This is a genomic window from Nocardioides sp. F233 (genome assembly GCF_057813895.1).
The window spans coordinates 57,672-284,534 of the sequence record NZ_JBVASH010000007.1 but is presented as its reverse complement, the minus strand read 5'-3'; the positions used below and the strand labels follow the sequence as shown (position 1 = coordinate 284,534).

The following is a 226,863-nucleotide window of genomic DNA, read 5'->3' as shown; positions in this document are numbered from 1 at the left end:
ACGTGGTCGATGGCGTCGACGACGGCCTTCGTGGTGAGCGAGCAGACGGCGGCGTCCCAGTAGCCCACGCCGACGACGCCTCCGGTGGCGGCGACACCGCGGATCTCGTCGTCGGTGAGGTTGCGGTTGACGTCGCAGGTGGCCTGGACGCCGCCGTGGCTGAGGACGACGGGCTTGGTCGCCATCGCCAGCATCTCGGCCACGGAGTCGTGGCTGGCGTGCGCGATGTCGACCATGATCCCGCGGCGCTCCATCTCCCGGAACACGCGACGTCCCAGGTCGGTCAGCCCGCCCTTCTTATCACCGTGCATGGAGCCGGCGACCTCGTTGTCGAAGAAGTGGGTGAAGCCGGCCATCCGCATGCCCGCGTCGTAGAGCTTGTCGAGGTTGTCGAAGTCGCCCTCGAGGTTCTGCAGGCCCTCGACCGAGAACAGCGCGCCGGTGACCTGCTTGCCCTCCTCGCGGTCGGCGATCAGCCGGTCCAGGTCGCGGCGCGAGCGGATCAGCCGGAGCGCGCCCTCGGACTTCCGGGCGGCCTTCTCCAGCTTCTCGGCGTGGTAGAGCGAGCGCTGCAGGAGCGAGGTCCAGGTCCGCGGCGGCTGCAGCTGCGCAAAGGTGAGTAGCGTGATGTTGTCGCTGTCGGCGGAGTTGCTGTCGTAGTTCTGGCCCTTCGGCGACTTCGACACCGACGAGAACACCTGCAGCGCGACGTTGCCGTCCTCGAGCCGGGGCAGGTCCAGGTGCCCGCGGTCGGAGCGGTCCAGGATGTCGCGGTCCCACATCAGCGTGTCCGAGTGCATGTCGACGACCTCGAGCGAGTCGTGCAGCTTCTGCGTCTCGGGGCTGATCTCCGGCAGCTCGGCGGGCTCGACCTTGTTCATCCCGTTCTCGACGATGCCCGGCGCGAACGTGAAGAACCCGATCGCGGCCAGCACCGCCAGGGCCAGCAGTGTCAGCAACGTCCTCTTGATCCAGCGGCGCGGCCGCCGTCCTCCCTCTCCCATGGGGGTGAACCTACCGACCGACTCGCTCCCCCACCGTCGGTACGGCAGACTCGACCCCCATGACCGCCCGTGCCCGCGTGATCGTGCTCGCCGGCCCCTCGGGGTCCGGGAAGTCCCGGCTGGCCGGGCGGCTCGCGAAGGCGTACGGCTGGCCGACGCTGCGCCTCGACGACTTCTACCGCGACGGCGACGAGCCGTGCCTGCCGCTGATCACCGAGGGTGCGAACGCCGGGCTGGTGGACTGGGACCACCCGGGCAGCTGGAGCCACGAGGACGCCTTCGCCGCCCTGCAGGAGCTGTGCGCGACGGGCGCGACCGAGGTGCCGGCGTACTCGATCTCGGAGAGCCGCCGCACCGGCTCCCAGCGCCTCGACCTGGCCGGCGCCCGCCGGTTCTGCGCGGAGGGGATCTTCGCGACCGAGATCGTCGAGGAGTGCCGCCGGGCGGGGATCCTCGCGGAGGCGTACTGCATCACCCAGCACCCGGTCCTGACCTTCTGGCGCCGGCTCACCCGCGACCTGCGCGAGCACCGCAAGCCGCCCCTGGTGCTCGTACGACGCGGCCTCGCCCTGGCCCGAGCCCAGCGCCAGATCGTGCGCCGGGCGACGGCCGTGGGTTGCCGGGTCGCGACCGGCGAGCGGGCATTCGCCGAGCTGCGGGACAGCCGCGACCAGGAGGGCGACCATGCGGTGGCCGGCTGACCTGGCGCCCAGCGAGCTGCGCCAGCCCGACACCCGCACCTGCGGCGCGGCCAGCGTCCTCGGCGCCCGCGCGCTGCTGACCTCGTGGCGCCCGGAGGACGCGGAGCACGACATCACCGAGGAGCACCGGCTGCTCACCTCCTCGCGCAGCCCCCGCGACCGGTTCCAGCTGCCGTGGCCGCGCGCGCTCGGCACCCCGCCGTGGGCGGTCGCCAACGCGCTGCGGGCACTGAGCGGTGAGCCGGTCGCGACGGTGTTCGTGCGCCCCCGCCCCGCGATCGGGTACGACGTCCTGCGCGAGCAGCTGCACAGCCGACCCGTCGCGGTCTACATCGGCACCCGCTGCCTGCCCCGCCACGTGGTGCTGGCCGTGCGCGCGACCGCCACCGGGGTCGAGGTGTTCGACCCGGCGAGCGGGCACCTGATCGACGTGCCCGCCGAGAACTGGGCCGGACAGCGGGTCGGCGTCGCCGGCTGGAACCACTTCTGGTTCGTGGTCTGACGACGGACGGTCAGCCGAGCCCACCCGCGCCGGCGACGACGGCATAGGTGATCGCCGACGTGTACGCCGACGCCTGGGCCGGGAGCCGGGTGTCGGCCAGGCGGACCTCGACGATCGCGTGCTCGGTGGCCAGGGACGACACCATCGTCGCGTGGACCGGGACGGGCATCTTCACCTCCGCCGAGTCACGCCCGCTGCAGCCGTGCTCGTCGTCGCTGAACTCGACGGGCAGCTGCTCCTCGACGGAGGCGCAGGTCGCGCTCACCAGCGTGGTGAGCGCCGCCTTGCGCTCCTCGCCGTCCTGGCCGCCCGGCACGGCGTAGCTGCTCACGGTGACCTCCAGCTCCGCGGCCCCGCTGCTGCCGACCGTGCACCGGGTGCGGGTGACACCGGGGGTCCCGGTGTCGACCTGTTGGGTCCCGGCACCCAGTCCGAGCTCGGGCGGCAACCCCCCGGCCACGACCTCGCACAACCGTGTTGCCGGTTGCGCCGATCGCCCTTCCTCCGCGCCGCCAGACGTCGACGGCTCGTCCCGTCCGTGGTCCCGAGTGAGGAGGACGACCACGGTCGCGGCGACCACGACGCCCAGGATGAGCACGAGCACCAGGGCGCGCGAACGGTCTCTCGCCGGTGACGACATGGTCCCCACACTGCCCCCGTGGACCGTTCGGAAACCCGTGGTTTCTGCAGTGCTCGACGTGGGCAGGCCGTTGGATGGCCACCACCAACCCCGGGAACGGAGTGCCATGCCCCAGCTCGACTTCGACGGTCGTCAGCGGCTGCAGGTTCTGCAGTCGCGGTACGGCGCGGCCCGCTTCCAGGACCTGGACCCGGTGACCGGGCAGGACAGTGAGACCGGCGTCGCGCTCACGATCGACGCCGCCCGGCGGGTCGTCGCGGCCGTCGTACCCGATCCATCCCTGGTGCGGACCCCGGCACAGCTGCGCAGCGGTGTCCGCGCGGCGTTCGTCGACGCCGACCTCGCCCGCGCCGAGGCATCGCGTGCGGCGTCCGGCGAACCGGTGCCGCAGGGCGACCAGATCGAGATCTCCTCGCTCCTCGCCCCGGCCACGACGGAACGCCGCGGCATCGCCCAGCGCACCCGGGCGGCCGTGCTGAGCGGCGTCCCGGCCGGCACCACGGCATCGGTGCTGGCGGGTGTCGGTCACTCCGGCAACGGATACCTCAGCGTCACGATCGGGCCGACCGGCGTCGTCGAGGACGTCCGGGCTGATCCCGACTGGCTCGCCGCAGCACCCGCGCACTACCTCGAAGCAGCACTCACCCAGGCGTTCGACGAGGCCTGCCAGCCTCGGGATGGAGAAGACCGATGACCCTGGAAGCCGACCTCGAGCGGTTCCCGCTCGCCGCGCACGAGTGGGAGGAGCTGTCCGGCAAGCTCCTGTCCGCGCGCACCAAGATCGACGAGGGCCGCAACGACGGGTGGCGCTTCGGGATCCTCGCCGAGACCGTCGGTGACGCCCACGACCTCCTGATCGGCAATGTGTACGACGCACTGGACGCCGGCAGCAAGATCGCCCTGTCGATCGCGTCGGCCCTGCACGCCACCGCTCGTGACTTCGGCATGACCGACGCGGAGCAGGCGAAGTACCTCAACACCACGAAGGACGAGATCTGATGACCGTCTTCACCAAGGACTCGTGGGGTTCCGGTGCCAACCAGATGGACCTGTCCTACGTCGACTTCACCGACGACGTCGAGACCTGGCTCGACAAGATCGAGGACAAGATCCGCGAGGGCGAGACCTGGGTCTGGGAGCAGTGGGACAACAGCATCGTGATGAAGTACGGCAAGTGGGTCAGCCCGCTCGCCTGGCTCGCGATCAAGCACGCGAAGAACGCCCTCGAGGACGCGATCGAGGCGATCTGGGACAAGTTCACCGAGGTCTGCGAAGGCGTCTGGGAGAAGATCAAGGAGCTGTTCGCGACCCCCTGGGGCCTGATGGACCTCTCCGAGCGCTACAGCTCGGCCTCCGGGATCCTGCAGAACCAGGTGACGCTGATCGACCGGATCTCCCGTCACATCGAGAAGGGCTGGGAGGGCGACGCCTTCACCGCCTACGCCGGGATGACGAGCGAGCAGAAGGCCGCGATGGCGGGCCTGCAGGGTGCGCTGTCGACGGCGGCATCGGCGTGCGCCGCCGGTGCCAACCAGATCTGGAAGATCTGGATCGCGGTCATGAACTACATCCTCGACCAGGTCGACACCGTCCTCGGCAAGATCAAGGACGCCACCGACGCCGGCCAGTGGGTCAGCCTGGAGTCCGGCGTCGTGACCGCGCTGGTCGGCGAGCTGCTCACCAACGTCGCCCGGCTCGGCACCGAGATGCTGTCGTTCTGGGCCGACAACGAGACCGTCAACTACGCCGTCTGGAACGGCCTGAACGACGGGATCCCCGGCATGACCGTCAACGGCAGCGGCGACAGCCGCGAGCTGGTGTGGCCCCCGTTGAGCCCCGCCGACGTCAAGGACGTCCAGGACAAGGACGCCTGGGAGCACAACTGACGGTCAGCCTCGAGCTCAGTGACCGGCCTGCTCGGCGTACCAGGGCTTGATGGTCTCGGTGATCAGGCGGTACCGCTCGTCGTACGGGATGAAGGCGGACTTCATCGCGTTGACCGTCAGCCACTCCATCTCGGCCCAGCCGTAGCCGAAGGTCTCGGCGAGCAGACCGAACTCGCGGCTGAGGGTGGTGCGGCTCATCAGCCGGTTGTCGGTGTTGACCGTGACCCGGAACCGGAGCGATGCGAGCAGCTTGATCGGGTGCTCCTCGAGCGACGGCGCGGCTCCTGTCTGGACATTCGACGAGGGACACATCTCGAGCGGGATCCGCTTGTCCCTGACGTACGACGCCAGCCGGCCCAGTTGCGCGACGCCGGCGTCGTCCACCTTGATGTCGTCGACGATCCGTACGCCGTGGCCGAGGCGGTCGGCGCCGCACCACTGCACGGCCTCCCAGATCGACGGCAGGCCGAAGCCCTCGCCGGCGTGGATGGTGAAGTGGGAGTTCTCGCGCTGGAGGTACTCGAACGCGTCGATGAACCGGGTGGGCGGGTAGCCCGCCTCGGGGCCGGCGATGTCGAAGCCGACGACACCGCGGTCGCGCCAGGCGATGGCGAGCTCGGCGATCTCCATCGCGCGGGCGGCCTGGCGCATGGCGGTCAGCAGGTGCCGCACGATGATCCGGCCACCGGACGCGGCCACCGCGGTCATGCCCTCGTCGAAGCCCCGCTGCACGGCGGCGACGACCTCCTCGAGGTCGAGGCCGGACTCGACGTGGAGCTCGGGGGCGTAGCGGATCTCGGCGTACACGACACCGTCGGCGGCCAGGTCCTCGACGCACTCCCGCGCGACCCGGGTCAGCGCCTCGGCGGTCTGCATCACCCCGACGGTGTGGGCGAAGGTCTCGAGGTAGCGCTCGAGCGAACCCGAGTCGGCCGCCTCCGCGAACCACCGCGCGAGCGCGTCGGTGTCGGTCTCCGGGAGGGCGTGGCCCACCCCGGCGGCGAGCTCGATGATCGTCGCCGGCCGCAGTCCCCCGTCGAGGTGGTCGTGGAGCAGCACCTTGGGTGCCGCCCGCAGCAGGTCCGCCGGAAGGCCGCGTGTAGGTTCCATGACCGAATACTAGAGAGCATCAGGAGCGGACACATGCGGGTCTTCACTACCTTCGACGAGCTGATCGCCGCCAACGGCGAGGTCCTCGGCACCGGTGACTGGGTCGAGATCTCCCAGGAGCGGGTCAACCAGTTCGCCGAGGCGACCGGTGACCACCAGTGGATCCACGTCGACGTGGAGCGCGCGAAGGAGGGCCCGTTCGGCGGCACCATCGCCCACGGCTACCTGACCGTCTCGCTCATCCCGTGGCTCGGCGACTCGATCTTCGCGCTGGAGACCCCGGGCGCCAAGCTGAACTACGGCATCAACAAGGTGCGCTTCCCGAGCCCGGTGCTGGTCGGCAAGCGGATCCGGCTCACGGTCACCCTGGCCGACGTCACCGAGCTCGCCAGCGGCTACCAGATCACCCTCAAGCACGTCATCGACATCGAGGGCGAGGACAAGCCGGCCGCGGTCGCCGAGACCGTGGTGCTGCTCCTGCCCTGATCGGCGCGGAGCTGTTGGCAACACCTGCCATGCACCACGCTTGCCGTCGTCACTAGGGTCGACCCATGTCCGCGCCTCTCGACGACGTCCTGGTCCTCGACCTCACTCGTGCCCTCGCCGGCCCCCATGCGGCGATGATGCTCGGCGACCTCGGCGCCCGCGTGATCAAGGTCGAGAGCCCCGGTGGCGACGACACCCGCACCTGGGGCCCGCCGTTCGTCGACCCCACGGAGGGCGAGCGCGAGTCGACGTACTTCCTCTCGGCGAACCGCAACAAGGAGTCGATCACCCTCGACCTCAAGGACCCGGCCGACCAGGACGTGCTGGCCCGGCTGGTCGAGCGCGCCGACGTGCTGATGGAGAACTTCCGGGTCGGTGTGCTCGACCGCCTCGGCTTCCCGATCTCCCGCCTCCACGAGCTCAACCCGCGCCTCGTCGTCCTGCAGATCACCGGCTTCGGCCACGACGGCCCCGAGGCGACGCGCTCCGGCTTCGACCAGATCGCGCAGGGCGAGGGCGGCCTGATGTCGCTGACCGGCCTCACCGAGCCGACCAAGGTCGGCGTGCCGATCGCCGACCTGCTGGCCGGCATGAACGGTGCGTACGGCGTCGTCTCTGCCCTCTACGAGCGCGAGCGCACCGGCCGCGGCCGCGTCGTGCACACCTCTCTGCTCGCCGGCATGGTCGGCGTGCACGCCTTCCAGGGCACCAAGTGGACCGTCGCCAAGGAGGTCCCCGGCCTGGCCGGCGGCCACCACCCGTCGATCGCCCCGTACGGCATGTTCGCGACCGCGACCGCCCCCGTGCAGATCGCCTGCGGGTCGGAGAAGCTGTGGCAGGCGCTGTGCGCCGAGCTCGGCATCGACCCCGAGCGCGAGGGCATGGCGACCAACCCCGAGCGGGTCCAGAACCGCGACGCGGTGATCGCCCTGATCGAGGAGCTGCTCGCCCCGCTCGCCGCCGAGGACGTGCTCGCGCGCCTCGACAAGGCAGGCGTCCCGGCCGGCAAGGTGCGCTCCCTCGACGACGTCTACGCGTGGGACCAGACCCGCTCCCAGGGCCTGCTCATCGACGTCGAGCACTCCACGCTCGGCGACATCCAGCTGCCCGGACCGACCCTGCGCTTCGACGACAACGCGTACGCCGGCGGCCGCGAGCAGCACGTCGCGCCGCCCACGCTCGGGCAGCACAACGAGTCGATCAGGGAGTGGCTGGGCCTGTCCTGACGCCTGGCCTCAGGCGTCGGCGACCGCCAGCCGCGCCTTGAGCAGCGGGATCGCGGGGTGCCGGAGCCGGCCCTCACGACCGAGGTCGGCGAGACAGGCCTCCAGCACCGCGGTGTCGTACGGCGCCAGCTCGCTGTAGTGCAGCACCGCATCGGGCTGCGGGTCGGCGAGCAGCGCCTCGCGGACCGCGACGGCGACGTACTCCCCCATCTGGACCAGGGCCGGACTCTCGGTGCCGGGCAGCAGGTCGCCGCCGTAGGCCTCGACGGCGGCGGCGACGTGGCCGCGTCGCAGCAGCGCCAGCACGTGGTCGACGTCGGTCGCGATCGGCATCAGCAGCCGGTAGGGGCGTGAGGCGAGCTGGCCGGCCAGCGCGGCGCGCAGGTGGGACACCTCGGCCTTGAGCGTGGAGAAGGTGACCGCGTGGTCGCCGTACAGCATCGCGTGCAGCTGGTCGAGCGAGAGCCCGTCGGGGTGCAGCGCGAGGAGCGAGAGGATCTCGGTCTGGCGGCGGTTCAGCAGCAGCCGCTGCCCGTCGACCCGGGCCTCGGCGGTGCCGAGCAGGCTGAGCACCAGGCCCGGCTCACTGATCTCCTCGGGCGGCGCGGCCTCCTCGTAGAGGTGGGTGCGTGGCAGCGCCTGCTCGACCAGCCGGGCGAGCACGCGGGCGGTGGCCAGGCCGATCGGGTGGGTGCGCTCCCAGGTGGTGGAGATGTCGAGGACGCCGAGCTTGGCGCCACTCACCGGGTCGTGCAGCGGCGCGGCCCAGCACACCCAGTTGTGCACGATCGGGGCGTAGTGCTCGGCGCTGAACACCATCGCGGGCCGGTCCAGCCGGTTGGCGAGGTCGAGCGCGTTGGTGCCGACCGAGCGGTCGTCCCAGCGCCCGCCCGGCACGAAGTTCACGGTCTCGGCCTTGCGGCGCATCACGCGGCCGCCGTACGTCCACAGCACCCGGGTGTCGGGGTCGGTGACCGCGAGGACGAGGTCGCCGTCCTCGGCCGTGCGGCGCAGCTCGTCCTCGACCCGCTCGACCGCGATCTGCAGCGGCGAGCCCTTCCAGAACGAACGGGTCTCCGACTCGTCGGCCAGCGGTGCCTGGACCACGTCGCGGGCGACGGAGGCCCCCGAGCGGGTCCAGCTGTCGAGGATCTCGGGACGCACCTGGGTCAGGGCGCCGTCGCCCTCCTCGACCCACGTGGTCCAGGCGGCGAGCGCGCGCCGCCGACGCTGGTCGAGCTCGTCCATGCCTTGCAGACTACTCCCGCTTGTGACGCCGATCACGTGTGGATGCGGCCGCTCAGCGACCCCAGCGGCTCCCCCGAACCACCCCAGCGCCCGGCGACGATCTCGGCGGCGATGCTGATCGCGGTCTCCTCGGGTGTGCGGGCGCCGAGGTCGAGGCCGATCGGGCTGCGCAGCCTCGCCAGCTCGTCGGTGGTGAGGCCGGCCTCGCGGAGCCGGTCCATCCGGTCGTCGTGGGTACGACGCGAGCCCATCGCGCCGACGTACCCGACCTCGGGCAGCCGCAGCGCGACCTCCAGGAGCGGTACGTCGAACTTCGGGTCGTGGGTGAGCACGGCGATGACGGTGCGGGCGTCGACCCGGCCGGCCTCCTGCTCGGCGGCGAGGTAGCGGTGCGGCCACTCGACGACCACCTCGTCGGCGCCGGGGAACCGGCTGGTCGTGGCGAACACGGGCCGCGCGTCGCAGACCGTGACGTGGTAGCCGAGGAAGTTGCCGACCCGCGCCACGGCGGCGGCGAAGTCGATCGCGCCGAAGACCAGCATCCGCGGCGCCGGGGCGAACGCCCACACGAAGACCCGCATCCCCTCGCCGCGGCGCTCGCCGTCGGGACCGTAGGTGAGGGTGCCGTTGTGGCCGGAGGCGAGCAGGCCCAGCGCGTCGTCGCGGACGGCGTCGTCGATGCGTCGGCTTCCCAGGGAGCCCGTCGGCGGATCGTCGGGACGGATGACCGCCCGCCGGCCGACGTACGCCGGGTCGGGGTGGTCGACGACGGTCGCGACCGCGACCGGACGGCCCGCCTCGATGTCGGCCGCGATGGCCGCGAGCTCGGGGAAGGTCTCCCGGTTCACCTTCTCGACGTAGACGTCGAGGATGCCGCCGCAGGTCAGGCCGACCGCGAACGCGTCGTCGTCGGAGACGCCGTAGCGCTGCAGGGTCGGGGTGCCGGAGGTGGTCACGGTCTGGGCCAGGTCGTAGACCGCGCCCTCGACGCAGCCGCCCGACACCGAGCCGACCGCGGACGCGTCGGGGCCGACCAGCATCGAGGCGCCCGGGGGTCGGGGGGCGGAGCGGAAGGTGGCCACGACGGTGCCCATCCCGACGCTCTCCCCCGCCTCCCACCAGGCGAGCAGCTGGGACAGGACCTCACGCACGACGTACCTCCTCGAGCAGGTCGACGAACGTCGCCAGCGAGTGGCCGGCGAGGAAGGCGTCGACGTGGGGCAGGACGGCGACGATCCCCTGCTGCACGGGGGCGTAGCCGTCCTTGCCACGGTGCGGGTTGACCCAGACGACCTTGTGGGCGAGCCGGTGCAGCCGGTCGACCTGCTCGGCCAGCAGCGCGGTGTCCCCGCGCTCCCAGCCGTCGCTGAAGATCACGACCACCGCGCCGCGGGCCATCCCGCGGCGGCCGTGCCGGTCGACGAACGCCTTGAGCGTCTCGCCGAGCCGGGTGCCGCCCGACCAGTCCGGGACGACGTCGCCCGCGGCCGCGATCGCCCGGTCGGGGTCGCGCCGCTTGAGCGCGCGGGTCAGGTGGGTGAGCCGGGTACCGAGGCTGAAGACCTCGACGCCGGGGCCGGCGTTGACGACCCGGTGGGCGAGGCGGAGCAGCGCGTCGGCGTACCCGCTCATCGAGCCGGACACGTCGACCAGCAGCACCACACGGCGCGGCCGGGTCGCGCGTCGGCGGCGGTGGATCTCGGCCGGCTCGCCCATCCGGCGCAGGCTGGCACGCAGGGTGCGGGAGGCGTCGACGTCCCCGCGGCGGTGCGGCGTACGACGCGCGGTCGGGCGGGTGGGCAGGGTGACGCGGAGGGTGCCGAACATGGCCGCGAGCTTCATGCGGTCGGCCGGGTCCATGGTCGCGACGTCGCGGTGGCGCAGCACCTCGATCGCGCTGGCCGCGGCCTTGATCGGGTCCTCGTCCTCGTCCGGACCGCCGCCCGGCTCGCCCTGCTGGTCGGGGAGGAGGGACGCCGTCGGCTGCTGTCGTTCGGTGCGGGGGCGCAGGGTGGGCGTGGTGTTGTCGCGGTCGAACCACTCGTCGAAGACCCGGTCGTGGCGCTCGAGGTCCTCCGGGGTCGCGCACAGCGTCGCGCGCCCGGCCGCGCGGGTCGCCGTACGGTCGCCGAGGCCGACCAGGGCGACGGCGTCGAGGTAGGCGCGGGTGCGGTCCTGGGTGACGGGTACGCCGGCCGCCCGGAGCGCGGTCGCGAAGCCGAGGAGGATCTCGTCGGGTTGGTGGACCAGGGTCGCGGTGGTCATCGCGCGAGCATCCGGTCGAGCGCGGCGCGCACCCGCTCGGCGTCGTCGCGGTACTTCACCAGCGCGCCGAGGGTCCGCGCCGCCGTCTCGACGTCGAGGTCGGTGGTGCCGAGGTGCTGCAGGGCCCGCGCCCAGTCGAGGGTCTCGGCGACGCCCGGCGGCTTGAGCAGGTCGGTCCCGGCCCGCAGCTGCTGCACGACCTCGACCACCTGACGGGCCAGCGTCGCGCTGACCTCGGGCGCGCGGCTCCGCACGATGGCGACCTCGCGCTCGAGGCCCGGGTGGTCGATCCAGTGGTAGAGGCAGCGCCGCTTGAGCGCGTCGTGCAGCTCGCGGGTGCGGTTGGACGTGAGCACGACCGTCGGCGGCGTCGCGGCCTGCACGGTGCCGAGCTCGGGGATGGTCACCTGGAAGGTGGAGAGCACCTCGAGCAGGAACGCCTCGAACTCGTCGTCGGCGCGGTCCACCTCGTCGATCAGCAGCACCGCGGGGCTCTGCTGCAGCGCGGCCAGCACCGGTCGCGCGAGGAGGAAGCGCTCGTCGTACAGGCTCTTCTCGGCCTCCTCGACGTCGCCCTTGGTGCTTCCCGACAAGGCCTCCAGGGCCCGCAGGTGCAGGATCTGGCGCGGGAAGTCCCAGTCGTACAGCGCCTGGGTCGCGTCGATCCCCTCGTAGCACTGCAGCCGGATCAGCGGCCGGTCCAGGCTCTCCGCGATCGCCTCCGCGAGCGCCGTCTTGCCGGTACCCGGCTCGCCCTCGAGCAGCAGCGGGCGCGACATCTCCAGCGACAGGAAGAGGACGGTCGCCAGCTCGTCGTCGGCGAGGTAGCCCGTCTCCTCCAGCCGGCGGGCGAGATCGGCGACGCGGGTGTCCATGCCACCAAGGCTAGGACCCCGCCGTTGGCGGGAGGTTGGCAACTGTTGCCGAAGTCAGCGGGGCGTGTAGAGCCAGCGCAGGATGGCGCGGCTGGTCAGGTAGCCGAGTGCCGCGCCGGCGACGCCGAACACGACGACGATCCACGTGGGCGCGCCGAGACGTTGCGGCACGAACGTCAGCACCGCGACTCCCAGGGGGTACCCGGCGATCGCGATCAGGCCTGCCAGCCACGGCGGCACGTTCCGCACGTCGGTGCTCGGCCCATCCATCGCGCCATCATCGCCGATGGGCGTCAGCGGCGCTGCAGGATCACCCGAGAGCCGACGTACCCGCACAGGACGCCCACGACGCGCGCAAAGGTCTCGGCCGGCTCCGATGCGTCGAGGGCGATCGCCACCAAAGTACCGATGGCGCCTCCGAGCACGACGCAGCCCATGACGACCACCAGCCGCATCCTGGCCGACACTTCCCGTCCCTGGGTACCCGAGCTCATCGGTCCATCATCGCCGGTCGACATCGGCGCCCGTCGCCAGGTCCCCGCACTCGACGAGCGCGACGTCGTGGGTCGCGAGGTAGGCGCGTGCGCCCTGGTCCCCCGCTGCGCTGGTGATCACGTCGGCCCAGTGGTCGCGGCCGATCAGGACGGGGTGACCCGGGCGGCCGTCGTACGACGCCCGGGCGAGTGCCTTGCCGCTGTCGGTGGCGGTCGCCAGCACTCGCGCCACCACCTCCGCGGTGACGTCCGGCAGGTCGACGAGGTGGACGAGGGCGGCGTCAGTGGCGGCGTCAAGGGCTTCGAGGCCGGTCGCGAGCGAGGCGCCCATCCCCGACGACCAGTCCTCGGAGCGGACCGTGCTGACGCCCGTGAGGCCGGCGAGAAGTGGCTCCGCCTCGTCTGCGGCGGCACCGAGCACGACCACGACCCGGTCGCACCCGCCGTCGCGAAGCACCTGCACGGACCGGGTCAGCCAGGGCGTGCCGTCGTCGTCACGGACCAGCGCCTTGGGCATGCCCATCCGGCGGCCCGAGCCGGCCGCGAGGAGGAGCCCCGTCACGTTCACGGCTCGACCCTGCCACACGGGCTCGGTCGGCTCAGGCCGGCGCCCACGGCGTACCGGCCCAGCGTCGTACGTCGGCCGGCACCGGACGAGAGGCATCGAGCCACGACGAGCGCGCCTCGCCGCTCGTGGACCAGCCGTCCGGGGTGCGAGTTGCGGTGTCCTCGCCCTGCCGGGCATGCACCACACCTCCGGCCGCGACGGCGAGGAACCACCGGTCCAGCTCCTCCAGCAGGTCCTCGGCCCCGGAGTCGCAGGCATCGCAACCGCAGAACGGCACCCTCGCCAGGAGCACCGCATCATCGGCGTCGCCACTGCAGATCCCCACATCCAGACCGAACCGCTCGCCGTCGACCTGGGTGTCGGCGACGAGGAGCCGCAGCCCGCCGGGAGCGACCGGGTCGATCCGGCGGACCCGGATGTGCCGGTCCGACGCCTTGTCCTCACCGAGCCACGGCGTGACCGCCACCTCGACCGCACGGGCGTGACCGGCCTGGGTCAAGGCGTCGATCCAGGCGTCCACGCGGCTGTCGAGGATGCGGTACTTGCTGACGTCAGTGACTCGCGAGTACTCCTCCTCGAGCGGCGAGGTCATGCCGGGATGCGGGTCGGGCCATCCCGGCGTGGCGGCCCCCGTCACGACGAACGCTCGATCGACGTCAGCGAGCAGCAGGCTCAGCCAGTTCGGCAGCCCTAGGTCGGCGTCGTACAGATCCACAGGCGAACCCTCCCTGACCGCCGCCCGCCAGGACAACCACGTTTCCTGCGGCGCTGACGTCGACGCCGGCGGGTCAGTTGGCCACGGTCAGCATCACAGCAGCATCACTGATCGCCTCGAGGTCGTGTCGCTGCGGCGGGATGACGAGGTGGTCGCCAGCCACACCGCGCCAGGTCTCGCCACCGGCATGCAGCGCGACCTCTCCCTCGAGCACCTGCAGCGTCGCCTCCTCTGGCGCATCGTGCTCGCCGAGCCGCTCCCCCGCCCGCAACGCGATCAAGGTCTGCCGCAACCGGTGCTCGCGGCCGCCGTACACGGTGACGGCGGCACGACCGCTGCTCGCCTCACGCGCGGCATCGAGCTGGTTCTCCGCCAACGAGGTCAGGTTCGTGGACTCCATGACGTGCTCCTCTCGGACATCACTTCACGGCGGATCGGGCCGCACCTCATACCTACCTCATCGGCGCGGGTTTGTGTCGGGGGTGCGTGATCGACTGTGGTCATGGACCTGGACCTGGGCGAGCTGGCAGCAGGAGAGCTGCTCGCGCGCGCCGAGGTCAACGTGCGTGAGCGGCGCCAGGCCGAGGTCGACCAGCTCCTGCTGGCGCTGGCGTGGTGCGACCGCAACAGCAACGACCCGCAGTCGGCCGCCAGCGCCGCACCGGCGTCGCGGGGCGGAGACCACCTGGTCCGGCTCGGTGGCGACGGCACACCACCGGTGGCCGAGCTGTGCATCGGTGAGCTGGCCATCGCCTTCCAGTCCGGCTACGTCAGCACCCACAACCTCGCCGCGGCGGCGCTGGACCTGCGCCACCGGTTGCCGGCGCTGTGGAGCCTGGTGCTCGACCTGCGGCTGCCGGTCTGGCTCGCGCGCAAGATCGCCGTGCTGGCCAGGGAGCTCGACCGCGATGCAGTGCGCCTGGTCGATGCCGCCGTCGCTGCCGCGGTGCAGGAGTCCCCCGGCCGGATCCTGCGGATCGCCGAGGCGAAGGTGATCGAAGCCGACCTGGCCGCCCATCAGGCCCGGGTCGCCGAGGACGCCCACAAGACCGGGTGCTGGCTCTCCAAGCCGCGTCCCGGCGACATCGTCGACCAGGTGGGAGGCGGCGAGGCCGCCACCCGCCGGTTCGCCGCGAAGCTGCCGGCCGGGGCCGCGGTCCAGCTGGATGCCGTCATCGACGACCTCGCCGATGCCCTCGAGGCGCACCAGGACCGTGCGTCGGGCGAGGAGCCCGCTACCCGGGCCCAGCTGCGAGCCCGGGCGTTGGCACTCCTCTCCGACCCGCACGCTGCCGCACGGTTCCTGGACGGCCTCGACGGCGCGACCGAGGACAGCCCGTCACCCGAGCCGCCGAAGAAGCCCGCCCGACGCCGCAAGGCGGTCATTCAGGTCCACATCTCGGCTCTCGCGCTCGCCGGCATCATTCCCGGCGTCGCCCGAGCCGAAGGCCTCGGCCCGTTCTTGCTCGAGCAGCTCGTCGAGCTCCTCGGCCGCCACGACATCACCGTGCAACCCGTGCTGGACCTCGCCGGAGTCACGAGCGTGAATGCCTACGAGCACCCCACCATCGCCCGCGAGCGCGCCCTCCAGCGGATGTGCGGTGACGTCTTCCCACATTCCGCCAACGCGGCCGGCGTCGGCGGCCGCTTGGACCTTGACCACCCCACTCCCTACATCCCACCTGCCCGCGGCGGCCCACCCGGCCAGACCGGCGACCGCAGCGCCGCTCCCCTGACCCGAAGACACCATCGGATCAAGACCCACGGCCACCTCCCCGACGGCGGAGGCGGCTACCAGGTGCGCCAACTCGGCCTCACCGCCTACCGCTGGATCACACCCCACGGCCTCGCCCGCATCGTCACCCCACGCGGCACGACCCGGGTCGAGCTGCTGCGCGCCCGCGATGGCACGGTGCTCGGCGAGTTCTGCCTCGACTCGCCTGTTGACCTGGACCACGCCGGACTCCCCTGCCCGGCGTGACGGGCGACGATGCTCTGGCGCGGCCAGGAACCGTCGGCCGGACACCGGGCTAGCGTCTTGTCGGCTTGGTCGCCGCGGTCAAACCACCCAGTTTGAAGCACCCGCCGCGCGGCGGCCGAACCCGTCCATAAGCGCCCGCGTGGCCGCAAGGCGGCGTCAGCGCGCCCCCTCAGCCGTGCGCAAAGAGCGGCGGCTATCGACGTGGCTGGGCCAGACGAAATCCGTCACAGTTGGTCGCAACGGCGGCGAACTCTGTTAGCCGGCGGCGGAACTCCGTCACCACGAAGCAGCGGGCAAGTCTCGCATCCTGATCCGGCCAGATCTTAACTCCGCCCTGTCCATCTCCTCGACCTACAACCCTGCAAGGGGACCACCGGAACGACGGAGCAGCCATCCAACCTTGGATCGCAAGCTACGGGTCACCGAGTTTTCGGCCAGCGACACGGCCCACGCCGTAATGTCGTTGCCAACACCACTCACCCGGAAAGGGGTCGGCTTGGAGGCGGACTTTCAGGTGATGGCCCACCGACTGTGCCGTATTCGTAGCAGCGATGACCTGGTCGAGGAACTCGCGCCTGTTGACGCACACGGATTTCTTGAACCATCCGGCCTCCTCATTCCACCGACCGGGCCACTAACACCCGGCGGACTCATCGCGCCCGAAGACATGAACGTCAGCGCGCTCGTGCTGCTTGGCGAGCCCGGCATCGGCAAGTCAACGGCCTTCGGGGGGCTGGTCGACAAAATGCCGCCGTACCAAATAGTTCGCGTGGACGGCGCCAGCATTACAGATGCCAGTTTCTTTGACGTGGTCGGCCGGCACTTGAAGACAGTCGTGGAGTCCGAGGCTTCCGAGCGTGAAGAGGGGGGTAGTTCAGAGGCTCCCCTCACAATCGTCATCGATCAACTCGACGAGAGTCCGATGATCCGACGCTTCGCGCAAGCCTTCGATCGCGCATGCAACTCAACAAGGATCAAAGGGCTCCGCGTGTACGTCGCCTGCCGAGCGGCGGACTACCCGAATGGCCTGACCTCCGTGCTGGCCAACACTTGCGGCGACTGCACAGTTGCTGATCTCGCGCCGCTCTCCAGACCTGAGGCGCAGCGACTTGCCGACAGCATTCCAGGCGTTGACGGCGCTGCGATGGTCGAAGCTGCCGTCAGTGCAGGGGCTGGCGCCCTGGCGAGTGTCCCCCTCACGCTCGGGCTCCTCACGCGAATATTCCTACGCGAGGGCGGCGCACTCGCCGGCAGTTCGATCGAGATCTTCGAGAAGGCCGTCGACCAGCTTCTCGGGCCTCACCCAAGGACCGCCCATCGGTCGACATCGAGCAGCCTGGACCAACGGCGGGCAATCGCCGGCCGCGCAGCTGCACTGCTCCTGCTGTCGGGCCGTCGCACGATATGGGCGGGAAGCCCATTACTTGACGGCCCGCAAGACATTCGAGAGGACGCGCTCGTAGGCGGTTCGGAGCAGGTCATCCACGGTTCTTTCGAGGTGACCCGCGAACACGTGCTCGAGACGCTCAACTCCGGGCTATTCGCCGCTCGCGGCATGAACCGCTCCGCATTCCGGCACGGATCCATCGCCGCCTACTTGGCCGCTCGCCACATTGCCGGCAAGAACATGGCCCGCCAGCAGCTCGAGAGTCTCTTCCTGGTAGCTGGCCCGGATGAAGTTCGAAGCATCCCAACGAACCTGAGGGAGACCGCCGCTTGGCTGGTCAGCATCTCCCCTGAGCAGGCTTCATGGTTGGCACACTCAGACCCCGGGAGCCTCGTCGCACATAGCCGCGTCGTCGATGTGCCAGCTGTAAAGGAGGCGATCGTTGACGCGCTGCTCGCGCGGGCACCCGAGATCGAGCTCGGTGAACTGCCATGGCGTCACAGTCGTTGGGAGTTGGCGCACCCCCGCCTCGGGGAGCAATTGAGCGAGGTCCTCGCACACGACGAGCAGCCTTACGACTGGGATACGCTCGCGCGCGTCCGACTCGCTGTCCGACTCGCCGAACAGACCCACGCAACGGACCTGCTGGAGCCGCTGATTCGCCTTGTAGAAAATGGGCGATGGGGTGCGCCCACGCGCGCGCAAGCGGCACGCGCGGCAATGCGGATTGCACCGGATGCAGCGGCGTTGCGGATGATCACCGTGCTTGAATCGCTCCGTCTCAGCGCGGATGCGTACATCGACGATCCCGATGACGAGCTCCTCGGCACTCTGCTCGACGCCCTCTATCCACGATTCCTTGGCCTCGAGCAGGTCCTTCCGCACATCCACCGTCGGCACAATCCAAACCTCTTTGGCATGTATATGGGCTTCCTGGTCGACTTCCCTAAGCGAATGCCCGAGGACGCAATAGACCAGGTGCTGGACTGGGCGGCCAGCCAGCGGTTCACTGACGATGACGAGATCGAGGTCGACCCGAAAGAGCCATCCGCGTCACGTTCGATGCGAGACCGCTCCGAGGTCCCGATCGACGTCGTCTACGGCGTGCTGGACCGGGCGACAACCGTCAGCGGTTCGATGGAGCACCTTGACCGCGTGGCCGCGGTTCTCCGGCCACTCCTATTCGACCATCGGCGCCCGCCTCTGCCGGTTGGCCTCACGCTGGTCGGTCCCTCCGGCGACCTGACTCCCGCCGTTCGGGACCTCTCCCGGCGTCTGGCCCTTTCGATCGCGAACCTCCAGGTCACACCTGACTATGCAATCGAACGCTCGGACGCGTGGGAGCTCGTCGGCGGATGGTCGTCTTCGCCGGCCTGGCGGTCGGACGCATACCTGCCGGAGGGTGCAACACGATCGAACCGAGCGTCACTTCTCGACGCTGAGGACTTTCGGTGGCTCTACGCCGCGATCACAGACCTGGCTGAACATGGCGCGACGCGCTTGGTTCACTTCCTAGGCGAGGTTGCCAACCAGTTGTTCGACCCACTGGACGACCCGCTAGTGCACTTTGTGTACGAGAACCAGTCCCATCCAGCATGGCCGGCACTCCGCTCGCGATTCGACCCCGTTCCCCTCGATAGCGAGTTCGCTCGCATGATGCGGCGCCATCACACAAGGCAATGCAAAGAGGACGACGCCAGGTCCGAGCAGGACGTTGAGGCAGTGGTCGACAACTTGGAGGCCCAACTCGATGCCGCTGTTGCAGGCGACACGGACGCCTTCTGGCGATTCAGTCACGCGTGCCAGGCCGATCCGCGGACTGGAACGGGCCGTCGCTCGTACGAGGACGACATCACATGCTTCCCGGGCTTCCAATCGCTCGGGCAAACCGCCCTGGAACGGTACCTCGCCGCGTCGCTCCATTACCTTACGCATGAAAACGACCACGGCGAGTCCTGGCTCGGGACCGACCGGTTCGACTGGCGAGCCTGGGCCGGCTACATCGCCCTGTCGACCCTCGAACGTGCCGAATCACTCGACAAGGTCCCGGCGCCCGCGTGGAATCACTGGGGCTCCGCGCTGCTCTGGTACCCGGCCTACGAGGAGGGCCCCCTCGAGCGTAAGAAGAGACTCCTCGCGCGATGCGCCGTGCACGCTGAGCGAATGCTCGCCGCCGCAATGGCCGCCTACACGGTGGGTGAAGTGAGTCGAGGAAGCGTTCCAGATCTACGAGGGATCCCGTTCGCGTCAGATGCTGTTCGAAACAAGGGCTTGGAGCTCCTCGACGTCCTCGAGACCTCCTGGCGAGACTTCCAACGTGAGGGTCCGAATTCGACGTTGCCGGAGGGCTTCGCTCAAGCGCTCTTGAACGGCTGGGGCGCCCTGGTGGAGGGGCTTGGAGGCGTTGTCCCCGCGGAGGTCAACACCCGCCTGCTGGAGCTCCTGCGTAGTCCCGAAGAGGCACTAGCGCCGCTGACCGCGCGAGCCACCGTCGCGATGTATGCCGCCGACCCGCCCGGAACTTGGCGCTCTCTGGTTACCACTCACCTCGTCGGCGGCGAGCAACTCGCCGAACTCGCCGGCTCGCTAGCTCACGCTCGGGGCGCCGACATGCTGGCGAGCCTAAGCGCATCCGAGCTCGCCGCCTCGTACGAACTACTCAGCCAGGTCTTGTCCCCGGAAGACGACCGTTACCTCTCTGGCGTTCATTGGGTCACCTCGGACGAGCAGGCGCGAGGATGGCGTGACGACCTGATCGGCCTCCTTGCCGCTCAGGGGACCGAGGACGCAGTACGGGAGCTGGTCCGCCTCGCCGCGATGCATCCCGAGAGGTTGGTGATTCGATCCGCACTGCTGCGGGCGCGCACTGCATTGTTCGCGACCGCCTGGATACCGCCGCTGCCAGAGGAAGTCGCTCGCCTCATGACGGATGCCGAGCGGCGGTTGGTCCGGTCCGATGAGGAACTATTGCAACTGGTGCTGCGCACACTCAGCACGATTGAACGGGAGTACCGCAGCCATGCCGACCTTCTCTGGGATCGTATCCCCAAGCGATTTCTCGCAGGCCGTCTCCACGAGGATGCGTGGCTGCCGAAGCCTGAAGCCGCCTTGTCGGGCTACCTTTCCCACGAACTTACGATCCGGCTACACGGCCGAGGGATGGCAGTGAACCGCGAGGTTCTTGTTCGACCCACAGACGCCTACGGTGCCGGCGAAAGGACCGACATCCTCGTCGAGGCGCTCACTGGATCGATCGGGCAGGACAACTTCCGACCGGCCCGCCTAGCGCTCGTCATCGAAGTGAAAGGTTCCTGGAACCGCGGCCTCATGACGGAGCAGCGAACGCAACTTGCCGAACGCTATCTACCTGAGGTCCAGGCTGGCGTTGGGATCTATTTGGTCGGATGGTTTCCGCCCGAACAGTGGGCGGCGATCCGCGAACCCGGCCGAGGTCGGGCGGCGGCCCTGCGGGCTGCCAAGCTCGATAAGGACTTGCGCGAACAAGCCGAGCAGATCAGGCAGGATTCGGGCCGTGTGGTCGTGCCCGTTCGCTTGGTCTTCGACCGGCCGACTCGAGCTCAGGTCGCTGGCGCAGATCGCTAGCAGGTTTGCGGACACGCGGCGCGCGTCATTCCGCCGCATGCCGCCGCATGACTTCCTCTTCTGGCGCAGGTACACGATCGACCGGCGTAAGTGGAGGAAGGCGATCATGTGGAGCGGTCGGCTCACCACGCTCACGTAGATTCATGTCAAACTCGGCCCCTTGATTCGAGGGCTCCACACTCGCGGAGGTGAACGCGATGTCCGACACCGCGTGGACGGCAACTCTCGGAGTCCTCGGGATCGTCGGTGCGATCGTGAGCGTCTGGCTCGGCGGTCAGATGAGTCGCAACCAGGCGCGGGAGCAGACAGCCGAAGCGCGGGATGCCAGGGTCCGTGAACTTGCCGTGGATGGGTACGCCGCGGCCGTTGAGTCGACACGTTGGCTGAGCATCCTTCATGTCGAGGACTCAGTTAACCCGAGGTTTGTTCAGGAGTACCAGCCGAAGACGGACGCGGCAGTCCCGCGCCTGCGCTACGCAGCGACCCAGTTCATTCAGGTCTCCGCCCTCAGCCACGGACCTGAGCTTTCCGATGCCGCCGGTCAGGCCGCTATGGCGCTCGCGCTACTCGATGAGGCGTGGCACGACGCTCAGGAGTACAGGCGACGTCTCGACGAATCGGATGGTGGCACCCGACCGCTCAGTCCGAAGATGTTGGAATTTAGCAAGCACCAGTTCGACAAGAATCACCAACTGCTTGCGACCGCTCGGGAGCGACTCACCGGCTTCGATGGGTCCGACCTTCCTGAACTGGAACTCGAAGGAGGAGGCATTCGCGAAGGCTCTCTCCTTCACCGCATCAGAACCCTCACCTCGGCCGCGAAGTTGGCGTAGGCGGCGCACGCCATCTGCGCGAGGCCCTCTTGCCCGCCTCCCTTTAGCCCGGGCATCTCAGCTGAGCGTCATCTCGCCGCGTGCGAAGCGCTGGACGTGATGATCCTGTGACTGGTGAGCATTGCTGGCGCCCTCTTCAACATGTTGGCGTTGGGGAAGGAACGCCGCAGGTGACGGCGCTGGTGCGACGTCACCTTCCTGCATATCAGCACGCACCGACTGAATTCGGGCGACACACCGGACTAAGGCCCGCGATGTACGTCCAAATCCGCCCAGCACTCATCCGTCGTCGCGAGTGCGGCATCGAGTAGGTGCGCCGACAACCCACAGAATCTGTTCGACAGCAACGTTGAACGATTTCGAATCCGGCGGCAACCACTCGAGTCACACGGAGCTGAGAACGTCGTACGGCACGTCGACAACGACGGTCCGTGACCATTCGTCGCGGCCTGCCCGTGCAACGACCTCGATGAGTTGCCGCTCCCTGTGGTGTTCCGACACCAGCTTGATGCCCCAGCACAGGCCCTCGTGCTCGACCACCTGGCCTTCTGTGTCGGACTCGGCGCGGGTCGAGTCAACGACGCCAGCGCTCTGGGCCCGGAACTGGAAGGCACAATCGTCAGGAAGCACCACAGTGACGCTATCCATCGCCTCGGCACTGATCAGCGACACCCACAGTTGGAAGTCTGACGATCCGTCATCCGAGTCCGTGATGCGCGCCTCAAACTCAGGTCGACGCTCCTGGTGCTGGCGACGGCGCTCGACGCGAGCGACCTGACCTGCATAGAAGGCGCTCAAGCCGGAAACCACCAATGCAATCACCGACACGACGAGCGCAGCACCATCCATGCGCGGAGACTATGCGCTCGAACGGACATCCCGAGGCGGCACACCGGGGTAGGGCGTCGTGCTTCGCGACGAGTCGCGCCGGGGACACCGCCTGCTATTCACGCCGGTCCCGCACAGCCGAACCGTGACGGTGTGGGAACTGAACCTCAGCGCACAATGATGCGTGGCGGAGGAGCGGGCAACTTCACATCATGAAGGTCCTTCCACTCATCGTCACCACGCCGCGCAGTGAGCTCCATCTTGACGCACCCGCCCTCCGGCGGTGTCGGCGTTCGAACACGGAGCGTGACTTCAAGCCCGCTTCGAAGGGCGACCAGCTCAGCTGTGTCGCCGCCCTGCGCTGCGCCTTCCTGACTATCGATGAACGTCAGCTTGCCTGCGTCGAGCGACCGGATCGCGACGGCGTCAATAGAAGCGACCGCCATCAGCCTGATCGTCAGCTTTCGCGGACCCGTCTCGCCGCGCTTCCTCGTTGCGATCGCGACCTCCCACACGGGCCTCAGCTCGTCGTGTCGCCGCTCGGCTTCGATCCGCGTTAGCTGCTCGTCTGCTTGTGCCGAGCGCTCTGCCGCGTCAACAGCCTTCTCAGCCGCCGCAGCGGCCCGCTCAGCAGCATGCGCCGATCGCCGAGACTGCCACCACGCTAGAGCTGACACGAGCAGGGCGAGTGCCGCGATGACAGCAGTGAGGATGTCCGACGCTTCCACGGGTCGCACCATCCCACAGACCAAGAGATTCGCACCAAGCTCGACACAACCGAGACGCTGCTCAAGCGCATCGACAGCCAGTGCGAAGAGCCAAAGCCGATGTCACGGCGGGGACGGCCGTGCCGGCGATCCAGCTCGGGGAAGAACTCCGCGACGAGAACGACCTCAATCGTCGATCCTCGTTGGGTCGCTTCAACGCGATGAGCGCTGCCGCGAGCACGGTTGTGCAGATCCAATCGAAGTCGCCCGCTGCGTCGACGTCCGTCGTCTCCCACCCGGCCTGTCCGAGAAGGCGCCCATCGAAGTGGCGCGACCGAACACGAACCTTCTGCACATCATCCCTGCGAAGCAGCTCGCCAGCCGCCGAGCTATGCGGGTACCTGTGTCGGGCGACCCGCACGAACAACGCCCTGATGCGGCCCCTCGGCATGTGCGTCACTTCGCGCTTGGGCGCAATGCCTTCGCGACTCACAGGCAACCGTCCTGGCCAGAGTCCCATTCGCCAGTCGCCCGTCCTGGGCAGCCGCGCACCCGTCGGCCAGGAGATCGCAGGAGTCGAGAGGTCGGGTCAGATATTGAAGCGCAGCCTCATGCTGTTGCCGTCCAAGCGAAAGAGCATGCGGGTATCGGGATGGAAGGGGTTCGGCAAGACCAGCACCCGAGGAGAAAGGGTCAGAGCCTCCTCGACGATCAGCAGGCGCCACTTGCGACCTCGACCATGGGCATGTTCTTGAGCGCATGCGACCTCGGTCTCGCCAAGCTCAATCATCCCGGCCTCACCCGTGGTGGCCTTGACCTCGTACATCACCGGGCCGTCTGCCCGCGGTACTGCGAAGTCGTAGCCAAGGTCGTCCCGCCCGGTGAGTCCCTCGAAAACCAAGGACACGTTGGTTGACTTCCAGCAGGTCTCGTCCACGGGGGCTGGGTCTTTCGCCCTCAGCCAATGGAAGGCGGTCAACTCGCCGGCCAAACCGACAGCCTCTCGTTGAGGATCCGACAGGCGCTTCGCGCGGCCGCCTCCGGTGGGCGGTCGCCCGTCGCCACCCGGTCGGCGACGCTGGCGACGCTCGCCCATCGCCTCTGGCATGAGGATCCGATAGGGGGTGTCCAGGCTCGTGGGATCAGTGCTGAGATGGTTGGTGATCCGCTCGACCAGGTTCCGCAGCGTGACGTCCAGGTCCATCACCTCGCCGTGAACGGTGACTTGGCGCTCCTGGCGAACCTTGGCTTCGCGGGCAGCCTCGCGCTCTGTCGCGACCTCATCGAGGTCGGTCTCGCTGAGACCCAGCGACGCGGGGTCGGCACTTACGGGCATCGACTCAGGCCAGAAGTCGAGTTTGGACAGCCATTGCAACAGCCTGTCGTCGTCGAGCTTGAGGAACTCAAGTGCCCCAGCTTCGCCGAGGAGCCTCATCGCCTCCTCGGCGAAGGCCTCGCCGCCGGCCCAGCGTTGATCGAGCCCGACGGTGCCACCGTTCTGCTTGCGAGACCAAGCCCGATGCAAGCGGCCGAGGAACTCCAACCGCTCGTGGAGCGGGTGCCCGTTCGACCGACGAACGTCGGCCCAGTCCTCGAGCGCCGCGTCGCCGCCTTCTGGAGGATTACCCCATCGATCTCGCATCAGCGCATCGATCCGCTCGTCGATGAGCGGTGCGCTGAGCACGTCGACACGGGTGCCCCACTCAGGATCTGGCGTGAGGAAGGCGAGATCCATGCTGGTCGGGATGTCCGGTTGCGCTGTGTAGGCGAGGAACAGGTCCAGTCGAGAGGAGCGTAGCCAGTCGAGCAGTTCTGTTCGCCGTTGGCTTCGGCGTAGGGCGAACTCCTCCTTCTGGGAAGACGAATAGTCGACGAGCCGGTGACCATGGAAGTGCGTGACCAGGGTGTCGTTGTAGGTCGCTAGGTCGATGGACATTGCCATCCGGAGCGCATCTGCATCGCTGGCGGCGGCGGCCCTTTCGATGAGGGTCTCGGCCTCCTTGTGGCCTCCGCAGATTCCGATCAACACATGTAGAAGATCGTCGCGGCTGGCGATGATCGCGTCCGTCAGTCGGATCATCGCCTCGGCGCCCCACAGAGTCGCCACGATGGGGAGCATCCGGGTGACCATGCCCGACACAACGCCAAAGAGATGGCCTTCGGTCTCTTCGACCTGTGCCGAGGAGATGTCGAGAACATCCGCAAGCTCGAGCGTGTCGGGGCGGTGCGGGGTCGCATCGGTGTCACCGCTGAGCCGATTGATGTTGAGCGAGATCTCCGCGATGAACCGGCCCTGACCGATCAGGTCTATCGCGGCTTCGGCCATTCCGCTCAAGTGCTTCCAGCGAAGAGCGCCGTCGGGCGTTTCGATCAGCAACGTCGGCAATGGACCTGGAACGGGCAGCGTTCCTCGCATCCGGCGTGGCAGCGCCTCGGGGCCCGCTGCGCTCGCGATACTGATGGACGAGCATCGGGAGACCCGCACTCGTCCGAGGTCCTCGATGTAGCGCTCCAGTTGCTTGCCGATGCGTTGTTGGCCCGATCGTGGGTACCTCATCGTGCAGGCCACGAGCAGCGGGAGCCAGGGGACCTCGTCGACGAGACGGGGATCGTTCTCGGACGCAGCCCAGGGGCGCCCGTCGGCCAGGACCTCGATGTCCCACTCCGAGGCGATCACTACGTCGTCAGCCCATATGGCGCGGAGTGCATCTCGCACCCGCTCGAGCAGGACTTCGTCGTTCGAGTCCACCGAGAGAATCGGCCAACCGAGCTCCCGAATCAGTTTCGACGCCGTCGCCTGATCGTTGGCGCCCATGACCACGACCTTCTCGGCACCGGCGAGGTCAGGGCTGATCAGTTCCAGTTGGCCGTTGCGCTCGACGAGCAGGCCGTCGGCCAAATCGGGCACATCGGCTTTGGCGTCGGCGCCCAGCTCCGTGCCGATGTCGCACCAGGCCTGCTCCAGCGCGGACCTCAGGTGATCGATCGCCACCTGTGACAGATCGCGACCTCCGAAGAGACCAGTGAGATGGTCGACCAATGCGTATGCGTCTGCCGGGTCGCCCCACACGCGCAGACCGCGACGCTCTAACGCTGTCCGCGCGGCAGGGATCGCGGCGAGAAGGCGCCGGCTTGAAGGCTCGAGCAAGGGTGAGTAGTTCGCCGCCATCTGGTCCTCGGCGCTGACGTACCAGGTGTCTTGGGGTGACCGGAAGGACTGGCCAGTACTCGCGCGGCCGATCGGCAGCCAGGCCTCACCGGCGACGAAGCAGGCCAACGCCGTGTCGCAGGACGTGGTCCAGCCATTCGGCAGTCGGCGCCTCCACGTGGAGGCCCACTGCTCGGGCTGAAGCCCAGGAAGCGTCCGGATGACGAGGGCCGCGTACTCCGCTCGCAGCCTTGCCGGCAAGGCCCCTATCTCTGCTTGTCCTGCGAACCAGCAGATGGGGTCGTCGGTGGTGAACTGCGTCTCTGGATGGTGGTGGTTCCCGGAGAGGTCGAGATGCTCATGCCATTGCTGGCGGACCTCGGCTGGCAGGTCCGCAGGGACGTCTGACCCACCGAGGAGGCGCGACGTCGTCAGAGTGCGACCCATGATCGAGCGAGGCTCTGCCGTCGTGAAGACCGGCAGGCGCACCTGGACCCCGAGGACCCTCAGGAACGCGACCCACCGCTCGGCATCGGGTTCGGCCTGGCTGCTCCTCGTCTCGAGCCTGCTGAAGGTCTCCGGGCCGGCTATGACGCGGCGGGCGACCTCCGCGAGCTCCGGCGTGTCCTCCGAGGCACCGTTGCGTAGGGCCGAGACGTGCGCAGCGCCGGACACGTTCCACGGTTCGCCGAAAAGCGCGTCGGATGCGTGGATCCATTCCCCGGCGAGAGTCGGTACCTGGAGGCGGGCCGAAACCAGGTCGCGCGCGTAGCGCTGTGGTTCTGCGCCCATCAGTCGAAAGGCGAAGCCCAGAGCGTCGGCCTTCACGCGTGACGAGGTTGCCGTCGTGAGGACGCGCCCGAGCATCCGGAGGAGGGGTTCGGTGCGGAACGGCTGAACGAGATGAGCATCCTCGAGGAAGGACCGCCCGTCGCGGTTCGGACCGTTCGGGTTCCAGTCGAGTTGGGAGTGCATGAACACAATGCGGTCCTCGAACGACTTCGGCACCATGACCTCGGGCCCCGACTCGACGCCGTTCGTGGCGAGCGCCTCGTCCGCGACGTCATCATCGACGTCCTGCTCGCCCGAGCGCCGTGGCGAGAAGAACACCGACCGCTGACGCCGACGCCTTCTGTCTCCAGCGCCGACCGTCTCCGCAGGTTCGTCGCAGGGGGCGAGCGTGTTCGCGGAAGTGAGCAAGATCTTGCGGCCCCGTAGAGCGACGCCGTCTGCATCGAATAGTGCCCCGAGATCGTCGTAGAAGCGTCCCCACGTCTCTACGTCGGCTTTCTCAGTCAGCAGAGCCGCCGCAATGGCTTCGACCCAGTCGGCAAGGACGTCTTGAGGCGCATCAAGTCCGGCATCTAACTCGTTAGCAAGCCTTACGAGGCTGGGCATCCGCCCCTGATCGATCGATTCCGGATCCAGAATCGGAGCATCGGTGGAGGTGCACACCCGCCTGGCATCGATGAAGGGGGTCAACCACTGCCAGGCGAAGCTCAAGCGAAGAGGTCGCCAGCGCCCGCCCTGGACGGGCAGGCAGAGGACGTCGGCCAAGTCTTCGTCGTTGAGGCGCTTGCATGCCGAACGCAGGTCGTCGAGCCGGTCTTCCCAGGCGAGCAGGTCAATGATGTGGTCAGGGTCGCTCCGCTGCTGCACGAGCAGATCCGCCTGATCGAGACACAGCGCAGCGATGGAATCGAGCATCAGGCGGTTGACCGGTTGCTCGTAGTCAAGGTCAACACGGGCGAAGTTGGTGACGAATGGGGCGTTCACGTGCCCGGACAGGGTCGACTTGGCAGCGGCTCCCATCGGCAGGAACGTGAATGCGCGTCCGTCGGTGACAGGGTGCTCTGAGCCAAGGGCAACCGAGACCTGAGCCTCTGACTTCCACTCCAACCACCGCTCGTCGAGGGCGCCCTCCTCGACTGACTCGCGCAGGGCCGCTCGCAGGCGCTCCTTCGGAACCTCAGCGCTGAAGACTTGATACACGTCATGCTCATCGAGGACGACGCGTACCGAGCCCGCGGCCGCAGGATCGGGATCAATCCTGCGGGTGAGCAGGCGCGGCTCCTGGTCGGCGCTCTCTTGAACGGAGAGCAGGCTGAGCCGTTCAAGGAACAACATGATCGGCGCCGCCGGATCGACGAGGCGTGTCATGCGGTCGCGAATCTCCTTACCTGCACGTTCGTCGTTGGCAGGTAGGCGAAGGACGGTGACGTATCCCTGCTCGCGGAACCGAAGTACGGAGTCCGGCGTTTCGGTTAGCGGCACAGTCAGCATGCTGAGCGAGAGGTTCGCAGCAACTTCGTCGGCAAGCGCAGTGTCCTCGTTGAGGTGCCCGACGAGGTCCTCCCTAGTCCCGAACCGGAACGAGAAGCCGCCGAAACCGGGATCATCCAGATCCTGGGCGCTGTACACCTCAGGCACGTCGCAGACCTGGAAGACACTCTTGAACCCGACGCCCTTATTTCCGATCCCGACGCCGATCTCCTTGTCGCTCTCGCCGAGCGACGCCATACGCTCGAAGTTGCTGCGGCTCAAGGGCCGCCCGCCGTTAGCTACGTAGAGGACGCCAAATCCCTCGCTGTCGTCGAAATGAACGGCAATTCGCCCATCGACGGTGCCTGCGGGATGCGCGTCATAGCCGTTCTGGATGAGCTCGTGGAGGAATCGCCCCCGGTACTCCTTGATGGTGTGAGCCACCATCTTCTTCACCATGCGGTAGATGCCGATATCGTCTTGCTGGACGCCGCGTACTACCCGTGTAGCTCGGTCTCGAATCACATCGGCGGGTAGTGACATGTCCCCGTGTCTATCTCAAGTCTTCTCAAAGCGGGCCAAAAGCAGATGAGCACTGGTAGATCTCAACCTCCTGGGCGCACATGGCCAACGCCTCGGATAGCCACTGCATCCTGCAGGACCCCGCTGCGGAGCTTGAGCGCCTGGAGGAGAGGATATGGGGGCGGTCTCCAGCAACTTCGAGCGAAGGGCGCTGGTCGAAGTCGTAGCGATCCACGGCAGGGACGCTGCTGAAGTCCTCCGGCCCGTCGTTGGCGCGCATCGGCATGCGCGAGCGCAGGCGCCTTCTAAAGCGCGTCCACGCCGCCCGTCTGAAGGCAAGGCGCCGGCCCCACCAGTGCGTCAGAGCCGCATCAGCAGTTAGACCTTCGGCTCCTCAATTAGCGTGCATCCACGTGGAGAGCGGGTTGCGGTCCCAAGCCGCTCCACTTCATTGGTCGGATCTCACCGAGGTACGGGTTGGGTGTCAGTGCCACCGCCTCGGAGCGTCTGACCGGCCAGGTCGAGTCGAGGACTAGCAAGGCGGGATTGCCGAGACCTGTGGCGGCCGCGGCATTCGTCAGTGCGGTGTCGCACACGTCCCTGAGTCGGGCAACCTGCTGCGCGGCAGCCTCGTCTAGTAGGCGCACCGGCATCGAGAGCGGTCTCCCTTCAGCGCCGCCGCCGCTCCGCTCAAGTGCGGCTGGAAGTCCTCTTTCGTACTCGAGTGCCGCATCCGCGAGCGCTTGGAACGCCGTCACCAACGCGCCGTGCGCCAACTCGCAGCGTCTTCCTGCGAGGGTTGAACGCGAGAGATACCCATCGGGCCACTGGAGACGCACGGCGTGGCTGCTGAGCCTACGAACGTTGTCGATCGCTTCGCGACGAAGACCGTAGAGATAGGTCACATGCCCGACTAGGACTTCTGGCACCTCGCCCATTCCCGAGGCAGGGAGTTGGTCGAGGATCTGCTCGACGTCGGCCACGCATCCGGCGAGCCTCCGATCGAGTCGTCGTTGCCTCTGCAGATCGAAGATGCACTGACTCAGGTGGCTCCGGTGCCGGACAGTCGTGCAGCACCACATGAGGACGAATCCGCCGAAGGTCAATAGGCCAAGCAACGATGCAATCGAGCTCATCAAGGATCCCCTTCCGGATGGATGCCGTGAATGTTCTCAGGTGCTACCGACAGAAGCTGTGGAATTTGGGTCGCCTGCGTTGTCGCAGGGACTGCAACGGTCCGAGCAGCATCACATCGCCGCCTGCGCGGCTTGGTGGCAGCCGACTCATCAACACCGTCGGGTGCCATTGCTGCGCGTAGCGTCGGTTCTCTGACCTCGTCGTGTCGACGGCGAGCACGGCAGGTCACCTCGGCATCGCCGCGGAGAACTCCATGACCAGCCAAGACGCACCTCGCGAGCTGATGCCGTTCCAGCCTGCCAACATGACGCCCGCGCAGCTTGCCGCCGTATCGTTCCTCGCCCGCTATTCCGGACCGACTCACCACCTGTACGCCTACCAGCTGCGCCGGTGGTTCGCCTGGTGCGAGACCAACGGGATCGACGCCTTGATCGGCGTGGAGCGTGCACACGTCGAGCTCTACATCCGCTCATTGACCGAAAGCGGCCTGATGGCCTCATCGGTGGTCACACTGCTGCATGGGGTACGCGGATACTTCCGCTTCGCCCACATCGACGGACTCACGCCGACCGACCCAGCGGTCTACGCCCGACTACCCGAGGTGCATCGCGATGAATCGCGTACCCAAGGGCTCGATCGGCTCGAGCTCATCCGATTCCTTCAGGTCGCTCAGACGATCACCGTCCATCACGGTGCACTCGCGTATCTCCTTGGCATCAACGCTCTGCGAGCCTCGGAGGCGGCGGCGGTCCGGATCGAGGACTACGCCGAGACGCTGCGCGGCCACCGTGTCCTGCGCCTAGTCGGCAAGGGCAACAAGCCCGCCACCATGCCCATCACTGTCCCGGTTCTTCGAGTGCTCGAGGCATGCCGAGGCGAGCGGAGCGCCGGACCGCTCATTCTGCGTCCGCTCACCGGCAAGCCGGTTGATCGCCGTGACGTCTATCGGATGGTCCAGCGCATCGCCCGGGCCGCAGCGATTCCGCGACACATCAGCCCTCACTCGCTGCGCCACGCCGCGATCACCAACGCCCTCGACGCTGGCGTCCCGCTGCGGGACGCCCAGATCCTCGCTCGGCACGCAGACCCGCGAACTACCGAGCACTACGACCGTGCCCGAGGAAACCTCGACCGCCACGGCGTCCACTTCCTCACCGCCTACGTCGCAGGCGTATAGCTTCCGCGGCACGCCGCCCAGAACGACTCACGAGTCGCCGACGGCAAATCCTGACGCAGGACGCAAGCACCCACGGTCTCCCACCCCGCGGAGCAGTCTGGATGGTCGCAGCCAGAGCCCCGGAGAATGGGGGCGTGGAACGGCAGATCGACTTCTCGCGCGAACGGCAGATGCTGTGCGGGACATGCGACCACCGATGGACGGTCGACCTCAACTGGATCGACCGCTGGAATCAAGGTCGGGAGACCTGCCCCGGCTGCGGCACGAACTGCGAGCACGAGCACTCGCCCCGGGTGACGGTCGACCCCAACGACGCAGCGCTCGACGCCAAGGAGGTCGCAAGGTTCGCCTGGTACCACACCAGCACGCAGCCGGACTGGCCGACGAAGGTCTATGACCCTGCCGCCGGACTGACTACGAGAACCCGCAAACTGATGGGTGGTGACGAGAGGGTCGCCGAGTGGGCGGCGCGTCAGCGGGCGAAGGCCCTCCACGTCGGCACCTACGAGGCAGCGATCCACAACATGCTGCGCCGGATCAGGGATCAGGCCGACCGCGGGAACCAGTTCCAGCTGTACCGAGTGCGCCTGAGGCCCTCGGTCGCAGTGCGGGCCGGCTGGCTGATCGATCCCAGCAACTTCGTCGGCGACGTGGTGCTGGCCGAGGTCTGCCCGCCAGGAGTCGACGTTGCTCGCTACCTCAACTATCACGAGGACCCCGGCGGGCTCTCCCTGGCGCTTGGGAAAGAAGCGATCGCGAGCGTCCAGCAGGTCGCCGTGCCGCTCACGGATGTCAGGGACAAAGACTGGGTTCGCGGTGCCGTCGCGACGCTCTTGGCTGCCTCGGACGCCGTCGTCTCGGCGACGGGCGGTCTCGGCCGCTTTATGCCACCGTCCTCGCCTCGAGCCACGCTGAGCCGCGAACTGGCGGGCGAGCTGGCCGAGCGTCTGCCGGTCAATCTCCGCGACCAGTTCGCCTCGGCGGTATCGTTCGCCGAAGGCGACGACCCGGAGCAATGGGCGACGCGGACGAGCTGCCTGTTCGACCTGATCGACGACCCGGGACGCGTAACAGCGGCGCTCAATCAGCAGGAGCATCGATCGACCTGAGTCATCGGGTGGCGTGTCGAAGTCCCGCTGCGGATGCGAGGCGACCGACGCAATTGTCCAGCACGGCTCCACTCTCGAGATGGATCGCCCCAACTTCGCCGACATGATTCGGTCCGGCCGTGCGGTGCAACGGCGGTCCTTGGGCGACCTCATTCCGGCACGGGCGGCCACTCGATGAGAAGCAGCACCATGGCTTACGAGCCGTTGAACCTCCGTGGCCCGCGCCGACTTGCGGATCCCGCGCCCACGCCCCACCTGGGGCGGTCCTGCCGAGGCTCGTAGAGTCTTCCGTATAACATGGCGGCGCTGCGGAACCGTCGAAGCCGGTACGTGTCAGCCTGGCGCTGACGTGGCGCGATGCCTAGGTGCTCGTCCAAGATGGGGAAGCGGCCGAGGCGCGGCGACCTTTCGGGGGCCCTCGGTAGAGCCCGAGTTGGAGCGCCGTCCCCCTGTTGCGCTAGGCCGCAAGGGCAGCCTGACAGGGGGACACGCCGTCTCTACAGAGGGGACGACTCGATCGGCCTACGGACTGCGCTGTTCACGCGCAACCCTGCGGCTCGCAGACGCGAAGCGAGCTTCCGGAGTTCAACGCGTGTCTCGGCCGTGGTGCCCTTCTGCAGCGAGAACGGATCGCCCTTGGGGCTGCGGAGCCGCAGCGTGGTGTCCGTGTTTGCCTTGACCGTCCAACCCTGTGCTCGGGCGTTGGCGCAAATCAGATCGATCTCGCGGTCGAGCACGTCACGCGCTGTTGTGTCGACAGTCGCTCCTGCTGCACCCGGTCGCGGGCGAGGCCCGTGCGCCTTGACCTGCTTCTCGATCTGGAGGACGGCAGTGTTGACGGCGCGCTGTACGTTGCCGTCGACCGGGGGCGAGTAAGACAGACGGGTCAGACCCTGCAAATCCGACGGCAGCCTCATCTCCCCGGTCGCGAGTAGGAACGTGCGCTCGCGCCCGAGCGCTCCGAGGCACATCCCGAACTCGAGAAGCACGTTGTCGCGAGCGGCCGGAGCCGAGACGCCCCGGCTTTCCACCACATCGTCGGGCGATGCAATCAGCAAGCCGTAATCGACACGGGCCAAGGTTCGTGTCAGAGAGTCGAGGGTGTACCCGCTCGCCTCGAAGACGTCCCGGTTCCACCGCTCGACATGGCACACCCGTGCCGCGTCGAGTTCCGCCTCTAGATTGCGGGCGATCTGGAGGCCCTCGGAGGACGAACCGATGAACAACAGTGGGCGCTCAGACACCGGTCCAGACTAGGACACCCACTGCCCCCGTCGGTCCCCACGCACCGTCCCCCATCCGGCGCCGCGTCGGCGGTGGCCGAGGCGACCAGCCGCCGCATCGGGCAGGGTCGTAGTGAGGGCGGTCCGTCAAACCGCCGCGTCCGCCCTAGGCCCCGATCGCTTCCAGGCCAATGAGCGGCCTAGAAGGGCGTGGACGACACCGTACGCATCGCAGACGCCAGACTCGGGCCTTGGCCCGGCAACTAGTGATCGCCAAGTCCATGACGACCGACAGGGTCACCCTGCCATTGCCGGCGCCCATCGGGGGCTAGCCCGATCTTCGCCAACTCAGACGTCGCCAAAGCAGGTTTGACCTCGTGCGTCGCAGCTGTTGCGGGGGCGGGCGTTAGTCGTCCCCATGGGCTGTCGCGGTCGGGCATCGCCCCGCGTTTCGACCGATGTGGGGGCGTCCTTGCGAGTTCAGTAACTTGGTCAGCATGACGCGAGCGACTCCTGACATCGACGGTGTCTCATACACCTTCGAATCAGTGCTCGGACAAGGCGGCACGGCCGAGGTCTGGAAGGTGCGATCCTCGGCAGACGGCAGAGTCTACGCCCTCAAGCGAATCGCAAAGGGTGTCGGATCGCGCCGACGAAACGAACGATTCCGCAATGAGATCGAGTTTGGCATGTTAGCGACGAATGATCACGTTGTGAGAATTCACGCGGAGTCCGAGGACCAAGATTACTTCTACTACACCATGGACTTGTATTCGAAGAGCCTCCGCGAAATCATCGCAGAGGAGTCCGATTACGAAGTTCTTCTCGATTACCTTTACCAGCTTTGTGATGGCCTGGCCTACGTACATCGTCAGGGAATCGTGCACCGAGACATCAAACCCGAGAACATCCTAGTCGACCCGGAGAACCGGCGATTGGTCCTTGCTGATTTCGGGATCGCTCACTTCAAGGATTCAACTCTAACCAAGCGCGGAGAACTGCTGGCCAACCGCAACTATCAGGCCCCAGAGCAGATGGCGATGAAGAACGCAGGAGACATCGGTGAGCCCGCCGATATCTTCGCGCTTGGGCTTATCATCACCGAGGTGTTTACGAAGCAGAACCCTCGCGGAATCCGGCGTCTGCGGGTGGGGGACATTCACCCATTCCTTTCCGATCTCGACCTACTTGTCGAGAGGATGCTGCAACAGGACGAGAACCAGCGAATCGGCGCGGAAGCCGTGCGGGACTCGCTCCACCTGATCCGCAGGCATGTCAGGTCCAGGGTTGAGGAGATCGGCGAGGAACTGCGAGGCACCGACGGGCCGATTGGCGGAAACCACTCCGAAACCGACCTGATTCTCGAGCGGGCCGGTAAGGATGTCCTGTCTGCAAAGTACATCTTCGAGCGAGTCCCAGATGATCACCTCTCGCGCTACAACCCGAATTACCACTGCGAAATCAGTTACAGCGCGAGCGCGGAGTTGTACAACGCCTGCGTCCAATCAGAACTGTACTCGATCTGCAAAGCGAAGTTTCAGTACGAAGCCAGCGGAGGTTGGAGCGAGTCGGACATGGATTTAGTTGTCTCCCCACGCAAGGCGTCCCTTCTGCGCGAATTCGAATCCATTCAGCGACAATATCCGCTGCCGCCATACTCGATCTGGCGCGGCGTGCCGCGCATGGCCGCTCACTATTTCCGATTCTGCAAGGACTATCACTGCGAAGAACTGATGGAAACCACCCGTCGACTGGTATCGATCTCGTCGGACTCAAGGGTCGGATCATTTCGCCACGATCTCATGGATGCTCCAATAATTTGGATTGCCACCAGCGCGAGGCGGTATCTCAGGACCGACCTCTTCGAGACGTCTACGCAGAACCTTCAACGGATCGAGTTCGAGCGTCAGGTGAGTGTCCATTGGGAGGGTACCTGCCTGGACGACTCCTCCCGAACGAGTGTCGGCGCCGACCTTTTCAGCGAGCCCTATGACGCGGAGTCCGTTTCGCACATACTTGAGGAATTCGGGAAGCGATGGGATGTTTCCTTCGGGGAACGGGTCGACGGACGTTACTCGATCCACTTCCGGTCGCGCGACGAGTACCTGCGGTTCCGCAAGGAAGCACTCGGCCTTGCTGCTCCGTATGACGTCTTCGAGGCGGATGTACGAGATCTGCTGCAACCCGAGGATTCCTACGAGGACCTCGTCGCACTCATCTGGGATCACGAGTTCGATATCCGAAGCACCCTAGCCAAGCTCTTGAGGCTCCGGGAGATCTCGGAGGATCCAGCACGGCCGGACTCCCAATCTCTGTCGTCGACGAGTCCCCGCAAGGGGTCGACCCCCGCATAATGGCGAGCGACAGCACGGAAAGATGAAGTCGGTGGTGAAGTCGCGTTCGGAGGCACGCTGAGAACTGAAACCGCGTCCATCGACCTCAAGCCCGCCACGGGCAGATTGCGACAGATCTATCCTTCCCGTCCAAATGGACGATGGCGAGGTCGCGGCCGAACAAAGTGCAGCCCCCGCGTCCTACCGCCGCGATTCGGCCTTGCTCGGTGTACGACGAGCGTCTCTTGCTGCCGTGGCGCGCGGCGGATCTTGACCGTTCGCTTCTCAAGTTCACGGGGCGAGTAGAAGCTGCTCCAGTTCTGATGGTGACCAAAGGCGACTTCCCTCGATTGCTCTCGTCAGAAGGCTGCCGAGTACCTCTTGGGCTCCCGATACGTTCCCGAGGACGTCTGCCGCAGGAAGGGTCGCACCGTGCACCACCTTGGAGCGCCTGTCGTACATCTTCGTCAGCGACCTATAGCGGGTAAGGCGATGCGCTCCCGGAGGATGCAGAACGGCGGCGACGTAGAGGGATAGACGAAATCGAAGTTCGGTTGAGATGCCGATTAGGGCTTCGATCCCTGCCCATGCCTTGCTGGCTGCCATTCTCGGATCGGCCTCGTCGAAAGAGCCCGAGTAGGACGCCAGGGCGAAGTGGAATCTAGCGTCGCTTCGGAGATCAAGAGCCCCCATGAATGACTGCCCCACCCACTCGCAGTCATCAGCCGTGACATTGACTGCCGCGCCAGACGGCCACCAGTTCGGCTGAGAATGAGCCAGAGCCACTGTTTTGGTCTGGTGCCCAAGTGGCAGTCCATCGGCGAGGTCCCACGGCACATCTGAAATCTCGCAGGTCGTAAAATATCCGCCACAACGAATCTTCAACAGCGTCGATAGCGTCCAGAGAACCCCGTCGATGAACCAGTCGGTGTCCATTGAGACTCTGGGCGAGTAGCACGCCAATTGATGACGGGGGGCGAGTAACCTCGTCGACTCGCGTCCGGCGAATACGATGGGGTGTTTGAGTTTCTCGATCGTGAATAATCTGCCGATCGTGAGAGAGTCAGCGTCGGTTTGAACGCCGCTCAGCGCGACAAAGAGACCTGTTTGGTGTCGCGAGGCCGCGAATCTCGCCTCCGCTGCCTCTCTTTGCGCCACCAAGAAGTCGACTCGCTCCGAATGCGCGTCCCTCGGTTCCATGGGGAAAGACTAGGGCCCTCGCAGGGACCACGCTCTCGGCTTTCGGAACATGTAGCTGTCCTACAAACTTTCCTTCAACGAGAGAGACTCGGGGACGGTAACTGGTGACACGCCGCTCGCTGACAAGCGAGTCCTCATGCCGCGATCCAGTCAGCCCTAGAACGATCCGCCGGAACCGCCCTCAGGTCGCACAAGGTGCTGCACTCCGCCGCGATGCGGCTAGCGGCCGCCACAAAGGGTCAGGGCGGCACAGCCTCTGCTCGCCGCACAGGCAGACGCGACCTGGCGGTCCGTCAGCGAGGTCGAGTCGCGGACTCGATGGCGGGTGCCCCGTCCTCACTGGCGATCAGCAGGGGTGGATCGCCGCGTTGAAGCAGATCAGGTCGCCCTGGCTCGGCACGACCGGCAGGTCGTCATGACTCTCCCGCATCGCCGCACGCTCCCGGGCGGCCTTACTTGCCGCGAGCCTTCGGCGCTCTCGTCGCCGCCCGAGGACGAGACCGATCCGGTCCGACACGACCATGCCTCCATCATGGGACGAACGGCTCCCCCTGTCGAACGATCCGCGACGAGCGTCGCGGGGATGTCCCGGTCCGGCTCGACAGCAGGTCGCGGTGGCTTCGCCCATGTTGGTGATGCGAACGCCGGACCCCGGGTCGAGTCTGAACGGGGCGAGACGCCCGGCGCGGCTCATGGCGCGACTCGAAGGTCCGCCATGTCGGAATCGACGAAAGGGTGGACGAGATGACGATGAGGCGATGGTGCGCGGGCGCGGCCTGCGCGGTTGCACTGGTGGCAGGGTCGGCCGGTCCGGCCTTCGCCGGCGAGGTGAAGGGTCCCCCGGGCACCCCGGACAACACCAATGAGACGGGCGCGCTCGATCACGCCAACTCCGCGTGCGCGGCCAGTGGGCTGAACGACCTTGACTCCGAAGAGGGCCAGACCGCCTCCCAGGTCCAGACCGCCGCGGACTCGTGGAAGTACTACGGCCTGCCGAAGGGCGCTCCCGGGAAGCTGGGGCTGTGTCGAGGCGGAACCGGCGAGTAGGAGAGAAGCCACAGGGCCCCCGCCGAAGCGAGGGCCCTGTGGGATGAAGCAGGTGAAGCAGGCGGGACTCAGAAGTCCATGCCGCCCATGCCACCGGTCGGGTCGCCACCAGCGGCGGCCTTCTCCGGCTTGTCGGCCACGACGGCCTCGGTGGTGAGGAACAGCGCGGCGATCGACGCGGCGTTCTGCAGCGCAGAGCGGGTGACCTTGGCCGGGTCGATGATGCCCGAAGCGAGCAGGTCGACGTACTCGCCCGTGGCGGCGTTGAGGCCCTGGCCGGCGGGGAGGTTGGCAACCTTCTCCGCGACGACGCCACCCTCGAGGCCGGCGTTGATCGCGATCTGCTTCAGCGGGGCCGAGACCGACGCCTTGACGATCGCGGCACCGGTGGCCTCGTCGCCCTCGAGCTCGAGCTTCTCGAACGCGGCAGCGGCGGCCTGGACCAGCGCGACGCCACCACCGGGGAGGATGCCCTCCTCGACGGCCGCCTTCGCGTTGCGGACGGCGTCCTCGATGCGGTGCTTGCGCTCCTTGAGCTCGACCTCGGTGGCCGCGCCGACCTTGATGACGGCCACGCCGCCGGCCAGCTTGGCGAGGCGCTCCTGGAGCTTCTCACGGTCGTAGTCGGAGTCCGACTTCTCGATCTCGGCGCGGATCTGGTTGACCCGGCCCTCGATCTGGCCGGCGTCGCCAGCACCCTCGACGATGGTGGTCTCGTCCTTGGTGATGACGACCTTGCGGGCCTGGCCGAGCAGCTCGAGACCGGCGGTCTCCAGCTTGAGGCCGACCTCCTCGGAGATGACCTGGCCGCCGGTGAGGATCGCGATGTCCTGCAGCATGGCCTTGCGGCGGTCGCCGAAGCCCGGGGCCTTGACGGCGACGGACTTGAAGGTGCCGCGGATCTTGTTGACGACCAGGGTCGACAGCGCCTCGCCGTCGACGTCCTCGGCGAGGATGACGAGCGGCTTGCCCGACTGCATGACCTTCTCCAGCAGCGGCAGCAGGTCCTTGACGTTGCTGATCTTGCTGTTGGCGATGAGCACGTAGGCGTCCTCGAGGACGGTCTCCATGCGCTCCGGGTCGGTGACGAAGTACGCCGAGATGTAGCCCTTGTCGAAGCGCATGCCCTCGGTGAGCTCGAGGTCGATGCCGAAGGTGTTCGACTCCTCGACCGTGATCACGCCCTCCTTGCCGACCTTGTCCATCGCCTCGGCGATGGCGTCACCGACGGTGGCGTCGCCACCGGCGGAGATGGTGGCGGTGGCAGCGATCTGCTCGCGGGTCTCGACGTCCTTGGCCATGCCCAGGAGCTGCTCGGAGACGGCGGCCACGGCGGCCTCGATGCCGCGCTTGAGACCCATCGGGTTCGCGCCGGCGGCCACGTTGCGCAGGCCCTCCTTGACGAGGGCCTGGGCGAGGACGGTCGCGGTCGTCGTGCCGTCACCGGCGACGTCGTCCGTCTTCTTCGCGACCTCCTTGACCAGCTCGGCGCCGATCTTCTCGTAGGGGTCCTCGAGCTCGATCTCCTTGGCGATGGAGACACCGTCGTTGGTGATCGTGGGGGCGCCCCACTTCTTCTCCAGCACGACGTTGCGGCCCTTGGGGCCCAGGGTGACCTTGACGGCGTCCGCGAGCGTGTTCATGCCACGCTCGAGACCGCGGCGGGCCTCCTCGTTGAAAGCAATCAGCTTCGACATAACTCCTGCGATTCCTTCGCGATGTCCGTTGTCACTCTCAAGGCGAGAGTGCCAGCATCATGTTTAGCACTCGACCATGGCGAGTGCAAGGAGAAGGGGTGGTCAGGAGCGGGCCAGACGGCCCGCGACGAGGGTCGCGAACCGGTCCGCGTTGGCCGGGTCGACGTCGAGGTAGAGGCCCGGCTCGATCAGCTCCAGCTCGCTGACCACCCAGGAGTCCTGCCAGCGCAGCAGGTCGACCCGCGCATAGGCCAGGTCAGCGCCGCGACGCTCGGCGACGGCGCGCACGGCCGCGGCCGCCACGGCCGCCCGCTCGGGGTCGAGCGCGACCGCGGTGTTGCTGCCGCCATGCAGCTCGTGGGCCCGGATCTCCCCGACCGCCACGGTCTTGTCGACTTGCGACACCGCGACGCCGTCGAAGACATAGACCGAGCTCTCCCCCGTCGTCCGGATCGCGTCGACGAGGGGCTGCACGATCCACGGCCCGGCGACGAGGCCCTCGAGGCGCGGGTCGTCGAACCGCTCGACCACGACGACGCCGATCCCGCCGGCACCCGTGCGCGGCTTGACGACCACACTGTCCCAGCGCTCGAGCGCCGCGACCAGGCCGCCGGCCAGATCGGCGTCGTCGAGGAGCGTCGTCGGCACCACGGGGACTACGTCGGCGATCTCGGCGAGGTAGGCCTTGTCGGCGTTCCAGGCGACCACGCCGGCCCCGTTGAGCAGCGTCGTCGACGCCTCGACCTCGCGGGCCCAGTCGAGGAAGGCGGGCAGCCGGCGGTGGTAGTCCCAGGTGGACCGGATCGCGACCAGGTCGGCGTCGGCCCAGCCGGCGTCCGCGTCGTCCCAGCGCACCCAGCGGCTCTCGATCCCCCGGGCGTCGAGGGCCGCCGTGAGCGCGGCGCCGCCCGGCTCGCCGTCGGGCATCAGGTCGAAGGTCGCCAGCAGGACGGAGGTCATGGGCCCCACGCTAGGAGGCGGGCGCCTGGTGCCCGAACGGCACCCGCTCCGCGTGCCCCAGCGCCAGCAGCACCGACGGCAGCAGCGCCTTGGCCGTGCGCTTGTAGCCCAGCGCGCTGGGGTGGAACCGGTCCAGGCTGAACATCTCGTCGGGGTTGGTGATGAAGAAGGGCCCGACGACGTGGGCGAGCGAGACGGCGTGCGCACCATTGCGTACGGCGACCTCGGCCTGCGCCGCCGCGAGCTGACGCGACATCCGCGAGCCGAGCGACCGCAGCGGTTGCGGGACCGGCCGCAGCGCACCCAGGTCGGGGCAGGTGCCGACGACGACCTCGGTCCCCTCCGCGCGCAGCCGCGCGACCGCCTCCTCCAGCTGCGCGGCCGAGGTCGCCACAGGGATCCGGTGGGTCACGTCGTTGCCCCCGATCACGATCACCGCGACGTCGGCGTGGTACCCGGGCGGCAGGCCGTCGAGCTGCCCGGCCAGCGCCGAGCTCTCGGAGCCGACGACCGCCGCGGTCCGCAGCGCGACCGGTCGGCGTACCTCACCGGCCAGGCCGCGCGCGACCCGTGCGCCGAGGGTGTCCTTGGCGCGCTCGGCGCCCAGCCCGGCGGCGATCGAGTCACCGAGGACGAGCAGGTGCAGCGGCGGCCCGTCGTACGACTTCTTCTTCCAGACCTTGTCGGCCGGGATCGCCTGCTCGCCCAGCGGCTTCCCGATCCGGGCGCGGGCGATCGCGGCCTGCCGGCGCAGCAGCTCGCGGCCACCGCCGGTCGTCACGCCGATCCCGGCGAGGGCGACGCCGGCGGCGACGAGGGCGGTACGGGTACGGCTCATGGCTGCTTTGAACCAGACCGGCCTGAACGGATCGTGGCTTCGCGGTTTCGCCCCGGTGTCGGGCACCTCCCACCTACGATCCGGGCATGCTCTCGCGCCTCTCGGTCGTCCTCGCCTGCGCCGTCCTGCTCGCCGGGTGCGGCGGTGAGCCCGTCGCCGAGGAGGACAAGATCCTGATCCCGTCGACGTCCTCACCGCTGGGGCCGTCGGACGGAGGGAAGGGCGACGCGTCCGCGGCGACGAAGCCGAAGAGGGAGAAGCAGAAGAAGGCGAACGTGGTCGTCGCCGCGCACGCCGGCATCCGGTTCACCGCTCCGGCGGGCTGGGCGCAGTGGACGGCGAAGGACCTGCAGGGCACTGCCCGCAGCGCCGAGCTCCAGGGACTGCTGGACCGCATGGGGATGACCCGCGAGCAGTTCGCCAGCGCGCTCGACGACTTCGACGCGTTCCTCGTCGGCTTCGCCGGGAACCTCAACGTCTCCACGACCGGCACCTCGCTGCCTTCCGAGGCCGAGATGCGCTCGCAGTACGCAACGGTCACCTCGTCCATCGACGGGGTCGAGGACGTCGACACGGCCGCCGGCCCGGGCCGGCTGATCCGCTACTCGATCACCTTCGGCAGCCGCACCCAGTACGGCGCCTCGCTGCTGCTCCTCACCGGTGGCCGGGTCGCGAACCTGACGATCACCACGGCCGACGCGTCCGAGACCCGGTCCCGGATGGCCGACGTGCTGCCGACGATCCGCCGCGCCTGACCTCAGCCCGCGACGAGCACCGTCGCCTCGTGGCCGACGGGGAAGTTGACCGACGCCGCGATGAAGCAGTTGGTGCTGGCCTCGCCGTGGATCTGCTGCGCGACCTCGGCCATCGACGCGTCCGCCACCGTCACCCGCGGGCGCAGCGTCACCGAGGTGAACCGCCCGCCCTGACCGACCTGCTCCATGGTGCCGACCGGGCTGTCGTCGTACGCGACCACGACGACGCCGTGGTTGACCGCCGAGTGGAGGTACGACAGCAGGTGGCACTGGGCGAGGGCGGCGAGCAGCAGCTCCTCCGGGTTCCATCGCGAGGCGTCGCCCCGGAAGGTGGGATCGGCGGAGCCGAGCAGGTCGGGCTTGCCGGCCGCGGTCAGCAGGACGGTGCGGTCGTAGTCGCGGTAGCCGGAGGTGCCCGTGCCGCGGTTGCCCTGCCAGACCAGGTCGAGCGCGTAGTGGTGGTCGGTCACCGGGCCATTGTCCCCACCGGTACGGACAGCGTCACCGAGTGGGACGTTCACTGGCAGGAACTTGTTCTAGTTTGGCACTCTTCTCCTGTGACCCCCACCACAGAGACCACCGCGCGCCCGATCAACCTCGCCGACGTGCTCGAGGCGATGGCCGACGCCCTGCCCGACCGGGTGGCCGTCCACACCGGCGACCGGGTGTGGACCTTCGCGGAGATCGATGAGCGCGCCACGCGCCTGGCCAACCACCTGGTGGAGCTCGGGATCCAGCCCGGCGAGCACGTCGCCGTCCACTCGACCAACCGGATCGAGTGGGTCGACGCGCTCTACGGCTGCCTCAAGGCCCGGGCGGTCCCGATCAACATCAACTACAAGTACCTCCGCGACGAGCTGGCGTACCTCTACGGCAACGCCGACTGCGTCGCGACCATCGTCGCGCCGGAGCACGTCGACGCCGTGGCCGAGCTCGACCTCCCGACCCTGCGGCACACGATCGTCCTCGGCGAGGAGTACGACGCCGCGCTGGCCGCGTCCTCCCCCGAGCGGAAGGTCACCGGCCGGAGCGCCGACGACCACTACGTGCTCTACACCGGCGGCACGACCGGGTACCCGAAGGGCGTCGTGTGGCGCAACGAGGACCTGATGCGGGCCGCCCTCAACGCCGCGCGGTACGGCGCCCCGCTCGACTCGATCGAGCAGCTGGTCACCGAGGCGAGCGCCACCGAGAACCCGATGGTGCTGCTGGCCTGCGGCCCGATGATGCACGGCGGCAGCCAGTGGATCCTCGGCAACGCGCACGTCGCCGGCCAGACCGTCGCGCTCTACACCGAGCCGCACTTCGACCCCGCGAAGATCCTCGACCTCGTCGAGAAGGCGAAGGTCGTCTCGATGACCTTCCTCGGCGACGCGATGGGCCGTCCGGTGGCCGAGGCGATCCTCGCCGAGCCCGACCGTTGGGACCTGTCCAGCCTGGCCGCGGTCTCCAACGGCGCCGCTCCCCTGTCGGACGGCGTGCGCGAGGAGATCCGCCGCGCGCTGCCGGGCCGGTTCATCCTCGACTCCTACGGCTCCTCGGAGTCCGGTGCCGCGGGCTCCCGGATGGACGACGGCACCGACGGCGGCCAGAGCGCGCCGCGGTTCACCGTCACCGACCAGGTCGAGGTCTTCGACGCCGACTTCAAGCCCTGCCCGGTGGGCGCCGACGGGATGCTCGGCCGCTCCGGCCCGGTGCCGCTCGGCTACTACAAGGACCCGGTCAAGACGGCCGCCACGTTCAAGGAGATCGACGGCGTGCGCTGGGCGATCCCCGGCGACTTCGCCCGCCGCGAGGAGGACGGCTCGGTGACCGTGCTGGGTCGCGGCTCGGTGTGCATCAACACCGGCGGCGAGAAGGTCCACCCCGAGGAGGTCGAGGCGGTGCTGCTGCGCCACGACGACATCTTCGACGCGGTCGTCGTCGGCACCCCGCACGAGCGGTGGGGCCAGCAGGTGACCGCGCTGGTGCAGCGCCGCGAGGGCTCGACGCTGACCGAGGACGACGTGCGCGACCACTGCCGGGCGCTGATCTCCAACTACAAGGTGCCGAAGACGATCCTGTTCATCGACGAGGTGCCGCGCACCCCGGTCAGCAAGGTCGACTACCCGGCCAGCGCGGCCCTGGCGGCACAGCTCCTGGGTTGATCCGGCTGATTCGGACCGGGCTGTCGATTCGCCGGTCGCTCGGCCGTCATCTGGGTGACAGACTCACACCCATCCCTTGAGGAGATGATCCCGATGACCACGTACGTCGTACTCCTGACCGGCGACGAGAGCCTCTGGGCGAACGCCAGCGACGAGGAACGGGCCGCCATGTACGCCCAGCACGCCGAGTTCAGCCGGCTGCTTGAGGAGCGCGGCCACAAGGCGACCGGCGGCGCGGAGCTCACCCATTCCCGCACCGCCCGGATCGTCCGCCGAGACGCCGCGGGCACGGTCGCCGTCACCGACGGTCCGTACGTCGAGAGCGTCGAGCAGCTCGGCGGCTTCTACGCCGTCGAGAGCGACGACCTCGACGACCTGCTGGAGATCTGCGCCGTGCTCGCCCCTCCGGGCGGCGCCGGCGTGGAGGTCCGCGCCGCCGTCGACCACGGGTAGCGCGCACCGGGTGGATCCGCTCGAACGCGTCCTGCGCGACGAGTGGGGCCGACTGCTGGCCCTGCTCGTCGCGTGGTGCCGCCGGGTGGACCTGGCCGAGGACGGCCTGGCCGACTCCTTCGAGGCGGCCGCGCGGACCTGGCCGGGGACCGGCGTACCCGGCAATCCCGCGGCCTGGCTGCTCACCACGGCCCGGCGGCGGATCACCGACGCGCTGCGCACCGAGGAGGTCGCGCGACGCAAGGAGCCACTGCTCGTCATCGACGCCCACACCGCCGAGGACGCGCGGCGGGTGATGGCGGACGGAGGCGAGGTGCTCGTCGACGAGCGGCTGCGGCTGGTGCTGCTGTGCGCCCATCCCCGGCTCTCCCACGAGGCTGCGGCGGCGCTGACGCTGCGGCTGGTGCTCGGCGTCTCGACCGAGGAGATCGCGCGGCTGTTCCTGGTCCCGACCGCGACCATGGCGGCCCGGCTCACCCGCGCCCGCAAGAAGCTGGCGGACGCGGCCTTCACGCTCCCCGACGGCCCCGAGCTCGCCGAGCGGGCCGGGACCGTCGGCGACATCGCCTACCTGGCCTTCACCACCGGCTACGCGCCCGGCACGGGCGCCGACGTGCTGCGACCGGGCCCGGCCGGCGAGGCGATCCGGCTGGTGCGGGTGCTGCGCACGGTGCTCCCGCCCGACGTGGACCGCAGCGAGCTCGATGCCCTGCTCGCGCTGATGGTGCTGCTGCACGCGCGTCGCGACGCCCGGGTCGTCGACGGCGCGCTGGTCCTGCTGGGCGACCAGGACCGGGAGCGCTGGCACCACGACGAGGCGCTCGAGGCGCTGGACCTGCTCCGCCCGCTGGTCGGCGCCCCGCCGGCGCCGTACCTGCTCCAGGCGCTGATCGCCGCCGAGCACGCCGTCGCGCCCTCCCCCGGCGCGACCCGCTGGGACCGCATCGCGGAGAGGTACGACGAGCTGCTGGCGCTCCGGGACTCGCCCGTCGTGCGCCTCAACCGGGCGGTCGCGGTCGCCGAGCGCGACGGCCCTGCCGCCGGGCTGGCCGCCCTCGATGGCGTCGCGCTGCCGGGGCACCGGCTGCCCGCCGTACGCGCGGCGCTGCTGGCCCGGCTCGGCCGGCTCGACGACGCCCGCCTGGCGTACGACGCCGCACTGGCCCTGTGCAGCAACGACGCCGAGTCCGCGTACCTGCGGACCCGGCGTCGGGAGCTGTGATGCGGGGCTGGTTCAGCAGCCGCCGGCGACCGCGGGGATCACCGAGACCTCGGCGCCGTCGGGCGTCGGGGTGCTGAGCTCCTGCTCGAAGCGCACGTCGTCGTTGTTGACGTAGACGTTGACGAAGCGGCGCAGCTTGCCGTCCTCGTCGAGGATCCGGCCCTTGATGCCGGCGTAGTTGGCATCGAGGTCGTCGAGGATCTCCGCCAGGTTGGCGCCGGTGGCGCTGACCTCGGACTCACCGCCGGTGTAGGTGCGGAGGATGGTGGGGATCCGGACGCTGACTGCCATGGAGCTCTCCTGCTGAAGACGTGGTTGGGGGTCGGTGCTCAGATGCCGGTGGCCTTGAAGGCCTTGTAGCTCGGCGCGATGGTCGCCGCGGCGCCGACCTGGTCGGCGATCGCGTCGAGGGTCTTGAGGCCGTGGCCGGTGTTGACGACGACGGTCTCGAGGTTCGGGTCGAGCTGGCCGGTCTCGACGAGCTTCTTGGTGACCGCGGTCGTCGTACCACCGGCGGTCTCGGCGAAGATGCCCTCGGTGCGGGCGAGGAGCACGATGCCGGCGCGGATCTCGTCGTCGGTGACCTCCTCGACGGCACCGCCGGTGCGGCGGGCGATGTCGAGGACGTAGATGCCGTCGGCCGGGTTGCCGATGGCCAGGCTCTTGGCGATGGTGTCGGGCTTGACCGGGCGGATCGCGTCGGTGCCGGCCTTGTAGGCGGTGGCGACGGGGCCGCAGCCGGTGGCCTGGGCACCGAAGATCCGGTACGGCTTGTCCTCGACCAGGCCGAGCTTGATCAGCTCCTGGAAGGCCTTGTCGACCTTGGTCAGCTGCGAGCCGGACGCGACCGGGATGACGACCTGGTCGGGCAGGCGCCAGCCGAGCTGCTCGGCGATCTCGTAGCCGATCGTCTTCGAGCCCTCGGCGTAGTAGGGCCGCACGTTGACGTTGACGAACGCCCAGCCCTCCTCCTCGCCGGCGATCTCGGAGGCGAGCTTGTTGACGTCGTCGTAGTTGCCGTCGACGGCGACCAGGCCGTCGGTGAAGATCGCGGAGTTGACCTGCTTGGCGTGCTCGAGGTTGCTCGGGATGAACACGACGGTCTTGATCCCGGCGCGGGCACCGGCCGCGGCGACGGCGTTGGCTAGGTTGCCCGTCGAGGGGCAGGCGAAGACCTTGGCACCGAGCTCGCGGGCGGCGCTGAGCGCGCAGGCGACGACGCGGTCCTTGAAGGAGTTCGTGGGGTTGGTGGTGTCGTCCTTCACCCACAGGTTGGCGATGCCGAGCTCGCGACCGAGGTTGTCGGCCTTGAGCAGCCGGGTGAAGCCGGGCTCGGTGTTGGGGCTGGTCTCGATGTCGGTCGGGACCGGCAGCAGCGCCTTGTAGCGCCAGATGTTGGGCGGGCCGGCCTCGATCTCCTCGCGGGTGATCGTCGGGAAGTCGTAGGAGATCTCCAGCGGGCCGAAGCACTCCGGACAGGCGTAGAACGGGCCCAGGTCGACCTGGTGGCCGCACTCGCGACAGGAGAGGGTGGTGGCGTTGCCGAACGCACCCTCGCGCAGGCCGGGCTTGGCAGTGGTCGTCTCGGGCGACTCGGTCACAACGGCGCTCATGGATTCCTCCTTCTCATCTGTCCCGGCGGCTCTCGCGCGGGTCGGATTTGGCACCGTTTCCGCGACGCCGACCTCTGCAAGCAGGTGTCAGACGGGAGTTCGCGGCGGTTGCCGGGACTTCTCAGGGCCGTTCCCTCAGTCCCTCTGGATGAGCACGCTCAGCCTAGGGGCGATCCCCCGCCGACACCCAATCGGGATCCCAGATGTCGAGACTGTTGTCCGAAGTGTGAGACTCAGGCGGTGCGACGGGCCGCGCGCGCGTCGCCGGCGAGCTGCCGGAGCAGGTCCAGCACGCCGGTGGGCCCGTGCACGACGACGTCGGAGAGCGCGACGAGGGCGCTCTGCTCGTCGGAGGCCGAGCACACCCGCAGGGTGGCCAGGCCGCGCTGGCCGAGCTCCTCGACCGCCTCGAACGCCTCGACGTCGCCGAGGTCGTCGCCCGCGAACAGGAAGCCGTCCGCCTCGAGCACCGCGGCGAGCCGGTGCACGACCATGCCCTTGTGGGAGCCGGCCGAGCGGACCTCGATCACCGACTTGCCGGGCTCCAGGACCAGGCCGTGCCGGCTGGCGAGCTCGCGCAGCGGCGGCAGCAGCCGGTCGAAGGCGCCCTCGGGATCGGGCAGCCGCCGGGTGTGGACGGCGACGGCGAGGCCCTTGTCCTCGACGTACGCGTCGGTCGCGCCGGCCGTGCGCAGCGCACGGGGCAGGTCACGCTCGAAGGTCGCCAGCCCGCGCGGGGGCCGGGCGCCCATGATCCGGCGGTGGGTCGAGCTCCAGCGCTCGTTGCCGTACTGCCCGAAGACGAAGAGCTCCTTGCCGGCCGCCTCGAGCGCGTCGCCGACCTCCTCCAGTCCCCCGAGGTCGAGAGCCTGGCGTGCCGGGCGACCGGTGATCACCGCGATCGCGGCGACCTCCTCGGCCAGCGCCCTCAGCACCTCGGGCGCGTCCGGGTGGATGTGCGCCTGGGCAGGATCGTCGACGATCGGCGACAGGGTGCCGTCGAAGTCCAGGCCGACGACCGTGCGCGACGCGACGCGCACCAGGGCGTCGTACCGCTGCTCACCGGAGTCGGACGTGAACCTCACGCCCCCATCCCATCACGTCACCGGCGACGGTGGATGACGGGAGGGTGAACGGTTGTCCGGCCCGGACCGGATCAGTCCAGCTCGCCGGTCAGGATCACCGTCAGGTTGCTGTCGCTCATGTCGCTGTCGGCGTCGGCCGGCTGCACCCGGGCGATGCCGAGATCGAGGGCGAGCTGCTGGGCGACGGCCTTCTGGCCCTTGGGGAAGTAGACGGTGGTCGCGGGGACGGTGCCGTACCAGTTGTCGGCGGCGCCGACCTTCCAGCCGGCGGCCTTCACCTTCTCGCCGACCCGGCCGGCGAGGCCGCGGATCGCGGTGTTGTTGAAGACGACGACCGAGTGGTCACCGCGCACGACCGGAGGAGGCGCGGGCTTCTCCTCGGTGGGCGTCGCGGCCGGGTCGGTGGCGGCGTCGCTCGGGTCCGCGGTGGCGGTCGGCGTGGCGGCCGCCTTGGTGGCGGAGATGTCGCGCTCGACGGGGCCGTCGCCACGGGTGGCGACGAAGGCGATGGCCGCGAGGGCCACCGCGACGATGCTGAGCAGCACCACGGGCGAGGGCAGGACGGCGCCGCGCTCGTCTCGGGTGCGAGTGGGCCAGGTGGGGAAGGTCATGGCCGCCTCTCCGGGTAGCTGGGCTGGTGGGTCAGATCTCGAAGCCCAGGCGCCGCGCGGACCGCTGCCGCTGACGCTGCGAGCGCAGTCGCCGCAGGCGGCGCACGAGCAGCGGGTCGGCCTCGAGGGCCTCCGGGCGGTCGATCAGCGCGTTGAGCACCTGGTAGTAGCGGGTGGCGCTCATGTCGAACTGCTCACGCACGGCGCTCTCCTTGGCGCCGGCGTACTTCCACCACTGCCGCTCGAACTCGAGGATGGCGCGATCGCGGTCGCTGAGGCCGCCGGGAACGGCCGCGGCTGCGGCGTTCTCCTGGGTGCTGCGCTCGGCGGTCATGAGGTCTCCTCGACACATCAGGTGGGGAAGGTCGACAGGTGTACTGATCCGTACTGTAACCCGCGAATCACAACCATGTCATTCGGCCGCGCCGGTCGCCCTCACCCTAGGCTCACGCGCATGACGGGCAACCCGGACCCCCTCGGCTGGGGCATCCTCGCCACCGGCAAGATCGCGCGGTCGTTCGCGGCCGACCTGGCCCTCGTCCCGGGCGCGCGGCTCGCGGCCGTCGGCTCGCGGAGCGAGGAGTCCGCGCGGGCGTTCGCCCGGGAGTACGGCGACAGCGGCACCCGCGCCCACGGCAGCTACGAGGCACTCGTGGCCGACCCCGCGGTCGAGGTCGTCTACATCGCGACCCCGCACTCCCTCCACCTCGACGGCGCCCGGGCCGCGTTCGCGGCCGGCAAGCACGTGCTGTGCGAGAAGCCGCTGACCCTGCGCACCTCCGACGCCGAGGAGATGGTGCGGCTCGCCGGCGAGCACGACCGGTTCCTCATGGAGGCGATGTGGACCGCGTGCCACCCGGTGGTCCGCGAGCTGCGCCGCGAGCTGGCGAGCGGACGGTTCGGTGCGCCGCACCACCTGGCGGCCGAGCTGGGCTTCCGGGTCGACGCTCCCCCGACGGACCGCCTGCTCGCCCCGGAGCTCGGTGGCGGCGCACTGCTCGACATGGGGATCTACCCGCTGACCTTCGCCCACCTGCTGCTCGGCGAGGCCGAGGAGCTGCGCGGCGTCGGCACGGTCACCGGGAGCGGCGTCGACCTCGACATCGCGATCGCCGGGCGCTACCCGGGCGGCGCCGTCGCCACCCTGCACGCCTCGATGACGTCGTGGTCGAGCCGGTCCGCGTCGATCGCCACCGACCTCGGCCGGATCGAGCTGCACGGCGACTTCCACCACCCGACCTCCGCGGTGTTCACGCCGGTCGGGCGTCCCGAGCAGCAGGTCGTGCTCACCGGGGACGAGCCGGTGGTCGGGCGCGGCTACGGCAACGAGGCCGCCGAGGTGGACCGCTGCGTCCGGGCCGGACTGCGCGAGAGCCCGCTGGTCCCGCACGCGCAGACCCTCACGATCCTGCGCCAGATGGACGCGCTGCGGGCCGACCTGGGGATCCGCTACCCCGGCGACTGACCCTGGTCCGCGCGCAGGAAGCGCACCACGGCCAGCACCCGGCGGTGCGACTGGTCGTCGTCGGGGCTGAGCCCGAGCTTCGCGAAGATCCGCTGGGTGTGCTTCTCGACCGCCGCCAGCGAGACGACCAGCGCCTCGGCGAGAGCCGCGTTGGAGCGGCCCTCGGCCATCAGTGCGAGCACCTCCCGCTCCCGCGGCGTCAGCGCCGCGAGCGGGTCGCGCTGACGGCCCATCAGGTGCTTGACCACGACCGGGTCGAGCACGGTGCCGCCGTCGGCCACCGTGACCAGCGCGTCGAGGAACTCGCGGACCTCGCTGACCCGGTCCTTGAGCAGGTAGCCGACCCCGCCCTCCCCCGTGGCGAGCAGCTCGTCGGCGTACGACGCGACGACGTACTGCGAGAGCACCAGGACCCGCGCCTCCGGCCACGCCCGCCGGCACGCCACCGCCGCGCGCAGGCCCTCGTCGGTGTGGCTCGGCGGCATCCGGACGTCGACGATCGCCAGGTCGGGGCGCTGCTCGAGGACCGCGTCGACCAGGGCGGGTCCGTCGCCGACGGCGGCCACGACCTCGTGCCCGGCCTCGGCGAGCAGCAGTTGGAGCCCCTCGCGCAGCAGCACGGAGTCGTCGGCGACCACGATCCTCACGGCGCCATCCTCACCGCAGCGGCACCTGCGCCCGCAGCCGGGTCGGGCCGCCTTCGGGCGAGGCGACGAACAGTGCGCCGTCGACGCCGGCCAGGCGCTCGCGCAGGCCGGCCAGCCCGTGACCGGGTACGTCGACCGCGCCACCGCACCCGTTGTCGTCGACGGTGACCTCCAGCTGCCCGTCGACGACCGCCAGCGCGAGGTCGGCGCGGTCCGCGCCGCTGTGCTTCACCACGTTGGTCAGCGCCTCGGCGGCCACGAAGTAGGCAGCGGTCTCGACGGCGAGCGGCAGCCTCGGGGGCAGGTCGGCGGTCACCCGCACCGGGATCGGCTGGCCGTCCGCCATCTCGGTGACGGCGGCGGCCAGACCGCGGTCGACCAGCAGCGGCGGGGCGATCCCCCGCGACAGCGCGCGGAGCTCCTCGACCGCCTCGCGGGTCTGGGCGACGGCAGCGTCGAGGGTGCGGGCAGCGTTCGCGGGGTCGTCGGCCAGCTGGACGCGGGCCCGGCCGAGGTCCATGCCGAGCCGGATCAGCCGCTGCTGCGGGCCGTCGTGGATGTCGCGCTCGAGCTTGCGCAGCGACTCGGCCTCCGCCCGGTGCGCCGACTCACGGCTCTCCTCGACGTGCGCCACCCGGCCCTGCAGCTCGGCGCGACTGGTCAGCAGCACCGACGCCAGGCTGGCGTGCGCGAGCGCCGCCATCCTCATCGCGAACGGCAGCGTCACCAGCGCGACCACGCCGATCGCCGTGATGAGACCGACGTCGGCGGCCCGGCTGTCGCCGAGCCCGATCAGGTCGGCCAGGCTCTGCGCATCGCTGTCGTCGCGCGGGATGAACCGCTCCCAGACCCAGTACGACAGGCCGCCGAGCACCGAGGCCCACCAGGTGATCGCCACGCAGAACGCCACCGTCGCGGTGATCCACCCGACCAAGGACCACACCACGTCCAGCCACGACTGCGGGTCGCGCAGCGGCGTCAGCGACCGGCGCCAGAAGCCGTCCTCCCTGTGTGCCCGGAGGTACGTCGGCTCCGTGACCGGCCGTCCGGCGAGCACCGCGAGGCGACGGCGCTCGACGTACGCGAACCCGCGGGCGGCGTACACCCCCACGACGAGGACGAACACGCCACCGACCACCACGGCCAGGCCGAGCCCGGCGGACACGAAGGCGATCACCACGACCAGCGCGACGAGTGCGACCGGCAGGGCCGTGAAGGCGTAGCCGGTGTCGCGCAGCCACCGCTTCGTCGGCGGTTGCGCGGGCGGGGGCAGCACCAGGGTCTCGGTCATGGCTCCAGCGTGGTCGGCGTACGTCGTCAACAGAATCCTGCCAGCACGACACCTGCTGTCGGGCCAGCCCGACATCCCCGTCCCCACTAGGGTGTGGAACGTGGGCCATGACCTCGTGATCGTCGCCAACCGCCTTCCCGTCGACCGCGTCACCGACCGCAACGGGAAGGCCCGCTGGCGCCGGTCGCCCGGCGGCCTGGTGTCGGCCATCGAGCCCGTGATGCGGGCCCACGACGGGGTCTGGATCGGCTGGCCCGGCGGGACGAAGTCGTTCAAGCCGTTCAAGGTCGACGGCCTCGACCTGGTGCCGCTCGCGATGTCGGCCGAGGAGATCGAGGAGCACTACGAGGGCTTCTCCAACGGCACCCTGTGGCCGCTCTACCACGACGTCGTCGCGAAGCCGGAGTTCCACCGCGAGTGGTGGGACACCTACGTGAAGGTCAACCGGCGCTTCGCGGAGCGCACCGCCGAGCTCGCCAACGACGGCGCGACCGTGTGGGTCCACGACTACCAGCTGCAGCTGGTGCCGCAGATGCTGCGCGAGCTGCGCCCGGACCTGCGCATCGGCTTCTACCTGCACATCCCGTTCCCGCCGGCCGAGCTGTTCCAGCAGCTGCCGTGGCGCCGCCAGATCCTCGAGGGCCTGCTCGGCGCCGACCTGGTCGGCTTCCAGCTGCCCGGTGCCGCGCAGAACTTCATCCGCCTGGTCCGCCAGCGCGTCGGCCACAAGACGCACCGCGACCTCGTGTACCTGCCGGACGGCCGCACCGTGCGCGCCGCCGCGTTCCCGATCTCGATCGACGCCGCCGGCTTCGAGGAGCTGGCCCGCTCCGAGGCCGTCGCCGAGCGCGCGGAGGCGATCCGCGACGCCCTCGGCAACCCGCGCAGGATCTTCCTCGGCATCGACCGGCTCGACTACACCAAGGGCATCCACGCCCGGTTGCGCGCCTTCGGCGAGCTGATCCGCGACGGCGCGTTCACGGTCGACGACGCGGTCTTCGTCCAGGTGGCCGTCCCCTCGCGCGAACGGGTCGAGCACTACCGCAACCTGCGCGACGACATCGAGCTGCTCGTCGGCCGGATCAACGGCGACCTCGGCCGGATCGGCCGCCCGGCGGTGAGCTACCTGCACACGTCGTACCCCCGCGAGGAGATGGCCGCGCTCTACCGCGCCGCCGACATCATGGTCGTCACGCCCTACCGCGACGGCATGAACCTGGTCGCCAAGGAGTACGTCGCCTGCCGGGTCGACGACGACGGCGCCCTGGTGCTCTCGGAGTTCGCCGGTGCGGCCGACGAGCTGCGCCAGGCCTGGCTGGTCAACCCCTACGACATGAACGGCATGAAGGCCGCGCTGCTCGAGGCCTACGAGGCCGAGCCCAGGGAGCTGACCCGCCGGATGAAGGCGATGCGGCGCCAGATCGCGCAGCACGACGTGAAGGCATGGGCCGACAGCTTCATGACCGAGCTCGAGGACGACAGCCACAGCCACACCAAGTCGGTGCGACCCGCGACCTTGTCCTGACGTCGGGACGGGACCCCGGTCCCCGGACGACGCCCTCACGAACGGCTACCACGCGGTAGTTTTCGATCATGGATCTGGTGCCCCTGCGCTCCGTCCCTGGCGCCGGCCTGCTCCCCGCCCCGGACCAGGTCGTCGCTGCCGCGAGCAACGTCGCCCACAAGCTGCTGTACGGCGGCGTGGCCGACCTGCGCCCGATGCCCCGCACCTTGATCGACGACGGCACGTTGCGGGAGGTCTACCACTACCGTCCCGCGGGCCACGTCCAGGAGCACGGCGACCCGGTGCTGCTGGTCACGCCGCTCGCCGCGCCCTCGAGCTGCTACGACCTGCGCCGTGGCTGCTCGCTCGTCGAGCACTTCGTGACCGAAGGGCGCCCGACGTACCTCGTGGAGTACGGCGAGGTCTCCTTCCGCGACCGCAACCTCGGCATGGAGCACTGGGTCGACGAGGTCGTGCCGAGCGCGATCCGCGCGGTGTCCGAGCACGCCGGCGGCCGGACGGTGCACGTGATCGGCTGGTCGCTGGGCGGCATCTTCTCGCTGCTCACCCTCGCCGACGAGCGCTCGGGCGAGCTGCCGGTCGCGTCCCTGACCGTCGTCGGGTCGCCGATCGACATCTCGCTGGTGCCGCTGCTCGCGCCGTTGCGGCCGCTGCTCAACCTGTTCAACGGCAAGGGACCGATCACCAAGGGCTACCAGATGCTCGGCGGGGCACCGAAGCCCCTGGTGAAGTGGGCCTTCCAGCTGACCGCCTTCCAGAAGCTGGTGACCAAGCCGATCGCGCTGGCGACCCACGTCGACGACCGCGAGTTCCTCGCGCAGGTCGAGGCGGTCGACCACTTCACCTCCAACATGATCGCCTACCCGGGCCGCACGTTCGGGCAGCTCTACCACCGCTTCGCGAAGGGCAACCAGCTCGCCAGCGGCACCTTCGAGCTCGACGACCGGACCATCGACCTGGGCGAGATCACCGTCCCGGTGCTGGTGTTCGGCGGGTCGACGGACGGCATCGCGCCGGTCCCGGCGGTGCGGGCCGTCGTACCGATGCTGACGAAGTCGCCCGAGGTGCGCTTCGAGGTCGTGCCCGGCGGCCACCTCGGGATGCTGACCGGCCGCGCCGCGCGGACCACCACCTGGCTGGCGATGGACGAGTGGATCACCCAGTGGTCGACCGACAACCGCCCCGCGACCCCGATCGGCACCAGCCGCAAGCGGCGGCACTCCTCGGCCGCGTCGCGAGCGCTCGGCAAGTGAACCTGCGGATCGGGTACGGCGCCGGCTCCGTCGCCACGGGCGCGTTCGGCACCGTCCCCGGCCTGATGCTGCTCCCCTACCTGACCGACACGCTCGCCGTCCCCGCCCTCCTGGCGGGCGCGATCGTGCTGCTGCCGAAGGCGTGGGACGTCGTCCTCAACCCGGTCGCGGGGCGGATCAGCGACCGCACGGTCGACCCGCGCGGACCGCGCCGGCCGTGGCTGCTGCGCGCCGGGCTGGCGCTGGGCGTGTGCTTCGCGGTGCTCTTCGCCGGGCCCGACCTCGGCTCGCAGGTGTTCGACGCGGCGTGGGTGCTGGTGGCCTTCCTGGCCTGCGCGACGGCGTACGCCTTCTTCCAGGTGCCGTACGTCGCCATGCCCGCCGAGATCACCGACTCCTACGCCGAGCGCACCCGGCTGATGACCTGGCGGGTGGCGATCCTCGCGTTCACCATCCTGCTCGCGGGCGCCAGCGCACCGGCGATCCGGGACGCGATCGGCGGCCGCAACGGCTACCGCGTGATGGGCGTCGTGATGGCCGCGATCATCGTCACCGGCGCGCTGCTCGCCTACCACGGCACCCGCGGCGCGCGGATCGGCGAGGTCGCGCCCGGACCGGGCAGCCTGCGCGACCAGCTCCGCCTCGTCGCCGCGGCGCGGGACTTCCGGCTGCTGCTCGTCACCTTCATCCTTCAGGCGCTGGCCACCGGCTGCATGCTCGCCGGTGTCGACTACCTCGCCGGAGACGTGCTCGAGCGCGACGGCGCCTCGACGATCCTGTTCGTCTGCTTCGTCGGCCCGGCGCTGCTGCTGACGCCCGCGTGGGCGGCACTCGGGCGGCGGATCGGCAAGAAGAGGGGGTACCTCGCCTCCTCGCTCGTGCTCGCCAGCGGAGCCGCGCTGGCGGTGCTCGCCGGGCACGCGCCGTCGGCCGTGGTGTTCGCCGCGGTCGGTCTGGTCGGCGTCGGGTACGCCGGCGTGCAGGTGTTCCCGATGGCGATGCTGCCGGACGCGGCGGCGGTCGACGCGCGTCGTACCGGATCGTCGCGGGTCGGCGTCTACACCGGCGTCTGGACCGCGGGCGAGACCCTCGGCCTGGCACTGGGCCCCGGCCTGTTCGCGGTCGTGCTGGCGCTCGGGTCCTACCGGTCGAGCGGCAGCGGCGACGTGGCACAGCCCGACTCGGCGGTCACCGCGATCACGCTCGGCTTCTCGGTCCTGCCGGCGCTGCTGGTGCTGGCGAGCCTGTGGTGGCTGCGTGGCTACGCTCTCGACGAGAGGGAGGTCGATCTCGTTGACGCCTGAGGACATCCGCGCCCGGCTGGCCGCACTGCAGGAGGGCGACCTGCCCGTGCACGGCGGGCGCACCCTCGCCTACGTGTACGACGCCGGGCTGGCCGAGGTCGACGCCCTGGCGCGCGAGGCGGTCGCCGCGTTCGCCGGCAGCAACGGCCTGGACCCGACGGCGTTCCCGAGCCTGCTGGCGATGGAGAACGACCTGGTGTCCTTCGCCCGCGCACTGCTCGACGGTCCGTCGACGATGGTCGGCACGCTCACCTCCGGTGGCACCGAGTCCTGCCTGCTCGCGGTGCAGGGCGCGCGGGACTCGCGGCCGGACGTGGCGTCGCCGTCGATCGTCGTACCGGACACGGTGCACGCCGCCTTCCACAAGGCCGGGCACTACTTCGGGGTCCGGGTGGTCGTGGTGCCGACCGGTCCCGACCACCGCGCGGACGCCGCGGCCATGGCGGCCGCGATCGACGACACCACGGTGCTGGTCGTGGCGAGCGCGCCGTCGTACGCCGACGGGGTGGTCGACCCGGTCCCGGCCATCGCCGCGGCCGCTGCGGCCCGCGGCGTGCGTTGCCACGTCGATGCCTGCATCGGCGGCTGGGTGCTGCCGTACGCCACCCGGCTGGGCCGCCCGGTCACCCCGTGGACCTTCGCCGTCGAGGGCGTCACCTCGATCTCGACCGACCTGCACAAGTACGCCTACGCGCCCAAGGGTGCGTCCCTGCTGCTGCACCGCGATCCCGCGCTGCGCCGGCCGCAGTACTTCGCCCATGCCGGCTGGCCGGGCTACACGATGCTCAACGCGACCCTGCAGTCCACGCGCTCGGGCGGCCCGACGGCCGGGGCGTGGGCGACGGTGCAGGCGATCGGCGACGACGGGTACCTCCGGCTGACCCAGCAGGCGCTGGCCGCCACGGACGTCATCGCTGCGGGGATCTCGGCCCTGCCGGGGCTCTCGCTGGTGGCCGCGCCCGAGTCGACGCTGGTGGCCGCGACCGCCGATGGTGACCTCGACGTGTTCACCGTCTGCGACGAGATGGCGACGCGTGGCTGGTTCGTCCAGCCCCAGCTGTCGTACGACGACCGGGCTCCCTCGCTGCACGTCGCGATCAGCGCGGCCACCGACCCTGCGGCCTTCCTGGCTGCGCTCGGCCCGTCCGTGGAGGCTGCGCGGGAAGCCGGCCCGGTACCGGTCGACCCGGGCGTGGCCGAGCTGCTGCGCACCCTCGACCCGGCGACCCTCGGCGACGCCGAGTTCGACCTCCTGCTGGCGGCGGGCGGCCTCGCCGGTGACGGCGGCGAGCTCGGGCTGCCCGAGCGGATGGCGCCGGTCAACGCGCTGCTCGACGTCGCCCCGCCGGCGCTGCGGGAGGCCGTGCTGGTGGCCTTCCTCGACCGACTGGCCCGGCCGGCCGCCGAGTCGTTCGCGTCCGGGACATAGTCCCAAAGGACTAACGGGTCCCGGCCGCCTTCCCGATGCCCGACCCCGTCCGCGCTCCGTAGATTTCTCACTACCGACGCGGACCTCAGGTTCGCTGGAGGGAGCCCCACCGGGATCCGGCACCCCATTGCCGGGAGTGCCCCCGGAGGACCAGCTGAACTCGAGATCCGCGTCGGAGCTACGCCGTACGCCGGCCGTGCGCCCCTTGGAGGGAGAGGGGCGCGCGCCGGCCACGCGGCGACAGGGAGCAGCAACCACGGCCGGATCCTCTGGAGGGGTGGGGTCTGGGGGGACCGCGACACCTTTGGTGTCCTAGGGTTCGGCCGTGGGTGCTCCTAGCCGAGATTCGAGCCCGGTCGTTCCAGGCTCTCTTGCAAAAGTCGTCGACCAGGGCCTGATGGCCACTGACTGGGCCGAGGCCCTCGCACCGGTCGAGGACCGGGTCGCCTCGCTCGGGCAGTTCCTGCGCGCCGAGATCGCCGCGGGCCGTGCTTACCTGCCGGCCGGCGACCATGTGTTCCGCGCCTTCCGGCGTCCGCTCGCCGACGTCCGGGTGCTCATCGTGGGCCAGGACCCGTACCCGACGCCCGGGCACCCGATCGGCCTCAGCTTCGCCGTCGACCGCGGCGTGCGCCCGATCCCGCGCAGCCTCACGAACATCTACCAGGAGCTGGCCAACGACGTCGGCTTCGTCTCCCCCGGCCACGGCGACCTCACCGGCTGGGCCGACCAGGGCGTCATGCTGCTCAACCGGGTGCTGACCGTGCGCCCCGGCGAGCCGGGATCGCACCGCAACCAGGGCTGGGAGCACGTCACGGCGTGCGCCATCCAGGCCGTCGTACGACGGGCCGAGGCGGGCGCGCCGATCGCCGCCATCCTGTGGGGCCGGGACGCACAGACGCTCAAGCCGCACCTCGGCCCGATCCCGTCGGTCGAGTCGCCGCACCCCTCGCCGCTGTCGGCCTCGCGCGGCTTCTTCGGGTCGCGACCGTTCAGCCGGGTCAACGCCCTGCTGGCCGAGCGCGGCGGGCAGCCCGTCGACTGGTCCTTGCCTGGCTGACCCTGCGGGAATATAGTTGAACTCTCAACTATTGAAGTGGGCATGACGATGACGGACACCAGCACGCGCATGCCGGCCCTCTACATCGGGCACGGCGCTCCCCCGCTCCTCGACGACCGGCTGTGGTCGACCCAGCTCGCCGCCTGGGCCGGCGACCTGCCGCGCCCCAAGGCGATCCTGATCGTGAGCGCGCACTGGGAGTCCGCTCCCCTCTCGCTCACCGCGAGCGGCGTGCCGCTGGTCTACGACTTCGGCGGGTTCGCGCCGAAGTACTACAAGATGACCTACGAGACGCCCGACGCCACGGCGCTCGCGAAGCGGGTGGCGGCGATGATGCCGCGCACCGAGCCGGTCCACCAGCACTCCTCGCGCGGCCTCGACCACGGCGCGTGGGTGCCGCTGAAGATCATGTACCCGCACGCCGACATCCCGGTCCTGCAGATGTCGATGCCGACCCACGACCCGGGCCGGCTGATGGAGATCGGCCGTCGGCTCAAGCCGCTGCGCGACGAGGGCGTGCTCATCATCGGCTCCGGCTTCCTCACCCACGGCCTGCCGTTCCTGACCTCGTGGGAGCTCGACGCCGCCGCCCCCGGCTGGTCGTCGGACTTCGACGCCTGGGCCGGCGAGGCGATGGCGCGCGGCGACGTCGACGAGCTGGCGTCGTACCGCGACAAGGCGCCGGGCATGCCGTTCGCCCACCCGACGGTCGAGCACTACACGCCGCTGTTCGTCACGCTGGGCGCCGCGACCGACCCCACCGAGCCCGGCGACCAGGTGATCGACGGGTTCTGGATGGGTCTGTCGAAGCGCTCCCTCCAGGTGGCCTGACCCGCCGACCCGGCAGGAACTGGCCCGGATTTCACGCCGACCCGGCAGAAACTGGCCCGAAAACAGCGCCGACCCGGCAGAAAGTTCTGCCGGGTCGGCCCGATTCTGGAGCCACTTTGTGCCGGGTCGGCCAGATTCTGGAGCCACTTTGTGCCGGGTCAGCGCGAATCCGGAGCCACTTCGTGCCGGGTCGGCGGTCAGCGGACGCGGAGCTTCTTCATCAGCTTGAGCGAGCTGAGCATCTGCTTCACGTACGCGTCGTAGGCCTGGCCCGGACGCGGCCCCATGACCTGCTTCTTGAGAACGGCGACGTTCTTGGCGTCGGTGTACTTGAGCAGGCCCTGGTCGCCGTGGCGGGCGCCGACGCCGGACTTCTTCACGCCGCCCGACGGCGAGCCCTTGGAGGCGTAGGCCGTCGCGAGCGCGTCGTTGATGTTGACGTTGCCGGACTCGATCCGCTCGGCCACGGCCTCGGCGCGGGCCAGGTCGCCGCTCCACACCGAGGCGTTGAGGCCGTAGTCGGTGTCGTTGGCGAGGTGGATCGCCTCGTCGACGGTACGGTACGAGTACAGCGAGACGACCGGGCCGAAGGTCTCGGTGTGGCCGGCCAGCATGTCCTTGGTGACGCCCTCGAGCACGGTCGGCTCGAAGAACGCCGGGCCGATGTCGGGCCGCGCGCGGCCACCGGTCAGCACGGTCGCGCCCTTGGCGACGGCGTCCTCGACGTGCGAGGCGACCCGGTCGCGGTGGTCGGGGCTGACCAGGGAGCCGATCTCGGGACCGAAGTCGTACGCCGCACCGATGGCCAGGTTGGCGGCCCGGTCCACGAAGGCCGACTTCAGCTCGTCGTACCGGCTCTCGGGCAGGTAGATCCGCTCGATGTGCATGCAGATCTGGCCGGTGTTGCCGAACACACCGAAGGTGGTGCCCTCGACCCACTCCGCGACGTTGACGTCGTCGAGCACGATCATCGGGTTCTTGCCGCCGAGCTCGAGGCAGCAGCCGATCAGGTTGCGGCCGGCGCGCTCGCCGATCACCCGACCGGTCGCGGTGGAGCCGGTGAACATGACGTAGTCGGCGTTGTCGATCAGGGTCGGGCCGACATCGGGTCCCTCACCGCAGACGACCTGGAACAGGCCCTTCGGCAGGCCCGCCTCCTCGAGCAGCGAGATGCCGTAGAGCGGCGAGAGCGCCGTCTTGTTGTCGGGCTTCACCACGACCGCGTTGCCGGCGATGAGCGCGGGAATCGCGTCGGAGAGGCCCGTGGCGAACGGGAAGTTCCACGGCGCGATGATGCCGACGACACCCTTCGGGACGCGGACCTCGGTCGAGCCGGACACGATCGGCACCGGGCCGCCGTGCTTCTTCGGGGCGAGCAGCTTCTTGGCGCGCTTGAGGTAGTACGACATCACCATCGGCGGGTCGCAGGTCTCCTCGATCGCCATCCGCCGGTTCTTGCCGCTCTCGACCTGGATCAGGTCCGCGGTGGTGTGGGCGTTGTCGATGAGCAGGGTGTGCGCGCGGTCGAAGACCTCGAGGCGCTTGGCGACCGGCCACTGCGCCCACAGCTCCTGGGCGGCACGGGCCTTCGCGAAGGCGTCCTCGATGTCCTCGGGGGTCGACTGCGGGAGCTCGACGAGCACCTCGCCGGTGTAGACCTCGGTGAGCTTCCAGGTGGCGCCGGTACGGCCGGGGACCCGGGCGACCAGCCGCTCGAGGAGCTCGTCGGTGACCGAGGCGGGGCGGTTCGGCGTACTCACCAGCTCGCTCCGCCCAGGATGATCTCGGCAGCCTTCTCGCCGATCATGTAGCACGGGGCGTTGGTGTTGCCGCCGGTGATGCTCGGCATGATCGAGGCGTCCGCCACGCGCAGGCCCTCGATGCCGCGGACCTTGAGGTCCGGCCCGACGACGGCACGCTCGTCGACACCCATCCGGCAGGTGCCGACGCCGTGGTAGACGGAGGTCGAGCGGTTCTTGAGCGCGACCCGCAGCTCCTTGCCGTTGGGGATCGACGGCCCGGGGTGGATCTCCTCCTTGACCGCGCCACCGAAGGCGGCCGAGGCCATGATCTCGCGGATCATCTCGGTGCCCTCGGCGAGCACCTCGACGTCGGCGGGGTCCTGGAAGAAGCCGTAGTCGATCAGCGGGGCGGCCGTCGGGTCGGACGACGCGAGGCGCAGCGTGCCGCGGCTCTTCGGGTAGATCAGCGTCGAGAAGACGGTCAGCGACGGGCGGCCGTCGGGGATGTGGCGGATCGGCTCGTCCTGGTTGGGGCTCGGGTAGGCCCACGGCAGCATGTGCAGCTGGAGGTCCGGGATGTCGGTGGCGGCCGACGTACGCACGAAGCCGACGGACTCGAACACCGAGTTGTCGAGGAACGAGCCGCCGCGGGTCAGGTCGCGCGCCATGCCCTTGAAGAAGGTCCAGGCGTTGCCGCGGTACTTGACGCTCGGGACGTGGAACGACAGCGGGTGGAACAGGTGGTCGTGCAGGTTGTCACCGACCGGGAGGTCCGCGACGCAGTCGATGCCGACGCTGGCGAGGTGGTCGGCGTGGCCGATGCCGGAGAGCATCAGCAGCTGCGGGCTGTTGGCGAAGCCGGCGGAGACGATGACCTCCTTGCCGGCCCTGATGAAGCGGCGGGTGCCGCCGCCCTTGCCCTGGTCGATGACCTCGACGCCGGTGGCGCGGCCGTTGTCGACGACGATCTTCGCGACGTGGACCTCGGTCTGGAACTCGAGCGTGCGCGGCGCGAGGTCGTGGACGTAGCCGCGGGTCGAGGAGTAGCGCAGGCCGTCGGCAGCGTTCTGCTGCATCCGGGCGATGCCCTCCTGCTCGGCGGCGTTGTAGTCGTCGAGGACCTTCACGCCGAGGGTGTCGGCGGTCGCCTGGATGAACTGGAGGCTGGCCTCCTGCGGCGTCTTGTTGCGGGTGATCTTGATCGGGCCGCCGGCTCCGCGGAAGGCGTTCTCGCCGTCCTCGAAGTCCTCGTAGCGCTTGAACGCCTCGTTGACGCTGTCGGCGTCCCAGCCCGTGTTGCCCTCGGCCGCCCACGAGTCGTAGTTGGCGCGGTTGCCGCGGACGTAGACCATGCCGTTGACCGAGCTCGAGCCACCGCCGACCTTGCCGCGCGGGGCGGGCATCCGGCGGCCGTCGAGGCCGGGCTGCGGGACGGAGCGGTAGCCCCAGTCGAAGAGCTTCTCGAGCCGCGGCTCGGAGTGCATCGGGCCGATCATGCCGGGCTTCTTCGTGAAGTAGCCGTGCATGCCCTTGTCGTCGGACTTGCCGGCCTCGAGCAGGATCACGCTCGCACCGGACTGGGCGAGCCGTCCGGCGACGATCGACCCGGAGCTGCCCGATCCGACCACCACGTAGTCAGCCTCGTTGCTGTACGCCGCGCGCTTCGCCATCCGCTTCCCATCCTTCGCTCGTGTGACCGGGGTCATTCGGGGGCCCGGCCGGCTCACTGTAACGCGTTCTAGTTTCTTCACGAAAGTGTTTCGTGTTCTCGGCTTCCTCGGGGCCGACTGGGAGGATGGCGTCCGTGCGGATCCTGTCCATCCAGTCCTCGGTCGCGTACGGCCACGTCGGCAACTCCGCGGCGGTCTTCCCGCTGCAGCGCCTCGGCCACGAGGTGTGGCCGGTGTTCACGGTGCACTTCTCCAACCACACCGGGTACGGCGCCTGGCGCGGCCCGCTGCTCGCGCCCTCCGACGTGGCCGACGTGATCACGGGGATCGAGGACCGTGGCGTGCTCGCGTCGTGCGACGCGGTGCTGTCGGGCTACCAGGGCTCCCCCGCCGTGGCGGCCGTGATCGTCGAGGCGGTGCAGAAGGTGAAGGCGGCGAACCCTGCGGCGACGTACACCTGCGACCCGGTGATGGGCAACGCGAAGTCGGGCTGCTTCGTGAACCCGGAGATCCCGCCGATCATCCGGTCCTCCGTGGTCCCGGTCGCCGACATCCTCACCCCGAACCAGTTCGAGCTGGGCTTCATCACGGGGCACGACGGTCTGTCCGGCCCGTCGTCCCTCGACGACATCCTGGCGGCGGCCGACGAGGTGCGGTCGATGGGTCCCTCGACCGTGCTGGTCACCTCGGTCGAGCGCCTCGGCGCCCCCGACGACGTGATCGAGATGATCGCCGTCACCGGTGACGGCGCCTGGATCGTGCAGACCCCCCGCCTGCCCATGAAGGCCAACGGCTCCGGCGACATCACCGCCGCCCTCTTCACCGCCCACCTGCACACCACCGGCTCCGCCGCCGTCGCCCTGGGGCGGACCGTCGCGTCGGTGTACGACGTGCTCGCGGCGACGCTGGAGTCGGGCGAGCGGGAGCTGCGGTTGATCGCGGCGCAGGACGCGATCGCCGTACCGGACGAGCGGTTCGAGGTCACGCGGCTGCGCTGACTAGGATGGCGCCGTCGCTCGCCACGCGGGCGCATGCCGCCTTAGCTCAGTTGGCCAGAGCGTTCGCCTTGTAAGCGAAGGGCCGTCGGTTCGAATCCGACAGGCGGCTCCGTTCTGTCGGACCTGCTTCGTAACGTCCGCCCATGAAGAGCTGCCTCGGGTGCGGCGCACTGCTGACCAAGCCAAGCCAGAAGGTGTACTGCAGCATCGACTGCACGCAGTCGCACCGTCGCGTCGTCTTGACCGCTGAGTGGCTGCAGTCAGGAACCGCTGTCGCGGCCACTCGCCCCGACCACTACATCCGCCGCTATCTGCTCGACGCCCAGGACGGCTGCTGCGAGATCTGCGGCATCGTCGAGGAGTGGAACGACCAGCCCCTGGTCTTCGTGCTCGACCACATCGACGCGACGCGACGAACAACCACCGCGACAACCTGCGCATGGTCTGCCCCAACTGCGACTCCCAGCTGCCGACCTTCAAGAACCGCAACCGGGGCAAGGGCCGGCACTTCCGGCGGGAGCGGTACGCCAACGGCCAGTCGTACTGACGCCGAGCGATGAGTGTCGGACTCCTGACTAGTCTCACCACCGTGGACCTCCCCGTGATGCCGCCCGTCCTGCCCATGCTCGCGAAGGCCGTGTCCGGCGTACCGGATCCGGCGAAGTACGACGAGCGCGGCCTCAGCTTCGAGCCCAAGTGGGACGGGTTCCGGTGCATCGTGTTCCGCGACGGCGACGAGGTGGAGCTGGCGAGCCGCAACACCAAGCCGTTGACGCGCTACTTCCCCGAGCTGGTGGAGGCGATGAAGGCGGAGCTGCCGGAGCGGTGCGTGCTGGACGGAGAGATCTTCGTGTCGCAGATGAGCGAGGACGGGAAGGGGCGGCTGCAGTTCGAGGTGCTGCAGGAGCGGATCCACCCGGCGGCGTCGCGGATCAACCTGCTGGCCGAGCAGACGCCGGCGGACTTCGTGGCCTTCGACCTGCTGGCGCTGGGCGACGACGACTACCTGGAGCGGCCGTTCGCAGAGCGACGCGCGGCGCTCGAGGAGGCGCTGGCCCACCTCAGCGCCGACACCGGCCGCTGCCACCTCACCCGCACCAGCACGGACCCGAAGGTCGCCGAGGAGTGGTTCCACCAGTTCGAGGGGGCCGGGCTCGACGGGGTGGTGGCCAAGCCGCTGAGCGCGCCGTACGCCCCGAACGCCCGGACCATGCTGAAGATCAAGCACGAGCGCACGGCCGACGTGGTCCTCGCCGGCTACCGCGAGCACAAGACGAGCACGCCCGAGAGCCCGCTGATCGGCAGCCTCCTGCTGGGCCTGTACGACGGCGGCGAGCTCCAGCACATCGGCGTCAGCGCGAGCTTCACGGCCACGCGCCGGGCCGAGCTGTGGCACGAGCTGCAGCCGCTCGTCGTGCCGATCGAGGAGCACCCGTGGGGGCGCTGGCAGGAGTTCCTGGTCGCCAACCCCGGCCGACAGCCCGGTACGCAGAGCCGGTGGAGCCAGGGCAAGGACCTCTCCTTCACGCCGCTGCGCCCCGAGCGCGTCATCGAGGTGAAGTACGACGCCATGGAGGGTCGGCGCTTCCGGCACACCGCGCACTTCAAGCGGTGGCGCGAGGACCGCGACCCGGAGTCGTGCGGCTACGACCAGCTCGAGCAGCCGGTGCGCTACGACCTCGCGGACGTCCTCGGGGGCTGACACGGGCGACAGGGGCTGACGCGCGACCGGGAGCGCGGCAGGATGGTGTCATGAGCACCGCTCCCCGCGAGGAACCGTACGCCGTCGTCCTGCTCATCGAGCAGGCGCTCACCGCCGCCGACGCCACCCAGGTCCGCGGCCTGCACCAGGAGCTCGACGACGACCCGACGATCGAGGTGCAGTACCACGTGCTGCTGCCGATGGCGGACGCCGCGGCAGCCGTCGAGGCCTCGCTCGGGGTCATCGGTGGCGCCGACCTGATCGCCCCGCCCATCACACCGTCGCCGGACGAGATCGAGCGCCTGCGCGGGGAGTACCGCGACCAGGCCGAGCGCGACCTGGCCACCACCCGCGAGGCACTGGTCGCCGCCGGCGCGATCATCGGCTCGGTCACGATCGTCACCGAGCCGCCGGTCGACGCCCTCATCGCCAAGGTGAAGGAGGTCGACGGCCGGGAGTCGATCATCCTCACCCGGCCCCACCTGGTCGCCGAGTTCTTCCACGTCGACTGGACCTCGCGCGCCCGCCGCAAGCTCGGCGTACCCGTCCTCCACCTGCTGGAGCACGAGCAGGCCTGACTCGCAGCGGACATACCGCATGGTGAGGTTGCCGCGCCCGAGCCGACGGGACGATCCTGAAGAGGCATCGCGTCGTAACGCGCCCACCAGGGAGGTCGTTGTCCGGTCATGTCGGTCCTGCACACCCTCGACGTCCGCCTCCTGGCGGCACTTGCGGGCGCACACCTCGCGCCGGCCGACCGGGACCGCGCCCTCGACGTGTGCGACGGGGCGGTCGACGCGGTCCGCTCGCTGGCGATCGCGCACCCCGGCCGCACGGTGCGCGAGGTGGTCCTCCTGATGCTCGCCGAGGAGACCCCGCACCTCGACCGTCAGGTGCGCGGGGACCTCGCGCGGCTGTGCGAGGTGGAGGTCGTGCGGGGGCTCTAGCTGCCCTCGACCCGGTTGCCGTCCTCGTCCCAGTGCTCGGCGACCTTCTTGCTCGGCTGCACCCGCGGCGGCTCGCCCGGCATCTTCGGGTAGTCCGGCGGGAAGTTGAGCTCGCCCTCGCCGTCGGCGACCTGCTGGTCCCAGAGGTCGAGCAGCGGCTGGAGGGAGTACGACGTGTCGTCGATCCCCGCCCACGGGTCGCCGTCCGCCATCCGCTCGGGCACGGTGAACAGGTTGTGGTCCCGGGGATCGGTCGTCGCCGCGAGCTCCGACCAGGTCATCGGGGTCGACACCGGGGCGCCGGGCTTCGGCCGCAGGGAGTACGCCGAGGCGATCGTCCGGTCGCGGTTGTTCTGGTTGAAGTCGATGAAGATCCGCTCGCCGCGCTCCTCCTTCCACCACGCGGTGGTGACCTGGTCGTCGCGCTTGGCGAGCTCGCGGCCGAACGCGATCGCGGCGTGCCGCACGTCGGTGAACTCCCAGCGCGGCTCGATCCTCACGTAGACGTGGACACCCCGGTTGCCCGAGGTCTTCGGATAGCCCTGCAGGCCGAGCTCCTCGAGGAGCTCGCGCGCGACACCGGCGACGCGGACCGCGTCGCCGAAGGTCGTGCCGGGCTGGGGGTCGAAGTCGATGCGTAGCTCGTCGGGATGGTCGACGTCGGCTCGTCGTACCGGCCACGGGTGGAACGTGAGCGTGCCCATCTGCGCGCACCAGACGGGTACGGCGATCTCGGTCGGGCAGATCTCCTCGGCGGTGCGTCCGGACGGGAAGGTGATCCGCACCGGCTCGAGGAACTCGGGAGCCCCCTTGGGGACGCGCTTCTGGTAGAAGCCCTCGCCGTCGTCGCCGTACCCGGTGGAGAGCCGGAAGCCCTCGCGGTAGCCGTCGGGCCAGCGCTCCAGCGCGGTCGGCCGGTCGCGCAGCGCGCGCATCAGGCCGTCCTCGACCGCCACGAAGTACTCGGCGACCATGAGCTTGGTGACCTCGGGCGTGCGCTCGGTCGCCTCGTAGACGACCCGGTCCGGGCTCGACACCCGGACCTCGCGGTCGCCTGCCTGGACCATCGCCGCCGCGGTCTTCGCCATGGCGCGAGCCTACGGGGCTCAGCCGCTGACCCCGCGGAGCTCGACGGGCACCTGCGGCACGTCCAGGCTGTCGACGACTCGGCGGGCGTCGAGATCGACCACGTGGACCTCCTGCGTGGCAGGCTCGGTGACGTACGCCGTACCGCCGACCACCTCGAGCAGGGGCCGCGGCTCCTGCCACTCCTCCGGCTCGCGCCAGGCCGCGGTGACCGGGATCGAGGCGACCACCTGCGCGGCCGCGACGTCGATCACGTGCAGCTTGCCGTCGGTCCCGAGGACGAGGCCGTCGCCGTCGGGGGTGCGCCCGAGGGACCGGAAGCTGTAGCTGGCGGGGAGGTCGACCAGTCGCAGCGAGGCGCTGCGGGTGTCGATGACCGACACCCGGGTCGGCCGCTCGAGCTCGGCGTCGGGGTCGACCTTGTAGTCGCCGAGCACGTAGGGCGACGTGTCGTGCCCGGCCTGGTTGCCGATCCGCCCGTACGTGTCGGGGGCAGCGATCTTGGTGATCTCGCGTCCCTCGACGAGCAGCACGCCGTCCTCGCACCCGAACAGGGCGATGTCGCCGGCGAACGCCTCCCCGTGCACGCCCGGGCACTCGTCGGACGAGGCCAGCTCGTTGCCGGCTGCCGTGACCAGGCGGATCCCGGAGCGCGACTCCTCGTCGCCCACGGTCATCATCAGGTTGCCGTGCCCGTCCTGCACGGCGACGCCGTGGTGGGCGTGCGCAGCTCGGAAGGTCTCCACCTCCGGCGTGCCGTCCGCCAGGTCGGCGGGGTCGAAGGCCGTGATCGCACCGGTGCCGTCGTCGAAGACGGCGGTCCGGCCGTGGTGGGCCACGACATGCCCCGGCTCCTCGGCCTCGATCGTGAAGTCCGTCAGCCGCGGCGCGGTCGTCCACGAGTGGCCGTGGTCGCCGTGCTCGTCCGTCCACGCCCCCGTGTCGAGCGCCGTCAGACCGCCGGCGCCGGAGACGAGCACGTGCCGCCCGTCCCCCGCGGGGTTGAGCCGGAGGAAGCCGTCCTGCTCCTCGTCGAGCAGCACCTCCCCGGCCCCGGCATCGAGGACGAGCACCCCACCGTCGTACGTCATCGCGAGGCGGGGGCGCGGCCCGTCGACCTCCGTCGCCGCCCGCGCGCCGGCAGACGAGGACGAGGAGGACGTCGGGCGGGTGGACGGCTGGGCACCGCACGCGGAGAGGACGAGGGCACCGAGGACGACAGGGACACCGGATCGGATCAACATGAGAATGATTCTCATATGCAATGGGCTCGCGCGTCAAACCTCAGCGCTCGTCGGTCGACCGGGATCCCGTCAGGGTGCGCCCGCCGACGACGGTGATGACGGCGACCAGGCCGGCCAGGATCGCGAACCCGATCCGCTGGCTGCGCAGGAACTCCTCGACCACCGCAGCGCTCCAGCGACCGGTCGGCAGCGTGGTGCCCATGACAGCCGCGGTGACGGTGCCGATCACGGCGACGCCGAAGACGTTGCCGATCTCCTGGGCCGTGTCGTTGAGGGCCGAGCCGAGGCCGGTGTGGTCCTCGGGGAGTGCCTCGATCAGCGCGACCGCCGAGGTCGTCATCACCATCCGCATCGCCACGGCGAGCAGCACCATGCCGGCGGCGAAGACCGAGTAGCCGGCGCCGAGGGCGACGTACTCGACCGCGAGGGCCACCAGCAACGACGTGCTGCCGGCCAGCGCCGTGACCCGGTGGCCGAGGCGGGCGACGAGCGCGTCGGTCAGCGGACCGGAGACGAACATGCCGGCGACCATCGGCAGCGTGCCGAGCCCGGCCTGCAGCGGCGTCCAGCCCCAGGCGAACTGGAACAACTGGGTCGCGGCGAACATGACGCCGACCATCGCGACCATCACGCCGGTCTGCAGGACCGCACTGCCGCGCACGGTACGACGGCCGAGCAGGCCCAGGTCCAGCATCGGGTCGGCCGCGGCGCGCTCGCGCAGCGCGAAGCCGACGCCGGCCGCCAGCGCAGCGACCGCCGTGACGAGGGTCACCGGCGCGGTCCAGCCGGCGTCGACGCCGAGCGTGAAGGCGAACAGGGTCAGGCCGAGCATCGCGACCGAGAGCACGGCACCGGGCACGTCCGCGCCACCGGCACGACGCTCGGCCGGGTCGTCGACCGGGATCCCGCGGGCGACTCCCCAGAAGGCGATGGCAGCGACCGGGGCGTTGACGACGAGCAGTGCCTGCCACGGCAGGTGAGTGACCGCGAGGCCGCCGAGGACCGGGCCGACCATCACGCCCACCATCGCGACGCTGACGATCAGCCCGATCGCACGCCGGCGCAGCTCGTCGTCGTCGAAGAGCCGGAAGACCAGCGACATGGTGCCGGGTGCGATCAGGGCGGCGAACACGCCGCACAGCGCGCGCACGCCGATCAGCTGCCACGGCTCGGTCGCGAGCACGACGAGCGAGGAGGCCAGGCCGAAGCCGGCGATGCCGACGAGCAGCATCCGGCGGCGACCCAGCTTGTCGCCGAGCGTGCCGCCGACCATCAGCAGGCCGCCGAAGGTGAGTGAGTACGCGCCGACGATCCACTGCAGGCCGGTCGGGCCGACGGCGAGGTCGCGGCCGATGGTCGGCAGGGCGACGGACAGCACGGAGTTGTCGACCATCTCCACGAGCATGGTCAGGCACAGGGCGAGGATCGCCGGCGCGGCGGCACGGAGCGTGGTGGGCTTCGCGACCCGCGTGGGCGTGGGCGTCGATGACGTGACGGTGGCGGTCATGACGGCCTCCTTTCGGGACGAGGTTTCTCGAACAATGTTCGATTCGAACACTGTTCGAGAATAGAACGTTGTTCGAGAATGTCAATCCGCCCTAGGCTGAGGGCATGCCAGGACGCCCCCGGACGACCCGTCGCGCGACCCACTCGCTCGACCAGATCGTCGACACCGCGATCGCGATGCTCGACCGCGACGGCACCGGAGGGCTCACCCTGCGCGGCCTGGCCGCGGAGCTGGGCGGCGGCCTGGGCAGCATCTACTGGTACGTCGCCGGCAAGGCCGAGCTGCTCGACCTGGCCTGCGACACCCTCATCGGGCGCGCACTGGCCGCGGACGACGTACCCACTCCGCCGATGGAGGTCGAGCTCGACACCGACGACCCCGTGGTGCTCGATGCGGCGGCGACGGTGCGCCGGATCTCGCTGGCGCTGTTCGCGCAGATGGACGAGCACCCGTGGCTCGCCGCGCAGTCACGGCTCGGCGGCGCGGACCGGCCCAACGGGCTGCGGGTCTGGGAGCAGGTCGGCCGGGCGCTGGCGACGATGGGCCTCTCGCCACGCCAGCAGTTCCACGGCAGCACCGCGATCACGGGCTACGTCGTGGGCGTCGCCGCCGAGATGTCGGCGCAGGACGACGCGGCCGACCTGACGCTGTCGAAGGAGGAGCAGCTCGACCGGATGGTCGAGCGCTGGCAGGGCGAGGACTACGACGAGCTCCCGTGGATCCGCTCCATGGCGGACCAGTTCCGCCGGCACGACGACCTCGCCCAGTTCGCCGCCGGCCTGGACCTGCTGGTCCTCGGCCTGGTCCGCCAGGCGGTCAGCCCTGGCCGGCCTGGTCGGCCGGCTCGAGGCTGAGGCTGATCGAGTTGATGCAGTACCGGTCGCCCGTGGGCGTGCCGTAGCCGTCGGGGAAGACGTGGCCGAGGTGCGAGCCGCAGTTGGCGCAGCGCACCTCGACCCGCTTCATGCCGTGGGCGTTGTCCTCGATGTACTCGATGGTGTCGCTGATCGGCTGGTAGAAGCTCGGCCAGCCGCATCCGGAGTGGAACTTGGTGTCGGACTCGAACAGCTTGGCCTGGCAGGCCTTGCAGCGGTAGACGCCGGTGGTCTCGGTGTCGGTGTACTCACCGGTGAAGGCCCGCTCGGTGCCGGCCTTCCGGAGCACCTGGTACTCCTCGGGAGTGAGCTCGGCGCGCCACTCCTCGTCCGTCTTCTCGACCTCGTATGCCATGTCCTTCAGCGTACTCAGCAGTCCTCGGGACCGTGGTCAGGCAGCGAGCCCCGAGACCGGCATCCCGGCCTCGCGCCAGGCCGCGAACCCACCGATCACGTCGGTCGCCCGCTCGACGCCGATGCTGCGCAGCGCGTCGGCGGCCAGCGAGGAGGTGTAGCCCTCCTGGCACAGCACGATCACCCGGCGGTCGTACGACGCCTCGGGCAGCCGTGCGTCGCTGCGCGGGTCGAAGCGCCACTCGAGCACGTTGCGCTCGACGACGAGGGCGGGCAGCCAGCGGGCGACCTCGCCCTCGCGGGCGCGCTGGGCGGCGGGCCGGATGTCGACGAGCAGGGCACCGAGGGCGACCAGCTCCTGGAAGGCGGCCCGGGCGCTGATCCGGTCGAGCCGCGAGCGGGCGTCGGCGAGGAGGGCGTCGACGCCGTCGTACCGGACGGGCGCGGGGGCGGGCACGGTCAGGGCGCTCACCACTCCTCCCCCGCGCGCTCGACGCCGAGCACCTCGAGGCGGTCGCCGTGGAACTTGAACCGGGTCATGGTGTGCAGCCGCGGGGAGTACGCGTGCAGCGAGAGGGCCGGCCGATCCGTCGCATTGCGTACGTCGTGCGCGTAGCCCGCACCGAACGCCTTGCCGTCGCCGGGCCCCAGGTCGATCAGCTGGAGCCCGCCGTCGAAGGTGTGCTCGGTGAGCTGCCCCTCGAGGACGGTGAAGGCGCCGGACGAGGAGCCGTGGTCGTGCCAGTCGGTGGCAGCGCCGGCGGGCCACGAGATCAGCCACAGCTCGTAGTCCTCGGTGGCGAGCAGGCGGATCCACGAGCGCTCGTACGGGTCGTGGTCGAGCAGGTGGAGCAGGTCGGCGTCGGTCGCGTGGTTGCGCACGACCTCGAGCAGGGGCAGGACGGCGAGCTGGGTCATCGGGGTTCCTCCGGGGGTTGTGGGTGCTGGATCGGCGGGGCGGATCAACGGCAGCGACAACACAGCCCGGACGCCCGGAGGGAGCCATGCAGGACTGGGAGGGAGGTGGTCATGACTCAATAGTGCACTAAGTCAATAGACTTTTCAAAGAACAACTCGCCGGGGCCCGGAGTCGTAGGGTTCCGGGGTGTCCCGACCACCGGCCGCAGCCGCTCCCGCCTGGCTGACCGGCTTCCGCGATCTCCTGGTCCGCAAGGTCCCGTCGACGAGCGCGACCCTGGTCGCCGTCTGGGCCGGCGTGTGTGCGGTCGCCGGCCTGGTCCCCTCGCTGCGCCACGGGTTGCGCGAGCCGTTGACCGTCGTCAGCGAGAACGTCCTGCTGATCCTGCCCAACCTTGCCTACGCCACCTTCCTGGCGCTGCTCGCCGCGGCACTGAGCACCGGCAAGCGCGCCGGCTGGCGGATCCTGGTCGGGGTCCTGGTCATCAACCTGGCCGACGCCCTGGGCGAGTTCACCGCCCGCCCCCGCAGCAACGTCGCGGTCGCGGTCGCCACCCTGCTGCTCGTCGTGGTGCTGCTGGCCCGCAACGGCTTCAACACCCGGGTCCGGTCGCGGTCGGTCCTCAAGGCGGTCGCCGTCCTGGTGCCGTGCCTGTTGCTGAGCATCGGCCTCGGCTTCCTCCTGCTCCAGCTCTTCCACGGCACCCTGGCTGCCGACCAGCGGCTGCTGTGGTCGCTCAACCGGGCCACGGGTGGCGTGATCGGCCCGCGGGCGTTCGACGGCCGGCCGGACGACTGGGTCAGCGACCTGATCGGGTTCCTCGGCGGCGTGTCCCTGCTCGGCGCGTTCGCCGTCGTGTTCCAGTCCCAGGCGCTGCGTGCGACGTTGACGGCCCCGGAGGAGCAGGCGGTGCGCGCCCTGCTCGACGAGTACGGCCGCCACGACTCGCTCGGCTACTTCGCGACCCGCCGCGACAAGGCCGCCGTCTTCTCCGAGGACGGCCGTGCGGTCGTGCTGCACCGGGTCGAGGTCGGCGTCTGCCTGGCCAGCGGTGACCCGATCGGCGAGATGGGGTCGTGGCCCGACGCCATCGCCCGCTGGCAGCAGCTCGCGCGCGACCACGGCTGGACCCCCGCGGTGCTCGGGGCCAGCGAGCGCGCGGCCCATCACTACGAGCGGGCGGGCCTGACCGCCCTGCAGCTCGGCGACGAGGCGATCATCGAGGTCGCCGACTTCAACCAGCGCCGGCCGCGGCTGCCCGCCATCCAGCGCGCCGTACGACGGGCCCGGCGCCACGGCCTGACCGTCCGGATCCGCCGCCACCACCAGGTGCCGCCCGAGGAGATGGAGCAGGTACGCCGGCTCGCCGACGCGTGGCGCGGCGACGAGCCCGAGCGCGGCTTCTCGATGGCGCTGGGCCGTCTGGGCGACCCTGCCGACGGCGACTGCCTGCTCGCAGAGGCGCTCGCACCCGACGGCTCGGTGCTGGCGCTGCTGTCGTTCGTGCCGTGGGGCACGTCCGGCATCTCGCTCGACCTGATGCGGCGCGACCCGGACGGCCCCAACGGCGTGATCGAGTTCCTGGTGAGCACGATCGCCGAGCACGGCTCCGAGCACCGGATCGCCCGGATCTCGCTGAACTTCGCGGTCCTGCGCTCCGTCTTCGAGGAGGGCGGCCGGATCGGTGCGGGTCCGCTGCTCCGCGGCTGGCGGCGGGTGCTGCTCGTGCTGTCCCGGTGGTGGCAGCTCGAGGCCCTCTACCGGTCGAACGTGAAGTACGAGCCCGCGTGGTTCCCCCGGTTCCTCTGCTACGACGACGCGCGGATGATCCCGCGGGTCGGCGTCGCTGCCGGCATCGCCGAGGGCTTCATCGACATCCCGGAACGGATCCGGACCCGGCGGCCGCTGGAGCCCGAGCACCTCGCCCCCGAGCGGGCCGAGGCGATCGTGGCGGCCGTCGAGGCCCACCAGGAGCTGCGTGCCCGCGGCCGGCGCCGTCCCGAGCAGGTGCGGATCCGGATGGACCGAATGTCGGCGATGGCCGAGGCCGGCCGCTCCCCCTATCCAGCCGCGGGCGAGCGGCCCACCTCGACCGCGGCCGCGCTCGCGGCCGAGGACGGTTCCGCGGTGACCGTGGCCGGCCGGCTGGTCGCGATCCGCGACCACGGCGGGGTCGTGTTCGTCGAGCTGCGTGACTGGCACGGCTGTGTGCAGTGCGTCCTGCAGGCCGACGACCTCGCACCGGCCCTCGAGGTGTTCGTCGGCGACTGCGACCTCGGCGACCTCGTCGAGCTGAACGGCACGGTCGGCACCAGCCGCAGCGGCGAGCGGTCGGTGCTCGCCACGTCGTGGCGGATGCTCGCGAAGTGCCTCCACCCGCTGCCCGGCCACGTGAACGGCCCGATGGCACCGGAGTTCCGCGTCCGTCAACGCCACCTGGACCTCGCCATGAACGACGGTGCGCGTGAGCACCTGCGCCGCCGGGCACAGGTGCTCCGCGGGATCCGCGAGACCCTCCACGGGCAGGACTACCTCGAGGTCGAGACGCCGGTGCTCCACACCGTCCACGGCGGCGCCAACGCCCGCCCGTTCGCGACCTACAGCAACGCCTACGACCTCCCCCTGTCGCTGCGGATCGCGCCCGAGCTCTACCTCAAGCGGCTGTGCGTCGGTGGCGCGGAGCGGGTCTACGAGATGGGCCGCGTGTTCCGCAACGAGGGCGCCGACCGCACCCACAACCCCGAGTTCACCGCACTCGAGGCGTACGACGCGCACGGCGACTACACGACGATGCGGCACCTGTGCCAGGAGCTGGTCACCGCCGCCGCCATCGCGGTGCACGGCCGCCCGGTACTGGTGCATCGCGACGCCGACGGCCAGGAGCAGGAGCTCCCCATCGACGGCACCTGGACCGTGCGGACGGTGCACGACGCGGTGTCGGCGGCACTCGGTGTACCCGTCGACTGGGCGACGCCCGTCGAGGACCTCCGCGAGCTGGCCGCGAGCCACGGCGTCGCGGGTGCCGAGCTGAGCGCCGACCAGGTCGTGCTCGAGCTCTACGAGGCGCTCGTCGAGCCGACGACCGTGGCGCCGACCTTCTACACCGACTTCCCGACCTCGGTCTGCCCGCTGACCCGCTCGCGCGACGACAACCCCGCGCTCGCGGAGCGCTGGGACCTGGTCGTGCTCGGGATGGAGCTCGCGACGGCGTACAGCGAGCTGACCGACCCGGTCGAGCAGCGCCGGCGCCTCGAGCAGCAGTCCCTGCTCGCGGCCGGCGGCAACCCCGAGGCGATGGTCACCGACGAGCTGTTCCTCCAGTCCCTGGAGGTCGGCATGCCTCCCACGGGCGGCCTCGGCATGGGCATCGACCGGCTGCTGATGCTGTTGTCGGGCGACCCGATCCGCTCGACCGTGACCTTCCCGCTGGTCCGCCCCGACGCCGAGGAGACCGCGTGGTGACCACCCGCCTGCGCGGGCTTGCGATCGCGCTGCTCGTGGTCGGCGGACTCGGGTACGCCGACTGGGTGCTCCAGCTCGTGCTCCCGGTCGACGCCGACCTGCGCACCAGCTTCATCAGCGAGCTGTCCGCGATCGGCCAGCCCTACCACCACGTGTTCCGGATCGCCGACGTCGTCGCCGGTGTCGCGCTCGGAGCGGGAGCGGCGCTGTCGTGGGTCCTGACCCGGCGCTGCGCCGCGGTCTGGGCGCCGCTGGTCCTGCTCTCGGTGTGCGCGGTCTTCGAGGCGGCGGTGCCGCTGTCGACGTCGTACACCTTCGGGGCGACGCTCCCCGACCCCGGCACCGGGGCGTGGTGGGCCAAGGTGAGCGAGCCGCACGGCGTCTCCAGCTTCCTGGAGACGCTCGCCTTCCTGGTCGTGCTGCTCACCTGCAGCCTCGCGCTGCGCCGCAGGGGTGCGGACCGGCGCCGGCTGGTCCTGCTGGCCGTGGGGGTCGGCGCCGCGCTGTGCGGCGCGATCGACGCCGTCCTCACCGCGACCCTGCTGCTCAACGGCAGCTCCGACTACCTCGGCCTGGTCCAGCGGCTCGGCGTGACCCTCACCGCCGTATGGCTGGCCGCGGCGCCGACCTGGCTGCTGGTGACTCAGGGCAGCCGGGTCAGCAGCTCGGCGACCTCGACGCGCCTGCCGGTGTAGAACGGCACCTCCTCGCGCACGTGGCGGCGGGTCTCCGAGCCACGCAGGTGACGCATCAGGTCGACGATCCGGGTGAGGTCGTCGGCCTCGAAGGCGAGGATCCACTCGTAGTCGCCGAGCGCGAAGCTCGGGACCGTGTTGGCGCGCACGTCGGGGTAGCCGCGAGCCATCTGGCCGTGCTCGGCGAGCAGGCGGCGGCGCTCGGCGTCCTCGAGGAGGTACCACTCGTAGGAGCGGACGAAGGGGTAGACGGCGGCGTAGGCGTGCGCACGCTCGTCGGCGAGGAACGCCGGCAGGTGGCTGCGGTTGAACTCCGCGGGGCGGTGCAGCGCCATCTGCGACCAGACCGGCGCGAGCCGCGAGCCGAAGGCCGTGCGGCGCAGCCGGTGGTAGGCGTTCTGGAGCTGGTCGCTGTCGGCGGCGTGCCACCAGATCATCAGGTCGGCGTCGGCGCGCAGTCCCGCGACGTCGTACAGGCCACGGACGACGACGTCCTCGGCGGCCAGGTCGGCGAGGAAGGCCTCCAGCTCGGCGGTCTCGTTCTTGCGGACGACGTCGTCGGCACCGAGCGTCTGCTCGAGCCGGAACACCGACCACATGGTGAAGCGGACGGTGTCGTTGAGCTCGTTGATCTTCGCCGCGTTGCTCTGGATGTGCGCCTGGGGGTCCGACATGCCTCCCATTGTGCCGACCCCTCAGCCGCGGCCGTAGCCCGCCTCCCGCGCCTTGACGATGGCGTCGGCGCGACCGGTGGCGTGCAGCTTGGCGTAGATGGCCGAGACCGTGTTGCGCACGGTCTTGTTGGAGACGTACAGGGCGGCCGCGATCTCGTCGTTGGACCGGCCCGCGGCGATCCGCTGGAGCACGTCCCGCTCGCGCTCGCTGAGCTCGGGGAACGGGTCGTCGTCGGCCCGCTGGGCCGGGAGGGCGCCGGCGAAGAAGCCGGCGACCTTGGCCGCGAGGCTGGCACCGAACACCATGCCTCCGGCGGCGGCCGAGCGGATCGCGTGCTGCACCTCGTCGGCGCCGGCCCCCTTGAGCAGGTAGCCGCAGGCACCGGCCCGGATCGCGCTGAGCACCGTGTCGTCGTCCTCGTTCATGGTCAGCATGACCACGCGCAGGTCGGGGTTGCGGCCGGTGAGGAAACGGGTCGCCTCGATGCCGTCGAGGTGCGGCATCTGGATGTCCATGACCACCAGGTCGGGCGCGGTGTCCTCGACGACGTGCAGCGCCTCGCGGCCGTCGGACGCGGAGCCGACGACCTCGATGCCGTCGAGCGCGCCGAGCAACGAGGTGAGTCCGTCGCGGACGATCTGGTGGTCGTCGACCACGACAACCCGGATCGGGCTGGTCATGCGGGGCTCCTGAGGGGCAGTCGGGCCCGGACGACGGTGCCGCCGCCGGGAGGGCTGGAGATGGTGGTGGTGCCGCCGAGCTCGGCGGCCCGCTCGCGCAGGCTGGCGAGCCCGACGCCGGCGGCCCGGTCGGCGGGGATGCCACGGCCGTCGTCGGCGACCTCGAGCACGAGGGTGTCGTCGGCGGTCTCGACCAGCAGCCGGACGCCGTTCGCGTCGGCGTGCCGGGCGACGTTGGTGAGCGCCTCCCCCGCGATCCGGTACGCCGCGACCTCGACCGCCGCCGGGAGCCGGAGGTCGTCGGGGGCCGTCACGTCGAGGGGTACGGCGAGGTGCTCGGCCTGCTGCCGCAGGGCACCGACCAGGCCGCGGTCGTCGAGGGCCGGCGGGCGCAGGTCGTGCACGAGGCGTCGTACGTCGGCGACGACCTCCTGCACCTGGGAGCTGATCGTCTCGAGCTGACCGCGGGCCCGGGCCGGGTCGCGGTCGACGGTCATCCGGGCCGCCTCGAGCTGGAAGACGATGCCGCTCAGGGCGGGGCCGAAGCCGTCGTGCAGGTCGCGCCGGATCCGGCGCCGCTCCTCCTCGCGGGCGGTGACCAGGCGCTCACGGCTGCGCTGGACCTCCTCGGCGAGCTGGCTGGTGCGGGCGGCGGTGGCGGCCTGGCGGACCAGGTCGCCGAGCAGCTCCTCGTCGCGGACGGTGAGCCGGCTGCGCAGGCCCTTGGCCGGGAGGACCAGTCGTCCGATCGTGGTGTCGCGCCAGGTGATCGGCAGCGTGCGGACCTCGGCCGGCCGGTCGCCGAAGGTCGTCACGAGCCGCTCGCCGTGGCCGCGGTCGACCTCGACGCTGACGAACGGGACGGCGAACGCGGAGGCCACGGCGCGGGCGACGGCGGCGAGCTGCTCGACGGTGTCGTCGGTGTTCTCCAGCGTCGAGGCGAGACCGGCCACGGCGTCGTACCGGTTGCCGCGCTCGCCGAGCATCACCCGCCGGATGCCGGCGGAGAGCCGTTGGCGCAGGGGGCCGTAGAGGACGACGGAGACGACGAGCACGACCGCGACGACCTGGGCCTGGGTCAGCGCGTCGTCGAGGACCAGGGTGAACATGCCGAGCACGGCCGCGTCGGCGGCGACCAGCACGACGAGGATCGCGGCGAGCACGACGGTGCGGCTGAGCAGGTCCTGGATCGGGACCAGGGTGGGCCGCACGATGGCGACGGTCATCGCAGCGGGAGGTACGACGGCGGCGGAGACCGCGCCGAGGAAGCTGCCCCCGGGGACCTCGACCGCGAGGGTCACCACGACGACGGCCGCGATGACCACGACGCTCCACAGCAGCCAGCGCATCCGGTCGCGCTCGAGGCTCTGGGAGCGCCGGTAGCGGACCACGACGGTGAGCAGGGAGAAGACGAACCCGGCCCCGCCGAGCAGGAGACCGAGCGAGGAGACCAGCGGCTCGTGACCGGTCAGGAAGCCCAGCGTGGTCGGGTCGGCGTCGACGCCGGGCGGCAGGTCGGCGAGGGCGTGGTCGCCCTCGGCGGGCACGACGATGAAGGCCACGCCGCTCAGCGCCATCGCGGCGACAGCAGCCCACGACGCCGGCGTCCAGCGGCCCGGGAGGAACCGGCCGGTCGGGAAGACGAGCAGCATCACCGCGGTCACCGAGGTGAGGTAGGAGGTGAACCGGAGCAGGAACCACAGCGCGAAGGTCATCCCCGGCCAGGCCGAGGTCGCGCCGAGGCCGGCCTGGACGTAGCTCTGCGAGAGTCCGTCGAGCGCCCAGAACAGCCCGGAGAAGGCCAGCAGCCAGCCGAACTTCTGCCGCCGGTCGTGGAGCAGGACGATGCCGGCGAGCACGCCGAGCGCCGCACCGAGGCTCTGCCACGGCCAGCCCGGACCGCCGGCGATCTCGGGCCCCGGTCCGGTCTCGGGAGCCCCCATGTCGAGCCAGGCACCGAGCGGGACCAGGGCGACGCAGAGGGCGGGTACGACGAGGACCGCGACGGCCCTCAGGCCGCGCGGGCGGGTGTCGGCCTGCAGCGGCACCGGCACGGTCACCGGCACATTCTGCAGCCGGTCCGCACCCCCACGGTGCGGACCGGCTGAATTGGTAGGTGGGTTCACGAGCGGCCGCGGAACGCCTTGTCCCCGGCGAGGAAGCCGAGCGCGATCACGATCAGGCCGATCGGGCCGGTCATGCCGGCCATGTACTGCAGCGGCGAGATGCCCAGGAGCAGGGTCAGCCCGCCGCCGACGAGGCCCACGAGACCGATCCACTTCGGGACGCCGCCGTGCCGGGCCGCACCGAACAAGGTGATGCCGGACAGGCCGAGCAGGCCCCAGCACCACGGGATGGTGCCGATCCAGTGGTTGTACATCGCGGCGTTCGCCGGGACGAGGAGGTCGTTGTCGCCGGCGGAGAAGATGAACTCGGTGTCGAGGCCGCCGCCGACGATCAGCATGATCGCGGTGATCAGCACGCCCGAGAAGGCGACGAGCGGGAGCGCGCTGTCGGCGGGGGTGCTCGCCTTGAGCCGGCGGTACAGGCCCGCGCCGAACGGGACGAGCAGCACCGCGGCGATCATCGCGCTCAGGTGGAAGGCGAGCATCTGCGGCACCATGTCGCCGAGGGCCGTGGAGATGGCGTCGGCGTCACCGGCGTACTTGTCGTCGTAGACGGCGCTGACCATCGAGGACGAGACGACCACACCGACGCCGGCGAGGCCGGCGCCGAGGCCGGCCAGCGCCCAGCGGGTCGGCGGGTAGACGACCGGCTCGTCGTGCGGCGTGGTGCGGTCGAGAGCGGTTGCGGGGATGTGGGTCTGAGCTGTCATGGCAGGACCATCCCGGGCCCGGTGTCCCGCGGGACAGGGACAACGGGGCAAGGTTCGCTCAGGCGAGCAGGTCGGCGACCGTGCGCTGGGCGGAGCCGATGGTGGCGGGGATCCCGACGCCGTCGTACGCCGCCCCGCACAGCGCGAGGCCCGGCACCTGGGCGACGGCGGCACGGATGCGGGCGACCCGGTCGGCGTGGCCGACCCAGTACTGCGGCAGCCCGCCGCCCCAGCGCTGGACGACCGCGTCGACCGGGGCCGCGGTCAGGCCGGTGGCCAGCTCGAGGTCGGCGAGCGAGGCGCTGACCAGCCCCTCGTCGGGGACCTGGAGGGTGCCCTCCTCGCCGAACCGGCCCAGCGAGGTCCGCAGGACCAGCAGGCCCTTCCCCGCGTCGCGCACCCAGTCCCACTTGGCGAAGGAGAAGGTCGACGCCTTCACCCGACGACCGTCGACGGGCGGGACCAGGAAGCCGGAGGCGCCGGTGTCGAGCGCCTCGACGACGCCCGGGGCGTCGCTGCGGAAGGCGAAGGTGACCAGGGCGACGGACGCGTAGGCGATCTCTGCCAGCTCGTGCGCTGCCCCGGGGGCGAGGTCGGCCAGCAGCCGCGCGCTCGGCGCGGCGGGCGTGGCGAGGACGAGCTGGTCGGCTGGCTCGTCGCCGGTGGGGGTGGTGACCATGAAGCCGGTGGGGGTACGGCGGACCGCGGTCACCGGGGCGTCGTACCGGACCTCGGAGGCGCCCCGGTCGCGGAGGTCGGTCTCGAGCGCGGCGGGCAGGCGCCACATGCCGCCGTCGACGGCGGCGAACACCGGCGGGCTGCCGGCGGGCGGTGGGGGGACGGAGACCTCGTCGCGGGTGAGGAGGTCGAGGAGCTGCGGCGCGGCGGAGCGGGCGGAGATGCGGCGGGCCTGGCCGGCGTACACGCCGCCGAGGAGGGGCTCGACGAGCCGGTCGACCACCTCGTCGCCGTACCGCTGGCCGACGAGGTCGCCGACGGACAGGTCGCCGTCGGGGTGCGGGACGGCCTGGTGGCGGGCGCGGTCGAGGCCGTCGGCCGACAGGATGCCCGAGGCGGCGAGGTCGTCGAGGTCGAGCGGGGCGCCCATGACGGTGCGGGGCAGGCGGCGCAGCGCGTCGCGGGTCCAGACCCGCGAGGTGGCCGTCGTGGGGTGGGTGATCGGCAGGCCGAGGGCGGTCGCGAGCGCGGTGCCCTCGGGACGCCGGTGGAGCATCGCCTCGGCACCGACGTCGACCGTCACGCCGGCGACCACGCCGGCCCGCAGCTTGCCGCCGGGACGGTCGGTCGCCTCGAGTACGAGGACGTCGCTGCCCGCCTCGGCGAGAGCGCGGGCCGCCGTCAGCCCGGCGATCCCCGCTCCCACCACGACCGCTCGGCTCATGTCGTCAGGGTAGGAGAGGCTCAGGCCTGGGTGGCGACCCGGTCCTCCAGCAGGGACGCGGAGACGTCGCCGGTGACGCCGCGCGAGGCGGCGGCGCGGCCGACCACGAAGACGTATGCGAGGAAGCCGAGCTCGGCGAGCACGCCGATCGCGATCCGCGCCCACGTGGGCAGTGGCGAGGGCGTCACGAAGCCCTCGATGATGCCGCTGACGAACAGGCACACGGCCAGCCCGAGGGCGACCGTGACCGACGTGCGACCGGCCCGGGCGAGCGACTGGGCCCGGGACAGCTGCCCGGGTTCGACCCACGACCAGAACAGCCGCAGGCCCACCCCGCCGGCCACGAAGACACAGGTCAGCTCGAGCAGGCCGTGCGGGATGATCAGGCCCCAGAACAGCTCGCCGCGGTCGTGGCGCATCATGATCGAGCCGACGATCGCGAGGTTCGCGACGTTCTGGAACAGCAGGTAGAGCACCGGCAGCCCGAGGATCCCGAGCCCGATGCACAGCGCGCTCACCCAGGCGTTGTTGACCCAGACGTGGGTGGCGAAGGCGCCGGCGGCGTTCTCGCTGTAGTAGCTCTCGAAGTCGCTGTTGACCAGCTGGTCGACCTCCTGCGGCGAGAGCAGGTTCTGCTCCACCTGCGGGTGCTGGCCCAGCCAGATCATCATCACCGCGGTGACCACCACGTTGCCCGCCAGGCAGCCCAGCCACCACCAGCGCAGGTTGTAGAGCGCCGCCGGGAACCGCTCGGTGAAGAACCCCGTGAACCCCCGCCAGCTCGGCACCCGCGACGCCAGCATCGCGATCCGCGCCCGCCCCAGCAACGACGACAGGTGGGCCACCAGCTCACCGTCCGGCGCCGAGGTGCGTACGACGGACAGGTGGGTCGCGACCTGCTGGTACCGGTCCACCAGCTCGTCGGCGTCCGCCCCGGTCCGGTGCCGCTGGCGCACCAGCTGGTCCAGGCGCGTCCACGACCCCGCGTGAGTGGCGACGTACGCGTCGAGGTCGATCCGGGGCACGTGGCCGAGCGTAGTGCCCCGGCCGGCACCCTCCCCGCTTCGCGCTGGCCGCTCACCAGATCGGCGTATGTCCTCGTTGTATGTCCGTCATCACCCGGCTCTTCCTGTCGAACAGGACGCAGGCCGTGCGCCTCCCGAAGGCAGTCGCCTTCGACGACTCGGTGTCCGAGGTCGAGATCGACGTCGTCGGCGAGGCCCGGGTGATCCGGCCCGCTGGATCGCGGGTCGACGCCTTCTGGGACAGCGACCTACGGATCAGCGACGACTTCGCCCGCGAGCAGCCGGCCGCACAGGAGCGGTCCTGGGCATGACGCAGCGCCATCGCCACCTGCTCGACACGGACATCGCCATCGAGCTGCTGCGCAAACGGGACCTGCCGCTGCGGGAGCGCTGGCGCGCTGCCGGGCCGGTGGCGGCCTCCGCCGTCTCGCTGTTCGAGCTCCGCTTCGGCGCAGCCCGCAGCGCCGACACCGCCCGCAACGATCTCGCGATCGACGAGCTGGCGGCGGCGGTCGACTTCCTCGACTTCGACGCCGACGCGGCGGCCCACGCCGGCGACATCCGTGCGGACCTCGCCGGCCACGGCACACCGATCGGCGCCCACGACGTGATGATCGCCGGTCACGCGCGATCACGGGGGCTGATCGTGGTGACCCGCAACGAGCGTGAGTTCCGCCGCGTCGACGGGCTCCGCGTCGAGCGCTGGTGACCTGGTGTCCTGACAGGACACTAGGCTGCCAGCGATGCCCACCTCCGACTTCGCCACCGTCACCGCCGACGACCTCGTCACCGGCGAGGGCGTGGCGCTCGACCTGCCGGCCGCGTCCCTCGGCCTGCGGATGGCGAGCGGGCTGATCGACGTCGCGGTCACAGTGGTGAGCCTGATCGTGGCCTACATCCTGCTGCTGGTCGGTGCGTCGGTCGCCCACGACGAGGCGCTGCTCGGAGCAGGCATCGTGCTCACCTCGGTCGTCACGTTCCTGGTCATCCCGACCACGCTGGAGACGCTGACCCGCGGCCGCTCGGTCGGCAAGCTGGCGCTCGGGCTGCGCACGGTCCGTGACGACGGCGGGCCGATCAGCTTCCAGCACGCGCTGGTGCGGGCGCTGATCGGGTTCGTGGAGATCTACGCGTTCTCCGGGGCGCCGGCGTTCTTCTCGATCATGCTCAGCACCCGCGGCAAGCGGCTGGGTGACTACGCCGCGGGCACGTACGTCGTGCGCGAGCGGGTCCCGCTGCGGCTGCCGCCCCCGCCGCCGATGCCGCCCCAGCTCGCGGCCTGGGCCCGGAGGACGGACCTCGCGGCGCTGCCGACCGGGACCGCGCTGGCGGTGCGCCAGTTCCTCGGCCGCCTGGCCACCCTGGATCCGGTGTCCCGTGACCGAGTCGGGCGGGCACTGCTCGCCGACGTGGCGCCGTACGTCGCCCCGCCCCCGCCGCCCGGAGCGCCACCGGAGCTGGTGCTGATGGCCGTGGTGGCCGAGCGTCGGGAGCGCGACCTGGCGCGGCTGCGGCGCGACGACCGGCTCCGCCAGCGGCTGCTCACCGAGCAGCCTCGACAGCAGGGGTGACCCACCCGCCCGCTGGGTAGGTTGGGCGGCATGACGCAGGTCAACGAGTCGCCGACCGCTCCCACCGGCCGCACCCGGCGTACCCCCGCCGAGCCGAGCACACCGCTCTCGCTCGACGAGCTGGCCGGCGCGACCGAGGCGATCAGCAAGGTCTCCGACGCCTTCTCGAGCCGGGTCGTCGGCCAGCACCGGGTCCGTACGGCGCTCCTCGTCACCCTGCTCGCCGAGGGCCACGTGCTGCTGGAGAGCGTGCCCGGGCTGGCGAAGACGCTCGCCGCCTCGACGCTGGCGCAGGCGGTCAGCGCCCGGTTCGCCCGCATCCAGTGCACGCCCGACCTGCTGCCCAGCGACATCATCGGCACCCAGGTCTACGATCCGCGCCGCCACGAGTTCGAGACCCAGCTCGGGCCGGTCCACGCCAACTTCGTGCTCCTCGACGAGATCAACCGCGCGAGCGCGAAGACCCAGTCGGCCCTGCTCGAGGCGATGCAGGAGCGGCAGACGTCGATCGCCGGCGCCATCCACCCGCTGCCCGACCCGTTCATGGTGCTGGCCACGCAGAACCCGATCGAGGAGGAGGGCACCTATGTCCTCCCCCACGCCCAGATGGACCGCTTCCTGCTCAAGGAGATCGTCGACTACCCCACCGAGGACGATGAGCTGATGGTCCTCGAGCGGATCGACGACGGCACGCTGGGCCAGCACATGACCGACGTCGCCGCCGTCGTCACGCCCCACGAGGTCGCCGAGCTGCAGGAGCTGGTCCGCAGGGTGTACGTCGACCCGGCGATCCGCCGCTACATCACCGCCCTGGTGCGGGCGACCCGCGACGTCACCGGCCTGCTCGGGCCCGAGCTCGGCAACTACGTCGAGATCGGCGCCAGTCCGCGCGGGTCGATCGCGTTCTTCCAGGCAGCACGCGCGATGGCGGTCGTCCAGGGCCGCCACTACGTGATCCCCGAGGACGTCCGCGAGCTGCGGCACAGCGTGCTGCGCCACCGGCTCCACCTCAGCTTCGAGGCGCTCGCCGACCGCGTCCGCCCGGAGACGGTCATCGACGCCGTCTTCCGCGCGGTGCCGACCCCGTGAGCCGGCCGTGACGGCCCACCTGACACGGATCAAGTCGCGGCTGGCCATCCACGCCCACCGCAAGGTGTGGGGCCTGCTCGAGGGCGAGTACGCCGCGATCCACGTCGGACGCGGGATCGACTTCAACGACCTGCGCGAGTACGTCCGCGGCGACGACGTGAAGGACATCGACTGGAAGGCGTCGGCGCGCAGCCGCCAGCTCCTGGTCAAGAGGTACGTCGCCGAGCGCAAGCACACCGTGCTGCTCTGCGTCTCGACCGGCCGGAGCATGGCCGCGCTCAACGACGCCGCGGTCGCCAAGCGCGAGCTCACGGTCCTGGTGGCCGGCGTCCTGGGCTACCTCGCCGTCCAGCACGGCGACCTGGTCGCGCTGGTCCACGGCGACGAGCAGCGCCGCCACGTCGAGCGCCCGGCCGCCGGCGAGCTCCACCTCGAGCGGCTGCTCGGCACCGTCCACGAGGCGATCACGCCCGACGGCCCCCACGGCGACCTGCCCGGCCTGCTGCGCCACGTCGTACGCACCATCCGGCGGCGCACCATCCTCGTCGTCGTCACCGACGACGTGACCCTCTCCGAGGAGTCCGCGACGCTGCTCCGCCGGCTGACCGCCCAGCACGAGGTGCTCCTCCTGACCGTCGGCGACCTCGACCCCACCCAGCGCAGCGTCGCCGACCGGCGGCTGGTCGACGTCGACGCCGACGCCGAGGTGCCCGGCTGGCTGCGCCGCGACGCCCGGCTGCGCGCGGAGTTCGCGGCGCTCGTCGACGAGGAGGGCCAGCGGATGCGCCGTCGCCTCGACCAGCTCGGGATCGCCCACGAGGTGGTCCGCGACCACGACTCCGCGATCACCGCCGTCTTCCGGCTCCTCGAGAGGCACCGCCATGCGCGCCGCCGTTGAGGCACTCGCCGTCGACCTGCCCGAGGAGTTCACCGGACCGGTCGGGTACGCCGACCGCTGGCTGTGGATCGCCGTCGGGCTCGCCGTCGCACTGGTCGTCTACTACGTGCTGGCGTGGTGGTTCACCCGTGCGCCCCGGCCCGTGGCCCTCGCGCGCCCGGGCGTCCCGCTGCCCGACGTGCGCCAGCAGCACCTGGCCCGGATCGACCACATCGAGGGCCGGGTCAGGGCCGGCGAGATCACGCCCCGCACCGGGCACCAGCAGCTCAGCGAGGTGGTCCGCGACTACGTCGCCGCGGTCACCACGCTGCCTGCCCGGTCGATGGCGCTGGCCGACTTCCGCGACCGGGCGCCGGTCGCGCTGGTCGAGGTGCTCGAGCTGGTCTACCCGCCCGAGTTCGCCCCCGACGACCCCGACGGCACGTTCTCCCACGACCTGTTCGAGACCGCCGTCGACCGGTCGCGCGGCCTGGTCGCGACGTGGAGCCCGGCCTGGAGCGCGGCCTGATGTGGGACACCGACACCACCAGCTTCCGGTGGCCGTGGCTGTCACTGCTGCTCGGCGCCCTCGTGCTGCTGCTCCTCGTGCTGTGGCTGCGCCCCTGGCGCCGACCGAGCCGCAGCGGTGCGTCGTACGTCGCCCATGCGGCGCGGCTGCAGTCGCTCCCCCGCTACCGCACGCTCGTACGACGCCAGGTCGCGCTCGGCGCCTGCCTGACCCTGGCCGCGCTGGTGGCCTGCACGGGCGCGGTGGTGCTGGCCGGGCGGCTGCAGCAGCGGCAGACGATGACCCAGGAGGACCGCACCCGCGACATCGTGCTGTGCCTGGACGCGTCCGGCTCGATGGCGGAGGTCGACGCCGACGTGCTGCGCGAGTTCCGCGCGATCATCTCCGGCCTGCGCGGTGAGCGGATCGGGCTGACGATCTGGAGCGGCGCCGCGATCACGGTGTTCCCGCTGACCGACGACTACACGTACGTGCTCGAGCAGCTCAACGCGGCGGAGAAGGCGTTCGCGTCGGGCGACGTCTACAGCGACGAGTACGCCGTCTTCACCGCCGGCACCGTCCTCGACTGGGACGTCCAGTCCCAGATGGGCGACGGGCTGGCCTCGTGCGTGCAGCGCTTCGACCGCAACGACGAGGACCGCAGCCGCGCGATCGTGCTGGCCTCCGACAACGAGCCGATCGGGAAGGGCATCTTCAGCGTGCCGGACGCGGCGGCGTACGCCCGCGAGAAGAAGGTCGTCGTCCACGGCATCGCGGCGCCGGCGACGGCCGAGCGGCCCGACGCGGCCGAGCAGTTCCGGAGCGCGGTGACCAGCACCGGCGGCACCTTCTCGGTGCTCGGCGCCGACGGCAGCACCAAGGCGGTCATCGACGCGATCGCCAGCCTGGACGCCAAGCCGATCAAGCGGCCGCCGCTGGTGCAGGTGCTCGACCGGCCGCACGTCGGCACCGTCATCGTCGGGATCGGCCTCGGCGGACTGGTGCTGCTGTGGGTGCTGCAGGGCGTGCTCGTGCTGCGCGACCGGAGCGGGGCGGGGCGATGAGCACCACCACCTCGACCGCCCTCGTGCTCGTGCGCCGGATCGGCATCGTGCTGCTGTTCGTGGTCATCCTGCTGCGCCCCGGCTTCGGCCGCGCCGAGGTCCCCGCCCAGCTCTCCGACCTCGACGTCATCGTCGTCATCGACCGCACCAGGTCGATGGCAGCCCTCGACTACGACGGCAAGCAGCCGCGCATCACCGGCGCCAAGGCCGACCTCACCGCGCTCGCCAAGGCCCTGCCCGGCGCCCGGTTCGGGATGCTCGCCTTCGGCACCGACGCGCGCGTCGTGCTCCCCCTCACCTCCGACAGCGCCGCCTTCGGTGCCGCCGTCGAGACGCTGTACCTCGAGAAGCCGAAGGACGGCATCGGGTCGAGTGCCACCCGCCCCGTCCCGGAGCTGAAGGACCTGCTCGAGCGGTCGGCCGAGCAGGCGCCCCAGCGGCGCCGGATCGTCGTCTACGTCGGCGACGGCGAGGACACCACGAGCGAGGGCGCGGTCGACACGTACGACGAGGTGGCCGACCAGGTCGCCGGCGGAGCCGTCCTCGGCTACGGCACGAAGCAGGGCGCCCCGATGCCGGCGGACGACGAGCTGACCGGCGACCTCGGCTACGTCCAGGACCCCGCGACCGGTGACACCGCCCAGTCCCACGCCGATCCCGCCGAGCTGCAGAAGATCGCCGACCAGCTCGGTGTGCCGTTCCAGCACCGCACCCGGCCCGGAGGTCTCGACGACCTCGCGCGCTCGTTCGAGGCGTCGTACTCCGACGGCTCCGGTGGCCACGACCGTCCTGCCGAGCACGACCTGACCTGGCTGGTCGGCGTCCTGCTGCTCGGCCTGCTGCTGCTCGAGCTGCACGCCGGCTGGCGCGCGGTCTGGGCGTCGCGGCACGTGCTGGCACCCCGGAAGGGAGCGGTCCGATGACGAACCCCCGCCGACGACTGCGACTGGTCCTCCTCCTGGCAGGGCTGGTGCCGGTGCTGCTCGTGGCGGCGTACGCGCTCAAGGTGACGCTGATGCTGCAGGCCAACGCCTCCGGCCGCGACGCCTTCGACCGCGGCGACCTCGACGGGGCGGCGTCCGAGTTCGCCGGCGCCCGCACGCTGAACTGGTTCGAGTCCTGGGTCGCCGCCTTCGACGAGGGCGCGTCCGAGCACGCCCAGGGCAGGTACGCCGACGCGATCACCGCCTACCGGGCCGCCCTCGAGGACGTGCCACACCGCGACGAGTGCACCGTGCGGATCAACCTTGCCCTCGCCCACGAGGCCGTCGGTGACGCGGCCGCCGAGTCCGGGGCGTCGGAGGACGCGCGGGCGGCGTACCAGGCCGGCATCGACGTGCTCGCGGCCGGAAGGTGCCCGCAGGACGCCGGGCGCGGCAAGGAGCAGACCGCCGACGCCGGCGCCGTCGACGAGCGGCTGCGCGAGAAGCTCGAGCAGAACCAGGACCAGCCGCAGCAGCCCCAGGACCAGCAGCCGCCTCAGCAGCAGCAACCCGGCGACGACCCCGGCGACTCCGACCCCCGTCGCGACCGGCTGCAGGAGCAGAACGACCGCGGCGCCGACCAGCGCCACGAGGACCAGGACCTCTACGACGACGAGGACTACACCCGGCCCGACGCGTGGTGAGAGCCCGCTGCGCCCGAGGAACGAGGGCGCAGATCACGGGCGAAGGTCGAGGAGCGCCGGCGAGCTCGCGCCGCGAAGCAAGCGAGGTCGTGGCGCGTCACGAGACCCGGCGACGTGCTGTCGGAACCGGCCAAACGCGGTTCCGAGAGCACGGCCAGGGGTCTCGAGACGGTCGCTGCGCGACCTCCTCGACCACCGGGGTCAGTGCCGGCGGCACCGCCGCCACAGCGCGATCCCGACCAGCACCGCGAGCACCGCACCGATCTGCTTGCCGTAGGTCTTGACCAGGATCGGCAGCACCGCCGAGCCGAGGTCGAGGGCGTCGTCCTCGGCCGCGGCTGCGGGCCGCGGTGACGGCGTGGGTACCGCGGCCGCCGGCTCGGGATGGTGCCCGGCGGCCGCGGTGTCGGTGGGTTCCCCGGCATCCCCCGCAGCCGCAGCGGCTGCCGGCGGCGCCGCCTCGGCGGCGAGGCGCTGCTCGAGGCAGGACACGAACTGCCCGAGCAGCTTGTCGGAGACGTCCTGCATCACGCCGCGCCCGAACTGCGCCGGCTTGCCGGTGATGGCGAGGTCGGTGACGACGTCGACCTGCGTGGCGTCGCCGGAGCCGTCGCCCGCGGCGGCCATGGTCACGGTGACCGTGGCGCCCGCCGTACCGTTGCCGCGCTTGTCCCGGCCCTTCGCCTCCACGACGAACCGGTGGCCGGCCTCGTCGCGCTCGACGAACTTGCCGGAGCCGGCGTACACCAGCGCGATCGGGCCGAGCTTCACCTTGCAGGTCCCCTCGAAGGTCGGGGCGCCGTCGTCGTCGGTGCCGACCGCCGTGACCTGGGCACCCGGGAAGCACTCGGCGAGGGCGCCGATGTCCTGGAAGTGCGCCCAGGTCGCGTCGAGCGACGTGGGGACGGTGAAGGAGTGGCTGAGGTCCAAGGTCAGCCCCTCCCGGCTGCCGCGAGCACGGCCCGTCGGGTGAGCACCGTCGCGAGGTGGCGGCGGTAGTCGGCGTCGCCGTTGAGGTCGCTCGGCGGGTTCGTGCCATCGGCGGCGAGGGCGGCCGCGGCGGCGACCCCCTCCTCCGTCGCCGGTACGCCGGCCAGCGCGGCCTCCGCAGCCCGGGCGCGCACGGGCGTCGAGCCCATGTTGGTCAGGCCGATCCGGGCCTCCGCGATGGTGTCGCCCTCCATCCGCACGGTCGCCGCGACCGCGACGATCGGCCACTGGTGGGCGATCCGGACGAACTTCTCGTACGCCGCCCCCCAGCCGTCGTACTTGGGCACCCGCACCTCCACCAGGATCTCGTCGTCGGAGATCGCCGTCTCGAAGAGGTCGACGAAGAAGTCGGCTGCCGGGATCTCGCGCGTACCGCCGGGCCCCTGGACCACGAAGGTCGCGTCGAGCGCGAGGGCAGGCGCCCCGAGATCGCCTGCCGGGTCCGCGTGGGCGAGGGCGCCACCGAAGGTCCCGCGGTGCCGCACCTGCGCGTCGGCGAGGTGCGTGATCGCCTTGCTGATCAGCAGCGCGTGCTCGTGGACGAGGGGGTCCTGGCCGACGTCGTGGTGGGTGGTCATCGCGCCGACGGCGAGGTGGTCGCCCCCGTCGCGGATGCCGCGCAGCGAGTCGATCCGGCCGAGGTCGATCACCCACTCCGGCGCGTTGAGCCGCATCCGGAGCACCGGCAGCAGGCTCTGCCCGCCGGCGATGATCTTGGCGTCGTCGCCGTGCTGGGCGAGTGCGGCGAGCGCCTCCTCGACCGTGGCTGGGGCGACGTACTCGAAGGCTGCGGGGATCATGCCTGCGCTCCCTTGCTGTCGTTGATCGCTCGCCAGACCCGTTCCGGCGTGCACGGCATCGCGACGTCGTGGACGCCGTACGGGCGCAGCGCGTCGACGACCGCGTTGACCACCGCCGGGGTGGACGCGATCGTGCCGGCCTCGCCGACCCCCTTGGTGCCGAGCGAGTTGGTCGTCGCCGGCGAGGTGGTGTGGTCGAGGTCGAAGCTGATCGTGTCGGCCGCGGTCGGCAGCAGGTAGTCGACGAACGAGCCGGTCACGAGGGTGCCGTTCTCGTCGTACACCGCCTCCTCCCACAGTGCCTGGGCGATGCCCTGGACCAGTCCGCCGTGGACCTGGCCCGACACGATGAGCGGGTTGATGACGTTGCCGATGTCGTCGCAGCAGGCGTACTTGCGCAGCCGGACCTGCCCGGTCTCGGTGTCGATCTCGACCGCGCACAGGTGGGTGCCGTGCGGGTAGTTGAAGTTGACGGGGTCGTACGTCGCCTCCGAGTCGATCGACGCCTCGACGCCGTCGGGGAGGTTGTGGGCAGCGAAGACGGCGGTCGCGATCTCGGTGATCGCCATCCCCTGGTCGGTCCCCCTGACGGTGAACCGGCCGCCGCTGAACTCGAGGTCGTCGGCGGAGGCCTCGAGCAGGTGGGCCGCGACCGGCCGCGCCTTCTCGATCACCTTGTCGACCGCCCGCACCAGGGCTTCGCCGCCGACGACCAGACTGCGGGAGCCGTAGGTGTCCAGGCCCTTGTGGGAGATCTGGGTGTCGCCGTGCAGGACCTCGACGTCCTCGAACGGTACGCCGAGCCGGTCGGCCACGATCTGACTGAACGCGGTCTCGTGGCCCTGCCCGTGGGCGGACGCCCCGGTCACGACCTCGACCTTGCCGGTCGCGAGCATCCGGACCTCGGCGTGCTCCCAGCCGCCGGCGCCGTAGTTCAGGCTGCCCAGCACCCGGGACGGTGCGAGGCCGCACATCTCGGTGAACGTCGAGACGCCGATCCCGAGCTGGACCCGGTCGCCGCGGGCACGGCGCTCGGCCTGCTCGGCGCGGAGGGCGTCGTACCCGAACATCTCCTTGGCGCGCGCGGTGGCGGCCTCGTAGTTGCCGGAGTCGTACTCGAGGCCGGCCACCGTGGTGAACGGGAACTCCTCGTGCTTGATCCAGTTCATCTCGCGGACCTCGAGCGGGTCCTTGCCGAGCTCGGCGGCGAGCTCGTCCATCAACCGCTCGATCGCGAACGTCGCCTCGGGCCGGCCGGCGCCGCGGTAGGCATCGGTCCAGGTCTTGTTGGTGAGGATGTTCGTGGTCTGGAACTGGTAGGCCGGGAACTTGTAGATCGCGTTGAACATGAACGCGCCGAGCACCGGGACGCCGCCGCCGACGATGGCGACGTAGGCACCGAGGTCGGCGAGCAGGTCGACCTTGAGGCCGGTGACGTGGCCGTCCTTCGTGGCGGCGAGGGTGAGCCGCTGCCACTGGTCGCGGCCGTGGTGGGCGGTGAGCAGGGACTCGCTGCGGGTCTCGGTGAACTTCACCGGCTTGCCGAGCTTGCGGGCCACCGCGAAGGTGATCATCTCCTCCGGCGTCTGCTGCAGCTTGCCGCCGAAGCCGCCGCCCACGTCGGGGGCGATCACCCGGATCTTCGACTCGGGTACGCCGGTCGTGGCGGCGATCGCGAAGCGCAGGATGTGGGGCACCTGGGTCGCCGACCACACCGTGATCTGCTCGCCGGTCGGGTCCACGACGGTGCTGCGCGGCTCCATGAACGCGGGGATCAGCCGCTGCTGGCGGTACTCCCGCTCGATCACGATGCCGTTCGCGCGGGCCTCGGCGATGGCGGCCTCGACGTCGCCGCCGGTGCCGGCCTCGGCCGAGTCGAAGCGCCACACGGCGCTGACGTTGGTGCCGAGGTCGGGGTGCGCGAGCACCGTGTTCTCGGCTGACTCCTTGAGGTCGAGCGCGGCCGGGAGCTCCTCGTAGTCGACCTCGACCAGCTCGGCGGCGTCCCGCGCCTCGGCGGCGCTGCGGGCGACCACGACCGCCACGGTCTCTCCGGCGAAGGCGACCCGGTCGGTCGGCATCGGCAGGTGGGCCGGCGTGACCTGGTCGGGTACGACGGGCCACGCGTTGATGCAGGCCCCCTGGCCCTCGCCGAGGTCCGCGCCCGTGAAGACGGCGACCACGTTGGTGCTGGCCTTGGCCTCGGCGGTGTTGATGCCGGTGATCCGCGCGTGCGGGAACGGGCTGCGCACCATCGCGAGGTGCAGCATGCCCGGGAGCGTGATGTTGTCGGTCCAGCGGGTGCGGCCGGTGATGAGGCGCTGGTCCTCCTTGCGGCGGCGGTCGCGGCCGATCTCGCCCTGGGTGGGCTCCTGGGTGGCGGTCATGCCGTCGCCCCCTCGCCCGCAGAGCTGGTCGAGCCTGTCGAGACCCCTGCGGCGTGCTGCACCGCCCGGACGATGTTGTGGTAGCCCGTGCAGCGACACAGGTTGCCCTCGAGGCCGAGCCGGATCGCCTCCTCCGACGGGCTGGGGTTCTCGGCCAGCAGGTCGACGGTCTGCATGATCATGCCGGGCGTGCAGAACCCGCACTGGAGGCCGTGGCACTCGCGGAAGGCCTCCTGCACCGGGTGCAGCGCGCCGTCCTCACCGGCCAGTCCCTCGATGGTGGTGACCGTGGCGCCGTCGGCCTGGACGGCCAGCACGTTGCAGGACTTCACGCTCCTGCCGTCGAGGTGGACGGTGCAGGCCCCGCAGTTGCTGGTGTCGCAACCGATGACGGTGCCGGTCTTGCCGAGCTTCTCGCGCAGGTACTGCACGAGCAGCATGCGGGGTTCGACGTCGTCGGCCACCTGCTGACCGTCGACGGTGAGGCTGATCCGGGTCATGACTCTCCCTTGAGCGTGAGGGACCTGTGACCTGGCTCACGCTAGGCAGGGTTGGTTGGTGCGGGGTTGGTGGCGAGCCAGGGGTGTCGACGGTCGCGCCTAGCCTGCCGTCATGAACCGCACGGACCGCCTCTACGCCCTCGTCGAGGAGCTGCGCGCCGCCGGTCCGCGGGGGCGGACGGCGAGCCAGCTCGCCGCGCACTTCGAGGTCAGCGTACGCACGATCGAGCGCGACCTGAGCGCCATCGGGCAGGCCGGCGTGCCGCTCGCGACGCGGCAGGGGCGCACCGGCGGCTACAGCCTGGACCCCTCGATGACGCTGCCCCCGCTCAACTTCACCCCACGCGAGGCGACGGCGGTCGCGGTGGCGCTGAGCAGCAGCACGCACGTGCTGTTCGCGCGCGACGCCCGATCGGCACTGCAGAAGATCGTCGCGGCCATGCCCGGCCCTGCCCTCGCGGAGGCCCGTGCGGCGGCGGCGAAGGTGCGGCTCGTCGTACCCCTCGGGGCGACACCCGACGTCGACGTCGCCGAGACCATCTGGCGCGCGGTCCGGGAGGGACACGTCCTGCGGATCGGGTACGTCGACGTGGACCACGTCGAGTCGGAGCGCGAGGTCGAGCCGCAGCACGTCGTGATGGGCCCGCGCGGTTCGTACCTCACCGCCTGGTGCCGGCTGCGTGAGGACGACCGGGTCTTCCGAATGGACCGGATCACCCGGGCCGAGCGCACTGCGGCGCTTCCCCGCGGCCCGCGGCGGCCGCTCGACCCGGCCCTCGTGGGGGCGCTGGGGCCCGTGCCGGCCTCGGCGCTGCGGCCGGAGGAGCTGCTCGGAATTCCCGCGGGAACTCCGACATAGGGCTGTCGCGAAGCCTTGGGACGGTGGTCGTGTTCCCCCTCCACGACTCACCAAGGAGCTCCGATGACCACCACTCCCCCCGCCGCACCCGTCCCCGGCACCGTCGCCTGGTTCGAGGTCGCGACCGACGACCCCGACGCCGCCGAGAAGTTCTACGGCGGCCTGTTCGACTGGACGTTCGCCACCGACGAGGCCTCCGAGGCCGGCGGCCTCGACTACCGCCTGATCACCGCGCCCGGGGGTGGTGGGCCGTCGGGCGGCGTCTTCGGCACGGGCGGGCGGATGCCCGGGCACGCAGTGTTCTCGATCCTGGTCGCCGACGTCGCGGCCACCTGCGCGAGCGCCGAGGAGCTCGGCGGCACCGTGCTCAGCCAGCACCTCGACGTCGGGCCGGGCGTGCCGACGTTCGCCTACCTGCGCGACCCGGCCGGCAACCAGTTCAGCGTCTTCGCGCCGCCGGCCGCGTGAAGCCGATGGTCGAGGAGCTTGCGCAGCAAGCGTCTCGAGACCCCGGACATGACGGATCCCCGCCCCTGCCGGTGGGCGGGGACGGGGATCCGGGGAGGACGTCGTACCTGGTGATCAGCCCAGGTCGACGATGGCGGCGACGGGGCCGCCACCCTCCGGGCCCTGGTGGGCGGCGGAGACCGAGACGAAGACCGCCGGGTCGCCGGTCACGGCAGCGGTGACGCCACCGACGCACGACTTGATCTGGCGGTGCCAGTGCACGTCGGAGTCGTCGAGCATCGCGTTGCGCCGACCGCGGACCTCGCCGTTCTGGGACGCCTCGCACTTGAGGAAGACGTTGACCAGGCGGCCCTGCAGGTCGGAGGAGTGCGGGCGCTCGGGCAGGTCGAGGCCGGCGTCCTTGATGGCGTTCCAGATGCCGTCCTGGTCGAGGGCGTCGTTCATGACCGAGTGGCCGATCCGGTAGCGGCCGCCGACGCCCTTGGCGTTGCCGACGACGACGATCTGGGCCACGTCGAGCTCGACGCCCGAGGAGCAGGAGGCGACCGAGGAGTACAGCTCGCGGTTGTTCATGACGTCCGCGTCGGTCGGCATCTCGATCTCGCCGAGGGCGACGGCGATGCCGAGGCCGGTGACGCCGTTGGACAGGTCCATCGACTCGTGGGTGTGCTCGGTCCAGACCTCCTTGCCGCGGCTGTGCGCGTCGCGGATGGTGTGGATGGTGAGCAGCGGGGTCTTGGTCTGCACGTAGTGCACGTCGGCCGGGTCGGTGATGCCCGCACGCTCCATGGCGATCTTCACGCCGGCGGCGACCTTCTCGACCATCGCGACGTACCCGATCTCCTCGGGCAGGATCGGCTCGCTCATCGCGAAGCCGACGGTGAGGCGCTGCTCCTCGCGGCTCGGGTCGTCCTCGGCGACGTCGGTGGTGGCGAAGATGGTGGCGTGGGGGCTGATCACGCCGTCGGTGCCGCCGGACCACACGATCGGGACCTGCTTGACCTGGTCGACGGGCGCGCCCTTGTCGACGAGCACCTCGCGGAAGGCGCGGTCGGCGATGATCCGGGTGTAGTCGTTCACCCCGCCGTTGCCTTCGGTCTTGCCGATGATCGCGATGACGCGGTCGGCCTTGAAGACGCCGTCGTCGATGAGCTTGGCCAGCTCGGACGCGTCGGCGACGGAGTGGATCGGGACCTTGCGGACCTCGATGGCAGAAGGCATGGGTCGGGTTCCTTTCGGGGTTCTTCAGTTGGGGGTGACGATGGTTCCGGCGCGCCCCTCGGCGGCCGCGAGGATGCTGCCGAGGTCGGTGATGACGCCGCGGCGGCCCGAGCTGGCGACGAAGCGGCAGACCGCGTCGACCTTGGGGCCCATGGAGCCGCCGGCGAAGTTGCCGTCGGCGGCGTACTTCCGCATCTGGTCGAGGGTGACCTGACCGATGTCGGCGGCCTCGGGGGTCCCGAAGCCGAGGACGGCGTGCGCGACGTCGGTGGCGATGACGAGGAGGTCGACCTCGATCGCCTGGGCGAGCAGGGCGGCGCCCAGGTCCTTGTCGATGACGGCCTCGACGCCGGCCAGGCTGCCGTCGGCGCTGCGGACCGTCGGGATGCCGCCACCGCCGTTGGCGATGACGACGAAGCCGGCGTCGACGAGGGCGACCGCGGCCGGGGCGTCGAGGACCTCGAGCGGCTCCGGCGAGGCGACCATGCGCCGCCAGCCGCGCTCGCCGCGGTCCTCCCAGGTCTCGCCGTGGTCGATCATGGTGCGCGCCTCGTCGGCGGACAGGTAGCGGCCGACCGGCTTGCTGGGTGCCGCGAAGGCCGGGTCGGCCGCGTCGACGCGGGTACGGGTGACCAGCGCTGCGGTGGGCCGGGTCAGGCCTCGGGCGGCGAGGGCGCCGTCGAGCGCGTTCATCAGGATGTCGCCGAGGGTGCCCTGGGTCTGGGCACCGCACCAGTCGAGCGGAACGGGCGGCACGACGGTCGCGGCCAGCTCGTTCTTGACGAGCAGGTTGCCGACCTGCGGCCCGTTGCCGTGGGTGATGACGACGTCGACACCGGCCGCAACCAGGTCGGCCACCGCCTCCATCGCCTCGGTCGCGGCCGCGATCTGGTCCTCCGGACGGGCCTTCCCGTCGGGGGATGTCATCGCGTTGCCGCCGAGCGCCAGCAGGATCCTCATGCAGCGAACCTAGTGAGCCGGATCACCCTCGTTCATCGTGAGGAACAGCCAACTCGGGAGCAGAAGGCTGGCAACACCTGCCAGCGGTTCTCACACGCCGGGATCGGCAGCGAGATCGCGGGCCAGCACCTCGGCGACCGAGGCCGGCCGACGACCGAGCAACGCGGCCAGCGGGACGCCGCCGGTGGGCAGGCCGTGGTCGTCGTAGTAGTCGAACATCGCCTGCAGCCACGGGTGCACGTCGTCGCCGGCGGGCACCCGGCGCGCGGAGAGACCCGCCGCGGCAGCCACGTCGGCGATCGACACCAGGGCGGGCCCGCCGAGCTCGTACGTCGCGCCGACGTGTGCCTCGCCGGTCAGCACGACCGCGGTCGCGGCGGCGACGTCCTGCAGGTCGACCATGCCGAACGGGGTGTCGACCGAGTACGGCACGTCGAGGGTGCCGTCGCGGAGCGCGGGCAGCAGGTTCTGCACGTAGGCGCAGGGCTGCAGGATCGTCCAGGCCAGGCCGGAGCGGCGGACCAGGTCCTCCGAGGCGGCCTTGCCGAGGTGGTGGGGCATCGCCGGGACGTAGGGCGAGGCGACCGAGTGGTAGCTCACCCGCCGGACGCCGACCTCGGTGGCGGCGGCGAGCACCGCGGCGACGTACGCCGGCTCGTCGGGGTGCAGGTTGGGGGCGATCACGTGCACGGCGTCCGCGCCGGCCAGGGCAGCCGGCAGGTCGTCGAAAGCGGCCCGGCCCAGGGGGCGTGTCGCCACGCCCGCCTGGGCCAGGGCCGCGCCGACGGCGCGACCGGTCTTGCCGGATCCCCCGAGGATCGCGACCTTCATCGTCGGTTCCCGCGGTTCCTCAGAGGATGTCCACCGCGGCGGCGGTGGCGCCACCGGCGAGCACGCCGTAGCCGGGTCCGCGGTCGAAGAACGCATCGTCGGCGGCGGGCACCGGGCGGGAGGCCCGCTCGGCGGCGGTGGCGGCGGCGTCGTACCCGAGGCTGTCGTCGTCGAGCGAGCCGGTGAGGACCACGCCGTAGTCGTCGAGCGCTGCAGCCGCGGAGACCTTGCGCCACACGACGTCGCGCACGACCAGCGCCGGGTCGCGGTCGACGGGGTTGCCCCAGCCGCCGCCACCGGTGGTGCGGATCCGGATGGTCTCGCCGGTCACGACGGGCTCGGAGTCGGCGAGGGCGTCGACCTCGCGCTCGTTCGGGCCGCCCGGGTCGATGGTGACCTGGAAGGGCTTGCCGGCCTTGCCGCCCTTGACGCCCCAGCAGGCGAGGATCGAGCGGTCGGCGATGGACATGAAGTTGGCGTCCTTGAGCATCCGGATGTGCTTCTCGTAGCCCAGGCCGCCGCGGAACTGGCCGGCGCCGCCGGAGTCCATGGCGAGGCCGAGCGACTCGACCACGAACGGGAAGCGCGACTCGGTGAACTCCGTGGGGAGGTTGCGCGAGTCCGGCACGACGTGGATGGTGTCCTCGCCGTCGGCGTAGTAGCGACCGCCGGAGCCGCCGCCGAGCACCTCACGCATGAGGTACGAGCGGCCGTCGAGGTCCTCGCCGTACACGCCGGTGTAGCGGATCGTCTCCTGGTCGGCGGGCATCTTGCCGTCGACCGCCTTGGCGATCACGCCGGCGAGCACGCCGAGCAGGCGCAGGATGACGAACGTACGGGCGTTGGTCGGTGCCGGGAAGACCGGCGTGAGCAGCGTGCCCGGGGGCGGGAACCGCATCTCGATCAGCGGCACCACGCCCTCGTTGACGTCGAGCTCGGCCATCCGCTCCGGGGTGTCGGCGAGGTTGCGCAGGATCGGCGCGAGCCACTTCTTGAGGAAGACGCCGTCGGAGTAGTCGCCGCAGTGGTTGATCGGGCCCTTGGCCTGCGGGCCGGTGCCGTCGAAGTCGAGGATCAGCCGCTCGCCCTCGGGGTCGTCGGCCGCGGTGCGGGTCAGCGTGATCCGCTGGGTGTGCAGCTGCGGCTCGTCGACACCGTCGTGCTCGGCGTAGTCCTCCCAGGTCCAGCTGCCGACGGGGATCTTGGAGAGGATCTCGCGGCGGTAGGTCTCGGTGGAGCGGTCGATGATGGCGTCGAAGCACGCCTCGACGGTCTCGATGCCGTAGCGGTCGAACAGCTCGCCCAGGCGCCGGGCGCCCATCAGGCAGGCCGAGCACTCGGCGTCGAGGTCGGCGGCCAGCGACTCGGGCATCCGCGAGTTGCGGGTCATGATCCGCAGCGCGGCCTTGTTGGGCACGCCGGCGTCCCACAGCTTGATCGGGGGCACCGCGAGGCCCTCCTCGAACACGCTGGTGGCGTGCGAGGGCATCGAGCCGGGCACCGCGCCGCCGATGTCGTCGTGGTGGCCGAAGGCCTGGATGAAGCCGACGACGCGGCGCTCACCCTCCGGCCCGGCGAACACCGGGACGGTGACGCACAGGTCGGGGAGGTGGCCGATCCCGCCCTCGGAGAGGTAGACGTCGTTGTGGAAGAAGACGTCGCCCTCCTGCATCTCCTCGATCGGGAAGTCCCGGGCGACGGGGTGCACGAGCGCGGAGTACGAGCGACCGGTGAGCTTGCGCAGCAGGCGGTCGTGGATGCCGGCGCGGAAGTCGTGCGCGTCGCGGATCATCGGGCTGCGCGAGGTCCGCGCGATGGCGGTCTCGACCTCGTGCTCGACGGCGGCGAGCGAGCCCTGGACGATCTCGACGAGCACCGGGTCGGCGCTGCGGCCGGCGTCGGCGGTCAGCGTGCCGAACGGGAACTGCGTGGGTGCGCGGCGCGAGCCGGTCTCCGCGTCATGGGTGTGCCCGGCCGGCGCGGCGCCGTTGTGGATGGTCTGGCAGCTCAGGCACATGTCAGTTCTCCTCCGAGCGCGTCACGATGATGTTGGCGTAGTCGTCGACCCGGGCGGTGAAACCGGGGTGGATGGGCACGGTGGAGCCGAACTCCTCGATGATCACCGGACCGGTGAGCACCTGGCCGGCGGGCAGGTCGGTGCGCCAGAAGACCGGCGTCTCGACGTACCCGGCATCGGCGTCGAAGCAGACCGAGCGCGACCCGGTCTGCTGCGGCTCCGGCTTGGCGCCGTCGGCGCGCAGGATCTCGGGGCGCTTGATCGGGCCGACGCCGGAGACGCGCAGGTTGACGACCTCGACCTGCTGCGACGCGTCGCCGGAGAAGTCGTAGCCGTAGAGCACCCGGTGCTCGGCGTGGAACCGGTCGGCGACCGTGGTCAGGGTGTCCGCGGTGATCGGCCCGTCGGGTACGCCGACGCGCACCTCGAACGCCTGGCCGAAGTAGCGCACGTCGGCGGTCCGCACGAAGACGTGGTCGGCCTGCGCGAAGCCCTCCTTGGTGAGCGCCTCGGCGGCGCGCGCGGTGAGGACGTCGTACTCCTGCTGCAGGTCGGCCGGGTCCAGGTTCTCCTGGAGCGCGACGTGGGTCTGCACGTAGTCGTTCTTGACGTCGACCGTGAGCAGGCCGAAGGCCGAGACGTTGCCCGGGTTCGGCGGGACCAGCACGGTCGGGACGTTGAGGATGTCCATCAGCCGGCACAGCAGCAGCGAGCCCGAGCCACCGAAGGTGGTGAGGGTGAAGTCGCGGACGTCGAGGCCACGCTTGACGGTGACCTGGCGCAGCGCGTTGGCCTGGTTCCACGCGGAGATCTCGAGGATGCCGGTGGCGCAGGCCTCGGCGGAGATGCCGAGCTTGCCGGCCAGCTGCTGGATCGCAGCGCTGGCGGCGTCGACGTCGAGCGGGATCTCGCCACCGAGCAGGTGGGGAGGGATCCGGCCGAGGAAGACGTGCGCGTCGGTGATGGTGACCTCGCTGCCGCCCTTGCGGTAGCAGATCGGGCCCGGGTCGGCGCCGGCCGAGTGCGGGCCGACCTTGAGGGTGCCCTCGGGCGAGAGCCAGGCGATCGAGCCGCCGCCCGCGCCGACGGTGACGACGTCGATCATCGGGATCTTGGACGGGTACACGCCCACGCTGCCCTCGGTGGTCAGCGTCGGGTCGCCGTCGATGACGACGGAGACGTCGGTCGACGTACCGCCTCCGTCGGAGGTGAGCACCTTGTCGAAGCCTGCGACCTTGGCGATCAGCGCGGCACCGAGGGCGCCGGCGGCCGGCCCGGAGAGCACGGTGGTGATCGGCTGGTGCACGACCTCGTCGGCCGAGAGCACGCCGCCGTTGGACTTCATCACGTAGAACGGGATGGTCCGGCCGCTCTGGGTCGCGAGCCGGTCCTTGATGTTGTTGACGTAGCGGCTCAGCTTCGGCTTGACCGCGGCGTCGACGAGGGTGGTCATCGAGCGCTCGTACTCGCGGTACTCGCGCAGCACCTCGCTGGAGATGGAGACCACGGCGTCCGGGTGCTCCTCGGCGATGATCTCGCGCATCCGCTCCTCGTGCGCCGGGTTGGCGTACGCGTGCAGGAAGCAGACGCCGAGGGTGTCGATGCCCTTGGCCTTGAACCAGCGGGCGACCTCGCGGGCCTTCTCCTCGTCGAACGGGCGGATCTCCGCACCGGTGAAGTCGAGGCGGCCACCGACGCCCTTGACCAGGTCACGGGGCACGATCCGGTCCGGCTTCACCCAGAAGTACGAGTTGCCGTAGCCGTCCGGCACCGACTGTCGGGCGATCTCGAGCATCGCCTCGTAGCCCTCGGTGGTGATGAACCCGAGCGCGTCCACCTTGCCCTCGAGCAGCTGGTTGGTCGCGACCGTGGTGCCGTGGCTGACGGCGACGACGTCGTCGAACTGCGCCCCCGCGATCCCCAGCACCTTGTCGATGCCCGCCAGGAACCCGTCGGCCGGGTTCCCCGGCGTGCTCGGGGTCTTGGTCGTGACGACCTCACCGCTGTCCTCGTCGAAGGCAACGACGTCGGTGAACGTGCCGCCCGTGTCGATGCCGATCCTGATCCGCCTCGCTGTCATGACTCACATTCAAGTGAGCCAGCTCGCGCTGCACGACGGCATCATCTGCCGATGGATCGGCCGATCGTGGGCAGATGTTGCCTGCCGGTCCGGCGGCTCGGGAAAGTAACACGCCGTCCACTCGACTACCTGGCGCCTGTCAGCAGAAAAGCGCCGATTTCGGGCCTCTGTCTGCTGAGAACAGCCGGGTAGTCAGGTGGACGGCGTGTTACTTGCGGACCGCCGCGAGCGCCGACGGGCTAGCGACCAGCCAGCTCCTCAACAGCCAGCGCGACCTCGAGCAGCCGCAGGTCCGCACCGTGCGGCGCGACGATCTGCACGCCGACGGGTAGCCCCGCGGAGGTGGTGCCGAAGGGCACCGAGATGGCGGGACAGCCCGTGACGGTGATGAAGTACGCCGACCGCATCCAGTCGAGGTACGTCGCCATCGGCTTGCCGTTGATCTCGGTCGGGAACTCCTGGGTCGCCGGGAACGGCGGGACCTGGGAGACCGGCAGCACCAGCACGTCGTGGTCGCCGTAGAAGGACCGCATGGTCTCCGACAGGGCGGTCCGCTGCGTGTAGGCCCGCGCGACGTCGGCACCCGTCAGGGCCTCGCCCAACCGGATGTTGTCGGCGAGCGACGGCTTGAAGTCGTCGGGGTGGGCCGCCAGCAACGAGCCGAGCTTGGCCTGGAAGTGCCAGGCCCGCAGGGTGCGGAAGGTGTCCTCGGCGAGCCCGAGATCAGGCGCGGCACCGGACACCGAGGCCCCGGCAGCGCCCAGGGCGCGTCCGGCGGCCTCGACGACGGCGGCCACCTCGTGGTCGACCTCGAGCGCTCCCCCGAGGTCCACGCTGAGCGCGACCCGCAGGCCGGCGAGCGACGCGGCCGCCGGTGACGCGAAGGTGGAGCCGGGCGAGCCCAGCGCCTGCGGGGCCCGGGGGTCCGGGCCGGCCATGACCGACAGCAGCAGCGCCAGGTCGCCCACGTTGCGGGCCATCGGGCCGCCGACCGACGTGGTCTCCCACTGGTTGTAGAGCGGCCACTCGGGCACCCGCCCGAGACTCGGCCGCATCCCGACGACCCCGCAGAAGGACGCCGGGTTGCGCAGCGAGCCGCCCATGTCGGAACCGTCGGCGAGCGGGACCATGCCCGCGGCCAGCGCGCACGCCGCTCCCCCGCTGGACCCGCCCGCGGAGCGCGTGGGGTCGACCGGGTTGAGCGTGGTGCCGAAGACCTTGTTGAAGGTGTGCGACCCGGCCGCGAACTCCGGCACGTTGGTCTTGCCGATCGTGAAGGCGCCCGCGGCGCGCACCCGCTCGACGATCAGCTCGTCGCGATCCGGCACGTTGTCGGCCATCACCGTGGAGCCGTACGTCGTGCGCCAGCCTCCCACCGCGTGGGTGTCCTTGAACGCGAACGGCAGCCCGTGCAGCGGTCCGACATCGGCGCCCGACGCGAGCAGCTCGTCGGCCGCGGCGGCACCCGACCGGGCGCGCGCCTCGTCGAGCGAGACGATCGCGTTCAGCTCGGGGTTGCGCTCGGCGATCCGGTCGAGGTGCAGGTCGAGGAGCTCACGCGCGGAGATGTCGCGCCGGCGCACCGCCGCGACCTGGTCACGGGCGGTCGAGTCCGGCGAGATCATCGCCGACGGCCCAGCAGCCCGCCCACGATCACGCCGGCGAGCACGAGGCCGCCGCCGACGGCGACGCCCATGAGGAACGACTCACCGCCCACGGACGGGACCGAGGACGCCTTGGCCGGAGCCGCGAAGACAGGAGCGCCGTCGGCCGACACAGTCGGCTCGGCCGACGCAGCCGCCACGGGCAGCCCGTTGGCGATCACCTTCTCGACGTTGCCGAAGAACTCGGCGGCCATGCGCCGCGAGACGCTGGTCAGCATCCGCTGGCCGACGCCGCCGATCATGCCGCCGACGACCGCGTCGGCGTCGTACGACAGGACCGTCTGGCCGCCGTCGTCCTTGAAGGTCACCAGCACCGTCGCGTCGATGGTGCCGGGCGCACCGGCGCCCTTGAGCTTCATGGTCAGCCCGTCGTTGACCCGCAGGTCCTCGAGCACGCAGGAGCCCGAGTAGGTCCCCTTGATCGCCGCGACGCCGGCGCTGACCGTCATCGCGTAGGCGTTCTCGCCCGTGGCCTCGAGCTGCTCGCAGCCGGGGATGGTCGCGACCAGGACCCGCGGGTCGAGGATCGCCTCCCAGACCTTGTCGACGGGTGCGGCGATGGTGTTCTGACCGGAGATCTTCACTTCGACTCCTCAGCGTGGGGGGCGTGGGCCAGGCGGAGCGCGAACAGCTCCGACGGCGAGATGGGCATGACGGTGATGGGCAGCCGCTCGGCGTCCTCGATGGCGGCGGCGAAGGCAGCGGACCCGGGGATCACGCCGGCCTCCCCGGCACCCTTGATGCCGAGCGGGTTGAGCGGAGACGGGGTCTCCAGGTGGTCGATCTCGATGCTGGTCGGCACCTCGGTGACGTACGGCATCAGGAAGTCCATGAAGGACGCGTTGAGCAGCTGGCCGGACTCGTCGTACGCCATCCGCTCGTAGAGCGCGCCGCCGACACCCTGCGCGACACCGCCGTGGATCTGGCCCTCGACGATCATCGGGTTGATCAGGTGCCCGCAGTCGTGGACGACGGCGTACTTGAGGATCCGGATCTCCGCGGTCTCCACGTCGGTCTCGACGATCACGGCGTGCATGCCGGAGGCGAAGGTCGAGCGCGGCGGCGAGTAGAAGTCCTTGCCCTCCAGGCCCGGCTCGTCGTCCTCGGCGACCGGCGGCTTCGTCGGGTCGCCGACGTTGAACTGCGTGGCCGCCTTGGACGCCTCGTCGAACGCGTAGCGCAGCGGGTTCGACAGCACCGCGACGGTGCCGAGCGGGATCGAGCTGTCGGTGCCCTTGACGCTCACGACGCCGTCGACGATCTCGAGGTCGTCGACGTCGGCCTCGAGGGCGTCGGCCGCGATCCGCAGCGCCTTCTCCTTCGCACGCTTGGCTGCGAGATGGATGGCGGAGCCGCTCATCACCGCCGCACGGGAGGCGAAGGTGCCCACGGCGTACGGCATCCGGCGGGTGTCGCCGGTGGTGATCTCGACGTCCTCGAACCGGACGCCGAGCTCGTCGGCGACGATCTGCGCGAACGCGGTCTGGTGGCCCTGGCCCTGCGAGGTCAGGCCGGTGGCGACCTTGACCTTGCCGGAGGTCTCGATGTGGACGTGGGCGCCCTCGTAGGGACCGACGCCGGTGCCCTCGACGTAGCAGGCCAGGCCGAGGCCGACCCGCTTGCCCTCGGCCGCCTTCGCGGCGCGGAAGTCCTCGAAGTGGTCCCAGTCGACCAGGTCCTTGATCTTCGTGAGCATGGCCGGGTAGTCGCCGGAGTCGTACTTCAGCTCGCGACCGTCCTGGAAGATCAGTCCCTGGTCGTAGGGGAACTCGTCGGGCTGGATGAAGTTCGCGGCACGCACGTCGGCGCGGTCGAGACCCAGCTCGGCGGCGATCGCGTCCATGGTCCGCTCCATCACGAAGCAGCCCTGCGGCCGGCCGGCGCCGCGGTACGGCGTGACGATCACGGTGTTCGTGTAGAGCGAGTCGAACTGCACGTGGTAGGCGCCCGGCTTGTAGGGCCCGAGCAGCTGGGTGGACGTGATGATCGGGACGATCAGGCCGTACGGCGTGTACGCGCCGTGGTCGTGCCAGAACCGCACGTCCAGGCCGAGCACCCGGCCCTCGTCGTCGAAGCCGACCTCGACGTGGTGCACCTGGGCGCGCTCGTGCGCGGAGGAGATGAAGTGCTCGCGGCGGTCCTCGGTGAACTTCACGGCCTTGCCGAGCTTCTGCGCGGCGAGCGGGACGAGCAGCTCCTCGGGCCACGGGTGCACGATCTTGACGCCGAAGCCGCCGCCCACGTCGGGCGTGATGACGTCGACCTGGCCGAGGTCGAGGCCGAGCTTGGCCGCGACCGCGGCGCGCACGCCGGTGGAGGTCTGCGTGGAGGTCCACACCTGCAGCCGGTTCTGGTCCGGGTCCCAGCGCGCGACGGTGCCGCGACCCTCCATCGGCATGCAGGCGCTGCGCTCGATGAACAGGTCGAGCGAGAGCGTGTGGGGCGCAGCCGCGATGGCCGCGGCGGCGTCGCCGTTGGACTGCTCCATCCGGGCGGCCACGTTGCCGGGTACGTCGTCGTGGACCAGGTTCGCGCCCGAGCGGGCGGCCTCGATGCCGACGACGGCGGGCAGCAGCTCGTACTCGACGACGATCTGCGCGAGGGCGTCCTCGGCGACGTACCGGTCGTCGGCGACGACGAACGCGATCGCCTCGCCGACGTAGTTGACCTCGTCCTTGGCCAGTGCGTACTGGGTGCGGCCGTGGGTCAGCGTCGGGTGCGGGATGAGCAGCGGCAGCGGGTCGGCCATCGCGCCCTCGAGGTCCTCGTGGGTCCACACCGCGTGCACTCCCTCGACGTCCAGCACGGCGTCGACGTCGATCGACACGATCCGCGCATGGGCGTGGGGGCTGCGGAGCACCGCGGCGTGCAGGGCGTCGGGGGCCACGTCGTCGACGTACCGTCCCGTCCCGCGCACCAGCCGGTCGTCCTCGACGCGCTGGACCTTGGCGCCCATCATCTTCGTCGTCATGCGGCACCGCCCTCGTCGGAGCGGGCCAGCTCGGCGGCGCGGCAGACGGCCTTGACGATGTTCTGGTAGCCCGTGCAGCGGCACAGGTTGCCGGCGACCATGTCGCGCGCCTCGTCCTCGGTGGGGTCGGGGTTCTCGGCGATGCCGGCGGTGATCGTGGTCAGGAAGCCCGGCGTGCAGAAGCCGCACTGCAGGCCGTGGCACTCGCGGAACGCCTGCTGCACCGGGCCGAGCTCGCCGTCCGGTCGGGCCAGGCCCTCGACCGTGGTGATCTCGTGGCCGGCGGCGGAGACCGCGAACATCAGGCAGCTGCGCATCGGCTGGCCGTCGACCAGCACGGTGCACGCACCGCAGACGCCGTGCTCGCAGCCGACGTGGGTTCCGGTCAGGCCGAGGTCGTGGCGCAGCGCGTCGGACAGCAGCCGCCGGGCGGGCACGGCCGCCTCGTGCTCGACGCCGTTGACGTTGAGCCGGATCTCGTGGGTCTGCTCGGTCACGAGCGCTCCTCCCGTGCGTTCTCGTAGGCGGCGGTCACGACCCGTGCGGTCAGCACCCGGGCGAGGTGCGCGCGGTAGTCGGCCGTGGCGTGGATGTCGGTCTCCGGGTCGAGCTGCTCCAGCGCGGCCTCGGCGGCCGCGGCCAGGGCCGCGGCGTCCACCGATCCGTCGAGCGCCTCGGTCAGGTCGACCACGGTCGGGATGTCGGAGACGGAGAGGTAGCCGGCCCTCGCCGACACCACCCGGTCCCCGTCGACGGTGACGACGGCGGCGACGCCGCACATGGCGTAGTCGCCGTGCCGGCGGGCGATCTCCTCGAACGCCACCCCGGTGTGGGGGGCGAGCGCCGGGAAGAACGCCTCGACCGCGATCTCGTCGTGGTGGAGGCTGGACTCGAGCGGGCCGACGTACAGCTCCGCGACCGGGATCGTACGACGCCCGCCGGGTCCGGCGACGTCGAGCGAGCCGTCCAGCAGCCGCAGCACCATCGGCATCTCGGCCGCCGCGTCGGCGTGGACCAGCGAGCCGACGGTGGTGCCGCGGTTGCGGATCGTCGCGTGCGCGACGTTGGCCAGCGCGAGCGGCACCAGCGGCTGCACCCGGGCGACGTCGGGGTCCCGGAGGACCGCGGCGTGCCGGGCGAGGGCGCCGATCCGGACACCATCGGCGGTGACCCGGACGTGGTCCAGGTCGGGCAGGTCGTTGATGTCGACCAGCACTGCCGGTGCGGCCAGCCGCATCGAGAGGAGCGGGACGAGGCTCTGTCCTCCGGCGAGGACCTTGGCCTCCGGGTGCCCGGCCAGGGCCTGGAGGGCTTCCTCCAGGGTCCCCGGCCGGACGTAGTCGAACGGTGCGGGCTTCACAGCCTCTTGGTCACCTCTCCCGAAGTCGCGTCGGCGGTGCGTCCCTTCACGAGGTGGAAGAAGACGATCACGAGGATCGTGCCGAGGGCGATGCCGCCGAGCTCGAAGTCGTCGGTGATCTTGAGCGTGACGCCACCGATGCCGGCGATCAGGCCGGCGGCGAGGCCGACCATGTTGACCGGGTTGCCGAAGTCGACCTTGTTCTCGACCCAGATCTTCGCGCCGACCAGGCCGATCATGCCGTAGAGCACGACGGTGATGCCGCCGAGGACGCCGCCCGGGGTGGCGTTGACGATCGCGCCGAACTTCGGGCACAGGCCGAGCAGGATCGCGACCGCGCCGGCGACGTAGTAGGCCGCCGTGGAGTAGACCTTGGTCGCACCCATGACGCCGATGTTCTCGGCGTACGTCGTGGTCGGCGAGCCGCCGAAGACGCTGGCGAACGCGGTGGCGGCACCGTCGGCGGCGATCGCACGGCCCATGTAGGGGTCGAGGTTGTCGCCGGTCATCTCGGCGACGGCCTTCACGTGGCCGGTGTTCTCGGCGATGAGGGCGATGACGCCGGGCAGGACGAGCAGGATGAAGGTCATCGAGAAGCTCGGGCCGTGGACGACCGAGACGCCGTCGGCGAGCTTGCCGCTCGGGAAGCCGATCCAGTCGGCCGCCTTCACGCCGGCCCACGAGACGCGGTCGTGCTCGACGGCCTGGCCGCCCGACACGGGGGTCACCGAGGTGATCGCGCCGAAGACCTTGTCGGCGAGGACGGAGACGACGTAGCCGAAGACCAGGGCCAGGAAGACCGCGATCCGCGACCAGAAGCCCGGCAGCAGCACGGCGGCGCAGACCATGAACGCGGCGGTGGCGAGCGCGATCCACTGGTCCTGGGGCCAGTAGATGCCGGCCACGACGGGCGCCAGGTTGAAGCCGATCAGCATGACGACCGCGCCGGTGACGGCCGGCGGCAGGATCTTGTGGATCAGGCCGGCGCCGGCGAAGTGGACGGCGACACCGATCGCGGCGAGCACCAGTCCGGCGACCATGATCGCGCCGGTGACGTCGGCGGAGTCACCACCCTGCACGCGGATGGCGGCCACACCGGCGACGAAGGACGCGCTGGTGCCGAGGTAGCTCGGCACCTTGTTGTTGCAGATCAGCAGGAAGCCGATCGTGCACAGACCCGAGAACATGATGGCGAGGTTCGGGTCGAGGCCCATCACGATCGGGAACACGAACGTCGCGCCGAACATGGCGACGACGTGTTGTGCTCCCAGGCCTACGGTCCGACCCCACGGAAGTCGCTGGTTCGGCGCTACCGGTTGTCCCGGCGCCGGGTCCACGACCTCCCACTTGAACATCGACATGCTGTGTCCTCCTGAATCTGGGGCTGTGCTCACTGGTCCCGCATGGGGCTCCCGAGACTCACCAACCTATTGAGGGCCAGATCACACCTCACTGGCCACATTCGCCAAAGGATCCCGGGGAACTGCTGGCGGAAGTTGCCCGCGATTCACCGGCTGACGACTTCGAGCACCTTCAGCGCGACGGCGACGTCGAGGCGCAGGTTCTGGTCGGACGCGACCGGTCCGAGCATCCGCTCGAGCTTCCCGACCCGGTAACGCATCGTGTTGTAGTGGAAGAACTGCGTGCGCGCGGCCTCGGCCACGTTGAAGTTCGTGTTGAGCAGGACCTGCAGCGTCTCGCGCAGGGTCACCGCCTCCTCGGAGGACCCGGCCAGCTCGCCGAGCACGTCGTGCGCGAAGGCGCGGAGCTCCTCCGTGTCGGGCACCATCGCGATCAGCCGGTGCAGGCCCAGGTCGTCGAACCAGGTGGTCGTGCTCGGTCCCCGGAACCTCCGGCCGACCTCGAGCGCGCGCCGCGCCTGCGTGTAGCTGTCCGGCAGCCCGGACGGGCTCGACGTGACGCGGCCGACCCCTGCGGTGAACGGACGGCGCCCGCCGCCCTTGTCACCGGCGACGGCGACGACCAGTCGTCGTACGAGCGCCGCGGTGGCCTCGGCGTCCTCGGCCGGCAGCACCGCCACCACCTCGGAGCCGAAGTCGGCGATCGGGATGGCCCGGTCGACGGAGGCCGCGACCTGGCGCCAGGCGTTGGCGAAGCGCTCCTGCCAGTGGCGCCGGTCCTCGACCGAGGCCGGTGCCTGGTACGACGGCTGCGGGTCGATCTGCGCGGCGAGCACGACCGTCGGGCGACTCAGGTCCCAGCCGAAGCCGACGACGTGCTCGCGGACGAAGTCGTCGCTGCCGGCGCGGCCGAGGAAGACGTCGCGCAGGAAGTCACCGCGGTACTTGTTCTCCACCGCGGACACGGCCTGCTCGCGGGTGATCCACAGCGACACCGCCGTCGCCGCGCGCTGCAGCGCGACGACCTGCTGCGGCACCATCCCGTTCTCGGCGACCGCGACCAGGTGGCCGAGGGCCTGGTTGGGCGCGGCGAGCGGCTCGCGGTGCACGTGGGCGCCGGCCACCGGCTGGCCCTCGTGGCCGCCCCGATCGCCCAGCCACTCGACCCGCAACCGGCCGGTCTCGTCGGTCAGCCCGGCGGCGGAGATCCGCTCGCGCATGGCGTCGTCGATGCGCGCCGCGCGCTCGCGGCCGTCGGTGGTGGTGACCGCGACGTGCACGTCGAGGGCGTCACCGATCGCAGCCACCAGCTCGTCGAGGTCGGCCCCCGCCAGCACGAGCTGGGCGAGCGCCTCGGCCAGCTCCTCTGTGTCCATGACGCCATCGTCGGCGATACCGCTCCCCGCGGTGGCTATCAACTCTTGCCCGACTTCTGCCCGGACGTTGGCAATGCTCACCATTCGATGCACCTTACCCAGCCGTTAGCGTCCCAGAAATGCAAAGGGTCGAATCAGCCGCGGGAGGCGCCGGTTCCGCGGCGCTGCGTGCCCTGCTCGCGGGCCCGCCGCAGACCGGATCGGTCGTGCACGCCGGGCGGCAGGCGGTGTACGCCGACCTCGGCGGCGAGATCGGGACTGTCGTCGGCGTCGTCGCCCACGGTGCGGTGCACGTGCCGTGCGCCATCGCGACCGCGCTGTCCGACCTGCCCCGGGTCGCCGTGGGCGACCCGGTCGTGGTGGGCGACGGCGTCCTGCGCCTCAGCTCGCTGACCGTCTCGGTGACGCGTCTGGTCTCGTTCTCCGTTCCGCCCCTCACCTCGGTGCCCGCCCCGGTCGCTGCCGACCTCTCCCCCGCCAGCGACCAGCTGCCGGCCGACGCCCTCGACCTGCTCGCCGCCGGCGACCCGGCCGCCGTACCCGCGCTGGTGGGGCGCGGCGACGGGCTGACCCCGGTCGGCGACGACGTGCTGGCCGGCTGGCTGGTCGCGTCCCGGGCGGCCGGCCGCGACACCTCGGCGGTCGCCGAGGCCGTCGAGGCCCATCTCCACCGCACCACCAGCCTGTCCGCGGCCCTGCTGCGTCATGCGGCTGCCGGCGAGGCGATCGCGCCGTTCCGCGCGGTCCTCGCGACCGGCGACGCCGCCGCGGTCGCCGTACTCATGGCCGTCGGCCACACGTCCGGCGCCGGGATGCTCCTCGGCGCCCACCTCGCCCTCTCCCGCCCCATCGATCAGACCGCAATCACCAACGAAGCCCTTGAAGGGAGCACTCGATGACGCACCAGCACGTCGAGATCCGACCCGGTGCCTACGCCGACAGCGTCGCGCTGCTGCAGGTCAGCCGGGACGTCGCCGCCACCCCCGGCGTCGCCGCCGCCCAGGTGGCGATGGCCACCGAGCTGAACGTGGAGGTGCTGCAGGGCATGGGCTTCACGCTGCCCGCCACCAGCACCAACGACATGGTCGTGGCGCTGCGGCTCGACGACGAGTCGGCGCTGCCCGCCGCGCTGGCCGCCGTCGACGCCGCGCTCGCCGCGGCCCGCAAGGGATCGTCGGGCGGGGAGGTCACCGAGCCGCCGCGCACCACCGCGTCCGCGCTGCGCCGCGCGGGCGGCGACCTGGCCCTGGTGTCGGTCCCCGGCGCCTCCGCACTGGTCGAGGCGATGGACGCCCTCGACGCCGGCGTCGACGTGATGATCTTCAGCGACAACGTGCCGGTCGAGCAGGAGCTCGCGATGAAGCAGATCGCGCGCGACCGCGGCCTGCTCGTGATGGGCCCCGACTGCGGTACGGCGGTCGTCGGCGGCGTGGGCCTCGGCTTCGCCAACACCGTCACGCCGGGACAGGTCGGCATCGTCGCCGCGTCGGGCACCGGCTGCCAGCAGGTCCTGGCCCTCCTCGACGCCGCGGGCGTCGGCGTCGCCGCCGCGCTCGGCGTGGGCGGACGCGACCTGTCCGCCGCGATCGGCGGCATCTCCACCCGGACCGCGCTGGACCGCCTCGACGCCGACCCGTCGGTCGAGCACGTCGTCGTCGTGTCCAAGCCCCCGGCCGCCGAGGTGGCCGCCGCCGTCGAGAAGTACGCCGCCGACCTCGGCACCCCGGTTCGCTTCGCGCTGCTCGGCGCGGGCCAGCCCGACCTCACCACGCAGACCGAGGCGCTGCTGGGCGACCTCGGCGTCGCCGTACCCGAGTGGCCGGTGTGGGGCACGCCCGCCGTCCCCGCCCCCGACGGGGGAACCGCGCTGCGGGGCCTGTTCGTCGGCGGCACCCTGTGCGACGAGGCCATGCTGATCGCCGCGGCCGAGCTCGGCGGCATCCGCAGCAACATCCCGCTCTCGCCCGAGCTCGCGCTCGACACGAGCCTGGTCGCCGACGGCCACGTGATGATCGACTTCGGCGACGACGGCCTCACCCGCGGCCGCGCGCACCCGATGATCGACCCGACGCTGCGCCTCGAGCACCTCGCCAAGGTGGCCGCTGACCCCGACACCGCGGTCATCCTGATGGACGTCGTCCTCGGCCACGGTGCCCAGGACGACCCGGCCGCCGAGCTCGCCCCGGCGATCGCCGCGGCCCGCGCGGTGCGCGACGTCCCCGTCGTCGTCGCCTGCGTCGGCACCTCGACCGACCCGCAGGGCCTCACCCGTCAGGCCGAGGCGCTCGCCGCCGCCGGCGCCGAGGTCCACCTGTCCAACGCCGCGGCCACCCGCCGCGCGATCGCCCTCGTGAACGGAGCCGCCCGATGACCGCCCTGCCCAGCACCGCTCCCACCGCCGTCGCCGCTGTCGGCGCCGACATGTTCGCCACTGCCGTGGCCAACCAGGCCGTGCCGGTCGAGCGGGTCGACTGGAAGCCGCCGATGGACGGCACCGCCGACGACCTCGCGACCGTCGCCGCCGACCCGCTGCGCCGCGACGCCAACGCCCTCGCGGTCTCCCGGATGCTCGACGTGCAGGCGATGCTCGTCGGCGTCGCGCCGGCCTCCGAGCTGCTCGGCCTCGAGAAGGGCCAGTTCCTGCACGCGGGTCCGCCGATCGAGTGGGCCCGTGCGTCGGGCCCCCTGCGTGGTGCGCTGATGGGCGCGGCCGCCTTCGAGGGCCTGGTCGAGGACCCGGAGGACGCCGAGGCGCTGTTCGCGTCGGGGTCGTCCGTCTCGCTGGAGCCGTGCCACCACCGCAGCGCGGTCGGCCCGATGGCCGGCGTGGTCTCGCCGTCGATGTGGATGTTCGTCCTCGAGGACCCGGCGACCGGTCGTCGTACCTACTGCTCGCTGAACGAGGGCCTCGGCAAGGTGCTGCGGTACGGCGCCTACGGTCCCGAGGTGCTCGAGCGGCTGCGCTGGATGCGCGACGTGCTCGGCCCGCTGCTCGGCGAGGCCGTCTCCGCCGCCGGTCCGGTCGACGCGACCGCGATCCTCGGCCAGATGCTGCAGATGGGCGACGAGGCGCACAACCGCAACCGCGCCGGCACCCTGATGCTGCTGCGCGACATCGCGCCCTCGATGGTCCGCTCCTCGCGGTCGTCGGAGGAGGTCGCCGAGGCGTTCTCGTTCATGGGCGGTAACGACCACTTCTTCCTCAACGTCGCGATGCCCGCCTGCAAGCTCGCGCTCGACGCCGCCCGCGACATCCCGGGCTCGACGATGGTCGTCGCCATGGCCCGCAACGGCACGGACTTCGGCATCCAGGTCTCCGGCACCGGTGACCAGTGGTTCACGGGCCCCGCCCAGCTCGCCGACGGCCTGTTCCTGGGCGACTACGGCCCGGACGACGCCAACCCCGACATCGGCGACTCCGCCATCACCGAGACCGCCGGCATCGGCGGCTTCGCCATGGCCGCCGCCCCTGCCATCGTGCGGTTCGTCGGCGGCACCGTCCCCGACGCGCTGGCCACCAGCCGCCGGATGCGCGAGATCACCATCGGCGAGAACAACCGCTGGCCGATCCCGGTCCTCGACTTCGCCGGCGCCGCCACCGGCATCGACGTCACCGCGGTGTGCCGGACCAGCATCCTGCCGCAGATCAACACCGGCATGGCCGGCAAGGTCGCCGGCGTCGGCCAGGTCGGCGCCGGCCTGGTCACCCCGCCCGCGTCGATCTTCCCGGCCGCACTGACCGAGCTGGCCGAGCGGGCCCGGGCGCGCAGGTGACGACCGAGCTCGTCGAGTAGCCGCGAGCGCCAGCGAGCGGCGTATCGAGACGCCTAGCGGTGATGCCGGGACTCTTCGTGGACAGTCCCGGCATCACGTGGGGTGGTCTCGTGACGCGTCACGACCTCGCTTGCTTCGCAGCGCGAGCTCGCCGACGCTCCTCGACCTTCGGCCGCTGACCGCGGGTTCGCAAGCTCACCCGCGGACGGCCTCGATGACGAGCGGCCCGGGGGTGTACGCCGTGCCGGGGGCCGCGATGTCGTAGCCACCCTCCAGCGAGGCGAGCGCCCGCTCGAAGCGCTCAGGCGTGTCGGTGTGCAACGTGAACAGCGGCTCCCCCGCACGCACCACGTCTCCGGGGCGGGCGTGCCAGACGACGCCGGCACCGGCCTGCACCGGGTCCTCCTTGCGCTCGCGGCCGGCGCCGAGGCGCCAGGCGGCGACACCCACGGCGAGCGCGTCGAGGCGGGTCAGCACGCCGTCGGCAGACGCCACGACCACGTGCTGCTCACGCGCCACCGGCAGCTCAGCCGACGGATCGCCGCCCTGGGCCTGGATCATCCGTCGCCAGGCGTCCATCGCGGAGCCGTCGGCCAGCTTGTCGGCGGGGTCGACGTCGCCGCGCCCGGCGCCGGCGAGCATCTCGCGGGCCAGGGCGAGGGTCAGCTCGACCACGTCTGCCGGTCCCCCGCCGGCGAGCACCTCGACCGACTCCGCGACCTCGATCGCGTTGCCGGCGGTGTAGCCGAGCGGCACCGACATGTCGGTGAGCAGCGCGACGGTGGTGACTCCGGCGTCCTTGCCGAGCGCGACCATCACCTCGGCGAGCTCACGTGCCCTGTCGACGTCCTTCATGAACGCGCCCGAGCCGACCTTGACGTCGAGCACCAGCGCGCCGGTGCCCTCGGCGATCTTCTTGCTCATGATCGACGAGGCGATCAGCGGGATCGCCTCGACGGTGCCGGTGACGTCGCGCAGGGCGTAGAGCTTCTTGTCGGCGGGCGCGAGGCCGTCACCGGCCGCGCAGATCACCGCGCCGACCGACTCGAGCTGCGCGATCATCTCCTCGTTGGAGAGCAGGGCGCGCCAGCCGGGGATCGACTCGAGCTTGTCGAGGGTGCCGCCGGTGTGGCCCAGTCCCCGCCCCGACAGCTGGGGTACGGCGACCCCGCACGCCGCGACCAGCGGTGCCAGCGGCAGCGTGATCTTGTCGCCCACGCCGCCCGTGGAGTGCTTGTCGGCCGTGGGGCGCGACAGCGAGGAGAAGTCCATCCGCTCACCGGAGGCGATCATCGCCGCGGTCCAGTCGGCGATCTCGCGCCGGTCCATGCCGTTGAGGAGGATCGCCATCAGCAGCGACGACATCTGCTCGTCGGCGACGGCGGCTCGGGTGTAGGCATCGACCATCCAGTTGATCTGGCTGGTGGTCAGGGTGCCTCCGTCCCGCTTGGCGTGGATGACCTCGACGGCATCGTGCGTGCTCACGAGGCGTTTGTACCAGTCGTGTCCACGCCCGTGACCCGTTCCAGGTCGGCCGGCCCGAACGCCTGCGGCAGGACGGCGTCCATCGCCAGCACTCCCTGCGGGGTCAGCACCTCGAGCGCAGCACCGCCGTTCTCCCACAGCAGCTGGCGGCAGCGGCCGCACGGCATGATCACGTCGCCGGCGCCGTTGACGCACACGAAGTGGGTCAGCCGGCCCCCGCCGGTGGCGTGCAGCTGCGACACGAGCCCGCACTCGGCACACAGCGTGACGCCGTACGCCGCGTTCTCGACGTTGCAGCCGACCAACAGGCGACCGTCGTCGGCGAGCGCGGCAGCGCCCACCCGGTAGCCGGAGTACGGCGCATAGGCCCGTGCGGCGATGTCGTTCGCCGCCTGCGTGAGGGTGTCCCAGTCGACCACCCGGCCAAGGTAGACGATCGCGAGGATCTTGCGCATGGGCAGGTTTCGACGGGAAATGTCCCAAGTTGATAACCGTTTCCACGAATGCGCTTCCCGCATCGACCTCCTTGGGTGAGGATGCACCCGGAGTACCAGAAGCAATATTCCTGCCCTGCCGCTTGGAGCCGGGCGTCGATCTGGAGGACATCTGTGAAGACCTGGAAGAGGACGACGGCCGCCGCGGCCGTGGCGCTCATGGCGAGCGCGGCCCTGGCCGCATGTGGCGACGCTCCCGACGAGGGCAAGAAGGGCGGCTCGGCGAAGAGCGACTTCCTCCCCTGCATCGTCTCCGACGCGGGCGGCTTCGACGACAAGTCGTTCAACCAGCTCAGCTACGAGGGCCTCAAGGAGGCCGCCAAGGAGCTCGGCACCGACTACAAGGACGTCCAGTCGAAGACCGACCAGGACTACGCGCCGAACCTCGAGAACCTCGTGGGTCAGGGCTGCGACCTGATCGTGACCGTCGGCTTCGCGCTGTCCGCCGCGACCGTCGAGTCGGCGAAGGCGAACCCCGACATCGAGTACGTCCTGATCGACGACGCCGCCGACAACGACTTCGACGGCAAGAAGGACGCCGACAACATCAAGCCGATCCTGTACGACACCGCGCAGGCGGCGTTCCTCGCCGGCTACGCCGCGGCGGACTACACCAAGACCGGCACCGTCGGCACCTACGGTGGCCAGCCCTTCCCGACCGTCACGATCTTCATGGACGGCTTCAAGCAGGGCGTCGACTACTACAACAAGCAGAAGGGCAAGGACGTCAAGCTCATCGGCTGGGAGGGCAACGACAAGGGCGTCTTCACCGGTGGCTTCGACGCCAACGAGAAGGCGACCAACACCGCCAAGTCGATCCTCGACAAGAACGCCGACGTGATCCTGCCGGTCGGTGGCCCGATCTACCAGGGCGCGCTCACCGCGATCAAGGACTCCGGCAAGGACGTTGCGCTGGTCGGTGTGGACGCGGACTTCTACGAGACCGACCCCAACACGCAGGCCCTGGTCCTCACCTCGATCCTGAAGAACATGAAGACCTCGACCATCGAGACCGTCGTTGCCGCGGGCAAGGGCAACTTCGACCCCGAGGCCTACGTCGGGACGCTCGAGAACGACGGTGTCGGTCTGGCGCCGTTCCACAACTTCGAGTCCAAGGTCAACCCCTCGCTCCAGGGCGAGCTCGACACCGTGAAGGCCGGCATCATCGACGGCAGCATCCCGGTGACGTCGTACCTCGACAAGTGACGACGGCTCACCTGCGCTGACTGACGCAGGGTCCGGGGGAGGTCGGCAACGACCTCCCCCGGACGCATTCCGCGCCGGAAACGCCCAGGCGTTCACGGTGCATTTGCTGGCTTCTGCACGTCCGCTCCGAGAGGATCCCTCCATGACGCTCGAACTCCGGGGCATCACCAAGCGCTTCGGCCCCCTGGTCGCCAACGACCGGATCTCCCTCACCGTCAACGAGGGCGAGATCCTGGCCCTCCTCGGCGAGAACGGCGCCGGCAAGTCGACGCTGATGAACGTCCTCTACGGCCTCTACCAGGCCGACGAGGGCGAGATCTTCCTCGACGGCGCGCCCCTCAAGATGTCCGGTCCCGGCGACGCCATGGCCGCCGGCATCGGCATGGTCCACCAGCACTTCATGCTGGTTCCCGTCTTCACCGTCGCCGAGAACGTCATGCTCGGCAACGAGAGCACCGGCTTCGCCGGCACGCTCGACATCGACGCCGCACGCCAGCGGGTCCGGGAGATCTCCCAGCGGTTCGGGTTCGACGTCGACCCCGACGCCCTGGTCGAGACCCTGCCCGTCGGCGTCCAGCAGCGCGTCGAGATCATCAAGGCGCTCTCCCGCGACGCCCGCGTGCTCGTGTTCGACGAGCCGACCGCGGTGCTCACGCCCCAGGAGACCGACGAGCTGATGGAGATCATGCGCCAGCTGCGCGCATCGGGCACCGCCATCGTCTTCATCAGCCACAAGCTGCGCGAGGTCCGCGCGATCGCCGACCGGATCACCGTGATCCGCCGGGGCGCGGTCGTCGGTGAGGCCAGCCCGACCGCCACCAACGCCGAGCTGGCCGCGCTGATGGTCGGCCGCCCCGTCGAGCTGACGGTGCACAAGGAGCCCGCCCAGCCCGGCCCCGACGCGTTCGTCGTCCGCGACCTGCGGGTCACCGACGACTCCGGCCACAGTCACCTCGACGGCATCAGCTTCTCGATCGCGCGCGGCGAGGTGCTCGGCGTCGCCGGCGTCCAGGGCAACGGCCAGACTGAGCTCACCGAGGCGATCATGGGGCTGCAGGCGCACGTCCACGGGTCGATCCGGCTCGGCGAGCACGAGCTGGTCGGCAGGTCGGTGCGCAAGGTCCTCGACGCGGGCGTCGGCTTCATCCCCGAGGACCGCCAGATCGACGGCCTGGTCGGCGAGTTCACGATCGCCGAGAACCTGATGCTCAACCGCAGCCACGGCACGCCGTTCGTGTCCGCCGGCACCGTCCGATCGGGCTTCCTCGAGGACTTCGCCCAGCAGAAGCTGGTCGAGTACGACGTCCGCGCGTCCGGCATCCAGGCGAGGGCAAGCCAGCTCTCGGGTGGCAACCAGCAGAAGGTCGTGGTCGCCCGCGAGCTCTCGCGCGACCTCAACCTCCTCGTGGCCGCCCAGCCGACCCGCGGTGTCGACGTCGGCTCGATCGAGTTCATCCACAAGCAGGTGGTGGCGACCCGCGACTCCGGCGTACCGGTGCTCCTGGTCTCCACCGAGCTCGACGAGATCGTCGCCCTCTCGGACCGGATCATGGTCCTCTACCGCGGGCAGGTGGTCGGCATCGTCCCGGCCGACACCCCCCGCGAGACCCTCGGCCTGATGATGGCCGGCGAGCGCCCGGAAGGTGGTGCCGCGTGAGCACCGACATGCAGACCGAGTTCGAGGAGAAGCCGAGCGGCAGCCAGCGGGGGCGCTTCGACGGCGTGCTGCGCGAGATCGTCGCGGGCAACGCGATGGTCGCCGTGCTGTCGGTCCTCCTCGCCATGGTCGTCGGGTCGCTGATGATCCTGCTGACCGACGAGAACGTCCGCTCGACCGCCGGTTACATCGGAGCGCGGCCGGGTGACTTCTTCAGCGCGGTCTGGACCTCGATCTCCGACGCCTACACGGCCCTGTTCCGCGGCGCGATCTACAACACGAACCTGGAGGGCTTCCAGGGGCGGATCCGGCCGCTGACCGAGACCCTCAAGTTCTCCGGCCCACTGATCCTGGCCGGCCTGGGCGTCGGCCTGGCCTTCCGCGCCGGCATGTTCAACATCGGTGGCCGCGGCCAGATGCTGCTGGCCGGCGCCGCCGCCGGCTGGGTCGGCGTCAACGCGGACCTGCCGATCGTGCTGCACCTGCCGCTGGCGATCCTCGCCGGTGCGCTGGCCGGTGCGCTGTGGGCCGGCATCGCCGGCTTCCTCAAGGCGCAGAGCGGCGCGCACGAGGTGATCGTCACGATCATGCTCAACTACGTCGGCTACTACCTCGTCTTCTACGCCCTCTCCAAGCAGGGCCTGCTCCAGGCGCCGGGCTCGCTCAACCCGAAGTCCGAGGCGATGCCCGAGTCGGCGATCCTGCCCAAGCTGCTCGGCGACCGGTTCAACCTGCACGCCGGCTTCCTGCTCGCGCTGGTCGCGGTCGCGGTCGTGTGGTGGCTGCTCAACAAGTCCGCGCTCGGCTTCCGGTTCCGCGCCGTCGGCGAGAACCCCGACGCCGCCCGCGCCGCCGGCATCGACGTCGGTCGCACCTACCTGGTCGTCATGCTGATCGCCGGTGGCCTGGTCGGCCTGGCCGGTGTCAACCAGATCCTCGGTACGACGACCAGCGGCGTCACCGTCGACATGGACGCCGGCATCGGCTTCGACGCGATCACGGTCGCGCTGCTCGGCCGGTCCCGTCCGCTCGGCATCCTCGCGGCCGGGCTCCTGTTCGGCGGCCTCAAGGCCGGTGGCTTCTCGATGGCCGCCGCCGAGGGCATCCCGGTCGAGATCGTGCTGGTCATCCAGTCGCTCATCGTCCTGTTCATCGCCGCTCCCCCGTTGGTGCGAGCTATCTTCCGGCTGCCGAAGGAGGCGACGGCATGAGCGACACCAAGATGACCGTCCCGGTCCCCGCCGATGCCGCGGAGCCGGTCGCCGTACCCCTCCGCACGGCGCTCAAGGCGCCGATCATGCTGGGCGTCGTCACCATTCTCGTGGCACTGCTGGTCGCGCTGGGCGCCCCGTCGGGCGACACCACGTTCCAGCTGGCCGCGGAGACCGACTTCTTCGACCTGCCCGACATCACCCTGCCGTCCACGGCGACGGTCGCGACCCTGGTCGTGCTGCTCGCCGCGTGCACCGCGGCGTCCGCGCTGCTGGTCAGCCGCGGACGTCGTACGCCGTTGTGGCTGGTCGGCCTGTTCGCCTTCCTCGCGGTCACCGCGTTCCTCACCTGGGCGGCCGCCGGCGACAGCCTGACCGTGATCGGCCTGCTGGGTGGCTCGATCACGCTGGCCGTACCGCTGGTCTTCGGTGCCCTCGGCGGCGTCCTCGGCGAGCGCGCGGGCGTCGTCAACATCGCCATCGACGGCCAGCTGCTGTTCGGCGCGTTCGCCGCCGCCATGGTCGGCACCCTCGTCGGCTCCCCGTGGGGCGGCCTGGTCGCCGCGATGGTCGCCGGCGCGCTGGTCGCGCTGGTGCTCGGCTTCTTCGCGATCACCTACTTCGTCGACCAGGTCATCGTCGGCGTCGTGCTCAACGTGCTCGTGATCGGCCTGACCAGCTTCCTGTACGGCCAGGTGCTCACCGAGAACCCCGACAAGCTCAACGCCCCCGAGCACTTCTCGCGGCTGCCGATCCCCGTCCTCGGCGAGATCCCGATCATCGGCCCGGTGCTGTTCCGGCAGACGATCCTCGTCTACCTGATGTACGTCGCCGTCGCGGTCGTCGCCTGGGCGCTCTACCGAACCAAGTGGGGCCTGCGGGTCCGCGCGGTCGGCGAGCACCCGAAGGCGGCCGACACGGTGGGCATCAAGGTCAACCGGACCCGCTACACCACGCTGCTGATCGCCGGCCTGGTCGCCGGCGCCGGCGGCGCGACGTACACCCTGGTCTCGGTGCCGCAGTTCGGCGAGGAGATGACCGACGGCGCCGGCTACATCGCCCTCGCCGCCGTCATCTTCGGCCGCTGGGACCCGGTCCGCGCGACCCTCGCGGCGCTGCTGTTCGGCTTCGCGTCGAACCTGCAGCTCGCGCTGTCGGTGATCGGCTCGCCGGTGCCCAGCCAGTTCATGCTGATGCTGCCGTACGTCGTCACGATCGTCGCCGTCGCCGGTCTGGTGGGTGCCTCGCGGGCCCCCGCCGCCGACGGCGTGCCGTACCGGAAGGGCTAGCGGTCGGGGGCGTCGCTGCGGGAATCGCCTCTTCAGCGGCGATTCCATCGCTTCTTGCCCATTGCAACAGGCAGGAAGCAACGGAATCGCCCAAGAAGTACTCGCCCTCGTCGCAGTTCTCCACAGGCGCCGATTCGGAGGCCTGACAGGGGCGAGCGGCGGGCACCCTGCCCGTCATGTACTTGCCGCCCGACGACCCCCGACTTCGTCCCCTTCACCTACGACACGAGCTCATTGCCTTGGGGCACTCCGACAGGTCCCTCGCGCTCGCGGTCAGTCGCGGCGATCTCGAGCGGCCACGGCGCGGCGCCTACTTCGACGGTCCGACCTGGCGAGCGATGTCGGACGAAGAGCGCTATGCCGTTCGATGTCGCGCCGCGTTTGCCCAAGCCAACGCCGAAGTCATCCTGAGCCACGTCTCGTCCCTCCCGTTCGAAATCGCGCCGCTGTGGGGGTTCGACCTCAGCGACGTACACCTGACTCGGGAGGATGGGCTTTCCGGCCGGAGGGAGCGCGGCGTACGGCGTCACGCTGGCAAGCTGCTACCCGGTGACGTCCTGGAGACGAACGGGCTCCTCATCACATCACCGGTCCGCTCGTCGCTCGAGGTCACGATGCTTGGCAGCGCCGAAGCAGGGCTGGTCGTCGTCAACCACTTCCTGCATCGAGGCGATTTCGACCTGGACGCCCTTCGCGCCCGGTACGACGAGACGATGGGGCACTGGCCCAACTCGCTCCCGACAGACCTGGTTCTCCGCCTCGCCAACCCCTTGGTCGAGTCGGTCGCCGAGTCCCGAACAGAGTACTTCTGCTTCCGGCGCGGGTTACCCCGTCCCATCGCGCAGTACGAGGTGAGGGATGGCGGGGTCCTGGTCGCCCGTCTGGACTTCGCCTTCCCCGACCTCGGGTTCTGGATCGAGTTCGACGGACGGGTGAAGTACGAGCGTCACTTGAAGCCCGGCGAGTCTCCGGCCGATGCGGTTCTGCGCGAGAAGCGCCGAGAAGAAATGGTCGCCGAACTGACCGGCTGGAGGTGCCTCCGCATCACCTGGGCCGATCTGGCTGCGCCGGACGCGCTCGAGCGCAGGATCCGGCGCCTGATGGAGTCCGTGGCCACCGAGCGAGCTCGTCTGAGAGCGTCCTGATCCCGCAGCGCCGTACTTATTGACCGTTGCCCTCGCTTCTGGCCCGTTGCAACGGGCCAGAAGCGAGGGAATCACCTCCTCAGAGGCGATTCCTGCGCCAGCATCAGCCGCGGCGGTGCACCCGCACCACGTTGTTGGCGCCCTGGACGCTGACCTTCGTCCTGCCGGCGCGCACCTTGACGGTGTTGTTGGCGCCGCGGACGACGACCTTGCCGAGCTTGCGGTACTTCACGCGGTTGTTGGCGCCCTTGACCTTGACCTTCGCGCCCTGGTCCGCGACGACCTTGTTGTTCGAGCCGACCAGGATCGCGCGGTCCAGTGCCGGGATGCGCAGGTCGACGTTGCTGGCGTCCACGCGCGCGGACGGCGCGGCGGGGGCGGTGACCGAGCTGTTGGAGCCGGTGACGACGACCGGGCCGAGGGCGCCCGTGGCGGTGACGTCGACGTTGGCGCCGGTGACCATCACGGTCGTGGCGCTGGTCAGCGCGACGGTCAGGTTGCTGCCGTTGAGGATCACGGCCGAGCAGGCGCCGGTGAGCGAGTAGTCCTCGGTGCTGTCGTCGATCGTGACCGGACCGCCGGTGCAGTCGAGGGTGACGGCCGCGTGGGCTGGCGCCGGAATTGCGGCGGCGCTGCCGCCGATCAGGGCGGCGAGGGCGAGGGCAGCAGAGGTGCGGAGGGCACTCGTGTTCCGAGACATGCGTGCACCCTTGCCAGGAGCCGGCCGGGCGAAACCCGCTACGGCTGGGCGAGCGCCTTGACCGCGACGCCGGCGAGCATCCGGGCGCCGTACCCGATCGCCGCCTCGTCGACCTCGAAGTCGCCCTGGTGGAGGTCGAAGGTCGCACCGCCGGGGCTGCGGGTGCCGAGGCGGAACATCGCGCCGGGGACCTGCTCGAGGTACCAGCCGAAGTCCTCGCCCCCGAGGCTCTGCTCGACCTCGGTGCGGTGGTGCGGGCCGAGCAGGTCGTCGGCCGCGGCCGCGATCATCGCGACGCTCACGCGGTCGTTGACGACGGGCGGCACGCCCTGGAGGTAGTCGACGTTGGCGATGATCCCGTAGGGGCGCACGATGTCGAGCACCGCCTCCCGCACCACGGCCTCGCAGGAGGCCCAGGCCTCGGCGTCGAGGATGCGGACGGTGCCGCTGGCGATGCCGTGGTCGGGGATGACGTTGGCGGCCGAGCCCGCGCGGAGCATGCCCCACACGACGCTGACGCCGGCACGCGGGTCCATCCGACGGCTCAGCACGGCCGGCAGCTCGCTGGTGATCTTGGCGAGCGCGAAGGTCAGGTCGCCGGTGAGGTGGGGGCGCGAGGTGTGCCCGCCGTTGCCCTCGAGGCGTACGTCGATCCGGTCGGCCGCGCTGGTGATCGGGCCGGACCGCAGGCCGACCGCGCCGACGTCGACCGACGGGTCGCAGTGCAGCGCGAAGATCCGGTCGACGCCCTCGATCGCGCCGTGGCTGATCAGGTGGCGGGCGCCACCCGGCATGACCTCCTCGGCCGGCTGGAAGAGCAGCCGCACCCGCCCGCGCAGCAGGCCCTGGGCGTGCAGCTCGGCCAGCGCGTGGGACGCGCCGACGAGGGCGCTGGTGTGCACGTCGTGCCCGCACGCGTGGGCGACGCCGGGGACGGTGCTCGTCCACGGGTCGGTGGTCAGGTCGGCGACGGGCAGCGCGTCGAGGTCGGCCCGCAGGGCGACGGTCGGGCCGCTCTCCCCCAGGTCCGCGACGATGCCGCTGCGCGGCATCCGGGTGATCCGCCAACCGTGCCGCTCGAGGTGCTCGACGACCCGGTCGGCCGTGCGCTGCTCCTGCCAGGACACCTCGGGGTGCCGGTGGAGGTCGCGGCGCAGCTCGACCAGCTCCTCGTCGTACTTCGCGACGACGGAGTCGACCAGGGCCAGCGCAGGTTCCACTGCCCCAGCCTATGCCCGTCAGGAGGACGCGCTCACCCGGTCCACGAACTCGCGGTCTGCACTGCGGTCACCGAGCCGGCAGCCCCAAGTGCTGGTGACCTCGAGGTCGTGCTGGTCGGCCGGCGCCAGCAGGAAGGCGTCCTTGGCGCCGAGGCCGTGGCCGTTGCCGCCGCTGTTGGGGATCACGGACAGCTCGGCGGTGCCGGACTCGCCGTCGACGCGGACCCGGACGGTCCCGCCCATGGCGCCGGCACGGCACGGCTTGCCGTCGACCTCCAGCGCATCCGCGCTGAGCCAGGTCTGCGCCGTGACGACGACCCAGGTCGTGCCCGCCGTCCGCTTCGTGGCCCAGCCGAGGCCCTCGACGTACGGGTACTGCCACAGGTTGTAGCGGCAGGTGCGCAGCCACGCGCGGTCGACGCCCGGGGGTCGCTTCTCCTCCTCACCGCCGCACGACAGCAGCTCGCTGCGGGTGCTGGCGTCGTAGAGGCCGGCGGCGTCGCCCAGGTCGCGCTTGCCCGCGGCATCGACGCTCTGGCTGACGCCGTCGAAGTCGACGTCCAGGCTCAGGGCGTCGCCCGTCGCGGTAGCCACCTCGACGTAGGACTCCGTGGTGGAGCGCTCGAACGGCACCCGGTAGGTCCGGTCGCCGACGTGCAGGTCGAGGTCGGTGAGCTGCTCGGGCCGGACGCTGTCCTGCGGCGCGTCGTACGGCACCCCCACCAGGTCCTCGTAGGCCACGGCGACCGGCAGGAACTCCCGGCCGTCCCCGGCCTCGATCGCCTTCCCGCCGACGACCTCGTCGCCGGGAATGGTCCGCACCGGCTTGCCGACGGTCACCGTGATCCGGCCCGTGGGCAGCTGCGCCCACAGCTCGGTGCCGCTGACCCGCGCGGGCTTCGCATCGGGTACGACGCCGTCGTGCCCTCCCCCGGAACAGGCGGCGGCCAGGGGCGCGACCAACGCCACCGACGCGAGGACCGACCAGTGACGCCTCACAGCAGGGGCGTGACGTCGTCGGGATCGTTGAGGTTGCGGTCCTCCACCTGGTTCTCGACCTTCCGGTAGTGCTGGTTGACCTGCTCGTCGGCCATACCGATCTCCTTGGCTGCCAGCTCGAGCTTCGTCCCCGCATCCTCCAGGTCCGTCGAGAGTCCGGTGAGCAGGCGCGACGTACGCGCCTGCAGGGCGCTGAACTCGGACCACGCCCCGTTCGGGGCGAGCCCGACGTCAGTGGACCGGTGGAATCCGTCCTGGGACGTCACCGTCAGGTAGCCGTCGGCCTGGCGCAGGTCGGCCGCGACCGACGGGAGCCAGAGCTCGGTGATCCTCGCGATCGTGTCCGCGTCGACGCTCACCCCGCTGAAGACCTGGTTGGTCGGCGCCGAGTTCAGGCTCGGGCGGGTCAGCTCGCAGTCACCGCCGTCGGCGAACGTCTTCGCCGCGACCAGGAAGTCGCGGATGCCGGTCTCCTGCGTGGTGATCTCGGTGTCCAGCCCGGTCAACGCGTTCTCCATGTTGGTGAACACCTTGTCCGGGTGGTCGGCGCCCATCGGCAGGTCCTTGAACGACTCGTCCGCCTTCTTGGCCGCCTCGACGCCGGCACCGATCGTCGCCGCGCCGCTGATCGCACCGAACAGGGCGACCGATCCGCCGAGCGAGGGCACGGCCGCCAGCGCCGTACCGAAGGCGGCGACCACGGTCAGCGCCATCACGAGGCCCGAGCTCGGTCCCCCGGTCGGACCGGAGTCCTTCATCGCGGCGAGAGCGTCGCTCTCGAAGGTCGCCAGGTCGGCGGCGGTGCGGCCCCAGACCTCGCCCTGGGCACGGCAAGCAACGGAGAGCGCGGAGACGAGCAGGCCCTGGGCCTGGAAGGTCGTTGGCAGCTGGTTGACGTAGTAGTCGGCGAAGGTCGTCGCATAGTGCCCCTCGAGCTGGGCGGTGCGGGTCTTGAGCCGCTCGAGGTCGCCGGCCAGGCGCGTGTTCACCCCGCCGGCGGAGTCGCCGGTTCCGGTGAGGTCGTCGGGGTCGATGTTGAGCTCGCGCACGGCCCAGTCGAGCAGCGACTCCGACGTGCTGTAGCGGCTCGGGAGGTCCTTCCACTTCGTGAACAGGCCGTCGATCCTGGGGCCCCACTTGCCGACCGTGTCGGTCGCCTGCTTCACCCAGTTGTCGCGGGCGATCTCGGCACTCGGGCCTTCCGCCTGCGCTGTGTACTCCCCCGAGTACGTGTCGATGTCGATGCGCACGTGGTAGTCGATCGGGTCGAGCCCGTCGCCGTGCGTCTCGACCTCGCGCCTGGCGGTGTAGTCGCCGGTCGAGTCCCAGCCGAGGTGCAGCAGCTCGGACTTCGCCGCCGCTGCCGCGATCAGGCCGCTGTAGGACCCGACCGAGCTTCCACCGCCACCGCCACCTGCGTCCTGCACTGCGTACTCCCGAGATCGAATCCTGTTGGCTGACGCGGGACGGATGCCCGCCCACGCAGGGGGCGAAACGCCGTCAGCGCTCGTCGCCGTCGTACGCCGCCAGCAGGCGATCCGCTGCGAGGGGTGCGGTGAGCTCACCGGCCAGCAGCGCCGCGCGTACGTCGGCCTGCACGGCCCGGACGCCGCCGCTGTGCCGCAGCCGCTGGTCGAGCTCGTCGCGGACCAGCGCCCAGGTGAAGTCGAGCTGCTGCTCGGCGCGCTTGTGGGCCAGCCCGTCGGTGCCGAGGTGGGCCCGGTGCATCAGCACCTGCTCCCAGACCTCGTCGACCCGGGCGCCGGTCAGGCCGGAGCAGGTGACGACGGGCGGCGCCCACTCGGCGTGCCCGCGGACCAGGCGCAGTGCGCCGGCGAGGTCGCGGGCGGCGACGCGGGCCTCCTGCTCGCGGGCCGGGTCGTCGGGGTCGGCCTTGTTGACCGCGATGACGTCGGCGATCTCCAGGATGCCCTTCTTGATGCCCTGCAGCTGGTCGCCGGTGCGGGCCAGGGTGAGGAACAGGAAGGTGTCGACCATCCCGGCCACGGTGACCTCGGACTGGCCGACACCGACAGTCTCGACCAGCACGACGTCGTACCCGGCCGCTTCGAGGACCGCCATCGCCTGGGTGGTCGCGCGGGCAACGCCGCCGAGGGTGCCGGCGGACGGCGAGGGCCGGATGAACGCGTTCGGGTGGGCCGACAGTGTGGCCATCCGGGTCTTGTCGCCGAGGACCGAGCCGCCGGTGCGCACCGACGACGGGTCGACGGCGAGCACGCCGACCTTGTGCCCGGCGGCCGTCAGCAAGCCGCCGAGCGCCTCGATGAAGGTCGACTTGCCGACGCCGGGCACGCCGGAGATGCCGACCCGGACGGCGGGCGTCCGGGTCGGGGCATCGGCGGCCAGCGCCAGCAGCAGGTCGCGGGCGGACTGGCGGTGACGGGGCGCGGTCGACTCGACCAGCGTGATGGCCCGCGCCATGGTGGCGCGGTGACCGGCACGCAGGCCGTCGAGCAGGTCGTCGACCTGCATCAGTGACCGAGCGTGGCCCGCAGCCTCGCCAGCAGGTCGAGCGCGGACTCCGCGATCACCGTGCCGGGGAGGAACACCGCGGCGGCGCCCATCTCCTTGAGGGTCGCGACGTCGTCCGGCGGGATCACGCCTCCGATGACGACCATGATGTCGTCACGGCCCTGCTCGGCCAGCGCCTTCTTCAGCGCGGGCAGCAGGGTGAGGTGGCCGGCGGCGAGCGACGACACACCGACGATGTGCACGTCGGCGTCGATCGCCTGCTGCGCGACCTCCTCGGGCGTGGAGAACAGCGGGCCCACGTCGACGTCGAAGCCGAGGTCGGCGAAGGCGGACACGACGACCTTCTGGCCGCGGTCGTGGCCGTCCTGGCCCATCTTGGCCACCAGGATGCGGGGCCGGCGGCCCTCCTCCTCGGCGAACTCGTCGGTCGCCTGGCGGGCCTGGGCGACGAGGGTGTCGCCCTCGCCGTCGTTGGCCAGGTTGGCCTCGTCGCGGTACACGCCGCTGATCGTACGGATCACGGCCTGGTGGCGGCCGTAGACCTTCTCCATCGCGTCGGAGATCTCGCCGACGGTGGCCTTGGCGCGGGCGGCGCTGACGGCGAGGTCGAGCAGGTTGCCGTCGCCGCTCTCGGCGCTGCGGGTCAGCGCGTGCAGGGCTGCCTCGACGTCCTCGCTGTTGCGCTCGGCGCGCAGCCGCTCGAGCTTGGCGACCTGCTGGCGGTAGACCTCGTCGTTGTCGACCTTGAGCACCTCGAGCGGGTCCTCGGCCGGCAGCCGGAAGGTGTTGACGCCGATGACCTTCTGCGAGCCCGAGTCGATCCGCGCCTGGGTGCGGGCGGCGGCCTCCTCGATGCGCATCTTCGGGATGCCCTGCTCGATCGCGGCGGCCATGCCACCGGCGGCCTCGGCCTCCTGGATGTGCGCCCACGCCCGCTCGGCGAGGTCGTGGGTGAGCTTCTCGACGTAGTAGGAGCCGGCCCACGGGTCGATGGAGTACGTCGTACCGCTCTCCTGCTGCAGCAGCAGCTGGGTGTTGCGGGCGATGCGGGCCGAGAAGTCGGTCGGCAGCGCGATCGCCTCGTCCAGCGCGTTGGTGTGCAGCGACTGGGTGTGCCCCTGGGTCGCGGCCATCGCCTCGATCGCGGTACGCCCGACGTTGTTGAACACGTCCTGCGCGGTCAGCGACCAGCCGGAGGTCTGCGAGTGGGTCCGCAGCGAGAGCGACTTCGGGTTCTGCGGGTCGAACTGGCGCACCAGCCGGCTCCACAGGGCCCGGGCCGCGCGCATCTTGGCGACCTCCATGTAGAAGTTCATGCCGATCGCCCAGAAGAAGGACAGGCGGGGCGCGAACTGGTCGATGGTCAGGCCCGACTCGAGGCCCGCGCGGATGTACTCGACACCGTCGGCCAGCGTGTACGCCAGCTCGAGGTCGGCGGTCGCCCCGGCCTCCTGCATGTGGTAGCCGGAGATCGAGATCGAGTTGAACCGCGGCATCTTCTGGCTGGTGAACGCGAAGATGTCGGAGATGATCCGCATCGACGGCGCCGGCGGGTAGATGTAGGTGTTGCGGACCATGAACTCCTTGAGGATGTCGTTCTGGATGGTCCCGCTCAGCTGCTCCGGCTTCACCCCCTGCTCCTCGGCCGCGGCGATGTAGAGGGCGAGCACCGGGAGCACCGCGCCGTTCATCGTCATGGAGACGGACATCTGGTCCAGCGGGATGCCGTCGAACAGCGTGCGGGTGTCGTAGATCGAGTCGATCGCCACACCGGCCATGCCGACGTCACCGCGCACGCGCGGGTGGTCGGAGTCGTAGCCGCGGTGGGTCGCCAGGTCGAAGGCGACCGACAGGCCCTTCTGGCCGGCCGCGAGGTTGCGGCGGTAGAAGGCGTTGGACTCCTCGGCGGTGGAGAAGCCGGCGTACTGCCGGATCGTCCACGGCTGCGTGGTGTACATCGTCGGGTAGGGCCCGCGCAGGAACGGGCTCAGGCCCGGGTAGGAGTCGAGCGCGTCGAGGCCGGCGAGGTCCGCGGGGCCGTACGACGGCGCGATCTCGATGCCCTCGGGGCTCTTCCAGCCCTCGCCCTGCGGCGGGTTGGGCGCGGCGGTCGCGGCCTGGTCGGCAGCGAGCGACAGGCCCGCGAAGCTCTTCGGAATGCTGCTCATGCCAGCTTCTCCCTCGTGGCGGTCAGGAACGCCAGGGCATCGACACCCATCGCGGCGGCGTCGTCGACCTCCGCGTCCACGGCGTCCGGCTTGCCGGCGATGATCACGTGCTGTGCGCCGGCCTCGCGGAGCGCGGCGATCGCGGCGGCACCCCACTCGCCGTAGGCGGCGTCGGTGCCGGCGAGGCAGACGACCGGCTGGCCGGCGTACGCCGCCGTCAGCTCGTCGACGCCCGCGGTGGCACCCGCGACCTCGACGGCGATGCCGCCGGCGGCGAGCAGGTTGCTCACGAAGGTGGCGCGGGCGGTGTGCTGGGCGATGGTGCCGAGCGTGGCGAGGAACACCGGCTGGGCGGCCGGCTCGTCACGAAGCGCCTCGAACGATGCGCCGTAGCGACGGACCCGGTCGTTGAGCGGGTCGGCGGCGCGCTCGGGCAGCGTCTCGCCGAGGTTCGGGAACTCGCTGACGCCGGTCAGCGGGCGCTTGCGGCGGGCGATGTCGGCTTCGCGCTTCTCGACCACGGCAGCGATCCGGGCGCGGAACGGGTCGAAGTCGTGGCCGCCCTCCCACTCGGACTCGAGCTGCTGGAACTCCGCCCAGCCCGCAGCGGCCAGGTCGGCGGTGAGCTGCTCGACGGCATACGCGCCACCGGCGGGGTCGGCGACAGCGGCGACGTGGGACTCGTCGATGAGCAGGTGGTTGACGTTGCGCGCGATCCGGCGACCGAAGCCGTCGGGGCGGCCGTTGGCGCTGTCGAAGGGCAGCACGGTGACCGCGTCGGCGCCACCGACGCCGGCGGCGAAGGCCGCGACGGTGCCGCGCAGCATGTTGACGTAGGGGTCGTACTTGCTGAGCATCGGCCGGCTCGTCACGGCGTGCTGGCGCTGGGCGACGATCCCGGTGGTTGAGCCTGTCGAAACCCCGGAGAGCTCGAGGACGCGGGCCCACAGCACGCGGGCGGCGCGCAGCTTGGCGATCGTCGGGAACTGCTCGTCGGTGGCGGCGTAGCGGAACTCCACCTGGTTGGCCGCGTCGGCCACGGACAGGCCGTGGTCGGTCAGCCAGCGCAGGTAGGCGACGCCGACCGCGATCGACCAGCCGAGCTCCTGCGCGTCGCTGGCACCGAGGTCGTGGGCCGCGGTGGCGTCGACGACGATCGCGCGGACGTCGTTCTGGTTCGCCTTGCGGGCCAGCGACTGCAGTTCGGCGACGGCCTCGTCGACGGCCAACGGGATGTCGCGCAGCATGACGCCGAGCGGGTCGATGCCGAGGTTGCTGTCGGGGTGCTTGGCACCGGGCAGCGCCAGGAATGCCTCGGCGACCTTCGTGGTCGCCGACGGTGCGTCGAGCACGACCGGGGCCAGGTCCAGCAGCACGTCTTTCAGCGTCGCGGCCACGTCGGTGTCGGCGTCGGCGGCCAGCCACAGGCTGGTCACACCACCGTCGAGGTCGACGAGGGCCGCCTCGTTGACGAGCTTGGCGTCGGGGCCGGAGACCAGGCTGCGGATGTCCCACGCGCCGTGGCGCGTCGGGCGTACGGCGGTCGCGGGACCGCCGGGCAGGCCGAGCGGCGTGATGCCGATGCCGTCGAGGGTGGTGCGGGTCAGCTTGTCCCACACGGCGCTGTCGGGGTCGCTGTCGCCGAGCTTGCGCGTCTTGCGCAGCACGGCGGCCGTGGCGGCTTCCCACTCGGCGCGCGTGTGCGCGTCCTCGGGCTGCGCCAGCGTCAGGGGCGAGTCAGTCACAAGCGGCAAGCCTATCCGTGACAGCGCCCCTGTTACCGAGGTGTGAGATATCTCCGGCTACCGGAAGGTAGCCGCAGACTCACCAAGCACTCGTTAGGTTCTGTCCATGAAGGTGGTCGATCCCGAGGGCCGGACCTGGCGAGTGACCCGACGCTGGCTGCCCTGGCGGCCGCGCCCCCGCGCACTCGGCCCGCGGCTGTGGCTCGAGGCGACCGACAGCATCGCCGGGTTCCTGCTCGCCCTCGTGTTCGGGCTCGTGGTCCTCCCGGTGCTCAGCTTCGTCCTCCTGACGGGCGGCGAGCTGCTGCTCCTTCTCCTCCTGCTGCCCGGCGTGACCGTCGCGCGGATGCTGTTCGGGAAGCACTGGTGGATCGAGGCCCGGGTGGGATTCCGACCGCACTGGGAAGAGGAGGTCGGCGACTGGCGGTCCAGCGGGAAGCGGATCCGCGCGGTCGCGGAGGCCGTCGAGCGCGGTGACGCTCCGATGCAGACGCTCGGCTCCGAGCTGGAGGGGCCGACCCCGCCGACCCCCTACGATCCACCGCGTGAAGGTGCGTGATCCCGAGGGCCAGACCTGGCGAGTGACCCGACGATGGGTGCCGTGGCGACGACGCCTCAAGGCGCCGGGGTCCGGACCGCTCGACGGTCTCAACGGCCTCGGCGACGACCCGGTCAGCGCGATCATCGCGATGATCCTGCTGATCCTCGCGCTGCCGTTCATCATCCTGGCGCTGTTCGTGGCGTTCGAGTTCCTGCTGCTCCTGCTGCTCATCCCGTTCGCCGCGCTGGCTCGGGTCGCGTTCGGTGCGCACTGGACGATCGAGGCCCGACGGGGGTTCACGATCTGGTGGGACGCCTCCTCCGGGGGCTGGCGCGAGAGCGGCGAGCGGATCAGCTCCGTCGCGCGGGCCATCCAGGAGGGTCAGCTGCCGCCGCGGACCGTCGCCGCCGAGGACGAGCCGGCCGCGGGGCAGGCTGCCGAGTAGCGCCGAGGTCAGTCGGCGGCAGCCTGCCCCGACCAGTCGGGCAGCTGCTGGAGGGACCACCGGTTGCCGTCGGGGTCGGAGAAGTACACGAACCGACCCCACGGCTGGTCGTCCACCGGCGACACGTCGATCCCGCGGGCGACCAGGTCCGCGCGGATCGCGTCGGCGTCGGCGACCACCGCCTGCAGGTTGTCGAGCGAGCCGGGCGTCATGGTGGTGAGGCCCTTGCCGATCGCGATCGAGCAGGCCGACCCGGGTGGTGTGAGCTGCACGAACCGGACCTCCTCGCTGACCGTGTGGTCGTGGTCGGCGTTGAAGCCGGCCCGTACGTAGAACTCCTTGGCCCGGTCGACGTCGGTGACGGGCACGGCCTCCAGCTCGAGCTTCATGTCCATGCCGGCCACGCTAGGCGCGAGCACCGACAACGTTCACCCGGATGCCACCTGAGGGGCGCGGCCGCGACATGGAGGCCGCTCACCGTGGTGCCATGAGGATCGTCCTGGCCACCGAGTCGTTCTACCCGGCCGTCGACAGCACCACCACGACCCTGAAGGCGACCGTCGACCGACTGGTCGACCGTGGCCACGACGTGCAGATCGTCGCGCCCGGCCCCGGCCTCGCGAGCTACCGCGGCTGCGACGTCGCCCGGGTCCGCCCGCTCGAGCCGACCGGCGCGCAGGTACGCGACGCCATCGACCGGTTCGCACCCGACCTGGTCCAGGTCCACTCCCCCCGCGCCGTGGGCCGCAAGGCGCTCAAGCATGCCGCGCGGGCCGGCGTACCGACCCTGGTGGTCGAGCAGTCCCCGGTGCTCGACCTGGCCGCCGACTACTGGCGGGCCAGGGTCGCCGACCGCGCCGACCGGGTCCTGGTCACCTCACCGTGGATGGTCGGCCGGGCCGCGGAGCTCGGCGTCGACGCGACCTTGTGGGAGCCCGGCGTCGACCCGCTCGCGTTCACCCCCACGCTGCGCGACCCGTGGCTGCACCAGTCCTGGTCGCGCGCGAGGTCCGGCAGCAGCAAGGTCGTCGTCGGGTACGTCGGCGGCCTCCACAAGGCGGCCGGCGTACGGCGCCTGGCGGCGCTGGCGGACGTCCCCGGCATCCGGCTCGTCGTGATCGGCGGCGGCCCGGACCGCGAGTGGCTGGCCCGGCGGCTGCCGAACGCGCGGTTCACCGGCCCGCTGTCCGTGGGCGACCTGACGGTGGCACTGCCGACCCTCGATGTCCTGGTCCACCCCGGCGAGCACGAGACCGACTGCCACGCGCTGCGCGAGGCGGGCGCGTCCGGTGTCCCGGTCGTCGCGCCCCGGGCCGGCGGTGCCCGCGGCGTCGTCGAGCACCTCCACAGCGGTGTCCTGTACGACGCCGCCGACCCTCGCGACCTGGTCCGCGCCGTCACCGCGGTCGCCGCCGACCCGCACCGTCACCTGCTCGGCACGGCGGGCCGGGAGCGGGCGGTGCGCCGTACCTGGGCCGACGCGGTCGACGAGCTGGTCGCGTCGACGTACCCGCTGCCGGCGCCGGTCGTCGCCTGAGCCTGCCTGACCCGGACCCGAGTCAGGAGACGATCCCCACCACCAGGTTGATGGTGGTGGCGAGGATGGCCGCGCCGAAGACGTACGACAGCAGGCAGTGGCGCAGCACGACTGCCCGGATCGCGCCGCTCTGCACGGCGGTGTCGGAGACCTGGTAGGTCATGCCGAGGTTGTAGCTGAAATAGAGGAAGTCCCGGAAGGCCGGTGGTTCCGGGCCGTTGAAGTCGATCCCGCCCGGGGTGTCCGAGTAGTAGAGGTGGGCGTACCGCGTCGCGTACATCAGGTGCAGCGACGCCCAGGCCGCGAACACCCCACCTAGCGCGACGGCGGCGTCCGCCTGTCCGGACACCGACGTGCCGACGAGGAGCAGGACGATCACGCCGCAGAGCCCGCCCAGCGCTGCGGCGCCGACGACCACCTCGTCGACGCCGGGGCTGAGGTCCTCGTGGGTCGCGTTGACCCGGGTCGCCTCGGCGTCCATCGGCCACAGCACGACCCAGCCGAACACGATGTAGACCGCGCCGGCGACGGCGATCGCCAGCAGCACGGCGAGCTGGAGGTCGACGAGCGAGCCGAGCAACGCAGCCACGGTCCCGGCGCCGACCGCGGACAGCAGCCGCGGCCACGCGGTGGCGATCAGGGGCGGGCGCTTCACCCGGCCCAGCCTAGGTGAGCTTCCTGCCTAGGCTCCGGTCCTCCCGTCGACCCCCTCGCGAAGCAGGTCGGCGTGTCCGCAGTGCTGGGCGTACTCGGTGATCATGCGGAGGACCAGCCAACGTAGGTCGACGTCTTCGTACCAGTCCAGCGGTCGCGCAGTCTCGTCGAGGTCGTGAGCGGCGACGATCTCGCGGGAGACGGCACACTCCTCGCGCCAGGTCTGGAGGTCGGCGACGAAGTCAGCGTCTGTGGGCAGGTCGAAGTCGAGGTCGGGGTTGTCGTCCGTGAAGAAGAGGAGCGGCACGTCACGTCGCTCGAAGTTCTTCTGGAACCACCAGCGCTCACACCCCGCGAGGTGGCGGACCAGGCCGTGGAGCGACATCGTCGACGGCGGCATGGACCTGGCCCGCGCCTGCTCCGGGCTCAGGCCCCGACACTTCATCTCGACCGTCGCCCGGTAGTGGTCCAGGTACGCCGCGAGCGCCTCCCGTTCGCCGGCCACGCGCGGGATGCGCGGGCGGTCGTCGTCCGCCCACTTGGGGGAGAATGCGTCGTCCGCCAGACCGGACTCCGGTCCGACGGTGCCTTCCGTGGAGCTGTCGCTCATTCCCCGCACTCTGCCATGCGGGAGAACCCTAGGGTGTCCCCATGCTGCTGCGCCGGTTGGAGTACCTCGCTGCGCTGTCGCGCGAGGGCCACTTCGGCCGGGCCGCCGAGGCCTGCCACGTGACGCAGCCCGCCCTGTCGGCCGGGATCCGCAAGCTCGAGCAGGAGCTCGGCGTCCAGATCGTCAAGCGGGCCCAGCGGTTCGAGGGGTTCACCCCCGAGGGCGTGCAGGTCCTGGCCTGGGCGCAGCGGATGCTGGCCGAGCGGGACGCATTGGACCAGACCATCGCCGCGATGCGCGGCAGCCTCACCGGCACCCTGCGGATCGGCGCGATCCCGACCGCGCTGACCGTCGCCTCGCTGCTGACCACGCCGATGCGCGAGCAGCACCCGCTGACCACCTTCCTGCTGATGTCGATGTCGTCGCGCGAGATCGTGCGTCGGCTCAACGACTTCGACATCGACGTCGGGATGACGTACGTCGACGGCGAGCCGCTCGGCCGGGTGCGGGTGGTCCCCCTCTACCGCGAGCGCTACCTCTTCCTGACGCCCACCGACGGCGAGCACGGCACGGCCGAGACGGTCACCTGGGCCGAGGCCGCCCGCTCACCGCTGTGCCTGCTGACCGGCGACATGCAGAACCGCCGGATCATCGACGGCCACCTCGCCGACACGGGCATCGACAGCAACGTCGTGGTCGAGACCGACACGGTCTCCGCGGTCTACGCGCACGTCGCGTCGATGGGCCTGTCCAGCGTGGTGCCGCACGCCTGGCTGCCGACGTTCGGCGTGCCCGAGGGGCTGCGCGCGATCCCGCTGCCGAAGCCGCGTCGTACCCACCAGGTGGGGCTGGTCCTCGCCGGCCACGGTCCGGAGTCGATGCTGGCCCGCGCCTTCGTCGAGGCCGCGCGCGGGGTCGACCTCAGCGGCTGAGCGCCGGCACTCCCTCACGTCCGCGGACCAGGGCCGCCGCCGCGACACCCGCCGCGACGCCGATCAGGGTGTCGACGCCGCGCGCGAGCAGCAGGTCGACGGGATCGGACGGCGCCGCGAGCTCGGTCATGATCATGATCAACGGCGTGAAGAAGCCCAGCGCCAGCCCGTAGTGCCGCGCCATGAACAGCTCGGTCGGGAACAGCAGTGCCATGACCACGACGGCGAGCACCGCCGGCTGCGGCTCGGGCAGCAGCACGGCTGCCGTCACGACGAGCCCGACGAAGGTGCCGGCGATCCGGTGCGCCGCCCGGTCGAGGACCGCCGCGAGGTCGGGTTCCTCCCCGGCCGTCACGATCGCCAGCGGTACGGCGGCCGCGGTCATCGCCCAGTTCGCGTGGTCGATGCCCAGCCCGATGCCCACGACGCCGGCCGCCGAGGTCGCCAGCAGGTAGCGACCGGCCTGCCGGACCGCCCCGACGGGCAGGCCGTCCGGCCGGGCCGCGGACACCGGCCGCTCCGCACGGTCCGCACGGTCCGCGACGCCGAGCGCCAGGCACCAGGCCGCCGTACCCGCGCAGATCAGGACCGCCCCGACGGGACTGACCAGGTCGGCACTGACCGAGGCCGTCGCACCGAGGGCGAAGATGCCGAAGAACGGGCCGCCCGGGCGCAGGCCGAGGCCGTCGGTCGCGAGCGAGCCGAGCGTCGCGAACGCCGTGACCGCGAGGACCAGGACGGCCGACCCGGCGCCGCTGGCCGAGAGCAGGGCGCCGAGCCCGACGCCGGTCACCAGCATCCCGGCACCGTGGAACTGGTGCCGCAGCCGCTCCGCGCGCCCCTCCAGCCGGCCGTACATGCCGGCGAACGAGCCGAAGGCGGCGTACATCACCAGCTCGGGACGACCCAGCGCCAGCAGGACCAGCCCCGGGACGAGCAGGCCCAGCGCGACCCGGGCCGCGTGGCGCCGGTCAGCCGGCTGCGGCAACGCGCTCCAGCCGCACGATCACGCCCTTCGACGTGGGCGTGTTGCTGACCTCCGCCACGCTGTCCAGCGGGACCAGCACGTTGGTCTCCGGGTAGTAGGACGCCGCCGAGCCGCGCGCCGCCGGGTAGGCGACGATCCGGAAGCCCTCGGCACGACGCTCGCTGCCGTCGGTCCAGATGCTCACGATGTCGACCAGGTCGCGGTCGGCCAGGCCGAGCTCGGCGAGGTCGTCGGGGTTGACCATCACGATCCGGCGGGCGTCGTGGATGCCGCGGTAGCGGTCGTTCATGGCGTACGGGATGGTGTTCCACTGGTCGTGGGAGCGCAGGCTCTGCAGCACCAGGTGGCCCGGCGGGGTGGCGAGGTGGTCGAGCGCGTTGCAGGTGAACACGGCCTTGCCGCTGGGCGTGCGGAAGACGCCTTCGTTGACCGGGTTGGGCAGTCGGAAGCCCCCGGGTACGGCGACCCGCGCGTTGAAGTCGTCGAAGCCGGGCACCACACGGGCGATCCGGTCGCGGACCAGCGCGTAGTCGGCCTCGAAGTCCTCCCACGGGATCGTCCCGCCCTCGCCCAGGGTGCGGCGGGCCAGCCGGCCGATGATCGCGACCTCGCTCAGCAGGTCGGGCGAGGCGGGGTCGAGCCGGCCGCGGGACTGGTGCACCTCGCTCATCGAGTCCTCGACGGTGACGAACTGCTCGCCGGTCGCCTGCACGTCGCGGTCGCTGCGACCCAGCGTCGGCAGGATCAGCGCGGTCTCGCCGCAGACGGTGTGGGAGCGGTTGAGCTTGGTGGAGATCTGCACCGTCAGCGAGCACGACCGCAGGGCCGCCTCGGTGACGTCGCTGTCGGACATGGCGCGCACGAAGTTGCCGGCGACGCCGACGAAGACCCGCGCCTTGCCGTCGCGCATCGCCCGGACGCCGGCCACCGAGTCGAAGCCGTGATGGCGCGGCGGCTCGAAGGAGAACTCGCGGCCGAGCGCGTCGAGGAAGGAGTCCGGCACCCGCTCCCAGATGCCCATGGTCCGGTCGCCCTGGACGTTGCTGTGCCCGCGCACCGGGCACACACCCGCACCGGGACGTCCGAGGTTGCCGCGCAGGAGCAGGAAGCTGACCAGCTCGCGGATGGTCGGGACGCCGTGCTTGTGCTGGGTCAGGCCCATCGCCCAGCACACGATGACGCTCTTGGCGGCGAGCACCTCGCGGTGGACCCCCTCGATCTCCTCGCGGGTCAGGCCGGTCGCCTCGAGCACGTGCTCCCAGCTGACGGTGCGTGTGTGGGCGGCGAACTCCTCGAAGCCGGTCGTGTTGGCCGCGATGTAGTCGTGGTCGAGCACCGTGCCGGGAGCGGCGTCCTCGGCCTCGAGCAGCAGCCGGTTGAGCATCTGGAACAGCGCGAGGTCACCGCCGGGGCGGATCTTGAGGAAGACGTCGGCGATGACGGTGCCCTTGCCGATGACGCCGCTGGGCTTCTGCGGGTTCTTGAACCGGATCAGGCCGGCCTCGGGCAGCGGGTTGACCGCGATCACCCGGCCGCCGTTGCGCTTGGTCTCCTCGAGCGCCGAGAGCATCCGCGGGTGGTTGGTGCCGGGGTTCTGGCCGACGACGAGGACCAGGTCGGACTCGTGGATGTCGTCGAGCGAGACGCTGCCCTTGCCGATGCCGAGGGTCTCCCCCAGCCCGGAGCCGCTCGACTCGTGGCACATGTTCGAGCAGTCGGGCAGGTTGTTGGTGCCGTAGGAGCGGGCGAAGAGCTGCAGCAGGAAGGCGGCCTCGTTGTTGAGGCGGCCCGACGTGTAGAACATCGCCTCGTCCGGCGAGGCCAGCCCGTTGAGCTCGTCGGCGATGATGCCGAACGCGTCGTCCCAGCCGATCGGCTCGTAGTGCGTCGCGCCGGGGCGCTTCACCATCGGCTCGGTCAGCCGGCCCTGGTGGTTGAGCCACATGTCCGACTTCGTGTCGAGCTCGGCGACCGAGTGCTCGGCGAAGAACTCCCGGGTCACCCGGCGTGTGGTCGCCTCGTCGTTGACGTGCTTGGCGCCGTTCTCGCAGTACTCGTTCTTGTGCCGGTGCTTCGGGTCCGGCCACGCGCAGCCCGGGCAGTCGATGCCCTCGGCCTGGTTGAGGCTGAGCAGGGTGAGCAGCGTGCGCTTCGGGCCGGCCTGGGCCAGCGAGTACTCCATCGCGTGCGCGACGGCGGGTACGCCGGCGGCGTACGTCTTCGGCGGAGTGACCTTGAGGTCGTCCTGGGGGTCAACGTCCTGCCGCGTCTTGCTCACCCCTGCAGGGTCTCTCGGCCCGACCCGGCCGTCAAACATCATTCACCCATGGCTTGATAAACAACGTTGATCGTGAACTCTCTGGCCGACAGGCGCGGAGTCCACGAGGATCGAGGGGTGTCCACTCCCCAGGCCGTCCTCGCGCCGCTCACCGAGTCGGCGATCTTCCTGACGCTCACCCTCGACCCCGACACCGGGGACGACGGCGCCGCCACCGTGCGCGACCTGCTCGCCGACGTCAGCGGCCTGCGCCGCTCGGTCGGCTTCCGGATCCCCGAGGGCGAGCTGACCTGCATCACCGGGATCGGCGCCGGGGCCTGGGACCGGCTGTTCACCGCGCCCCGCCCGGCCCACCTGCACCCGTTCCGCGAGGTCACCGGCGAGCGCCACCACGCCCCTGCCACCCCCGGCGACCTGTTCTTCCACCTGCGGGCCCACCGGATGGACCTGTGCTTCGAGCTGGCCCAGCACCTCACCGAGCGGTTGACCGGCGTCGCGCAGGTCGTCGACGAGGTGCACGGCTTCCGCTCCTTCGACCAGCGCGACATGCTCGGCTTCGTCGACGGCACCGAGAACCCCGAGGCCGCCGAGAAGTCGGCCGCCGTGCTGATCGGCGACGAGGACCCGTCGTACGCCGGCGGGAGCTACGTCATCACCCAGAAGTACCTGCACGACCTGACCGCCTGGGGCGCCCTGTCGGTCGAGGACCAGGAGCGCGCCATCGGCCGCTCCAAGCTCTCCGACGTGGAGATGGCCGACGAGGTGAAGCCGGCCAACTCCCACGTCGCCCTCACCACCATCGTCGACGCGGACGGCACCGAGCGCGCGATCCTGCGCGACAACATGCCCTTCGGCCGGGTGGGCGCGGCCGAGTTCGGCACCTACTTCATCGGCTACGCCAACGACCCCGGCGTCACCGAGCAGATGCTGACCAACATGTTCGTCGGCCGCCCACCCGGCAACCACGACCGGGTCCTCGACTTCTCGACGGCGGTCACCGGCACCCTCTTCTTCGTCCCGACGTCCGACTTCCTGGACGACGCCAACGGCTAGTTCTGCCAAGACACGCCGCGAGTAAGGCTTGCCTTACGTGCATATCTCACATGATCCCGGTCACCTACTGGTCAGTAGCGGGAGTAGCGTGGCCCCCCGTGGCATCGACGACGCGTCCCCAACTGGTGAAGGGCAGTCGTGCAGTACGCACGACCATCGCCCTGAAATTGCTCATGGCTGTGAGTGGCCTGCTGTTCATCGGCTTCGTGCTGGGACACATGTACGGCAACCTCAAGGCCTTCGCAGGTGAGGACTCGTTCAACGAGTACGCCCACCACTTGCGCGAGCTCGGGGAGCCGATGCTCCCCCACGAGGGCTTCCTGTGGATCATGCGCGTCGGCCTGCTGGTCGCCGTCATCGTCCACATCGCGTGCGCGGCGATCCTCGCCAGCCGCGCGGCCAAGGCCCGCCCGGTGAAGTACGTCGTCAAGAAGAACGCCGGCTCGTCGATCTCCTCGCGCACCATGCGCTGGGGTGGCGTCACGATCCTGGTCTTCATCATCTGGCACCTGCTCAACTTCACGATCGTCAAGATCAACCCGAGCAACGGCGACACCGGCGGCAACAACCCGTACGCCCTGGTCGTCGACACCTTCGACACCTGGTGGATGACGATCATCTACCTGCTGGCGATGGTCGCCCTCGGCCTCCACCTGCACCACGGCACCTTCAGCTCGCTGCAGACGCTGGGCTTCACCAACTCGGCCGTGTCGCGGGCCCGTGCCCGCGCGGCCGGCTGGGTCGTCGCCATCGTGGTCGCCGGCGGCTTCTCGCTGGTCCCGCTGTCCGTGCTCGTCGGCATCATCGAGAAGTAAGGGGCCAACGAACATGGCTGCAGGAACCCACTACCTCCCCGGTCTGACCGCGACCAATGAGCCGTCGGTCCAGACCTCCGACGACGCCGCGGGCTTCTACGAGCTCGGCGAGAAGATCGTCGACACCCACGCGCCCACCGGCCCGATCGCCGAGCGCTGGACGACCCGCAAGTTCGAGAACCGCCTGGTCAACCCGGCCAACCGTCGCAAGCTCGACATCATCATCGTCGGCACCGGCCTGGCCGGTGGCGCCGCCGCCGCCACGCTCGGCGAGGCCGGCTACAACGTGAAGTCGTTCTGCTACCAGGACTCCCCGCGCCGGGCGCACTCGATCGCCGCCCAGGGCGGCATCAACGCGGCCAAGAACTACCGCGAGGACGGCGACTCGACGTACCGCCTCTTCTACGACACCGTGAAGGGCGGCGACTACCGCTCGCGCGAGTCGAACGTCTTCCGCCTCGCCGAGGTCTCGGCCAACATCATCGACCAGTGCGTCGCGCAGGGCGTCCCGTTCGCCCGCGAGTACGGCGGCCTCCTCGACAACCGTTCGTTCGGTGGCGTCCAGGTGTCCCGCACGTTCTACGCGCGTGGCCAGACGGGCCAGCAGCTGCTCATCGGCGCCTACCAGGCGATGGAGCGCCAGGTAGCGGCCGGCACCGTGGAGCAGTTCACCCGCCACGAGATGCTCGACCTGATCATCGTCGACGGCAAGGCCCGCGGCATCGTCGCCCGCGACATGGTGTCCGGCGAGATCGAGACCCACCTCGCCGACGTCGTCGTACTCGCCTCCGGCGGCTACGGCAACGTCTTCTACCTGTCGACCAACGCGATGGGCTCCAACGTGATGGCGGCGTGGCGTGCGCACCGCAAGGGCGCCTACATGGCCAACCCCTGCTACACGCAGATCCACCCGACCTGCATCCCGATCTCGGGCGCGCACCAGTCGAAGCTGACCCTGATGTCGGAGTCGCTGCGCAACGACGGCCGGATCTGGGTGCCCAAGAAGGTCGAGGACTGCGAGAAGGACCCGCGGGACATCCCCGAGGAGGACCGCGACTACTACCTCGAGCGCATCTACCCGTCGTTCGGCAACCTGGTCCCCCGCGACATCGCGTCGCGTGCGGCCAAGTACATGTGCGACGAGGGCCGCGGCGTCGGTCCCGCGATCGAGGAGCAGCAGCCCGACGGCACCACCAAGATGGTCCGGCGCGGCGTCTACCTCGACTTCGCCGACGCGATCAAGCGCCTGGGCAAGGACGGCGTCGAGGAGAAGTACGACAACCTCCTCGACATGTACGAGCGGATCACGGGCGAGAACCCGTACGAGGTGCCGATGCGCATCTACCCCGCCGTGCACTACGTCATGGGCGGCCTGTGGGTCGACTACGAGCTCCGCTCCAACATCGACGGCCTGTTCGTGACCGGTGAGGCCAACTTCTCCGACCACGGCGCCAACCGCCTCGGTGCCTCGGCGCTGATGCAGGGCCTGGCCGACGGCTACTTCGTGCTCCCGAACACCATCCGCGAGTACCTCGCCGACGGTCCGTTCGACAAGATCGACGACAGCCACCCCGACGTGAAGGCCGCGCTGGACGCCGTCAACGAGCGCGTCGCCAAGCTGATGTCGATCAACGGCACCCGCTCGGTCGAGTCGATCCACAAGGAGCTCGGCTCCATCATGTGGGAGTACTGCGGCATGGAGCGCACCGAGGAGGGCCTCAAGCTCGCGATCGAGAAGATCAAGGAGCTCCGCAAGGAGTTCTGGACCAACGTGCGCGTGCTCGGCTCTCCCGACTCGCTCAACCAGGACCTCGAGAAGGCCAACCGCGTCGCCGACTTCATCGAGCTCGGCGAGCTCATGTGCATCGACGCGCTCAACCGCCGCGAGTCCTGCGGCGGCCACTTCCGTGCCGAGTCGCAGACCGAGGACGGCGAGGCACTGCGCCACGACGAGGAGTTCGCGTACGTCGCGGCCTGGGAGTGGGGCGGCGACTCCAACGAGGGCGGCAAGCCGGTCCTGCACAAGGAAGACCTCATCTACACCGCTATCGAGCTCAAGCAGAGGAGCTACAAGTGAAGGTCACGCTCAAGGTCTGGCGCCAGGAGAACGCCGCCGCCAAGGGTGCGATGCACACCTACGAGCTCGACGGTGTCTCCTCCGACATGTCCTTCCTGGAGATGCTCGACCTGCTCAACGAGCAGCTGGTCACCAGCGGCGAGGAGCCGGTCGCCTTCGACAGCGACTGTCGTGAGGGCATCTGCGGCATGTGCTCGCTGATGATCAACGGCCAGGCGCACGGCCCGGAGGTCACCACGACCTGCCAGCTGCACATGCGCTCGTTCAACGACGGCGACACCATCACCATCGAGCCGTGGCGTGCCGAGCCGTTCCCGGTGCTCAAGGACCTGGTCGTCGACCGCTCGGCGTTCGACCGGATCATCCAGGCCGGCGGCTACATCTCCGCCAACACCGGCTCGGCCCCCGAGGCCAACTCGGTGCCGGCCCCGCGCGACAAGGCGATGCGGGCGTTCAACGTCGCGACCTGCATCGGCTGCGGCGGCTGCGTCGCCGCGTGCCCCAACGGCTCCGCCTCGCTGTTCCTGGGTGCCAAGATCACCCACCTCGGCGAGCTGCCGCAGGGTCAGCCGGAGCGCTGGTCGCGCGTCGTCGACATGGTCGGCCAGCACGACCACGAGGGCTTCGGTGGCTGCACCAACATCGGTGAGTGCGCCGCGGCCTGCCCGAAGGAGATCCCGCTCGACGTGATCTCCCAGCTCAACAAGGACCTGCGCACCGCGCTGAAGAACGGTCACTGACCCGGCCCGAACTGGCGTCAGATCTGCGCCGACCCGGCAGAAAGTAGCCTCGCAAGAGCCACTTTCTGCCGGGTCGGCGTGTTTTTCGTGTCACTAGGCGCCGGGTCGGCGGGGCTGGCACGATTCGGCTGTGGGGGTCAAGGTGCTCAGCGGGTGGCTGCAGGAGCGGCACGCGCTGCACATGGGGCGCTGGATGCTGGAGTTCGACCAGGCCGACGCCGAGCGGGAGTTCCGGGCGTACGACGACGCGGCCGGCCTGCGCCAGGCCCGGATCGCCGTGTGGGTGGCCGTGTTCTTCGTGGTCGTCTACGGCGGCGTCGACTTCCTGGTCGTCGGCTCCGGCGACGCGGAGGCGGCCGCGGTCATCCGGTTCGCCATCGCCACGCCCGCCCTGCTGGTCGCGGCCGTCCTGGTCCGCCGGGCGGCCTTCGTGGGCCGCCACCTCCAGCTGAGCTCGGTGGTCCTGGCCGGCTTCATCATGGTTCTTCTGGGCACCGTCCTGGCCCGCACGGCGGACCTGCCCGCGACGTACGTCCACACGTCGGGGACGGTCACCCTGATCGGTGCGATCGGCCTGTTGCGGCTGCGGATGCACGCGACCTGTGCGGCCGTCGCGATCTACGCCGTCATCAGCCTCACCCTCCCCCGCGGTGCCGACCAGCTCGAGACGATCATCGCGCCCACGATCGGGCTGAGCACGATCGCGATCATCGTCGGCTACGCGCTCGAGCGGCTGCGGCGTACCGCCTTCGAGCGGCAGCGCGAGGTCGAGCTGGAGCGCGCCCGCTCCGAGGAGCTGCTGTTCAACGTGCTGCCGGTGCCGATCGCCCAACGGCTGCGCACCGAGCCCGGGGCGATCGCCGACTCGGCACCCGACGTGAGCGTGCTGTTCTCCGACATCGTCGGCTTCACGCCGGTCTCCGAGGCGTTGTCCGCCGAGGAGCTGGTCGGCCTGCTGGACACGATGTTCCGTGAGTTCGACGCGCTGTGCGACCTGCGCGGCATCGAGAAGATCAAGACGGTGGGCGACGCGTACATGGCCGTCGCCGGCCTGCCGGTGCCCGACGAGAACCACGCGGCCTCGCTCGCCGAGCTGGCGCTCGACATGCAGCGCACGCTGACCCGCCTGTCCCCGTCGTGGCCGAGCCCGATCGCGATGCGGATCGGGATCGCGTCCGGTCCCGTCGTCGCGGGCGTGATCGGGCAGCGGAAGTTCACCTACGACCTGTGGGGCGACACGGTCAACACCGCCAGCCGGATGGAGTCCCACGGCCGGCCGCACCGGATCCAGGTCTCCGCGGCGACCCACGCCCTGCTCGAGGACCGCTACATGTTCAGCGACCCGCAGGTGGTCGACGTCAAGGGCAAGGGCCTGATGACGACGTACTTCCTGCTGGGGGCGCCGGCGTAGGAATCGCCTCCTCAGCGGTGCTTCTTGCGCTTACTGACCGCTGCAACGGTCAGTAAGCGTGGGAATCGCCTCCTAAGAGGCGATTCCCACACAACGCTCAGACGTTCTTCGCGGCGCGCAGCGCCTTCCAGCCCAGCGAGCCGAGCAGGCCGGCGATCACGAAGTTCACGACGATCAGCACGGTGTGAGCGACCCAGTAGCCCGTCGCGCGGTCCTCCCCCGCGTCGTACGCGTTGTAGAGGTTCTTGGCGAAGTTGCCGAAGGAGAAGACGTTCCAGGCCGCGACGGAGAGGAGCAGGATGGCGTGCTTGCGCTCGAACTTCACCTGCCCAGTCTCCCAGACCGTGGGGTACGACGACCGACCCGGGCGACCAGCGCCCCCGCGACACTGCCGGCAGCGAACGCGAGCAGGCGCGGTGTCCGCGAGTCCGTGGCCTCCTCGTCGGCGGCGGGGCGCGGCGACGCGGCCGCCGCGATCGCCGTGGCGGCCGGGACCGGAGCCGGCGCCCGGTCCGCCAGCGGGCTGGTCTGGGCCCACGCGGCGGCGTACAGGATCACCCGGGAGAAGTAGTTGATCCAGACCAGCAGGATCAGCGCGATGCCGAAGGCCTGGAAGGCGGGCTGTCCGCGGGTGCCGGTGAGCAGCAGCCCGGAGAGCTGCTTGAGCACCTCGAAGCCGAGCGCGCCCAGCACCGCACCCGACCAGAGCGCGCGGTCCGGGATGGCGGGGCGCACCAGCAGCCGGAACATCAGGAAGAACAGCAGCGCCGAAGCGGCGAGGCCGAGCAGCACCGCGAGCACGGTCACCAGCCAGCCCAGCTGGGCGCCGATCCCGACCAGGTCGAGCAGGCGGCGGGAGAAGCGGGTGAGCACCGCCGAGGCGATCACGCTGGCGAACAGGACGAGGCCCAGGACCACCAGGGTCACCAGGTCGCGGACCTTGCCGACGACGAACCCCGGTCGCAACCGGGTCGGCATCGCGAACAGCACCGTGAGCGCCGACTGGAGGGACGAGAGCCAGCCCAGCCCGGTGTACAGCACGCCGACCAGACCGATCAGCCCGACGGTGCCGGCCGCGTCCTGGATGTCGGTGAGGTCGACCTGGCCGTCGCCGGTGCCGACCAGGCCGGGCAGCACCTCGTCGATCGCCCTGACCAGGGCGTCCTGCGCGTTCGGGAACCCCTGGGCGATCCAGCCGACCACGAAGAAGGCGAGAGCCAGGATCGGGAAGACGGACAGGAAGCCGAAGTACGTCACCCCGCCGGCCTGCTGGTTGCCCTGCACCGCGGTGTAGTGCTCCTGCATGCGCACCGCGTGGTCGACCAGTGGCCACCGCTCACGGAGCTCGGCGACCTTCGCCTTGGCGCGTTCGACCAGCTTCATGGGAGCCTCCGGTCCGGTTCAGCCCAGCGGGAAAGTGCGGGTCGAGCGCCAGCCCTCCTGCTCGTGGTGCACGTACAGGTGGAAGTCGGTGACGTCGAAGGCGCAGTCGAAGCCGGCCAGGTCGTCGAACGCCCGGTCCAGCGTCGGGTCGTCGAGGTGGTGGGCGACGGTGACGTGCGGGTGGTACGGGTAGTCGAGGTCGACAGCGAGCGGCCCCCGGCGTACGGCGGCAGCGAGCTGCTCGCACTGGGAGATTCCCTCGGCAAGGCTGACGAAGACCACGGGCGACACGGGCCGGAAGGTACCCGTTCCGCGCAGGTGCACCCGGAACGGCGCCACCTCGGTCGCAGCGGCCGCCAGGTGGGCCTCGATCTCGTCGAGCCCGTCGGGCAGATCGGTGGGCGGGATGAGCGTGATGTGGCTCGGCACGCCCTCGGCGGTGGGGTCGCCGATCCGGAGCCGGTAGTCGACCAGCTCGGAGGCCCACGGCTCCGGGATCGCGACGGCGACGCCGATCACCGGCATCAGCCGGCCTCCGTACGACGCTCCACCGGTGCCACGAACCCGATCCGCTGGTAGACGTCGCGCAGCGTGTTCTCCGCGACCGCGTTGGCGGTCTCGGCGCCCTGGGCGAGCACCTGCATGAGGTGGTCCTGGTTGTCGAGGAGCTCGAGGGTGCGGTCCCGGAACGGGGTCACGAACCCGACGACCACGTCGGCGAGGTCCTTCTTGAGGTCGCCGTACATCTTGCCGGCGTACTGCTCCTCGAGAGCCTGGATGCTCTCGCCGGTCAGCGCCGAGTAGATGGTCAGCAGGTTGCTGACACCCGGCTTCTCCTCCTGGTCGAAGCGAATCTCGGTGCCGGAGTCGGTGACCGCCGAGCGGATCTTCTTCGCCGAGCGGGCCGGGTCCTCGAGCATCTCGATGATGCCGTTGGGACCGGAGCCCGACTTCGACATCTTCTTGGTCGGCTCCTGCAGGTCGTAGATCTTCGCGGTCGCCTTGAGGATGTAGGGCTCCGGCAGCCGGAAGGTCTTCTTGAACCGGCCGTTGAACCGCTGCGCGAGGTCGCGGGTCAGCTCGAGGTGCTGGCGCTGGTCCTCGCCGACCGGCACGTAGTGGGGCCGGTAGAGCAGGATGTCGGCGGCCATCAGGATCGGGTAGGCGAACAGTCCGACGCTGGCCGCGCCCTCGCCGCCCTTGGCCGACTTGTCCTTGAACTGGGTCATCCGGCGGGCCTCGCCGAAGCCGGTCAGGCCGTTGAGCACCCAGCCCAGCTGGGCGTGCGCGGGGACGTGGCTCTGCACGAAGATCGACGACTTCTCCGGGTCGACGCCCGCCGCGAGGAGCTGGGCCGCACTGCGCAGGGTGCGCTCGCGCAGCAGCTTCGGGTCCCAGTCGGTCGTGATCGCGTGCTGGTCGGCGATGAAGAAGAACGGCTGGTGGTCGCGCTGCAGGTCCACCCACTGCCGCAACGCGCCCATGTAGTTGCCGAGGTGGAAGGAGTCGGCGGTCGGCTGGATCCCGGACAGCACGCGCGGGCGCGCGGCTCCCTCGGGCGCGGCCGGCTGCGCGGTCTCCGGCACGGGCGGGTGCTCGGTGGTGGCGGACATGTGAGGGATTCTCTCAGGCGACGCGAGCTGCTCGTAAAGCCCCCGCCCCCGGCGGACTTCCGACCTACACTCCCGGCCATGACCCAGCTCCATGCTCCCCAGCGGCAGGCTCCCGCCGGCCTGGCGATTGCGAGCGTCTGCGTCGCGATCGTCCTGACCGTCGTCGCGGCGGCCACCGCGGCTGCGTCCTTCCCTGCGGTCCGCGAGTTCAAGGACGCCATCGAGCTCACTGGGACTGCGGCGAACGTCTTCACGGTGTACGACACCCTGGGGTTGCTGCTGGTGCCCGCCATCATCGCGGCCTGGATCGTGACCTGCCTGTGGCTGCGCGCCGCTCGGGAGAACACGGTGTTCATCAACCCGGTCGCCCGGCACGCACGCGGGTCGGCGTGGGTGTGGCTGGGCTGGGTGGTGCCGGTCGTGTCCCTCTGGTTCCCCTACCAGGTGGTGCGCGACGTCCAGGCCGGGAGCCGGCACCAGCTGCCGCGGATCGACCTGACCGGCTGGTGGGGCGCGTGGCTGATCTGGGCGGTCGGAAGCCGGATCACCGCGAAGATCGCCGCCTCCGACGACATCGACGTGGTCGCGATGCTGCCGACCTTCGAGGTGCTGACTGCGCTCGCGCTCGTGGCCGCGTGCGTGCAGTGGTGCCGCATCGTCCGCGGGATCACCGCTGACCAGCAGGCAGCGCTGACGCCGGCCTGACGTCAGGCGACGCTGGTCTCGCGGCGGTGGACGATCGCGGAGACCAGCAGGATCACCGTACCGACGGCGGCGAGGCCGGCACCGACCAGGGCCGGCGCGCGGTAGCCGTGGCCGCCGGCGATGACCAGTCCACCGAGCCAGGCGCCGAGGGCGTTGGCGATGTTGAGCGCGGCGTGGTTCATGGCGGCGCCGAGGGTGACCGCGTCGCCGGCGACGTCCATCAGCCGCAGCTGCAGGTTGACGACGAGGACCGAGCCGGTGGCGGTGACCAGGAACGCGACCGGCAGCAGCAGCCAGCCGTGGGGTGCAGCGGCGTAGTAGACGAGCATCAGCACGATGCCGGTGACGCCGGAGAGCAGCAGGCTGCGGTAGACCGACCACGCGGCGAGCTCGCCGGCGAGCCAGGTGCCGACGACCATGCCGAGGCCGAGGGCGAGCACGAAGAACGGCACCGTGCCGCGCTCGAGGCCGCCGACGACGGTGACCGTCTTGGCGATGTAGGAGTAGACGGCGAACATGCCGCCGAAGCCGACAGCGCCGACCGCCATCGTCAGCCACACCTGGAGGCTGCCGAAGAACTCGCGGGCCTCCTTGCGCCCACTGGCCTCGGAGTCACCGGGCACCGACGGGACTGCGGCCAGCACCATCGCAACGGTGACGAGGGCGAGCAGTCCGCCGAGCAGGTACGTCGTGCGCCAGCCGACCTGCTGGCCGAGGAAGGTGGCCAGCGGGACGCCGATGACATTGGCGACCGAGAGCCCGAGCATCACGCTCGCCACCGCGCGCCCGCGCCGCTCCGGCGCGACCAGGCTGGCGGCGACCAGGCTCGCGACGCCGAAGTAGGCGCCGTGGGGCAGGCCGTCGAGGAAGCGCGCCACCGCGAGCACCTCGTAGCCGGGCGCGGCGGCGCTGAGCAGGTTGAAGACGGCGTACGCGGCCATCAGGCCGACGAGCATCGCGCGGCGCGGCAGGGCGGCTCCGAAGAACGCGAGGATGGGTACGCCGACCACGACGCCGAGCGCGTACGCCGAGATCACGTGGCCCGCGTCCGGCACCGAGACGTGCACGCCATGGGCGATCTCGGGCAGCACGCCCATGGTCATGAACTCGGTGGTCCCGATGGTGAACCCGCCGACCGCGAGCGCCAGGATCGCCAGCGCGGGTCGGTGGTGGGACACCTCGGGGCGCCCCTCGGTCGAGGTCGTCGTCGGCGAGGAGGTCACGGGGGATCGTAACCGGGGCGAACGCGGTCGTATTCCAGGACGTCGGATGTCTCAGCCGGCGAGGTGACCCCAGTCACCCGCGAGCGACGACCACGGCCCGACCGCGGCGACCTCACCGTCGACGAGGACGACGACCCGGTCGGCCTGGGCCAGCGCAGCCCGCTTGGAGGTCGCGCCGATCACCGTGGTGTGCCGTTCGCGCAGCGCCGCCCACAGCTCGATCTCGGTGGCCGCGTCGAGCGCGCTGGACACGTCGTCGGCGAGGAGCAGCTCGGCGTCGGCAGCCAGGGCCCGGGCCAGCGCGAGGCGCTGGACCTGCCCGCCGGACAGGCGGACACCACGATGACCGATGACCGCGTCGGGGCCGCCGGCGTCGGCGACGTCCTCGGCCATCCGGGCGGTCTCGACCGGCCCGGCGATGTCGCGGTCGTGACCGAGCAGGATGTTGTCGGCGAAGGTGCCCGACAGCACCCGCGGCACCTGGGCGACGTGGGCGACCTGGCTCGGACGCAGGAAGGTCTCGGGGTCGCTGACGTCCTGACCGTTCCAGCGCAGGGCGCCACGGTGGTCGATCAGGCCGGCCAGCGACGACAGCAGGCTGGACTTGCCGGACCCGACCTGCCCGACGAGCAGCACCAGCTCGCCGCGCTCGACGGCCAGGTCGATGCCGGTGGCACCGATCGTGCCGTCGTCGTGGACCGCGGTGTAGCCGGACAGCTCGAGCCGCTGCAGCGGGACCCGGGTCGGCACAGGAGGCTCGGGAGCGTCACCGGCGACCAGGTCGATCCCCTCAGCCATCGCCATCAGGTCACGGCCGCCGGCGAAGTCGGCGGTCGCCTGCTGCCAGGCGCGCACGCCGGGAGCCTCGGTGACGACGGCACCGGCGACCCGGCCGAACCAGTCGAAGCCGTTGACCGCCGTGGCGACGAGCAGTGCGGTGGCCAGGCCCCAGACGTCCCACAGGTAGAGCGCCCAGGCGGCGACCACGCCGACCTGCACCATCACGATCGGGACGCCGTCGAGGACGGCCTGCACCCGGTGCTCGAACACCGCCGCCTCGACGCGGCCGTCGTCGACCTTGCGGAGGTGGGCGTGGACCTGCGGCGTGCGGCCCGCGAGCTTCACGGTCCGGGCGGACTCGACGGCCGAGACGACCGCCCGGCCGAAGCGCGCCCGGGCGGCCGAGGACCGCGCGGCCGAGCGACCGGCGATCGGCCGCCCGATCGAGGAGGCCAGGGCGCTGGTGAGCATCACGGCCAGCAGTACGCCGCCCGCGAGCCAGGTGCCGCCGGCGACCATGGTGATCGCGGCGATGAGGAGGCCGTTGACGAAGTCGACCCAGCGGTCGGCGTACCGGGCGTAGCGGTCGGCGTCCATGGATCGCGCGACCACCTCACCGGGCGGCGTGCGCGGCAGCCGCTCGCTGCGGACCTGGCCGAGGAGCACGGACATCCGCACGCGGAGCATGACCTCGATCCACCAGCGCGGGTAGCGGCGGAAGGCGTCGGCGAGCAGGATCGGCGCGACCAGCAGGCTGACCACGAGGACCACGACCAACGGGGTCGCGGACTCCCCCGCCTCGAGCCGCTCGACGATCTTGCCCCAGACGAAGCCGGTGATCGCTCCGAGCGGGGCGAAGATCGTGCCGCCGAGGAACAGCAGCACCGACCACGCGCCCCACCACGGGCGCACCCAGAAGGCGTTCCAGGTGCCGCGGGCGAGCGAGGAGCCGGAGCCGACCTCGGGGCGCTGCGGCGGCGTTCCGGTACGGCGGCGCCCACCGACCGCGGAGCCGGTCTCGACCGCGTCGAGGTCGGTGTCGGCGAAGCCCTCGGTGTCGCTGGCGGCGAGCAGCCGGCGGAACGGTCCGTCGACGACGGCGAGCTCGTCGCGCGGGCCGTGCTGGATGACGGTGCCGTGGTCGAGCACGGCGACGGCCTCGGCGCGCTCGATGGTGCTGAGCCGGTGGGCGACGAGGATCCCGGTGCGGCCGCTGATCAGCCGGTCGGCGGCCGCGACGACGCGGGCCTCGGTGACCGGGTCCATCCGGGCGGTGGCCTCGTCGAGGACGACGACCTGGACGTGGCGCACCAGCAGCCGGGCGAAGGCGACCAGCTGCTCCTCCCCCGCCGACAGCGTGGTGCCGCCCGGGCCGAGCAGCGTGTCGAGGCCGTCGGGCAGGCCGGCCACCCAGTCGGTCAGGCCGAGCTCGGCGACGGCCGCCTCGACCTCCTCGCGCGGGACCGCGGCGAACAGGGTGATGTTGTCGGCGAGCGTGCCCGCCAGGATCTCGGTGCGCTGGGTGACGACGCCGACGCGGCGGCGCAGCTCGTGGAGGTCGAGCGTGGTGATGTCGGCCCCGCCGAGGAAGATCGTGCCGGGCGGCGGCTCCGCGGCGCGCGAGAGCAGCGAGGCGAGGGTCGACTTGCCCGAGCCGGTGCGACCGACGAGGGCGAGCGTGTGGCCCTCCTCGACGTACAGCGTGACGTCGCGCAGCGCGAACGAGCTCTCGTTGTAGGCGAAGTCGAGGTGGCGGATGCGCAGGTCGAGCGCGCCCGACGGGACGGACTCGCCGCCCTCGGGCTCGGCCTCGACGGCCAGCAGCTGGCGCAGCCGGAGCACGGCGCCGAGGCCGGCCTGGATGTCGGGCAGCTGGTGGGCGAGGTTGTTGATCTGGCCGACGAAGATCGTCGTCACCAGGAAGAGCGTGACCAGTCGCGCGACGCCGAGGTGGTCGCCGCTGACCAGTGCGACGCCGGCGATCGCGATCGCGGCGAGCAGGCCGTGGAGCAGCAGGCCGACCTTGATCGCCAGCCGGGCCTCGATCATCAGCACCCGGCGGAACTTCTCGTGGACGTCGGCGGAGAGCTGCGCCAGGCGGCGTACGGCGAACGCCTGGCCCAGGCTGGTGCGCAGGTCGTCGCGCCCGGCGACGCCCTCCTCGAGCGCGGCGGCGTGGTCGGTCCAGGCCGCCTCCTCGATCACCTTGCGACGGGCGATCTCGACCAGGGCCGGTCGCATCACCCAGACCGTCACGGCGCCGACGAGCGGGAACAGCAGGAAGGCGGGCCACCAGGTGAAGCCGGCGACCAGCCACATCGGGACCGAGGCGAAGCCGGTGCGCATCGCCATCCAGATCTGCTGGCGCAGCAGGGTGCCGACCTCGTGGGTGTCGTCGTCGACCCGGTCGAGGACCTCGCCGACGGCCTGCTCGGTGAGGTGCTCGAGCGGCTGCTGGAGGGCTGCGCTGAGCAGGTCTCCGCGCAGCCGGCCCTCGGCCCGGTCGACCACCCCGGCCCACACGACGCGGCCGGCGGTGTCGATCGCGGCGGCGCCGACGACGAAGGCCGCGAGCCACGCGACCAGGCTCTCGGTGGGGTGGTCGGCGATCCGGCCGGCCACGACGGTGCCGAGCGCCTGCCCGAGCGCCGCGAGCGCGACCGCGCCCACGGCGAAGCCGGCGGCCGGCGTACGCATGCGGCGCCAGTCGACGCGGCGGCTGGGGTCGGTGGGGACGTCGGTCGGGGCGGCAGCAGGTGCCCGGGTCAACGTCGTCGTCACTGGATCGAGAGTAGTTGCCGCCGCCGACAACTTCCTCCGAATATCTTCCGGCCCGACGCCCCGGTCACAGGTGCTTGAGGGCCTCCCGCCGGCTCAACGGGCTCAGGTCGTGGCTGGCGGCGTAGTCGCGGACCCAGTCGGGACGCACCTTCGCCACCTCGCGCAGCGACCACCCGACGGCCTTGCGGATGAAGAACTCGCCGTCGGCGAGGTTGGGCTCCAGCACCGCGGTCAGCAGGTCGAGGTCGACCCGGTCCCGGCGCCCGAGCTGGGAGATGATCGCGAGCCGGCGGACCCAGAAGGACGCGTCGTCCGTGGACCAGCGGCGCACGACCTGCGCGGTCTCGACCGGGTGCGCGTCGTGGAGGTCCGCGATCCGGTGGGCGGCCTCGTCGACGTGGTCCCACCAGGCGCCGGTGCGCGCGACGTGCTCATGGAAGGGCACCAGCCCCAGGTCGCCCCTGAGCGGGCGCAGGCCGAGGAGCGCCGCCGCGGCGTACCGCTCCTCACGGTGGGTCGCGTCGTCCCACAGCTCGCGGGCCGTGGGGACCAGCTCGTCACGAGAGGAGACGCCGAGCTCACGCACGAGCGAGCGGACCAGGCGGCGCACCTCCGGGACCCGTACGCCGAGGAAGGGCATCTCCGACTTCATGTACGCCTGCTGCCCCGGGGCCAGGGACGCGTCAGCCGCGGCCCGCAACGACGTGCGGACCGCGGCTGTCAGCGGTGACTCGATCAGAACGCGGCCAGGGCCTCGTTGAGGGTCGCGCTCGGGCGCATCACGGCCGAGGTCTTCTCGGCGTCCGGGTAGTAGTAGCCACCGATGTCGGCGGGGCTGCCCTGGACGGCGATGAGCTCCTCGGCGATCGTCGCCTCGTTGGCGCGCAGCGTCTCGGCGAGCGGCTTGAACGCGGCCGCGAGGTCGGCGTCCTCCGACTGGTTCGCCAGCTCCTCGGCCCAGTAGAGCGCGAGGTAGAAGTGCGAGCCGCGGTTGTCGGTCGTGCCGAGCTTGCGGCCGGGCGAGCGGTCCTCGTTGAGGAAGGTGCCGGTGGCGCGGTCGAGCGCGTCGGCGAGGACCTGCGCGGCGGGGGCGCCGGCCTGCTCGGCGTACTTCTCCAGCGACGGGACGAGGGCGAAGAACTCACCGAGGCTGTCCCAGCGCAGGTAGTTCTCCTCGACCAGCTGCTGCACGTGCTTCGGCGCCGAACCGCCCGCTCCGGTCTCGAACAGACCGCCGCCGGCGATCAGCGGGACGACGGAGAGCATCTTGGCCGACGTACCGAGCTCGAGGATCGGGAACAGGTCGGTGTTGTAGTCGCGCAGCACGTTGCCGGTCACCGAGATGGTGTCCTCGCCCTTGCGCATCCGCTCGAGGGAGTACGACGTCGCGAGCTCCGGCGACAGGATCTCGATCGTCAGGCCGTCGGTGTCGTGCTCGGGCAGGTAGGCGTTGATCTTCTTGATCAGCTCGGCGTCGTGCGCACGCGACTCGTTGAGCCAGAAGATCGCCGGCGTCTGCGACGCGCGGGCGCGGCTGACGGCGAGCTTGACCCAGTCCTGGACGGGGATGTCCTTGGTCTGGCACGCGCGCCAGATGTCGCCGGCCTCGACGTCGTGCTCGATCAGCACGTCGCCGTTGGAGGCGAGCACGCGGACGGTGCCGGCCTCGGCGATCTCGAAGGTCTTGTCGTGCGAGCCGTACTCCTCGGCCGCCTGCGCCATCAGGCCGACGTTCGGGACGGTGCCGATCGTGGCCGGGTTGAGCGGGCCGTTCTTCTTCACGTCGTCGAGGACGGCCTGGTAGACGCCGGCGTACGACGAGTCCGGGATGACCGCGAGGGTGTCGTCCTCGCCGCCGTCGACACCCCACAGGCGGCCGCCGTTGCGGACCAGGGCGGGCATCGACGCGTCGACGATGACGTCGGACGGCACGTGCAGGTTGGTGATGCCCTTGTCGGAGTTGACGTAGGACAGGCGCGGGCCGGCGGCGAGGGCGGCGTCGAACGCGGCCTTGATCTCGGCGCCGTCGTCGAGGGCGTCGAGGCCGGCGAGGATGGCGCCGAGGCCGTCGTTGGCCGAGAGGCCGGCGGCGGCCAGCTGGTCGCCGTACTGCGCGAAGACGCCGGAGAAGAAGGCCTTCACGACGTGGCCGAAGATGATCGGGTCGGAGACCTTCATCATCGTCGCCTTGAGGTGGACCGAGAACAGCACGTCCTGGGCCTGGGCCTCGGCGATGGCGTTCTTGAGGAAGGCCTGCAGGTACGCCGCCTCCATCTTGGTGCCGTCGACGATCTCGCCGGCGAGCACCTTGAGGCCGTCCTTGAGCACGACGGTCTCGCCGGCAGCGGTCTCGAGGACGATCGACAGGACGTCGTCCTGCGCCAGGGTCACGGACTTCTCGTTGCTCGCGAAGTCGTGCTCGCCCATCGTGGCGACGTTGGTCTTCGAACCCTCGGTGAAGGGCTTGTTGGTGTGCGGGTGCGTCTTGGCGTAGTTCTTGACCGACGCGGGCGCGCGGCGGTCGGAGTTGCCCTCGCGCAGGACCGGGTTGACGGCGGAGCCCTTGACCTTGTCGTACTTGGCCCGGATCTCCTTCTCCTCGTCGGTCGCCGGCGCCTCGGGGTAGTCCGGGACGGCGAAGCCCTGCTCCTGCAGCTCCTTGACCGCGGCCTTGAGCTGCGGGACGGAGGCGGAGATGTTGGGGAGCTTGATGATGTTGGCGTCGGGCGTCTTGGCGAGCTCACCGAGCTCGGCCAGCGCGTCGTCGGCGAGGCCGAACTGGGCGAGGATCCGCGCCGCGACGGAGATGTCGCGGGTCTCGAACGCGACGCCGGCCTTGGCGGCGAACGCCTCGACGATCGGCAGGAAGGAGTACGTCGCCAGCAGCGGCGCCTCGTCGGTGTGGGTGTAGATGATGCTCGACATGTCCGGCGTCACTCCTGGGCCGTGGGTGGGATTCTTGACGTCAAGATACCTGATGCCGGGGCGCACGTCCCCTTCGGTGGCCACAGTAATGACGATGCCCCGATCTGTGGATGGGTGACGTCGCGAGCGTCGTCAGCCGGGTGTGGTGGCAAGGCGTGGGCGCGAAGTCGTGCTTGTCCGCCCATCGAGCGACCACAACGCAGCCAACGCGCCCGGCTGGCGGCGCGTAGCAGGCAGCCATCCGCAGATCGGGGCATAGGGTTGGTCCTGTAACCCGGCGGTTTTCGGGAGCCCCACGGAGGAGAAGGTCCAGCCCATGTCAGATGCAGCAGTGGACACGTCCACACCCCCCACCCTCATCCAGAAGATCGCGGCCGAGGCCCTCGGTACGGCGGTCCTCGTGTTCCTCGGGTGCGGCTCGGTGGTCATCTTCAGCAACGCCGCGAGCGACACCACGGGTCTCGCCGGCCTGTTCGCGATCACCTCGATCGGCCTGACGTTCGGCATCGCCATCGTGGCCATGGCCTACACCTTCGGCCGGGTCTCCGGCGGTCACTTCAACCCCGCGGTCTCCGTGGGCGCCGCGCTCGGCGGCCGGATCTCCTGGAAGGACGCCGGTCTCTACAGCGCCGCCCAGGTCGTCGGCGGCCTCGTCGGCGGCCTCCTGCTCGCGCTCACCGCGCTCTCCAGCGACTTCGGCTGGGAGTTCGGCGACCCGCTGGGCTCCAACGGCTTCGGTGACCACGGCGGCGTCGAGCTGCTCGGCGCGCTGCTCATCGAGTTCATCCTGACCTTCATCTTCGTCACGGTCATCCTCGGCACCACCGACGAGCGCAACCGGGCGGTCGCCGCGATGGCGCCGCTGACCATCGGCCTCACCCTCGCCGCGATCCACTTCGTCGCGATCCCCGCCACCGGCACGTCGGTCAACCCGGCCCGCTCCATCGGTGTCGCGTTCTTCTCCGGCAGCGACGCGATCGTCCAGCTGTGGCTGTTCATCGTCGCCCCGCTGCTCGGCGGCGCGGTCGCCGGCGTGCTGTACCCGCTGGTGTTCGGCCACGGCGCCGACCCGGTCCCCGGCTCCGGCCTGAGCTTCGGCGCCGGTGGCTCGTCCGACCCGGGCTTCACCCAGCAGTGGAACCAGCAGGCCTACGGCCAGCAGCAGGCGTACGGGCAGCACCAGGCCCAGCCGGGCCAGCAGGCCGGTCAGCCCGTCCAGCAGCAGGGTCAGCCGATCATCCAGGACGGCTGGCAGTGGGACCCCGCCGCCCAGCAGTGGATCCCGGCCCAGCAGCAGCCGGCCGCTCCCGCGACGCCGGCCTCGCCCGACCCGCAGGCCGGCTGGGCACCGCCCGCCAGCGACCAGACGCAGGTGCGTCCGCCGCAGTGATGCGGTGAGGAGTCACCCGTTTCCCGGGGCGTGGAGTCGCGGCAACGCGGCCCACGCCCTCGGGCGTTTTTCGGCTCCTCGGGCGCGCCGGCGGCGGTGCAGTAACACGCCGTTCACCCGACTACCCGCCCGTTGTCAGCAGCGGCGTCGGCGTGTCGTCGGCGTGTCGTGCTGAGAAGAGCCGACCAGTGCGGTGGACGGCGTGTTACTTGCGGCTCGGCTCGTACGCGACGAGGCCGGCTTCGTCCGTCCGGACCAGCCCGACGCCGCGGGCGTAGATCTCCGTGCGCACCCCGGCGGCGTCCTCGACGTCGAGCGTCACCGTGCGGCGGTACGTCGCCAGCGGGACCGTGATCTCCTCGTCGCGGGCCTCGACCGTGGCGACCTCGGACAGGCCCGGTGCGGCGGCGGTGCGGAAGCCGTCCCCGAACCGGGGCGCGGCGGGCATGGCCAGACCGGCCTCGGCGCCGGCCTCCCCCGCCTGCCACTGACCCTCGCGGCCGAACCACCACACGTTGCCGGCGGTGTCCTGCGCGTACAGGTCGCGCACGACGGTGCCGTCGACGCTGGTGCGGACCAGGGTGGTGGTGGCGACCCCGTCGACCGAGGGCCCGGCCTCCACCGTGAAGGTGACGGCGACCGTGCCGGTCGCCAGGTCGGCGTACTCCCATCGCGAGCCGACGGCCAGCGGGAGCCACGGGTTGTCGATGCGGGCGACGAAGTCCGAGGGGCGCGGGTCGGGGGTCGGGATCACCAGACCGTCGACCCCCGTCGGCGGGCTCGGCGCGGAAGCCGACCCGCAACCGGCCAGCACCGCCCCGGCGAGGGTGAGCGCCGCGAGAGCCGCGAGGACACGTGTCCGCATGGCGTCATCGTCGCAGCACCCGGACCGGCTCCCCGCCCCGGGCCGCGCGCTGCTAGCGTCGCGGGAGTCCATCGAGTTCCTTGAAGGAGTTTCCTCGTGAGCAGCACCCCGCTCAAGGTCGCCGTCACCGGCGCTGCCGGCCAGATCGGCTACAGCCTTCTCTTCCGCATCGCCAGCGGCGCCATCGCCGGTGACCGTCCCGTCGAGCTGCGCCTGCTCGAGATCGAGCCCGCGCTCAAGGCGCTCGAGGGCGTCGTCATGGAGCTCGACGACTGCGCGTTCCCGAACCTCGCCGGCGTCCAGATCGGCTCCGACCCGGAGAAGATCTTCGACGGCGTCAACCTCGCCCTGCTCGTCGGCGCGCGTCCGCGCGGCCCGGGCATGGAGCGCGGCGACCTGCTGTCCGCCAACGGCGCGATCTTCACCGCCCAGGGCAAGGCCCTCAACGCCGTCGCCGCCGACGACGTCCGCATCGGTGTCACCGGCAACCCGGCCAACACCAACGCGCTCATCGCCGCGACGAACGCCCCCGACATCCCCAACGAGCGGTTCTCGGCACTGACCCGCCTCGACCACAACCGGGCGATCTCGCAGCTGGCCGCAAAGACCGGCTCGGCCGTCACCGACATCAAGAAGATCACGATCTGGGGCAACCACTCGGCCACCCAGTACCCCGACATCTTCCACGCCGAGATCGCCGGCAAGAACGCCGCCGAGGTCGTCAACGACCAGGCCTGGATCGCCGACACCTTCATCCCGACCGTCGCCAAGCGCGGTGCCGCGATCATCGACGCCCGGGGCGCCTCCTCGGCCGCGTCGGCCGCGTCCGCGACGTGCGACGCCGCCCGCGACTGGCTGAACGGCACCCCGGCCGACGACTGGGTCTCGATGGCGGTCGTCTCCGACGGCTCCTACGGCGTCCCCGAGGGCCTGGTCTCCTCGTTCCCGGTCACCACCGCGAACGGCGACTGGAGCATCGTCCAGGGCCTCGAGATCGACGACTTCTCGCGCGGCAAGATCGACGCCTCCGTCGCCGAGCTGGCCGACGAGAAGGCCGCCGTCACCGAGCTGGGCCTGATCTGATCCCCCGCTGATCACAGCCGTACGACGAAGGGCCGGTGCCACGTGGCACCGGCCCTTCGTCGTACCTGCGGGGTGTTTCAGCCCTGCTCGGGGATGCTCCCGGCGAGCAGGATGAGACCGACCGCGACGGCGACCAGGATCCCGACGTCGAGGAACCGGTGCCGCACGGCGAGCATGCCGGCGTCCTTCTCCGGCAGCCCCAGCCGCAGCGCGGCGGCGACGAGCAGCCCGCCGGACATGATCCGCAGGCCGACCCGCCAGTCCGAGGCGGCCGCGAAGACCAGGCCGACGCCGACGACGACCAGCACGGCGATGTAGCAGGCGCCGCCGATCGTCGAGGGGTACCGGCGCGGCTCCTCGGGGAGCTCGGAGCTCTCGTCGTTCAGCGCGCTGCCTTCCCGTTCGCCGCCTGCTTCTCGGCCATGGAGACCACGTTGGCCAGCAGCATCGCGCGGGTCATCGGGCCGACGCCACCCGGGTTGGGCGAGACCCACCCGGCGGTGTCCCAGACGTCGGCGGCGACGTCGCCGGCGATCTTGCCGTCGACCCGGCTCACGCCGACGTCGAGGACGGCGGCGCCGGGCTTGACCATGTCACCGGTGATGATGTCGGGCACGCCGGCGGCCGCGACCACGATGTCGGCCTTGCGCACGTGGGCGGCGAGGTCGACGGTGCCGGTGTGGCACAGGGTCACGGTGGCGTTCTCCGAGCGCCGCGTGAGCAGCAGCCCGAGCGGGCGGCCGACGGTGATGCCGCGACCGACCACGACCACCTCGGCGCCTGCGATCGGGACGTCGTGGCGGCGCAGCAGCTCGACGATGCCGTACGGCGTGCACGGCAGCGGCGCCTCGTTGCCGAGCACCAACCAGCCCAGGTTGGTCGGGTGCAGACCGTCCGCGTCCTTGGCCGGGTCGATCAGGCCGAGGACCCGGTTCTCGTCACGACCGCGCGGGAGCGGCAGCTGGACGATGTAGCCGGTGCAGTCGGGGTCGGCGTTGAGGCCGGCGACGGCCTCCTCGATCTCCTCCTGCGTGGCGACCTCGGGCAGGTCGACGCGGATCGAGGCGATGCCGACCTCGGCGCAGTCCTTGTGCTTGCCGTTGACGTACCACCGCGAGCCGGGGTCGTCGCCGACCAGCACCGTGCCGAGCCCGGGGACGATCCCCTGCTCGCGCAGCTTCTCGATCCGGACGCGGAGCTCGTCCTTGATGGCCGCCGCAGTCGCGTTGCCGTCGAGCTTTCGTGCAGTCACGTGGTCGATCCTCTCAGAGCGCCGGTGGGGCTCAGTGGAAGAAGTGGCGGGTGCCGGTGAAGTACATGGTGACCCCGGCGGCGGCACACGCCGCGATGGTCTCCTCGTCGCGCACCGAGCCGCCCGGCTGGACGATCGCCTTCACGCCGGCGTCGATCAGGATGCCGGGGCCGTCGGCGAACGGGAAGAACGCGTCGGAGGCGGCGACCGAGCCGCGGGCCCGCTCCTCGCCCTCGACCAGGGTGTTGGCGCGCTCGACGGCGAGCTTGCAGGAGTCGACCCGGTTGACCTGGCCCATGCCGATGCCGACCGCGCCGCCGTCCTTGGCGAGCAGGATCGCGTTGGACTTGGCCGCGCGGACCGAGCGCCAGGCGAAGGCGAGGTCGGCCAGCGTGGCCTCGTCGGCGGCCTCGCCGGTCGCGAGCGTCCAGTTGGCCGGGTCGTCGCCGTCGGCCTGGAAGCGGTCGGCGTGCTGCATGAGCAGGCCGCCGCTGATCGGACGGGTCTCGACGCCGCCCTGCGCGAGCGGCTCGGCGACGAGGATCCGGATGTTCTTCTTGCCCTGGAGCACCTCGACCGCGCCGTCGTCGTACCCGGGGGCGACGATGACCTCGGTGAAGATCTCGGCGACCTGCTGGGCCATCGCGACCGAGACCGGCACGTTGGTGGCGATCACGCCGCCGAAGGCGGAGACCGGGTCGCACTCGTGGGCGCGGCGGTGGGCCTCGGCCACGTCGGCGCCGACGGCGATGCCGCACGGGTTGGCGTGCTTGATGATCGCGACGGTCGGCTGGTCGCCGTGGTCGTACGCCGCGCGGCGGGCCGCGTCGGTGTCGACGTAGTTGTTGTAGGACATCTCCTTGCCGTGCAGCTGCTCGGCGGCGGCGAGTCCGCCGGGGCCGAAGCCGGAGCGGTAGAGCGCGGCGGGCTGGTGCGGGTTCTCGCCGTACCGGAGGACGTCCTGCTTGTCCCAGGTGCCGCCGATCCAAGCAGGGAAGCCGGTGCTGAGGCCGTCCTCGACGGTGGAGTCGGTCAGCACGCTGCCCATCCACGAGGCGACCTGGACGTCGTACGTCGCGGTGTGCACGAACGCCTTGGCAGCCAGCGCCTTGCGCTCCTCGTAGGTGAAGCCCTCGCCCTGCGCGGCCTCGAGCGCCTTCGCGTAGTCGGCGCCGTCGGTGACGATCGCGACCGAGGGGTGGTTCTTCGCGGCGGCGCGGACCATGGAGGGGCCGCCGATGTCGATCTTCTCGATGCAGTCGTCGACGCCGGCGCCCGAGGCGACGGTCGCGGCGAACGGGTAGAGGTTGACCACGACCAGGTCGAACGGCGCGACCTCGAGCTCCTCGAGCTGGCGGACGTGGTCGGGCAGGCGACGGTCGGCGAGGATGCCGGCGTGCACCCGCGGGTGCAGCGTCTTCACACGGCCGTCGAGGCACTCGGGGAAGCCGGTCAGGTCCTCGACCTTGGTGACCGGCAGGCCGAGGCCCTCGATGAGGGCGGCCGAGCCGCCGGTCGACACGAGCTCGACGCCGGCGGCCGCGAGGCCCTGCACCAGCTCGTCGAGGCCGGTCTTGTCGAAGACGGAGACCAGTGCGCGCTTGATCTTGATCCGGTCGGGCGTGGCGGACATCGAGGGGCTCCTCATCGGTCGGTGGTCTCGATGAGGGCACCCAGGCGATCGATGCCGACTCGTCACTCCCTGGTGGTGGCCCACCTGCGCCAGTCGTGTGCCGCTGATTCTACGGCGGCTCAGCCCCCGAGGCGAACCCGCCGGCCCTCGACCGTGAACCCCTCGCGGGCCATCCGGCCGACCGACTCGACGAGCATGCTCCGCTCGGCCGTCTTGATCCGCTCGTGGAGCGTCTCGACGGTGTCGTCGTCCTCCACCGGTACGACGGTCTGGGCCACGATCGCGCCCGTGTCGACGCCGGCATCGACCACGAACAGGGTCGCACCGGTGACCTTCACGCCGTACTCCAGTGCGTCGGCGGGACCGTGCATGCCGGGGAACGACGGCGACAGGGCGGGGTGGGTGTTGACGGTCATGCCACCGAAGCGGTCGAGGAACTTCTCCCCCACCAGCTTCATGAACCCCGCCAGCACCACGAGGTCGGGCTCGAAGGCGGCCACCTTGTCGGCCAGCGCACGGTCCCAGTAGGGGCGGCTGCTGTGGTCGCTCACCTTCGCCACGAAGGTCGGTACGCCGGCCCGCTCGGCTCGGGCCAGGCCCTCGATGCCGTCGCGGTCGGCGCCGACGGCGACCACGCGGGCGCCGTACGCCGGATCGGCGCTGGCGTCGAGCAACGCCTGGAGGTTGGTGCCGGAGCCCGACACGAGGACGACGAGACGAGGGCGAGCGGGCACGCCCGGATTCTAGGGCGCGGTCGCCGGACACTCGACTTCTTGGCCGCTTCTCCCGCTTCTTGGCCGTTGCAGCGGGCGAGAAGCGCAGGAATCACCGCTGAGGAGGTGATCCCTGCACGGGTCAGCCCCGCCGCGGCAGCCGTGCGCGGACGGCGCGCAGCGCCCGGTGGACGCGGCCGTCGGTGTCGCGCTGCCACCAGCACACGACCAGCGCACCGACCACACCACCGAACCCGAAGGACGTGATCGCGTGGAGCAGGACGTCGAAGACGTAGGGCCCGACGTCCTGCATCCGGCCCGGCCCGACGGCCCCGCCGGCGAAGACGGACACGAGCGCGAGGACGACCCCGGCGCTGATCCCGCCGGCGCACCCGCGGATCGCGGCGCGGTCCCAGGCGAGCACCGGCCGGTCGCGCTGGACCTGGCCGGCCACGAGGGCGGCGAGCAGGAGCGGGGTCAGCATCAGCCAGTCGGTCCACCAGGGTTGGCTGCCCTGGTCGGGCAGCGCGGCGAGCAACGGGAACATCGGCAGCGGGCCGAGCACGACGGCGGTCGTGGAGACGGTGGTGCCGGTGCCGACGGTGAAACCCGGACCGATCAGGTAGGCGCTGGAGAACAGCAGCGCGTTGGGGAGCAGCAGCAGGGTGAGCACGGTCATCAGCAGCACCGCGCCGGCGTCGGCGTGCAGCTGCGAGACCACATTGGCCGCCGTCGAGAAGTCGAGCACGAAACCCGCCACCAGCGCGACCAGGCAGATCAGCGCCCAGCGAGCGAGGATCCGGCGGGCGACGAGGGCGGAGTCGCGCACCGCCGGGGGTACGACGGGCAGCCAGATCGCCGCGCGACCCGAGCCGAACGCGATCGCCGGGCCACCGACACCGAAGCCGAGCAGGATCGACCACAGCACGACCCGGGCCTCGGACGGCGAGGAGGCGGCGGTGGCGGCGATCGAGGTCGTGAGGACGCCGACGACGGCGTACCCGACCGCGAACAGGCCGGCGGCGTACGGGACGGTGAGGTCACGGGCACCGTCGGCGATCCGGTCGGCGTCGGGGCCGTGGCCGGAGATCGACTCGCCGACCCGGTGCCCGACCCGCCAGACCACCCAGGCGCAGAGCAGGCTCAGTCCGAGCGGCATCGCGGTGATCCGGACGCCCTCGATCGCGACGGTGGAGCCGTGCGCCATCAGCCAACCGTGGGCGCCGACGCGCAGCGCACCGCTGGGCGCGCCCTCGCCGCCGGCGTCGGTGAGGAACCAGCCGACCACGGCGACCGCCATGCAGACCAGCAGCGGCGCACCCGCGGCGATCACGCCGCCGATGCTCGCGGTCGGCACCAGCGGCCGGGTCGTGGCCAGCTGGCGTCGCAGGTCGGCGTCCGAGGCTGCCCCGGAGCGCCCGGGTCCACTGCGGCGTGCCGGCGGCGACTGGAGGGACGTCATGGTCCGTCCATCTTCACGCGCCGGACCGGCCGGTTCGGCCCGCCACGCCGGGGAGGCCCGAGACGCGGCGACGAGACGACCGCCACCGCGACACGGGTTGGAGCCGGTGACCGCCGGCAGCGTAGGTTGGTGCGGCCATGACCGCGGACGACCAGGTGACCCCGAGCACCGAGCAGCCCCGGTCCGCCTACATCTCGAGCGCGGACCTGACGAGCAGCTTCGACGCCTTCTACAAGGACGCCCGCGACCGGCTGCTGCTGCAGACCTTCGCCCTGACCGGCGACCTCGCGGTCGCCCGGGGCGCGGTGCGCGAGGCGTTCGTCGTGTCCTGGCACCACTGGCGCAAGACCGGGCGGCTCCCCGAGCCGGAGTCCGCCGTGCGCCCCGACGCGTGGCGCAAGGCGCTGCGCCGCGCGAGCACCCGGCCCTGGCACCGCAAGAAGGACCTCGGCGAGGAGACCCGCCGTACCCTCGAGGCGCTCGGCGCCCTGCCGGTCGTCCAGCGCAAGGCGCTGCTGCTCACCCAGCTGGCCGCGGTGACCATGGAGGAGATGGCCCACGAGATCGGGCTGCCCGCCGAGGCCGCCGAGCGCGAGCTCCAGCAGGGTGCCGCCCAGTTCGCCACCGCGCTCGAGATCCCGACCTCCGCGATCCCCCTCGCTCTCAACGGCCTCGCCGACGCCACCCGGACGGTGACCTGGCCGCGGGTCACGATCATCCGCCGCGCCGGCGCCGCCCGCCGCCGCGCCCACACCGTCGTCGGTGGGGCCGTGGCCGTGGTCGCGCTCGTGGCCGGTGGCGCGATCGCCGCCGACAGCACGGGCGTGCGCCCGAGCCTGGACCGCGAGGGCCTGCCCGCTGCCGGCGGCCCGCCGCCGTCCGGGCCCGCCATCACCACGCTGCCCGACACCTCGCTGGTGCCGCTCGACGCCGTCCAGCAGGCCGTGACCGGCCGCGGGTGGCAGCAGGGCACGACGAGCGACAACTCCAGCGGCAACGGCCTGGTGCTGCCCTGCCAGCCGTCCAGGTACGCCGACCCGCAGGGCACCGCCGCCTGGGTGCGCACCTTCCGCGACAGCACCAGGCCCAAGGCGCCGCGCAACGTCGTCCAGGTCGCCGAGGCGTCCTCCTCCGAGCAGCGGGCGGTGCGCACCTACCGGCACGCCCGCCGCTGGTTCGCCACCTGCCCCTCCCCTGTCGAGGACGCGACCGCGGCCCCGCGCACCCAGCTGGTGAGCACCTCCGACCTGCCCGGCGTGGGCGACCAGTCGACGCTGTTCGTGCTGCGCTCGCGCGCCGAGGCGATGACGTACGTCGTCGGCGTGGCCCGCACCGGCCTGTTCACCACCGTCACCTCGCTGGCCACGACGATGCCGCCGGCGAAGGCCAACGGCGCCGGCGTCGCCCGGCTCCTGGCGACGGCCGTGACCCGGATCTGCGCGCTGCCCGACGCCGGGGCCTGCGCGACCCCGAACCCGAGCCCGGTCCCGCGCGCGCCGTACCCGACCGCCACGACCAGCTGGATGCTCTCCGAGATCGACCTGCCGCCGATCACCCCGGACCCCGGCCCGTGGGTCGGCACGCCGGCCGCCAAGCTCACCGAGGACCGGATCGACGCGGGCGCGATCGGCTGCGACACCGTGCACCTCTACGGCACGTTCCGCAACCAGGAGATCCAGGCCAACGAGTTCCGCACCTTCGTGTTCAGCGGCGCGAAGCTGCCGCCGCAGGTCGGCCTGACCCAGACGGTCGGCACCCTGCCGTCGGGCGCCGCCGGCGCGTTCGTGACCCGGTTCCGCGAGCAGATGGCCGCCTGCCCCGACCTCGACGCGACCGCCGGCACCGAGGTCGAGGAGCTGCTGAGCTCCGGCAAGGGCCCGCAGGCGCTGTCCGCCTGGCACCTCAGCACCGCGCTTCCCGGCGACCGCACCATCGAGTACGACGTCGCGGTGCTCCGCCAGGGCACCGCCGTGTCGGTCCTCGCCTACGTCGCGGCCCCCAAGGCGACCATGGCCAACGAGGACTTCGTGGCGCTCGCCCAGCGCGCCCTCGAGCGGCTGGCGCGCACGGCTCCCTACGCTCCGTAGCCGAGCCGGGAAAAAAGTCGAGAGGGCGTGCAACCGCCTTCCGCTCTCCGGCGTATCCACCTCGACAGATCCGCAATCGCGGTGGACGAGAGGAGGTCGACGTGGACGCAGCCGAGTTCGACGAGTTCTACGCGACCTCGTTCCGCCGGGTGACCGGGCAGGTCTACGCCATGATCGGCGACCTCGACGAGGCCACCGACTGCACACAGGAGGCGTTCGCCCGGGCCTGGGCGCACCGCCGCAAGCTGGACCGCGCGGACTTCCCCGAGGCGTGGGTGCGCACGACCGCCTACCGGCTCGCCGTGAGCCGCTGGCGGCGCCGCAAGCGCGGCGAGCGCTCCCCCGACCGGGCCCTGCAGCCCGTCGGTACGGCGGCCGCCGTCGACGAGTCCCACGTGGCCCTCGTCGCGGCCCTGCGCCAGCTCCCCGAGGCCCAACGCCAAGCGCTGGTCCTCCACCACATCGCCGATCTCCCGGTCCATCAGGTCGCGGCCGAGGTCGGCGTACCCGAGGGAACCATCAAGGCCCGGCTCAGTCGCGGCCGGGCGGCACTCGCCGCCCTGCTCGCCGACGAGCCCGGCCTGGCGGGAGGAGGTGCGACCCGTGCCTGATCACGACCCCATCGAGGAGCTCACCCGGTTCGGGGCAGAGCTCGGCCGCGCAGGAGGAGACATGCCGCTCTCTGCTGCCGACGTACGTCGCCGCGGCGACCGGATCCGCCGGCGTCGTACGGCGCTCGTGGCGGGCGGTGCCGCCCTCGCCGTCGCCGCCGTCACCACCCCGGTCCCGCTGCTCACCGGCCACCAGGGCACCGACAAAGACCTGGTGACCAAGGACCCAGCCCGCAGCGGCCCGCTGAGCCAGCACGACCTGCTCACCGACGACGACACCGTCTACAACGGCGTCGAGGACTGGTTCACCACCACCACGACCGAGGGCGACGGCCAGAGCGCGTTCCACCTGTGCGCCAGGGAGAGCCTCACCGACCTCGGCGCAAGTGCCGTGTTCCAGCGCGACTACGAGCTGCGCAACACCCAGGACCCGTCGGTCGAGATCACCGGCGACCACTTCGCCGAAGCGATCGCGCAGTTCCCGGACGCCGCGAGCGCGGCTACCGCCTACGACACCATCGCCGACTGGGTGCGGGACTGCTCGGAGCAGGTCGCCGCCACCGAGAGCCCCGACTACACCGCCTTCGACCCGCGGCCGGTCGACACCGGACTCGAGGACAGCGAGGCCCAGGTCATCGACGCCCACTACGGCCCGGTGCCGAAGTCGCTCGACGAGACCGGCGACCTGGCGTTCATCGCCGAGACCGGCCTGGTCCGGGTCGGCTCGCGGATCGCGGTGCTCGGCTCGTCCGTCATCGGGCAGGACTACGACTTCACCGACGGCACGCCCGTCGAGCGGATGATCCCGATCGCCGCGGACCGGCTCCAACCGGGTGCGAACGAGCCCACCGACCCGGCCGCCGCGCCCGGGACCCGGATCGCCGACGACTTCCCGCTCTCCTCCGGGTGGCCGGCGACGGGCAACGAGACCGACCAGCCGTTGACCGGCCCGATGCGCGGCCTGGACCCGATCGCTCTCGTCTCCTGCGACACCTCCGCGACCGAGCCCCGCCGCTCCGACCGGCTCTCCGCCGAGTGGGTCGACGTCGAGGACGTCCGCTTCCGGCAGGTCACCACCTACCCGAGCGAGGACGCCGCCGCTGAGGCTGCCGCGGCCATCGCCGCGGTCTACAAGGCCTGTCCCGAGGGACCGGCCGACCACGACGGCGCCCCACGCTGGGAGGTCCGCGACGTCGACGCCGGCGACGAGGCCTTCGCCGTCCTCGGCTGGCAGCAGCCGGCCGAGGGCGTCGGGATCACCCCGTTCGGCGACACCACGCTCGTCGTCCGAGTCGGTCGGGCCGTCCTCGTCGAGAACCGCGGCGGCCATGCGGGCAACCCGCAGGGCCGCGAGCAGGAGATCGTCGACGCGATCTCCACCGACGCAGCCCCGGTGATCGACGCGATGTGCGCGTTCACCGCCGCCGGCTGCTGACCCTCCCTCGCTCCCTCCCTCCCCCGAAAGGCACTCCCGTGCTCCTGCGCTGCGCCCTGCCCGCGATCTCCCTGGTGGCCCTCGCCACCCTCTCCGCCTGTGGCGACGACACCCCGGTCGCCACCGATTCGGCGCCGAGCCCCACGACCCTCACCGACGCGGTCCTGCTGACCGACGACGACACCGTCTACAGCGACGGCGCGGACTGGTTCCGCACCGGCACCGGCGACGAGGACCTCGACGGCAACGGCGACCTCGCCCACCCGTGCGTGCCCGACGGGCTCACCGGCACCGGCGCCACCTCCGTCGTCCGCGCCGACTTCGAGCTGCGCAACACCGACGACCCGTCGGTCGAGGTGACCAGCGACCTGATGGTCGAGCTCGTCGGTGAGTACTCCGACGACGCGGCCGCCGAGGCCGCCTGGTCGAGCGTCAACGGGCTGCTCGAGGAGTGCCGGGACCGGCCGGCCGCGATCACCGGCTACCGGGCGCTGCAGACCCGCAAGGTCAGCGTCCCCGGCGCGGATGCGGTGATCACCGACTCCCACTTCGGCCCGGTGCCGCCGGAGGTCGACCCGAGCGGCGACGCGGCGTACATCATGGAGACCGGCGTGCTGCGCCGGGGCAACCGGCTCGTGGTGCTCACGTCCGTCGTCGTCGGCCAGGACTACGACTTCGTCGACGGTACGCCGGTCGAGCGGATGCTCCCGCGCGCAGCGAGAGGGCTTGCCAAGAGCTGACCCGGAGCGGATCATCGAGTCATGTTCTGGTTGATCGCGATCCCCGTCGTCCTGGCCGCCGCCGCCCTGTGGGCCTGGGCCAACCGCAACGGTCGCCAGGCCGCCGCGATCGAGCAGGCCCACGAGGCCAGCAAGGCCGATGCCTCCACCTGGCGGGCGCCGCACTCCGGTGGGGGCCTGATCCCCTGAGCCCGCCCACGACACACGAAGGCCCGCCACCCCCTGACGGGGCGGCGGGCCTTCGTGGTGCTCAGGTCAGAGCGACTGCAGGATCTCCCGAGCCAGCGCGGCGGTCTCGGACGGCGTCTTGCCGACCTTGACGCCGACGGCCTCGAGCGCGTCCTTCTTCGCCTGGGCGGTGCCCGCGGAACCCGACACGATGGCGCCGGCGTGGCCCATGGTCTTGCCCTCGGGGGCGGTGAAGCCCGCGACGTAGCCGACGACCGGCTTGGTGATGTTGGCCTTGATGTAGTCCGCGGCCCGCTCCTCGGCGTCGCCGCCGATCTCGCCGATCATCACGATCACCTTGGTCTCCGGGTCCTCCTCGAAGGCCTGGAGCGCGTCGATGTGCGTGGTGCCGACGATCGGGTCGCCGCCGATGCCGATGGCGGTCGAGAAGCCGAAGTCACGCAGCTCGTACATCATCTGGTAGGTCAGCGTGCCCGACTTGGACACGAGACCGACCGGGCCCTTGCCGGCGATGGTGTGCGGCGTGATGCCGGCCAGCGACTCGCCCGGGGTGATGATGCCGGGGCAGTTGGGGCCGATCATCCGGGTGGACTTGCCCTGCAGGTACGACCAGACCTCGGCCGTGTCCTGCACCGGAACACCCTCGGTGATGACCACGATCAGCGGCATCTCGGCGTCGATGGCCTCGATCGCGGCGTCCTTGGTGAACGCCGGCGGGACGAAGAGGACCGACACGTTGGCGCCGGTCTCCTTCATGGCCTCCGACACGCTGCCGAAGACGGGCAGCTCGACGTCGGCACCGTTGGCGTCCTTGTGGGTGACGGTCGTGCCGGCCTTGCGGGCGTTGACACCACCGACGATCTCGGCGCCCGAGTCGAGCATGAGGGCCGTGTGCTTGGCACCCATGCCACCCGTGATGCCCTGGACGATGATCTTGCTGTCCTTGTTGAGGTAGATGCTCATGTTTCTCTGCTCTCTATCTCAGGCGTTCGCCAGCTCAGCGGCCTTGTCGGCCGCGCCGTCCATGGTGTCGACCTGCGTCACGAGCGGGTGGTTCAGCTCGTTGAGGATCGCGCGACCCTGCTCGACGTTGTTGCCGTCGAGGCGGACGACGAGCGGCTTCGTGGCCTTGTCACCAAGGAGCTCGAGGGCGCCCTTGATGCCGTTGGCGACCTCGTCGCACGCCGTGATGCCGCCGAAGACGTTCACGAAGACCGACTTGACCTGCTCGTCGTTCAGGATGACGTCGAGACCGTTGGCCATGACCTGCGCGTTGGCGCCGCCACCGATGTCGAGGAAGTTGGCCGGCTTCACGCCGCCGTGGTTCTCGCCGGCGTACGCGACGACGTCGAGGGTGCTCATGACGAGACCCGCGCCGTTGCCGATGATGCCGACCTGGCCGTCGAGCTTGACGTAGTTGAGACCGAGGTCCTTGGCCTTCGCCTCGAGCGGGTCGGCCTCCTCACGGATCTCGAACTCCTCGTGGTCGGGGTGCCGGACCTCGGAGGCGTTGTCGTCGAGCGACACCTTGCCGTCCAGGGCCTCGAGCTTGTCGCCGGCCAGGCGGGCCAGCGGGTTGACCTCGACGAGGGTGGCGTCCTCCTCGACGAAGACCTTGTAGAGGTCCTCGATCATCTTCACGGCCTGCTCGAAGACGGGCTCGGGGAACTTCGCCTCGGTCGCGATCTCGCGGGCCTTGGCCGCGTCGACACCCTTGCCCGGGTCGATGCCGATCTTCTTGACGGCGTCGGGGTTGGTCTTCGCGACCTCCTCGATCTCGACACCACCCTCGACGGACGCGATGCAGAGGTACTGGCGGTTGGAGCGGTCCAGCAGGAAGGAGAAGTAGTACTCCTCCTCCGGCGGGGTCGCCGGCGTCACCAGGACGCGGTTGACCGTGAGGCCCTTGATCTCCATGCCGAGGATGTTGGACGCGTGCTCGAAGGCCTCGTCCGCCGTCTTCGCGAGCTTGACGCCACCGGCCTTGCCACGGCCGCCGGCCTTGACCTGCGCCTTGATGACGGTCACGCCGCCGATCTGCTCGGCCGCGGCCCGCGCCTCCTCGGCGGTCTCGACGACCACTCCGAGGGTGGTGGCCACACCGTGCTTCGCGAAGAGCTCCTTCGCTTGGTACTCCATCAGGTCCACTGATACGTCCTCACGTCTTGGTCAGAGGTTCGGTGCACACAGCGGCACACCCCCGGGCACGATAGTCCTGACCCACCAGTAGGACGAGTCCGGGAACCGCTGGCTGGACCCGACGTGACAGGGGTCACGCGATTGGCGGGTTTCGGTGTTCGCCTGACTGTCCCCAGGAGCGGGATCTACGATTTCGGGGCCGTGCCGGCATCGGTTAAGGTCGGCACGCACGTTTCACCCGGCTGTCACCAGACGGCCACCTCGGCCGGAGCCGTCACTCGGGGCGCCAGCAGCTGGGCACAAGGGGCGAAGCGCGCCTGCACGATCGTCCCCCCAAGGAGTCAGCAGTCGATGGGTAACCACCGAGCGGACCACGACGCGCCGCGCCCGGAATCGACTCTCCGCTCCCCCTCTGCCGGATCGTCGTACGTCGGCAAGCGCGTGGCCAACCGCGTGGCGCCCCAGGAGACCCCGTCGGCGTACGTCGGCAAGCGGGTCGCCCGGCCCGCCCAGCCGGTCGAGTCGATCGTCGCTCCGGTTGTCGAGCCGGTCGTCGAGCCGACCCTGGCCGCCGAGGCCGTGGCCCCGGTCCGCTCCCTCGACCGGATGCCGACCGTCGAGCTGCCCGCCCTGCGCGACATCCCGCTCCCCGACTCCCTGTCGGACTCCTCGACCACGCTGCGCGCGGTCCAGCCGGCCGGCAAGCGTCGCGCCGTCAAGCACGCCGGCTCCCCCGGCCCGCTGTTCCGCGGCCTGCCCACCCTGCCCGTCGCCGTCGGTGTCGCCACGATCGCCATCGCGGTCGGCGGCGTCGTCACCTCCGCCGACCCGCAGCTGGCCTCTGCCGGTGACCGGCTCACCTCCCCCAACGCGCTGACCGGCTCGTTCGGCACCTCCGCGGTCGGCAGCCGTACCGCCATCGTGAGCCGCGACTCCGACCGCGACGCCCTCGCCCAGGGCGCCGACTCGGACCTGGTCAAGGAGGCCGAGCGATCCGCCGCCGAGCGCACCACCGCGCTCAGCGACCTGACCGCCAAGGCCCAGAAGGAAGCCACCGAGATCGCGCTCAACAAGTGGGTGCTGCCGCTCGACAGCTACCGCCTGACCGCGACCTTCGGCGAGTACGGCCTCTGGTCGAACTACCACACCGGCCTCGACTTCGCGGCCCCTCCCGGCACGCCGATCCGCGCCGTCGCCAACGGCACGGTCACCTCGGCCGGCTTCGACGGCGCCTACGGCAACAAGACCGTCATCACGCTCGACGACGGCACCGAGCTCTGGTTCTGCCACCAGACCTCCTTCAACGTCTCCGCCGGCGACACCGTCCGGGCCGGCGAGGTCATCGGGTACGTCGGCAGCACCGGCCACGTCACCGGCCCGCACCTGCACCTCGAGGTCCGCCCCGGCGGCGGCGACCCGGTCGACCCGGACGCGGCTCTGCGGCAGCACGGCGTTACCCCCTGACGACTGAGGTCGTCGAGTAGCCCGAGCCGCTAGGCGAGGGCGTATCGAGACGCCTTGCGTTCGTCGAGTAGCCCGAGCCGCTAGGCGAGGGCGTATCGAGACGCCTTGCGTTCGTCGAGTAGCCCGAGCCGCTAGGCGAGGGCGTATCGAGACGCCTTGGACCGGGGCGCTCGCCTGCCCCCGGTCACAGTTCCGACCTCGCCCCACCGCATCTCGATACGGTCGCCGCGACTTCGTTCCTGAGTCGCGCCGTCCTACTCGATGACCGATGAAGCTCTGACCGTCGCTTCGCTCCGGTCAGAGCTTCTCCACCGGCGCGTAGCGCAGCAGCAGCCGCTTGACGCCGTCGGAGCCGAAGTCGATCGACGCCACCGACTTCTCCGCGACCCCCTCGACCGACACGACGGTCCCGAGGCCGAAGGAGTCGTGGGTGACCCTGTCGCCGGGGGCGAGGACCGGGATGGCGCGGGCCGGCTTGGACTTGGCGGCGGCGTCGGCGCGAGCGGCCGCGGAGCTGAAGTTGCGGCGGCCGGCGGCGGTGGGCTGGCCGAAGCGGTTGCCGGCGTAGTCGTCGGAGCCACCCGAGCGCCCGGAGTCGTACGACGGCCGGGACCAGCGGGTCTGGTCGGCCTCGGTACGGCGCCAGTCGACGAGGTCGATGGGGAGCTCGCCGAGGAACCGGGAGCCGGGGTTCATGGCGGGCGCGCCCCAGGCCGAGCGGACCATGGCGCGGGAGACGTAGAGGCGCTGGCGGGCGCGGGTGATGCCGACGTACGCCAGGCGCCGCTCCTCCTCCAGCTCCGGGCGGTCGCCGAGGGCGCGGGAGTGCGGGAAGACGCCGTCCTCCATGCCGGTGAGGAAGACCACCGGGAACTCCAGGCCCTTGGCGGTGTGCAGGGTCATCAGGGTGACGACGCCCTTGTCCTCGGGGGCGTCCGGGTCGTCGTCAGGGGCGTCGGGGATCTGGTCGGCGTCGGCGACCAGCGCGACGCGCTCCAGGAAGTCGCCCAGGCCGGGCTCGAGGATGCCGGCGTCGACGTCGGCAGGGTCGGCCGAGGGGCCGGCGACGGGGTCCTCGGCGAACTCGCGGGCGACGGCGACGAGCTCGGCGAGGTACTCGAGCCGGGTCTCGTCCTGCATGTCGTCAGAGTTCTCGAGGCTGACGAGGTAGCCGGACCGGTCGAGCACCGTCTCGAGGATCACGTCGGGCCGCTCGCGGGCCTCGACCATCTGCTGCAGCTCCTGCAGCATCTTCACGAACGACTCGATGCTGGTCTGGCTGCGGGTGGCCAGGCCGGGGGCCTGGTCGGCGCGCTGGAGCGCCTCCCAGTAGGTGATCCGCTCCCGCTCGGCGAAGGCGCCGATCGCGGCCTCGGCGCGCTGGCCGATGCCGCGGCGCGGGGTGTTGACGATGCGGCGCAGCGAGACCTGGTCGTCGGGGTTGACCAGCACCCGGAGGTACGCGAGGGCGTCGCGGATCTCCTTGCGGTCGTAGAAGCGGGTCCCGCCGACGACCTTGTAGGGCAGGCCGGTGCGGACGAAGATCTCCTCGAACACGCGGGACTGCGCGTTGGTGCGGTAGAACACCGCGACGTCGGAGGGGCGCAGCCCGCCGTCGGTGAGCTTGTCGATCTCGCCGGAGACGAAGCGGGCCTCGTCGTGCTCGTCGTCGGCGACGTACCCGACGATCTTCTCGCCGTCGCCCGCGTCGGACCACAGCCGCTTGGGCTTGCGGCCCTCGTTGCGCTCGATGACCGCGTTGGCGGCGGTGAGGATGGTCTGCGTGGAGCGGTAGTTCTGCTCGAGCAGGACGGTCTCCGCGTCGGGGAAGTCCTTCTCGAAGTCCATGATGTTGCGGATGTCGGCGCCCCGGAAGGCGTAGATCGACTGGTCCGCGTCACCGACGACCATCAGCTCCGACGGCGCGACCCGGTGGGCCGGCAGGCCGTCGAGGGTGGTCGGGTCGTGCTCCTCGAGGTCCTGGCCGCAGAGCTGGTGGATGAGGGCGTACTGCGCGTGGTTGGTGTCCTGGTACTCGTCGACCAGGATGTGCCGGAACCGGCGGCGGTAGGTCTCGCGGATCTCCGGCTTGAGCTGGAAGAGCCGGACGGTCTCCATGATCAGGTCGTCGAAGTCCATGGCGTTCGCCTCGCGCAGGCGCCGCTGGTAGGACTTGTAAGCCGCGGCGTACGTCTCGTCGATCGAGTTGCGGGCCTCGGCCGCGACCTCGTCGGGCTCGCGCAGCTCGTTCTTCTGGTTGCTGATCCAGTGCAGCACCGGACCCGGCTGGTAGCGGCGCGGGTCGAGCTCGAGGTCACTGCAGACCAGCTGGATCAGCCGCTTCTGGTCCTGGGTGTCGTAGATCGAGAAGTTCGACTTCAGCCGCTCGTAGCCGAGGTGCTCGACCTCCTTGCGCAGGATCCGCACGCAGGCCGAGTGGAAGGTGCTCACCCACATGATCCGGGCGCGGTTGCCGATCAGGTCGGCGACCCGCTCCTTCATCTCGGCGGCGGCCTTGTTGGTGAAGGTGATCGCGAGGATCGAGCCCGGGTGCGCCTTACGGACGGCGATGGTCCAGGCGATCCGACGGGTCAGCACCCGGGTCTTGCCCGATCCCGCGCCGGCGACGACGAGCAGCGGTGAGCCCTCGTGCTTGACGGCCGCGCGTTGCGGTTCGTTGAGTCCCTCGAGGAGGGACTCGGCGGTGAGGGCGGACGGCGCGGCGGTGGTCTCAGTCATGCTCCGACCAGCCTACGGCGCCCCGCCGACGCCGGCGGAGCCGGATCAGCTGCTGTGGACAGGCGACCAGAGCACGGCGATGCAGACCTCGGCGACGGCCAGGACGAGCAGCCCGGCCCACAGGCCGTTGGGGATCTTCGCCTTGCGCATGTTGGCCATCACGAGCACCAGCAGCACCAGGCCGATGGCGAGCTTCACGCCGACCTTGGCGTGGTTGACCGGGTCGTCACCGCCCTCGAGGACACCGACGAGCAGCAGGCCCGCGAGGAACGCCGTACCGATGCCGTCGCGCATGACACCGGTGACCTTCTTGTCACCGGGGCCGGCCTGCGCCAGCAGCCCACCGATCAGGGCCGAGAAGCCCAGGATGTGGAGGATGAGCAGGATCAGGCGCAGGGTCTCCATGACCCGCACCCTATCCAGCCCGGAGCCCGGTTTCAGCGACCGGTCGCCGTGAAGTGCTGGTAGTCCTTCAGCGAGCTCCACGAGCCGCCCCACGACCAGCCGATCCGCGCGAACTCGCGCACGACGAGGTCGCCGGCATGGATGATGCCGGGCTGGGTCCGGGTGCGGTCGAGGTACGCCGACGCGCGCTCCGGCAGCACCACGTCACCCTTGCTGTAGGGGTTGAGGAACGGGTTGACGTCGATCGCGAGGCCGTACGCGTGGGCCGACCACGACGTCTGGCCGCGCGCCGCCCGGCAGACGAGTGCAGCGGTGTCGTTGCCGTCGCCGGTCGGCGGCGCCTCGAGGTCGGCGGTCGTCGGCAGCCGCATCTCCTCGATCGGGTAGCCGGCCGCGAACAGGGCCCGGAACACCGACACGACGTCGTCGGCCTCCGTGGCCGCGAGGACGAGCTCACCGGTGTGGGCGAGGCCGTCGAAGCCACGGAAGGAGACGGTGACGTAGGCCAGGTCGGCCAGCGCGACCGGGCAGGCGGGCGACCAGGTCTCCCCCATCCGCTCGCGGATCGCGTCGGTGACCGGGCCGACGCTCGCGCGGAACGCCCCGTCGACCGGCGCCGGGAGCAGGTCCGTCGTCGGGTAGCGCCGCACCCGCAGTGCCTTCGGCGTGGGCCGGATCTCGCCGAATCCCTGGGCGGTGCGCGGCAGGACGTGGACGCCCAGCTGCCAGGTGGAGTACGCCGGGCCGCCGCTCGGCGACGCGGTCGGGTTCGTCCCGGACGCGCCGGCCCGGCTGGAGGTCGGCGGGGCCGGGGTCGGCGCGGCCGTCGTACCGCTGGAGCACCCGCTGAGCAGCGCGGCGGCGAGGAGCAGCGCCGCGCCCCGGATCACAGCAGCCGCCGGTCCGAGGCCCAGCGGGTCAGCTCGTGGCGCGAGGACAGCTGGAGCTTGCGCAGCACCGACGACATGTGGGTCTCGACGGTCTTGATCGAGATGAACAGCTCCTTGGCGACCTCCTTGTAGGAGTAGCCGCGGGCGATCAGCCGCATCACCTCGCGCTCGCGCTCGGTGAGCCGGTCGAGGTCCTCGTCGACGCTCGCGAGGTCGGCGGAGAGACCGGCGCCGGCGAAGGCGTCGAGCACGAAGCCGGCCAGCCGCGGCGAGAACACGGCGTCGCCCTCGGAGACGCGGGTGATCGCGTCGACCAGCTCGGGGCCGGTGATGGTCTTGGTGACGTACCCGCGCGCGCCGCCGCGGACGGTGCCGATGACGTCCTCGGCCGCGTCGGAGACCGAGAGCGCGAGGAACCGGACCTCGCTGTCCTTGACCCGGCGGATCACCTCGACGCCACCGCCGCCGGGCAGGTGCACGTCGAGCAGGACGACGTCGGGCCGGTGCGCCACGACGGCGGCGACGGCCTCGTCGACGTCGGCGGCCTCGGCCACGACCTCGACCCGGCCGGCGCCCGTGGCGCCGAGCTCGGCGCTGACGCCGCGGCGGAACATGGCGTGGTCGTCGACGACGACCACGCGCACCGGGTCACTCATGGGTCTCCTTCGGGGTGTGGTCGAGGTGCAGCCGCACCTCGGTGCCCTCGCCGGGCGCGGACCTGATCTCGGCCCGGCCGCCGTGGCGCTCCATGCGGTCGATGATGCTGCGTCGGACGCCGAGGCGGTCCTCCGGGGTGGCGTCCGGGTCGAACCCGGCGCCCCGGTCGCGGACGAAGACGTCGATGCCGGCCGGGGTGATCTCGGCGTAGACGTCGACGCGCGGGACGCCGGCGTGCTTGGCGGCGTTGGTGGTCGCCTCGCGGGCCGCCTGGACGATCGGGCGGGCGGACTCGTCGTAGTCGCAGTCGCCGACGGCGACGACGTCGACGGTGACGCCATACGCGTCCTCGATCTCGGCGGCCGCGGCCCGCAGCGCACTCGCGACGGTGGCCTCGTCGAGCGACTCGCCGGCGTACAGCCAGGCCCGCAGGTCGCGCTCCTGGGCGCGCGCCAGGCGAGCGGCGTCGGCGGGGTTCTTCTGGATCAGGGCGAGGGTCTGCAGCACGGAGTCGTGCAGATGGGCGGCCACGTCGGCGCGCTCCTGGGTGCGCACCCGCTCGGCGCGCTCCTCGGTGAGGTCGGACATCAGCCGGTAGACGAACGGTCCGAGCACGATGGCGACGCCGAAGAAGGCGAGCACGATCGCCAGCGTCGCGTCGCGGGCGACGCTCAGCGAGCCGTCACGCAGCGTGAACAGGACGAGCGCCACGACGACGAGGACGACGCCGGCGCCGATCCGCGCCCACGCGGCCCAACCGCCGCCACCGAGGACCAGGCGGACCGGGTCGGCCTTGCCGGTGGCGTCGAGCCAGCGCTCGCGCTGCGCCTCGTCGGCCTGGCGCCACAGCAGCGCGACACCGACGACGGCGATGCCGAGCGGCCAGATCCACCAACCGGTGCCGAGCAGCGCCTCGATCGTGAAGACCGCGCCGATGCCGAGCACGGCGAGGGTGATCACCGGGCCGACGTCGGAGAGCCGACGGCTGCGGCGGCCGGGGCGGCGCCCGTCGCGGGTCGCGCTCGCGAGGCCGGGCGCGAGGTACTCCGCGGGCGGGCCGGCGGGCAGCAGGATCCACAGCGCGGCGTACACCATGACGCCGGATCCGCCGATGACCGTCGCGATCACGAAGGCGGCCCGCACCAGGAGCACGGACAGGCCGAGGTGGGCGGCGAGGCCGGCGGCGACGCCGCCGATCATCGGCTCGCGCAGGTCGCGCCAGGCCCGCCGTACGTCGCGGGGCGGCGTCGGCGGAGCGGACAGGGGCGCAGTGGTCGTCATGGTGCTCCCATCGTCACACAGCTGATCCGGCGCCAGCAGGGGGAACGACCCTGAGCCGACCCTGACCCCTTCCCCGGGGAGATGCGGCAGGATCAGGGCTGTCCCCGATGGTCCACGGGCCATCCACCGACCACGCTTGAGGACATGAACGCACCCACCGACACCGAGCAGACCGGCCCCGGCCGGGAACCCGGCGACCACGGCCCGCGGGTGACCCGCGACGAGGTCCGCGACCTCGCCCGGCTCCGGCGCAGCCGCGACGACCGCAAGGTCGCCGGTGTCGCCGCGGGTATCGCGCGGCACCTCGACATCGACCCGCTGCTGGTGCGGATCGCGTTCGTGGTCCTCACCTTCTTCGGTGGCGGCGGCCTGATCCTGTACGCCGTGTGCTGGCTCTTCGTGCCCGAGGAGGGCACCGAGGACACGGTGATCCGCGTCGACGAGGGCATCCGCACCGCGGCGCTGATCATCGGCGGCGTGGTCGCCATCGCCTCGGTCATCGGCGACACCGTCGGTGGCCCGGGCTTCCCGTGGCCGCCGCTGGCGATCGGGCTGATCCTGATCGTCGTGCTCGCCGGCAAGAACGCCGTCAAGCCCGGTGGCCCCCCGCACCCGTGGCTGCGCGGCACCCCGGTCGCCCCTCCGCCGCCGCCGTCCCCGTCGCCCGAGCCGGGTGCGACCTACTCGGCGTACCGGACCCCGGCGCCGGCGTACCGACGCCCGGTCGACCCGCGCAAGCGCGGCCCGCTGCTGTTCCCGTTCACCCTCGGCCTGGCCGCCCTCGGCCTGGGCACCCTCGCCACGCTGGACCTGGCCGGCGCCGACATCATCCCGTCGGCGTACCCCGCGACGGTGCTGGGCGTCACCGGCCTGATGCTGCTGGTCGGCGCGTTCTACGGCCGGGCCGGCGGCCTGATCCTGGTCGGCCTGCTCGCCGCTGGAGCCACCGCCGTCACGTCGGTGGCCGACAGTGTCGAGGTCGGACAGGAGCGCCCACCGCTGCAGCAGGCGTCGGACCTGAAGAGTTCCTACGACCTCGGCGTGGGCGAGATCCGGATCGACCTGAGCGACATCCGCGACCTCGACGCACTCGACGGGAGGACGCTCGACCTCGAGGTCGGCGTCGGCCACATCCTGGTGATCGTGCCGAAGGACGGCCTCAACGTCGAGGCCCGCGGGACCGTCGACGCGGGCGAGGTCGCCATGTTCGGCAAGACCACCAGCGACGACGCCAGCGGCGACAACGGCACCGTGGACGGTGCCCCGACCCTGACCATCAACGCCGACCTCGACCTCGGCCAGATCGAGTTCCGGAGCGCAGCATGAGCTACGACGAGCACACCACGGAGATCCCCCACGAGGAGCGACCCGCCGACACCGACACAGGTCGGCGGTCCGGGTGGCACCGGGTCAACACCGGCCACCTGGTCATGGGCGTCGCGTTCACCGGCCTGCTGGTCGTGTGGGCGCTGGCCACCAGCGACACCGTGCAGATCGAGAACAACGGCTGGATCATGGGCCTGCCCTGGCTCGCGGCCGGCGCGGCCGGGCTGATCGCCTCGGTGCTCCGCGGCCGACACCACGACCAGGGCTGGGACCAGCAGGGCTGGGACCAGCAGGGCTGGGACGGGCACCAGATGCGGGGCTGGCAGTGACGCTCCCCCAGCTGACCGGGCTGGCCTCGCTCGTCGCCCTCGAGCACCCCGAGCTGGTCGCGCCGCCGGTCGCCGCGGCCCTGGCCGCGTGGCCGGGTGCCGAGCGGATCGCGGTCGTGGAGATCGATCCCGAGCACGCCGACACGGCCGTGATGAGCGCGGCATACGACCTCCCGATGACGGCCGGCGCCAACTGCGTCCTGGTCGCCGGCAAACGGGAGGGCGAGGAGCGGATCGCCGCCTGCCTGGTCCGGGCCGACACCCGCGCCGACGTCAACCACACGGTCAAGCGGCTGCTCGACGTACGCAAGCCGTCGTTCCTGCCGCTGGAGCGGGCGGTGGCCGAGTCGGGGATGGAGTACGGCGGCATCACGCCCGTCGGGCTGCCGGCCGGCTGGCGGCTGCTCGTCGACGCCCGGGTCCCGGAGATGGAGCTGGCCGTGATCGGCTCGGGACTGCGTCGCTCCAAGCTGCTCGTGCCCGGGGACCTGTTCGCACAGGCCCCCGGCGCCGAGGTCGTCGAGGGGCTCGCCGCCTTGTAACTAAGTGTTACGTACCGTTTTGAACGGTCAAACGCCCGAAAACCGCGACGTAACACTTAGTTACATGTGACGCAGCGCGTCAGTGGTCGAGGCCGGTGACCCGGATGCCCGAGTGGGTCTTGTACTTCCGGTTGATCGAGATCAGCACGGCGGTGAACGGCTCCAGGACGCGGGCGAGGCGGAGCTTGCCGCCGTCGACGCCGGGGCGACCGGTCACGGACGCGGCGAGGTCGATGGCGACCTGCTTGCCCTCGAGGGAGTCGCCGACCACGATCACGTCCTCGTCGAGGAACTCGTCCTCGCCCCACAGCGCGGGGGCGGCGACGTTGTGGAAGGCACCGACGACGGTGGCCTCGGGGGCCAGCTCGGCGGCCGACTCGGCAGCCGAGCCCTCGCCGCCGTTGATGACCTGGCCGTGCGCGCCCCGCTTGTCGAAGGCGAGCGGGTTCACGCACGAGATCACGGTCTTGCCGTCGAGCGCACCGCCGGCGGCGAGGGAGGCGACCAGCTCGTCGTGGCCGTCGTACGGCACCGCGAGGAGGACGACGTCCGCGGCGGCGATCGCGTCGGCGTTGGCGGCACCGCGCGCGGTACCGGCACCGTCGACGGACGCGAGCCGCGAGGTCACCTCGGCCGCGACGGCCTCGGCCTTCTCGGCGGCGCGGGAGCCGAGGACGATGTCGTGGCCGTGGCGGGCGAAGCGGTAGCCCAGGCCCTTGCCCTGCGGGCCGGTGCCGCCGATGACGGCGACGGTGTAGCGAGTGGGGGCGTTCTCAGAAGTCACGCTTCCTCCTATCACGCGGGCGGCAGGCGCCGAGGCCCGTCTCACCCACGACAACCATGGACATTGTGACAGTATTACTGTCACAGTTGTGCTGTCGGTGACGAATCACCGGCACCTCGTCACCGTGGCCGCGAGGCCGGAAGGGACTGTTCATGAAGCTGTCGATGCCCCTCGTCTACGCGGGGAACCCGCGCGAGTCGGCCGACCAGGTCGTCGCTCTGGAGAAGGCCGGACTGGACACGATCTGGGTCGCCGAGCCGTACGGGTTCGATGCCCCCACGCTGATGGGCTACCTCGCCGCGAAGACCGAGACCGTGGAGATCGGCGCCGGCATCCTCAACGTCTACTCCCGCACCCCGGGCGCCCTGCTGCAGACCGCGGCCGGCCTCGACAACGTGTCGGGCGGCCGGGCGGTGCTCGGCCTCGGCGCGTCCGGTCCGCAGGTCATCGAGGGCTTCCACGGCCTGCCGTACGACCGCCCGCTGACCCGCACCCGCGAGGTGATCGAGGTGCTCCGGGCCGGCCTGCGCGGCGAGCGCCTCGACTTCCAGGGGAAGACGATCCAGGTCCCCCTCCCCGAGGGCCAGGGCCTCGGGCTCGGCAAGCCGCTCAAGCTGCTCAACCGGCCCGAGCGCGCCGACCTGCCGATCTGGGTCGCGGCCCTCGGCGACAAGAACGTCGCGATGACCGCGGAGGTCGCGGACGGCTGGCTGCCCTTCCTCTACTACCCCGAGAAGGCGAAGGGCGTGTGGGGCGAGTCGCTCGCAGCCGGCGCCGCGAAGCGCTCGGCCGACCTCAAGCCGCTCGAGATCTGCGCCGGCGGCATGGTCGCGATCGGCGAGGGCCCCGAGACCAAGGCGCTGCTCGACTTCATGCGCCCCCTCTACGCGCTGTACGTCGGCGGCATGGGCGCGCGGGACAAGAACTTCTACAACCAGCTGGCCTGCGAGTACGGCTTCGAGAAGGAGGCCAAGGAGATCCAGGACCTCTACCTGTCGGGCAAGAAGAAGGAGGCCGAGGCGCTCGTTCCGCTCGAGTGGCTCGAGGCCGGCAACCTGGTCGGCCCGGCGTCGTACGTCCAGGAGCGGATCGCCGCCTTGAAGGAGTCCGGCGTGACCAACCTGTCCGTCTCGCCGGCCTCGGACGACCCGGCCGGCACCATCGCGCAGATCAAGGAGTGGGTGAGCTGATGCCCGAGCGTCCCAGCATCTACGAGACCGAGCACGAGGACTTCCGCAAGACCGTCCGCGCGTTCCTGGAGCGCGAGGTCGTCCCCTTCCACGCGCAGTGGGAGAAGGACGGCATCGTCAGCCGCGAGGTGTGGCGCAAGGCCGGCGAGGCCGGGATCCTCAGCTTCGAGGTGCCCGAGGAGTACGGCGGCCCCGGCATCAAGGACTTCCGCTACAACGCGATCGTGGCCGAGGAGTGCGCCCGCGCCGGCGCCAGCGGCCCCGGCTTCGCCGTCCACACCGACATCATCGTCCCGTACCTCGTCGCCATCGGGAACGAGGAGCAGAAGCAGCGGTGGCTGCCCGGCACCGTCAGCGGCGAGATCATCACCGCGATCGCGATGACCGAGCCGGGCGCGGGCTCGGACCTGCAGGGCATCCGCACGACGGCGGTCGACAAGGGCGACCACTACGTCCTGAACGGGTCGAAGACGTTCATCAGCAACGGCATCCTGTCCGACCTGGTCATCGTCGTCGCGAAGACGAACCCGGAGGCGGGCGCCCACGGGATCAGCCTGCTGGTCGTCGAGGAGGGGATGCCGGGCTTCACCCGCGGCACCAACCTCGACAAGCTCGGCCTCAAGGCCCAGGACACCGCGGAGCTGAGCTTCGACAACGTCGAGGTGCCGAAGGCCAACCTGCTGGGCGAGGAGGGCCAGGGCTTCATCTACCTGATGCAGAACCTGCCCCAGGAGCGGGTCTCGATCGCCACGATCGCCATCGCCGCGATCGAGCACGTCCTCGACCTGACCCTGGACTACGTGAAGACCCGTGAGGCGTTCGGCAAGCCGATCGGCAAGTTCCAGAACACCCGTTTCACGCTGGCCGAGATGGCCACCGAGGCCTACATCGCCCGGGTGTTCGTGAACCACTGCATCGAGCAGCTCAACAAGGGCGAGGTCGACACCGCGCTCGCGTCGATGGCCAAGTGGTGGACCACCGAGCTGCAGAAGAAGATCGTCGACCAGGGCGTGCAGATGCACGGCGGCTACGGCTACATGCTCGAGTACCCCATCGCCAAGGCGTACGCCGACACCCGGATCCAGACGATCTACGGCGGCACGACCGAGATCCAGAAGGAGATCATCGGACGTTTCCTCGGCCTCTGAACTCACCGGCCCGCTGCGCTGCGAGGGACGAGCACGCAGCGGACCAGACGGGGAGGTCGAGTAGCGCCGCGACCGAGGCACGAGGTCGAGACGCGCGTATCGAGACCGCACCGAACGACGGCCCCGGATGTCGAGATCCGGGGCCGTCGTTCGACATAGGTGAGGAAGTAGTTCCCATCGGCGATGAGTCCGGGGTGATCTCAGGGTCATCACGGAGAAATCCCCGATGCCGATGTCGGTCCTCACTGGAAGAGTTCCTCACATGCACCGTCAGATCGCCGGCAAGCTGACCGGCCCCGTAACGAAATGGATCGTCCTCGTCGCGGTCATCGTGATCGCCGGCGGCCTCGCCTCCCTCGCCGGGAAGCTCATCGACGTCCAGAACAACGAGACAGAGTCCTGGCTACCCGAGAGCGCCGAGTCCACCAAGGCCTTCGAGAAGCTCGAGGCGTTCCAGGACCCCTACGACGTCGGCACGACCGTCGTCTACTACCGCGCGTCCGGCCTGACCTCGGCCGACCTCGCGGACATCGAGAAGCAGGCCGGTGAGATCGGCAAGCTCGACGGCGTCAGCAACGTCCTCGCCCCCGAGGGGGCGAAGGCCGCCGGCATCCCGGCGCCCTTCGTGTCCGAGGACGGCAAGGTCGCCAAGCTCGAGTTCACCGTCAACTACGGCGACAAGCTCTGGGAGGAGCTGCCCGACCTCAAACCGAAGATCGACAAGATCATCGCGATCGACGGCGTGAAGTCCTACCTCGCCGGCGCGGGCGGCCAGAGCGCCGACGCCGCCACGATCTTCTCCTCGGGCGACAGCAACCTGCTGCTGATCACGCTCGGCGTGGTCGTGCTCATCCTGCTGGTCACCTACCGCAGCCCGATCCTGTGGCTGCTGCCGATCCTCACTGCCGTGGTCGGGCTCGGGGCCGCGATGGGCGTGCTCTACCTGCTCGCCAAGAACACCAGCCTCACGGTCAACGGACAGACGCAGTTCATCCTCACCGTCCTGGTGATCGGCGCGGGCACCGACTACGCGCTGCTGCTGGTGGCCCGCTACCGCGAGGAGCTGAGGCGCCACGAGGACCGGCACGAGGCGATGGCGTTCGCCCTGCACCGTGCCGCTCCGGCGATCCTGGCCAGCTCCGCGACGGTCGTGGTCGGCCTGCTCTGCCTGATGTTCGCCGACCTCAACTCGACCGCCGGCATGGGCCCGGCCAACGCCGTCGGCGTCGCGGTCACCTTCGTCGTGATGGTCACCCTGCTGCCGGCTCTGCTGGTGATCTGCGGTCGCTGGGTGTTCTGGCCGTTCGTGCCCCACTTCGGCACCTCCGAGCCGACGGCCTCCGGCCTGTGGGCGAAGGTCGGCCGGGGCATCGCCCCGCGGCCGCGCGTGGTCTGGGCAGGCACCGCCCTCGTGCTGGCCTTCCTGTGCCTGGGCTTCCTGCGCCTCGACACCGGCGGCATCCCGAGCGACGAGCAGTACACCAAGGACCAGGACTCGGTGATCGGCCAGACGATCCTGGTCGAGCACGGCCTCGTCGACGCCAGCACGCCGATCCAGGTGGTGGCGAACGCCGACCGCGCGGACGACGTCATCGCCGCGATGTCCGGGGTCGACGGGATCTCCACGCCGCTCCAGGTCGCGAGCAAGGACGGGACGGCGTTGATCGTCGCCGACCTGACGAGCGACCCCTACTCGGACAAGGCGACCGCGGCCGTGAAGGACGTTCGTGCCGCAGTCCACGAGGTGCCCGGGGCCGACGCCCTGACGACCGGCATGACCGCGGTCTCGATCGACATCATGGATGCGTCGGCACGGGACAACAAGGTGATCATCCCGATCGTGCTCGCGGCAGTGCTGCTGATCCTGGCCGGCCTGCTGCGATCGATCCTCTCGCCGGTCCTGCTCATCGGCACCGTGATCCTGTCGTTCGGCGCAGCACTCGGCATCTCCGGACTGGTCTTCGACCTGCTGTACGGGCGTGGGCACACCGATCCGGGCTACCCATTGTTCGCGTTCGTCTTCCTGGTCGCCCTGGGCATCGACTACAACATCTTCCTGATGACCCGGGTCCGCGAGGAGGCAGCGACCCATGGCACCCGGCGTGGATCGCTGATCGCCCTCTCCTCGACCGGCGGCGTGATCACCTCGGCCGGCCTCGTGCTGGCCGCGACGTTCGCGATGCTCGCCACGATGCCGCTGACCTTCACGCTGCAGCTCGGCACCACGGTCGCACTGGGCGTGCTGCTCGACACGTTGATCGTTCGCTCGGTCCTGGTCACCGCGCTGAACCTCGACCTCGGCGGCAAGATCTGGTGGCCGAGCAAGCTCGACCGGGGTGACGCGACGGTCACCGCACCGCCGGCCACCGAGGAGCAGAAGGTCCCGGCGCTCGACTGATCGTTCGGATCCTGACGGGTGGGCGTCCGACCACTGGGTAGAACTTGTTCTACCTCGGGCGTCCACCCGTTACGCTCGTCGTGATGTCCGAGGTGCCCACCCCCCAGCAGATCCGTCGGGCGTTGGCCCGCGCCGAGCGCGGTGCCGCGCTCGACGTCGCGGAGACGACCGCTCTTCTCGCCGCGACCGGCGAGGAGCTCGACCGGCTGGCCGCGGCCGCGGCGAAGGTCCGCGACGCGGGCCTGGTCGCCGCCGGACGCCCGGGGATCGTGACGTACTCCCCCAAGGTGTTCATCCCGATCACCAAGCTGTGCCGCGACCGCTGCCACTACTGCACGTTCGTGGAGACGCCGGCCCAGGCCGCTCGCGAGGGGCGGGCGCCGTACCTGTCGCCCGACGAGATCCTCGACATCGCCCGTCAGGGCGCCGAGCTCGGTTGCCTGGAGGCGCTGTTCACCCTGGGCGACCGGCCCGAGGACCGCTGGCCCGAGGCGCAGGCCTGGCTCGACGAGCAGGGCTACGACTCGACGCTGGCCTACATCCGGGCGATGGCGATCCGGGTGCTCGAGGAGACCGGCCTGCTGCCGCACCTCAACCCGGGCGTGATGTCGTGGGAGGAGCTCAACCGGCTCAAGCCGGTCTCCCCGTCGATGGGGATGATGCTGGAGACCACCTCGCGACGGCTGTACGAGACCAAGGGCATGGCCCACCACGGCTCCCCGGACAAGGACCCCGAGGTCCGGCTCCGGGTCCTCGAGGACGCCGGCCGCCACGGGATCCCCTTCACCACCGGCCTGCTGGTCGGCATCGGCGAGACGCTGACCGAGCGCGCCGAGACGATCTTCGCGCTGCGCGCGACCTCGCGGGCGTACGGCGCCGTGCAGGAGGTCATCGTCCAGAACTTCCGTGCCAAGCCCGACACCGCGATGCGTCACGTCGACGACCTCGACCTCGCCGAGTACCGCGCCGCAATCGCCGTCACCCGCCTCGTGCTCGGCCCCAAGGCCCGGATCCAGGCACCGCCCAACCTGGTCGACCTCGCGGAGTGCCGGGCACTGCTCGACGCCGGCGTCGACGACTGGGGCGGCGTGTCGCCGCTGACCCCGGACCACGTGAACCCCGAGCGCCCCTGGCCCTCGCTCGACCGGCTCCGCTCGCTCACCCAGGCCTGCGGGTTCGAGCTGCGCTCGCGGCTCACGGTGCACCCGGAGTACGTCATCGGCTCGCTCCAGCACGGCGAGGCCTGGATCGACCCCCGCCTGCACGCCCACGTCGCCGCGCTCGCCGGCCCCGACGGCCTGGCGATCCCCGAGGTCCGCCCGACCGGCCTGCCGTGGCAGGAGCCCGACGGCGGCTTCGAATCAGCAGGACGTGTGGACCTGCACGCGGCGGTCGACAGCGAGGGCCGCACCGAGGACCGGCGCAGTGACTTCGGCTCGGTCTACGGCGACTGGTCCGCGGTCGGCGAGGCCGCCGCGATCACCGGCGCGCCCGCGGTGCTGCACGCCGAGGGCCGCGAGGCGATGGCCGCCGCGGAAGCCGATCCGGGGAACCTGTCCGACGAGCACGCGCTGATGCTGATGACCGCCGAGGGCGACCTGCTCCGCCAGGTGGTCCGCCTCGCCGACGAGCTCCGCAAGCAGACCGTCGGCGACGACGTCACGTACGTCGTCAACCGGAACATCAACTTCACCAACGTCTGCTACGTCGGCTGCCGGTTCTGCGCGTTCGCGCAGCGCCGTACCGACGCGGACGCCTACTCGCTGTCCTACGCCGAGGTCGCCGACCGAGCCCAGGAAGCCTGGGACCTCGGCGCCACCGAGGTCTGCATGCAGGGCGGCATCGACCCCGAGCTGCCCGCCTCGGCCTACTTCGACATCGCCGCCGCCGTGAAGCAGCGGGTCCCGGACATGCACGTGCACGCGTTCTCCCCGATGGAGGTCGTCAACGGCACCGCCCGCACCGGCCTGTCCATCGAGGACTTCCTGATCAAGGCCCGCGAGTCCGGCCTCGGGTCACTGCCCGGCACCGCCGCGGAGATCCTCGACGACGAGGTCCGCTGGGTGCTCACCAAGGGCAAGCTGCCCGCCCGCACCTGGATCGAGATCGTCTCCACCGCGCACCGGATCGGGCTGCCGACCACGTCGACGATGATGTACGGCCACGTCGACAACCCGCGGCACTGGGTCGGCCACCTCAACGTGCTCAAGTCGATCCAGGACACCGCTGCCGAGAACGGGAGCAGCGGGTTCACCGAGTTCGTGCCGCTCCCGTTCGTGCACACCAGCTCGCCGATCTATCTCGCCGGCGTCGCCCGCCCCGGCCCCACGCTGCGCGACAACCTCGCCGTGCACGCCCTGGCCCGCATCCTGCTCCACGGCCGGATCTCCAACATCCAGACCAGCTGGGTCAAGCTCGGCATCGACGGCACCCGCGCCATGCTCAACGCCGGCGCCAACGACCTCGGCGGCACCCTGATGGAGGAGACCATCTCCCGGATGGCCGGCTCCGAGCACGGCTCCGCCAAGACCGTCGCCGAGCTCACCGAGATCGGCGCCGGCATCGACCGGCCGGTGCGCGAGCGCACCACGCTCTACGGTGAGCCCCTCCCCCGATAGCTAGCCTCTACCGCTGCTGGAGCGGGCGCGGCGGGCGACCGAGTCGATCGCGACCGCGAGCAGCAGCACCGCACCGGTGACGATGAGGCGGACGTCGGAGTCGACGTTCATGAGGTTGAGGCCGGTGCGGATCGCCTGCAGCACGAGGATGCCCAGCAGGGCGGAGTACGCCGAGCCGCGGCCGCCGAAGAGGCTGGTGCCGCCGATGACGGCGGCGGCGATCGCGGTGAGGTTCGTGTCCGTCGTACCGCTGGACTGGGAGACCGTCGTCAGTTGGCCGGCGACGAGCACGCCACCGAGGGCGGCGAACGTCGAGCAGAGCACGAACACCGAGCCGTAGACCATGCCCACGCGGATTCCGGCCCGTCGGGCCGCCTCCTCGTTGCCGCCGACGGCGTACACGTAGCGCCCCCAGCGAGTACGCCGCAGCAGCAGGTCCACGAGCACGACCAGGCCCGCGAAGAGCACCGGCAGGTAGCCCCAGCCGCGGTCGATGCCGAGGTAGTAGGTCAGCCAGCCGAGACCGACCGCCAGCGCCGCGCCCTTGATGATCACGCCGAGCAGGTTGGGCGGGGTCAGGCCGGCAGCGCGCTTCTGGCGGATGCTCCACAGCCGCGAGCCGACGTAGATCGCCACCACGACCGCGACGAGGGCGTAGCCCTGTGCGTCGGAAAGGAACTTCTGGCGGGTGAACACCGGCAGCCCGGAGTCGCGAGGCAGGTTGATCGTGCCCTGGTCACCGAGCACCCAGTAGAGCGCACCCTCGAAGGCGAGCAGGCCCGCCAACGTGAACACGAAGCTGGGGACGCCGATCCAGACGAAGAGCACGGCGTACCCGGCACCGATGAGGGCGCCGAGCGCGATCGCGGCGAGGATCGACAGCGCCAGGGACTGCCCGTGGCCGACGAACATGACCGCCGTGGTCGCGGACGTGAAGCCGGAGACCGTGCCGACACTGAGGTCGATCTCGCCGAGCAGCAGCACGAGCACGATGCCGAGCGCGATGACGCCGAGCGGTGCGGCGTACAGCGTCATGGTGACCAGGCTGCGCGAGGACAGGAACGTCGGCTCCTGGCTGTAGAAGAACACGCAGATCGCGACCAGGCCGAGGACGACCGGCAGCATGCCGAGGTCGCCGCCACGCAGGCGGCCGACGAGGTGGCGCAGGTAGTCGCCGGGCGAGACGACCCGGACGAGCCGCTCGTCGGTGGCATCGACCGCGGGCGTGTGGTTGGTGAGCTGGTCGGTCACGAGTGGTCCCCCTCGGGGTGGCCGGCGCGGCGGGCAGCGCGCTGGGCGACGACGTTGTCGGATGCGCCGGTGATGGCGGCGACCAGCTGGTCGGTGGTCGCCTCCTCGGTGCGGAACTCCGCGGCGTTGCGGCCCAGGCGCAGGACGACGATCCGGTCGGACACCGCCTGCACGTCGGCCATGTTGTGGCTGATCAGGATGACGGCGAGGCCCTGCTCGCGCAGCCGTTCGACGAGGTTGAGCACCTCGGCGGTCTGTGCGACGCCCAGCGCGGCGGTCGGCTCGTCGAGCATGACCACCTTCGGGCTGCCGACCAGGGAGCGCGCGATCGCGACGGTCTGCCGCTGGCCGCCGGACAGCCCGGCGACCGGGATCCGCACGGACGGGATCTTGGCCGAGAGGCTGCGCAACAGCCGCCAGGCCTCCCGCTCCATGGTGACCTCGTTGATGACCGGGCCGAGGTGGTGCTCCTTGCCCAGGAACAGGTTGGCCACGACGTCGAGGTTGTCGCACAGCGCGAGGTCCTGGAAGACCGTGGCGATGCCGAGGTGCTGGGCGCCCGCCGGGCCGGCGACCGTGACCGGCGCCCCGGCGAACTCGATGACCCCGCCGTCGGGCTGGTAGACGCCGGCGATGGTCTTCACCAGCGTCGACTTGCCCGCACCGTTGTCGCCCACGAGGGCGACCACCTCGCCGGCCCGGACGGTCAGCGCGACGTCGGTGAGCGCCTGGACGGCGCCGAACCGCTTGTTGATCCCGGTCAGGGACAGGACGACCTCGCCCGTGCCCCTGACCGCGACCTCGTTCTCGATGACGGACATCAGGAGACGCCGGCCTCCGTGCAGGCCTGCGCGTACTCGCCGGTGCAGATCTCCGAGGCCTTGTAGAAGCCGTCGGCGATGATCGTGCTGGCGACGTTCTCCTTGGTGACGACGATCGGCGTGAAGATGTACGACGGCACGCTCTTGTACTCCGACTTCGTGATGCCGGTGTCGGTGGTGCCGGGCACGTCGTCGCCGTGCGCGAGCAGGACGGCCACCTCGGCGGCGGTCTCGGCCTCGATCGGGATCGGCTTGTAGATCGTCATCGTCTGCTCACCCGCGATGATCCGCTGGATCGCGGCGACCTCGGCGTCCTGGCCGGTGATCGGCGGCAGCTTGTCGGCCGAGATGTGGTCGGTCAGTGCGGCGATCACGCCACCGGCCTGACCGTCGTTGGCGGCGTACACGCCACCGATCTTGGTCGGGTCGTACTTGTTGAGCTGGTCGGTGGTCCACTGCTGGGCGTTCTCCGGGCTCCAGTCCGGGTTGTCGTACTCGGCGAGGACCTTCACGCCGCTGCTGTCGAGCACGCTGTGCGCGCCGGCCTTGAACTGCGCGGCGTTCGGGTCGCTGGGGGCGCCGTTCAGCATGAGGATGTCGCCCTTGTTGCCCATCGCGTCGACGAGCGCCTGGGCCTGCATCTTGCCGACCGTCTCGTTGTCGAAGGACATGTAGTAGTCGGCGTTCTCGATGAACCGGTCGTAGGCGATGACCGGGACGTCCTGGCCCTTCGCCTCGTCGACCATGCCGGTCGCGCCCTCGCCGTTGACCGGGTCGAGCACGACGACGTCGGCACCCTGGTCCAGCGCGGTCGTCATCTGCTGGGCCTGCTTGGCCTCGTCCTGGTCGGCGTTGTAGTAGAGCACCTTGCAGTCGCTGCACAGGTCCTTGACCTTCGCCTCGAACAGCGGGCGGTCGTGGGCCTCGTAGCGGGTGGTCTTCGACTCCGGCAGGAGCAGCGCGATGGTGCCTCCCTTGCCACCGTCGCTGCCGCCCTTCTCGGCGTCATTGGCACCGCACGCGCTGAGCGCGACGGCACCGAGGAACAGGGCCGCGCTGGCGGCGGCGACTCGACGAGCTGAAGTGGACATGGCTCTCCTCGATCGGACATTGAGCGGTGGTTCGAGTGTTGTGGCTCACACCGTAGACGTCAAGACTTGAACACAAACTTCGTCATTTTCGGATTATGCGTGGCTTTGTGGACATTTCTTGACCATTACGTCGGGGGCGGGCACAGTGTCGCCATGACGTCGGAGCGCAGCGACCACGCGCCGGGATCGACCGCATCGTTGCGTGCGGCGAACCAGCGCCGCGTGCTCGACGTCCTGCGCACCACGACCGACGGCGAGGCCGCCACGGTGTTCACCCAGGCCGAGCTGGCCCGGGCGACCGGGCTGGCCCGCGCCACCGTCTCCAACATCGTCCGGGACCTCGGGCAGGCCGGGTTGGTCGACACCGAGGCCGGCAGCGGACGCCGCGGCTCCGCCGTACGCCTCTCGGAGGGGGCCGGCATCGTCGCCGGCGTCGACTTCGGCCACAGCCACCTCGCGGTCGCGATCGGCGACCTCACCGGACGGGTGCTCGCGGAGCAGCGTCGTGCCATCCCGCCCGAGTTCCCCCACGAGGAGGCGCTCGCGCTCGCCGTCGCGATGACCGACGAGCTCCGGCCCGGCGGCGCGACCCTGCGCCACGTCGGCCTCGGCCTCCCCGCGCCCGTCACCGATGGCGTCGTGCAGAGCGCTGCGATCTTCCCCGGCTGGCGCAACGTCGACGCCCGCACCGTCGGCTCGGAGGCCTTCGGCTCCCCCGTCGACGTCGAGAACGACGCCAACCTCGGCGCCCTCGCCGAGCACCGGATCGGTGAGGGGCGCGGCACCGACAGCTCGGTGTTCGTGAAGATCTCCTCCGGTGTCGGTGCCGGCATCATCCTGCGCAACGAGCTGTTCCAGGGCACTGCCGGGAGCGCCGGCGAGATCGGGCACCTCACCTTCGACGAGCAGGGACCGCTGTGCCGCTGCGGCAGCCGCGGCTGTCTGGAGACCTACACCTCCGTGCAGGCGGTCCAGGGTCTGCTCGCGAGCCAGCTCCCGGACGCCAGTCTCGACGAGATCATCGCGACCGCCGAGACCGGCGACGTCCTGGCCCGCCGCGCCCTCGAGGACGCCGGGCTGCACCTCGGCTGGGGCCTGGCCGCGGTCGTCAACCTGATGAACCCCTCGGTCGTCGTCATCGGCGGCGACATGGCCCGCGCCGGCGAGCTGCTGCTCGAGTCGGTCCGGATCGGCCTGCGCCGCCACGCCCTCGACACGCTCGCCCTCACCCCGGTCGTCGCCAGCCGGCTCGGCGAGCGGGCCTCGCTGCTGGGTGCCGTGCTGCTCGCCGCGGAGCAGACCGAGCTGCTCGTCGACTGAGCCGACGGGTCAGGGGCGGACCGAGGCCAGCAGCGTCTGGGTGGCCGTGCCGGCCAGGCCCGCGGCGTCGCTCACCTGCGTGATCGCGACCGCCCCGTCGGCGGACCGGGTGACCGCGTCGAGGTGGACCCACTCCCCCTGGGGATCACGGTGCAGGTTGACGGTGAGGTCGACATTGATCGCCGGGAACCGACGCGGGTCGGCGGCCGCGCTGATCCCGCTGCCGGAGTCGACGAGGACCAGCACCCGCTGCCAGGGGGTGAGCGCCTCTGTGGGGAGCAGCGGGCACACGGGGCGGGCCCAGGCCGCGGCCGGTCCCATCGTGTCGAACCGTCCGGCGGTGAACCGGAACTCGGTGGCCGCGAGGTACCCGCCGGTGGGTACGCCGGGCAGCCGGCCTCCGTCCTCGCCCACCGGCTCGGTGGCCGGCGCGGCCGGGACACCGTCGGTGACCGGGTAGTCCTCGTCGATCACGGCGAGCCGCCAGGCCCGTGCCGTCAGCACCGGGACGCCTCCCGCGCTGGCGGTGGCCTCCACCAGGCAGGTACGCCGACCGGGCTTGAGCACCCGGGTCTCGACGCTGATCGGCGCCACCGGCACCGGCGCCAGGAAGTCGATCGCGACCCGCGCCAGGCGTTGCCCCGGCTCGACGTGTCGCGTCTCGATGGCACGGGCCAGGAGCGCCGAGACCGGGCCTCCGTGCTGGTGCTCCGGGCTCCACGGACCGACCGTGGGCTCCAGGCTCAGGAAGGTGCTCTCGTCCTTCTGCTCGTAGAAGCTCACCGGCTCACCCTGCACCCGTCGGCGTCCGGGCCCCGGCCCGCCCCTCCCGCCACGCGCGGAACCGGGCCCAGCCGCGTCGTACGGTCCGCCAGGCCAGCCAGAGCACGAGCAGGCCGGCGAGCAGGAAGAGCGCGGCGATCGACGCCGCGGCGTACGGGTGCTCGATCGCGAAGGCGACCACGGCCAGCACCGCGATGTCCTCGCCGATGCTGAGGCCGATGTTGCTGAACGGCTCCGGCACGGTGTTGACCGCCATCCGGGTGCCGGTCTTGACCGAGTGCGCGGCCAGCGCGCTGCCGCCACCGACCGTGCCTCCGACCAGCTCGCTGATCGAGCCCGAGTCACCGGCGATGAGCACGCCGACCGCGCCACCCACGACCGGGCGGATCAGCGTCGAGATCACGTCCCAGGCGGAGTCGACGTACGGGATCTTGTCGGCGACGAACTCGAAGGCGTACATGAGCGCGGCGACGGCGAGGACGTCCCAGCGGGCCAGCACGTCGGGGATCTCGTCGAACGAGCCCAGCCGGTCGGCCAGGCCGAGCACCAGGACGACCAGGTAGCTGTTGATCCCGCTGGCCCAACCCAAGGAGAACGCCAGGGCGAGTGATTCCACGCGGCCAGCCTAAGGTCTGGGCCGATCATGGCCGGGTACCTCACGTGCGGGCCAGACGGGCCCCGACGAAGGAGGGAATCGTGCAACTCATCTTGTGGATCCTGGCGGTGATCCTCGTGGTCTCCGGCATCTTCAGCCTGTTCCGTGGTGAGCTGCTCTGGGGGATCGTGCTGATCGTGGTCGGCCTGCTGGTCGGACCGGGAGGTGTCAGTCTCTTCACCTGAGCCGGCCCGACCAGTCCGGCTGCTCAGCAGGCGAACTGGCGCACCAGCCCGTCGAGCTCGGCAGCGAGCTCGGCCAGCGAGCCGGCGGCACCTGAGGTGCCGTCGGCTCCGACCTGAGTGGACGCGGCGGCCTCGGCGGCGACGGCCGCGTCGGTCGCGATGCCGTTCGTCCCGGTCGCGGCCTCGGTCACCGAGCGCGAGATCTCGTTGGTCGTGGCGGTCTGCTCCTCGACCGCGGCGGCGATCGTCGTCTGGATCTCGTTGATGGTCGCGATCACCTCGCCGATCTCGGTGATGGCCGAGGCCGCCCCCGCGCTGTCGCGCTGGATGGCGTCGATCAGCCCGCCGATCTCGTCGGTGGCGGTCGCCGTCGCGGCGGCGAGGTCGCGGACCTCATTGGCGACGACCGCGAAGCCCTTGCCCGCCTCACCGGCGCGGGCGGCCTCGATGGTCGCGTTCAGGGCGAGCAGGTTGGTCTGCTGGGCGATCGAGGTGATCACCTTGATGACCTGGCCGATCTCCGCGGACGACGAACCGAGCGCCTCGACGGTGCCGGTCGCGGCGCGGGCACGGTGCACGGCCTCGGCCGCGACCGTCGAGGCACGCGAGGCGCTGCGGGCGATCTCGGCGATGCTCGCGCTCATCTCCTCGGCGGCGCTGGCCACGGTCTGCACGCTGCCGGAGACCTGTGCCGCGGAGGCGGACACGCTGCCCATCCGGGCCGAGGCGTCGTCGGCGCTGCGGCCCATGTCGGCGCTGACAGCGGTCAGCTCCTCGGACGCGGCAGCCACGGAGGATGCCGTCTCGCCGATCCGGGTCATGCTGCTGCGCAGGGACGTGACGAGGGCGCGGACGGACTGGGCCATCGCTCCGACGTTGTCGTCGCCGGCGAGGTTGAGCTCGCGGGTCAGGTCGCCGCGGGCCACGGTCGCGAGGTAGTCCTTGACCACCTCGACCCGGGCAGCGGTCTCGGCCGCTGCCTCGGCTGCCGCCCGCGAGCGCGCCGCCTCCTCCTCGAGCCGGCCGCGCTCGGCAGCTGCCCGCTCCTCGGCGAGCTCGCGCTCGCGCTGCTCCTCCGCGTGCTGCGCCTCACGCCGCTCCTGCTCGCGCCGGGACTCGGCCTCGGCCGCCTCGCGCTCCATCCGGGCGCGCTCCTCGAGGCCCCGCTTCTCGTCCTCGGCGCGGGCCAGACGCTCGGCCTCGGCCCGCCGGGACGCGGCGTCGCCGGCGTCGAGTGCCGCGATGACCTGGTCGACCGCGACCGCGATCGCTCCGATCTCGTCGTCGTTGGGGTGGTCCACGCGCTGGCTGCGGTCACCGGCCGCGATCGCCGCCAGGGAGGCGACGACCTTGCGCAGCGGCCCCCCGATCGACCGTACGACGGCCAACCCGGCGAGCACGAACAGCAGCAGCCCGACGAGGGCGACCGTCAGGAGCAGGGTCCGCAACAGGCCCGCGGCGTGCTGCACGTCGTCGACCTGGCGCGTGACGCCGGCGTCGACGTAGTCGTCCGCCTCGTTGTAGAGCGTGTCGATGGCGGCCGCCGGACCACCCTCGGCCTCCAGAGCGAGCGCCACCATCTGGTCGGTGTCGCCGGCGAGCGCGGCGGCCTCGATCCGCTCGAGGAAGGAGTGGTACTCGGTGGTCTTGTCGGCCAGGTCGGTGAGATAGCTGCCGACCAGCTCCTGGTCGTCGAGCTCACCACCGTCCCGGTACTTCTCCAGGGCGGTCTCGTAGTGCGACTCGGCAGAGCTGCGCACCTGCTCGGCAACCGAGGACCCGGCCGCGGATCCCGTGGCGACCGTCGCGACGTACTCGCCCGTCTCGGCGCGCTGCAGCAGCCACTCCTGGTAGCCGGCGTTGAGCTTGCTCGACACCGCGGCGCCGGTCCGGTTCGTCGCGGTGTGCCCCTGGACGTCGGCCACCTCGATCGCCGCGACCGCTCCCACGACCAGCAGCACCGCCACGCCGAGCCCGACCATCCCCCAGAGCTTCTGCACGAGGGTGATCCGGCGGCGCCGCGGCACCCGCGGGCCAGCCGGTTCCGCGGTGCGCACCACCGCCCCGGGCGCGGGAGCGGGTCGGTCGAGCAGCGGGGCGGAGCGTTCGAGCATCGTCGTCACGCCGGGCCCCATCGGCGCTGCTCGCCGAAAGTAAAGACAAAGCAAAGAACTGGCTCCCCACACGCGCCGACCCGGCAGAAAGTGGCTGCACAAACCTGCCGACCCGGCAGAAAGTGGCCTCGCCTGAGGCCACTTTCTGCCGGGTCGGCGCGGAATCCGGGCCACTTTGTGCCGGGTCAGCGCTGTTCGCGAGCTACTTTGTGCCGGGTCGGCGGACGACCTGCTCAGCCGCGGGCGGCGTACTCCTTGCGGACGCCGCGGTAGATCCCGCGGCGCACGATCCACGGCTGCAGCACCCGGTGCACCGACCACGCCGGGAACCGGAACGGCTGGCCTGACGGCGCGAACACGCGCAGCCCGTCGGCCTCGGGGCCGAGCACCGATCCCCAGCGTCGTCGCGGCGGCTCGTAGGCCTGCAGCGGCCGGCCGGCCAGGTGGGCGCGGATGTTGGCCGCCAGCATCCGGTCCGCGCGGTTGCGGGCCGAGGAGCGCAAGGCGTCGGTCGCGGCGACGTCGCCGATCGCGAAGACGGCCGGGGCGCCGAGGACCCGCAGGGTCGGCTCGACGCGCACGAAGCCGGCGTCGTCGAGCAGCTCGGTCGGCAGCCAGCCGGTATTGGGCCGGACCCGGCCGATCGCCCACACGACCGCGTCGGCGCGGGTGGCGGGTTGGCCGGTCGACCAGGCGACCGGTCCGGTGGTGATCGCGTCGCCGACGAACCCGCCGGGCACGACTGCCCGGTGGCCGGCCTGCACCACGACCCCGGCGCGGTCGAGCCGGCGCCGGGCGACGTCCCACACCCGCGGGTGGTGCTGGGGCAGCGCCCGCTCCCCCGGGAACGCGAGGGTGACGGTCGCGGCCGGCCAGCGGGTGGCGGTCTGGAGCGCGGTGCTGACCGCGGCCGCGCCGCCGCCGACCACGAGGACGTCGTCCGCAGCGCCCAGGCGCGCGTGGTCGGCGGCGAGCGACGCCGTGACGTCGGCATCGGTCTGGAACCCTGGCCGACGCCAGAAGCCGTTGCTGACGCCGGTGGCGAGCACCAGGACGTCGTACCCGATCGAACGGGGGCCGACGGCGACGCTCCGGCCGACGAGGTCGAGCCCGGTCAGCTCGCCGTGGACCAGCTCGGCGCGGTCGAGGCGGCGGAACCGGTCGAAGCCGATCCGGTAGTCGCGGGCCCATGCCTCCGGACGGGCCAGGCGCAGGCCCAGCTCCTGCCCGCTCACCAGGCCGGGCTTGCTGGAGATGCCGACGACGTCGACGTCTGCGCGGGCCAGGTGGATCGCAGTCAGCAGACCGCTGTCACCCAGCCCGGCGACGACGACGCGGGGCCGGCTCACGCCGGCTTCCGCCACCACGACGGCGGCCGCGGCACCAGGACCGGCACCCGGTCGACGACGTCCTGGTACGACGGCCGCCGCGCCAGGCTGCGCTGCTCCATCATCGGGATGCTGGCGCCGAGGAACATGGCGACCATCGCGACGCCGCCGACCGGCAGCCACCACCAGTCCGTCGGCGAGGCGGCAATGCCGAACAATGCCAGGCTCCACCAGAAGCTGATCTCGCCGAAGTAGTTGGGGTGTCGCGACCAGCCCCACAGGCCGCGGTCCATGACCTGGCCGGGGATCCGCTCCTGCACGAACCGGTGCATCTGAGCGTCGGCGACGAGCTCGAGGAGCACCGCGCCGAGGCCCACGACGAGGGCGAGCGCGTCCAGCCAGCGCAGGCCGGGACCGGGGCGGGTGAGCACGACGTACGCCGGCAGCAGGCCGAGGAAGACCTGCAGGCTCGGCACCAGGTGGATGCCGACGAGGTCGGCGAGCAGCTCGAAGCGGCCGGCGCGCTCGCGGACCAGCGGGTAGCGCCAGTCCTCGTGGTGCAGGCCGGGAAAGGTGCGCACCCAGTTGGCGGTGAGCCGCACCGCCCACAGCCCGATCACGCCGAGCACCAGCCAGGCGCGGGCGTCGTCGAGGGCGACGTCGGCGGCGAGCCACCACCACAGCGCGAGGTACGGCGGCAGCACGCTCCAGTACGCGTCGTAGAAGCTGGAGTTGCGGTGGATCCGGCTGGCCGCGAACACCACGAGCGTGGCGAGGAGATCGGCGACCAGCCCGTCGAGCCAGAGCCAGCGGGTGTCCGGTCCCCACGCCAGCCAGGCGCTGGCGACGCCGAACGCGACGACGTAGGCCAGCCCGACCCGGGCCAGCGAGGCTCCCCTGCTCATCGGCGGCGGCGCTTCGCGTCGTACATCCGCACGTCGGCGAGCCGCAGCAGCTCGTCGGCATCGCGTCCGTCGGGACCCACTGCGGCCGACCCGACGCTGACCCCGACCGGGACGTGCAGGGCGAAGGGGTGCGCGTCGAGGACCTCCTGGACGCGACTTCGCAGCCGCTCGGCGAGCACGGTGTGGCTGGTGCGGTCGTCGAGGCGTACGACGAGCACGAACTCGTCGCCGCCGACGCGGGCGACGGTGTCGTCGGCCTGCACGGCGTCGGTCAGCACGTCGGCCACCGCGCACAGCACGCTGTCGCCGGCGGCGTGGCCGAGGTCGTCGTTGACCGCCTTGAACCGGTCGAGGTCGATCATCACCAGTGCATGGGGCGACCGGCCGGGCGCGGAGGCCGCGGCCAGCGCCTCCTGCAACGCGATGCGGTTGGCGACGCCCGTGAGCGGGTCGACCCGGCTCTGGGCACGCAGCCGGTCCTGCTCCTCGCGGTGGGGCGTGACGTCGACGAGGGCGTGCAGCCGCATCGGCTCGCCGTTGGGCCCGGTGAGGTCGCGGACCTGGACCTCGACCAGGCGGACGTCCCCGCTGCGGGTCACGACGGTCGCGGTGAACGCTCCCCCGTCGATCGCCGGCTGGTCGCGGGTGGTCAGCCAGCTGCGCACGGTCTGGCCGCGCAGCGTGTGGACCGGTACGCCGAGGAGCTCGGCCGCGGCGACATTGGCCTGGTGGACCCGGCCCTCGGTGTCGCTGACCAGCACCGGGGTGGGCGTCGCGCCGAGGATCGAGGCCAGCCACGCGTTGGACCGGCGCAGGTCGCCCTTGAGCCGCCGGCGCCGGGTGTCGGTCGCCAGCCACAGCAGCACGAGCACGAAGCCGATCCCGACCACCAGCCCGGCGAGCAGCGGGTCGGTGCCGCCGTCGACGGTGCCGACCGCGGCGTCGCGGTCCTGCTCGACGAGCAGCCAGCCGCCGATCGCGGAGACCTCGCTGACCGCCCAGAGCCGGTCGCCGGACCCGGTGGCGTCGGCGGCCCGGCCACGGAGCAGGCGCGGGTCCTTCGTCATGACGCCGACCTGGCCGCCGGAGTCGGCGAGCGTCGTGCCGTGCCGGTCGACGACGGTCACCGCGACGCCGTACTGACGGAAGAGCGCCTCCATCTCGGCCTGGATCCCCGAGAGGGCGAGGGTCGCGACGACGTACCCGCGGATCCGGCCCTGCGGGTCGCGTACGGCGGCCGCGACGGCGATCGCCCAGGTGTGATCGGGGGTCATCAGCTGGTAGGCCTGCGAGACGTACGCCGTGTCGCGCCGGCTCGCGGGCCGGTACCACTCGCGGAACGAGAAGTTCTGGCCGACCACCTGCGGGTCGCGCTGCGGTGGGACGAGGTCGAGCATGGTGCCGTCGGCGTCGTACAGCGAGGTGTTGTAGGCATTGGTCGTCGCCGAGCCGAGGGCATCGAGCGCGAGGTCCATCTGGTCCTGGTCGCCGCTGACCACGGCCCGTCGTACGGCGTCGCTGCGGCTGAACGTGGTGACGGTGTCGGCCAGTCCGCCCAGCCTCAGGTCGACCCCGCGGGCCGCGAGCGAGTCGATCGCCTCGAGCCGGTTCTCGGCGGCACTGGTCAGCGAGGCGTCGGTGTCGGCGCGCCCGGTGACCACGATCGCGGCCACCAGGACGAGGACCAGGCTGACCAGTCCGGCGAGCACCCGCGGAACCAGCCGCTCCAGCACCGACGGCTCCGTCACCGCGGGGACGGTGGTGAGGGCGGGCAGGTCGGCGCGGTCGACCGGATGGGCCAGGCCGGGTGGAACCCGGTTCTCCCGGAGAAGGGCGTCCAGCGCGTCGGCGTCCAGCGGGCGGCTCATCAGGAAGCCCTGTCCGAACGGGCAGCCCAGCCGGCGCAGGGCGGTGACGTGCTGCGGTCGCTCGATCCCCTCGGCGACGACGTGCACGCCGAGCGAGAGGCAGAACCGCACCATCGACTCGGCCATCCGCTCGTGGGGTCCGCCGGAGCCGAGGAACTGCACGAAGGACCGGTCGATCTTCACGCCGTCGACCCGGAACCGGCGCAGGTAGTCGAAGCTCGCATTGCCCGTGCCGAAGTCGTCGAGGGTGACGTTGCAGCCGAGGGCCGCCAGCTCGGCGAGCACCTGCTCGTGGCCCTGCCCGGTGCGCGAGAGCAGGGTCTCGGTGAGCTCGACGATCACCGCGTCGAGGGGCAGCCCCGCCGCCTCGGTCATCTCGCGGAAGCGCTGCGGCAGCATCGGGTCGTCGAGGTCGGCCGGCGACAGGTTGACCGCCAGGCACAGCCGGTCCCCCGCCGGCAGCTGCCGCCACTGCGCGACCTGGGTCGCCGCCGCGGCCAGCACCATCTCGTCGAGGTGCACGACCAGCCCGGACTCCTCGAGCGGCTCGAGGAAGCCGGCCGGCTCGACCAGCTCCCCGCTCTCGCGGTCGAACAGCCGGGCCAGCGCCTCGACGGCCACCATCTCGCCGGTGCGCAGGTCGTAGCAGGGCTGGTAGTGGACGACGACGTCCCCCTGCTCGAGGGCACGCGCGATCCGCTCCGCAGTCAGTGTCTGCGCAGCACCGGATGCCATGGCGACCTCACTCCCGGGAACCGCGCCACACCCCTCCCCAAGGCCGACCCGTTCCCCGGCGACCATCGTACGAAGCCCCACGGCCGCGCGCGGCGGAATGACCCGTTCAGCCCGCCGCCTCGCCCTCGTCGAGGAAGCGCACGACGTGGGGCGGCGCCGGGTCACCCTGCGTGTTGAGCGGCGCGTGCGCGATCACCGACCGCGCCTTGCGCCGTACGACGGAGTCGCGCTGCCCGCGCTCGTCGATCAGCACCAGCCGGTGCCCGTGCCGCAGCACCGGCGCGGCGGTGATCCCCGCCAGCGACAGCGCCGCCAGGATCGCCGTCGGGTCCTGCCCGTTCGGCACCTCGTACCCCAGCACGTCGCGGTCGCGACTCGCCAGCTCGTCCTCGCGCGCCATCTCCGCCCGCACCCAGGGCACCATCACCAGCACCCCGGCACACGCGAGCACCGCAGCGATCGCTCCGAACACCATCCACGGCAGACCTGCTCCGCCCATGGCACACCTCCTCCTGCCCCCTCGCGGTACCCGCGCGGGACAGCAGCAACCGGGTCAGCAGACCCGGCGGTTCACTCCCACTCGATGGTGCCCGGCGGCTTCGAGGTGATGTCGACCGTGACCCGGTTGACCTCCTCGACCTCGTTGGTGATCCGGGTCGAGATCTTCTCGAGCACCTCGTACGGCAGCCGCGCCCAGTCGGCGGTCATCGCGTCCTCGGAGGTGACCGGACGCAGCACGACCGGGTGGCCGTAGGTGCGGTGGTCGCCCTGGACACCGACCGAGCGGACGTCGGCGAGGAGCACGACGGGCATCTGCCAGATGTCGCCGTCGAGGCCGGCGGCCGTCATCTCCTCGCGGGCGATGGCGTCGGCCTCGCGCAGGATGTCGAGGCGCTCACGGTTGACCTCGCCGATGATCCGGATGCCGAGGCCGGGGCCCGGGAAGGGCTGGCGCTGGACGATGACGCTGGGCAGGCCGAGCTGGGCGCCGACGGCGCGGACCTCGTCCTTGAAGAGCTCGCGCAGCGGCTCGACCAGCTCGAACTCGAGGTCCTCGGGCAGGCCGCCGACGTTGTGGTGGGACTTGATGGTCGACGTACCGGCGCCGTGGCCGGACTCGACGATGTCGGGGTAGAGCGTGCCCTGGACGAGGAAGCCGACCTTCGTGCCCTCGGGCGCACCCTTGACGACCTCGAGTTCGGCGCCCTCGAAGGCGCGGATGAACTCGCGGCCGATGATCTTGCGCTTGGCCTCCGGCTCGGAGGTGCCGGCAAGGGCGTCGAGGAACTGCTTCTCGGCGTCGACGATGACCAGCTTGGCGCCGGTCGCGGCGACGAAGTCGCGCTCGATCTGCTCGGTCTCGCCCTTGCGCATCAGGCCGTGGTCGACGTACACGCAGGTGAGGCGGTCACCGATCGCCTTCTGCACGATGGCCGCGGCGACGGCGGAGTCGACGCCGCCGGACAGGCCGCAGATGGCGCGGCCGTCGGGGCCGATCTGCTCGCGGACGCGGGCGATCTGCTCCTCGGCGATGTTGCCGATGGTCCAGGTCTGCCGGCAGCCGGCGATGTCCCACAGGAAGTGCTCGAGGACCTTCTGGCCGTGCTCGGAGTGCAGCACCTCGGGGTGCCACTGGACGCCGGCGAGGCCGCGGTCGACGTCCTCGAACGCGGCGACCGGGGTGACCTCGGTCGAGGCGAGGACGGCGAACCCCTCGGGGGCGGCGCTGACCGAGTCGCCGTGGGACATCCACACGTTGTGCTCGGCCGGGATGCCGTTGAGCAGGGTGCCGGCGTGGTGGATGTTGACGCGCGTGCGGCCGTACTCGCGGGCGCCGGTCGCGGAGACCGTGCCGCCGAGGTGGGCGGCCATCAGCTGGAAGCCGTAGCACATGCCGAACACGGAGGGACCCGCCGTGAAGATGGCCGGGTCGAGTGCCGGGGCGCCGTCCTCGTAGACCGACGACGGACCGCCGGACAGGATGATCGCCTTCGGGTTCCGGGCGACCATCTCGGCCACGGACATCGTGTGCGGCACGATCTCGGAGTAGACCCGCGCCTCGCGCACGCGGCGGGCGATCAGCTGGGCGTACTGCGCCCCGAAGTCCACCACCAGGACCAGGTCGTGCTCGGGCTGCGTCTCCTCGGCCGTCATGGGCGAATCGTATCGGCGTACGCCCGTGGTCCCGAACCGGCGTCGTACCCGGCATTCGGGTCGTGATCCCGGGCGCGGGGCGACCCGAATGCCGGGTACGACGGGACTAGCCGGCCTGGCGCCGCAACCAGATCCGGCGCTGGTGCTCGTCCAGGGCCCGGCGCCGGGCGACGGTCGAGGTGTCGACCCACCATCCGGGCTGCTCGGTGGTCCAGCGACGGGGGCGGTCTGGCCGCTGCGCGGCGCGCCGGTAGGCCGCGTCGAGCCGCGCGAGGAAGGCGGACACGTCGCGGCGGTCCTCGGACAGCATCGTGACGAGCTCGAGGTCGAGGTCGCGGTACAGCGCGTCGCGGTCGAGGTCCTTGCGGCGGACGCCGTCGGCGAGGTGCACGGCTCCGTCGTACTCCCCGACGACGCCGGCCCGCAGGTCGATCAGGTCGGGGGTGACCAGGTGGCGGCCTGCCGGGGCGGCCGGGTCGAACAGCGGGCGGTTGGTCCACAGCACCGCCTCCGGCCGCCGGCGGAGCCAGGCCGTCCGCATCCCGACCTCCTGGGGCGACCAGGCGTTCTCGTCGGCGAGGTCGAGGGCTTCGCGGAAGGTGCAGATGCCGGGACGGGAGACCAGACCGCCGGCGTACCTCTGCAACCGGGCGAGGTCGGTGAGGTCGTCGGCGCAGGCCATGTCGATCACGCGGACCGCGGCGGTCACGGACGCGGCGCGGCAGGCCTCGAACGCAACGGCACGCTCGACGCGGGTGACCGGCAGGCCGTCGACCACCTCGACATCGGCTTCGAAGAGCCAGTCCTCGGTCAGCTCCACGCCGGCCCGCGGCCGGGCGCCGCGGGTGGTGAGGGCGATCGGGACGTCCAGCCGGGTCCGGCCGTCCGCGGCCAGCCCTCCGAACCACCGCACTTCCCGCCAACCGAGCGACGCCCACCCGGTCACCGCTGCGTCCGCAGGAAGCCCGGCGAGCGCCTCGACCACCCGCTGGTCGAGCGCGCCGCCGTCGATCCCGCTCGGGACGCACCAGCCGGGCGCGACCCGCCGCCACCGCGGTCCGCGCGCCTGTCCCGGGGTCGGTCCCGTCCGACCGGTCGGGTCGACGTGGCAGGGCAGCACGACGCCGGGACGGGTGACGGAGTGCGGGAACATCCCCCGATCGTGCTCCGAACCGGTCCTCCGGGTGACGGCTCTCCACAGGCGCCCGTCCGGCCCTCACCCGGCGCTCGTCGTACCCGGCAATCGGGTCGTGATCGAGCGGTCCGGACGACCCGAATGCCGGGTACGACGAGAGAACCCGCCCCGCGAAAACACCCGGAAAACGCACCAGGGCCCGGCCGGGGAGGGAGGGTGGCCGGGCCCTGATTGTCCACGCAACTGATGGACAGTGCCTGGACCGAGCCCGGGCTTCGGGAGGGAGCGTGAATTCCCGGGCTCGCTTCGTTCAACGACACCCCTGAGAGGGAGTTACGCCGGCTCCGAACAAGTTCGACGAAAAGTTCTGGGGCGGTCCCGGATCACTCCGGAACCGCCCCAGCAGGCACGTCAGCCCCAGCGGTCAGCTGACCCCGACGATGGGCAGGCGCAGGGCCGCCGGCGCGTCATCCGGTACGACGGGCGCCCGCGGCGCCACCGGCTCGATCGACGCGTAGGCCTCTCCGAGCGCGGGCCGGGAGTCCGCCTCGCCCTTGTTGGGCCAGTAGGCCATCGCCCGCTCGGCCTGGGCGGTGATCGTCAGCGACGGGTTCACACCGAGGTTGGCCGAGATGGTGGAGCCGTCGACGACGTGCAGGCCCGGGTGGCCGTACATCCGCTGGTAGGCGTCCACGACACCCGTGGCGGCGCTGTCACCGATGGTGCAGCCGCCGATGAAGTGGGCGGTCAGCGGGCGGTTGAACGGCTCGCCGATGGTGCCGCCGGCGGTGCCGCCGCCCATGACCGCCGCCATCCGGCGGACGGCGTCGTTGGCGGCCGGGATCCAGGTCGGGTTCGGCTCGCCATGGCCCTGCTTGGACGACAGGATCCACTTCCCCGCGACCCGCTTGGGGAAGGTGGTGATCGAGTTGTCGACCGACTGCATGACCAGCGCGATCACGACCCGCTCCGACCAGTGCTTGACGTCGTAGAGGTCGCGGACCCGGCTCCGTTCCTTCCACAGCTCCTTGAGCCACACCTTCCAGCGCGGGTCGGGTCCGTCACCGTCGGTGAGCACGGTCTGCATCAGCGACATGGCGTTGCTGCCCTTGCCGTAGCGGACGGGCTCGATGTGGGTGTGCTCGTCGGGGTGCCACGAGGAGGTGATCGCGACGCCGTCGGTGTAGTCGACGTCGGAGCCCTGCGGCGCGATCGCGCCGAGGATCGACTCGGAGTTGGTGCGCGTCAGGTGGCCGAGCCGGTCGGAGACGTTCGGCAGGTCGCCGGTCGCCTTGAGCCGGTGCAGCAGCTTCTGGGTGCCGAGCGCAGCGGCCGAGAAGACGACCTGCTCGGCGGTGAACGTCCGCACCGCCGTACGACGCGACAGCTTCGCCTTCGTCCACCGTGTGTCGACCCGGTAGCCGCCGCCGGCCAGGGGCCGGACCCGGGTGACCGTGGTGAGCGGGTGCACCTCGGCGCCGTTCTGCTCGGCGAGGTAGAGGTAGTTCTTGACCAGCGTGTTCTTGGCGTTGTGGCGGCAGCCGGTCATGCACTCACCGCAGTCGGTGCAGGTGTTGCGTCGCGGCCCGGCACCACCGAAGTACGGGTCCTCGACCGAGTCTCCCGCCGACTGCGAGGGGCCGCCGAAGAACACGCCGACGGGAGTGGCGTGGAAGCTGTCGCCGACACCCATCTCGTCGGCGACCTTCTTCATCACCTCGTCGGACGGCGTCATCCGCGGGTAGGTGACCACACCCAGCATCCGCTTCGCCTGGTCATAGTACGGCGCCAGCTCGGCCTTCCAGTCCGTGATGTGCGACCAGGACGGGTCCTTGTAGAACGGCGCGAGCGGCTCGTAGAGCGTGTTGGCGTAGACCAGCGAGCCGCCGCCGACACCCGCGCCGGCGAGGATCAGGCAGTCCTTGACCATGTCGATGCGCTGGATGCCGTAGCAGCCGGCGGACGGGGCGTAGAGGTACTTCTTCAGGTCCCACGAGTTGTCGGCGAAGTCGGCGTCGGCGAACCGCGCACCGGCCTCGAGGACGCCGACCTTGTAGCCCTTCTCGGTCAGCCGCAGCGCGGTGACCGAGCCACCGAAGCCCGACCCGATGACCAGGACGTCGTAGTCGAAGTCGGTCATGCGCGCCCCAGCTTGTCCATCAGGCGCAGCGAGGTCGTCATGAACTTCGCGTAGCCCTCGTCGGACATGCCGAGCATCGGACCGAACCGGATCAGCCGCTGCGTGGCGACCGACTGGGTCTCGGTGTAGCGGTGGATGCCCTCGCTGCCCTGGCGCCGGCCCATGCCGGACTCGCGCATGCCGCCCATCGGGGCGTCGATGCTGGCGAAGGTCGCGCCGAAGGCCTCGTTGACGTTGACCGTGCCGCACTTGATCTGGCGGGCGATCGCGCGGCCGCGGACGGTGTCGCGGGTGTAGACCGAGCCGTTGAGGCCGTACTCGCCGTCGTTGGCGCGGGCGATCGCGTCGGCCTCGTCGTGGAACCGGTAGATCGACACGACCGGGCCGAAGGTCTCGTTGCCGAAGCAGGTCATCTCGGGGGTGACGCCCTCGAGGATGGTCGGCTCGAAGTAGTACGGCGCCAGGTCGGGCCGGGCCTTGCCGCCGGCGAGCACCCGGGCGCCCTTCGCGACCGCGTCCTCCACGTGGGCGGTGACCGTCTCGAGCTGGTCGGCCGAGATCAGGGTGCCCATGTCGGCGTCCCAGTCCATCGTGGCGCCGAGGCTCATCGCCTTGGTGCGGGCGACGAAGCGCTCGACGAACCGGTCGTAGACGGCGTCGGCGACGAACATCCGCTCGGTGGAGACGCACAGCTGGCCGGCGTTGGAGAAGCAGGCGCGTACGGCGCCCTCCGCGGCCCGCTCGACGTCGGCGTCACGGAGCACGAGGATCGGGTTCTTGCCGCCGAGCTCGAGCGAGCAGCCGATCAGCCGCTCGGCCGCCTGCTTGGCGATGATCTTGCCGGTGGCGGTGGAGCCGGTGAAGCAGATGTAGTCGGAGCGCTCGATGATCGGCGTACCGAGTTCACGGCCGGGTCCGGCCACGACCTGCCACAGGTCGCGCGGGAACCCGGCGTCCTCGAGCAGCTGGGCGCCGAGCAGGGCGGACAGCATGGTCTGGGCGTCGGGCTTGGTCACCACGGCGTTGCCGGCGAGCAGGGCCGGGAGGCCGTCGCACAGCGCCATCGTGAACGGGTAGTTCCACGGCGAGATGATGCCGACGACGCCCTTGGGCACCCGGTTGAGCTCGACCTTCGTCAGCACGGGTACGACGCCCGGGCGGCGCTGGGTGTCGAGGTGCTGGTGGGCGGTGCGGGCGTAGTAGCGCGCGGTGAGCGCGATGTGCAGCGGCTCGTCGAAGGCGTGCTTGCGGGCCTTGCCGGACTCGAGCTGGATCAGGTCCATGATCTCGGCCTGCCGGTCGAGCACGATGTCGTGCAGCCGGTGCAGGATCCGGGCCCGCTCGTCGATCGACACCCGCGCCCACGCGGCCTGGGCGACCCGCGCACGGCGGAACGCCTCGGCGACGTCGTCCGTGCTCGACTGCGGGATGTTGGCGACCGGCGCACCGTTGATCGGCGAGAAGACCTGGCTGGACCTGCCGGTCGTCGAGAGGACCCGGTCGGTCAGCCGGGCGACGTACTCCGGCTCGAGGGCGTACGACGCCCGCGGGTCGTGCTCGGGGTCGTGCGGGCCGTCAACGACCGGGCCGTCGGAGGACGCGCCGGAGCCGGGAATCGCTTCGCTCATGGGACGAGGGTAGGTGACCGCAGTCACCGAATCTACTGATCGGTAGCAGATGTGCCGCTTTACACATCCCTCCCCCGTGTCAAGGGGGCCGGATCCGCTGCAAACCGGCTGCAAATGGGCCGGCGCAGGCTCGTCGGCACGGCGACGAGAGGCGTCGCCCCCGAGCACCAGGAGACCGCGATGAGCATCGACCACCAGCACCCGGCCAGCACCCAGCGGACCGAGCAGAAGAGCTTCGGCACACCCGACGAGACCCGCTCGTTCGAGCGCGGCGTCGCCGAGATCCTCACCGTCGGCGGCACCCCGATCGGCCGCCTGGTCCTGCAGCCGGGCTGGCGGTGGTCCGAGCACGTGAAGCCGATCGCCGGCACCGACCTGTGCGAGGCCCCGCACTTCCAGTACCACGTGAGCGGCGAGCTCGGGATCGTGATGGCCGACGGCACCGAGCTGGTCGCCCGCCCCGGTGACGTCACCTCGCTGCCGGAGGGCCACGACGCCTGGGTGATCGGCGACGAGCCGGTCGTGGTGGTCGACTGGTGGGGAGCCTCGAACTACGCGAAGCCCTGAGCCGGGCGCGTGCGCCGCCTAGGATGGCGCGCGTGAGCGCACTCGCCGTGCGTGTGCTCGGGGAACTCACGGTCGACGGCTTCGACGTCGCACAGCTGGACAGGAAGGCCCGCGGGTTCCTCCTGCTGCTGGCGCTCGCCCGCGGGGCGGCGGTCCCGGTCGACGCCGCCGTCGACGCGCTCTGGGGCGAGGACCCGCCACGCCGGCCTGGCGACCAGGTCGCCGTCCTCGCGAGCCGGGTACGACGCCTGCTGGGTCGCGAGCGCCTCGAGCGGACCGACCGCGGCTACCGCCTGCACGCCGACTGGTGCGACCTGGTCGAGCTGGACGCGGTGACCCGGGAGGCAGAGCGCCGCCACGCGGCCGGGGAGCCGGGGGCGGCGACCGCGGCGGCCCGGGCGGTGCTCGCGCTGCTGCGAGGACCGGTGCCGGAGGTGCGGCCCGAGGCGGCGTGGGCCGCGGCCGAGCAGGCGGCGGCGGTGCGGCTGGTGCAGCGCGCCCGCCGGGTCGCGGCGAGCAGCCTGCTGGCGGCCGGCGAGTGGCGCGACGCCCTGGAGCTGGCCACGGCCGACCTCGTCGAGGACCCGCTCGACGAGCAGGCGGCACGCACGGCGATGCGGGCCCACGCGGCGGCGGGCCGGCCGGCCCAGGCGCTCGCGGTGCACGCCGCGCTGCGCGAGACCCTGGCCGACCAGCTCGGCGTCGACCCCGACGAGGAGACGGCGGCGCTGCACACCGCGATCCTGCGCGGGGACCTGCCGGTCGTCCGGTCCGCGACCCACGTGCCCGCGCTCGTGGGCCGGGACAGCCAGCTCGCGCACCTCGACTCGCTGGTCGCCAGGGCTGCCGCCGACCGCGCACCCCGGATCGCCGTGGTGTCCGGCGAGGCCGGGATCGGGAAGACCACCCTGCTGACCAGCTGGGCCGCGTCTCGTCGTACGGCGGGCGACCGGGTGCTGCTCGGGACCTGCGGTCCCCTCGACCGGGCGGCACCGCTCGACGTCGTCCTGTCCGCCCTGGCCGAGCACCTGGACGACGCCGACCACGAGGCCCTGCTCGGCTCCACGGACGCCGCCCGCTCCGTCGACCCCGCCCTCGGGCCGTCCGTGCTCTACGCCGCGCTCACCCGTGCCCTCGCGCGGATCGCCGCGGACCGTCCGCTCGTCCTGGTCGTCGACGACGCGCACCTGGCCGGACCGACGCTGGCCGACTGGCTGGCCTACCTGCGTCGCCGTCCGCTCCCCCTCGTCGTCGTGCTCGGTGCCCGCCCGGCAGAGGGGAACGACCTCCCCGCCACCGACCACGTCGGGCTCGGTCCGCTGGACCGGACGCACGTCGCGGCGCTGGTCGGTGAACGACGAGCCGACGAGCTGTACGCACGCTCGGGCGGCCACCCGCTCTTCCTCGCCGAGCTCGCGTCGGTGCCCTCCGGCGACCTGCCGGAGTCCCTCGTCGCCGCGGTGACCGCCCGCTGCAACGACCTCGGCTCCGCCGGCGAGCTGGTGCGCACCGCCGCCGTCCTGGGCGGCGACCTCGACATCGACCTGCTCGCCGGAATCCTCGGGCGCAGCACCCTGGCCGTGCTGACGGACGCCGAGCGCGCGGCTCGCAGCGGCCTGCTCGTCGAGGTCGCGGGCCGGCTGCGGTTCCGGCACGACCTGGTCCGCACCGCCCTCGTCTCCGGTACGACGACCGGCCGGACCGCGCTCCTGCACCGCGAGGCCGGGCGGGCGCTCGCCCGGCGCCACGACGCCGACCCGGCCACCGTCGCCGAGCACGCCCGGCTCGGCGGCGACGGGGAGCTCGCGGCGCGCGCGCTGCGCACGGCCGCCGGCCGAGCCGCGGAGCGCTTCGACCACGCGACCGCCGAGGACCTGCTCGACCAGTCGCTCGCGCTCGCGGCCGACGACGACACCCTGCTCGCCCGGGCCCGGGTGCGGATCCGGCGTCGGCGCTACCGCGATGCCGAGGAGGACGCGCTCGCGGCCACCCGCTCCGGGCCGATGCGCTGGGAGACGGCGGCGTGGGCGGCGTACTTCGACCGGCGCTTCGACGACGCCGCGTCGTACGCCGAGGACGGGACGCTGGCGGCGGACGACGGTGCGTCGCGCACCCGCTGCCTGGTCGCGTCCGGGCGGATCCTGCACGCCCGCGGCGAGCTCGACCGGGCCCGGGAGCAGCTCGACACCGCCCTGGTCGAGGCGACCGGCGAGGACCGGCTCGAGGCCGCGGCCTGGCTCGGGGTGCTGCACGCGCACCGCAGCGAGGTCGACGCCGCGCTGGCCCTGCTCCGACCCGCGACCCGGCCTGGGGTCGGCGTCGCGCACACGGCCGCTTCGCTGCACGCGCTGCTGTTCACCGGGCACACCCTCGCCGTCGCGGGCCGGGCCGGGGAGGCGCTGGCCTGCTTCGACGGCTACACGACCGAGGTCGAGCGCCGCGACGTCCCCCGCTTCGCCGGGCGCGGGGTGAACTTCTCCGGCTGGGTGCTGCGCAACCTCGGCGACGTCGCGGCCGGCGTCGACGCCCACCAGCAGGCGGCCGAGGAGGCGGTCGACGGTGTCGTGATCCCGGAGGTGCTGGTCGCCGCGCTCGAGGACCTGGCCGAGGAGCGGCTGCGCGCGGGCGATCCCGACGCCGCTGCCGCGCTGCTCGACCGGGCCCGCGCGACCCTGGTCGGCGACCTCGTGTTCGGGTGGCGGCTGGCGATGAAGCTGCAGCTGCTGCAGGCACAGGTCCACCTGCTGCGCGAGGAACCCGAGCCCGCCCTCGCGGTGGCCCAGGCCCTCGCCGACGCCGCTGCGGCCGCCGGGGTCCCCCGCTACGACGCCTGCGCCCGGCTGCTGGTCCACCGGGCCGCGCACGCGCTCGGCGAGCCGGTCGACCGGGAGGCGGCGTGGCGCGACCTCGGCCGGGTCGAGCACGCGGTCGGCATCGAGGCGTGGTGGTGGGCCGGCAGCACCGGCGCTGCGCTCGGGGAGGAACGCTGGCTGACCCACGCCGAGCAGCTGGCAGCGGACATCGAGCGCTCAGCAGCTACGACGTGAACTGCACCAGGTCGGCGCAGAAGTCGCGGTCGGAGAAGTCGCTGTGCCCCGTGGACGACCGCACGACGCGGAACGAGTCCGGCACCTCGATGTCGTCCTCGGGGTCGCCCGGCGTGCCGTTGTAGTCGATGTCGAACGCGAAACGGGTCTGCCCGGGGTCCTTGAGCACCAGTGTCCCCGCCGCGTCGTAGTAGCGGGACCCTCCCGAGGCGAACACGGTGATCGTGATGGTGCCATCGCCGTTGTCGACGATCGTGTGGTCCCGGCTGCTGGCCGTGAAGGCGTTGGTGAACGTGCCCCCGGTGTCGAGGTTGGTCGTCACGACGGAGCCGTGCAGGCTCTCGCGGTAGTAGGGGAACGGCGACGAGCCGCGCTGGTTGAACACGAAGCTGCCCTCGACGTCGATGGCGTCCTGGGCCGGCGTCCCGTCGCAGTCGTAGACGTCGCTGGTGAACACGTCGTGGAAGTGGCCCTTGTCGATGGGCTGGGCGACCGCATGCGCGGCGGGTACGGCGCTGGCCGCGACCGCCGCACCAAGGGCAAGAACGAGACGCGTGCGCATGGCTCCTCCTGGGTCGGGACGACCCGTCCAGCGTGGCACCGACGACGCGTGCCGCCATGCCCGATCTTGGGGCTTTCGGCTCAGTTCGCCGTGACCACGAGCATCGGTACGACGACCGGCGGCGCGCCGTCCAGCAGCCGGGCGGCTTCCTCCTGAACGGCCTCGCGCTCGGCGGGAGGGAGGCCGGCGACGAAGGGCGCGTGGTGGGCCATCCCCAGCCGCCAGGCGACCAGGTCCGCCGGATCGGCGAGACCGGCGGCGACCTCGACCCGGTCGACCGCGACCGACCCGTAGCCGCCCGCGGACACCAGCTCAGCCAGCCGGTCCGGGGCACCGAAGCGGCGCTCGGGGCCGGCCTTGAACGCGACGTACCAGCCCGGCGGCCGGTACCCGTGCGCGGCGAGCACCTGCTCGACGACGTCCTTGGCCGGGTGCGTCCAGCCCTCGGCGAACGCGGAGGCGGCGAGCACGGGCGCGACCCGGCGCAACGCTGAGAGCACCGGTACCGGGTCGGTCAGGTGGCCGAGGCTGAAGGCCGCCAGCGCGACGTCGAAGGACCCGTCGGCGAAGGGCAGACGGGCCAGGTCGGCAGCGACGGCGAGGGCCGGCGGGCGCGGCAGGATCGCCGGGGCCAGGTCCACCGCGACCACCCGCGCCGCACCGGCTCGACGCGCCGCGTCGCCGGCGACGCCGGTGCCGGCACCGGCGTCCAGCACCGCGGCACCGGCGAGGTCGAGGCCGTCGACCAGGGCCGCGGCCAGCCGGGCGTAGAGCCGTGCCGGACCTGCGCGCCACGCGGGCGCGGCGACGTCGTAGGCCCGCCGGATCGCGTCGCTCATCGCAGCAGGGGCGCCGCCTCGACGGCTCGCTCCTCCCACCACGCCAACTCGTCGTCGTACCCACCCAGCGCCTTCTCCCAGCCGAACTGCACGAGCGCGCCGAGCAGCGCGAGCGCGAGCTGCCGCTCCCACCACGGCTCGGTGGCGACGCCCCGACGCTCGAGCGCGGCCCGGTAGTCGTCGATCGCCTGCTCCTTGCTGACCGGCAGCCGGCGGCAGTTGATGGCGAGGTACCACGCCAGGTCGGCCGTGCCCGCTCCCCGGCCCGGGGTCTCCCAGTCGAGAAGGACGGTGCGGCCCGCATCGTCGGTGCCGAGGTTGTCGAGCTTCCAGTTGCCGTGGACGAAGGTCTGCGGCGTCGCCGCGAGCGCCGTCAGCAGAGGGTCCGGCTCCTCGACCAGGGGTACGACGACCGCCGCGGCCCGCGGCGCCACGGACTCCAGCCGCGGCCAGCCCTCCGCCACCAGGCTGGGCACGAGGTGCGTCGAGCCGAGCGCGGACTCGGTGGCCGCCATCCGCGGGGACAGCTCGAGGTAGCGGTTGCGCGGGGTGACGACGTCGACGTCGAGCCCCGTCTCCCAGAAGGTGGCGTGCAGCGCGGCCATGTGGTCGAGGAAGCGGGTGTTCTGCTCGGCGCTGATCGGGTCGTCGACGGCCGGCACCAGCCACGGACCCACGTCGTGCATGAGCACGGCAGACAGCGTCGGCCGGTGCCGGTCGTGGGCGACCGCGACGATCGGCTGGACGATCTCGTGCGGCAGCGCGTCGAGGATCCCCCGCCGCCACAGCGCCACCGTCGGGGTCCCGGGCACCCCCGCCGCCCGCAGCGTCCAGTCGGCCTCGTGGTCGAGATACTTGACGACGTACGGCCGCCCGTCGATCCGCACCCGTTCCAGGACCGCTCCCGACTTCCCCGGGGCGTCGAGCGCCGCGCGATCGGTCGCGCCGTCGAGCAGGGCGGCGACGGAGTCGAGGACGGTGCGCTCAGGCATCCGCGGCCGCCATCTCGGCCAGCAGGGACGCCGGCCAGCGGCGGAGCTCCTCGAACCGCCCGGGGTCGGCGAACCAGCCCCGGTGGGTCGCGCGGATCTGCTCCGACCCGGCGCGGTGGAACCGCCAGTTCGGGACGGTCGCGTCGAGGGTCGCGCCGTGCGCCCACACGTCGTCGCACTCGTCGATGCGGGCGAGGCGCACGGCCTCGAGGAATCGGTCGACCACCGGCTGCTGGGACATCGCGGGCTCCTCGGCTCGGCTCATTCTGGCAGCACCGAGCCTGCGCGGACAGCCTTGCAGCAGGCTTGCAACCGCCTACATCGGCGGGTCGATGTCTCGATACGCCGGTCGTGAATGGCGAGCAAGCTCGCCATTCACGCGACTACTCGACCTCCCGACCTGATCCGTGACCGCGCGAGCAAGCTCGCCCGGTCACGGGGTCGCGAGGTAGACCGACTTCGCCTCGGTGTACTGAGCCAGGCCCTCGGGACCGAACTCGCGGCCCAGGCCGGAGGCCTTGAAGCCGCCGAACGGCGCCGAGAAGTCCATCGTGTAGGTGTTGATGCCGTAGGTGCCGGTGCGCACGCCGCGGGCCACCTCGAGGCCGGCCTCCTGGTCGGCGGTCCACACGGTGCCGGCGAGGCCGTACTCCGAGTCGTTGGCGATCCGGACGGCGTCGGCCACGTCGACGTACGGGATGACCGAGAGGACGGGCCCGAAGATCTCCTCCTGGGCGATCCGCATCTTGTTGTCGACGCCGGCGAAGACGGTCGGGCGGACGTACCAGCCGCGGTCGAGGCCCTCGGGGCGGCCCTCGCCGCCGGTCAGCAGCTGGGCGCCCTCCTCCTGGCCGATCCGGATGTACGACGTCACGCGCTCCTGCTGGCGCTGCGCGACCATCGGGCCGATCTCGGTGGCGGGGTCGAGCGGGTCGCCGACCTTCATGGCACCGATGGCGGCGGCCAGGGCGGCGGCGAAGGCGTCGTGCCGCTCCTGCGAGACGAGCACGCGGGTCTGAGCGACGCAGGCCTGGCCGGAGTTCATCACGCCGAGGAACTTCAGGCCCTCGATCGCGGCGGCCTCGTCGGCGTCGTCGAGGATGATCGCGGCCGACTTGCCGCCGAGCTCGAGCGAGACCCGCTTGAGCTGCTCGCCGCAGATCGCGCCGATCTTGCGGCCGGCGGCGGTGGAGCCGGTGAACGCGACCTTGTCGACGCCGGGGTGGCGCACCAGGTGCTCGCCGACCTCGCGACCGCCCGCCACGATCGAGACGACGCCCTCGGGCACGCCGGCCTCGACGAGCAGCTCGGCGAGCAGGTAGCCGTCGAGCGGGGTCTCCGGTGCCGGCTTCACGACGACGGTGCAGCCGGCCAGCAGCGCCGGCACGACCTTCGACAGGATCGTGAACTGCGGGACGTTCCACGGCGGGATGGCGGCGACGACACCGACCGGCTCGTGGCGCACGACGACGTCCGCGCCGAGCACGCCCGCACGCCGCTCCTCCCACGGGAACTCCCGCGCGATGCCGAGGAAGGCCTCGATCTGCATCCACGGCGCCGGCGCCTGGGCGAGCGAGCTGAACGAGATCGGCGAGCCCATCTCGGTGGAGATGATGGTCGCCATCTCCTCGAGCTTCGCGGCGTACAGACCGGACAGGTTCTGCACGATGTCGATCCGCTCGGCCGGGCTCATCCGCGGCCACGGGCCCTCGTCGAAGGCCCGGCGGGCCGCGGCGACCGCAAGGTCGATGTCGGCGGTCGATCCCTCGGGGACCCGTGCGACGACCTCCTCCGAGTGCGGGGAGACCACCTCCAGCACGGCGTCGGTGGCGGGCTTCGCCCAGGTGCCGCCGATGAAGAGGGCGTCGCGGTCGAGGGTCATGGGGGTTCCTTTCAGTCGTACGTCTCGATACGCCGCTCGTTCCTCGCGGCTACTCGACGAGCTTTGTTGGGTCAGGGGGCGAGGGTGAACCAGTCGGCGAAGCCGCTGGGGTCGTGCCGGCCGAGGGCGCCGTGCTCGAACAGGCCCCACCCCTCGGAGCCCTCGGGTACGCCGGCACCGGCGCCGTGCACGGTGGCGCGGCCGACGTGGTCGATCACGCCGAACATGACGCGTCCGGCGACGGCCGGGTCGTTCATGTCGTAGGTCAGCCGCTCGGTGAACGCCGCGCCCTTCCACATGCCGTGGGTCCAGTCGGAGTCACCGCCGTACCCGCCGCCGACGTGGATCGGCACCGGCAGCTTCGACTCGACCTCGAGCACGAGCTCCTTGCCCTCGGGCGTGGTGCAGGTGACGGTGGCTCCGGTCGGCACGCGGGTGCCCGAGCCGTAGCGGATCTCGACCCGGGGCCAGCCGAGCTGCTCGACCCGTCCGTCCTTCCACGTGCGGGTGCAGTCGTTGAGGGTCCGGAAGCCGTCGGGGGTCTCCTGGATGATCATCACGATGCAGAAGTCCTCGAAGCGCAGCGGCAGATAGAGCCACCACATGCCCTCGAAGGCCGGGTCGGCCGGCTTGCCGGCGGGCGCCGCCTCGCCGACCGGCCGGATGCCCCAGGAGCGGTCACGGGTGCCGACCCAGCGGTCGGGCGTGACGGCGATGTCGGTGCCGTCGACGCTGAGGACGCCCTCCCAGGTGCCGACCTGGGCGAAGCGCTGCGCGTCGAGCGTCGTACCGCTGCCCTGGCGCATCACGTGGGGCAGCTCCTGGACGACCGGGAAGGAGCCCTCCCAGGTGAGGTCCATCGCGATGCCCTCGGTCTCCTCGAGCACGACGCGCAGCTTGCGCAGCGGCTCGACGACCTCGATGCGGTAATTGCCGACCTGCTGGTCCATCCGGTCGGCACCGCGCGGGTCGGCGGCGTCGCCGAGGTGCAGGCCGGTCTGCTCGTCGCCGCGGCGGAGCAGGACGTAGGCGTCCTTGGTGCCGAGGTTCGGGTAGAAGCCGAGCCCGGTGATCAGGAACAGGTCGCCGGTGCGGTCGTGGGCGTTGAGGTAGCAGCGGTCGTAGAAGTTGCGGTCGCTGCTGCCCGCCCAGGCGACCGGACGCGGGAGCTGGTGGATCGGGAACTCGTCGAGCGGGCCGACGCCGTAGTACTCGCCGTGCAGGCCGTGGTCGTTCCGGGTGCTCATGCACCCACCTCCTCGAGGAGCCGCTCGAAGAGCGGGCGGTGGTGGAAGACGGACTCGGGGTCCTCGGGCTTCTCGATCTCCCCGAAGTGGATCTGCCGGGCGCTGGTGCGCATGAAGACACAGGCCCACAGCACGGCGGCGTGCAGCTGGTGCCAGGTGAGGTCGCCGACCTCGACCCCGCTGATCTCGGCGTACGCCGTCCGCGCGGCGTCCGCGTCGAGGAACTCCGGCATGCCCGGCAGGCCGAGCATGGTCGCGATCTCCTGGAAGACCCGGTGCGCGAACACCATCCAGGCCAGGTCCATCTCGCGGGTGCCGAGGGTCGCCATCTCCCAGTCGAGGACGGCGACGGGACGGAAGTCGTCGTACATCGCGTTGCCGATGCGGGCGTCTCCCCAGACCAGCACCGGGTCGGCGCTCTCGTCGGGAAGGTTGGCCTCGAGCCACGCGAGGCCGCGCTCGACCAGCGGAGAGCGCGGGCTGCCCTCGGGGGCGTTGACGGCGTACTCGTACCAGGACCGGGTCTTGGCGATGTTGCGGGCGAGCGGGGTCGCGCCGTCGTACCCGGCGTTCGCGGGGTCGAGGAACGCGAAGGTCGTCGCGGCGTCGGGGATGGCGTGCAGCCGGGCCAGCACCTCGATGCTGGTGCGCTGCAGCCGGGCCTGCTCCTCGGGCGAGGCGTCGAAGAGCCAGTTGTCGCCGAACGTGTAGGGCAGCACGTCCGGCGGGACGACGCCGGCGATCCGGTCCATGAGGAAGAACGGCGTGCCGAGCACGTCGCCGGTCGGCTCCATCCACCGCACCGCGGGCACCGGCACCTCGGTCAGCTCCGAGGCCAGCCGCATGGCGTCGTACTGGTCGCCGAGGCGGTACTCCTGGAACACCGGCAGGTCCTCCGGCGCCGGGGCGACCCGGGCGATGAGCTGCTCGGTGACCCGCTCCCCGTCGACGGTGTGCGCGAGGTCGAGGACGACCGTCTCGCTCGACATGCCGTTGCTGTCGACCCCCGCGTGGAGGGTGACGACGGGGTCGGCGCCGGCGGGCAGCACAGTGGCGAGCCACTCCTCGAGGCGGTCGTGGACCGCGCCCTGGTCGCGGCTCGACCGCTGCAGGGTCATCTCAGCCATCTCTGCGGGCAACGACTCGCTCACGGGTCCTCCTGCTTCCACGTTACTAGAACGTGTTCTACGTCACGACGAGCGTTACGGTACCCTCGGTATCGAAAGAGGGGAAGAGGTCATGGGGATGAAAATGGCTGCGCCTCGCACGACATCCCGTGCGACCGGCCGGCCGCGGGACCCGCGGATCGAGCAGGCCGCGCTCGACGCGGTCCGCGCCCTGCTCGCCGAGGGCGGGTACGCCGCCGTCACCGGCGCAGCCGTCGCCGCCCGAGCCGGTACGACGAAGGCGGCGCTCTACCGCCGCTGGACCGCGCTGCCCCACCTCGTCCACGAGGCCGCGTTCCCCAGTGAGCTCGCCCTCGACATGCACCTCGGCGGGTCGCTGGAGGACGATCTCGACGGCATCGTCCGCGGCGCCCGCGACGCCCTCTGCTCCCCCGTCGGCGCGGCCGCCCTGCCCGCCCTGCTGGCCGAGATCACCACCTGGCCCGACCTGCACGCGGCCATGCTGGAGCGCTTCTCCGGGTCGTTCCGGGCGATCGACGAGCGGCTCGCACTGGCCGTGGCGGCCGGCGAGGCGCATCCCGACGCCCGGGCCGACGACCTGATCCAGACGATCGTCGGGACGATCATCGCCGGGGTGCTGCTGACCCCCGGCCAGCTCGACGACGCCTGGGTCGACCGGCTCACCGCGAGCCTGGCCCGCAGCCTGCGGCCCTAGCGTCCTGTCAGGACGCTAGGAGATCTCCGCGAGGGCCAGGCCCTCCTCGTCGCCGAGCCGGGCGAGCGCCTCGGCATCGGGACCGTAGACGGCGGAGCCGCCGATGAAGGTGGACGGCCCGCAGCGCCCGGTGAGGCCGGCGACCACGACGTGCAGCCCGTGGTCGAGCGCACGAGCGGCGTAGGTGACGTCGAGGCGTCGCGCGCCACCCGGGAAGTACGCGACCGAGGCGAGGTAGACGCTGGCCCCGGCCGCCGCGGCGGTCGCGGCGTGCTCCGGGACGCTGCCGTCCTTGCAGATCGACAGCGCGAGCACGACGCCGTCGACGGTGATCGTCGCGGGGTGCTCGCCGGGGACGAACCAGGTGGTCTCGTCGCCGTCGAGGTGCTGCTTGTCGTACGGCGCCGTGGTGGTGCCGTCGGGCTCGACGACCACCGACGCGAGGGTCCGGCCGTGGTCGCGACGCAGCGCGGTCGAGGCGACCACGGTGGCGCCCGCTGCGGCCGCGGCCGCGCGCAGCGGGTCGAGCAGCGGCCCGGCCAGGTCGATCGGGGTCGGCACGGCGCCGCAGAACGCGCTGGCGTCGTACCCGGTCAGGAAGGCCTCGGGGAACACCACCACCCGGGCACCTCGCCCGCCCGCCTCGCGGACGAGGCGGGCGGCGGTGGCGACGTTGTGGGCGAGGTCGCCGGCGCGGGCCTCGGCCTGGGCGGCGGCGACGATCATCAGTGCGCGACGACCTCGACGCGCTGGAACTCCTTGAGCTCCGTGTAGCCGGTGGTGGCCATCGAGCGCTTGAGGGCGCCGACCAGGTTCATGGTGCCGTCGGCGACACGGGAGGGCCCGAACAGGATCTCCTCGATGGTGCCGACCTGGTCGAACTGGACCCGCTGGCCGCGCGGCAGGTCCGCGTGGTGCGCCTCGGCGCCCCAGTGGAAGCCGCGGCCGGGGGCGTCGGTGGCGCGCGCGAACGGCGAGCCGACCATGACGGCGTCGGCGCCGCAGGCGATCGCCTTGGCGAGGTCGCCCGAGGTGCCGATGGAGCCGTCGGCGATGACGTGGACGTAGCGGCCGCCCGACTCGTCGAGGTAGTCGCGCCGCGCGGCGGCGACGTCGGCGACCGCCGAGGCCATCGGGACGGAGATGCCGAGGACGGTGCGGGTGGTGTGGGCGGCGCCGCCGCCGAAGCCGACGAGGACGCCGGCCGCGCCGGTGCGCATCAGGTGGAGCGCGGCCTGGTGGGTCGCGCAGCCGCCGACGATGACCGGGACGTCGAGCTCGTAGATGAACTCCTTGAGGTTCAGCGGCTCGGCCTGGCTGGAGACGTGCTCGGCCGAGACGGTGGTGCCGCGGATGACGAACACGTCGACGCCCGCGTCGGTCACCGTCTTGGCGAACTCCTTGGTGCGCTGCGGCGACAGCGAGCCCGCCACCGTCACGCCGGCCTCGCGCACCTCGCGCAGCCGCTCGGTGATCAGCTCGGCCTTGATCGGCTCGGTGTAGATCTCCTGCAGGCGCCGGGTGGCCTCGACGCCCTGCAGCCCGGCGACCTCGTCGAGGAGCGGCTGCGGGTCGTCGTACCGCGTCCAGAGGCCCTCGAGGTTGAGCACCCCGAGGCCACCGAAGCGGCCGAAGTCGATGGCGGTCTTCGGCGACATCACCGAGTCCATCGGCGCGGCGAGGATCGGCAGGGAGAACCGGTACGCGTCGATCTGCCAGTCGACGCTGACCTCCTCGGGGTCACGCGTGCGCCGGGACGGCACGATCGCGATGTCGTCGAAGGAGTACGCCGTCCGGGCCCGCTTGGCGCGGCCGATCTCGATGTCGCTCACCCGAGGAGGATATCGGGGCGTGCCGTCGGGCCCGCACTCCGCGGGTCAGGCCAGGGCGAGGAACATGACGTGCAGCCCGGCGACGCTGCCGTCGGGGCGCCGGAATGCCCCCGGGACGGTGCCGATCACCTCGAAGCCGAGGCTGCGCCACAGCGCGACGGCCGCCGTGTTGGTGGCGACCACCGCGTTGAACTGGATGCCGGCGAAACCCCGCTCGCGGTGCCAGGCCACGACGTGCTCGCCGAGCGCCCGGCCCACGCCCGCACCCCGCGCGGTGGTGGACACCATGAAGGACGCGGTGCCGATGTGGCTGCCCTGGGCCGGCCGGTTCGGGCCCATCTTCGCGGTCCCGACCACGACGCCGTCGACCTCGGCGACCGCGACCGCGCCCGGCTGGCCGAGCCAGAAGTCCCGGGCCTCGACGTCGTCGAGCACCGGCATCGCGTAGGTCTCCCCCGCGGTCAGCACCTCGGCGATGATCGCCGCCACCGCCGGCCAGTCGGCGTCGCAGTAAGGGCGGATCGTCGGGGTCACCGGTGGTAGTTGGGCGCCTCGACGGTCATCTCGATGTCGTGCGGGTGGCTCTCCTTGAGCGAGGCCGAGGTGATCCGGATGAACCGGCCCTTGGCCTGCAGCTCGGGGACGGTCTGCGCGCCGACGTAGAACATCGACTGCGACAGGCCACCGAGG

201 protein-coding genes, 1 tRNA gene and 2 riboswitches (2 of these 204 running past the window's edge) are annotated in these 226,863 nt (G+C 71.2%); of the genes, 82 read left to right on the top strand and 120 right to left on the bottom strand.

All coding sequences use genetic code 11. The features are described from left to right. Positions 1-1,004, bottom strand: the 5' portion of a protein-coding gene (locus ACZYRU_RS23990; RefSeq protein ID WP_488959622.1) for a dipeptidase. 190 nt of this gene lie to the left of the window's left edge; only the first 1,004 of its 1,194 coding nucleotides appear in the window; its start codon is at positions 1,002-1,004; its stop codon lies beyond the left edge, outside the window. Positions 1,005-1,063: 59 nt separating this feature from the next. Between ACZYRU_RS23990 and ACZYRU_RS23985 the strand changes: the two genes are divergently transcribed. After that, positions 1,064-1,705, top strand: a complete 642-nt coding sequence (locus tag ACZYRU_RS23985) for an ATP-binding protein (RefSeq protein ID WP_488959621.1) — start codon at positions 1,064-1,066, stop codon at positions 1,703-1,705. Then, on the top strand, positions 1,689-2,207 hold the full coding sequence (locus ACZYRU_RS23980; protein ID WP_488959620.1) for a hypothetical protein: 519 nt from the start codon (positions 1,689-1,691) through the stop codon (positions 2,205-2,207). The genes ACZYRU_RS23985 and ACZYRU_RS23980 overlap by 17 nt, the downstream gene beginning before the upstream one ends. A gap of 10 nt (positions 2,208-2,217) precedes the next feature. Here ACZYRU_RS23980 and ACZYRU_RS23975 read toward each other — a convergent pair whose 3' ends face one another. Next, positions 2,218-2,667, bottom strand: a complete 450-nt coding sequence (locus ACZYRU_RS23975) for a hypothetical protein (RefSeq protein ID WP_488959619.1) — start codon at positions 2,665-2,667, stop codon at positions 2,218-2,220. A gap of 286 nt (positions 2,668-2,953) precedes the next feature. On the opposite strand from ACZYRU_RS23975, the gene ACZYRU_RS23970 reads away from it, so the two are divergent. Genes ACZYRU_RS23970 through ACZYRU_RS23960 form a run of 3 tightly spaced genes read left to right on the top strand, consistent with a single transcriptional unit; the run spans position 2,954 to position 4,733 of the window. Further along, entirely contained in the window at positions 2,954-3,541 is a 588-nt protein-coding gene (locus tag ACZYRU_RS23970) for a hypothetical protein (RefSeq protein WP_488959618.1), read from the top strand. Then, a complete protein-coding gene (locus ACZYRU_RS23965) occupies positions 3,538-3,846 on the top strand; it encodes a hypothetical protein (RefSeq protein WP_488959617.1) in 309 nt (102 codons plus the stop codon). Before ACZYRU_RS23970 ends, ACZYRU_RS23965 begins: the two co-directional genes overlap by 4 nt. Then, positions 3,846-4,733 carry a hypothetical protein gene (locus ACZYRU_RS23960; protein WP_488959616.1) on the top strand — a complete coding sequence of 296 codons (888 nt, stop codon included), beginning with the start codon at positions 3,846-3,848 and terminating at the stop codon, positions 4,731-4,733. Before ACZYRU_RS23965 ends, ACZYRU_RS23960 begins: the two co-directional genes overlap by 1 nt. A 15-nt stretch (positions 4,734-4,748) precedes the next feature. On the opposite strand, the gene ACZYRU_RS23955 is transcribed toward ACZYRU_RS23960, so the two are convergent. Then, positions 4,749-5,843, bottom strand: coding sequence for an adenosine deaminase (locus ACZYRU_RS23955; RefSeq protein WP_488959615.1), 1,095 nt, complete (start codon positions 5,841-5,843; stop codon positions 4,749-4,751). 33 nt (positions 5,844-5,876) lie between these two features. Here ACZYRU_RS23955 and ACZYRU_RS23950 point away from each other — a divergent pair, with 33 nt between their 5' ends. Both ACZYRU_RS23950 and ACZYRU_RS23945 read left to right on the top strand, forming a co-directional pair. Then, the gene (locus ACZYRU_RS23950) at positions 5,877-6,329 is read left to right on the top strand and encodes a MaoC family dehydratase (protein WP_488959614.1); all 453 of its coding nucleotides are present in this window, start codon (positions 5,877-5,879) and stop codon (positions 6,327-6,329) included. Between the two features lie 65 nt (positions 6,330-6,394). Continuing rightward, on the top strand, positions 6,395-7,555 hold the full coding sequence (locus ACZYRU_RS23945) for a CaiB/BaiF CoA transferase family protein (RefSeq protein WP_488959613.1): 1,161 nt from the start codon (positions 6,395-6,397) through the stop codon (positions 7,553-7,555). 9 nt (positions 7,556-7,564) lie between these two features. Here ACZYRU_RS23945 and ACZYRU_RS23940 read toward each other — a convergent pair whose 3' ends face one another. The 9 genes from ACZYRU_RS23940 to ACZYRU_RS23900 form a co-directional block, all read right to left on the bottom strand. Then, on the bottom strand, positions 7,565-8,803 hold the full coding sequence (locus ACZYRU_RS23940; RefSeq protein WP_488959612.1) for a transcriptional regulator: 1,239 nt from the start codon (positions 8,801-8,803) through the stop codon (positions 7,565-7,567). Between the two features lie 32 nt (positions 8,804-8,835). Further along, positions 8,836-9,954, bottom strand: coding sequence for an XdhC family protein (locus tag ACZYRU_RS23935; protein ID WP_488959611.1), 1,119 nt, complete (start codon positions 9,952-9,954; stop codon positions 8,836-8,838). Further along, positions 9,947-11,068, bottom strand: a complete 1,122-nt coding sequence (locus ACZYRU_RS23930; protein ID WP_488959610.1) for a vWA domain-containing protein — start codon at positions 11,066-11,068, stop codon at positions 9,947-9,949. The genes ACZYRU_RS23935 and ACZYRU_RS23930 overlap by 8 nt, the downstream gene beginning before the upstream one ends. Beyond that, the gene (locus tag ACZYRU_RS23925) at positions 11,065-11,943 is read right to left on the bottom strand and encodes an AAA family ATPase (protein ID WP_488959609.1); all 879 of its coding nucleotides are present in this window, start codon (positions 11,941-11,943) and stop codon (positions 11,065-11,067) included. Before ACZYRU_RS23925 ends, ACZYRU_RS23930 begins: the two co-directional genes overlap by 4 nt. A 54-nt stretch (positions 11,944-11,997) precedes the next feature. Beyond that, the gene (locus tag ACZYRU_RS23920; protein WP_488959608.1) at positions 11,998-12,213 is read right to left on the bottom strand and encodes a hypothetical protein; all 216 of its coding nucleotides are present in this window, start codon (positions 12,211-12,213) and stop codon (positions 11,998-12,000) included. A gap of 23 nt (positions 12,214-12,236) precedes the next feature. Continuing rightward, on the bottom strand, positions 12,237-12,437 hold the full coding sequence (locus ACZYRU_RS23915) for a hypothetical protein (protein ID WP_488959607.1): 201 nt from the start codon (positions 12,435-12,437) through the stop codon (positions 12,237-12,239). Between the two features lie 7 nt (positions 12,438-12,444). After that, positions 12,445-13,005: a nucleotidyltransferase family protein gene (locus tag ACZYRU_RS23910; protein WP_488959606.1), complete on the bottom strand. Its 561-nt coding sequence runs from the start codon at positions 13,003-13,005 to the stop codon at positions 12,445-12,447. 31 nt (positions 13,006-13,036) lie between these two features. Further along, a complete protein-coding gene (locus tag ACZYRU_RS23905) occupies positions 13,037-13,720 on the bottom strand; it encodes a DUF6226 family protein (RefSeq protein WP_488959605.1) in 684 nt (227 codons plus the stop codon). A gap of 73 nt (positions 13,721-13,793) precedes the next feature. After that, complete coding sequence (locus ACZYRU_RS23900) at positions 13,794-14,120, bottom strand: cupin domain-containing protein (RefSeq protein ID WP_488959604.1); 327 nt, start codon at positions 14,118-14,120, stop codon at positions 13,794-13,796. Between the two features lie 102 nt (positions 14,121-14,222). Here ACZYRU_RS23900 and ACZYRU_RS23895 point away from each other — a divergent pair, with 102 nt between their 5' ends. From ACZYRU_RS23895 to ACZYRU_RS23885, 3 genes are all read left to right on the top strand, one after another. Next, positions 14,223-15,701, top strand: a complete 1,479-nt coding sequence (locus tag ACZYRU_RS23895; protein WP_488959603.1) for a hypothetical protein — start codon at positions 14,223-14,225, stop codon at positions 15,699-15,701. A gap of 400 nt (positions 15,702-16,101) precedes the next feature. Then, positions 16,102-20,691, top strand: a complete 4,590-nt coding sequence (locus ACZYRU_RS23890) for a hypothetical protein (RefSeq protein WP_488959602.1) — start codon at positions 16,102-16,104, stop codon at positions 20,689-20,691. 197 nt (positions 20,692-20,888) lie between these two features. After that, positions 20,889-21,524 (top strand): hypothetical protein, encoded by a 636-nt coding sequence (locus tag ACZYRU_RS23885; RefSeq protein WP_488959601.1) that lies wholly within the window; start codon positions 20,889-20,891, stop codon positions 21,522-21,524. Between the two features lie 384 nt (positions 21,525-21,908). On the opposite strand, the gene ACZYRU_RS23880 is transcribed toward ACZYRU_RS23885, so the two are convergent. The 3 genes from ACZYRU_RS23880 to ACZYRU_RS23870 form a co-directional block, all read right to left on the bottom strand. Next, on the bottom strand, positions 21,909-22,373 hold the full coding sequence (locus ACZYRU_RS23880; RefSeq protein ID WP_488959600.1) for a hypothetical protein: 465 nt from the start codon (positions 22,371-22,373) through the stop codon (positions 21,909-21,911). A gap of 146 nt (positions 22,374-22,519) precedes the next feature. Next, positions 22,520-23,080, bottom strand: a complete 561-nt coding sequence (locus tag ACZYRU_RS23875) for a hypothetical protein (RefSeq protein WP_488959599.1) — start codon at positions 23,078-23,080, stop codon at positions 22,520-22,522. Positions 23,081-23,648: 568 nt separating this feature from the next. Next, the gene (locus tag ACZYRU_RS23870) at positions 23,649-28,928 is read right to left on the bottom strand and encodes a sacsin N-terminal ATP-binding-like domain-containing protein (RefSeq protein WP_488959598.1); all 5,280 of its coding nucleotides are present in this window, start codon (positions 28,926-28,928) and stop codon (positions 23,649-23,651) included. Between the two features lie 1,453 nt (positions 28,929-30,381). On the opposite strand from ACZYRU_RS23870, the gene ACZYRU_RS23865 reads away from it, so the two are divergent. Further along, positions 30,382-31,305 (top strand): tyrosine-type recombinase/integrase, encoded by a 924-nt coding sequence (locus tag ACZYRU_RS23865; protein ID WP_488959597.1) that lies wholly within the window; start codon positions 30,382-30,384, stop codon positions 31,303-31,305. A 134-nt stretch (positions 31,306-31,439) separates the two neighbouring features. Beyond that, the gene (locus ACZYRU_RS23860) at positions 31,440-32,414 is read left to right on the top strand and encodes a hypothetical protein (protein ID WP_488959596.1); all 975 of its coding nucleotides are present in this window, start codon (positions 31,440-31,442) and stop codon (positions 32,412-32,414) included. 497 nt (positions 32,415-32,911) lie between these two features. On the opposite strand, the gene ACZYRU_RS23855 is transcribed toward ACZYRU_RS23860, so the two are convergent. Further along, a complete protein-coding gene (locus tag ACZYRU_RS23855) occupies positions 32,912-33,658 on the bottom strand; it encodes a TIR domain-containing protein (RefSeq protein ID WP_488959595.1) in 747 nt (248 codons plus the stop codon). Between the two features lie 476 nt (positions 33,659-34,134). On the opposite strand from ACZYRU_RS23855, the gene ACZYRU_RS23850 reads away from it, so the two are divergent. Beyond that, positions 34,135-35,991, top strand: a complete 1,857-nt coding sequence (locus ACZYRU_RS23850; RefSeq protein ID WP_488959594.1) for a serine/threonine-protein kinase — start codon at positions 34,135-34,137, stop codon at positions 35,989-35,991. Between the two features lie 270 nt (positions 35,992-36,261). Here the strand turns inward: ACZYRU_RS23850 and ACZYRU_RS23845 are convergent, their stop codons facing one another. Both ACZYRU_RS23845 and ACZYRU_RS23840 read right to left on the bottom strand, forming a co-directional pair. Then, positions 36,262-37,170: a hypothetical protein gene (locus ACZYRU_RS23845; protein ID WP_488959593.1), complete on the bottom strand. Its 909-nt coding sequence runs from the start codon at positions 37,168-37,170 to the stop codon at positions 36,262-36,264. Between the two features lie 346 nt (positions 37,171-37,516). After that, a complete protein-coding gene (locus tag ACZYRU_RS23840) occupies positions 37,517-37,693 on the bottom strand; it encodes a hypothetical protein (RefSeq protein WP_488959592.1) in 177 nt (58 codons plus the stop codon). A 221-nt stretch (positions 37,694-37,914) separates the two neighbouring features. Here ACZYRU_RS23840 and ACZYRU_RS23835 point away from each other — a divergent pair, with 221 nt between their 5' ends. Further along, a complete protein-coding gene (locus ACZYRU_RS23835; protein ID WP_488959591.1) occupies positions 37,915-38,217 on the top strand; it encodes a hypothetical protein in 303 nt (100 codons plus the stop codon). Positions 38,218-38,285: 68 nt separating this feature from the next. Here ACZYRU_RS23835 and groL read toward each other — a convergent pair whose 3' ends face one another. The 3 genes from groL to ACZYRU_RS23820 all read right to left on the bottom strand — a co-directional run bounded on the left by groL (position 38,286) and on the right by ACZYRU_RS23820 (position 41,712). Next, positions 38,286-39,914, bottom strand: a complete 1,629-nt coding sequence (gene groL / locus ACZYRU_RS23830; protein ID WP_488959590.1) for a chaperonin GroEL — start codon at positions 39,912-39,914, stop codon at positions 38,286-38,288. A 102-nt stretch (positions 39,915-40,016) separates the two neighbouring features. Then, entirely contained in the window at positions 40,017-40,874 is an 858-nt protein-coding gene (locus tag ACZYRU_RS23825) for an ATP-grasp domain-containing protein (RefSeq protein WP_488959589.1), read from the bottom strand. A gap of 10 nt (positions 40,875-40,884) precedes the next feature. Then, entirely contained in the window at positions 40,885-41,712 is an 828-nt protein-coding gene (locus tag ACZYRU_RS23820) for an SGNH/GDSL hydrolase family protein (protein ID WP_488959588.1), read from the bottom strand. 86 nt (positions 41,713-41,798) lie between these two features. On the opposite strand from ACZYRU_RS23820, the gene ACZYRU_RS23815 reads away from it, so the two are divergent. After that, positions 41,799-42,467 carry a hypothetical protein gene (locus tag ACZYRU_RS23815; protein ID WP_488959587.1) on the top strand — a complete coding sequence of 223 codons (669 nt, stop codon included), beginning with the start codon at positions 41,799-41,801 and terminating at the stop codon, positions 42,465-42,467. A 2-nt stretch (positions 42,468-42,469) separates the two neighbouring features. On the opposite strand, the gene ACZYRU_RS23810 is transcribed toward ACZYRU_RS23815, so the two are convergent. After that, complete coding sequence (locus ACZYRU_RS23810; protein WP_488959586.1) at positions 42,470-42,937, bottom strand: OsmC family protein; 468 nt, start codon at positions 42,935-42,937, stop codon at positions 42,470-42,472. Positions 42,938-43,024: 87 nt separating this feature from the next. Between ACZYRU_RS23810 and ACZYRU_RS23805 the strand changes: the two genes are divergently transcribed. From ACZYRU_RS23805 to ACZYRU_RS23795, 3 genes are all read left to right on the top strand, one after another. Beyond that, the gene (locus ACZYRU_RS23805) at positions 43,025-44,614 is read left to right on the top strand and encodes an acyl-CoA synthetase (RefSeq protein WP_488959585.1); all 1,590 of its coding nucleotides are present in this window, start codon (positions 43,025-43,027) and stop codon (positions 44,612-44,614) included. A gap of 93 nt (positions 44,615-44,707) precedes the next feature. Next, on the top strand, positions 44,708-45,067 hold the full coding sequence (locus tag ACZYRU_RS23800) for a YciI family protein (protein ID WP_488959584.1): 360 nt from the start codon (positions 44,708-44,710) through the stop codon (positions 45,065-45,067). A gap of 10 nt (positions 45,068-45,077) precedes the next feature. Continuing rightward, positions 45,078-46,289 carry an RNA polymerase sigma factor gene (locus ACZYRU_RS23795; RefSeq protein WP_488959583.1) on the top strand — a complete coding sequence of 404 codons (1,212 nt, stop codon included), beginning with the start codon at positions 45,078-45,080 and terminating at the stop codon, positions 46,287-46,289. A 12-nt stretch (positions 46,290-46,301) separates the two neighbouring features. Here ACZYRU_RS23795 and ACZYRU_RS23790 read toward each other — a convergent pair whose 3' ends face one another. The 5 genes from ACZYRU_RS23790 to napA all read right to left on the bottom strand — a co-directional run bounded on the left by ACZYRU_RS23790 (position 46,302) and on the right by napA (position 49,932). Further along, positions 46,302-46,580, bottom strand: a complete 279-nt coding sequence (locus ACZYRU_RS23790) for a MoaD/ThiS family protein (RefSeq protein WP_179729727.1) — start codon at positions 46,578-46,580, stop codon at positions 46,302-46,304. A 38-nt stretch (positions 46,581-46,618) separates the two neighbouring features. After that, complete coding sequence (thrC, locus tag ACZYRU_RS23785; RefSeq protein WP_488959582.1) at positions 46,619-47,902, bottom strand: threonine synthase; 1,284 nt, start codon at positions 47,900-47,902, stop codon at positions 46,619-46,621. A 10-nt stretch (positions 47,903-47,912) separates the two neighbouring features. Then, positions 47,913-48,057, bottom strand: a riboswitch (SAM riboswitch). Positions 48,058-48,135: 78 nt separating this feature from the next. After that, entirely contained in the window at positions 48,136-48,987 is an 852-nt protein-coding gene (gene otsB, locus ACZYRU_RS23780; protein ID WP_488959581.1) for a trehalose-phosphatase, read from the bottom strand. 71 nt (positions 48,988-49,058) lie between these two features. Beyond that, on the bottom strand, positions 49,059-49,598 hold the full coding sequence (locus ACZYRU_RS23775; protein ID WP_488959580.1) for a LytR C-terminal domain-containing protein: 540 nt from the start codon (positions 49,596-49,598) through the stop codon (positions 49,059-49,061). Between the two features lie 31 nt (positions 49,599-49,629). Further along, positions 49,630-49,932, bottom strand: a complete 303-nt coding sequence (gene napA, locus ACZYRU_RS23770) for a nucleoid-associated protein NapA (RefSeq protein ID WP_488959579.1) — start codon at positions 49,930-49,932, stop codon at positions 49,630-49,632. A 120-nt stretch (positions 49,933-50,052) separates the two neighbouring features. On the opposite strand from napA, the gene ACZYRU_RS23765 reads away from it, so the two are divergent. Then, positions 50,053-51,063, top strand: a complete 1,011-nt coding sequence (locus ACZYRU_RS23765) for a Gfo/Idh/MocA family protein (RefSeq protein ID WP_488959578.1) — start codon at positions 50,053-50,055, stop codon at positions 51,061-51,063. Here ACZYRU_RS23765 and ACZYRU_RS23760 read toward each other — a convergent pair. Together ACZYRU_RS23760 and ACZYRU_RS23755 are read right to left on the bottom strand one after the other, a co-directional pair. Then, positions 51,048-51,710: a response regulator gene (locus tag ACZYRU_RS23760; RefSeq protein WP_488959577.1), complete on the bottom strand. Its 663-nt coding sequence runs from the start codon at positions 51,708-51,710 to the stop codon at positions 51,048-51,050. The genes ACZYRU_RS23765 and ACZYRU_RS23760 overlap by 16 nt on opposite strands. A 10-nt stretch (positions 51,711-51,720) precedes the next feature. Then, positions 51,721-53,001: a sensor histidine kinase gene (locus tag ACZYRU_RS23755; protein WP_488959576.1), complete on the bottom strand. Its 1,281-nt coding sequence runs from the start codon at positions 52,999-53,001 to the stop codon at positions 51,721-51,723. Between the two features lie 100 nt (positions 53,002-53,101). Here ACZYRU_RS23755 and ACZYRU_RS23750 point away from each other — a divergent pair, with 100 nt between their 5' ends. The 6 genes from ACZYRU_RS23750 to ACZYRU_RS23725 all read left to right on the top strand — a co-directional run bounded on the left by ACZYRU_RS23750 (position 53,102) and on the right by ACZYRU_RS23725 (position 60,403). Then, complete coding sequence (locus ACZYRU_RS23750; protein ID WP_488959575.1) at positions 53,102-54,526, top strand: alpha,alpha-trehalose-phosphate synthase (UDP-forming); 1,425 nt, start codon at positions 53,102-53,104, stop codon at positions 54,524-54,526. Between the two features lie 68 nt (positions 54,527-54,594). Then, a complete protein-coding gene (locus tag ACZYRU_RS23745; protein ID WP_488959574.1) occupies positions 54,595-55,779 on the top strand; it encodes an alpha/beta fold hydrolase in 1,185 nt (394 codons plus the stop codon). Further along, a complete protein-coding gene (locus tag ACZYRU_RS23740; RefSeq protein WP_488959573.1) occupies positions 55,776-57,083 on the top strand; it encodes an MFS transporter in 1,308 nt (435 codons plus the stop codon). Before ACZYRU_RS23745 ends, ACZYRU_RS23740 begins: the two co-directional genes overlap by 4 nt. Continuing rightward, complete coding sequence (locus tag ACZYRU_RS23735; RefSeq protein ID WP_488959572.1) at positions 57,073-58,512, top strand: pyridoxal phosphate-dependent decarboxylase family protein; 1,440 nt, start codon at positions 57,073-57,075, stop codon at positions 58,510-58,512. The genes ACZYRU_RS23740 and ACZYRU_RS23735 overlap by 11 nt, the downstream gene beginning before the upstream one ends. A 397-nt stretch (positions 58,513-58,909) precedes the next feature. Then, positions 58,910-59,572 carry a uracil-DNA glycosylase gene (locus tag ACZYRU_RS23730; RefSeq protein ID WP_488959571.1) on the top strand — a complete coding sequence of 221 codons (663 nt, stop codon included), beginning with the start codon at positions 58,910-58,912 and terminating at the stop codon, positions 59,570-59,572. Between the two features lie 42 nt (positions 59,573-59,614). After that, positions 59,615-60,403 carry a dioxygenase family protein gene (locus ACZYRU_RS23725; RefSeq protein ID WP_488959570.1) on the top strand — a complete coding sequence of 263 codons (789 nt, stop codon included), beginning with the start codon at positions 59,615-59,617 and terminating at the stop codon, positions 60,401-60,403. A 197-nt stretch (positions 60,404-60,600) separates the two neighbouring features. On the opposite strand, the gene ACZYRU_RS23720 is transcribed toward ACZYRU_RS23725, so the two are convergent. Together ACZYRU_RS23720 and ACZYRU_RS23715 are read right to left on the bottom strand one after the other, a co-directional pair. Next, complete coding sequence (locus ACZYRU_RS23720; protein WP_488959569.1) at positions 60,601-62,163, bottom strand: succinic semialdehyde dehydrogenase; 1,563 nt, start codon at positions 62,161-62,163, stop codon at positions 60,601-60,603. Then, the gene (locus tag ACZYRU_RS23715; RefSeq protein ID WP_488959568.1) at positions 62,160-63,815 is read right to left on the bottom strand and encodes a GMC family oxidoreductase; all 1,656 of its coding nucleotides are present in this window, start codon (positions 63,813-63,815) and stop codon (positions 62,160-62,162) included. The genes ACZYRU_RS23720 and ACZYRU_RS23715 overlap by 4 nt, the downstream gene beginning before the upstream one ends. Positions 63,816-63,940: 125 nt before the next feature. On the opposite strand from ACZYRU_RS23715, the gene pdxY reads away from it, so the two are divergent. The 5 genes from pdxY (at position 63,941) to ACZYRU_RS23690 (ending at position 67,462) form a co-directional block, all read left to right on the top strand. Further along, complete coding sequence (gene pdxY / locus ACZYRU_RS23710) at positions 63,941-64,813, top strand: pyridoxal kinase PdxY (protein ID WP_488959567.1); 873 nt, start codon at positions 63,941-63,943, stop codon at positions 64,811-64,813. A 35-nt stretch (positions 64,814-64,848) separates the two neighbouring features. Next, positions 64,849-64,922, top strand: a tRNA-Thr gene (locus ACZYRU_RS23705). Between the two features lie 480 nt (positions 64,923-65,402). After that, positions 65,403-66,515: an ATP-dependent DNA ligase gene (locus tag ACZYRU_RS23700; RefSeq protein ID WP_488959566.1), complete on the top strand. Its 1,113-nt coding sequence runs from the start codon at positions 65,403-65,405 to the stop codon at positions 66,513-66,515. 50 nt (positions 66,516-66,565) lie between these two features. Then, the gene (locus tag ACZYRU_RS23695) at positions 66,566-67,093 is read left to right on the top strand and encodes a hypothetical protein (RefSeq protein ID WP_488959565.1); all 528 of its coding nucleotides are present in this window, start codon (positions 66,566-66,568) and stop codon (positions 67,091-67,093) included. Between the two features lie 108 nt (positions 67,094-67,201). Continuing rightward, on the top strand, positions 67,202-67,462 hold the full coding sequence (locus tag ACZYRU_RS23690; RefSeq protein ID WP_488959564.1) for a hypothetical protein: 261 nt from the start codon (positions 67,202-67,204) through the stop codon (positions 67,460-67,462). Here ACZYRU_RS23690 and ACZYRU_RS23685 read toward each other — a convergent pair. Genes ACZYRU_RS23685 through ACZYRU_RS23675 form a run of 3 tightly spaced genes read right to left on the bottom strand, consistent with a single transcriptional unit; the run spans position 67,459 to position 71,299 of the window. Continuing rightward, the gene (locus ACZYRU_RS23685; protein ID WP_488959563.1) at positions 67,459-68,550 is read right to left on the bottom strand and encodes a DNA polymerase domain-containing protein; all 1,092 of its coding nucleotides are present in this window, start codon (positions 68,548-68,550) and stop codon (positions 67,459-67,461) included. The genes ACZYRU_RS23690 and ACZYRU_RS23685 overlap by 4 nt on opposite strands. An 18-nt stretch (positions 68,551-68,568) precedes the next feature. Further along, positions 68,569-69,792, bottom strand: coding sequence for a zinc metallochaperone AztD (gene aztD, locus ACZYRU_RS23680; protein WP_488959562.1), 1,224 nt, complete (start codon positions 69,790-69,792; stop codon positions 68,569-68,571). A gap of 40 nt (positions 69,793-69,832) precedes the next feature. Continuing rightward, positions 69,833-71,299 (bottom strand): MFS transporter, encoded by a 1,467-nt coding sequence (locus ACZYRU_RS23675; RefSeq protein WP_488959561.1) that lies wholly within the window; start codon positions 71,297-71,299, stop codon positions 69,833-69,835. Positions 71,300-71,403: 104 nt separating this feature from the next. On the opposite strand from ACZYRU_RS23675, the gene ACZYRU_RS23670 reads away from it, so the two are divergent. Then, the gene (locus ACZYRU_RS23670; RefSeq protein ID WP_488959560.1) at positions 71,404-72,153 is read left to right on the top strand and encodes a TetR/AcrR family transcriptional regulator; all 750 of its coding nucleotides are present in this window, start codon (positions 71,404-71,406) and stop codon (positions 72,151-72,153) included. Here ACZYRU_RS23670 and msrB read toward each other — a convergent pair. The 3 genes from msrB to ACZYRU_RS23655 are packed head-to-tail and all read right to left on the bottom strand — an operon-like array spanning position 72,116 to position 73,446. Beyond that, entirely contained in the window at positions 72,116-72,529 is a 414-nt protein-coding gene (gene msrB / locus ACZYRU_RS23665; protein WP_488959559.1) for a peptide-methionine (R)-S-oxide reductase MsrB, read from the bottom strand. The genes ACZYRU_RS23670 and msrB overlap by 38 nt on opposite strands. A 36-nt stretch (positions 72,530-72,565) precedes the next feature. Next, a complete protein-coding gene (locus ACZYRU_RS23660) occupies positions 72,566-73,000 on the bottom strand; it encodes a rhodanese-like domain-containing protein (protein WP_488959558.1) in 435 nt (144 codons plus the stop codon). Next, positions 72,997-73,446, bottom strand: a complete 450-nt coding sequence (locus tag ACZYRU_RS23655) for a cysteine dioxygenase (protein WP_488959557.1) — start codon at positions 73,444-73,446, stop codon at positions 72,997-72,999. The genes ACZYRU_RS23660 and ACZYRU_RS23655 overlap by 4 nt, the downstream gene beginning before the upstream one ends. 187 nt (positions 73,447-73,633) lie before the next feature. Between ACZYRU_RS23655 and lysX the strand changes: the two genes are divergently transcribed. Further along, positions 73,634-76,909: a bifunctional lysylphosphatidylglycerol synthetase/lysine--tRNA ligase LysX gene (lysX, locus tag ACZYRU_RS23650; RefSeq protein ID WP_488959556.1), complete on the top strand. Its 3,276-nt coding sequence runs from the start codon at positions 73,634-73,636 to the stop codon at positions 76,907-76,909. Further along, positions 76,903-77,604, top strand: coding sequence for a DUF998 domain-containing protein (locus ACZYRU_RS23645; RefSeq protein ID WP_488959555.1), 702 nt, complete (start codon positions 76,903-76,905; stop codon positions 77,602-77,604). Before lysX ends, ACZYRU_RS23645 begins: the two co-directional genes overlap by 7 nt. Here ACZYRU_RS23645 and hemQ read toward each other — a convergent pair. The 6 genes from hemQ to ACZYRU_RS23615 all read right to left on the bottom strand — a co-directional run bounded on the left by hemQ (position 77,553) and on the right by ACZYRU_RS23615 (position 84,222). Next, complete coding sequence (hemQ, locus tag ACZYRU_RS23640) at positions 77,553-78,278, bottom strand: hydrogen peroxide-dependent heme synthase (protein ID WP_488959554.1); 726 nt, start codon at positions 78,276-78,278, stop codon at positions 77,553-77,555. The two genes, ACZYRU_RS23645 and hemQ, sit on opposite strands and share 52 nt — an antisense overlap. Before the next feature lie 21 nt (positions 78,279-78,299). Further along, complete coding sequence (locus ACZYRU_RS23635; protein WP_488959553.1) at positions 78,300-78,959, bottom strand: response regulator transcription factor; 660 nt, start codon at positions 78,957-78,959, stop codon at positions 78,300-78,302. Continuing rightward, complete coding sequence (locus ACZYRU_RS23630) at positions 78,956-81,019, bottom strand: sensor histidine kinase (protein WP_488959552.1); 2,064 nt, start codon at positions 81,017-81,019, stop codon at positions 78,956-78,958. The genes ACZYRU_RS23635 and ACZYRU_RS23630 overlap by 4 nt, the downstream gene beginning before the upstream one ends. A 62-nt stretch (positions 81,020-81,081) precedes the next feature. Next, positions 81,082-81,795 (bottom strand): hypothetical protein, encoded by a 714-nt coding sequence (locus ACZYRU_RS23625; protein ID WP_488959551.1) that lies wholly within the window; start codon positions 81,793-81,795, stop codon positions 81,082-81,084. A gap of 58 nt (positions 81,796-81,853) precedes the next feature. Further along, positions 81,854-83,197 (bottom strand): protoporphyrinogen/coproporphyrinogen oxidase, encoded by a 1,344-nt coding sequence (locus tag ACZYRU_RS23620; RefSeq protein ID WP_488959550.1) that lies wholly within the window; start codon positions 83,195-83,197, stop codon positions 81,854-81,856. 20 nt (positions 83,198-83,217) lie between these two features. Further along, positions 83,218-84,222: a stage II sporulation protein M gene (locus ACZYRU_RS23615; protein ID WP_488959549.1), complete on the bottom strand. Its 1,005-nt coding sequence runs from the start codon at positions 84,220-84,222 to the stop codon at positions 83,218-83,220. An 80-nt stretch (positions 84,223-84,302) separates the two neighbouring features. Here ACZYRU_RS23615 and vapB point away from each other — a divergent pair, with 80 nt between their 5' ends. From vapB to ACZYRU_RS23570, 9 genes are read left to right on the top strand one after another with little or no spacing between them, the layout of a single operon-like run. Beyond that, a complete protein-coding gene (gene vapB, locus ACZYRU_RS23610) occupies positions 84,303-84,533 on the top strand; it encodes a type II toxin-antitoxin system VapB family antitoxin (protein WP_488959548.1) in 231 nt (76 codons plus the stop codon). Further along, positions 84,530-84,931, top strand: a complete 402-nt coding sequence (locus tag ACZYRU_RS23605) for a PIN domain-containing protein (protein ID WP_488959547.1) — start codon at positions 84,530-84,532, stop codon at positions 84,929-84,931. Before vapB ends, ACZYRU_RS23605 begins: the two co-directional genes overlap by 4 nt. A 34-nt stretch (positions 84,932-84,965) precedes the next feature. Continuing rightward, positions 84,966-85,793 carry an RDD family protein gene (locus tag ACZYRU_RS23600; protein ID WP_488959546.1) on the top strand — a complete coding sequence of 276 codons (828 nt, stop codon included), beginning with the start codon at positions 84,966-84,968 and terminating at the stop codon, positions 85,791-85,793. Positions 85,794-85,823: 30 nt separating this feature from the next. Beyond that, on the top strand, positions 85,824-86,882 hold the full coding sequence (locus ACZYRU_RS23595; protein WP_488959545.1) for an AAA family ATPase: 1,059 nt from the start codon (positions 85,824-85,826) through the stop codon (positions 86,880-86,882). A gap of 7 nt (positions 86,883-86,889) precedes the next feature. After that, the gene (locus ACZYRU_RS23590; protein WP_488959544.1) at positions 86,890-87,780 is read left to right on the top strand and encodes a DUF58 domain-containing protein; all 891 of its coding nucleotides are present in this window, start codon (positions 86,890-86,892) and stop codon (positions 87,778-87,780) included. Further along, positions 87,764-88,288 carry a hypothetical protein gene (locus ACZYRU_RS23585; RefSeq protein WP_488959543.1) on the top strand — a complete coding sequence of 175 codons (525 nt, stop codon included), beginning with the start codon at positions 87,764-87,766 and terminating at the stop codon, positions 88,286-88,288. The genes ACZYRU_RS23590 and ACZYRU_RS23585 overlap by 17 nt, the downstream gene beginning before the upstream one ends. After that, positions 88,261-89,331 carry a VWA domain-containing protein gene (locus ACZYRU_RS23580; RefSeq protein ID WP_488959542.1) on the top strand — a complete coding sequence of 357 codons (1,071 nt, stop codon included), beginning with the start codon at positions 88,261-88,263 and terminating at the stop codon, positions 89,329-89,331. Before ACZYRU_RS23585 ends, ACZYRU_RS23580 begins: the two co-directional genes overlap by 28 nt. Then, on the top strand, positions 89,328-90,254 hold the full coding sequence (locus tag ACZYRU_RS23575) for a vWA domain-containing protein (protein ID WP_488959541.1): 927 nt from the start codon (positions 89,328-89,330) through the stop codon (positions 90,252-90,254). The genes ACZYRU_RS23580 and ACZYRU_RS23575 overlap by 4 nt, the downstream gene beginning before the upstream one ends. Next, complete coding sequence (locus tag ACZYRU_RS23570) at positions 90,251-90,958, top strand: hypothetical protein (RefSeq protein WP_488959540.1); 708 nt, start codon at positions 90,251-90,253, stop codon at positions 90,956-90,958. The genes ACZYRU_RS23575 and ACZYRU_RS23570 overlap by 4 nt, the downstream gene beginning before the upstream one ends. 201 nt (positions 90,959-91,159) lie before the next feature. Here the strand turns inward: ACZYRU_RS23570 and ACZYRU_RS23565 are convergent, their stop codons facing one another. From ACZYRU_RS23565 to ACZYRU_RS23550, 4 genes are read right to left on the bottom strand one after another with little or no spacing between them, the layout of a single operon-like run. Continuing rightward, positions 91,160-91,888 carry an SRPBCC family protein gene (locus ACZYRU_RS23565; RefSeq protein ID WP_488959539.1) on the bottom strand — a complete coding sequence of 243 codons (729 nt, stop codon included), beginning with the start codon at positions 91,886-91,888 and terminating at the stop codon, positions 91,160-91,162. Between the two features lie 2 nt (positions 91,889-91,890). Next, a complete protein-coding gene (locus ACZYRU_RS23560; RefSeq protein ID WP_488959538.1) occupies positions 91,891-92,748 on the bottom strand; it encodes an FAD binding domain-containing protein in 858 nt (285 codons plus the stop codon). Beyond that, positions 92,745-95,135: a xanthine dehydrogenase family protein molybdopterin-binding subunit gene (locus ACZYRU_RS23555; protein WP_488959537.1), complete on the bottom strand. Its 2,391-nt coding sequence runs from the start codon at positions 95,133-95,135 to the stop codon at positions 92,745-92,747. The genes ACZYRU_RS23560 and ACZYRU_RS23555 overlap by 4 nt, the downstream gene beginning before the upstream one ends. After that, positions 95,132-95,635, bottom strand: a complete 504-nt coding sequence (locus tag ACZYRU_RS23550; RefSeq protein ID WP_488959536.1) for a (2Fe-2S)-binding protein — start codon at positions 95,633-95,635, stop codon at positions 95,132-95,134. Before ACZYRU_RS23550 ends, ACZYRU_RS23555 begins: the two co-directional genes overlap by 4 nt. Before the next feature lie 112 nt (positions 95,636-95,747). Here ACZYRU_RS23550 and ACZYRU_RS23545 point away from each other — a divergent pair, with 112 nt between their 5' ends. Together ACZYRU_RS23545 and ACZYRU_RS23540 are read left to right on the top strand one after the other, a co-directional pair. Further along, the gene (locus ACZYRU_RS23545; protein ID WP_488959535.1) at positions 95,748-96,494 is read left to right on the top strand and encodes a helix-turn-helix transcriptional regulator; all 747 of its coding nucleotides are present in this window, start codon (positions 95,748-95,750) and stop codon (positions 96,492-96,494) included. A gap of 63 nt (positions 96,495-96,557) precedes the next feature. Further along, the gene (locus tag ACZYRU_RS23540; RefSeq protein ID WP_488959534.1) at positions 96,558-96,962 is read left to right on the top strand and encodes a VOC family protein; all 405 of its coding nucleotides are present in this window, start codon (positions 96,558-96,560) and stop codon (positions 96,960-96,962) included. A gap of 114 nt (positions 96,963-97,076) precedes the next feature. Here ACZYRU_RS23540 and bar read toward each other — a convergent pair whose 3' ends face one another. From bar to ACZYRU_RS23480, 12 genes are all read right to left on the bottom strand, one after another. Beyond that, positions 97,077-98,183: a barbiturase gene (gene bar / locus ACZYRU_RS23535; protein ID WP_488959533.1), complete on the bottom strand. Its 1,107-nt coding sequence runs from the start codon at positions 98,181-98,183 to the stop codon at positions 97,077-97,079. 24 nt (positions 98,184-98,207) lie between these two features. Further along, positions 98,208-99,143: a carbamate kinase gene (locus ACZYRU_RS23530; protein WP_488959532.1), complete on the bottom strand. Its 936-nt coding sequence runs from the start codon at positions 99,141-99,143 to the stop codon at positions 98,208-98,210. 90 nt (positions 99,144-99,233) lie between these two features. Beyond that, entirely contained in the window at positions 99,234-99,974 is a 741-nt protein-coding gene (locus tag ACZYRU_RS23525) for an SDR family oxidoreductase (RefSeq protein ID WP_488959531.1), read from the bottom strand. Positions 99,975-99,993: 19 nt separating this feature from the next. Then, positions 99,994-101,991 carry a hydantoinase B/oxoprolinase family protein gene (locus ACZYRU_RS23520; RefSeq protein WP_488959530.1) on the bottom strand — a complete coding sequence of 666 codons (1,998 nt, stop codon included), beginning with the start codon at positions 101,989-101,991 and terminating at the stop codon, positions 99,994-99,996. A gap of 1 nt (position 101,992) precedes the next feature. Further along, positions 101,993-104,071, bottom strand: a complete 2,079-nt coding sequence (locus tag ACZYRU_RS23515) for a hydantoinase/oxoprolinase family protein (RefSeq protein ID WP_488959529.1) — start codon at positions 104,069-104,071, stop codon at positions 101,993-101,995. A 239-nt stretch (positions 104,072-104,310) separates the two neighbouring features. Beyond that, positions 104,311-105,696 carry an amidase gene (locus ACZYRU_RS23510; RefSeq protein ID WP_488959528.1) on the bottom strand — a complete coding sequence of 462 codons (1,386 nt, stop codon included), beginning with the start codon at positions 105,694-105,696 and terminating at the stop codon, positions 104,311-104,313. Next, positions 105,693-106,319: an SRPBCC family protein gene (locus tag ACZYRU_RS23505; RefSeq protein ID WP_488959527.1), complete on the bottom strand. Its 627-nt coding sequence runs from the start codon at positions 106,317-106,319 to the stop codon at positions 105,693-105,695. The genes ACZYRU_RS23510 and ACZYRU_RS23505 overlap by 4 nt, the downstream gene beginning before the upstream one ends. Beyond that, positions 106,316-108,706, bottom strand: a complete 2,391-nt coding sequence (gene cutA, locus ACZYRU_RS23500; RefSeq protein ID WP_488959526.1) for an aerobic carbon-monoxide dehydrogenase large subunit — start codon at positions 108,704-108,706, stop codon at positions 106,316-106,318. The genes ACZYRU_RS23505 and cutA overlap by 4 nt, the downstream gene beginning before the upstream one ends. Next, positions 108,703-109,203 carry a (2Fe-2S)-binding protein gene (locus ACZYRU_RS23495; RefSeq protein ID WP_488959525.1) on the bottom strand — a complete coding sequence of 167 codons (501 nt, stop codon included), beginning with the start codon at positions 109,201-109,203 and terminating at the stop codon, positions 108,703-108,705. The genes cutA and ACZYRU_RS23495 overlap by 4 nt, the downstream gene beginning before the upstream one ends. Then, on the bottom strand, positions 109,200-110,066 hold the full coding sequence (locus ACZYRU_RS23490) for an FAD binding domain-containing protein (RefSeq protein ID WP_488959524.1): 867 nt from the start codon (positions 110,064-110,066) through the stop codon (positions 109,200-109,202). Before ACZYRU_RS23490 ends, ACZYRU_RS23495 begins: the two co-directional genes overlap by 4 nt. Continuing rightward, positions 110,063-111,427 (bottom strand): uracil-xanthine permease family protein, encoded by a 1,365-nt coding sequence (locus tag ACZYRU_RS23485; RefSeq protein WP_488959523.1) that lies wholly within the window; start codon positions 111,425-111,427, stop codon positions 110,063-110,065. The genes ACZYRU_RS23490 and ACZYRU_RS23485 overlap by 4 nt, the downstream gene beginning before the upstream one ends. Positions 111,428-111,573: 146 nt before the next feature. Next, positions 111,574-112,803, bottom strand: coding sequence for a PucR family transcriptional regulator (locus tag ACZYRU_RS23480; RefSeq protein WP_488959522.1), 1,230 nt, complete (start codon positions 112,801-112,803; stop codon positions 111,574-111,576). A 119-nt stretch (positions 112,804-112,922) separates the two neighbouring features. Between ACZYRU_RS23480 and ACZYRU_RS23475 the strand changes: the two genes are divergently transcribed. The 3 genes from ACZYRU_RS23475 to ACZYRU_RS23465 are packed head-to-tail and all read left to right on the top strand — an operon-like array spanning position 112,923 to position 116,577. Further along, positions 112,923-113,702 (top strand): oxamate carbamoyltransferase subunit AllH family protein, encoded by a 780-nt coding sequence (locus ACZYRU_RS23475; protein ID WP_488959521.1) that lies wholly within the window; start codon positions 112,923-112,925, stop codon positions 113,700-113,702. Beyond that, positions 113,699-115,174, top strand: a complete 1,476-nt coding sequence (locus ACZYRU_RS23470) for an AllF/FdrA family protein (protein WP_488959520.1) — start codon at positions 113,699-113,701, stop codon at positions 115,172-115,174. The genes ACZYRU_RS23475 and ACZYRU_RS23470 overlap by 4 nt, the downstream gene beginning before the upstream one ends. After that, positions 115,171-116,577, top strand: coding sequence for a YlbE family protein (locus ACZYRU_RS23465; protein ID WP_488959519.1), 1,407 nt, complete (start codon positions 115,171-115,173; stop codon positions 116,575-116,577). The genes ACZYRU_RS23470 and ACZYRU_RS23465 overlap by 4 nt, the downstream gene beginning before the upstream one ends. A 195-nt stretch (positions 116,578-116,772) precedes the next feature. On the opposite strand, the gene ACZYRU_RS23460 is transcribed toward ACZYRU_RS23465, so the two are convergent. Continuing rightward, the gene (locus ACZYRU_RS23460; RefSeq protein WP_488959518.1) at positions 116,773-118,062 is read right to left on the bottom strand and encodes a thymidine phosphorylase; all 1,290 of its coding nucleotides are present in this window, start codon (positions 118,060-118,062) and stop codon (positions 116,773-116,775) included. After that, positions 118,059-118,517 carry a cytidine deaminase gene (locus ACZYRU_RS23455; RefSeq protein WP_488959517.1) on the bottom strand — a complete coding sequence of 153 codons (459 nt, stop codon included), beginning with the start codon at positions 118,515-118,517 and terminating at the stop codon, positions 118,059-118,061. The genes ACZYRU_RS23460 and ACZYRU_RS23455 overlap by 4 nt, the downstream gene beginning before the upstream one ends. A gap of 153 nt (positions 118,518-118,670) precedes the next feature. Here ACZYRU_RS23455 and ACZYRU_RS23450 point away from each other — a divergent pair, with 153 nt between their 5' ends. The 5 genes from ACZYRU_RS23450 (at position 118,671) to ACZYRU_RS23430 (ending at position 125,064) form a co-directional block, all read left to right on the top strand. Then, entirely contained in the window at positions 118,671-119,762 is a 1,092-nt protein-coding gene (locus ACZYRU_RS23450; RefSeq protein WP_488959516.1) for a BMP family lipoprotein, read from the top strand. A gap of 142 nt (positions 119,763-119,904) precedes the next feature. After that, positions 119,905-121,419, top strand: coding sequence for an ABC transporter ATP-binding protein (locus ACZYRU_RS23445; protein WP_488959515.1), 1,515 nt, complete (start codon positions 119,905-119,907; stop codon positions 121,417-121,419). After that, positions 121,416-122,630 carry an ABC transporter permease gene (locus ACZYRU_RS23440; protein WP_488959514.1) on the top strand — a complete coding sequence of 405 codons (1,215 nt, stop codon included), beginning with the start codon at positions 121,416-121,418 and terminating at the stop codon, positions 122,628-122,630. The genes ACZYRU_RS23445 and ACZYRU_RS23440 overlap by 4 nt, the downstream gene beginning before the upstream one ends. Next, positions 122,627-123,919 (top strand): ABC transporter permease, encoded by a 1,293-nt coding sequence (locus ACZYRU_RS23435; RefSeq protein ID WP_488959513.1) that lies wholly within the window; start codon positions 122,627-122,629, stop codon positions 123,917-123,919. Before ACZYRU_RS23440 ends, ACZYRU_RS23435 begins: the two co-directional genes overlap by 4 nt. Before the next feature lie 176 nt (positions 123,920-124,095). Beyond that, positions 124,096-125,064 carry a hypothetical protein gene (locus ACZYRU_RS23430; protein ID WP_488959512.1) on the top strand — a complete coding sequence of 323 codons (969 nt, stop codon included), beginning with the start codon at positions 124,096-124,098 and terminating at the stop codon, positions 125,062-125,064. A gap of 103 nt (positions 125,065-125,167) precedes the next feature. On the opposite strand, the gene ACZYRU_RS23425 is transcribed toward ACZYRU_RS23430, so the two are convergent. The 7 genes from ACZYRU_RS23425 to ACZYRU_RS23395 form a co-directional block, all read right to left on the bottom strand. Further along, positions 125,168-125,764: a DUF3060 domain-containing protein gene (locus tag ACZYRU_RS23425; RefSeq protein ID WP_488959511.1), complete on the bottom strand. Its 597-nt coding sequence runs from the start codon at positions 125,762-125,764 to the stop codon at positions 125,168-125,170. 38 nt (positions 125,765-125,802) lie between these two features. Next, a complete protein-coding gene (locus ACZYRU_RS23420; RefSeq protein WP_488959510.1) occupies positions 125,803-126,984 on the bottom strand; it encodes an amidohydrolase in 1,182 nt (393 codons plus the stop codon). 18 nt (positions 126,985-127,002) lie between these two features. Further along, complete coding sequence (locus ACZYRU_RS23415; protein ID WP_488959509.1) at positions 127,003-127,983, bottom strand: hypothetical protein; 981 nt, start codon at positions 127,981-127,983, stop codon at positions 127,003-127,005. Next, the gene (locus tag ACZYRU_RS23410; RefSeq protein WP_488959508.1) at positions 127,980-129,410 is read right to left on the bottom strand and encodes a hypothetical protein; all 1,431 of its coding nucleotides are present in this window, start codon (positions 129,408-129,410) and stop codon (positions 127,980-127,982) included. The genes ACZYRU_RS23415 and ACZYRU_RS23410 overlap by 4 nt, the downstream gene beginning before the upstream one ends. A gap of 73 nt (positions 129,411-129,483) precedes the next feature. Beyond that, positions 129,484-130,476, bottom strand: coding sequence for a methylmalonyl Co-A mutase-associated GTPase MeaB (meaB, locus tag ACZYRU_RS23405; protein ID WP_488959507.1), 993 nt, complete (start codon positions 130,474-130,476; stop codon positions 129,484-129,486). Beyond that, the gene (gene scpA, locus ACZYRU_RS23400) at positions 130,476-132,644 is read right to left on the bottom strand and encodes a methylmalonyl-CoA mutase (protein WP_488959506.1); all 2,169 of its coding nucleotides are present in this window, start codon (positions 132,642-132,644) and stop codon (positions 130,476-130,478) included. Before scpA ends, meaB begins: the two co-directional genes overlap by 1 nt. After that, on the bottom strand, positions 132,641-134,389 hold the full coding sequence (locus tag ACZYRU_RS23395) for a methylmalonyl-CoA mutase family protein (protein ID WP_488959505.1): 1,749 nt from the start codon (positions 134,387-134,389) through the stop codon (positions 132,641-132,643). Before ACZYRU_RS23395 ends, scpA begins: the two co-directional genes overlap by 4 nt. A 106-nt stretch (positions 134,390-134,495) precedes the next feature. Between ACZYRU_RS23395 and ACZYRU_RS23390 the strand changes: the two genes are divergently transcribed. Then, positions 134,496-134,948 (top strand): hypothetical protein, encoded by a 453-nt coding sequence (locus tag ACZYRU_RS23390; protein ID WP_488959504.1) that lies wholly within the window; start codon positions 134,496-134,498, stop codon positions 134,946-134,948. Beyond that, the gene (locus ACZYRU_RS23385; protein WP_488959503.1) at positions 134,935-135,375 is read left to right on the top strand and encodes a hypothetical protein; all 441 of its coding nucleotides are present in this window, start codon (positions 134,935-134,937) and stop codon (positions 135,373-135,375) included. Before ACZYRU_RS23390 ends, ACZYRU_RS23385 begins: the two co-directional genes overlap by 14 nt. 8 nt (positions 135,376-135,383) lie before the next feature. On the opposite strand, the gene ACZYRU_RS23380 is transcribed toward ACZYRU_RS23385, so the two are convergent. Continuing rightward, positions 135,384-135,770, bottom strand: coding sequence for a VOC family protein (locus tag ACZYRU_RS23380; protein WP_488959502.1), 387 nt, complete (start codon positions 135,768-135,770; stop codon positions 135,384-135,386). A 92-nt stretch (positions 135,771-135,862) separates the two neighbouring features. Here ACZYRU_RS23380 and ACZYRU_RS23375 point away from each other — a divergent pair, with 92 nt between their 5' ends. Beyond that, positions 135,863-136,912, top strand: a complete 1,050-nt coding sequence (locus ACZYRU_RS23375) for a glycosyltransferase (RefSeq protein WP_488959501.1) — start codon at positions 135,863-135,865, stop codon at positions 136,910-136,912. Between the two features lie 22 nt (positions 136,913-136,934). Here the strand turns inward: ACZYRU_RS23375 and ACZYRU_RS23370 are convergent, their stop codons facing one another. Further along, positions 136,935-137,567 carry a DUF1345 domain-containing protein gene (locus ACZYRU_RS23370; RefSeq protein ID WP_488959500.1) on the bottom strand — a complete coding sequence of 211 codons (633 nt, stop codon included), beginning with the start codon at positions 137,565-137,567 and terminating at the stop codon, positions 136,935-136,937. A gap of 27 nt (positions 137,568-137,594) precedes the next feature. Next, positions 137,595-138,176, bottom strand: a complete 582-nt coding sequence (locus ACZYRU_RS23365; RefSeq protein ID WP_488959499.1) for a DinB family protein — start codon at positions 138,174-138,176, stop codon at positions 137,595-137,597. Positions 138,177-138,217: 41 nt separating this feature from the next. Between ACZYRU_RS23365 and ACZYRU_RS23360 the strand changes: the two genes are divergently transcribed. Next, positions 138,218-139,108 carry a LysR family transcriptional regulator gene (locus ACZYRU_RS23360; RefSeq protein WP_488959498.1) on the top strand — a complete coding sequence of 297 codons (891 nt, stop codon included), beginning with the start codon at positions 138,218-138,220 and terminating at the stop codon, positions 139,106-139,108. Here the strand turns inward: ACZYRU_RS23360 and ACZYRU_RS23355 are convergent. Together ACZYRU_RS23355 and ACZYRU_RS23350 are read right to left on the bottom strand one after the other, a co-directional pair. Beyond that, the gene (locus tag ACZYRU_RS23355; protein ID WP_488959497.1) at positions 139,098-140,096 is read right to left on the bottom strand and encodes an FUSC family protein; all 999 of its coding nucleotides are present in this window, start codon (positions 140,094-140,096) and stop codon (positions 139,098-139,100) included. The genes ACZYRU_RS23360 and ACZYRU_RS23355 overlap by 11 nt on opposite strands. Continuing rightward, on the bottom strand, positions 140,080-142,374 hold the full coding sequence (locus tag ACZYRU_RS23350) for an FdhF/YdeP family oxidoreductase (RefSeq protein ID WP_488959496.1): 2,295 nt from the start codon (positions 142,372-142,374) through the stop codon (positions 140,080-140,082). The genes ACZYRU_RS23355 and ACZYRU_RS23350 overlap by 17 nt, the downstream gene beginning before the upstream one ends. A 117-nt stretch (positions 142,375-142,491) precedes the next feature. On the opposite strand from ACZYRU_RS23350, the gene ACZYRU_RS23345 reads away from it, so the two are divergent. The 5 genes from ACZYRU_RS23345 to ACZYRU_RS23325 all read left to right on the top strand — a co-directional run bounded on the left by ACZYRU_RS23345 (position 142,492) and on the right by ACZYRU_RS23325 (position 148,470). Next, positions 142,492-143,427 (top strand): Dyp-type peroxidase, encoded by a 936-nt coding sequence (locus ACZYRU_RS23345; RefSeq protein WP_488959495.1) that lies wholly within the window; start codon positions 142,492-142,494, stop codon positions 143,425-143,427. 173 nt (positions 143,428-143,600) lie between these two features. Continuing rightward, positions 143,601-144,242 (top strand): succinate dehydrogenase cytochrome b subunit, encoded by a 642-nt coding sequence (locus ACZYRU_RS23340; protein WP_488959494.1) that lies wholly within the window; start codon positions 143,601-143,603, stop codon positions 144,240-144,242. A 13-nt stretch (positions 144,243-144,255) separates the two neighbouring features. Next, positions 144,256-146,319 carry a fumarate reductase/succinate dehydrogenase flavoprotein subunit gene (locus ACZYRU_RS23335; protein WP_488959493.1) on the top strand — a complete coding sequence of 688 codons (2,064 nt, stop codon included), beginning with the start codon at positions 144,256-144,258 and terminating at the stop codon, positions 146,317-146,319. After that, the gene (locus ACZYRU_RS23330) at positions 146,316-147,059 is read left to right on the top strand and encodes a succinate dehydrogenase/fumarate reductase iron-sulfur subunit (protein WP_141800047.1); all 744 of its coding nucleotides are present in this window, start codon (positions 146,316-146,318) and stop codon (positions 147,057-147,059) included. The genes ACZYRU_RS23335 and ACZYRU_RS23330 overlap by 4 nt, the downstream gene beginning before the upstream one ends. Before the next feature lie 130 nt (positions 147,060-147,189). Beyond that, on the top strand, positions 147,190-148,470 hold the full coding sequence (locus ACZYRU_RS23325) for an adenylate/guanylate cyclase domain-containing protein (RefSeq protein ID WP_488959492.1): 1,281 nt from the start codon (positions 147,190-147,192) through the stop codon (positions 148,468-148,470). Positions 148,471-148,567: 97 nt separating this feature from the next. On the opposite strand, the gene ACZYRU_RS23320 is transcribed toward ACZYRU_RS23325, so the two are convergent. The 4 genes from ACZYRU_RS23320 to trpS are packed head-to-tail and all read right to left on the bottom strand — an operon-like array spanning position 148,568 to position 151,466. Beyond that, positions 148,568-148,795, bottom strand: a complete 228-nt coding sequence (locus ACZYRU_RS23320; protein WP_488959491.1) for an SCO4848 family membrane protein — start codon at positions 148,793-148,795, stop codon at positions 148,568-148,570. Continuing rightward, positions 148,792-149,853 (bottom strand): YihY/virulence factor BrkB family protein, encoded by a 1,062-nt coding sequence (locus ACZYRU_RS23315; protein WP_488959490.1) that lies wholly within the window; start codon positions 149,851-149,853, stop codon positions 148,792-148,794. Before ACZYRU_RS23315 ends, ACZYRU_RS23320 begins: the two co-directional genes overlap by 4 nt. An 18-nt stretch (positions 149,854-149,871) precedes the next feature. After that, positions 149,872-150,378: a 2'-5' RNA ligase family protein gene (locus ACZYRU_RS23310; RefSeq protein ID WP_488959489.1), complete on the bottom strand. Its 507-nt coding sequence runs from the start codon at positions 150,376-150,378 to the stop codon at positions 149,872-149,874. Continuing rightward, positions 150,378-151,466 carry a tryptophan--tRNA ligase gene (trpS, locus tag ACZYRU_RS23305; protein ID WP_488959488.1) on the bottom strand — a complete coding sequence of 363 codons (1,089 nt, stop codon included), beginning with the start codon at positions 151,464-151,466 and terminating at the stop codon, positions 150,378-150,380. Before trpS ends, ACZYRU_RS23310 begins: the two co-directional genes overlap by 1 nt. Positions 151,467-151,544: 78 nt before the next feature. Here trpS and ACZYRU_RS23300 point away from each other — a divergent pair, with 78 nt between their 5' ends. After that, positions 151,545-152,171 (top strand): DUF4328 domain-containing protein, encoded by a 627-nt coding sequence (locus ACZYRU_RS23300; RefSeq protein ID WP_488959487.1) that lies wholly within the window; start codon positions 151,545-151,547, stop codon positions 152,169-152,171. A 2-nt stretch (positions 152,172-152,173) separates the two neighbouring features. On the opposite strand, the gene ACZYRU_RS23295 is transcribed toward ACZYRU_RS23300, so the two are convergent. The 4 genes from ACZYRU_RS23295 to ACZYRU_RS23280 form a co-directional block, all read right to left on the bottom strand. Beyond that, positions 152,174-153,394, bottom strand: coding sequence for an MFS transporter (locus ACZYRU_RS23295; protein ID WP_488959486.1), 1,221 nt, complete (start codon positions 153,392-153,394; stop codon positions 152,174-152,176). Between the two features lie 51 nt (positions 153,395-153,445). Further along, complete coding sequence (locus tag ACZYRU_RS23290) at positions 153,446-156,955, bottom strand: ATP-binding cassette domain-containing protein (RefSeq protein WP_488959485.1); 3,510 nt, start codon at positions 156,953-156,955, stop codon at positions 153,446-153,448. A gap of 64 nt (positions 156,956-157,019) precedes the next feature. After that, entirely contained in the window at positions 157,020-157,655 is a 636-nt protein-coding gene (locus ACZYRU_RS23285) for a DNA alkylation repair protein (RefSeq protein ID WP_488959484.1), read from the bottom strand. A gap of 35 nt (positions 157,656-157,690) precedes the next feature. Continuing rightward, positions 157,691-159,880 carry an NADP-dependent isocitrate dehydrogenase gene (locus ACZYRU_RS23280; RefSeq protein ID WP_488959483.1) on the bottom strand — a complete coding sequence of 730 codons (2,190 nt, stop codon included), beginning with the start codon at positions 159,878-159,880 and terminating at the stop codon, positions 157,691-157,693. 316 nt (positions 159,881-160,196) lie between these two features. Between ACZYRU_RS23280 and ACZYRU_RS23275 the strand changes: the two genes are divergently transcribed. Next, positions 160,197-161,270, top strand: coding sequence for an MIP family channel protein (locus tag ACZYRU_RS23275; protein ID WP_488959482.1), 1,074 nt, complete (start codon positions 160,197-160,199; stop codon positions 161,268-161,270). A 205-nt stretch (positions 161,271-161,475) separates the two neighbouring features. Here ACZYRU_RS23275 and ACZYRU_RS23270 read toward each other — a convergent pair whose 3' ends face one another. Beyond that, positions 161,476-162,135 carry a hypothetical protein gene (locus ACZYRU_RS23270; RefSeq protein ID WP_488959481.1) on the bottom strand — a complete coding sequence of 220 codons (660 nt, stop codon included), beginning with the start codon at positions 162,133-162,135 and terminating at the stop codon, positions 161,476-161,478. A 96-nt stretch (positions 162,136-162,231) separates the two neighbouring features. Between ACZYRU_RS23270 and ACZYRU_RS23265 the strand changes: the two genes are divergently transcribed. Beyond that, complete coding sequence (locus ACZYRU_RS23265; protein ID WP_488959480.1) at positions 162,232-163,218, top strand: malate dehydrogenase; 987 nt, start codon at positions 162,232-162,234, stop codon at positions 163,216-163,218. 77 nt (positions 163,219-163,295) lie between these two features. Here ACZYRU_RS23265 and ACZYRU_RS23260 read toward each other — a convergent pair whose 3' ends face one another. The 5 genes from ACZYRU_RS23260 to ACZYRU_RS23240 all read right to left on the bottom strand — a co-directional run bounded on the left by ACZYRU_RS23260 (position 163,296) and on the right by ACZYRU_RS23240 (position 168,278). Then, entirely contained in the window at positions 163,296-163,526 is a 231-nt protein-coding gene (locus ACZYRU_RS23260) for a DUF3017 domain-containing protein (RefSeq protein WP_488959479.1), read from the bottom strand. A 74-nt stretch (positions 163,527-163,600) separates the two neighbouring features. Continuing rightward, on the bottom strand, positions 163,601-164,470 hold the full coding sequence (locus tag ACZYRU_RS23255) for a bifunctional methylenetetrahydrofolate dehydrogenase/methenyltetrahydrofolate cyclohydrolase (RefSeq protein ID WP_488959478.1): 870 nt from the start codon (positions 164,468-164,470) through the stop codon (positions 163,601-163,603). 31 nt (positions 164,471-164,501) lie between these two features. Beyond that, positions 164,502-166,103: a bifunctional phosphoribosylaminoimidazolecarboxamide formyltransferase/IMP cyclohydrolase gene (gene purH / locus ACZYRU_RS23250; protein ID WP_488959477.1), complete on the bottom strand. Its 1,602-nt coding sequence runs from the start codon at positions 166,101-166,103 to the stop codon at positions 164,502-164,504. Between the two features lie 31 nt (positions 166,104-166,134). Further along, positions 166,135-166,210: riboswitch (ZMP/ZTP riboswitch) on the bottom strand. Positions 166,211-166,222: 12 nt separating this feature from the next. Next, positions 166,223-166,837 carry a phosphoribosylglycinamide formyltransferase gene (gene purN, locus ACZYRU_RS23245; RefSeq protein WP_488959476.1) on the bottom strand — a complete coding sequence of 205 codons (615 nt, stop codon included), beginning with the start codon at positions 166,835-166,837 and terminating at the stop codon, positions 166,223-166,225. Between the two features lie 121 nt (positions 166,838-166,958). Continuing rightward, positions 166,959-168,278: a cell division protein PerM gene (locus tag ACZYRU_RS23240; protein ID WP_488959475.1), complete on the bottom strand. Its 1,320-nt coding sequence runs from the start codon at positions 168,276-168,278 to the stop codon at positions 166,959-166,961. 137 nt (positions 168,279-168,415) lie between these two features. On the opposite strand from ACZYRU_RS23240, the gene ACZYRU_RS23235 reads away from it, so the two are divergent. The 5 genes from ACZYRU_RS23235 (at position 168,416) to ACZYRU_RS23215 (ending at position 173,340) form a co-directional block, all read left to right on the top strand. After that, positions 168,416-170,365: a hypothetical protein gene (locus ACZYRU_RS23235; protein ID WP_488959474.1), complete on the top strand. Its 1,950-nt coding sequence runs from the start codon at positions 168,416-168,418 to the stop codon at positions 170,363-170,365. A 101-nt stretch (positions 170,366-170,466) separates the two neighbouring features. Then, entirely contained in the window at positions 170,467-170,976 is a 510-nt protein-coding gene (locus ACZYRU_RS23230; protein WP_488959473.1) for an RNA polymerase sigma factor, read from the top strand. After that, complete coding sequence (locus tag ACZYRU_RS23225; protein ID WP_488959472.1) at positions 170,969-172,411, top strand: hypothetical protein; 1,443 nt, start codon at positions 170,969-170,971, stop codon at positions 172,409-172,411. The genes ACZYRU_RS23230 and ACZYRU_RS23225 overlap by 8 nt, the downstream gene beginning before the upstream one ends. A gap of 38 nt (positions 172,412-172,449) precedes the next feature. Beyond that, entirely contained in the window at positions 172,450-173,151 is a 702-nt protein-coding gene (locus tag ACZYRU_RS23220; protein WP_488959471.1) for a hypothetical protein, read from the top strand. A gap of 21 nt (positions 173,152-173,172) precedes the next feature. Continuing rightward, positions 173,173-173,340 carry a hypothetical protein gene (locus ACZYRU_RS23215; RefSeq protein WP_488959470.1) on the top strand — a complete coding sequence of 56 codons (168 nt, stop codon included), beginning with the start codon at positions 173,173-173,175 and terminating at the stop codon, positions 173,338-173,340. A 66-nt stretch (positions 173,341-173,406) separates the two neighbouring features. Here ACZYRU_RS23215 and sucD read toward each other — a convergent pair whose 3' ends face one another. Both sucD and sucC read right to left on the bottom strand, forming a co-directional pair. After that, a complete protein-coding gene (gene sucD / locus ACZYRU_RS23210; RefSeq protein ID WP_488959469.1) occupies positions 173,407-174,303 on the bottom strand; it encodes a succinate--CoA ligase subunit alpha in 897 nt (298 codons plus the stop codon). Positions 174,304-174,321: 18 nt separating this feature from the next. Beyond that, positions 174,322-175,488 (bottom strand): ADP-forming succinate--CoA ligase subunit beta, encoded by a 1,167-nt coding sequence (gene sucC, locus ACZYRU_RS23205; protein ID WP_488959468.1) that lies wholly within the window; start codon positions 175,486-175,488, stop codon positions 174,322-174,324. 342 nt (positions 175,489-175,830) lie between these two features. Between sucC and ACZYRU_RS23200 the strand changes: the two genes are divergently transcribed. Continuing rightward, positions 175,831-176,943 (top strand): M23 family metallopeptidase, encoded by a 1,113-nt coding sequence (locus tag ACZYRU_RS23200; RefSeq protein ID WP_488959467.1) that lies wholly within the window; start codon positions 175,831-175,833, stop codon positions 176,941-176,943. 297 nt (positions 176,944-177,240) lie between these two features. Here the strand turns inward: ACZYRU_RS23200 and pcrA are convergent, their stop codons facing one another. Genes pcrA through ACZYRU_RS23175 form a run of 5 tightly spaced genes read right to left on the bottom strand, consistent with a single transcriptional unit; the run spans position 177,241 to position 182,915 of the window. Beyond that, the gene (pcrA, locus tag ACZYRU_RS23195; protein ID WP_488959466.1) at positions 177,241-179,682 is read right to left on the bottom strand and encodes a DNA helicase PcrA; all 2,442 of its coding nucleotides are present in this window, start codon (positions 179,680-179,682) and stop codon (positions 177,241-177,243) included. Between the two features lie 45 nt (positions 179,683-179,727). Then, entirely contained in the window at positions 179,728-180,087 is a 360-nt protein-coding gene (locus ACZYRU_RS23190; protein WP_488959465.1) for a hypothetical protein, read from the bottom strand. A gap of 32 nt (positions 180,088-180,119) precedes the next feature. Then, positions 180,120-180,977, bottom strand: coding sequence for a M15 family metallopeptidase (locus ACZYRU_RS23185; RefSeq protein WP_488959464.1), 858 nt, complete (start codon positions 180,975-180,977; stop codon positions 180,120-180,122). Beyond that, complete coding sequence (locus ACZYRU_RS23180; protein WP_488959463.1) at positions 180,974-181,633, bottom strand: LuxR C-terminal-related transcriptional regulator; 660 nt, start codon at positions 181,631-181,633, stop codon at positions 180,974-180,976. The genes ACZYRU_RS23185 and ACZYRU_RS23180 overlap by 4 nt, the downstream gene beginning before the upstream one ends. Beyond that, the gene (locus ACZYRU_RS23175) at positions 181,626-182,915 is read right to left on the bottom strand and encodes an ATP-binding protein (RefSeq protein ID WP_488959462.1); all 1,290 of its coding nucleotides are present in this window, start codon (positions 182,913-182,915) and stop codon (positions 181,626-181,628) included. The genes ACZYRU_RS23180 and ACZYRU_RS23175 overlap by 8 nt, the downstream gene beginning before the upstream one ends. Before the next feature lie 144 nt (positions 182,916-183,059). On the opposite strand from ACZYRU_RS23175, the gene ACZYRU_RS23170 reads away from it, so the two are divergent. Genes ACZYRU_RS23170 through ACZYRU_RS23160 form a run of 3 tightly spaced genes read left to right on the top strand, consistent with a single transcriptional unit; the run spans position 183,060 to position 185,112 of the window. Beyond that, on the top strand, positions 183,060-184,241 hold the full coding sequence (locus tag ACZYRU_RS23170; protein WP_488959461.1) for a PspC domain-containing protein: 1,182 nt from the start codon (positions 183,060-183,062) through the stop codon (positions 184,239-184,241). Beyond that, positions 184,238-184,570: a hypothetical protein gene (locus ACZYRU_RS23165; protein WP_488959460.1), complete on the top strand. Its 333-nt coding sequence runs from the start codon at positions 184,238-184,240 to the stop codon at positions 184,568-184,570. Before ACZYRU_RS23170 ends, ACZYRU_RS23165 begins: the two co-directional genes overlap by 4 nt. Next, entirely contained in the window at positions 184,567-185,112 is a 546-nt protein-coding gene (locus ACZYRU_RS23160) for a YbaK/EbsC family protein (protein WP_488959459.1), read from the top strand. The genes ACZYRU_RS23165 and ACZYRU_RS23160 overlap by 4 nt, the downstream gene beginning before the upstream one ends. Positions 185,113-185,191: 79 nt before the next feature. On the opposite strand, the gene npdG is transcribed toward ACZYRU_RS23160, so the two are convergent. Continuing rightward, a complete protein-coding gene (gene npdG, locus ACZYRU_RS23155) occupies positions 185,192-185,896 on the bottom strand; it encodes an NADPH-dependent F420 reductase (RefSeq protein ID WP_488959458.1) in 705 nt (234 codons plus the stop codon). A 152-nt stretch (positions 185,897-186,048) separates the two neighbouring features. On the opposite strand from npdG, the gene ACZYRU_RS23150 reads away from it, so the two are divergent. The 4 genes from ACZYRU_RS23150 to ACZYRU_RS23135 all read left to right on the top strand — a co-directional run bounded on the left by ACZYRU_RS23150 (position 186,049) and on the right by ACZYRU_RS23135 (position 193,250). Next, positions 186,049-187,086, top strand: a complete 1,038-nt coding sequence (locus ACZYRU_RS23150; protein WP_488959457.1) for an LLM class F420-dependent oxidoreductase — start codon at positions 186,049-186,051, stop codon at positions 187,084-187,086. Further along, the gene (locus ACZYRU_RS23145; RefSeq protein WP_488959456.1) at positions 187,086-188,234 is read left to right on the top strand and encodes an acyl-CoA dehydrogenase family protein; all 1,149 of its coding nucleotides are present in this window, start codon (positions 187,086-187,088) and stop codon (positions 188,232-188,234) included. The genes ACZYRU_RS23150 and ACZYRU_RS23145 overlap by 1 nt, the downstream gene beginning before the upstream one ends. 262 nt (positions 188,235-188,496) lie before the next feature. After that, positions 188,497-190,632 carry an MMPL family transporter gene (locus ACZYRU_RS23140; protein ID WP_488959455.1) on the top strand — a complete coding sequence of 712 codons (2,136 nt, stop codon included), beginning with the start codon at positions 188,497-188,499 and terminating at the stop codon, positions 190,630-190,632. Positions 190,633-190,715: 83 nt separating this feature from the next. Beyond that, entirely contained in the window at positions 190,716-193,250 is a 2,535-nt protein-coding gene (locus ACZYRU_RS23135) for a bifunctional FO biosynthesis protein CofGH (protein ID WP_488959454.1), read from the top strand. Here the strand turns inward: ACZYRU_RS23135 and ACZYRU_RS23130 are convergent, their stop codons facing one another. Genes ACZYRU_RS23130 through ACZYRU_RS23120 form a run of 3 tightly spaced genes read right to left on the bottom strand, consistent with a single transcriptional unit; the run spans position 193,251 to position 196,413 of the window. After that, positions 193,251-194,501: a sugar ABC transporter permease gene (locus tag ACZYRU_RS23130; RefSeq protein WP_488959453.1), complete on the bottom strand. Its 1,251-nt coding sequence runs from the start codon at positions 194,499-194,501 to the stop codon at positions 193,251-193,253. It lies immediately after the preceding gene. Further along, positions 194,498-195,322: an ATP-binding cassette domain-containing protein gene (locus ACZYRU_RS23125; RefSeq protein WP_488959452.1), complete on the bottom strand. Its 825-nt coding sequence runs from the start codon at positions 195,320-195,322 to the stop codon at positions 194,498-194,500. The genes ACZYRU_RS23130 and ACZYRU_RS23125 overlap by 4 nt, the downstream gene beginning before the upstream one ends. Next, on the bottom strand, positions 195,322-196,413 hold the full coding sequence (locus tag ACZYRU_RS23120; protein WP_488959451.1) for a sugar ABC transporter substrate-binding protein: 1,092 nt from the start codon (positions 196,411-196,413) through the stop codon (positions 195,322-195,324). The genes ACZYRU_RS23125 and ACZYRU_RS23120 overlap by 1 nt, the downstream gene beginning before the upstream one ends. A 153-nt stretch (positions 196,414-196,566) precedes the next feature. On the opposite strand from ACZYRU_RS23120, the gene ACZYRU_RS23115 reads away from it, so the two are divergent. Further along, positions 196,567-197,733 carry an ROK family transcriptional regulator gene (locus ACZYRU_RS23115; protein WP_488959450.1) on the top strand — a complete coding sequence of 389 codons (1,167 nt, stop codon included), beginning with the start codon at positions 196,567-196,569 and terminating at the stop codon, positions 197,731-197,733. A 9-nt stretch (positions 197,734-197,742) separates the two neighbouring features. Here ACZYRU_RS23115 and ACZYRU_RS23110 read toward each other — a convergent pair whose 3' ends face one another. Both ACZYRU_RS23110 and ACZYRU_RS23105 read right to left on the bottom strand, forming a co-directional pair. After that, complete coding sequence (locus tag ACZYRU_RS23110; protein WP_488959449.1) at positions 197,743-198,516, bottom strand: thioesterase family protein; 774 nt, start codon at positions 198,514-198,516, stop codon at positions 197,743-197,745. Positions 198,517-198,520: 4 nt separating this feature from the next. Then, on the bottom strand, positions 198,521-199,132 hold the full coding sequence (locus tag ACZYRU_RS23105; RefSeq protein ID WP_488959448.1) for a DUF4126 domain-containing protein: 612 nt from the start codon (positions 199,130-199,132) through the stop codon (positions 198,521-198,523). An 80-nt stretch (positions 199,133-199,212) separates the two neighbouring features. On the opposite strand from ACZYRU_RS23105, the gene ACZYRU_RS23100 reads away from it, so the two are divergent. Then, positions 199,213-199,356 (top strand): GPGG-motif small membrane protein, encoded by a 144-nt coding sequence (locus ACZYRU_RS23100; RefSeq protein WP_488959447.1) that lies wholly within the window; start codon positions 199,213-199,215, stop codon positions 199,354-199,356. A 23-nt stretch (positions 199,357-199,379) separates the two neighbouring features. On the opposite strand, the gene ACZYRU_RS23095 is transcribed toward ACZYRU_RS23100, so the two are convergent. From ACZYRU_RS23095 to ACZYRU_RS23055, 9 genes are all read right to left on the bottom strand, one after another. Continuing rightward, complete coding sequence (locus tag ACZYRU_RS23095; RefSeq protein ID WP_488959701.1) at positions 199,380-201,470, bottom strand: methyl-accepting chemotaxis protein; 2,091 nt, start codon at positions 201,468-201,470, stop codon at positions 199,380-199,382. Positions 201,471-201,703: 233 nt separating this feature from the next. Continuing rightward, positions 201,704-202,819, bottom strand: a complete 1,116-nt coding sequence (locus tag ACZYRU_RS23090) for an FAD-dependent oxidoreductase (protein ID WP_488959446.1) — start codon at positions 202,817-202,819, stop codon at positions 201,704-201,706. Next, entirely contained in the window at positions 202,816-203,703 is an 888-nt protein-coding gene (locus ACZYRU_RS23085) for a DUF1295 domain-containing protein (RefSeq protein ID WP_488959445.1), read from the bottom strand. The genes ACZYRU_RS23090 and ACZYRU_RS23085 overlap by 4 nt, the downstream gene beginning before the upstream one ends. Continuing rightward, a complete protein-coding gene (locus tag ACZYRU_RS23080; protein ID WP_488959444.1) occupies positions 203,700-206,306 on the bottom strand; it encodes an EAL domain-containing protein in 2,607 nt (868 codons plus the stop codon). Before ACZYRU_RS23080 ends, ACZYRU_RS23085 begins: the two co-directional genes overlap by 4 nt. A gap of 106 nt (positions 206,307-206,412) precedes the next feature. Further along, a complete protein-coding gene (locus ACZYRU_RS23075) occupies positions 206,413-206,805 on the bottom strand; it encodes a hypothetical protein (protein ID WP_488959443.1) in 393 nt (130 codons plus the stop codon). Positions 206,806-206,876: 71 nt separating this feature from the next. Next, positions 206,877-208,460 carry a glutamine-hydrolyzing GMP synthase gene (gene guaA / locus ACZYRU_RS23070; RefSeq protein ID WP_488959442.1) on the bottom strand — a complete coding sequence of 528 codons (1,584 nt, stop codon included), beginning with the start codon at positions 208,458-208,460 and terminating at the stop codon, positions 206,877-206,879. 106 nt (positions 208,461-208,566) lie between these two features. Next, positions 208,567-209,613, bottom strand: coding sequence for a hypothetical protein (locus ACZYRU_RS23065; protein WP_488959441.1), 1,047 nt, complete (start codon positions 209,611-209,613; stop codon positions 208,567-208,569). A 406-nt stretch (positions 209,614-210,019) separates the two neighbouring features. Continuing rightward, on the bottom strand, positions 210,020-211,735 hold the full coding sequence (locus tag ACZYRU_RS23060) for a GMC oxidoreductase (RefSeq protein WP_488959440.1): 1,716 nt from the start codon (positions 211,733-211,735) through the stop codon (positions 210,020-210,022). After that, complete coding sequence (locus ACZYRU_RS23055) at positions 211,732-213,363, bottom strand: succinic semialdehyde dehydrogenase (protein WP_488959439.1); 1,632 nt, start codon at positions 213,361-213,363, stop codon at positions 211,732-211,734. Before ACZYRU_RS23055 ends, ACZYRU_RS23060 begins: the two co-directional genes overlap by 4 nt. A 180-nt stretch (positions 213,364-213,543) precedes the next feature. On the opposite strand from ACZYRU_RS23055, the gene ACZYRU_RS23050 reads away from it, so the two are divergent. Next, on the top strand, positions 213,544-213,930 hold the full coding sequence (locus tag ACZYRU_RS23050; RefSeq protein ID WP_488959438.1) for a cupin domain-containing protein: 387 nt from the start codon (positions 213,544-213,546) through the stop codon (positions 213,928-213,930). A gap of 32 nt (positions 213,931-213,962) precedes the next feature. Continuing rightward, complete coding sequence (locus ACZYRU_RS23045; protein WP_488959437.1) at positions 213,963-216,977, top strand: ATP-binding protein; 3,015 nt, start codon at positions 213,963-213,965, stop codon at positions 216,975-216,977. On the opposite strand, the gene ACZYRU_RS23040 is transcribed toward ACZYRU_RS23045, so the two are convergent. The 7 genes from ACZYRU_RS23040 to ACZYRU_RS23010 all read right to left on the bottom strand — a co-directional run bounded on the left by ACZYRU_RS23040 (position 216,967) and on the right by ACZYRU_RS23010 (position 223,650). Next, complete coding sequence (locus ACZYRU_RS23040) at positions 216,967-217,539, bottom strand: hypothetical protein (RefSeq protein WP_488959436.1); 573 nt, start codon at positions 217,537-217,539, stop codon at positions 216,967-216,969. The genes ACZYRU_RS23045 and ACZYRU_RS23040 overlap by 11 nt on opposite strands. Before the next feature lie 80 nt (positions 217,540-217,619). After that, entirely contained in the window at positions 217,620-218,378 is a 759-nt protein-coding gene (locus ACZYRU_RS23035) for a methyltransferase domain-containing protein (RefSeq protein WP_488959435.1), read from the bottom strand. Then, positions 218,375-219,370 carry an aminoglycoside phosphotransferase gene (locus ACZYRU_RS23030; protein WP_488959434.1) on the bottom strand — a complete coding sequence of 332 codons (996 nt, stop codon included), beginning with the start codon at positions 219,368-219,370 and terminating at the stop codon, positions 218,375-218,377. The genes ACZYRU_RS23035 and ACZYRU_RS23030 overlap by 4 nt, the downstream gene beginning before the upstream one ends. Continuing rightward, positions 219,363-219,611, bottom strand: a complete 249-nt coding sequence (locus ACZYRU_RS23025) for a hypothetical protein (RefSeq protein ID WP_488959433.1) — start codon at positions 219,609-219,611, stop codon at positions 219,363-219,365. Before ACZYRU_RS23025 ends, ACZYRU_RS23030 begins: the two co-directional genes overlap by 8 nt. 192 nt (positions 219,612-219,803) lie before the next feature. Then, a complete protein-coding gene (locus ACZYRU_RS23020) occupies positions 219,804-221,252 on the bottom strand; it encodes an aldehyde dehydrogenase (RefSeq protein ID WP_488959432.1) in 1,449 nt (482 codons plus the stop codon). Positions 221,253-221,323: 71 nt separating this feature from the next. Continuing rightward, on the bottom strand, positions 221,324-222,499 hold the full coding sequence (locus ACZYRU_RS23015) for an Rv3169 family protein (protein ID WP_488959431.1): 1,176 nt from the start codon (positions 222,497-222,499) through the stop codon (positions 221,324-221,326). Beyond that, the gene (locus tag ACZYRU_RS23010) at positions 222,496-223,650 is read right to left on the bottom strand and encodes a phosphotransferase family protein (protein WP_488959430.1); all 1,155 of its coding nucleotides are present in this window, start codon (positions 223,648-223,650) and stop codon (positions 222,496-222,498) included. The genes ACZYRU_RS23015 and ACZYRU_RS23010 overlap by 4 nt, the downstream gene beginning before the upstream one ends. Before the next feature lie 100 nt (positions 223,651-223,750). Between ACZYRU_RS23010 and ACZYRU_RS23005 the strand changes: the two genes are divergently transcribed. Beyond that, positions 223,751-224,341 (top strand): TetR-like C-terminal domain-containing protein, encoded by a 591-nt coding sequence (locus ACZYRU_RS23005; protein WP_488959429.1) that lies wholly within the window; start codon positions 223,751-223,753, stop codon positions 224,339-224,341. 15 nt (positions 224,342-224,356) lie between these two features. On the opposite strand, the gene ACZYRU_RS23000 is transcribed toward ACZYRU_RS23005, so the two are convergent. The 4 genes in view from ACZYRU_RS23000 to guaB are tightly spaced (at most 45 nt apart) and all read right to left on the bottom strand, a layout consistent with a single transcriptional unit that may run on beyond the window. Next, positions 224,357-225,067, bottom strand: coding sequence for a carbon-nitrogen hydrolase family protein (locus ACZYRU_RS23000; protein WP_488959428.1), 711 nt, complete (start codon positions 225,065-225,067; stop codon positions 224,357-224,359). After that, positions 225,067-226,173 carry a GuaB3 family IMP dehydrogenase-related protein gene (locus tag ACZYRU_RS22995; RefSeq protein WP_488959427.1) on the bottom strand — a complete coding sequence of 369 codons (1,107 nt, stop codon included), beginning with the start codon at positions 226,171-226,173 and terminating at the stop codon, positions 225,067-225,069. The genes ACZYRU_RS23000 and ACZYRU_RS22995 overlap by 1 nt, the downstream gene beginning before the upstream one ends. 45 nt (positions 226,174-226,218) lie before the next feature. After that, positions 226,219-226,707, bottom strand: a complete 489-nt coding sequence (locus tag ACZYRU_RS22990; RefSeq protein WP_488959426.1) for a GNAT family N-acetyltransferase — start codon at positions 226,705-226,707, stop codon at positions 226,219-226,221. Continuing rightward, positions 226,704-226,863 carry the 3' portion of an IMP dehydrogenase gene (guaB, locus tag ACZYRU_RS22985; protein WP_488959425.1) on the bottom strand. Its footprint extends 1,367 nt past the window's final position, so 160 of the gene's 1,527 nt are visible here — the last part of the coding sequence; its start codon lies beyond the right edge, outside the window — the gene reads right to left on this strand; its stop codon occupies positions 226,704-226,706. The genes ACZYRU_RS22990 and guaB overlap by 4 nt, the downstream gene beginning before the upstream one ends.

What these genes read in the sequence shown, in the direction of transcription:
- ACZYRU_RS23985 (WP_488959621.1), top strand. Translation starts at nt 1,064, where the DNA reads ATGACCGCCCGTGCCCGCGTGATCGTGCTCGCCGGCCCCTCGGGGTCC.
- ACZYRU_RS23980 (WP_488959620.1), top strand. Translation starts at nt 1,689, where the DNA reads ATGCGGTGGCCGGCTGACCTGGCGCCCAGCGAGCTGCGCCAGCCCGAC.
- ACZYRU_RS23970 (WP_488959618.1), top strand. Translation starts at nt 2,954, where the DNA reads ATGCCCCAGCTCGACTTCGACGGTCGTCAGCGGCTGCAGGTTCTGCAG.
- ACZYRU_RS23965 (WP_488959617.1), top strand. Translation starts at nt 3,538, where the DNA reads ATGACCCTGGAAGCCGACCTCGAGCGGTTCCCGCTCGCCGCGCACGAG.
- ACZYRU_RS23960 (WP_488959616.1), top strand. Translation starts at nt 3,846, where the DNA reads ATGACCGTCTTCACCAAGGACTCGTGGGGTTCCGGTGCCAACCAGATG.
- ACZYRU_RS23955 (WP_488959615.1), bottom strand. Translation starts at nt 5,843, where the DNA reads ATGGAACCTACACGCGGCCTTCCGGCGGACCTGCTGCGGGCGGCACCC.
- ACZYRU_RS23950 (WP_488959614.1), top strand. Translation starts at nt 5,877, where the DNA reads ATGCGGGTCTTCACTACCTTCGACGAGCTGATCGCCGCCAACGGCGAG.
- ACZYRU_RS23945 (WP_488959613.1), top strand. Translation starts at nt 6,395, where the DNA reads ATGTCCGCGCCTCTCGACGACGTCCTGGTCCTCGACCTCACTCGTGCC.
- ACZYRU_RS23940 (WP_488959612.1), bottom strand. Translation starts at nt 8,803, where the DNA reads ATGGACGAGCTCGACCAGCGTCGGCGGCGCGCGCTCGCCGCCTGGACC.
- ACZYRU_RS23930 (WP_488959610.1), bottom strand. Translation starts at nt 11,068, where the DNA reads ATGACCACCGCGACCCTGGTCCACCAACCCGACGAGATCCTCCTCGGC.
- ACZYRU_RS23925 (WP_488959609.1), bottom strand. Translation starts at nt 11,943, where the DNA reads ATGGACACCCGCGTCGCCGATCTCGCCCGCCGGCTGGAGGAGACGGGC.
- ACZYRU_RS23920 (WP_488959608.1), bottom strand. Translation starts at nt 12,213, where the DNA reads ATGGATGGGCCGAGCACCGACGTGCGGAACGTGCCGCCGTGGCTGGCA.
- ACZYRU_RS23915 (WP_488959607.1), bottom strand. Translation starts at nt 12,437, where the DNA reads ATGAGCTCGGGTACCCAGGGACGGGAAGTGTCGGCCAGGATGCGGCTG.
- ACZYRU_RS23900 (WP_488959604.1), bottom strand. Translation starts at nt 14,120, where the DNA reads ATGGAGTCCACGAACCTGACCTCGTTGGCGGAGAACCAGCTCGATGCC.
- ACZYRU_RS23895 (WP_488959603.1), top strand. Translation starts at nt 14,223, where the DNA reads ATGGACCTGGACCTGGGCGAGCTGGCAGCAGGAGAGCTGCTCGCGCGC.
- ACZYRU_RS23885 (WP_488959601.1), top strand. Translation starts at nt 20,889, where the DNA reads ATGTCCGACACCGCGTGGACGGCAACTCTCGGAGTCCTCGGGATCGTC.
- ACZYRU_RS23880 (WP_488959600.1), bottom strand. Translation starts at nt 22,373, where the DNA reads ATGGATGGTGCTGCGCTCGTCGTGTCGGTGATTGCATTGGTGGTTTCC.
- ACZYRU_RS23870 (WP_488959598.1), bottom strand. Translation starts at nt 28,928, where the DNA reads ATGGTGAAGAAGATGGTGGCTCACACCATCAAGGAGTACCGGGGGCGA.
- ACZYRU_RS23865 (WP_488959597.1), top strand. Translation starts at nt 30,382, where the DNA reads ATGACCAGCCAAGACGCACCTCGCGAGCTGATGCCGTTCCAGCCTGCC.
- ACZYRU_RS23850 (WP_488959594.1), top strand. Translation starts at nt 34,135, where the DNA reads ATGACGCGAGCGACTCCTGACATCGACGGTGTCTCATACACCTTCGAA.
- ACZYRU_RS23845 (WP_488959593.1), bottom strand. Translation starts at nt 37,170, where the DNA reads ATGGAACCGAGGGACGCGCATTCGGAGCGAGTCGACTTCTTGGTGGCG.
- ACZYRU_RS23840 (WP_488959592.1), bottom strand. Translation starts at nt 37,693, where the DNA reads ATGGTCGTGTCGGACCGGATCGGTCTCGTCCTCGGGCGGCGACGAGAG.
- ACZYRU_RS23835 (WP_488959591.1), top strand. Translation starts at nt 37,915, where the DNA reads ATGACGATGAGGCGATGGTGCGCGGGCGCGGCCTGCGCGGTTGCACTG.
- groL (WP_488959590.1), bottom strand. Translation starts at nt 39,914, where the DNA reads ATGTCGAAGCTGATTGCTTTCAACGAGGAGGCCCGCCGCGGTCTCGAG.
- ACZYRU_RS23825 (WP_488959589.1), bottom strand. Translation starts at nt 40,874, where the DNA reads ATGACCTCCGTCCTGCTGGCGACCTTCGACCTGATGCCCGACGGCGAG.
- ACZYRU_RS23820 (WP_488959588.1), bottom strand. Translation starts at nt 41,712, where the DNA reads ATGAGCCGTACCCGTACCGCCCTCGTCGCCGCCGGCGTCGCCCTCGCC.
- ACZYRU_RS23815 (WP_488959587.1), top strand. Translation starts at nt 41,799, where the DNA reads ATGCTCTCGCGCCTCTCGGTCGTCCTCGCCTGCGCCGTCCTGCTCGCC.
- ACZYRU_RS23800 (WP_488959584.1), top strand. Translation starts at nt 44,708, where the DNA reads ATGACCACGTACGTCGTACTCCTGACCGGCGACGAGAGCCTCTGGGCG.
- ACZYRU_RS23790 (WP_179729727.1), bottom strand. Translation starts at nt 46,580, where the DNA reads ATGGCAGTCAGCGTCCGGATCCCCACCATCCTCCGCACCTACACCGGC.
- thrC (WP_488959582.1), bottom strand. Translation starts at nt 47,902, where the DNA reads ATGAGCGCCGTTGTGACCGAGTCGCCCGAGACGACCACTGCCAAGCCC.
- ACZYRU_RS23775 (WP_488959580.1), bottom strand. Translation starts at nt 49,598, where the DNA reads ATGACCTTCCCCACCTGGCCCACTCGCACCCGAGACGAGCGCGGCGCC.
- napA (WP_488959579.1), bottom strand. Translation starts at nt 49,932, where the DNA reads ATGACCGCCGAGCGCAGCACCCAGGAGAACGCCGCAGCCGCGGCCGTT.
- ACZYRU_RS23765 (WP_488959578.1), top strand. Translation starts at nt 50,053, where the DNA reads ATGACGGGCAACCCGGACCCCCTCGGCTGGGGCATCCTCGCCACCGGC.
- ACZYRU_RS23755 (WP_488959576.1), bottom strand. Translation starts at nt 53,001, where the DNA reads ATGACCGAGACCCTGGTGCTGCCCCCGCCCGCGCAACCGCCGACGAAG.
- ACZYRU_RS23745 (WP_488959574.1), top strand. Translation starts at nt 54,595, where the DNA reads ATGGATCTGGTGCCCCTGCGCTCCGTCCCTGGCGCCGGCCTGCTCCCC.
- ACZYRU_RS23730 (WP_488959571.1), top strand. Translation starts at nt 58,910, where the DNA reads ATGGCCACTGACTGGGCCGAGGCCCTCGCACCGGTCGAGGACCGGGTC.
- ACZYRU_RS23725 (WP_488959570.1), top strand. Translation starts at nt 59,615, where the DNA reads ATGACGATGACGGACACCAGCACGCGCATGCCGGCCCTCTACATCGGG.
- ACZYRU_RS23715 (WP_488959568.1), bottom strand. Translation starts at nt 63,815, where the DNA reads ATGGCGAAGCGCGCGGCGTACAGCAACGAGGCTGACTACGTGGTGGTC.
- pdxY (WP_488959567.1), top strand. Translation starts at nt 63,941, where the DNA reads ATGGCGTCCGTGCGGATCCTGTCCATCCAGTCCTCGGTCGCGTACGGC.
- ACZYRU_RS23695 (WP_488959565.1), top strand. Translation starts at nt 66,566, where the DNA reads ATGAGCACCGCTCCCCGCGAGGAACCGTACGCCGTCGTCCTGCTCATC.
- ACZYRU_RS23690 (WP_488959564.1), top strand. Translation starts at nt 67,202, where the DNA reads ATGTCGGTCCTGCACACCCTCGACGTCCGCCTCCTGGCGGCACTTGCG.
- ACZYRU_RS23685 (WP_488959563.1), bottom strand. Translation starts at nt 68,550, where the DNA reads ATGGCGAAGACCGCGGCGGCGATGGTCCAGGCAGGCGACCGCGAGGTC.
- aztD (WP_488959562.1), bottom strand. Translation starts at nt 69,792, where the DNA reads ATGTTGATCCGATCCGGTGTCCCTGTCGTCCTCGGTGCCCTCGTCCTC.
- ACZYRU_RS23675 (WP_488959561.1), bottom strand. Translation starts at nt 71,299, where the DNA reads ATGACCGCCACCGTCACGTCATCGACGCCCACGCCCACGCGGGTCGCG.
- ACZYRU_RS23670 (WP_488959560.1), top strand. Translation starts at nt 71,404, where the DNA reads ATGCCAGGACGCCCCCGGACGACCCGTCGCGCGACCCACTCGCTCGAC.
- msrB (WP_488959559.1), bottom strand. Translation starts at nt 72,529, where the DNA reads ATGGCATACGAGGTCGAGAAGACGGACGAGGAGTGGCGCGCCGAGCTC.
- ACZYRU_RS23655 (WP_488959557.1), bottom strand. Translation starts at nt 73,446, where the DNA reads ATGACCCAGCTCGCCGTCCTGCCCCTGCTCGAGGTCGTGCGCAACCAC.
- hemQ (WP_488959554.1), bottom strand. Translation starts at nt 78,278, where the DNA reads ATGTCGGACCCCCAGGCGCACATCCAGAGCAACGCGGCGAAGATCAAC.
- ACZYRU_RS23635 (WP_488959553.1), bottom strand. Translation starts at nt 78,959, where the DNA reads ATGACCAGCCCGATCCGGGTTGTCGTGGTCGACGACCACCAGATCGTC.
- ACZYRU_RS23625 (WP_488959551.1), bottom strand. Translation starts at nt 81,795, where the DNA reads ATGACAGCTCAGACCCACATCCCCGCAACCGCTCTCGACCGCACCACG.
- ACZYRU_RS23620 (WP_488959550.1), bottom strand. Translation starts at nt 83,197, where the DNA reads ATGAGCCGAGCGGTCGTGGTGGGAGCGGGGATCGCCGGGCTGACGGCG.
- vapB (WP_488959548.1), top strand. Translation starts at nt 84,303, where the DNA reads ATGTCCGTCATCACCCGGCTCTTCCTGTCGAACAGGACGCAGGCCGTG.
- ACZYRU_RS23605 (WP_488959547.1), top strand. Translation starts at nt 84,530, where the DNA reads ATGACGCAGCGCCATCGCCACCTGCTCGACACGGACATCGCCATCGAG.
- ACZYRU_RS23600 (WP_488959546.1), top strand. Translation starts at nt 84,966, where the DNA reads ATGCCCACCTCCGACTTCGCCACCGTCACCGCCGACGACCTCGTCACC.
- ACZYRU_RS23595 (WP_488959545.1), top strand. Translation starts at nt 85,824, where the DNA reads ATGACGCAGGTCAACGAGTCGCCGACCGCTCCCACCGGCCGCACCCGG.
- ACZYRU_RS23585 (WP_488959543.1), top strand. Translation starts at nt 87,764, where the DNA reads ATGCGCGCCGCCGTTGAGGCACTCGCCGTCGACCTGCCCGAGGAGTTC.
- ACZYRU_RS23575 (WP_488959541.1), top strand. Translation starts at nt 89,328, where the DNA reads ATGAGCACCACCACCTCGACCGCCCTCGTGCTCGTGCGCCGGATCGGC.
- ACZYRU_RS23570 (WP_488959540.1), top strand. Translation starts at nt 90,251, where the DNA reads ATGACGAACCCCCGCCGACGACTGCGACTGGTCCTCCTCCTGGCAGGG.
- ACZYRU_RS23560 (WP_488959538.1), bottom strand. Translation starts at nt 92,748, where the DNA reads ATGATCCCCGCAGCCTTCGAGTACGTCGCCCCAGCCACGGTCGAGGAG.
- ACZYRU_RS23555 (WP_488959537.1), bottom strand. Translation starts at nt 95,135, where the DNA reads ATGACCGCCACCCAGGAGCCCACCCAGGGCGAGATCGGCCGCGACCGC.
- ACZYRU_RS23550 (WP_488959536.1), bottom strand. Translation starts at nt 95,635, where the DNA reads ATGACCCGGATCAGCCTCACCGTCGACGGTCAGCAGGTGGCCGACGAC.
- ACZYRU_RS23545 (WP_488959535.1), top strand. Translation starts at nt 95,748, where the DNA reads ATGAACCGCACGGACCGCCTCTACGCCCTCGTCGAGGAGCTGCGCGCC.
- ACZYRU_RS23540 (WP_488959534.1), top strand. Translation starts at nt 96,558, where the DNA reads ATGACCACCACTCCCCCCGCCGCACCCGTCCCCGGCACCGTCGCCTGG.
- bar (WP_488959533.1), bottom strand. Translation starts at nt 98,183, where the DNA reads ATGCCTTCTGCCATCGAGGTCCGCAAGGTCCCGATCCACTCCGTCGCC.
- ACZYRU_RS23530 (WP_488959532.1), bottom strand. Translation starts at nt 99,143, where the DNA reads ATGAGGATCCTGCTGGCGCTCGGCGGCAACGCGATGACATCCCCCGAC.
- ACZYRU_RS23525 (WP_488959531.1), bottom strand. Translation starts at nt 99,974, where the DNA reads ATGAAGGTCGCGATCCTCGGGGGATCCGGCAAGACCGGTCGCGCCGTC.
- ACZYRU_RS23520 (WP_488959530.1), bottom strand. Translation starts at nt 101,991, where the DNA reads ATGTGCCTGAGCTGCCAGACCATCCACAACGGCGCCGCGCCGGCCGGG.
- ACZYRU_RS23515 (WP_488959529.1), bottom strand. Translation starts at nt 104,071, where the DNA reads ATGACAGCGAGGCGGATCAGGATCGGCATCGACACGGGCGGCACGTTC.
- ACZYRU_RS23510 (WP_488959528.1), bottom strand. Translation starts at nt 105,696, where the DNA reads ATGATCTCGCCGGACTCGACCGCCCGTGACCAGGTCGCGGCGGTGCGC.
- cutA (WP_488959526.1), bottom strand. Translation starts at nt 108,706, where the DNA reads ATGACGACGAAGATGATGGGCGCCAAGGTCCAGCGCGTCGAGGACGAC.
- ACZYRU_RS23485 (WP_488959523.1), bottom strand. Translation starts at nt 111,427, where the DNA reads ATGTCGATGTTCAAGTGGGAGGTCGTGGACCCGGCGCCGGGACAACCG.
- ACZYRU_RS23480 (WP_488959522.1), bottom strand. Translation starts at nt 112,803, where the DNA reads ATGGACACAGAGGAGCTGGCCGAGGCGCTCGCCCAGCTCGTGCTGGCG.
- ACZYRU_RS23475 (WP_488959521.1), top strand. Translation starts at nt 112,923, where the DNA reads ATGCAAAGGGTCGAATCAGCCGCGGGAGGCGCCGGTTCCGCGGCGCTG.
- ACZYRU_RS23470 (WP_488959520.1), top strand. Translation starts at nt 113,699, where the DNA reads ATGACGCACCAGCACGTCGAGATCCGACCCGGTGCCTACGCCGACAGC.
- ACZYRU_RS23465 (WP_488959519.1), top strand. Translation starts at nt 115,171, where the DNA reads ATGACCGCCCTGCCCAGCACCGCTCCCACCGCCGTCGCCGCTGTCGGC.
- ACZYRU_RS23455 (WP_488959517.1), bottom strand. Translation starts at nt 118,517, where the DNA reads ATGCGCAAGATCCTCGCGATCGTCTACCTTGGCCGGGTGGTCGACTGG.
- ACZYRU_RS23445 (WP_488959515.1), top strand. Translation starts at nt 119,905, where the DNA reads ATGACGCTCGAACTCCGGGGCATCACCAAGCGCTTCGGCCCCCTGGTC.
- ACZYRU_RS23435 (WP_488959513.1), top strand. Translation starts at nt 122,627, where the DNA reads ATGAGCGACACCAAGATGACCGTCCCGGTCCCCGCCGATGCCGCGGAG.
- ACZYRU_RS23430 (WP_488959512.1), top strand. Translation starts at nt 124,096, where the DNA reads ATGTACTTGCCGCCCGACGACCCCCGACTTCGTCCCCTTCACCTACGA.
- ACZYRU_RS23425 (WP_488959511.1), bottom strand. Translation starts at nt 125,764, where the DNA reads ATGTCTCGGAACACGAGTGCCCTCCGCACCTCTGCTGCCCTCGCCCTC.
- meaB (WP_488959507.1), bottom strand. Translation starts at nt 130,476, where the DNA reads ATGCAGGTCGACGACCTGCTCGACGGCCTGCGTGCCGGTCACCGCGCC.
- scpA (WP_488959506.1), bottom strand. Translation starts at nt 132,644, where the DNA reads ATGAGCAGCATTCCGAAGAGCTTCGCGGGCCTGTCGCTCGCTGCCGAC.
- ACZYRU_RS23390 (WP_488959504.1), top strand. Translation starts at nt 134,496, where the DNA reads ATGAAGGTGGTCGATCCCGAGGGCCGGACCTGGCGAGTGACCCGACGC.
- ACZYRU_RS23380 (WP_488959502.1), bottom strand. Translation starts at nt 135,770, where the DNA reads ATGGACATGAAGCTCGAGCTGGAGGCCGTGCCCGTCACCGACGTCGAC.
- ACZYRU_RS23375 (WP_488959501.1), top strand. Translation starts at nt 135,863, where the DNA reads ATGAGGATCGTCCTGGCCACCGAGTCGTTCTACCCGGCCGTCGACAGC.
- ACZYRU_RS23365 (WP_488959499.1), bottom strand. Translation starts at nt 138,176, where the DNA reads ATGAGCGACAGCTCCACGGAAGGCACCGTCGGACCGGAGTCCGGTCTG.
- ACZYRU_RS23360 (WP_488959498.1), top strand. Translation starts at nt 138,218, where the DNA reads ATGCTGCTGCGCCGGTTGGAGTACCTCGCTGCGCTGTCGCGCGAGGGC.
- ACZYRU_RS23340 (WP_488959494.1), top strand. Translation starts at nt 143,601, where the DNA reads ATGGCTGTGAGTGGCCTGCTGTTCATCGGCTTCGTGCTGGGACACATG.
- ACZYRU_RS23335 (WP_488959493.1), top strand. Translation starts at nt 144,256, where the DNA reads ATGGCTGCAGGAACCCACTACCTCCCCGGTCTGACCGCGACCAATGAG.
- ACZYRU_RS23315 (WP_488959490.1), bottom strand. Translation starts at nt 149,853, where the DNA reads ATGAAGCTGGTCGAACGCGCCAAGGCGAAGGTCGCCGAGCTCCGTGAG.
- ACZYRU_RS23310 (WP_488959489.1), bottom strand. Translation starts at nt 150,378, where the DNA reads ATGCCGGTGATCGGCGTCGCCGTCGCGATCCCGGAGCCGTGGGCCTCC.
- trpS (WP_488959488.1), bottom strand. Translation starts at nt 151,466, where the DNA reads ATGTCCGCCACCACCGAGCACCCGCCCGTGCCGGAGACCGCGCAGCCG.
- ACZYRU_RS23300 (WP_488959487.1), top strand. Translation starts at nt 151,545, where the DNA reads ATGACCCAGCTCCATGCTCCCCAGCGGCAGGCTCCCGCCGGCCTGGCG.
- ACZYRU_RS23280 (WP_488959483.1), bottom strand. Translation starts at nt 159,880, where the DNA reads ATGTCGAGCATCATCTACACCCACACCGACGAGGCGCCGCTGCTGGCG.
- ACZYRU_RS23275 (WP_488959482.1), top strand. Translation starts at nt 160,197, where the DNA reads ATGTCAGATGCAGCAGTGGACACGTCCACACCCCCCACCCTCATCCAG.
- ACZYRU_RS23270 (WP_488959481.1), bottom strand. Translation starts at nt 162,135, where the DNA reads ATGCGGACACGTGTCCTCGCGGCTCTCGCGGCGCTCACCCTCGCCGGG.
- purH (WP_488959477.1), bottom strand. Translation starts at nt 166,103, where the DNA reads ATGTCCGCCACGCCCGACCGGATCAAGATCAAGCGCGCACTGGTCTCC.
- ACZYRU_RS23240 (WP_488959475.1), bottom strand. Translation starts at nt 168,278, where the DNA reads ATGACGTCCCTCCAGTCGCCGCCGGCACGCCGCAGTGGACCCGGGCGC.
- ACZYRU_RS23235 (WP_488959474.1), top strand. Translation starts at nt 168,416, where the DNA reads ATGACCGCGGACGACCAGGTGACCCCGAGCACCGAGCAGCCCCGGTCC.
- ACZYRU_RS23215 (WP_488959470.1), top strand. Translation starts at nt 173,173, where the DNA reads ATGTTCTGGTTGATCGCGATCCCCGTCGTCCTGGCCGCCGCCGCCCTG.
- sucD (WP_488959469.1), bottom strand. Translation starts at nt 174,303, where the DNA reads ATGAGCATCTACCTCAACAAGGACAGCAAGATCATCGTCCAGGGCATC.
- ACZYRU_RS23200 (WP_488959467.1), top strand. Translation starts at nt 175,831, where the DNA reads ATGGGTAACCACCGAGCGGACCACGACGCGCCGCGCCCGGAATCGACT.
- pcrA (WP_488959466.1), bottom strand. Translation starts at nt 179,682, where the DNA reads ATGACTGAGACCACCGCCGCGCCGTCCGCCCTCACCGCCGAGTCCCTC.
- ACZYRU_RS23190 (WP_488959465.1), bottom strand. Translation starts at nt 180,087, where the DNA reads ATGGAGACCCTGCGCCTGATCCTGCTCATCCTCCACATCCTGGGCTTC.
- ACZYRU_RS23180 (WP_488959463.1), bottom strand. Translation starts at nt 181,633, where the DNA reads ATGAGTGACCCGGTGCGCGTGGTCGTCGTCGACGACCACGCCATGTTC.
- ACZYRU_RS23175 (WP_488959462.1), bottom strand. Translation starts at nt 182,915, where the DNA reads ATGACGACCACTGCGCCCCTGTCCGCTCCGCCGACGCCGCCCCGCGAC.
- ACZYRU_RS23170 (WP_488959461.1), top strand. Translation starts at nt 183,060, where the DNA reads ATGAACGCACCCACCGACACCGAGCAGACCGGCCCCGGCCGGGAACCC.
- ACZYRU_RS23165 (WP_488959460.1), top strand. Translation starts at nt 184,238, where the DNA reads ATGAGCTACGACGAGCACACCACGGAGATCCCCCACGAGGAGCGACCC.
- ACZYRU_RS23150 (WP_488959457.1), top strand. Translation starts at nt 186,049, where the DNA reads ATGAAGCTGTCGATGCCCCTCGTCTACGCGGGGAACCCGCGCGAGTCG.
- ACZYRU_RS23145 (WP_488959456.1), top strand. Translation starts at nt 187,086, where the DNA reads ATGCCCGAGCGTCCCAGCATCTACGAGACCGAGCACGAGGACTTCCGC.
- ACZYRU_RS23140 (WP_488959455.1), top strand. Translation starts at nt 188,497, where the DNA reads ATGCACCGTCAGATCGCCGGCAAGCTGACCGGCCCCGTAACGAAATGG.
- ACZYRU_RS23135 (WP_488959454.1), top strand. Translation starts at nt 190,716, where the DNA reads ATGTCCGAGGTGCCCACCCCCCAGCAGATCCGTCGGGCGTTGGCCCGC.
- ACZYRU_RS23125 (WP_488959452.1), bottom strand. Translation starts at nt 195,322, where the DNA reads ATGTCCGTCATCGAGAACGAGGTCGCGGTCAGGGGCACGGGCGAGGTC.
- ACZYRU_RS23120 (WP_488959451.1), bottom strand. Translation starts at nt 196,413, where the DNA reads ATGTCCACTTCAGCTCGTCGAGTCGCCGCCGCCAGCGCGGCCCTGTTC.
- ACZYRU_RS23115 (WP_488959450.1), top strand. Translation starts at nt 196,567, where the DNA reads ATGACGTCGGAGCGCAGCGACCACGCGCCGGGATCGACCGCATCGTTG.
- ACZYRU_RS23095 (WP_488959701.1), bottom strand. Translation starts at nt 201,470, where the DNA reads ATGCTCGAACGCTCCGCCCCGCTGCTCGACCGACCCGCTCCCGCGCCC.
- ACZYRU_RS23085 (WP_488959445.1), bottom strand. Translation starts at nt 203,703, where the DNA reads ATGAGCAGGGGAGCCTCGCTGGCCCGGGTCGGGCTGGCCTACGTCGTC.
- ACZYRU_RS23080 (WP_488959444.1), bottom strand. Translation starts at nt 206,306, where the DNA reads ATGGCATCCGGTGCTGCGCAGACACTGACTGCGGAGCGGATCGCGCGT.
- ACZYRU_RS23075 (WP_488959443.1), bottom strand. Translation starts at nt 206,805, where the DNA reads ATGGGCGGAGCAGGTCTGCCGTGGATGGTGTTCGGAGCGATCGCTGCG.
- guaA (WP_488959442.1), bottom strand. Translation starts at nt 208,460, where the DNA reads ATGACGGCCGAGGAGACGCAGCCCGAGCACGACCTGGTCCTGGTGGTG.
- ACZYRU_RS23065 (WP_488959441.1), bottom strand. Translation starts at nt 209,613, where the DNA reads ATGTTCCCGCACTCCGTCACCCGTCCCGGCGTCGTGCTGCCCTGCCAC.
- ACZYRU_RS23060 (WP_488959440.1), bottom strand. Translation starts at nt 211,735, where the DNA reads ATGACCGACTTCGACTACGACGTCCTGGTCATCGGGTCGGGCTTCGGT.
- ACZYRU_RS23055 (WP_488959439.1), bottom strand. Translation starts at nt 213,363, where the DNA reads ATGAGCGAAGCGATTCCCGGCTCCGGCGCGTCCTCCGACGGCCCGGTC.
- ACZYRU_RS23050 (WP_488959438.1), top strand. Translation starts at nt 213,544, where the DNA reads ATGAGCATCGACCACCAGCACCCGGCCAGCACCCAGCGGACCGAGCAG.
- ACZYRU_RS23040 (WP_488959436.1), bottom strand. Translation starts at nt 217,539, where the DNA reads ATGCGCACGCGTCTCGTTCTTGCCCTTGGTGCGGCGGTCGCGGCCAGC.
- ACZYRU_RS23035 (WP_488959435.1), bottom strand. Translation starts at nt 218,378, where the DNA reads ATGAGCGACGCGATCCGGCGGGCCTACGACGTCGCCGCGCCCGCGTGG.
- ACZYRU_RS23030 (WP_488959434.1), bottom strand. Translation starts at nt 219,370, where the DNA reads ATGCCTGAGCGCACCGTCCTCGACTCCGTCGCCGCCCTGCTCGACGGC.
- ACZYRU_RS23025 (WP_488959433.1), bottom strand. Translation starts at nt 219,611, where the DNA reads ATGTCCCAGCAGCCGGTGGTCGACCGATTCCTCGAGGCCGTGCGCCTC.
- ACZYRU_RS23020 (WP_488959432.1), bottom strand. Translation starts at nt 221,252, where the DNA reads ATGACCCTCGACCGCGACGCCCTCTTCATCGGCGGCACCTGGGCGAAG.
- ACZYRU_RS23015 (WP_488959431.1), bottom strand. Translation starts at nt 222,499, where the DNA reads ATGAGCACCCGGAACGACCACGGCCTGCACGGCGAGTACTACGGCGTC.
- ACZYRU_RS23005 (WP_488959429.1), top strand. Translation starts at nt 223,751, where the DNA reads ATGGCTGCGCCTCGCACGACATCCCGTGCGACCGGCCGGCCGCGGGAC.
- ACZYRU_RS23000 (WP_488959428.1), bottom strand. Translation starts at nt 225,067, where the DNA reads ATGATCGTCGCCGCCGCCCAGGCCGAGGCCCGCGCCGGCGACCTCGCC.